The organism is Massilia varians, from assembly GCF_027923905.1.
Lineage (GTDB): Bacteria > Pseudomonadota > Gammaproteobacteria > Burkholderiales > Burkholderiaceae_D > Telluria > Telluria varians_B.
Window position 1 is genome coordinate 2,705,583 of record NZ_AP026966.1, and the last position, 230,686, is coordinate 2,936,268.

General features: G+C 65.4%; 196 protein-coding genes, 5 tRNA genes, 3 pseudogenes and 1 other annotated feature (1 of these 205 running past the window's edge). Of the genes and pseudogenes, 106 read left to right on the forward strand and 98 right to left on the reverse strand.

What is annotated here, in order from left to right; genetic code table 11:
- Positions 1–6 precede the first annotated feature (6 nt).
- Positions 7–1,377 carry a nucleotide 5'-monophosphate nucleosidase PpnN gene (gene ppnN, locus MasN3_RS12285; RefSeq protein ID WP_281914374.1) on the forward strand — a complete coding sequence of 457 codons (1,371 nt, stop codon included), beginning with the start codon at positions 7–9 and terminating at the stop codon, positions 1,375–1,377.
- Positions 1,378–1,515: 138 nt separating this feature from the next.
- On the opposite strand, the gene lysS is transcribed toward ppnN, so the two are convergent.
- The 3 genes from lysS to prfB all read right to left on the reverse strand — a co-directional run bounded on the left by lysS (position 1,516) and on the right by prfB (position 4,849).
- A complete protein-coding gene (gene lysS / locus MasN3_RS12290) occupies positions 1,516–3,051 on the reverse strand; it encodes a lysine--tRNA ligase (RefSeq protein WP_281914375.1) in 1,536 nt (511 codons plus the stop codon).
- A gap of 27 nt (positions 3,052–3,078) precedes the next feature.
- A complete protein-coding gene (locus MasN3_RS12295; RefSeq protein ID WP_281914376.1) occupies positions 3,079–3,741 on the reverse strand; it encodes an HAD family hydrolase in 663 nt (220 codons plus the stop codon).
- 3 nt (positions 3,742–3,744) lie between these two features.
- Positions 3,745–4,849, reverse strand: a protein-coding gene (gene prfB, locus MasN3_RS12300; RefSeq protein ID WP_281914377.1) for a peptide chain release factor 2 whose coding sequence is annotated in 2 segments (ribosomal slippage) — positions 3,745–4,767 and positions 4,769–4,849 — 1,104 coding nt in all. Because the reading frame shifts where the segments join, the coding sequence is not laid out codon by codon here.
- A gap of 155 nt (positions 4,850–5,004) precedes the next feature.
- Here prfB and MasN3_RS12305 point away from each other — a divergent pair.
- Together MasN3_RS12305 and MasN3_RS12310 are read left to right on the forward strand one after the other, a co-directional pair.
- The gene (locus MasN3_RS12305; RefSeq protein WP_370662343.1) at positions 5,005–7,026 is read left to right on the forward strand and encodes a bifunctional 2',3'-cyclic-nucleotide 2'-phosphodiesterase/3'-nucleotidase; all 2,022 of its coding nucleotides are present in this window, start codon (positions 5,005–5,007) and stop codon (positions 7,024–7,026) included.
- A complete protein-coding gene (locus MasN3_RS12310) occupies positions 7,023–7,412 on the forward strand; it encodes a tetratricopeptide repeat protein (protein WP_281914379.1) in 390 nt (129 codons plus the stop codon). Before MasN3_RS12305 ends, MasN3_RS12310 begins: the two co-directional genes overlap by 4 nt.
- Positions 7,413–7,427: 15 nt before the next feature.
- Here MasN3_RS12310 and MasN3_RS12315 read toward each other — a convergent pair whose 3' ends face one another.
- The 3 genes from MasN3_RS12315 to MasN3_RS12325 are packed head-to-tail and all read right to left on the reverse strand — an operon-like array spanning position 7,428 to position 8,881.
- Positions 7,428–7,748 (reverse strand): DUF2288 domain-containing protein, encoded by a 321-nt coding sequence (locus tag MasN3_RS12315; RefSeq protein ID WP_281914380.1) that lies wholly within the window; start codon positions 7,746–7,748, stop codon positions 7,428–7,430.
- Positions 7,749–7,760: 12 nt separating this feature from the next.
- Positions 7,761–8,441: an RES family NAD+ phosphorylase gene (locus MasN3_RS12320; protein ID WP_370662344.1), complete on the reverse strand. Its 681-nt coding sequence runs from the start codon at positions 8,439–8,441 to the stop codon at positions 7,761–7,763.
- 2 nt (positions 8,442–8,443) lie between these two features.
- Positions 8,444–8,881, reverse strand: a complete 438-nt coding sequence (locus tag MasN3_RS12325) for an MbcA/ParS/Xre antitoxin family protein (protein WP_281914381.1) — start codon at positions 8,879–8,881, stop codon at positions 8,444–8,446.
- Positions 8,882–9,034: 153 nt separating this feature from the next.
- Here MasN3_RS12325 and MasN3_RS12330 point away from each other — a divergent pair, with 153 nt between their 5' ends.
- Positions 9,035–9,502: a YybH family protein gene (locus MasN3_RS12330; protein ID WP_281914382.1), complete on the forward strand. Its 468-nt coding sequence runs from the start codon at positions 9,035–9,037 to the stop codon at positions 9,500–9,502.
- Between the two features lie 98 nt (positions 9,503–9,600).
- Here MasN3_RS12330 and recJ read toward each other — a convergent pair whose 3' ends face one another.
- Entirely contained in the window at positions 9,601–11,250 is a 1,650-nt protein-coding gene (recJ, locus tag MasN3_RS12335; protein ID WP_281914497.1) for a single-stranded-DNA-specific exonuclease RecJ, read from the reverse strand.
- A 61-nt stretch (positions 11,251–11,311) separates the two neighbouring features.
- Positions 11,312–12,328, reverse strand: a complete 1,017-nt coding sequence (locus MasN3_RS12340; RefSeq protein WP_281914383.1) for a hypothetical protein — start codon at positions 12,326–12,328, stop codon at positions 11,312–11,314.
- Between the two features lie 156 nt (positions 12,329–12,484).
- Here MasN3_RS12340 and MasN3_RS12345 point away from each other — a divergent pair, with 156 nt between their 5' ends.
- The 13 genes from MasN3_RS12345 to MasN3_RS12405 all read left to right on the forward strand — a co-directional run bounded on the left by MasN3_RS12345 (position 12,485) and on the right by MasN3_RS12405 (position 29,398).
- The gene (locus MasN3_RS12345; protein ID WP_281914384.1) at positions 12,485–13,765 is read left to right on the forward strand and encodes a lipoprotein-releasing ABC transporter permease subunit; all 1,281 of its coding nucleotides are present in this window, start codon (positions 12,485–12,487) and stop codon (positions 13,763–13,765) included.
- A gap of 92 nt (positions 13,766–13,857) precedes the next feature.
- Positions 13,858–15,123, forward strand: coding sequence for a lipoprotein-releasing ABC transporter permease subunit (locus tag MasN3_RS12350; protein ID WP_281914385.1), 1,266 nt, complete (start codon positions 13,858–13,860; stop codon positions 15,121–15,123).
- The gene (lolD, locus tag MasN3_RS12355) at positions 15,116–15,823 is read left to right on the forward strand and encodes a lipoprotein-releasing ABC transporter ATP-binding protein LolD (protein WP_281914386.1); all 708 of its coding nucleotides are present in this window, start codon (positions 15,116–15,118) and stop codon (positions 15,821–15,823) included. Before MasN3_RS12350 ends, lolD begins: the two co-directional genes overlap by 8 nt.
- A gap of 2 nt (positions 15,824–15,825) precedes the next feature.
- Complete coding sequence (locus MasN3_RS12360; protein ID WP_281914387.1) at positions 15,826–16,629, forward strand: TatD family hydrolase; 804 nt, start codon at positions 15,826–15,828, stop codon at positions 16,627–16,629.
- 178 nt (positions 16,630–16,807) lie between these two features.
- Entirely contained in the window at positions 16,808–19,609 is a 2,802-nt protein-coding gene (locus MasN3_RS12365) for a type VI secretion system Vgr family protein (RefSeq protein WP_281914388.1), read from the forward strand.
- A gap of 16 nt (positions 19,610–19,625) precedes the next feature.
- The gene (locus tag MasN3_RS12370) at positions 19,626–21,368 is read left to right on the forward strand and encodes an alpha/beta hydrolase family protein (protein WP_281914390.1); all 1,743 of its coding nucleotides are present in this window, start codon (positions 19,626–19,628) and stop codon (positions 21,366–21,368) included.
- Positions 21,369–21,502: 134 nt separating this feature from the next.
- Positions 21,503–23,125, forward strand: coding sequence for a T6SS immunity protein Tli4 family protein (locus MasN3_RS12375; RefSeq protein WP_281914391.1), 1,623 nt, complete (start codon positions 21,503–21,505; stop codon positions 23,123–23,125).
- Positions 23,126–23,193: 68 nt separating this feature from the next.
- The gene (locus MasN3_RS12380; RefSeq protein WP_281914392.1) at positions 23,194–24,306 is read left to right on the forward strand and encodes a T6SS immunity protein Tli4 family protein; all 1,113 of its coding nucleotides are present in this window, start codon (positions 23,194–23,196) and stop codon (positions 24,304–24,306) included.
- 89 nt (positions 24,307–24,395) lie between these two features.
- Positions 24,396–24,704, forward strand: coding sequence for a PAAR domain-containing protein (locus MasN3_RS12385; RefSeq protein WP_281914393.1), 309 nt, complete (start codon positions 24,396–24,398; stop codon positions 24,702–24,704).
- Positions 24,705–24,739: 35 nt separating this feature from the next.
- The gene (locus MasN3_RS12390; protein ID WP_281914394.1) at positions 24,740–27,094 is read left to right on the forward strand and encodes a DNA internalization-related competence protein ComEC/Rec2; all 2,355 of its coding nucleotides are present in this window, start codon (positions 24,740–24,742) and stop codon (positions 27,092–27,094) included.
- Positions 27,095–27,231: 137 nt separating this feature from the next.
- Positions 27,232–28,065, forward strand: a complete 834-nt coding sequence (locus MasN3_RS12395) for an alpha/beta hydrolase (RefSeq protein WP_281914395.1) — start codon at positions 27,232–27,234, stop codon at positions 28,063–28,065.
- 37 nt (positions 28,066–28,102) lie between these two features.
- Positions 28,103–28,669: a dCTP deaminase gene (gene dcd / locus MasN3_RS12400; RefSeq protein ID WP_281914396.1), complete on the forward strand. Its 567-nt coding sequence runs from the start codon at positions 28,103–28,105 to the stop codon at positions 28,667–28,669.
- Between the two features lie 261 nt (positions 28,670–28,930).
- Positions 28,931–29,398, forward strand: coding sequence for a cation transporter (locus tag MasN3_RS12405; RefSeq protein ID WP_370662385.1), 468 nt, complete (start codon positions 28,931–28,933; stop codon positions 29,396–29,398).
- Between the two features lie 61 nt (positions 29,399–29,459).
- Here the strand turns inward: MasN3_RS12405 and MasN3_RS12410 are convergent, their stop codons facing one another.
- From MasN3_RS12410 to MasN3_RS12425, 4 genes are all read right to left on the reverse strand, one after another.
- A complete protein-coding gene (locus MasN3_RS12410; protein WP_281914397.1) occupies positions 29,460–31,718 on the reverse strand; it encodes an arginine/lysine/ornithine decarboxylase in 2,259 nt (752 codons plus the stop codon).
- Positions 31,719–31,918: 200 nt separating this feature from the next.
- Positions 31,919–32,557 carry a DUF4337 family protein gene (locus MasN3_RS12415; protein ID WP_281914399.1) on the reverse strand — a complete coding sequence of 213 codons (639 nt, stop codon included), beginning with the start codon at positions 32,555–32,557 and terminating at the stop codon, positions 31,919–31,921.
- A gap of 4 nt (positions 32,558–32,561) precedes the next feature.
- Positions 32,562–33,059, reverse strand: a complete 498-nt coding sequence (locus tag MasN3_RS12420; RefSeq protein WP_281914400.1) for a dihydrofolate reductase — start codon at positions 33,057–33,059, stop codon at positions 32,562–32,564.
- A 78-nt stretch (positions 33,060–33,137) separates the two neighbouring features.
- Complete coding sequence (locus MasN3_RS12425) at positions 33,138–33,932, reverse strand: thymidylate synthase (protein ID WP_281914401.1); 795 nt, start codon at positions 33,930–33,932, stop codon at positions 33,138–33,140.
- A gap of 90 nt (positions 33,933–34,022) precedes the next feature.
- Between MasN3_RS12425 and MasN3_RS12430 the strand changes: the two genes are divergently transcribed.
- Positions 34,023–34,352, forward strand: coding sequence for a hypothetical protein (locus tag MasN3_RS12430; RefSeq protein ID WP_281914402.1), 330 nt, complete (start codon positions 34,023–34,025; stop codon positions 34,350–34,352).
- Here the strand turns inward: MasN3_RS12430 and MasN3_RS12435 are convergent.
- The 9 genes from MasN3_RS12435 to wrbA (MasN3_RS12475) form a co-directional block, all read right to left on the reverse strand.
- A complete protein-coding gene (locus MasN3_RS12435; protein WP_281914403.1) occupies positions 34,319–35,431 on the reverse strand; it encodes a threonine aldolase family protein in 1,113 nt (370 codons plus the stop codon). The two genes, MasN3_RS12430 and MasN3_RS12435, sit on opposite strands and share 34 nt — an antisense overlap.
- A 60-nt stretch (positions 35,432–35,491) precedes the next feature.
- Complete coding sequence (locus tag MasN3_RS12440) at positions 35,492–37,507, reverse strand: methyl-accepting chemotaxis protein (protein ID WP_281914404.1); 2,016 nt, start codon at positions 37,505–37,507, stop codon at positions 35,492–35,494.
- Between the two features lie 153 nt (positions 37,508–37,660).
- Complete coding sequence (locus tag MasN3_RS12445) at positions 37,661–39,490, reverse strand: ABC transporter transmembrane domain-containing protein (protein ID WP_281914405.1); 1,830 nt, start codon at positions 39,488–39,490, stop codon at positions 37,661–37,663.
- A gap of 38 nt (positions 39,491–39,528) precedes the next feature.
- The gene (locus tag MasN3_RS12450) at positions 39,529–40,599 is read right to left on the reverse strand and encodes a lipocalin-like domain-containing protein (RefSeq protein WP_281914407.1); all 1,071 of its coding nucleotides are present in this window, start codon (positions 40,597–40,599) and stop codon (positions 39,529–39,531) included.
- Complete coding sequence (locus MasN3_RS12455) at positions 40,599–43,160, reverse strand: FtsX-like permease family protein (RefSeq protein ID WP_281914408.1); 2,562 nt, start codon at positions 43,158–43,160, stop codon at positions 40,599–40,601. Before MasN3_RS12455 ends, MasN3_RS12450 begins: the two co-directional genes overlap by 1 nt.
- The gene (locus MasN3_RS12460; RefSeq protein ID WP_281914409.1) at positions 43,148–43,576 is read right to left on the reverse strand and encodes a DUF4124 domain-containing protein; all 429 of its coding nucleotides are present in this window, start codon (positions 43,574–43,576) and stop codon (positions 43,148–43,150) included. Before MasN3_RS12460 ends, MasN3_RS12455 begins: the two co-directional genes overlap by 13 nt.
- Before the next feature lie 14 nt (positions 43,577–43,590).
- On the reverse strand, positions 43,591–45,027 hold the full coding sequence (locus tag MasN3_RS12465; protein WP_281914410.1) for an FAD-binding oxidoreductase: 1,437 nt from the start codon (positions 45,025–45,027) through the stop codon (positions 43,591–43,593).
- Positions 45,020–45,421, reverse strand: a complete 402-nt coding sequence (locus MasN3_RS12470; RefSeq protein WP_281914411.1) for a DUF2069 domain-containing protein — start codon at positions 45,419–45,421, stop codon at positions 45,020–45,022. Before MasN3_RS12470 ends, MasN3_RS12465 begins: the two co-directional genes overlap by 8 nt.
- The gene (wrbA, locus tag MasN3_RS12475; protein WP_281914412.1) at positions 45,418–46,038 is read right to left on the reverse strand and encodes an NAD(P)H:quinone oxidoreductase; all 621 of its coding nucleotides are present in this window, start codon (positions 46,036–46,038) and stop codon (positions 45,418–45,420) included. Before wrbA (MasN3_RS12475) ends, MasN3_RS12470 begins: the two co-directional genes overlap by 4 nt.
- A 64-nt stretch (positions 46,039–46,102) precedes the next feature.
- On the opposite strand from wrbA (MasN3_RS12475), the gene MasN3_RS12480 reads away from it, so the two are divergent.
- Both MasN3_RS12480 and MasN3_RS12485 read left to right on the forward strand, forming a co-directional pair.
- Positions 46,103–47,452 carry a YihY family inner membrane protein gene (locus MasN3_RS12480; protein WP_281914413.1) on the forward strand — a complete coding sequence of 450 codons (1,350 nt, stop codon included), beginning with the start codon at positions 46,103–46,105 and terminating at the stop codon, positions 47,450–47,452.
- Between the two features lie 120 nt (positions 47,453–47,572).
- On the forward strand, positions 47,573–50,041 hold the full coding sequence (locus tag MasN3_RS12485; protein ID WP_281914414.1) for an ATP-binding protein: 2,469 nt from the start codon (positions 47,573–47,575) through the stop codon (positions 50,039–50,041).
- On the opposite strand, the gene MasN3_RS12490 is transcribed toward MasN3_RS12485, so the two are convergent.
- The 3 genes from MasN3_RS12490 to MasN3_RS12500 are packed head-to-tail and all read right to left on the reverse strand — an operon-like array spanning position 50,031 to position 52,478.
- Positions 50,031–50,336, reverse strand: coding sequence for a DUF962 domain-containing protein (locus MasN3_RS12490; protein WP_281914415.1), 306 nt, complete (start codon positions 50,334–50,336; stop codon positions 50,031–50,033). The two genes, MasN3_RS12485 and MasN3_RS12490, sit on opposite strands and share 11 nt — an antisense overlap.
- Complete coding sequence (locus MasN3_RS12495) at positions 50,333–51,166, reverse strand: alpha/beta fold hydrolase (RefSeq protein ID WP_281914416.1); 834 nt, start codon at positions 51,164–51,166, stop codon at positions 50,333–50,335. Before MasN3_RS12495 ends, MasN3_RS12490 begins: the two co-directional genes overlap by 4 nt.
- Before the next feature lies 1 nt (position 51,167).
- Positions 51,168–52,478, reverse strand: a complete 1,311-nt coding sequence (locus tag MasN3_RS12500) for an O-acetylhomoserine aminocarboxypropyltransferase (RefSeq protein WP_281914417.1) — start codon at positions 52,476–52,478, stop codon at positions 51,168–51,170.
- 180 nt (positions 52,479–52,658) lie between these two features.
- Here MasN3_RS12500 and MasN3_RS12505 point away from each other — a divergent pair, with 180 nt between their 5' ends.
- Positions 52,659–53,111 carry a CBS domain-containing protein gene (locus tag MasN3_RS12505; protein ID WP_027867541.1) on the forward strand — a complete coding sequence of 151 codons (453 nt, stop codon included), beginning with the start codon at positions 52,659–52,661 and terminating at the stop codon, positions 53,109–53,111.
- Positions 53,112–53,164: 53 nt separating this feature from the next.
- Here the strand turns inward: MasN3_RS12505 and MasN3_RS12510 are convergent, their stop codons facing one another.
- Positions 53,165–55,444 (reverse strand): GGDEF/EAL domain-containing response regulator, encoded by a 2,280-nt coding sequence (locus tag MasN3_RS12510; RefSeq protein WP_281914418.1) that lies wholly within the window; start codon positions 55,442–55,444, stop codon positions 53,165–53,167.
- A 226-nt stretch (positions 55,445–55,670) separates the two neighbouring features.
- On the opposite strand from MasN3_RS12510, the gene aroC reads away from it, so the two are divergent.
- A complete protein-coding gene (aroC, locus tag MasN3_RS12515; protein ID WP_281914419.1) occupies positions 55,671–56,765 on the forward strand; it encodes a chorismate synthase in 1,095 nt (364 codons plus the stop codon).
- A gap of 40 nt (positions 56,766–56,805) precedes the next feature.
- Here the strand turns inward: aroC and MasN3_RS12520 are convergent, their stop codons facing one another.
- On the reverse strand, positions 56,806–58,299 hold the full coding sequence (locus tag MasN3_RS12520) for an HDOD domain-containing protein (protein ID WP_281914420.1): 1,494 nt from the start codon (positions 58,297–58,299) through the stop codon (positions 56,806–56,808).
- Positions 58,296–60,029: a putative bifunctional diguanylate cyclase/phosphodiesterase gene (locus tag MasN3_RS12525; RefSeq protein ID WP_281914421.1), complete on the reverse strand. Its 1,734-nt coding sequence runs from the start codon at positions 60,027–60,029 to the stop codon at positions 58,296–58,298. The genes MasN3_RS12520 and MasN3_RS12525 overlap by 4 nt, the downstream gene beginning before the upstream one ends.
- 341 nt (positions 60,030–60,370) lie before the next feature.
- On the opposite strand from MasN3_RS12525, the gene MasN3_RS12530 reads away from it, so the two are divergent.
- The 4 genes from MasN3_RS12530 to MasN3_RS12545 all read left to right on the forward strand — a co-directional run bounded on the left by MasN3_RS12530 (position 60,371) and on the right by MasN3_RS12545 (position 63,815).
- Positions 60,371–62,059, forward strand: coding sequence for an isovaleryl-CoA dehydrogenase (locus MasN3_RS12530; RefSeq protein WP_281914422.1), 1,689 nt, complete (start codon positions 60,371–60,373; stop codon positions 62,057–62,059).
- Positions 62,060–62,213: 154 nt separating this feature from the next.
- Positions 62,214–62,864: a uracil phosphoribosyltransferase gene (upp, locus tag MasN3_RS12535; protein WP_281914423.1), complete on the forward strand. Its 651-nt coding sequence runs from the start codon at positions 62,214–62,216 to the stop codon at positions 62,862–62,864.
- A gap of 24 nt (positions 62,865–62,888) precedes the next feature.
- Entirely contained in the window at positions 62,889–63,236 is a 348-nt protein-coding gene (locus tag MasN3_RS12540; RefSeq protein ID WP_281914424.1) for an Hpt domain-containing protein, read from the forward strand.
- A 375-nt stretch (positions 63,237–63,611) separates the two neighbouring features.
- The gene (locus tag MasN3_RS12545) at positions 63,612–63,815 is read left to right on the forward strand and encodes a cold-shock protein (RefSeq protein ID WP_036215636.1); all 204 of its coding nucleotides are present in this window, start codon (positions 63,612–63,614) and stop codon (positions 63,813–63,815) included.
- Positions 63,816–63,906: 91 nt separating this feature from the next.
- Here the strand turns inward: MasN3_RS12545 and MasN3_RS12550 are convergent, their stop codons facing one another.
- The gene (locus tag MasN3_RS12550) at positions 63,907–64,809 is read right to left on the reverse strand and encodes a LysR family transcriptional regulator (RefSeq protein WP_281914425.1); all 903 of its coding nucleotides are present in this window, start codon (positions 64,807–64,809) and stop codon (positions 63,907–63,909) included.
- 164 nt (positions 64,810–64,973) lie between these two features.
- Between MasN3_RS12550 and aceB the strand changes: the two genes are divergently transcribed.
- On the forward strand, positions 64,974–66,563 hold the full coding sequence (gene aceB / locus MasN3_RS12555; protein ID WP_281914426.1) for a malate synthase A: 1,590 nt from the start codon (positions 64,974–64,976) through the stop codon (positions 66,561–66,563).
- 40 nt (positions 66,564–66,603) lie between these two features.
- Here aceB and gloB read toward each other — a convergent pair whose 3' ends face one another.
- Complete coding sequence (gene gloB / locus MasN3_RS12560; protein ID WP_281914427.1) at positions 66,604–67,404, reverse strand: hydroxyacylglutathione hydrolase; 801 nt, start codon at positions 67,402–67,404, stop codon at positions 66,604–66,606.
- A gap of 40 nt (positions 67,405–67,444) precedes the next feature.
- On the opposite strand from gloB, the gene MasN3_RS12565 reads away from it, so the two are divergent.
- The 8 genes from MasN3_RS12565 to MasN3_RS12600 all read left to right on the forward strand — a co-directional run bounded on the left by MasN3_RS12565 (position 67,445) and on the right by MasN3_RS12600 (position 74,783).
- Positions 67,445–68,218 carry a class I SAM-dependent methyltransferase gene (locus MasN3_RS12565; RefSeq protein WP_281914428.1) on the forward strand — a complete coding sequence of 258 codons (774 nt, stop codon included), beginning with the start codon at positions 67,445–67,447 and terminating at the stop codon, positions 68,216–68,218.
- Positions 68,215–68,673: a ribonuclease HI gene (gene rnhA, locus MasN3_RS12570; protein WP_281914429.1), complete on the forward strand. Its 459-nt coding sequence runs from the start codon at positions 68,215–68,217 to the stop codon at positions 68,671–68,673. Before MasN3_RS12565 ends, rnhA begins: the two co-directional genes overlap by 4 nt.
- Positions 68,674–68,758: 85 nt before the next feature.
- Positions 68,759–69,478: a DNA polymerase III subunit epsilon gene (gene dnaQ, locus MasN3_RS12575; protein WP_281914430.1), complete on the forward strand. Its 720-nt coding sequence runs from the start codon at positions 68,759–68,761 to the stop codon at positions 69,476–69,478.
- A 26-nt stretch (positions 69,479–69,504) separates the two neighbouring features.
- Positions 69,505–69,579: transfer RNA gene (locus MasN3_RS12580), tRNA-Val, on the forward strand.
- Positions 69,580–69,890: 311 nt separating this feature from the next.
- A complete protein-coding gene (locus MasN3_RS12585; protein WP_281914431.1) occupies positions 69,891–71,489 on the forward strand; it encodes a DUF5605 domain-containing protein in 1,599 nt (532 codons plus the stop codon).
- A 13-nt stretch (positions 71,490–71,502) separates the two neighbouring features.
- On the forward strand, positions 71,503–73,557 hold the full coding sequence (locus tag MasN3_RS12590) for a GDSL-type esterase/lipase family protein (RefSeq protein WP_281914432.1): 2,055 nt from the start codon (positions 71,503–71,505) through the stop codon (positions 73,555–73,557).
- Between the two features lie 41 nt (positions 73,558–73,598).
- Positions 73,599–73,673: transfer RNA gene (locus MasN3_RS12595), tRNA-Val, on the forward strand.
- 135 nt (positions 73,674–73,808) lie between these two features.
- A complete protein-coding gene (locus MasN3_RS12600) occupies positions 73,809–74,783 on the forward strand; it encodes an IS1595 family transposase (RefSeq protein ID WP_281914498.1) in 975 nt (324 codons plus the stop codon).
- 59 nt (positions 74,784–74,842) lie between these two features.
- Here MasN3_RS12600 and MasN3_RS12605 read toward each other — a convergent pair whose 3' ends face one another.
- From MasN3_RS12605 to MasN3_RS12615, 3 genes are all read right to left on the reverse strand, one after another.
- The gene (locus MasN3_RS12605; RefSeq protein WP_281914433.1) at positions 74,843–75,874 is read right to left on the reverse strand and encodes an AI-2E family transporter; all 1,032 of its coding nucleotides are present in this window, start codon (positions 75,872–75,874) and stop codon (positions 74,843–74,845) included.
- 34 nt (positions 75,875–75,908) lie between these two features.
- On the reverse strand, positions 75,909–76,778 hold the full coding sequence (htpX, locus tag MasN3_RS12610) for a protease HtpX (RefSeq protein WP_281914434.1): 870 nt from the start codon (positions 76,776–76,778) through the stop codon (positions 75,909–75,911).
- Positions 76,779–76,949: 171 nt separating this feature from the next.
- Entirely contained in the window at positions 76,950–77,231 is a 282-nt protein-coding gene (locus tag MasN3_RS12615) for a helix-turn-helix domain-containing protein (protein ID WP_281914639.1), read from the reverse strand.
- 185 nt (positions 77,232–77,416) lie between these two features.
- Between MasN3_RS12615 and MasN3_RS12620 the strand changes: the two genes are divergently transcribed.
- The 7 genes from MasN3_RS12620 (at position 77,417) to cphA (MasN3_RS12650) (ending at position 89,183) form a co-directional block, all read left to right on the forward strand.
- Positions 77,417–78,415, forward strand: coding sequence for a GGDEF domain-containing protein (locus MasN3_RS12620; protein WP_281914435.1), 999 nt, complete (start codon positions 77,417–77,419; stop codon positions 78,413–78,415).
- Between the two features lie 166 nt (positions 78,416–78,581).
- Complete coding sequence (locus MasN3_RS12625; RefSeq protein ID WP_441905964.1) at positions 78,582–80,573, forward strand: MHYT domain-containing protein; 1,992 nt, start codon at positions 78,582–78,584, stop codon at positions 80,571–80,573.
- A gap of 275 nt (positions 80,574–80,848) precedes the next feature.
- Positions 80,849–82,243 carry an amino acid permease gene (locus MasN3_RS12630; RefSeq protein ID WP_281914437.1) on the forward strand — a complete coding sequence of 465 codons (1,395 nt, stop codon included), beginning with the start codon at positions 80,849–80,851 and terminating at the stop codon, positions 82,241–82,243.
- Positions 82,244–82,365: 122 nt separating this feature from the next.
- Positions 82,366–82,983, forward strand: a complete 618-nt coding sequence (locus tag MasN3_RS12635; protein WP_281907480.1) for an isochorismatase family protein — start codon at positions 82,366–82,368, stop codon at positions 82,981–82,983.
- Between the two features lie 117 nt (positions 82,984–83,100).
- Entirely contained in the window at positions 83,101–84,870 is a 1,770-nt protein-coding gene (locus MasN3_RS12640) for a thiamine pyrophosphate-requiring protein (RefSeq protein WP_281907481.1), read from the forward strand.
- Between the two features lie 157 nt (positions 84,871–85,027).
- Positions 85,028–86,470 carry an iron-containing redox enzyme family protein gene (locus tag MasN3_RS12645; protein ID WP_281907482.1) on the forward strand — a complete coding sequence of 481 codons (1,443 nt, stop codon included), beginning with the start codon at positions 85,028–85,030 and terminating at the stop codon, positions 86,468–86,470.
- A 70-nt stretch (positions 86,471–86,540) separates the two neighbouring features.
- Positions 86,541–89,183, forward strand: coding sequence for a cyanophycin synthetase (cphA, locus tag MasN3_RS12650; RefSeq protein ID WP_281907483.1), 2,643 nt, complete (start codon positions 86,541–86,543; stop codon positions 89,181–89,183).
- Between the two features lie 54 nt (positions 89,184–89,237).
- On the opposite strand, the gene MasN3_RS12655 is transcribed toward cphA (MasN3_RS12650), so the two are convergent.
- From MasN3_RS12655 to MasN3_RS12675, 5 genes are all read right to left on the reverse strand, one after another.
- A complete protein-coding gene (locus tag MasN3_RS12655; protein ID WP_281907484.1) occupies positions 89,238–89,744 on the reverse strand; it encodes an outer membrane beta-barrel protein in 507 nt (168 codons plus the stop codon).
- 215 nt (positions 89,745–89,959) lie between these two features.
- Positions 89,960–92,548, reverse strand: coding sequence for a cyanophycin synthetase (cphA, locus tag MasN3_RS12660; RefSeq protein WP_281907486.1), 2,589 nt, complete (start codon positions 92,546–92,548; stop codon positions 89,960–89,962).
- Positions 92,545–93,420 carry a cyanophycinase gene (locus MasN3_RS12665; protein ID WP_281907487.1) on the reverse strand — a complete coding sequence of 292 codons (876 nt, stop codon included), beginning with the start codon at positions 93,418–93,420 and terminating at the stop codon, positions 92,545–92,547. Before MasN3_RS12665 ends, cphA (MasN3_RS12660) begins: the two co-directional genes overlap by 4 nt.
- A complete protein-coding gene (locus MasN3_RS12670; RefSeq protein WP_281907488.1) occupies positions 93,417–94,328 on the reverse strand; it encodes an isoaspartyl peptidase/L-asparaginase in 912 nt (303 codons plus the stop codon). The genes MasN3_RS12665 and MasN3_RS12670 overlap by 4 nt, the downstream gene beginning before the upstream one ends.
- A gap of 130 nt (positions 94,329–94,458) precedes the next feature.
- Positions 94,459–94,941: a DUF2244 domain-containing protein gene (locus MasN3_RS12675; RefSeq protein ID WP_281907489.1), complete on the reverse strand. Its 483-nt coding sequence runs from the start codon at positions 94,939–94,941 to the stop codon at positions 94,459–94,461.
- A gap of 130 nt (positions 94,942–95,071) precedes the next feature.
- Between MasN3_RS12675 and MasN3_RS12680 the strand changes: the two genes are divergently transcribed.
- The 4 genes from MasN3_RS12680 (at position 95,072) to MasN3_RS12695 (ending at position 100,856) form a co-directional block, all read left to right on the forward strand.
- Entirely contained in the window at positions 95,072–96,337 is a 1,266-nt protein-coding gene (locus MasN3_RS12680) for an Hsp70 family protein (RefSeq protein ID WP_281907490.1), read from the forward strand.
- 23 nt (positions 96,338–96,360) lie between these two features.
- A complete protein-coding gene (locus MasN3_RS12685) occupies positions 96,361–97,008 on the forward strand; it encodes a 3'-5' exonuclease (RefSeq protein WP_281907491.1) in 648 nt (215 codons plus the stop codon).
- A gap of 155 nt (positions 97,009–97,163) precedes the next feature.
- A complete protein-coding gene (locus MasN3_RS12690; RefSeq protein WP_281907492.1) occupies positions 97,164–98,570 on the forward strand; it encodes a tetratricopeptide repeat protein in 1,407 nt (468 codons plus the stop codon).
- A gap of 111 nt (positions 98,571–98,681) precedes the next feature.
- A complete protein-coding gene (locus MasN3_RS12695) occupies positions 98,682–100,856 on the forward strand; it encodes a prolyl oligopeptidase family serine peptidase (protein WP_281907494.1) in 2,175 nt (724 codons plus the stop codon).
- 71 nt (positions 100,857–100,927) lie between these two features.
- Here MasN3_RS12695 and MasN3_RS12700 read toward each other — a convergent pair whose 3' ends face one another.
- On the reverse strand, positions 100,928–101,503 hold the full coding sequence (locus tag MasN3_RS12700) for a helix-turn-helix domain-containing protein (RefSeq protein ID WP_281907496.1): 576 nt from the start codon (positions 101,501–101,503) through the stop codon (positions 100,928–100,930).
- A gap of 182 nt (positions 101,504–101,685) precedes the next feature.
- Between MasN3_RS12700 and MasN3_RS12705 the strand changes: the two genes are divergently transcribed.
- From MasN3_RS12705 to moaD, 6 genes are all read left to right on the forward strand, one after another.
- Positions 101,686–102,891, forward strand: a complete 1,206-nt coding sequence (locus MasN3_RS12705; protein WP_281907498.1) for a glycine C-acetyltransferase — start codon at positions 101,686–101,688, stop codon at positions 102,889–102,891.
- A gap of 15 nt (positions 102,892–102,906) precedes the next feature.
- Positions 102,907–103,863, forward strand: a complete 957-nt coding sequence (locus tag MasN3_RS12710) for an NAD-dependent epimerase/dehydratase family protein (protein WP_281907501.1) — start codon at positions 102,907–102,909, stop codon at positions 103,861–103,863.
- A 60-nt stretch (positions 103,864–103,923) separates the two neighbouring features.
- The gene (locus MasN3_RS12715; protein ID WP_281907504.1) at positions 103,924–105,312 is read left to right on the forward strand and encodes an L-serine ammonia-lyase; all 1,389 of its coding nucleotides are present in this window, start codon (positions 103,924–103,926) and stop codon (positions 105,310–105,312) included.
- A gap of 120 nt (positions 105,313–105,432) precedes the next feature.
- The gene (gene thrC / locus MasN3_RS12720) at positions 105,433–106,908 is read left to right on the forward strand and encodes a threonine synthase (RefSeq protein WP_281907507.1); all 1,476 of its coding nucleotides are present in this window, start codon (positions 105,433–105,435) and stop codon (positions 106,906–106,908) included.
- A gap of 13 nt (positions 106,909–106,921) precedes the next feature.
- Positions 106,922–108,130 (forward strand): molybdopterin molybdotransferase MoeA, encoded by a 1,209-nt coding sequence (locus MasN3_RS12725; RefSeq protein ID WP_281907509.1) that lies wholly within the window; start codon positions 106,922–106,924, stop codon positions 108,128–108,130.
- 7 nt (positions 108,131–108,137) lie between these two features.
- Positions 108,138–108,395, forward strand: a complete 258-nt coding sequence (gene moaD / locus MasN3_RS12730) for a molybdopterin converting factor subunit 1 (protein WP_281907511.1) — start codon at positions 108,138–108,140, stop codon at positions 108,393–108,395.
- A gap of 32 nt (positions 108,396–108,427) precedes the next feature.
- Here moaD and dctP read toward each other — a convergent pair whose 3' ends face one another.
- From dctP to MasN3_RS12755, 5 genes are all read right to left on the reverse strand, one after another.
- Positions 108,428–109,393, reverse strand: a complete 966-nt coding sequence (gene dctP, locus MasN3_RS12735) for a TRAP transporter substrate-binding protein DctP (RefSeq protein WP_281907512.1) — start codon at positions 109,391–109,393, stop codon at positions 108,428–108,430.
- A 289-nt stretch (positions 109,394–109,682) separates the two neighbouring features.
- A complete protein-coding gene (locus MasN3_RS12740) occupies positions 109,683–109,913 on the reverse strand; it encodes a hypothetical protein (RefSeq protein ID WP_281907514.1) in 231 nt (76 codons plus the stop codon).
- Positions 109,914–109,932: 19 nt separating this feature from the next.
- Positions 109,933–110,877, reverse strand: coding sequence for an alpha/beta fold hydrolase (locus MasN3_RS12745; protein WP_281907517.1), 945 nt, complete (start codon positions 110,875–110,877; stop codon positions 109,933–109,935).
- Positions 110,874–111,077, reverse strand: coding sequence for a helix-turn-helix transcriptional regulator (locus MasN3_RS12750; protein ID WP_281907518.1), 204 nt, complete (start codon positions 111,075–111,077; stop codon positions 110,874–110,876). Before MasN3_RS12750 ends, MasN3_RS12745 begins: the two co-directional genes overlap by 4 nt.
- A complete protein-coding gene (locus MasN3_RS12755) occupies positions 111,074–111,460 on the reverse strand; it encodes a hypothetical protein (protein ID WP_281907519.1) in 387 nt (128 codons plus the stop codon). Before MasN3_RS12755 ends, MasN3_RS12750 begins: the two co-directional genes overlap by 4 nt.
- Positions 111,461–111,604: 144 nt before the next feature.
- Between MasN3_RS12755 and MasN3_RS12760 the strand changes: the two genes are divergently transcribed.
- The gene (locus MasN3_RS12760) at positions 111,605–112,852 is read left to right on the forward strand and encodes a TIGR03862 family flavoprotein (RefSeq protein WP_281907521.1); all 1,248 of its coding nucleotides are present in this window, start codon (positions 111,605–111,607) and stop codon (positions 112,850–112,852) included.
- Here the strand turns inward: MasN3_RS12760 and MasN3_RS12765 are convergent.
- The 6 genes from MasN3_RS12765 to hpnC all read right to left on the reverse strand — a co-directional run bounded on the left by MasN3_RS12765 (position 112,842) and on the right by hpnC (position 117,768).
- The gene (locus tag MasN3_RS12765) at positions 112,842–113,648 is read right to left on the reverse strand and encodes a head GIN domain-containing protein (RefSeq protein ID WP_281907523.1); all 807 of its coding nucleotides are present in this window, start codon (positions 113,646–113,648) and stop codon (positions 112,842–112,844) included. The two genes, MasN3_RS12760 and MasN3_RS12765, sit on opposite strands and share 11 nt — an antisense overlap.
- Before the next feature lie 2 nt (positions 113,649–113,650).
- Positions 113,651–114,445 carry a DUF1700 domain-containing protein gene (locus MasN3_RS12770; RefSeq protein ID WP_281907525.1) on the reverse strand — a complete coding sequence of 265 codons (795 nt, stop codon included), beginning with the start codon at positions 114,443–114,445 and terminating at the stop codon, positions 113,651–113,653.
- A gap of 15 nt (positions 114,446–114,460) precedes the next feature.
- Positions 114,461–114,622: a hypothetical protein gene (locus MasN3_RS12775; protein WP_281907526.1), complete on the reverse strand. Its 162-nt coding sequence runs from the start codon at positions 114,620–114,622 to the stop codon at positions 114,461–114,463.
- Between the two features lie 36 nt (positions 114,623–114,658).
- Entirely contained in the window at positions 114,659–116,062 is a 1,404-nt protein-coding gene (gene hpnE / locus MasN3_RS12780; protein ID WP_281907527.1) for a hydroxysqualene dehydroxylase HpnE, read from the reverse strand.
- Entirely contained in the window at positions 116,049–116,882 is an 834-nt protein-coding gene (hpnD, locus tag MasN3_RS12785; RefSeq protein WP_281907528.1) for a presqualene diphosphate synthase HpnD, read from the reverse strand. The genes hpnE and hpnD overlap by 14 nt, the downstream gene beginning before the upstream one ends.
- 76 nt (positions 116,883–116,958) lie before the next feature.
- Positions 116,959–117,768 (reverse strand): squalene synthase HpnC, encoded by an 810-nt coding sequence (gene hpnC, locus MasN3_RS12790; RefSeq protein ID WP_281907530.1) that lies wholly within the window; start codon positions 117,766–117,768, stop codon positions 116,959–116,961.
- A 142-nt stretch (positions 117,769–117,910) separates the two neighbouring features.
- Between hpnC and MasN3_RS12795 the strand changes: the two genes are divergently transcribed.
- From MasN3_RS12795 to MasN3_RS12845, 11 genes are all read left to right on the forward strand, one after another.
- Positions 117,911–119,047: an efflux RND transporter periplasmic adaptor subunit gene (locus tag MasN3_RS12795; RefSeq protein ID WP_370662362.1), complete on the forward strand. Its 1,137-nt coding sequence runs from the start codon at positions 117,911–117,913 to the stop codon at positions 119,045–119,047.
- The gene (locus tag MasN3_RS12800; RefSeq protein WP_281907532.1) at positions 119,044–122,142 is read left to right on the forward strand and encodes an efflux RND transporter permease subunit; all 3,099 of its coding nucleotides are present in this window, start codon (positions 119,044–119,046) and stop codon (positions 122,140–122,142) included. Before MasN3_RS12795 ends, MasN3_RS12800 begins: the two co-directional genes overlap by 4 nt.
- A 190-nt stretch (positions 122,143–122,332) precedes the next feature.
- Positions 122,333–122,419 (forward strand) — tRNA-Leu (locus MasN3_RS12805).
- Positions 122,420–122,450: 31 nt separating this feature from the next.
- The gene (tig, locus tag MasN3_RS12810; RefSeq protein WP_281907534.1) at positions 122,451–123,791 is read left to right on the forward strand and encodes a trigger factor; all 1,341 of its coding nucleotides are present in this window, start codon (positions 122,451–122,453) and stop codon (positions 123,789–123,791) included.
- A gap of 220 nt (positions 123,792–124,011) precedes the next feature.
- On the forward strand, positions 124,012–124,629 hold the full coding sequence (gene clpP, locus MasN3_RS12815; protein ID WP_027864172.1) for an ATP-dependent Clp endopeptidase proteolytic subunit ClpP: 618 nt from the start codon (positions 124,012–124,014) through the stop codon (positions 124,627–124,629).
- 160 nt (positions 124,630–124,789) lie between these two features.
- A complete protein-coding gene (clpX, locus tag MasN3_RS12820; protein ID WP_027864171.1) occupies positions 124,790–126,058 on the forward strand; it encodes an ATP-dependent Clp protease ATP-binding subunit ClpX in 1,269 nt (422 codons plus the stop codon).
- Between the two features lie 269 nt (positions 126,059–126,327).
- A complete protein-coding gene (gene lon, locus MasN3_RS12825) occupies positions 126,328–128,739 on the forward strand; it encodes an endopeptidase La (protein ID WP_281907538.1) in 2,412 nt (803 codons plus the stop codon).
- 144 nt (positions 128,740–128,883) lie between these two features.
- Entirely contained in the window at positions 128,884–129,201 is a 318-nt protein-coding gene (locus MasN3_RS12830) for an HU family DNA-binding protein (protein WP_161783926.1), read from the forward strand.
- A 66-nt stretch (positions 129,202–129,267) separates the two neighbouring features.
- Positions 129,268–129,344: transfer RNA gene (locus MasN3_RS12835), tRNA-Asp, on the forward strand.
- A gap of 19 nt (positions 129,345–129,363) precedes the next feature.
- A tRNA-Asp gene (locus MasN3_RS12840) sits at positions 129,364–129,440 on the forward strand.
- 119 nt (positions 129,441–129,559) lie between these two features.
- On the forward strand, positions 129,560–131,482 hold the full coding sequence (locus tag MasN3_RS12845) for a SurA N-terminal domain-containing protein (protein ID WP_281907541.1): 1,923 nt from the start codon (positions 129,560–129,562) through the stop codon (positions 131,480–131,482).
- Between the two features lie 75 nt (positions 131,483–131,557).
- Here MasN3_RS12845 and mnmH read toward each other — a convergent pair whose 3' ends face one another.
- Both mnmH and MasN3_RS12855 read right to left on the reverse strand, forming a co-directional pair.
- Entirely contained in the window at positions 131,558–132,613 is a 1,056-nt protein-coding gene (mnmH, locus tag MasN3_RS12850) for a tRNA 2-selenouridine(34) synthase MnmH (RefSeq protein ID WP_281907543.1), read from the reverse strand.
- Positions 132,610–133,239, reverse strand: a complete 630-nt coding sequence (locus MasN3_RS12855) for an arylesterase (RefSeq protein ID WP_281907545.1) — start codon at positions 133,237–133,239, stop codon at positions 132,610–132,612. Before MasN3_RS12855 ends, mnmH begins: the two co-directional genes overlap by 4 nt.
- Between MasN3_RS12855 and MasN3_RS12860 the strand changes: the two genes are divergently transcribed.
- Positions 133,238–133,963: an ABC transporter ATP-binding protein gene (locus MasN3_RS12860; RefSeq protein ID WP_281907547.1), complete on the forward strand. Its 726-nt coding sequence runs from the start codon at positions 133,238–133,240 to the stop codon at positions 133,961–133,963. The genes MasN3_RS12855 and MasN3_RS12860 overlap by 2 nt on opposite strands.
- 122 nt (positions 133,964–134,085) lie before the next feature.
- Here the strand turns inward: MasN3_RS12860 and MasN3_RS12865 are convergent, their stop codons facing one another.
- A complete protein-coding gene (locus MasN3_RS12865; RefSeq protein WP_281907549.1) occupies positions 134,086–135,582 on the reverse strand; it encodes an NAD(P)H-hydrate dehydratase in 1,497 nt (498 codons plus the stop codon).
- Between the two features lie 87 nt (positions 135,583–135,669).
- Between MasN3_RS12865 and MasN3_RS12870 the strand changes: the two genes are divergently transcribed.
- Both MasN3_RS12870 and MasN3_RS12875 read left to right on the forward strand, forming a co-directional pair.
- Complete coding sequence (locus MasN3_RS12870; protein WP_281907550.1) at positions 135,670–139,266, forward strand: hydantoinase B/oxoprolinase family protein; 3,597 nt, start codon at positions 135,670–135,672, stop codon at positions 139,264–139,266.
- 13 nt (positions 139,267–139,279) lie between these two features.
- Entirely contained in the window at positions 139,280–140,035 is a 756-nt protein-coding gene (locus tag MasN3_RS12875) for a CPBP family intramembrane glutamic endopeptidase (protein ID WP_281907553.1), read from the forward strand.
- A 25-nt stretch (positions 140,036–140,060) separates the two neighbouring features.
- On the opposite strand, the gene MasN3_RS12880 is transcribed toward MasN3_RS12875, so the two are convergent.
- Entirely contained in the window at positions 140,061–141,689 is a 1,629-nt protein-coding gene (locus tag MasN3_RS12880; protein WP_281907554.1) for a tetratricopeptide repeat protein, read from the reverse strand.
- Between the two features lie 196 nt (positions 141,690–141,885).
- Here MasN3_RS12880 and purL point away from each other — a divergent pair, with 196 nt between their 5' ends.
- Complete coding sequence (gene purL / locus MasN3_RS12885; RefSeq protein ID WP_281907557.1) at positions 141,886–145,911, forward strand: phosphoribosylformylglycinamidine synthase; 4,026 nt, start codon at positions 141,886–141,888, stop codon at positions 145,909–145,911.
- A gap of 61 nt (positions 145,912–145,972) precedes the next feature.
- Here purL and MasN3_RS12890 read toward each other — a convergent pair whose 3' ends face one another.
- The 8 genes from MasN3_RS12890 to MasN3_RS12925 form a co-directional block, all read right to left on the reverse strand.
- Positions 145,973–146,476 (reverse strand): hypothetical protein, encoded by a 504-nt coding sequence (locus MasN3_RS12890; protein WP_281907558.1) that lies wholly within the window; start codon positions 146,474–146,476, stop codon positions 145,973–145,975.
- Positions 146,477–146,523: 47 nt separating this feature from the next.
- Positions 146,524–146,976 carry a hypothetical protein gene (locus tag MasN3_RS12895; protein ID WP_281907559.1) on the reverse strand — a complete coding sequence of 151 codons (453 nt, stop codon included), beginning with the start codon at positions 146,974–146,976 and terminating at the stop codon, positions 146,524–146,526.
- Between the two features lie 183 nt (positions 146,977–147,159).
- On the reverse strand, positions 147,160–147,951 hold the full coding sequence (locus MasN3_RS12900) for a peptidylprolyl isomerase (RefSeq protein WP_281907561.1): 792 nt from the start codon (positions 147,949–147,951) through the stop codon (positions 147,160–147,162).
- Positions 147,952–148,032: 81 nt separating this feature from the next.
- Positions 148,033–148,812 (reverse strand): peptidylprolyl isomerase, encoded by a 780-nt coding sequence (locus tag MasN3_RS12905; protein WP_281907562.1) that lies wholly within the window; start codon positions 148,810–148,812, stop codon positions 148,033–148,035.
- Between the two features lie 178 nt (positions 148,813–148,990).
- Positions 148,991–149,269, reverse strand: a complete 279-nt coding sequence (locus MasN3_RS12910; protein WP_281907564.1) for a BolA family protein — start codon at positions 149,267–149,269, stop codon at positions 148,991–148,993.
- On the reverse strand, positions 149,259–149,900 hold the full coding sequence (locus tag MasN3_RS12915) for a septation protein A (protein WP_281914499.1): 642 nt from the start codon (positions 149,898–149,900) through the stop codon (positions 149,259–149,261). The genes MasN3_RS12910 and MasN3_RS12915 overlap by 11 nt, the downstream gene beginning before the upstream one ends.
- 21 nt (positions 149,901–149,921) lie before the next feature.
- Positions 149,922–150,317: a peptide-methionine (R)-S-oxide reductase MsrB gene (gene msrB, locus MasN3_RS12920; RefSeq protein WP_281907566.1), complete on the reverse strand. Its 396-nt coding sequence runs from the start codon at positions 150,315–150,317 to the stop codon at positions 149,922–149,924.
- 25 nt (positions 150,318–150,342) lie between these two features.
- Positions 150,343–151,809 (reverse strand): protein adenylyltransferase SelO, encoded by a 1,467-nt coding sequence (locus MasN3_RS12925; RefSeq protein ID WP_281914500.1) that lies wholly within the window; start codon positions 151,807–151,809, stop codon positions 150,343–150,345.
- Positions 151,810–152,003: 194 nt separating this feature from the next.
- Between MasN3_RS12925 and MasN3_RS12930 the strand changes: the two genes are divergently transcribed.
- Complete coding sequence (locus MasN3_RS12930) at positions 152,004–153,668, forward strand: 3-(methylthio)propionyl-CoA ligase (protein ID WP_281907567.1); 1,665 nt, start codon at positions 152,004–152,006, stop codon at positions 153,666–153,668.
- A 3-nt stretch (positions 153,669–153,671) separates the two neighbouring features.
- On the opposite strand, the gene MasN3_RS12935 is transcribed toward MasN3_RS12930, so the two are convergent.
- Both MasN3_RS12935 and MasN3_RS12940 read right to left on the reverse strand, forming a co-directional pair.
- Complete coding sequence (locus tag MasN3_RS12935; protein ID WP_281907569.1) at positions 153,672–154,667, reverse strand: 2-hydroxyacid dehydrogenase; 996 nt, start codon at positions 154,665–154,667, stop codon at positions 153,672–153,674.
- A 54-nt stretch (positions 154,668–154,721) separates the two neighbouring features.
- Positions 154,722–155,423, reverse strand: a complete 702-nt coding sequence (locus tag MasN3_RS12940; protein WP_281907571.1) for a hypothetical protein — start codon at positions 155,421–155,423, stop codon at positions 154,722–154,724.
- Between the two features lie 143 nt (positions 155,424–155,566).
- Between MasN3_RS12940 and MasN3_RS12945 the strand changes: the two genes are divergently transcribed.
- The 3 genes from MasN3_RS12945 (at position 155,567) to MasN3_RS12955 (ending at position 158,516) form a co-directional block, all read left to right on the forward strand.
- Entirely contained in the window at positions 155,567–157,654 is a 2,088-nt protein-coding gene (locus MasN3_RS12945; protein WP_281907572.1) for a 3-hydroxyacyl-CoA dehydrogenase NAD-binding domain-containing protein, read from the forward strand.
- Between the two features lie 5 nt (positions 157,655–157,659).
- Entirely contained in the window at positions 157,660–158,193 is a 534-nt protein-coding gene (locus MasN3_RS12950; protein ID WP_281907573.1) for a DUF2939 domain-containing protein, read from the forward strand.
- A gap of 74 nt (positions 158,194–158,267) precedes the next feature.
- Complete coding sequence (locus MasN3_RS12955; RefSeq protein WP_281907574.1) at positions 158,268–158,516, forward strand: hypothetical protein; 249 nt, start codon at positions 158,268–158,270, stop codon at positions 158,514–158,516.
- 67 nt (positions 158,517–158,583) lie between these two features.
- Here the strand turns inward: MasN3_RS12955 and MasN3_RS12960 are convergent, their stop codons facing one another.
- The gene (locus MasN3_RS12960; RefSeq protein ID WP_281907575.1) at positions 158,584–160,284 is read right to left on the reverse strand and encodes an MFS transporter; all 1,701 of its coding nucleotides are present in this window, start codon (positions 160,282–160,284) and stop codon (positions 158,584–158,586) included.
- Positions 160,285–160,555: 271 nt separating this feature from the next.
- Here MasN3_RS12960 and MasN3_RS12965 point away from each other — a divergent pair, with 271 nt between their 5' ends.
- From MasN3_RS12965 to MasN3_RS12975, 3 genes are read left to right on the forward strand one after another with little or no spacing between them, the layout of a single operon-like run.
- A complete protein-coding gene (locus tag MasN3_RS12965) occupies positions 160,556–160,858 on the forward strand; it encodes a Dabb family protein (RefSeq protein ID WP_281907576.1) in 303 nt (100 codons plus the stop codon).
- A gap of 13 nt (positions 160,859–160,871) precedes the next feature.
- The gene (locus MasN3_RS12970) at positions 160,872–161,654 is read left to right on the forward strand and encodes an SDR family oxidoreductase (protein ID WP_281907577.1); all 783 of its coding nucleotides are present in this window, start codon (positions 160,872–160,874) and stop codon (positions 161,652–161,654) included.
- A 19-nt stretch (positions 161,655–161,673) separates the two neighbouring features.
- Positions 161,674–162,582, forward strand: a complete 909-nt coding sequence (locus MasN3_RS12975; protein ID WP_281907579.1) for an SDR family oxidoreductase — start codon at positions 161,674–161,676, stop codon at positions 162,580–162,582.
- Between the two features lie 7 nt (positions 162,583–162,589).
- Here MasN3_RS12975 and MasN3_RS12980 read toward each other — a convergent pair whose 3' ends face one another.
- Genes MasN3_RS12980 through ygfZ form a run of 3 tightly spaced genes read right to left on the reverse strand, consistent with a single transcriptional unit; the run spans position 162,590 to position 164,722 of the window.
- A complete protein-coding gene (locus tag MasN3_RS12980; RefSeq protein ID WP_281907581.1) occupies positions 162,590–163,348 on the reverse strand; it encodes an NRDE family protein in 759 nt (252 codons plus the stop codon).
- Between the two features lie 3 nt (positions 163,349–163,351).
- Entirely contained in the window at positions 163,352–163,648 is a 297-nt protein-coding gene (locus MasN3_RS12985) for a DUF4936 family protein (RefSeq protein WP_281907582.1), read from the reverse strand.
- A gap of 3 nt (positions 163,649–163,651) precedes the next feature.
- A complete protein-coding gene (ygfZ, locus tag MasN3_RS12990; protein WP_281907584.1) occupies positions 163,652–164,722 on the reverse strand; it encodes a CAF17-like 4Fe-4S cluster assembly/insertion protein YgfZ in 1,071 nt (356 codons plus the stop codon).
- A 134-nt stretch (positions 164,723–164,856) separates the two neighbouring features.
- Between ygfZ and mltG the strand changes: the two genes are divergently transcribed.
- The 13 genes from mltG (at position 164,857) to MasN3_RS13055 (ending at position 174,316) form a co-directional block, all read left to right on the forward strand.
- Complete coding sequence (gene mltG, locus MasN3_RS12995) at positions 164,857–165,855, forward strand: endolytic transglycosylase MltG (protein WP_281907586.1); 999 nt, start codon at positions 164,857–164,859, stop codon at positions 165,853–165,855.
- Positions 165,852–166,475, forward strand: a complete 624-nt coding sequence (gene tmk, locus MasN3_RS13000; protein ID WP_281907587.1) for a dTMP kinase — start codon at positions 165,852–165,854, stop codon at positions 166,473–166,475. The genes mltG and tmk overlap by 4 nt, the downstream gene beginning before the upstream one ends.
- Before the next feature lie 2 nt (positions 166,476–166,477).
- The gene (locus tag MasN3_RS13005) at positions 166,478–167,497 is read left to right on the forward strand and encodes a DNA polymerase III subunit delta' (RefSeq protein WP_370662363.1); all 1,020 of its coding nucleotides are present in this window, start codon (positions 166,478–166,480) and stop codon (positions 167,495–167,497) included.
- 4 nt (positions 167,498–167,501) lie between these two features.
- Positions 167,502–167,894, forward strand: coding sequence for a PilZ domain-containing protein (locus MasN3_RS13010; RefSeq protein WP_370662283.1), 393 nt, complete (start codon positions 167,502–167,504; stop codon positions 167,892–167,894).
- A 58-nt stretch (positions 167,895–167,952) separates the two neighbouring features.
- Positions 167,953–168,471 carry a GNAT family N-acetyltransferase gene (locus tag MasN3_RS13015; protein ID WP_281914503.1) on the forward strand — a complete coding sequence of 173 codons (519 nt, stop codon included), beginning with the start codon at positions 167,953–167,955 and terminating at the stop codon, positions 168,469–168,471.
- A gap of 74 nt (positions 168,472–168,545) precedes the next feature.
- The gene (locus tag MasN3_RS13020; protein WP_281907591.1) at positions 168,546–169,328 is read left to right on the forward strand and encodes a TatD family hydrolase; all 783 of its coding nucleotides are present in this window, start codon (positions 168,546–168,548) and stop codon (positions 169,326–169,328) included.
- 3 nt (positions 169,329–169,331) lie between these two features.
- Positions 169,332–169,997 carry an ankyrin repeat domain-containing protein gene (locus tag MasN3_RS13025; RefSeq protein WP_281907593.1) on the forward strand — a complete coding sequence of 222 codons (666 nt, stop codon included), beginning with the start codon at positions 169,332–169,334 and terminating at the stop codon, positions 169,995–169,997.
- 120 nt (positions 169,998–170,117) lie between these two features.
- Entirely contained in the window at positions 170,118–171,032 is a 915-nt protein-coding gene (locus MasN3_RS13030; protein WP_281907595.1) for a methyltransferase domain-containing protein, read from the forward strand.
- A gap of 180 nt (positions 171,033–171,212) precedes the next feature.
- On the forward strand, positions 171,213–171,413 hold the full coding sequence (locus MasN3_RS13035) for a hypothetical protein (RefSeq protein WP_036206230.1): 201 nt from the start codon (positions 171,213–171,215) through the stop codon (positions 171,411–171,413).
- A 119-nt stretch (positions 171,414–171,532) separates the two neighbouring features.
- Positions 171,533–171,760, forward strand: a complete 228-nt coding sequence (locus MasN3_RS13040; protein ID WP_281907600.1) for a DUF6139 family protein — start codon at positions 171,533–171,535, stop codon at positions 171,758–171,760.
- 184 nt (positions 171,761–171,944) lie between these two features.
- A complete protein-coding gene (gene lpxO / locus MasN3_RS13045; RefSeq protein WP_281907601.1) occupies positions 171,945–172,844 on the forward strand; it encodes a lipid A hydroxylase LpxO in 900 nt (299 codons plus the stop codon).
- 90 nt (positions 172,845–172,934) lie between these two features.
- Complete coding sequence (gene wrbA, locus MasN3_RS13050; RefSeq protein WP_281907602.1) at positions 172,935–173,534, forward strand: NAD(P)H:quinone oxidoreductase; 600 nt, start codon at positions 172,935–172,937, stop codon at positions 173,532–173,534.
- A gap of 83 nt (positions 173,535–173,617) precedes the next feature.
- The gene (locus MasN3_RS13055) at positions 173,618–174,316 is read left to right on the forward strand and encodes a glutathione binding-like protein (RefSeq protein ID WP_281907605.1); all 699 of its coding nucleotides are present in this window, start codon (positions 173,618–173,620) and stop codon (positions 174,314–174,316) included.
- 7 nt (positions 174,317–174,323) lie between these two features.
- Here MasN3_RS13055 and MasN3_RS13060 read toward each other — a convergent pair whose 3' ends face one another.
- Positions 174,324–175,571, reverse strand: coding sequence for a PEP-CTERM sorting domain-containing protein (locus MasN3_RS13060; RefSeq protein WP_281907607.1), 1,248 nt, complete (start codon positions 175,569–175,571; stop codon positions 174,324–174,326).
- Positions 175,572–175,813: 242 nt separating this feature from the next.
- Here MasN3_RS13060 and MasN3_RS13065 point away from each other — a divergent pair, with 242 nt between their 5' ends.
- Positions 175,814–176,806, forward strand: a complete 993-nt coding sequence (locus MasN3_RS13065) for a Bug family tripartite tricarboxylate transporter substrate binding protein (protein ID WP_281907608.1) — start codon at positions 175,814–175,816, stop codon at positions 176,804–176,806.
- Between the two features lie 72 nt (positions 176,807–176,878).
- Here MasN3_RS13065 and MasN3_RS13070 read toward each other — a convergent pair whose 3' ends face one another.
- The 3 genes from MasN3_RS13070 to MasN3_RS13080 all read right to left on the reverse strand — a co-directional run bounded on the left by MasN3_RS13070 (position 176,879) and on the right by MasN3_RS13080 (position 179,802).
- The gene (locus MasN3_RS13070; protein ID WP_281907610.1) at positions 176,879–178,849 is read right to left on the reverse strand and encodes a peptidase U32 family protein; all 1,971 of its coding nucleotides are present in this window, start codon (positions 178,847–178,849) and stop codon (positions 176,879–176,881) included.
- Between the two features lie 132 nt (positions 178,850–178,981).
- Positions 178,982–179,533 (reverse strand): putative glycolipid-binding domain-containing protein, encoded by a 552-nt coding sequence (locus tag MasN3_RS13075; RefSeq protein ID WP_281907612.1) that lies wholly within the window; start codon positions 179,531–179,533, stop codon positions 178,982–178,984.
- 71 nt (positions 179,534–179,604) lie between these two features.
- A complete protein-coding gene (locus MasN3_RS13080) occupies positions 179,605–179,802 on the reverse strand; it encodes a hypothetical protein (RefSeq protein ID WP_281907613.1) in 198 nt (65 codons plus the stop codon).
- Positions 179,803–180,349: 547 nt separating this feature from the next.
- Here MasN3_RS13080 and MasN3_RS13085 point away from each other — a divergent pair.
- Positions 180,350–181,486 carry a tetratricopeptide repeat protein gene (locus MasN3_RS13085; RefSeq protein WP_281914505.1) on the forward strand — a complete coding sequence of 379 codons (1,137 nt, stop codon included), beginning with the start codon at positions 180,350–180,352 and terminating at the stop codon, positions 181,484–181,486.
- Here the strand turns inward: MasN3_RS13085 and MasN3_RS13090 are convergent, their stop codons facing one another.
- Positions 181,487–182,446, reverse strand: a complete 960-nt coding sequence (locus MasN3_RS13090; RefSeq protein ID WP_281907615.1) for a chemotaxis protein — start codon at positions 182,444–182,446, stop codon at positions 181,487–181,489.
- A gap of 144 nt (positions 182,447–182,590) precedes the next feature.
- Positions 182,591–184,474, reverse strand: a complete 1,884-nt coding sequence (locus MasN3_RS13095) for an AI-2E family transporter (RefSeq protein ID WP_281907617.1) — start codon at positions 184,472–184,474, stop codon at positions 182,591–182,593.
- A gap of 232 nt (positions 184,475–184,706) precedes the next feature.
- Here MasN3_RS13095 and MasN3_RS13100 point away from each other — a divergent pair, with 232 nt between their 5' ends.
- Complete coding sequence (locus MasN3_RS13100) at positions 184,707–185,012, forward strand: hypothetical protein (protein WP_281907620.1); 306 nt, start codon at positions 184,707–184,709, stop codon at positions 185,010–185,012.
- A gap of 54 nt (positions 185,013–185,066) precedes the next feature.
- On the opposite strand, the gene MasN3_RS13105 is transcribed toward MasN3_RS13100, so the two are convergent.
- The 8 genes from MasN3_RS13105 to MasN3_RS13140 form a co-directional block, all read right to left on the reverse strand.
- Positions 185,067–185,699, reverse strand: a complete 633-nt coding sequence (locus MasN3_RS13105; protein ID WP_281907622.1) for a DVUA0089 family protein — start codon at positions 185,697–185,699, stop codon at positions 185,067–185,069.
- Between the two features lie 96 nt (positions 185,700–185,795).
- Positions 185,796–188,054: a pectate lyase family protein gene (locus MasN3_RS13110; RefSeq protein WP_281907623.1), complete on the reverse strand. Its 2,259-nt coding sequence runs from the start codon at positions 188,052–188,054 to the stop codon at positions 185,796–185,798.
- A gap of 253 nt (positions 188,055–188,307) precedes the next feature.
- Positions 188,308–188,751, reverse strand: a complete 444-nt coding sequence (locus MasN3_RS13115; protein ID WP_281907624.1) for a YybH family protein — start codon at positions 188,749–188,751, stop codon at positions 188,308–188,310.
- A gap of 35 nt (positions 188,752–188,786) precedes the next feature.
- Positions 188,787–189,137 carry a copper-binding protein gene (locus MasN3_RS13120; RefSeq protein ID WP_281907625.1) on the reverse strand — a complete coding sequence of 117 codons (351 nt, stop codon included), beginning with the start codon at positions 189,135–189,137 and terminating at the stop codon, positions 188,787–188,789.
- A 45-nt stretch (positions 189,138–189,182) separates the two neighbouring features.
- A complete protein-coding gene (locus MasN3_RS13125; protein WP_281907627.1) occupies positions 189,183–190,577 on the reverse strand; it encodes a multicopper oxidase family protein in 1,395 nt (464 codons plus the stop codon).
- A 13-nt stretch (positions 190,578–190,590) separates the two neighbouring features.
- Positions 190,591–192,006, reverse strand: a complete 1,416-nt coding sequence (locus MasN3_RS13130) for a TolC family protein (RefSeq protein ID WP_281907629.1) — start codon at positions 192,004–192,006, stop codon at positions 190,591–190,593.
- Between the two features lie 20 nt (positions 192,007–192,026).
- Positions 192,027–192,380, reverse strand: coding sequence for a hypothetical protein (locus MasN3_RS13135; RefSeq protein WP_281907631.1), 354 nt, complete (start codon positions 192,378–192,380; stop codon positions 192,027–192,029).
- Positions 192,381–192,485: 105 nt separating this feature from the next.
- Positions 192,486–192,917: a hypothetical protein gene (locus MasN3_RS13140; RefSeq protein ID WP_281907632.1), complete on the reverse strand. Its 432-nt coding sequence runs from the start codon at positions 192,915–192,917 to the stop codon at positions 192,486–192,488.
- 346 nt (positions 192,918–193,263) lie between these two features.
- Here MasN3_RS13140 and fdx point away from each other — a divergent pair, with 346 nt between their 5' ends.
- Both fdx and MasN3_RS13150 read left to right on the forward strand, forming a co-directional pair.
- Positions 193,264–193,602 carry an ISC system 2Fe-2S type ferredoxin gene (fdx, locus tag MasN3_RS13145; RefSeq protein WP_281907634.1) on the forward strand — a complete coding sequence of 113 codons (339 nt, stop codon included), beginning with the start codon at positions 193,264–193,266 and terminating at the stop codon, positions 193,600–193,602.
- A gap of 190 nt (positions 193,603–193,792) precedes the next feature.
- Positions 193,793–194,098, forward strand: a complete 306-nt coding sequence (locus tag MasN3_RS13150) for a DUF3703 domain-containing protein (RefSeq protein ID WP_281907635.1) — start codon at positions 193,793–193,795, stop codon at positions 194,096–194,098.
- A 13-nt stretch (positions 194,099–194,111) separates the two neighbouring features.
- On the opposite strand, the gene MasN3_RS13155 is transcribed toward MasN3_RS13150, so the two are convergent.
- The 8 genes from MasN3_RS13155 to MasN3_RS13190 form a co-directional block, all read right to left on the reverse strand.
- Positions 194,112–195,104: a site-specific integrase gene (locus tag MasN3_RS13155; RefSeq protein WP_281907636.1), complete on the reverse strand. Its 993-nt coding sequence runs from the start codon at positions 195,102–195,104 to the stop codon at positions 194,112–194,114.
- Between the two features lie 314 nt (positions 195,105–195,418).
- Positions 195,419–195,862, reverse strand: coding sequence for a PRC-barrel domain-containing protein (locus MasN3_RS13160; RefSeq protein WP_281907637.1), 444 nt, complete (start codon positions 195,860–195,862; stop codon positions 195,419–195,421).
- Positions 195,863–196,077: 215 nt separating this feature from the next.
- Positions 196,078–198,132: a catalase gene (locus MasN3_RS13165; protein WP_281907639.1), complete on the reverse strand. Its 2,055-nt coding sequence runs from the start codon at positions 198,130–198,132 to the stop codon at positions 196,078–196,080.
- Between the two features lie 189 nt (positions 198,133–198,321).
- Entirely contained in the window at positions 198,322–198,612 is a 291-nt protein-coding gene (locus tag MasN3_RS13170; RefSeq protein ID WP_281907641.1) for a hypothetical protein, read from the reverse strand.
- Positions 198,613–198,942: 330 nt separating this feature from the next.
- A complete protein-coding gene (locus MasN3_RS13175; RefSeq protein WP_281907642.1) occupies positions 198,943–202,107 on the reverse strand; it encodes a CusA/CzcA family heavy metal efflux RND transporter in 3,165 nt (1,054 codons plus the stop codon).
- 14 nt (positions 202,108–202,121) lie between these two features.
- Entirely contained in the window at positions 202,122–203,318 is a 1,197-nt protein-coding gene (locus MasN3_RS13180; RefSeq protein WP_281907643.1) for an efflux RND transporter periplasmic adaptor subunit, read from the reverse strand.
- Complete coding sequence (locus MasN3_RS13185) at positions 203,315–204,604, reverse strand: TolC family protein (protein ID WP_281907644.1); 1,290 nt, start codon at positions 204,602–204,604, stop codon at positions 203,315–203,317. Before MasN3_RS13185 ends, MasN3_RS13180 begins: the two co-directional genes overlap by 4 nt.
- A 105-nt stretch (positions 204,605–204,709) precedes the next feature.
- Positions 204,710–205,078 (reverse strand): DUF2946 family protein, encoded by a 369-nt coding sequence (locus tag MasN3_RS13190; protein ID WP_281907645.1) that lies wholly within the window; start codon positions 205,076–205,078, stop codon positions 204,710–204,712.
- Between the two features lie 196 nt (positions 205,079–205,274).
- Here MasN3_RS13190 and MasN3_RS13195 point away from each other — a divergent pair, with 196 nt between their 5' ends.
- The 10 genes and pseudogenes from MasN3_RS13195 (at position 205,275) to MasN3_RS13235 (ending at position 214,844) form a co-directional block, all read left to right on the forward strand.
- Complete coding sequence (locus MasN3_RS13195; protein WP_281907646.1) at positions 205,275–205,994, forward strand: phospholipase D family protein; 720 nt, start codon at positions 205,275–205,277, stop codon at positions 205,992–205,994.
- A gap of 69 nt (positions 205,995–206,063) precedes the next feature.
- A complete protein-coding gene (locus MasN3_RS13200) occupies positions 206,064–206,348 on the forward strand; it encodes a hypothetical protein (RefSeq protein WP_281907647.1) in 285 nt (94 codons plus the stop codon).
- 814 nt (positions 206,349–207,162) lie between these two features.
- A complete protein-coding gene (locus MasN3_RS13205; protein ID WP_281907649.1) occupies positions 207,163–207,711 on the forward strand; it encodes a hypothetical protein in 549 nt (182 codons plus the stop codon).
- 355 nt (positions 207,712–208,066) lie between these two features.
- Positions 208,067–208,603 carry a hypothetical protein gene (locus MasN3_RS13210; RefSeq protein WP_281907652.1) on the forward strand — a complete coding sequence of 179 codons (537 nt, stop codon included), beginning with the start codon at positions 208,067–208,069 and terminating at the stop codon, positions 208,601–208,603.
- Positions 208,600–209,541: a hypothetical protein gene (locus MasN3_RS13215; protein WP_281907654.1), complete on the forward strand. Its 942-nt coding sequence runs from the start codon at positions 208,600–208,602 to the stop codon at positions 209,539–209,541. The genes MasN3_RS13210 and MasN3_RS13215 overlap by 4 nt, the downstream gene beginning before the upstream one ends.
- Before the next feature lie 329 nt (positions 209,542–209,870).
- Positions 209,871–210,893 (forward strand): ATP-binding protein, encoded by a 1,023-nt coding sequence (locus MasN3_RS13220; RefSeq protein ID WP_083415477.1) that lies wholly within the window; start codon positions 209,871–209,873, stop codon positions 210,891–210,893.
- A 168-nt stretch (positions 210,894–211,061) separates the two neighbouring features.
- A complete protein-coding gene (locus MasN3_RS25290) occupies positions 211,062–211,736 on the forward strand; it encodes a TniQ family protein (protein WP_370662364.1) in 675 nt (224 codons plus the stop codon).
- The gene (locus tag MasN3_RS13225; protein ID WP_013213985.1) at positions 211,687–212,667 is read left to right on the forward strand and encodes an IS481-like element ISKpn27 family transposase; all 981 of its coding nucleotides are present in this window, start codon (positions 211,687–211,689) and stop codon (positions 212,665–212,667) included. The genes MasN3_RS25290 and MasN3_RS13225 overlap by 50 nt, the downstream gene beginning before the upstream one ends.
- A gap of 191 nt (positions 212,668–212,858) precedes the next feature.
- Entirely contained in the window at positions 212,859–213,602 is a 744-nt protein-coding gene (locus MasN3_RS13230) for a hypothetical protein (RefSeq protein WP_229410201.1), read from the forward strand.
- Between the two features lie 183 nt (positions 213,603–213,785).
- Positions 213,786–214,844: pseudogene (locus MasN3_RS13235) on the forward strand (integrase core domain-containing protein).
- Between the two features lie 754 nt (positions 214,845–215,598).
- Here MasN3_RS13235 and MasN3_RS13240 read toward each other — a convergent pair.
- Positions 215,599–216,821 (reverse strand): IS3 family transposase gene (locus MasN3_RS13240; RefSeq protein WP_281907661.1). Its coding sequence is split into 2 segments (ribosomal slippage): positions 215,599–216,533 and positions 216,533–216,821, totalling 1,224 coding nucleotides; the frame shifts between segments, so codons are not numbered across the junction.
- Positions 216,427–216,543, reverse strand: a sequence feature (AL1L pseudoknot). It overlaps the preceding gene by 117 nt.
- A gap of 55 nt (positions 216,822–216,876) precedes the next feature.
- Here MasN3_RS13240 and MasN3_RS13245 point away from each other — a divergent pair.
- Positions 216,877–217,221 (forward strand): IS3 family transposase, encoded by a 345-nt coding sequence (locus MasN3_RS13245; RefSeq protein ID WP_370662365.1) that lies wholly within the window; start codon positions 216,877–216,879, stop codon positions 217,219–217,221.
- A gap of 30 nt (positions 217,222–217,251) precedes the next feature.
- On the opposite strand, the gene MasN3_RS13250 is transcribed toward MasN3_RS13245, so the two are convergent.
- The 6 genes and pseudogenes from MasN3_RS13250 to MasN3_RS13280 form a co-directional block, all read right to left on the reverse strand.
- Positions 217,252–218,432 (reverse strand): IS3 family transposase gene (locus MasN3_RS13250; protein WP_281907664.1). Its coding sequence is split into 2 segments (ribosomal slippage): positions 217,252–218,165 and positions 218,165–218,432, totalling 1,182 coding nucleotides; the frame shifts between segments, so codons are not numbered across the junction.
- Between the two features lie 1,133 nt (positions 218,433–219,565).
- Complete coding sequence (locus tag MasN3_RS13260) at positions 219,566–222,718, reverse strand: efflux RND transporter permease subunit (protein WP_281907666.1); 3,153 nt, start codon at positions 222,716–222,718, stop codon at positions 219,566–219,568.
- The gene (locus MasN3_RS13265) at positions 222,715–224,274 is read right to left on the reverse strand and encodes an efflux RND transporter periplasmic adaptor subunit (RefSeq protein WP_281907667.1); all 1,560 of its coding nucleotides are present in this window, start codon (positions 224,272–224,274) and stop codon (positions 222,715–222,717) included. The genes MasN3_RS13260 and MasN3_RS13265 overlap by 4 nt, the downstream gene beginning before the upstream one ends.
- Before the next feature lie 12 nt (positions 224,275–224,286).
- Positions 224,287–224,961: a TolC family protein gene (locus MasN3_RS25300; protein ID WP_370662366.1), complete on the reverse strand. Its 675-nt coding sequence runs from the start codon at positions 224,959–224,961 to the stop codon at positions 224,287–224,289.
- A pseudogene (locus tag MasN3_RS13275) lies at positions 224,935–226,113 on the reverse strand (IS481 family transposase); the annotation flags it as partial. The pseudogene MasN3_RS13275 and the gene MasN3_RS25300, both read right to left, overlap by 27 nt.
- 69 nt (positions 226,114–226,182) lie before the next feature.
- On the reverse strand, positions 226,183–226,662 hold the full coding sequence (locus MasN3_RS13280) for a hypothetical protein (protein ID WP_281907669.1): 480 nt from the start codon (positions 226,660–226,662) through the stop codon (positions 226,183–226,185).
- 583 nt (positions 226,663–227,245) lie between these two features.
- On the opposite strand from MasN3_RS13280, the gene MasN3_RS13285 reads away from it, so the two are divergent.
- A complete protein-coding gene (locus tag MasN3_RS13285) occupies positions 227,246–227,572 on the forward strand; it encodes a CzcE family metal-binding protein (RefSeq protein WP_083415465.1) in 327 nt (108 codons plus the stop codon).
- Positions 227,573–227,897: 325 nt separating this feature from the next.
- On the opposite strand, the gene MasN3_RS13290 is transcribed toward MasN3_RS13285, so the two are convergent.
- Both MasN3_RS13290 and MasN3_RS13295 read right to left on the reverse strand, forming a co-directional pair.
- Positions 227,898–229,322 (reverse strand): heavy metal sensor histidine kinase, encoded by a 1,425-nt coding sequence (locus MasN3_RS13290; RefSeq protein WP_281907671.1) that lies wholly within the window; start codon positions 229,320–229,322, stop codon positions 227,898–227,900.
- Positions 229,319–229,993: a heavy metal response regulator transcription factor gene (locus tag MasN3_RS13295; RefSeq protein ID WP_071362892.1), complete on the reverse strand. Its 675-nt coding sequence runs from the start codon at positions 229,991–229,993 to the stop codon at positions 229,319–229,321. Before MasN3_RS13295 ends, MasN3_RS13290 begins: the two co-directional genes overlap by 4 nt.
- A gap of 107 nt (positions 229,994–230,100) precedes the next feature.
- Here MasN3_RS13295 and MasN3_RS13300 point away from each other — a divergent pair.
- A pseudogene (locus tag MasN3_RS13300) lies at positions 230,101–230,686 on the forward strand (IS481-like element ISKpn27 family transposase) (its annotated part continues 389 nt past the right edge of the window); the annotation flags it as partial.

Genomic DNA, 230,686 nt, shown 5'->3' on the forward strand with positions numbered 1-230,686 from the left:
AAAACCATGACCCAAGATGTTGTCGATGTTCTTATCTCTCCGGAAGGCCGCCTCGAAGTCCTGTCGAAAGCCGAAGTCGCCAAGCTGCTCGACACCAGCAAGAGCGGCCTGTATGACATATTCAGAAAATGCGCACTGGCCGTGCTCAATACCGGCAGTTCGATCGACGACGGCAAGGAACTGCTCGAACGCTACCGCGATTTCCAGATCAGCATCCTGCAGCGCGAGCGCGGCATCAAGCTCGACATCCGCAGCGCGCCCGCCCATGCCTTTGTCGATGGCAAGATGATTCGCGGTATCCACGAGCACCTGTTCTCGGTGTTGCGCGATATCGTCTATGTCCATTTCGATATCACCTCCAATCCCAAATTCGACCTGAACCGCCCCGATGGCATCACCGACGCCGTCTTCCACATCCTGCGCAATGCCAATGTGCTGCAGCCGCAGCGCAGTCCGAACATGGTGGTGTGCTGGGGCGGCCACTCGATCAACCGCGTCGAGTACACCTACACCAAGGAAGTCGGCTATGCGCTCGGGCTGCGCGAACTGGATATCTGCACCGGCTGCGGTCCCGGCGCCATGAAAGGGCCGATGAAGGGGGCCGCCATCGGCCACTCGAAACAGCGTATCCGCAGCGGGCGTTATCTCGGCATTTCCGAGCCGGGCATCATCGCGGCCGAATCGCCGAACCCGATCGTCAGCGACCTGGTCATCATGCCGGACATCGAAAAGCGCCTCGAGGCCTTTGTCCGCACCGGCCACGGCATCATCGTGTTCCCGGGCGGCGCCGGCACGGCCGAGGAAATCCTGTATATCCTGGGCATCCTGCTGCATCCGGATAATGCGGAAATGCCGTTCCCGTTGATCTTCACCGGCCCGGCGACGGCGGGTGCGTATTTCGAACAGATCGATCACTTCATCGGCCTGACGCTTGGCGAGAAGGCGCAGAAGCGCTACAAGATCATCATCGACGACCCCGACGCGGTAGCCAAGGAAATGTATGCCGGCATCCAGGCGGTGCGCGAATTCCGCAAGGCGCACAGCGACGCCTATTACTTCAACTGGCGCCTGAAGATCGATCCCGAATTCCAGAAGCCGTTCCGCCCGACCCACGAGAACATGCGCAACCTGAACCTGCACCGTGATCAGGCATCGCACCTGCTGGCGGCGGATTTGCGCCGGGCATTCTCGGGCATCGTCGCCGGCAACGTGAAGGAAGAAGGCATCCACGCGATCGAGCAGCACGGCAAGTACGAGATCCAGGGCGAAAGCGCGATCATGGAGCCGATGGATGCGCTGCTGGCCTCGTTCGTGGAGCAGAGCCGGATGAAACTGCCGGGCAAGGCGTACACGCCTTGCTATACCATCGTTCAGTGATAGTTTGAGGTTGCGTTCTGCTGCGCGTTGATCTCGCTGCTTATTGAACGCGTGGGCAGGAAACCTGCCCACCCTACGAGTAACAAAAAAGGCGGCTCTGCTTGCGCAGGCCGCCTTTTTTAATACGCTGGCAAACGCTTAGTCTTCCTTGCGCAGGTGCGGGAACAGCAGCACGTCGCGGATGTTCGGCGAGTCGGTGATCAGCATCATCAGGCGGTCGATGCCGATGCCGCAGCCGCCAGCCGGCGGCATGCCGTATTCCAGCGCGCGGATGTAGTCGGCGTCGTAGAACATCGCCTCGTCGTCGCCCGCATCCTTGGCGGCCACCTGCGACAGGAAGCGCGCGGCCTGGTCTTCCGGATCGTTCAGCTCCGAGAAGCCGTTGGCGATCTCGCGGCCCACCATGAACAGCTCGAAGCGCTCGGTGATGCCTTCGCGGCTGTCCGAGGCGCGCGCCAGCGGCGACACTTCCACAGGATAGTCGATGATGAAGGTCGGTTCCCAGAGCAGGGCTTCGGCGGTTTCTTCGAACAGCGCCAGCTGCAGCGCGCCCAGGCCCGAGGTGGCGAAGGGCTTGACGCCGAACTTGAGCAGTTCCTGCTTCAGGAAGTCCATCGAACCCAGCTGCTCCGGGGTGTAGCCGGGCGCGTACTTGTCGATCGCTTCCACGATGGTCAGGCGCTGGAAGGGCTTGGACAGGTCCAGCTCACGGCCGCCATAGGTCAGCACCGCGCTGCCGTTGGAGTCGATCGCCGCCTGGCGGATCACCTGTTCGGTGAAGTCCATGATCCACTTGTAGTCGGTATAGGCCGCGTAGAATTCCATCATCGTGAATTCCGGGTTGTGACGGACCGACACGCCTTCGTTGCGGAAGTTGCGGTTGATCTCGAACACGCGGTCGAAGCCGCCCACCACCAGGCGCTTCAGGTAGAGTTCCGGCGCGATGCGCAGGTACATTTCCATGTCGAGCGCGTTATGGTGGGTGATGAAAGGCTTGGCCGCGGCGCCGCCCGGGATCGGGTGCAGCATCGGGGTCTCGACTTCCATGAAGCCGTGCTTTTCCATGAAGCGGCGCATCGAGGACATCGCGGCAGTGCGGGCCTTGAAGGTGCGGCGCGTCTCTTCGTTCATGATCAGGTCGACGTAGCGCTGGCGGTACTTGGTCTCCTGGTCGGCCAGGCCGTGGAACTTGTCCGGCAGCGGGCGCAGGGCCTTGGAGATCAGGCGCAGCTTCGTCACCTTGATGGTCAGCTCGTCGACCTTGGTCTTGAACAGCGTGCCTTCCACGCCCAGGATGTCGCCCAGGTCGTAGCTGCGCAGGGCTTCCATCGCTTCCTCGCCGGCGGAATCGACCGTGATGTAGATCTGGATGCGACCGCTGGCCGACGGGCCCGAGCTGTCCTGCAGGGTCGCGAAGGCGGCCTTCTTGCCGGCTTCGCGGCGCAGCATCATGCGGCCGGCCAGCACCACGTTGACGGGTTCGGCTTCCAGCTCTTCGCGGGTCTTGCCATTGTAGGTCTCGACCAGGTCGGCGGCCTTGTCCTGCGGGACGAAGTCGTTGGGGAAGGGATTGCCCTGCTGGCGCAGCGCGGCCAGCTTGGCGCGGCGCTCGGCCATGATCTTGTTTTCATCGAGCGCCACCACTGGCGCCTGGTCTTGGTTTTCCGTAGTCATGATTGGATAGACAGTTTTTGTTAGGTTTCAGGCGAACAGCAGTTCGGCCTTCAGTTCGGTGAAGTCGCGCACGATGGCGATCACGTTGTCGAAGCCGGCGAAGCTGGAAGCGGGCAGGGTGGTCGTCAGGACGACGCAGGACATGCCCGCACGGCGCGCCGCTTCCACGCCCAGCGGCGCGTCCTCGAACACGATGCAGTGCGCGGGCGGCACGCCGCACAGCTCGGCCGCTTTCAGGAACACGTCCGGATGCGGCTTGCCGCGGGCCACGTCCGTTGCGCCGACGATGGCGTCGAAGTGGCGGCGCAGGTCCAGGCCGTCGAGGGTGAACGCGACGTTGGCGGGCGGTGCCGCGGTGCCGACCGCCAGCTTCACGCCCTGCGCCTTGGCTTGCGCGATCAGCGCATCGAAGCCGTCCACGGCCTTCAGGTGCGGCGCGTACAGCTCGCGGTACACCGATTCCTTCTCGTGGTTGAGCAGGGTCACTTCATCGTCGCCCAGGTGCGCGCCGAGGTAGCTGCGGACGATCTCGCCGCCCTGGCGGCCCGCCGTCGCCCGGAAGAATTCGTCCGGGTCGATTGCCTGGCCGCGGCGCTCGAAGAAGGTGATCCACGAGCGCGTATGGAAGGCCATGTTGTCGACGATGGTGCCGTCCATGTCGAACACGAAGGCGCGTTGCGGCGTGCTCATCGATTACACGCCCTGCTTCAGGGAAGCGGAGATGAAGTCGTCCAGGTCGCCGTCCAGCACGTTTTTGGTGTTGCCGGTTTCAAAGCCGGTACGCAGGTCCTTGATGCGCGACTGGTCCAGCACGTAGGAGCGGATCTGGTGGCCCCAGCCGACGTCGGTCTTGGAGTCTTCCAGCTTCTGCTGCTCGCTCATGCGATTGCGCAGTTCGAGTTCGTACAGCTTGGCGCGCAGCATGTCCCAGGCTTCGGCCTTGTTGCGATGCTGCGAGCGGTCGTTCTGGCACTGCACCACGATGCCCGACGGGGCGTGCGTCAGGCGCACCGCGGAGTCGGTCTTGTTGATGTGCTGACCGCCCGCGCCCGATGCGCGGTAGGTGTCGATGCGCACGTCGGCCGGGTTGATCTCGATTTCGATCGAGTCGTCCACTTCCGGGTACACGAACAGCGAGGTGAACGAGGTGTGGCGGCCATTGGCCGAGTCGAACGGCGACTTGCGCACCAGGCGGTGCACGCCGGTCTCGGTGCGCAGGTGGCCGTAGGCGTACTCGCCGTCGACCTTGATGGTGGCGGTCTTGATGCCCGCGACTTCACCCTCGGACATCTCCATCACCTCGGCCTTGAAGCCCTTGCGCTCGCAGTAGCGCAGGTATTGGCGCAGCAGCATCGAGGCCCAGTCCTGGGCTTCGGTACCGCCGGCGCCGGCCTGGATGTCGATGAAGCAATTGGCATGGTCCATCGGGTTGCTGAACATCCGGCGGAATTCCATCGACTCGATGACTTTCTGGATCTCCTCGGCGTCGCCGCCGATCGATTCCAGGGTGCCGTGGTCGCCTTCTTCCTTCGCCATCTCGAACAGGTCGGCTGCATCAAGCAGGTCATTGCGCGCTTTCTCGAGCGTCAGCACGACGCCTTCGAGCGCCTTCTTTTCCTTGCCGAGGTCCTGGGCCCGTTTCTGGTCGTTCCAGACGGACGGGTCTTCGAGTTCCTGGTTGACCTGTTCTAGTTTCTCCGACTTGCGATCGAAGTCAAAGATACCTCCGAAGTTCGGCTTCACGGCTGGTCAGGTCGTTCAGCAGGGCGGAGATGGCGTTGATGCGTTCAGCTTCCATGGTCTTGGTAGTCTTTTAAGGGGGTTAAACTGGCGTTGAAACGAACCTTCGATTATACCCCAGGACGCCAGCAGGCCGGCAGGCACGATTGGCCTAGCTTGCTACCGGGCATGGTGCTGGCATATCATCCCCGGGTTCCGTTCACCGCACACCCCATGGCCATCCACTTGCGTTACCAAATCTGCATCGCGCTCGCCCCGGCGCTTCTCAGCCTTTCCGTGCCGGCCGCCGCGGCCCCGAAGGCGCCCGCCGCCGGCACCACCGCGCATCTCGCCGTGCTGGAAACGACCGACCTGCATTCGAACCTGGTCGGCTACGACTACTACAAGCTGGCGCCCGAGCCCTCGCACGGCCTCGACCGCACCGCCACGCTGATCCAGCAGGCGCGCAAGGAATTCCCGAATACCTTCCTGCTCGACAATGGCGACACCATCCAGGGTACCGCGCTGGCCGATTACCAGGCGCTGGTCAAACCGCTGCGCTGCGACGAAACCCTCGGCATCTACAAGGTGATGAATGCGCTGAAGTATGACGGCGCGGGCGTCGGCAACCACGAATTCAACTACGGACTCGGTTTCCTCAATCAGGTCACCGGCAACCGCTTCCAGGTGGACGGCATCGACCAGCCAACGCGCTGCGCCGGCCCGGCTTTCCCCATGGTGCTGGCGAACGTCTACAGCGCCAAGACCAAAAAGCCGCTGTTCAGCCCTTATGCGATCGTCGACAAGGAAGTCAGCGCGATCGATGCCAGGGGCAAGCCGGTCAAGGCCATCGTGCGGGTCGGCATCATCAGCTTCACGCCGCCGACCATCATGGAATGGGACAAGCGCTGGCTCGAAGGCCGCGTCTACACCACCGGCGTGCGCGAGGCCGCGCAGAAGTACGTGCCCGAGATGCGCAAGAAGGGCGCCGACCTGGTCATCGCGATCTCGCACGGCGGCCTGGATGCCAGCCCGTACACGCCGGCCATGGAAAACGCCAACTGGTACCTGGCCAAGGTGGACGGCATCGACGCCATGCTGCTGGGCCACTCGCACCAGCTGTTCCCGAATGCCAATAGCACCGCGCCGCAGTTCGACCTGCCGGGCGTGGACAAGGCAAAGGGCCTGGTGCACGGCGTGCCGACCGTGATGGCCAACCTGTGGGGCAAGCACCTGGGCGTGATCGGCCTGCACCTGAAGCACGACGGCAAGCGCTGGATCGTCGAGAAGGACAAGACACGGGTCGAAGCGCGCGCGGCGCAGACTGGGGCCAAGACCTGGGTCGAGGCCGATCCGGCCGTCATGGCCCTGGTGAAGGAGGAGCACGAGGCGACCATCCGTTACGTGAAGACGCCGGTCGGCTCGACCTCCTTCCGCATGTCGAGCTATTTCGCCGACGTCGGCGACATCTCGGCGCTGCAGGTCGTCAACCAGGCCCAGACCGACTACGTGCGCAAGTACGTGGCCGCCAACCTGCCGCAGTACCAGGACCTGCCGGTGCTGTCGGTGACGGCGCCCTTCAAGAGCGGCAATGCCGGCCCGGCCGATTACACCGACGTCGAGGCGGGCGACCTGGCCCTGAACAATGCCGCCGACCTCTACCTGTACCCGAACTCGCTGTACGCGGTAAAGGTGGACGGCGCAGGGCTGAAGGCCTGGCTGGAAAAGGCGGCGCAGCGCTTCCATACCATCGACCCGGCCAAGCGAGAACCGCAGGCGCTGGTCAACCCGGCGACGCCCAGCTATAACTTCGACACCATCACCTCGCCGGACGTCTCCTACGAGATCGACGTGACGCGCGCCCCGGGCGAACGGATCCGCAATCTGACCTGGCGCGGCAAGCCGGTGGCGGCGCAGCAGGAATTCCTGGTCGCCACCAACAACTACCGCGCCAGCGGCGGCGGCCACTTCCCGGGCCTGGACGGCAGCAGGACCGTGATCGCCTCGCCCGACAACAACCGCGACCTCCTGATCGCCTACGTGCGCGCAGCGAAGAAGCTGACGCGTGAGGCCAATGCATCGGCGCGCAGCTGGCGCTTCACGCCCGTGAAGACAGCGGGGCCTGTTGTGTTCTCGTCGGCGCCGGGCATGGTCGGGCTGGCGCGCGAGGCCGGAGTGGGCAATGTCACCCAGATCGCGGACGACGACGGCCGCGGCAAGGGCACGGCGCTGTACGCGATCGACCTGTCGCAATGAAGCGCCTCATGGTAGCGGCCCTGGCGGCCGCCCTGCTGGCCCAGCCGGCCCTGGCCCAGCATGGGGACGAGGCCGATATCGCCCTGCGGCGCGGCATGATGCATCGCGACGGCGGCGATGCGGCGCTGGCCGCGCACTGGCTGGGCGTGGCTGCGGCGCGCGGGGTGCCGGAGGCGATGTTCCTGCTGGCGAACATGCTGATCGAGGGCGACGGCGTGCCGAAGGACGAGGCGGCCGCGCGGCGCTGGCTGGAAGCGGCCACGCAACTGGATTATCCGGAGGCCTGGCAGCAGCTGGGGATGATGGAACAGGATCCGGAGAAGGCGGCGCAGTATTTCCGGCGGGCGGCGCATGCGCTCACGCACCGCGCCGAGGGCAAGCGCTAGGACGGCGCACCCCGATCAATGCAGCTGTTTCTTCTCCGGCTGCACCAGCACGAAAGGACTCACCACCGACGCCCACAGCGTCGCGTCGGACTGGGTCCAGGTTTGCGCCTGCAGGTCGCTGACCTTGGCCACCGTGCCCGCAGTCATCCACTTCATGATGCTGTCCTTGTCGTCGTGCGCGATGCGCAGGGCGACCTCGATCAGGTCCAGTTCCTCGCTCACGTAGATCACCGAACCGCTGGCGAAATGGCGCTCCAGTTCGCTCCATTTGACGCGGCCGGTTTCGCGGTTGATCTTGTCGTGCAGCTCGGTGTCTTTTTCGGGATTGGTCTTCATATTCTTCGATTGCTAGGTGATCTCGACCGTCGGTTGCGGCGAACCTGCCCATGTTAACCGATAGGTCTGCGCCTTGCGCACATTGCCCACCAGTGCGGGGCGAAAACAGGCGAGGTTGGTGCCCTTCGGGTCGCGCACGCTCGGATAGAGGATGCCCATCGAATCCCGTTCCAACAGCTCGGCGGCCAGCGCCTGCGAGGCGATGTAGCTGTCCGGATCCAAGCAGGCTTGATAGGCATCGGCGCCGCGCAGGTCGTGAAAGCCGGCGCTGAAGTCGGCCAGCAGCATCTGGTAGCTGACGCTGTCGTCGAAGCGCCTGATTTCGGCATACTCGACCGTCTTGTGGAAGATGACTTCCGCCAGGGCGGTCTCGGCCGCGAAGGCGCAATACCAGGCGCCGCGTTCGCCGTCGTTGAAACGGCTGCCTTCCGGGCGCGCATAGGTGAAGGCCGCGTTGATGATGCGGAAATTCGGAACCCCGAACACCAGTTCGTCCATCCCGATGCCCGGCAGCAGGCCGGACTCGCCGCGCAGGCGCTCGTTGGTGGCGTTGTCGAGGTCGAACAGGTCGCGCAGGACCTCGTCGTTCTCGGCCAGCGGCGCCAGCACGGAATCCTCGACGTCGGCGAAGCGCGACGGGATCAGGCGGCAGGTGTCGAACTGGCGCAGCTGGGTAATTTTAAGCAGCGGCAAGGTCAGAGACCTCCGCGGCGTGCGTCCAGCAGCTTGCGCACCGTCTGCATGGCGATCAGGCCGCCGGCCAGCATGTAGGCCAGCGGGCTGCGGCCGGCGAACACCGGATTGGTATTGGGCAGATGCACCCATTCGTCGGCGAGCTTGTCGCCATACAGGATATGCAGGGCCTTGTAGATGCCCAGCAGGTAGGAGATCCGGGTGATGCGGTCGACCTCGAGTACCCGGTCCGGGTTCTTCTTCCAGTCGTAATAGGAGGACGAGGAGAGGCCGCCGAGCAGCTCGCGCGCATCGTCGTCGCGCACCTGCCAGGCCCCCGCCAGCTTGAAGAAACCTTTCAGGGCCGAGCGCGACAGGCGCTCGCGCTCGGTCCGTGAATTCAGGTCGACCAGGGTCGCCGGTTCGAAACGGCTTTTTGGGTAGGAGTAGGCTAGGCTCATCATAATTCTCCGTAATTGGATTCCTTATACTCCGATTTCGGACCGATGGCAACTGCTGGTTGTCAGCCTTGCGCGACCGTGACAGAATTATTGATCTTGCTGTATAGAAAAAAGCTTAATAAAAGCCCGTACGACAGTTCAGGAGACACCTAGATGCGCCTGCGTTCGCTATCCCTTCTTGCTGCATGCCTGATGCTGGCCGCCGCGGCCGCAAGTTCCGGCACCTACGCCCGCGATTCGAACAGCGAGTTGAAACGTCAGGTCATGGAAGCGGAACGCCGGTTCGCCGCCACCATGAAGGCGCGCGATTTCGAGGCCTTCAAGCGCCATATCGCGGACGAGGCGATCTTCTTCGGTGCGGAGGGGCCGCTACGCGGCAAGGGAGCGATCGCCAGGGGCTGGCGCCAGTACTACGACAAGCCGCAGGCGCCGTTCTCCTGGGAGCCGGAAGAGGTGGAAGTGGTTGATTCGGGCACGCTGGCCTACAGCGGCGGGCCGATCTACAACGCGGCCGGCCAGCGCATCGGCCGCTTCAATTCGATCTGGCGCCTGAAGGCGCCGGGGCAGTGGGAAATCGTCTTCGACCGCGGCTCGAACTTCGTGCCGCCCGCAAAAAAATAACACCCGGGGTCAGGTTGACATTTGGACACGAGCTCGAGCGTTACACGATGGTACTGCTCAGCCCGTGTCTGAATGTCAGACCTGACCCCATCGTTTAATCACGCAGGCTCGGCGTGCTCGACCAGCAGCTGCACCTTGGTCACGCCGTTGTACTCGTTCGCATCCAGCCGGAACGCGACCCGGGCCCGCTCCGGCAGGCTGTCGGCATGCCCGAACCAGATCGCGTCGTAGCGGCGGCCGTTCTTTTCCAGCAGCAGCTTGAGGTGGCGCTCCTTCAGGATGCGCTGGCTTACCACCCGGAACTCGTCGCAGAATACCGGCGGCGCGAAGCCCTGGCCCCAGACCTGGCCGTCCATCTCCTCGATGAAGCCGGTGCAGTAGAACTCGTCCTCGAGCGGGCCGTCGGTTTCGATGATGCGTTCCAGTTGCGCCTCGGTCAGCCAGGCCTTGCCGACCGCCTCGAAGGCCTGCTGGAAGCTGTCGAAGTGGTCGGCGCGGATGGACAGGCCGGCCGCCATTGCGTGGCCGCCGAACTTGTCGATGAGGCCGGGCACGCGCTTGGACACCAGGTCGAGCGCGTCTCGCAGGTGAAAGCCCGGGATCGAGCGGCCCGAGCCCTTGATCCAGCCGTCACCGGCCGGGGCGAAGGTGATGGTCGGCCGGTAGAACTTTTCCTTCAGGCGCGAGGCGACGATGCCGATCACGCCCTGGTGCCAGCCTTCGTCGAACACGCTGATCGTGCTGGATCCCGAGGGCTCGAAGCTGTCCAGGTGGAGCAGGGCGGTGTCCTGCATCTCGGCCTCGATCTCGCGCCGCTTCAGATTGATCTCGTTGAGCTGCTGGGCAATCGCCCAGGCGCGACCGACGTCGTCCGTCACCAGGCACTCGATCCCGAGCGACATGTCTTCCAGCCGGCCGGCGGCGTTCAGGCGCGGACCCAGCGCGAAGCCGAGATCGAAGGGCGAGGCGCAGCGCGCCTCGCGGCCCGCCACCCGGAACAGGGCCGCCACGCCGGCATGCATGCGGCCCGCGCGCATGCGCTTGATGCCCTGCGCGACCAGGATGCGGTTGTTGGCGTCGAGCCTGACCACGTCGGCCACCGTGCCCAGCGCCACCAGGTCGAGCAGGCTGTCGAGCTTGGGCTGGGTCTGGGCGTCGAACACGCCGCGCCGGCGCAGTTCGGCCCGCAGCGCCAGCAGCACGTAGAACACCACGCCGACGCCGGCCAGGTGCTTGCTGGGGAAGCCGCACTCGGGCTGGTTCGGGTTGACGATCACGCGCGCTGGCGGCAAGGCGTCGCCCGGCAGGTGGTGGTCGGTGACCACGACTTCGATGCCGCGCCGGTTGGCTTCCAGAACGCCATCGATGCTGGCGATGCCGTTGTCGACCGTGATGATGATGTCGGGCGACTTCTCGCGGGCCGTCAGCTCGACGATCTCGGGCGTCAGGCCGTAGCCGTACTCGAAGCGGTTCGGGACGATGTAGTCGACCTGCGCGCCCATCATGCGCAGGCCGCGCAGGGCGACCGCGCAGGCGGTGGCGCCGTCGCAGTCGTAGTCGGCGACGATGGTCATGCGCTTGCCGGCTGCGATGGAGTCAGCCAGGAAGCTGGCGGCCGCTTCGATGTGTTTCAGGCCGCCGGGCGGCACCAGGGCCGCCAGCTCGCTGGAGAGCTCGCGCACGTCGAGCAGGCCACGCGCCGCGTAGATGCGCGCGAGGACCGGATGGACCCCGCCCTGGCGCAGCATCTCGGAGGTGCGGAAAGGACAGGGGCGGGTGGTGATACGGGTTGCAATGCTCAAAATAGGCTCAACTCAATCGTTCCAGGGTCGGCCGGCGCCAGAATTTGCGCTGGGCCATGGCGGTCGTGGTGAATTCGGCAAGGGTCTCGCGGTTGCTCAGGACCAGCTTGAGCTCCTTCATGCGGCCTTGCACCAGCGCCGCATGCAACGGCGCGAACAGTTTTTCTTCCAGGTGCTGGACTTGCTGCACCCAGGTGCCCCAGTCGGAGGCGATGGCGGCGTCCGCCAGGTGGCCCACGACGAGCAGGCCGTCCTGCGCCAGCGCCCCGTCCAGGCCGTCGAGCGATGCGAGGGCTTCGCTGGACAGGCCGCGGACCCATCCGGGCACGCCGATGCTGGCCACCCGGCCGGCCGCACGCGTCGCGTCGCTGGCAGCGCCCCACAGCCAGAAGGAGTTTACGCCAGGGAGGCGGCGCGCCTCGCGCGCGGCGTTCACCGGGTGGGTATGCCACAGCATCTGCACTTCGTTCTGCAGCCGGCGCAGGGGCAGGGCCTGCTTCCCGCGCGGGACGAAGTCGCTCAGGTCCATGCCCACCACCGTGTCCGGGGTGGCGGCCTCGATGCCGGTCCAGTCGTCGGCGCGCAGGAACCAGGTCTGGGCATCGCCGTACAGCAGCGGATGGCCAATCTCCTCGCACAGCGGACGGGCCGCCTGGTACAGGGCGCGGCTTTCATCCTCGCTTAAGCCTAGATGGCGCAGGTCGGCCATCATCGAATGGCTGCGCGCGATCTGGATGTGGGCCGGGTTGACGATATACCAGGTGCCGCCCGCCGGATCGAGGCCGAAGCCGCGCATGGCGGCGGCGGCGAAGGCCGGCAGGCCCTCCGGCGACAGCCCGAGCGTCCGGGCCAGCCACTGTTCGTGCGGCAGGGCGCGTGCGGTATCCAGGGCGGCCTTGCGTTCGAAGGCGCTGGTACGGGACAGTAGGGCGGCCAGCGCCGGGGTCTGCAGGGCACGGACCAGGTCGGACGCGAATTCGGGAAGCGGCAGCAGGTGGGGCAGGACAAGCGTAATGTGCGACATACCGCTATTTTAGGGCAAATACGCGTGCAGCGAATGGCCATGCAGCGGCCGCGTCCCGCGCTCGCCACACGCGAGATGATTTCTTTTGCGCCATAAAAGTCCGATGTCTGGCACACTCACGGGTTGGCAAACCAATAACGCAGATTAACGGATTTCATGAGCATCACCCACAAGCTGCCTTACGAATGGCAGGTCGGCCTGCGCTACACCCGCGCCGGCAAGCGTAGCGGGCGCAACAGCTTCATTTCCTTCATCTCGATGGCCTCGGTGGCCGGCATCGCGCTCGGCGTGGCCGCGCTGATCGTGGTGCTGTCGGTGATGAACGGCTTCCAGAAGGAGGTGACCGCGCGCATGCTGTCGGTGCTGGCCCACGTGGAGGTGTTCGACGCGCGCGGCGAGATGCCGGGCTGGCGCACTTCCATCCAGGAAGCGCTGCGCAATCCGGAAGTGCGCGCCGCCGCGCCCTTCGCCGAGACCCAGGCCATGCTGCTGAGCGACGGCGTGATGAAGCCGGTGCTGCTGCGCGGGATCGACCCGGCCCAGGAGGTGAAGGTGTCGGATGTGTCGAAGCACATGCGCGAAGGGCGTTTCGACAGCTTGCAGCCGGGTTCGTACAACGTGATCATCGGCCGCGCGCTGGCCAAGTCGCTCGACGTCGGCGTGGGCGACCGGGTGACGCTCCTGATGGCTGCCACCCCGGCGCAGGCGCAAGGGCCGGCCCAGGGCGGCGCGCTGCCGCGTACCCGGCCGCTGACCGTGAGCGGCATCTTCGAGGCCGGCCATTTCGAGTTCGATTCCGCGCTGGCCTTCGCCAACATAGAGGACGCCCAGGCGCTGGCCGGCGTCTCGGCGCCGGCGGGCATCCGCCTGCGCCTGGCCGACATGGACCAGGCGCCGCGGGTGGCGAGCGAGCTGCATGGCAGCATGTCGGGCGAACTGTTCATCCGCGACTGGTCCAAGGTCAACGCGATCTGGTTCGCCGCCGTGGAATCGCAGAAGCGCATGATGTTCATCATCCTGACCATGATCGTGGCGGTGGCGGCGTTCAACCTGGTCTCCACCCTGGTCATGACGGTGCGCGACAAGCAGTCCGACATCGCCATCCTGCGCACCCTGGGCGCCTCGCCGCGCTCGGTGATGACGATCTTCATGGTGCAGGGCACCCTGGTGGGCGTGCTCGGCGCCGGGCTGGGCGTGGCGCTCGGCGTGGCGGTGGCCCTCAACATCGACGTCATCGTGCCCTTCATCGAGCGGCTGTTCCAGGTGCAGTTCCTGTCGCAGGAGGTCTACCTGATCAGCGAGATCCCCTCGCAGCTGCGCTGGGGCGACGTCGGCTGGATCGGCGGCGTGGCCGTGCTGCTGGCCTTCGTGGCGACCCTGTACCCGAGCTGGTCGGCGGCGCGCGTGAAGCCGGCCGAGGCCCTCAGGTATGAATGAGTACGAATGAGGATGCCGCACTTGACGATGACAACCTGGCCACCCATGTGCCTCCTGTGGCACACTGCGGCCTCGCAACGACGACCCAGAACATGAGACTCACCCAGAATCTGCCGTACGAATGGCTGGTCGGCCTGCGCTACACGCGCGCCGGCAAGCGCAGCGGCCGCAACAGCTTCATTTCCTTCATCTCCCTGATCTCCGTGTCCGGCATCGCGCTGGGCGTGGCGGCCCTGATCATCGTCCTGTCGGTGATGAACGGCTTCCAGAAGCAGGTCACCGACCGCATGCTGTCGGTGCTGGCCCATATCGAGGTGTTCGATCAAAGCGGCAGCATGCCGGACTGGCGCGCCGCCGGCCGCGAAGCGCTCAAGAACCCCGCGGTGCGCGGGGTCGCCCCTTTCGTCGAGACCCAGGGCCTGCTGGAAGGCCATGGTGTGATGCGCCCGTCGGTGATCCGCGGCGTGCTGCCTTCGGAAGAGCCCAAGGTGTCCGACGTCGCCAGGCAGCTCACCCAGGGCAGCCTGGATTCGCTCAAGCCCGGCGCCTATAACATCGTGCTGGGCTATGCGCTGGCGCGCGCGCTGAACGTCGGCATCGGCGACAAGGTCACCATGCTGCTGGCGCAGGGCCAGATCACCCCGGCCGGCCTGCTGCCGCGCAGCCGCAGCTTCACCGTGTCCGGCATTTTCGAGGCCGGCCACATGGACTTCGACGCGGCGCTGTCCTTCATCCACGTCGAGGATGCGCAGCGCATGGAGCGCCTGCCGGCGCCGATGGGCCTGCGCCTGCGCATCGCCGACATGCGCCAGGCCCCGATCGTGGCCGAGGAACTCAAGAAATCCATGCCGGGCGACCTGGAAATGCGCGACTGGTCCAAGCTCAACGCCAACTGGTTCGCCGCCGTACAGACCGAGAAGAAGATGATGTTCATCATCCTCACCCTGATCATCGCGGTGGCCGCGTTCAACCTGGTGTCCACCCTGGTGATGACGGTGACCGACAAGCAGGCCGACATCGCGATCCTGCGCACCCTGGGCGCCTCGCCGCGCTCGATCATGAAGATCTTCATGGTGCAGGGCGCGCTGGTCGGCATCATCGGCACCGTCCTGGGCGTGGGCGGCGGCGTGCTGGTGGCACTGAACATCGACGTCATCGTCCCCTTCATCGAAAGTGTGCTGGGAGTGCAGTTCTTGTCGAAAGATATCTACCTGATCAGCGCGGTGCCGTCCGACCTGCGCTGGCCGGACGTTTTCAAGATCGGCGGCGTATCGGTGCTGCTGGCGTTTGCTGCGACCCTGTACCCGAGCTGGGCGGCGTCGCGCGTAAAACCTGCGGAGGCGCTGCGTTATGAATGATTCCCCCAATAAGCCAACCACCCCTGTGTTGTCCTGCCGCGGCCTGGGCAAGACCTTCAAGCAGGGCGACTACAGCGTCAAGGTCCTGGACGGCATCGACTTCGCGATCTACCGCGGCGAGCGCGTGGCCATCGTCGGCGCGTCCGGCTCCGGCAAGTCGACGCTGCTGCACCTGCTGGGCGGACTGGACACCCCATCGACCGGTTCCGTGACCCTGCTGGGCGAGGATTTCGCGACCCTGTCCGAGACCCGGCGCGGCGAGCTGCGCAACTCCTCGCTCGGCTTCGTCTACCAGTTCCACCACCTGCTGCCGGAGTTCTCGGCCCTCGACAACGTTTTGATGCCCCTGATGATCCGGCGCGAGGCGCGCGCGCCAGCCCTGAAGAAAGCCGAAGCGATTCTCGGGCGCGTGGGCCTGGGCAAGCGCGTGGTGCACCGTCCGGGCGAGCTGTCGGGCGGCGAGCGCCAGCGCGTGGCCCTGGCGCGCGCGCTGGTCACCGAACCGGCCTGCGTGCTGGCCGACGAACCGACCGGTAACCTCGACCACAGCACCGCGCAGTCGATTTTCGACCTGATGCTGGAGCTGTCGCGCACCCTCGGCACCGCCTTTGTCATCGTCACCCACGACATGGAGCTGGCGCGCCGCTGCGACCGCGTGTTCCGCCTGACCGAACACGGCCTGCAGGCGGTGGAGAACTAGGGATGTGGATCGACACCCACTGCCACCTGGATGCGCACGAATTCGGCCACGGGTCGCTGGATGTGGCCGCGCAGGCAAGAGCGGCTGGCGTGTCGATGATCGTCGCGATGGCGATCGAGCGCGGCAATTTCGGCGCCGTGGCCGAGCTGGCCGCGCGGGCGCCGAACGTCACCTATGCGCTGGGCATCCACCCGATCTGCGTGCCGCAGGCGCAGGATGAAGACCTGCTGGTGCTGCGCAGCGCGGTGGAAGCGGCCCTGGGCGATCCCAACTTCGTCGGAGTCGGCGAGATCGGCCTGGATTTCTTCATTCCACGGCTGTGCGAACCGGACATGCGCGAGAAGCAGGAGCGCTTCCTGCGCGAACAGCTGCGCATCGCGCGCGACTTCGGCCTGCCGGTGATGCTGCACGTGCGCCGCTCGCAGGACCAGGTGCTCAAGCACTTACGCCAGATCCGGCCCCCGGCCGGCATCGCGCACGCCTTCAATGGCAGCTTCCAGCAGGCGCAGAATTTCATCGACCTGGGTTTTCACCTCGGCTTCGGCGGCGCCATGACCTTTACGCGCGCGCTGCAGATCCGGCGCCTGGCGGCCGAGCTGCCGCTCACGGCGATCGTGCTGGAGACCGATTCGCCGGACATCGCGCCGTCCTGGATCCACCCGGGGCTCAACACGCCCGACCAGCTGCCGGGCATCGGCGCCGCCCTGGCCGGGCTGCGCGGGATCGGCGTGGACGCCGTGCGGGAAGCGGTCCACCGCAATACGCTGGCGGCGATTCCGCGGCTGGCAAGCTACCCGCTGCGTTAGTAGATTACTACTAAACCTTTTCTTCGGTAGCATTCCGTGCGCCGTCCGGTAGCGGCGACCGTGGCTGTTCTGCTTAGTTCGCCCAAAGCATGCTGACCGCACGCAATGCCGTAGCTCAACCCTTCTGCCAAGATGCACTCTTCGCTGCCACTGCAGCACAGCCACTACGGAGAGTGATTTGGACAGCGCGAGCGAATTCCTGCGGATGCTCAGGCACGAGAAGTCGCTGACGACCGCCCACCGGCCGATCCGGATGCGCTTGGGCCATGCCGACCACCTGGCCGACGAACTGCTGCTGCCGCAGCGGGTGCAGGGCCACGAATCGGTGTGCGGCGGCTTCGAATACGTGATCACCTGCGTCGCCGACACCCCGCGCCTCCCGCTCAAGGAACTCATCGCGCTTCCCGCCGAACTGCAAATGGTCACCGACCGCGGCCAGCTGCGCAGCATCTGCGGCATCGTCGCCGAGGCGCGCGCCGGCGACCACGACGGCGGCCTGGCGGTCTACCAGCTGGTGCTGCGCGATGCCCTGGCGGTCATGGAAAAGCGCGTCAACAGCCGCGTCTTCCGCTACCAGAACGAACTCGAGATCGTGCAGGTCCTGTTCGACGAATGGCGCCAGTCCAACAGCGTCATGGCCAGCGCCTTCGACTACGAACTCGACCCGCTGTTCGACATGCGCCTGTACCCGCCGCGCGAACAGACCATGCAGCACAACGAATCCGACGCCGCCTTCGTGCGCCGCCTGCTCAAGCGCCGCGGCATCGCCTGGACCTTCCGCCCGGGCCGTGCCCGTGCCGGCAGCGCCGACCAGGACGCCGACGACACCCCGGTCCACACCCTGGTGCTGTTCTCCGACCCGGCTTCGCTGCCGCGCAGCGCCGCCGGCAGCGTGCGCTACCACCGCGACCACGCCACCGAGGAGCGCGACACCGTGGTTTCCTGGTGCGCCGCGCGGCGCCTGCAGCCGGGCAGCATCACCCGCCACAGCTGGGATTACCGCAACCCCAGCGGCACCCAGTTCATGAGCACCACCGCGCGCAGCATGGCCGACCAGGGCCGCAGCGGCAACGCGCTGGCGGCCAGCCTGGACGACTACCTGGTCGAGATGCCGCATGCCGGCAACGACGTCGAGGATCACTGGCGGCTCGGCCAGGTGCGAATGAACCGGCACGAATTCGACACCAAGTGCTTCCATGGCGAAGGCAGCGTGCGCGACCTGTGCGCGGGCGAGTACTTCAGCCTGAGCGGCCACCCCGAGATCGACGCCCACCCCGAAACCGAACGCGATTTCGTCGTGACCGCGGTCTGGATGGAAGCCGAGAACAACCTGCCGGCCGACCTGTCGGCGCGCGTGCGCCGCCTGATGGGGCCCTACACCCCGGGCGATGCCATGCTGGCGCCGAACGAACATCCGGTGGCCGGCGACGGCGTGCGGGTGCGGATGCGCTTCGATTGCGTGCGGCGCGGCATCCCGCTGGTGCCGGCCTTCGATCCGCGCACCGACCTGCCGCATCCCCAGCTGCAAAGCGCCATCGTCACCGGACCGCCGGGCGAGGAGGTGCATTGCGACGCGCTGGGGCGGGTGAAGATCCGCTTCCCGGGCATGCGCTCGCTCGACCACAAGCATGCGCACGGCGCCGGGGCCTCGGATACCCCGGCCGATTCGGCCTGGGTGCGGGTGGCGTCGAACTGGGCCGGCAACGGACCCGGCGCCAACCAGCAGTGCGGCACGCTGTCGCTGCCGCGCGTCGGCAGCGAAGTCCTGGTGGCCTTCCTGGGCGGCGACCCGGACCGGCCGGTGGTCCTGTCGCAGGTCTTCAACCAGCGCGGCGAGCCGCCGGCCTTGAGCCGGGCCGGCGGCCTGCCCGGGAACCGTTACCTGTCGGGCACCCGCACCCGCGAGATCGGCGGCGGGCGCGGCAACCAGCTGCGCTTCGACGACACTCGCGGCGAGATCAGCGCCCAGCTGGCGAGCGATCATGGCGCTTCGCAACTGAACCTCGGCTGGCTGACGCAACCTAAGGCCAACGGCACGGCCGCGCCGCGCGGCGAAGGCGCCGAGCTGCGCAGCGACCATAGCGTGGCGATCCGCGGCAAGGAAGGCGTGCTCCTGAGCGCGGAGGCGGCGCCGGCCGCCGAGGGCGCGCAGCTGGCGCGCGCCGGCCTGGTCGGTCTCGCCGAACTGATGCAAAGCATCGCGGACGAGGTGGCCAAGCTCGCGGAACAGCATACGGATGATGAGCCGAGCGCGCAGCGCCTGGGCGACCTGTCCGACAAGCTGCGGCGCTGGGACCAAGGCTCCAACGTGGCGCCGGGCGACAAGGGCGCCGAGCCGATCGTGGCCGTGACCGCCCCGGCGGGCATCATGCTGGCCAGCCAGGACAATGTCGCGCTCGGATCGGAGACCCAGCTCGACATGGTCAGTGGCGGCGATGCGCGCACCTCGGCCGGAAAGAACATCTTCCTGCGCGCCGCGCGCGGGATCAGTGCGTTTGCCCAGGCACTGGGAATCAAGCTGGTGGCGGGGCGGGGCAACGTCCTGCTGGAGGCCCACCAGGGCAATGTCGAGGTCAAGTCCTCGGGCAAGATCAGCCTGATCTCGGCGGAAGCGATCCATATCGAAGCACCGGTGGTCCGGATCATCTCGCAGGGCGCGCAGACGGAATGGGGTAATGACACAATCACGCTGCAAAGCGCCGGCCAGCACATCATCAACGCAAGCGGGCTCACCCGCGGGCCCGCTGGTGGTGGCAATCCGACAAAGCCCGACTTCGCGAAAAGCGCATTGAAAGCCACGGAACGTGTTGTCCTGCGCCATCTCCAAACGCGCGAACCGATTCCACACCAGAATTATATTGCCCACCTCAGTGACGGCAAGACCATCCAGGGCACCAGCGACGCGGAAGGGCGCACCGAGCTGGTGCAGAGCGACGAACTGGGGCCGGTGCGCTTCGAGCTTCTTCCGTCATCCATCTAAGCTGTCGGGAACCGTCATGCGTGAACCGACCAGGCCGTTGCCTCCGCTCGTCCCTCTGTCGCATGGCGGTTGGGAAGTAAATTCATTCATGTCCTCGGCGGACTACACCATCCGCGGCCTCGGACTTGTCCCTCCCAACAAGATTGTCCCGGTCATTGTTGTACCGGGCATCATGGGGACGAACCTTCGGGCCAAACAAAAACTGCGATTGGGGCGCCTAGAGGATGAGCGGAATAAGATGGTCGAACCCGGCCGGCCTACTTGGCGCCCGCCTAACGGTGGTAGTGAAGGCCTCAAGGCGGCGAACATCTGGGACATGTATACGCCGCGGGAGCGTCAATTGCTGTTAGACGCAGCCACGCTGGAAGTGGACCCAGACGGCCCTGTCGTCATACCTAAGTCCGAGGACAGCTATGTACTGGCCGAGCGCGACCTTCGGGAACGCGGTTGGGGCGAATTGCATGCCGACTCGTATGGCGGACTTCTCTACGCCTTGCAGACTCGCTTGAATCAAACGTTCGGGTTTGATGAGCATGGCCAAAAGCGCTTCGTCCAACAGCATTGGAAGGAGGTAATGGCCTGTGATCCTCGGCGATGGGGGCTCCGCCAGTTCGCGCCCCTCACGGAAGAACACCTCGTGAAGCATGCCGAGTACTACTTTCCCGTCTATGCCGTTGGATACTGCTGGCTACAAGATTGTAAGACGTCAGCGGAAATGCTGGAAAAGCGCATTCTTCACATCATCAATTCGTGGAAAGCGGCGAAGCGACAATGTTCGAAAGTAATCCTAGTGACGCATTCAATGGGCGGCTTGGTTGCTAGAGCGTGCGCGATGCGCATTCCCGACAAGATTGCCGGCGTCATCCATGGTGTCATGCCAGCACTGGGTGCACCAGTTGCCTATCGCAGGCTTGCATCTGGGACAGAGCCGTTTTCACCGAATAGTTCACCTCTCAAGAAATTTGCAGACTCCAGGGTGGCTATGATTTTGGGAAATCGCGCTGACAAGACGACGCCTGTCTTAGCTACATCGCCAGGAGCGCTTGAGCTTTTGCCGAATCACTTATATCCACATCCCTGGTTGCACGTTCGCGTGTTCAGGTTCCTCAGCGGAACGCAAGGGGCGAATCCGCCGGGAAAAAGCGGCGCATACGGGTACCAGACAAAACCGAATGATGCATTGTCCTTTCCCAATGCAAATCTGCAGAATCCCTACGATCTGTATCGTGACATGAAATTTTGGTTTCGCTTGGTTAATCCGGAGCTCGCCGATCCAGCTGGCAAATATGCCAACAATAAACGTGGCGGAGTAGTGTCTGCAATTAAGAAGGGAATTAATACTGCCGAGACCTTCCATAGAACGCTTGGGGACTACTATCACCCTAATACCTACGCTTTCTATGGAGACGATAAAGAGCAGCTCTCATTTGGGCAGGTCAGGTGGGTTGCCCTTCAGCCGGCAGATTCAGCAACGGCGCTCACGCCGGCCAATCTGACAGCCGCGCGGTATATCGGCCAGTCTGAAACTGGACAGCGGCGCGTACTTGTCGAGGGCAAGACCGAGCTTCGTTTTGCACCCGATCAGCAGGACGCTCGAGGTGACGGGACCGTACCGCATCAATCCGGCGCTGGGCCGGCGGGCAAAGTCAAACAGGTGTTTGCGACGGAGGGCTACGACCACCAAGGATCGTATAACAATGATCACATGCTCATGTTAACGCTCCGATTGATTACCAAGATCGTCCAGGAGATCTCGTGATGAATTGGCTCCGGAGCCGGCCGGCAAGAATGCTGGCCGGAGCTCTGTGCGCGGGATTGGTCGCCACATGGGCGGTGGGCAAAGTATTGGATAAACGCGAATTAAGCCGACGAGACCAACATGAGGTAGCTCGAATGACCGACAAAATGAAGACCGTATGTGTCGGCAGGTTCCTGATTGACGTGCCGGAAGAAGCCGAAATTGAACTGAGACAGGCGCGCATCGATGGTTTCGACATCTCGGCTTTCAACGAAACCGAAGAGGAGTTCCAGAAGCGCGTTGCCGAGCGGGAGTTGCAGATCAGGTCCAAGCCGGACTGGCGTGGCGGTAACAAGAACCTGGAGTCCGCGAGGGAGGTGACGACAGGCAGCGGCCTCTCCGGCGCGATTTTCATACACAGTCGGACGGTGGAAGAAGGAACGCAGGGCAACGGTCTAGGCGGAGTGGAGCGCTATCGCGATGAGGGCATTACGACGGAAGCCCTCGTGCATGCCCATGGCGTAAGCGTCGACCTGTTCTTTGAAGACAGAAATCCTGACTTAATCGAGGATCTTCCCACGCTGGTTAGTCAACTTGTAGCGAACCCGGACAACCGTATTCCTACCGAGCCGGGATTTTGCATGGATCGCGTCTATGTTCGCGATCCGCTCAGCGCCGGTCAACGCGAGCAAATTATGCTATTCGGCCGGCTGCCACATCATCCGGATGTCGAGTTCATGTTCATTGTTTCGGCCGGACTGAAACCCGAGCCACATGGGGTACTGGCAAGGAGTGACGCTGTGCACGAAGGGCTGTCGATGGCTGATCGAATGCGTATCACTAGATTACGAGCGGCGCCCCGCGAAATTGGCGGCCTAAAGGGGGAGGAGGTGGCGGAATTGGTAGTCGAGAATAATGAAGCACGTGGTCACAGTTTTTGGTGGGAAGTGAACGGGACCGAAAACAACGTCTTCGTCCCACACGTCGTACTCAGGATGAGTACCGGAAATGGCAATCGACAACCCGTTTCCTCCTCGCTGTCGGACGGCGCCGCACTTGGATTATGGGACAAGATCTCGTCCAGTGTTCGTCTACGACCGACCGAATCTGTGGCGAGCAAACCCGTCAAAGCGACGCCAACGCCGCTCGGCACATATGCATCGGCCGGCGAGCGTTGCCCTGAAAGCGGCTGGTGGCTCTGTGGTGATGGTGGTAATGGTATCGGTGTGCTCGGCGGCCAGCGACAGTACATCAAGAAAGGCGATCTCATGCCCCAGGCGCTGCTGCTTCCTCCCCGTACCCTGTGGGACAAGGTCCGTGGAATGCAGTCGAGTTATGAATCAAAGAATCCAACCAGTTGGAAACTTGTCGACCACCGTGCGCGTAAGAGATTGCCGCCGCGGTTGCCATTAGCGAAGGCTTCGACACCGGCTGGCACAACGGTTGCTGTAGGCGAATCACTCAGCGTGGGTAATGCCAACGTGGCAATTGGCAGCTATTTCTCGACTGGCGTCCCATGTCCAGCAAGCGGCTGGTGGCGCTGTGAAGAGTCGCATGCGCTTGATGGAACTAGATGGTTTGCACAGGGCAGCTTGTTGCCACCTGCGACATTTACTGTCGCACCAGGCATCTTTGGTCATTCGGCTAGCGCACCACAAGCAATTCAACGTCGTAGTGCATGGCGCCTGATGCGTCTTGCAGATGTCGCCGAGCAGTCAGCTAGCGAAACTGACGAGCGTGATCAGTTCGGTCTGTCGCCATCCGGCCGGCAGGTATAGCGCCTCTGCCATGTTGGGCGCTCACTTAGTTCCCACAATGCCTGTTGCCGAACTGGCTAGGAGTCTACATGACACGTTCGTTAAAGACCTGGCTGGTGGTCGTCCTTGCCGGAGTAGTCGTCGTTGCTTTGGGGCGAAGCTTCGAAAAGCATCTTGATGAGGAGAAGCGTGGAGGCTCGCAAATCGTCGAAAAGATAATGACGGTCTGTATAGGACGATTCTTAATTGACATGCCGGCAGAGGCGCTATACGAACTTCACGGTTCGCGTATCGACGGATTCGATATTGTCGCCTTTGAAGAATCGGATGCCGGGTTCCAGGAGCGTGTTCTTGCGCGAAAGGCCCAAATTGAAGCAACTACTGATCGTTTCGGGAAGCGCGATAACCTGGAAGTGTTTAGGAAGGTGAAGAACGACCATGGAGTTTGGGGTCACATCTTCGTTCACGGTAGGGATGTGACTGAAGGTCAGTCCTCTGACGGACTTACCGTCGAACGCTACCGCTACGAGAGTGTCTCGGTTGAGGCACTCGTCCATGTCGACGGAATTAGCATCGATGTTTCTGCACCCGATTATGATCCGGAGTCGATACGAAATCTCACGAAATTGATCGCGCAGATCGCTCCTAATCTAGAAAACCGAATTCCGATCGAGCACGGGTTTTGCATCGATCGTGCTTTCGTCCGTGACCCACTAAGTGCTGACCAGGGCGAACAGATCACGATGGTGGCGCGACTGCCAAATCGACCTGATATCCTGTTCAACATGATTCTGGCTGCAGGTACTGAACCGGATCGGGAAGGTTTGCTCCAACGAGCGGCTGAGTCGAGCACTAGGCTGACTGATGCTCAGTCGAAGCGCGTAAAAACGCTGCGTGCTGAAAAACGGGTTATCGGAGGGATTATCGGTGAGGAACTAGTCGAGCGCTTCCTCGAGAATGAGGGCACGGTGGTCCATAGCTTTTGGTGGGAAGTGAACGGTACCCAAGACAATGTCTTCGTTCCGCATTTGGTATTCAGAATGGACACTGGTCACAGTGATAACGGGCCCGTTCGTTCTTCACTGTCGGATCTTGCGGCACTCCGATTATGGGACAAGATCGCCTCCAGCATCCGTTTGCGGCCGATAAGCGCTCGGAATGTGACCCAGCACTTACCGCCGCTAAGCCCGACCAAGAAATAACCATTGCCGTCTAAGCTTAGCTGAGTTTCCGCAAACCCAAACACCGCAATTCAGCTACATTCCAGCTTTCCCCCGCAAGGAGAGCGGACGTGACCCACAAGCGCTTCTATATCCGCGCCGGCGCCACCACCACGGCGGGCGGCACCGTCAGGGCTTCGAGCAGTTTCACCACCCTGGACGGCATGCCGATCGCGCGCGAAGGCGATCCGGTCGACTGCCCCGCATGCGGCGAGCAAGGCGTCATCCAGTGCGTCATGCCGCGCCTTCCCGACCAGTCCGAGGGCAAGGAGTGCGCGCTGAGCGACGACCTGTGCATCTGCGCCTGTTCGCCCCCGCCCAGGCTGGTCGCCGACCAGTTCCACGACTTCCAGCTCGTCGCCGACAGCCCCACTCCCTAGCGCAACCACCCCGGCCATAGCCGCGCCTCCGGCCCATGCGCTGCGCGATCCTCGCCTTCGTCGCCGGGGTGTGCTGGCTGCAGACGCGCGCCGAACTGCCGCCACCCGCCCACTTGGCAGGCGCGCTTGTGGCGGCGCTGCTCTTGTTCACAGTGCGCAAATTCGCCGCGACCCTGCTCGCCGCCGCCATCCTCGGCGTAGCATGGTCGGCCTGGCTGGCCCACCTCGCCCTGGCCGACGTGCTGCCGCGCGAGCAGGAAGGCAAAGACGTCGCCGTCGTCGGCACCGTCGACAGCCTGCCGCATGAATTCGACGGTGGGACACGCTTCAACCTGCGCGTCGAACGGGTCCTGAGCCCGGACGCCACGGTCCCGCAGCGCATCGCCGTCTCCTGGTACGGGCAGCATGCGGCCACGGACAGCCAGACGCCTGTGCAGCCCGGCGAGCGCTGGCAGCTGGTGGTGCGCCTGCAGCGACCGCACGGCAATGCCAACCCCTACGGCTTCGACTACGAAGCCTGGTTGCTCGAGCAGGGCGTGCGCGCCACCGGCTACGTCCGTCCCGCCGGGCCGCGCAACGTCCGGCTCGACGCCTTCGTGCCGCGTCCCGCACACGTGGTGGAACGCGCTCGCGCCGCACTGCGCCGCCACATCCTGCAGAACATGGAGGGCAAGCGCTACGCCGGGGTGATCGTGGCCCTGGTGATCGGCGACCAGCGCGGCATTGTGCAGTCGAGCTGGGACGTCTTCAACCGCACCGGCATCAGCCACCTGGTGTCGATCTCAGGCCTGCACATCACGATGATCGCGGCCCTGGCGGCATGGGCGGTATCCAGCCTGTGGCGGCGCTCCTTCTTCATCGAGGGCGCCGCCTTGCCCTTGCGCCTGCCGGCCCAGAAGGCCGCGGCGCTCGCCGGGGCGCTGGTGGCGCTCGTGTACGTGCTGCTGGCCGGCGCCGGCGTGCCCGCGCAGCGCACCTTCTACATGCTGGCGTCCGTGGCGGCCGCATTGTGGTTCGGGCGGGTGGTGGCGCTGTCGCACGTGCTGTGCCTGGCCCTGGCCGTGGTGGTGCTGATCGATCCCTGGGCCGTGCTGGGGGCCGGTTTCTGGCTGTCGTTCGGTGCGGTGGCCGTGATCCTGTACGCCAATCTCGGGCGGGTGGAGTTCGCCACCGGATGGCGGCGCACCCTCGGCGCGGCCGTCCGTACCCAATACGCGGTGACTGTCGGCCTGGTGCCGCTGACCATGCTGCTGTTCGCGCAGGTGTCGCTCGCCAGCCCGCTCGCGAACGCGGTCGCGATTCCCGTGGTCAGCCTGTTCGTCACGCCGCTGGCGCTGCTCGGGGCGCTGCTGCCGGCGCCGCTGGCGGGTTGGGTGCTCGGGCTTGCGCACGTGGCGGTCGAACTGCTGGCAGACGGATTGGCCTGGCTGGCGGCCAGCCCGCTGGCGGTCGTGAACGCGCCGGCGCCGCAGGCGTGGATCTTCGTGCTGGCGCTTGCCGGTGCCGCGTGGATGCTGGCGCCGCGCGGCTGGCCGCATCGCTGGGCAGGCCTGGCCGCCTGGGCGCCGATGCTGACCCAGCTGCCGAGCGCGCCGCCTGACGGCAGCTTCTCGGTAACCGCCTTCGATGTGGGGCAGGGCATGGCCCTGCTGGTCGAGACCGGGCGTCACCGGCTGCTCTACGATGCCGGTCCGCAGTACGGGCCGGGGGCGGACGCGGCCGGCCGCATCCTGCTGCCTTACCTGCGCGGGCGCGGCATCGGCGCGCTCGATGCGCTGGTCGTCTCGCACAGCGACGTCGACCACGCCGGCGGCGCCCGCACCCTGCTCGAGGGCGTGACGGTGGCGCAAGTGCACTCCTCGCTGCCCGGCAGCCATCCGGTGGTGCGCGCCGCGCGCCGTCACCGGCGCTGCGATGCCGGCCAGGAGTGGCACTGGGATGGCGTCCGCTTCGAGTTGCTCGGGCCGACGCCGCAGTCCTACCAGGAAGCGGGATTGAAGGCCAATGCGCGCAGCTGCGTGCTGCGCGTCAGCGCGCTTGGCAAGGCCATGTTGCTGGCGGCCGACATCGAGGCGGCCCAGGAGCTGCAGCTGCTGCAAACCTCGCCCGGCCGGCTGCGCGCCGACGTGCTGCTGGCGCCCCACCACGGCAGCGGCACCTCGTCCACCGCCGCCTTCCTGGCCGCGGTAGAACCGACGTTCGGCATCTTCCAGGTGGGCTACCGCAACCGCTACCGCCACCCCAAGAAGGAGGTCTACGAGCGCTACGGCAGCCTGGGCATCCGCAGGCTGCGCACCGACGAATCGGGCGCGGTGACGCTGCATTTCGGCCAGACGCTGGACGTCGGCGAGTTTCGCAGCGAGCGGCGGCGCTACTGGCACGGCCGCTAGCTGCGCCTGCCCAGCCACGATGCGGCCGGTGCGCGCCAAGGGCGGGTCCGGTTTGGTGTAGGCATTCCCCTCTAAACCCGGTTCGCGCGCGGGCCGCATTCATTACAATGGCCCATTGACATTCACACCCAGGCCTCATGAGCAAACCGCTGCTGCACTTTTCCCACGGGAACAGCTACCCGGCCGGCACCTACGGCCGGCTGTTCCAGGCCCTGGGCGCGCACTACGAGCTGCGCGCCCACGACATGTACGGGCACGACCCGCGCTTTCCGGTGGGCGACGGCTGGCCCGGCCTGGTGGACGAGCTGATCCACCAGCTGGAAGGCTACGAGCGCCCGCCGATCCTGGTCGGCCATTCGCTCGGCGGCATGCTGAGCATGATGGCGGCCAAGCAGCGGCCCGAACTGGCGCGCTGCGTGGTCATGCTCGATTCGCCGGTGGTGGCCGGCTGGCGCGCCTTCCTGTGGAAGCTGGTCAAGCGGCGCGGCCTGGGTTCGCGCTTCTCGCCGGCGAAGTTCTCCGAGCGCCGGCGCAATGTCTGGCCGGACCGGGCGGCGGCCTACCAGCATTTCATCGCCAAGCCGATGTTCCAGGCCTGGGCGCCGGGCGCGCTCGACGACTACCTCGACCACGGCCTCAAGCCCCATCCGGAAGGGGTGCAGCTGCGCTTCGACCGGGCGGTGGAAACCATGATCTACAACACGCTGCCGCACCACATGGGCGCCATCCTGCGCGAACCCTATCCGCTGCCGATCGGTTTCATCGCCGGCACCAGCTCGGAGGAACTGCGCCAGGCCGGGCTGGACGCCACGCGCCGCCTGGTGGGCCGCAACCTGGTGATGATCGAGGGCGGCCATCTGTACCCGCTCGAGAAGCCGCTTGAAACAGCCCGGCTGACGCACGCGATGATCGAATGCCTGCTGGCGCCGTCGATGCCGGGCAGCCAAAGCGTGTCGGCGGCGGCGGTTTAGCGTAAAATCGCGGGATTGATTTTTTGGAATGTCACCGATGGCTATCAAGAGCGATAAATGGATCCGCCGCATGGCGGAAGAGACCGGGATGATCGAACCCTTCGAGCCGCGCCAGGTGCGCGAGTCCGATGGCCGCCGGGTCATCTCGTGGGGCACTTCGTCGTACGGCTACGATATCCGTTGCGCCAACGAGTTCAAGGTGTTCACCAACATCAACAGCACCATCGTCGACCCCAAGAACTTCGATTCGAATTCCTTCGTGGACGTCAAGAGCGATGTCTGCATCATCCCGCCGAATTCCTTCGCGCTGGCCCGCACCATCGAGTACTTTCGCATCCCGCGCAATGTGCTGACCGTCTGCCTCGGCAAATCGACCTATGCGCGCTGCGGCATCATCGTCAACGTCACGCCGTTCGAGCCGGAGTGGGAAGGCTATGTGACGCTGGAGTTCTCGAACACCACCCCGCTGCCCGCCAAGATCTATGCCGGCGAAGGCTGCGCCCAGGTGCTGTTTTTTGAATCCGATGAAATCTGCGAGACCTCGTACAAGGACCGCGGCGGCAAGTACCAGGGCCAGCACGGCGTGACCCTGCCGAAAACCTGATTCAAATTTTGCGCTATCCTGTCAATATTGAATCATATTGATAGCTTGAGATTGCATGGCTGATTGCTGCAGCGGCGGCTGCTCCCCAAGCAAACCGCCGGTCGATCCGCGCTACCGGCGCGTGCTCTGGATCGCACTCTGGGTCAACGGATTGATGTTCGGCGTCGAGATCGTCGCCGGCTGGGCCGCCGGTTCGGTCGCGCTGCTGGCCGACGCCGTCGACTTCCTCGGCGACGCCGCCAACTACGGCACCCCCTGTTCGTGCTGGCGCTGGCGCCGATCTGGCGCTCGCGTACCGCGCTGGTCAAGGGCGCTACCATGGGCGGCTATGGGCTGTTCGTGCTCGGCACCGCGCTTTGGCACCTCCAGTTGGGTGTCGTGCCGAAGGCGGAAACCATGGGCGTGATCGGTTTCCTTGCCTTGCTGGCAAACTGCGCGGTGGGCGCGCTGCTATGGGCCTACCGCAACGGCGACGCCAACATGCGCTCGGTGTGGCTGTGCACCCGCAACGATGCGATTTCCAACGTGGCCGTGATGCTGGCGGCCCTCGGCGTGTTCGGCACCAACAGCGGCCTGCCGGACCTCTTTGTGGCGTCCGTCATGGGCCTGCTGGGCCTGTCGGCTGCGTACTCGGTCATCACGCACGCAAGGCGCAAGATGCGCGAGATGCGCGCGCCCGCCGCGCCCGCGCCCGCGTCCGCCGCGACGATCGAACTCAAACGCCGCTAGCACGATCGCACCGGCGTAAAAAAAGGGGCTTGCGCCCCTTTTTTCATGCCTTGCGGCTCCCTTACGCGTCCTGCATCACGCAATCGACGAAGTAGCCGCGCTTGCCGTCGACCTCGCGCTTGACCAGGCCGTGCACGTCGGTCTCGAAGCCCGGGAAGCGCTCGTTGAAGTCGCGCGCGAAGCGCAGGTAGTCGACGATGGTCCGGTTGAAGCGCTCGCCCGGGATCAGGAGCGGAATGCCCGGCGGGTAAGGCGTCAGGAGGATCGCGGTGATGCGGCCTTCCAGTTCGTCGATCGCCACCCGCTCGATCTGGCGGTGCGCCATCTTGGCGAAGGCGTCGGACGGCTTCATGGCCGGCACCATGTCCGACAGGTACATCTCGGTGGTCAGGCGCGCCACGTCGTACTGCTTGTAGAACAGGTGGATCTCGGTGCACAGGTCGCGCAGGCCGCGGGTCTCGTAGCGCGGGTTGGCCGCGGCGAACTGCGGCATCACGCGCCACATCGGCTGGTTGCGATCGTAGTCGTCCTTGAACTGCTGCAGCGCGGTCACCAGGGTGTTCCAGCGGCCCTTGGTGATGCCGATGGTGAACATGATGAAGAAGGAGTACAGGCCGCACTTCTCGATGATCACGCCGTGCTCGGCCAGGTACTTGGTCACGATCGAGGCCGGGATGCCGGTGTCGCCGAACTTGCCGTCCAGGGACAGGCCCGGGGTCACGATGGTCGACTTGATCGGGTCGAGCATGTTGAAGCCCTCGGCCAGGTTGCCGAAGCCGTGCCAGTCGTCCTCGGCGCGGATCATCCAGTCCTTCTGCTCGCCGATGCCTTCTTCCGACTCGACGTCCGGGCCCCAGACCTTGAACCACCAGTCCTCGCCGAATTCCTGGTCGACCTTCTTCATGGCGCGGCGGAAGTCCAGCGCTTCCAGGATCGATTCCTCGACCAGGGCGGTCCCGCCCGGCGCTTCCATCATGGCGGCGGCGACGTCGCAGGACGCGATGATCGAGTACTGGGGCGAAGTCGAGGTGTGCATCAGGTAGGCCTCGTTGAAGGCGTCCTGGTCCAGCTTGACGGTTTCCGATTCGCGCACCAGGACCTGCGAGGCCTGCGACAGGCCGGCCAGCAATTTATGCGTCGACTGGGTGGAGAAGATCATCGACTGCTTGGCGCGCGGGCGGTTCTCGCCGATCGCGTGCATGTTCTGGTAGAAGCTGTGGAAGGCGGCGTGCGGCAGCCAGGCTTCGTCGAAGTGCAGGGTGTCGATCTTCCCGTCCAGCATTTCGCGCAGGGTCTCGACGTTGTACACCACGCCGTCGTAGGTCGACTGGGTGATGGTGAGGATGCGCGGCTTCTTGTTCACGGCGTCGCGCGCGAACGGATTGGCCTCGATCTTGCGGGCGATCGACTCGGGGGTGAATTCTTCCAGCGGGATCGGGCCGATGATGCCGAGGTTGTTCCGGGTCGGCATCAGGAACACGGGGATCGCGCCGCACATGATGATCGAGTGCAGGATCGACTTGTGGCAGTTGCGGTCGACCACCACGATGTCGCCCGGCGCGACCGTGCTGTGCCAGACCATCTTGTTCGAGGTCGAGGTGCCGTTGGTCACGAAATAGCAGTGGTCGGCGTTGTAGATGCGCGCCGCGTTGCGTTCCGACTTGGCCACCGGGCCGGTGTGATCGAGCAGCTGGCCGAGTTCCTCGACCGCGTTGCAGACGTCGGCGCGCAGCATGTTTTCGCCGAAGAACTGGTGGAACATCTGGCCGATGGGCGACTTCAGGAAGGCGACGCCGCCCGAGTGGCCCGGGCAGTGCCACGAGTAGGAGCCGTCATAGGCGTAATTGACCAGCGCGCGGAAGAAGGGCGGCGCCAGCGAATCGAGGTAGGCCTTGGCTTCGCGGATGATGTGGCGCGCCACGAACTCCGGGGTGTCCTCGAACATGTGGATGAAGCCGTGCAGCTCCTTCAGGATGTCGTTCGGGATGTGGCGGCTGGTGCGGGTCTCGCCGTAGATGTAGATCGGGATGTTCGCGTTCTTGTGGCGGATCTCCTGCACGAAGGCGCGCAGGCCGGTCAGGGCGAAATCGGTTTCCTCGACCGAGCCGCCGCCAAATTCCTCGTCGTCGATGGACAGGACGAAGGCCGAGGCGCGCGACTGCTGCTGGGCGAACTGGGACAGGTCGCCGTAGCTGGTCAGGCCGAGCACCTCCATGCCTTCCTGCTCCATCGCGGCCGCGAGTGCGCGAATGCCGAGACCGGAGGTATTCTCGGAACGGAAGTCCTCGTCGATGATGACGATGGGGAAACGAAATTTCATGGACAGCTCCAAAAGCGAAGCGCCGTGGTCGGCGGCCGGCCCTGCTGGGTCGGTCCGCCGGCCACGGCACCGGGAAAAAAGAGGAAACGGATTTTCGCAGAAATCGCGGGCACCGGTGCAATTATTTTGCAGCTTTATCTACGCATTCGCTGCAAGAGTAGCCAGTAGGCGCGCTGCCTGTCGCACACTAGCTTAAAATCTCAGTTGGCCAGCCTCCTGCCGACCCGCCGGAACACCTCGGTCAGCGCCGCCGCGCCGAAGGCCGCCAGCAGCGGACCGGCCGAGAACGGCACCGGCTCGGCCTGGATCGCGGCGAACAGGCCCAGCGTTATCCCGAACGCGGCCACCGCGCTGGTGAGCGTGAGTAGCCAGGTGCGGCGCGACAGCAGGCTGATCGCGGCCAGCGAGATTGCGATCTGCTGCGCGACCGCGGCGGCGGCCCATTGGCGGTGGCGATGAAGTTCCTTCTCGGACAGGGTGTTCCATGCGCTCGAACTGGCCTCGAAGCGTTCCGCTTCCTTGCGAATATTGTCCTTCTCGACGCCGTAGCGGCGGATCTCCTCGCGGTAGTGGGCGCGGTCGGTGCCGGGCAGGGCCGCCGCCAGCTCGGACAGGTTCTGGCGGTTGGTCTTGGCCTGGTAGTGGTTCCAGGCATTGGCGGCGCTGGTCTTGTCGATCGCCGCATTGCTCTTGTACAGGGCGGCGTTGTTGTGCGAGGCGCTGCCGATGAAGCCGAACATGGTCCCGAGGGTCGCCAGGATGGCGATCAGGACCGCGACCTTGCCGGCGAAGCCGTCGCCGCCGCGGGTGCCGGGTGTGCGCACTGCCTGGTCGCTCATGGCGTCAAGCCTCCTTGCGGCGCTGGTAGGTCACGTAGGCCAAGTCGAAGCCGTTCGCTTCCGAATGCTGGGCCTCGCGCGCCGTTTCTTCCCACACGGCCGGGTCGATCGGCGGGAAGAAGGTATCGCAAGGGAAGACGTGGTCGATCTCAGTAACGATCATGCGGTCCGCCAGCTGCACCGCCTCCGTGAAGATCTGGGCGCCGCCGATGATGCTGGCCGGCTCGCCGTGCAGAAGCGCGATGGCGGCCTGCAGCGAGCCCGCCGTTTCCACGCCCTCGTGCAACCACGCCGGATTGCGGGTGATGACGATGTTGCGGCGCTTGGGCAGTGGGCGGCCGATCGAATCGAAGGTCTTGCGGCCCATGACAATGGGTTTGCCCAGGGTGACGCGCTTGAAGTGGGCCAGGTCTTCCGGCAGGTGCCAGGGCAGCTGGTTGTCGATGCCGATGCCGCGCCGGGCATCGATGGCCACTACCAAAGTCAAAGCTGCATCACCCATCGTTGTGTCCGTCGTCATGTGTAGAGGTAGGAAATGTTGTCGCTTTGAAAGCAGGATGTCAAGGAAGATGGTCCCGGGTCAGACCGCCACCGGCGCCCGGATCGCCGGGTCCGGATCGTAGCCTTCGACCTCGAAGTCTTCGAAGCGGTAGTCGAACAGGGAATCCGGCTTGCGCTTGAGTACCAGGCGCGGCAGTTCCTTGGGCGTGCGCGACAGCTGCAGGTCGACCTGCTCCAGGTGGTTGCTGTACAGGTGGCAGTCGCCGCCGGTCCAGATGAATTCGCCCACTTCCAGGCCGGCCTGCTGCGCCATCATGTGGGTCAGGATCGCGTAGGAGGCGATATTGAAGGGCACCCCCAGGAAGATGTCGGCGCTGCGCTGGTACAGCTGGCAGGACAGCTTGCCGTCCGCCACGTAGAACTGGAACAGGGCGTGGCAGGGCGGCAGCTTCATGTTCGGCAGATCGGCCACGTTCCAGCTCGAGACGATCATGCGGCGCGAATCCGGCGTGTTGCGGATCTGCTCCAGCACCTGCGCGATCTGGTCGACGTGGCCGCCGGAAGGCGTCGGCCAACTGCGCCACTGGTAGCCGTAGATCGGCCCGAGGTTGCCGTCCGCGTCGGCCCATTCGTCCCAGATGCTGACGCCGTTCTCCTTCAGGTAGGCGATGTTGGTCGAGCCCTGCAGGAACCAGATCAGTTCATGGATGATCGATTTGAGGTGGACCTTCTTGGTGGTGAGCAGGGGGAAGCCCTGCTGCAGGTCGAAACGCATCTGGTAGCCGAAGACGGACAGGGTGCCGGTGCCGGTGCGGTCGGTCTTGACCGCGCCATGCTCTTTCACATGGCGCATGAAGTCGAGGTATTGGCGCATTGGATATGACGATAGGTGACAGCCCGTCATTGTACCCGAGAGCGCCCCGCTTGAGCTCGTCGCCGGCGACGGCTGCGGTATAGTGGACCCATGCCGACTTCCCCGCAGTATCCCAGCACGCCGGACGGCCGCTACTTCGTGGTCGCGGGCCGGTTGTGGCGATCGAGCAATCCGGCGCTGGCCCCAAGTGAGCGCCAGCAGCTGGTCGACGCGCTGATGCGGGCCCGCCGGCAGGTCGGCCTGGCCAGGCGGGCCGGCGACGCCGAAGCCGAGCGCGCCGCCCGCGCGCAGGTCGATGCGGCCAAGCGCGCGCTGGGCGAACGCGGCCCGGTGTGGTGGACCGACGGCGCACCGGACTACAACCGGCGCATGGTCGCCAACACCCCTTACGCGGACTGGTACACGGCCTTGCCGTCCTGAGCCAGCGCCTGCGCGAACAGCGCCAGCGCCTCGCGCACCCGCGCGTCCGGGGCATTCAGAAGGTTGTCCCCCACGTACAGCTCGAAGGAACTGGTGTCCGGCAGGGCGGTCGCGGCGATGCGGTTGAACATCCAGATGCCATGCCGCTCGGCGAGCTCGCGGCGGATCGCCAGCGCCCGCTCGGGCGCGACCGGCAGATGCAGGTGCAGCATGTTGACCTGGGGCGCCGCCGGATTCACGCGGATGATCGGGTGCGCCGCCAGTTCCCGATACAGGAAACGGGTGCGCTCCAGGCAGAGCGGCATCGCCGCCAGGCGCTGCTCGAAGCCCATCGCCGCCGCCACCACATAGGGCGTGCGGTGGATCAGGTTGCCCCCCTGGCGCCGGAACCATTCGGCCGCGCGGTCCACGAATTCTCGGGTGCCGGCCAGCATGGCGCCGCCCAGCCCGCCGATGCCCTTGTACAGCGAGACGTAGACCGAATCGAAGCCGGCCGCGACATCAATCAAAGGCTTGCCGTAGCCGGCGGCGGCTTCCCACAGGCGCGCGCCGTCCATGTGCAGGTGGGCGCCGCGCGCGCGGCAGTGGGCCTTGATCGCTTCCAGCTCGTCCCAGGGCGAGAGCTGGCCGCCGATCTCGCGCAGGGGCAGCTCCATGCCGACCGCGCCCAGGCGGTCGGGCAGCGCGGCCAGGTCGGCCACGCTCCAGGGGCGGTAGCGCTCGCCCGCCTGCACGGCCTTGAAGTGGCCCAGCAGCTGGTAGTTCGAGCGCTCGTGCACGAAAATGTGCGAGGTCGGGTGCAGGGCGGCCAGGTCGTGCCCGCGGTCCTGGCAGGCCAGGCGCAGCGCCGTGACCTGGGCCATGGTGCCGCTGACGCAGAACACCGCCGCCTCCTTGCCGAGCAGGCGCGCGACTTTCGCCTCGAACTCCTGCAGCAGCGCACCGCTGCCGTAGACGTCGTGCTCGACGCCGTTCGCCTCGCACCATGCGGCCATGGCGGCGAACAGTTCGGCGGGCGTGCGGGCGCGGTGGCCGGGGAAGACGAGTTGGCAGCGGCGTAGCAGGTCGGTATCGTTCAAGGTGCTCTCCTGGCGAAGCCCGCTACTCTACACCGAAGCGCGACGGCGCGGGATGGCTTGTCAGCGCAGGCCCAGCGCCGGGCGCCGCGGCGCGCCGGCGTCCGTGTCGCCGCCGAAGCGGAACAGGCGCACGGCGCGCGCCAGTTCGTCGGCCTGGTCCTGCATGGCCTGGGCGGCGGCGCTGGCCTGTTCGACCAGGGCGGCGTTCTGCTGGGTCGCCACGTCCATGGCGCCCACCGCCCCGTTGACGTGCTCGATGCCGGCAGTCTGCTCCAGGCTGGCGGCACTGATCTCGGCCATGATGTCGGTCACGCGCGCCACGCTCGCCAGTACCTCCTGCATCGTGACGCCGGCTTCGGCCACCAGCTTGCCGCCCGCGTCGACTTCGCCGTTGGATGCCTCGATGAGCAGCTTGATTTCCCGGGCCGCGCCCGCGCAGCGCTGGGCCAGGCTGCGCACCTCGTTCGCGACCACGGCGAAGCCGCGGCCCTGTTCGCCCGCGCGGGCCGCTTCCACCGCCGCGTTCAGGGCCAGGATATTGGTCTGGAAGGCGATGCCGTCGATCACGCCGGTGATCTCGGAAATCCTGCGCGACGACTGGCTGATGGCGTCCATGCGTTCGATGACCTGGGCCACGGTGGCGCCGCCGCGCTCGGCCACGCCGGAGGCCTTGAGGGCCAGCTGGTTGGCCTGGCGCGCATTGTCGGCGTTCTGGCGCACGGTGGCGGTGAGCTGGTCCATCGAGCTGGCGGTGCCGGCCAGGCTGGCCGCCTGTTCCTCGGTGCGCTGGCACAGGTCGAGGTTGCCGGCCGAGATCTGCTGCGAGGCGCTGGCGATCTGCTCGGCGTGCAGGCGCACCTTGCCCACCACACTGGAGAGGCTGGCGCCCACGCTGTTGATGGCCTCGGTCAGCAGGCCGATCTCGTCGCGGCGGGCGCTGTCCATGCGGGCGCTCAGGTCGCCTTCGGCGATGCGCCGCGCAACCTCGCGCACTTGCGCCAGCGGACGCGCCACGCTGGCGCGCACCACGGCGTACAGCAGCGCGGCCAGCACGGCCAGGGCCAGCAGGCCGGCCAGGATGAAGCGCTGGCGCAGCGTGCTGGCGGCCGCGGTGATCTCGTCGCGGTAGGTGCCGCCGGCGATGATCCAGTCCCAGGCCTTGATGTGGGTGTAGGCGACGAACTTCTCGCGCGCCGCGCCCTCGCCGGGGTTTTGCCAATCGTAGACGATGCTGCCGTTTTTCTGTTGCAGCATCTCGCGGATGAAGGGGCGGCCGTCGGCGGCGCGGCTGTCGAGCAGGTTGGCGCCTTCGCTGCCCGGATGCACCAGCAGCTCGCCGTAGTGCTTGCCCGGGGCGGCGTTCAGCACGTAGAAGTAGCCGGTCTCGCCGACCTTGACGGCGCGGATGCGGTCCTTCAGCAGCTTCATGTCCTCGCTGATGTCGACGCCCACGTAGAGCACCGCAACCACCTTGCCGGCGGCGTCGCGCGCCGGCTCGTACTGGGTGATGTACTGCTTGCCGAACAGCGTGACCAGGCCGATGTAGGCGCGGCCCTCGCGCAGCGCGGCATAGGCCGGGCTGTTGCGGTCGAGGGCGGTGCCGACGGCGCGTTCGCCGTTTTCCTTCTTGACCGAGGTCGTCACGCGCACGAAGTCTTCGCCGTCCAGGGCGAAGATGGTGGCGTTGCCGCCGGTCTGGGCGGTGAAGCCGTCCGGCGCGTCGAAGTCGAGGTTCAGCACCTTGCCGTCGAGCTTGAGGGTGGGCGTGGCCTTGCCGCCGATGTCCACCGTCGTGGCCGGATCGAGTTCGAAGCTGCCGGGCAGGCCATGGCGGAAGATGCGCCCGAAGCTCGCGGCCGAGCTGCTCACGCTCTTGTTGAACATCTCGACCGTGTTCGCCACGCTGCGCAGCTCGCTCGTGACGCTGTCGGTGGCGCGTTCCTCGAGCATGCGGGAGGTAGCATGGGTGATCGTCGCGACCAGCGCGGCGACGATCGCGGCCGTCAGGATGAAGGTGATGGCGCTGATGCGGGTGCCAACATTCCAGTTGGCGGGATGATATCGGGAGGCGGGCATGACGGACGTCTGGATCGGGAACCAGAGGCATCATACCTTTGTGATTTTCCGTAACGCAACAAAACCGGGTCAAAAACGGCGGCGCGCGCGGCGCCGCCACAACACAGATGCCGCATTGGCAAGCAAATCCGCGGCCGCGCGCATGGCCGGGACTCAGGAAGCCTGCTGCTCGAGCGGCGCGTGGGTCTGGAACTGCAGCGCCGCCAGGTTGGCGTACACGCCGCCATGGGCGACCAGCGAGGCGTGGGTGCCGGATTCGACCACGCGGCCTTCGTCGAGCACGATGATGCGGTCGGCGCGCTGCACGGTGGCCAGGCGGTGCGCGATGATGATGGTGGTGCGGCCGACCATGGCCGCTTCCAGCGCGCGCTGCACCAGGCGTTCCGACTCGGCGTCGAGCGCGCTGGTGGCCTCGTCGAGCAGCAGCAGGGGCGGATTCTTGAGCAGGGCGCGCGCGATCGCGATGCGCTGGCGCTGGCCGCCCGACAGGCGCACGCCGCGCTCGCCCAGGAAGGAGCCGTAGCCCTGCGGCAGGCGCTCGATGAACTCGTGGGCCGCGGCCATCTTCGCCACCGCGATCACCTCTTCGTCGCTGGCGTCGGGCCGGCCGTAGCGGATGTTCTCCAGCGCGCTGCTCGAGAAGATCACGGTGTCCTGCGGGACGATGCCGATCGCATCGCGCAGCGTGTGCAGCGCCAGGTCGCGGATGTCGATGCCGTCCAGGCGGATGCTGCCCGCCTGCGGGTCGTAGAAGCGCAGCAGCAGCTGGAACAGGGTGGTCTTGCCGGCGCCCGAGGGGCCGACCACGGCGACGGTCTCGCCGGCCGCGATGTCGAGCTTCAGGTGCGACAGCGCCGCGCTGTCCAGGCGTGAAGGATAGCTGAAACTGACGTCGTCGAGCGACACGCGGGCGCCGTTCTCGCGCCGCGGCGGCAGCGGGCGCGGGTTGGCAGGGTCCTGGATGTCGGAGCGGGCTGCCAGCAGTTCCAGCAGGCGCTCGGTGGCGCCGGCGGCGCGCTGGGCTTCGCCCATCACTTCCGAAAGCGCGCCGACCGAGCCGGCCACGATCGAGGCGTACAGGATGAACTGCCCGAGGTCGCCGCCGGTCATGCTGCCCTCCAGTACCGCGTGGGCGCCGAGCCAGAGCACGAACACGATGGCGCCGAACACCAGCACGATGGCCAGCATGGTGAGCATCGCGCGGGCGCGAATGCGCCGGATCGCGGTCTGGAAGGCGCCTTCGACCGAACTGCCGAAGCGGCCCGCCTCGATGCCTTCGTGGGTGAAAGACTGCACGGTGGGCATGGCATTGAGGATCTCGCCCGCCAGCGCCGAGGCGTCGGCGATGCGGTCCTGGGAATCGCGCGAGAGCTTGCGCACGCGCCGGCCGTACAGCACGATCGGCAGCACCACCAGCACCAGGAGGCCCAGGATGATCGCGGTGAGCTTCGGGCTGGTCACGAACAGCATGATCAGGCCGCCGATGAACAGCAGGGTATTGCGCAAGGCGAGCGAGATGCTGGTGCCGACCACGGTCTGGATCAGGGTGGTGTCGGTGGTCAGGCGCGACAGCACTTCGCCGGTGCGCGTGGTCTCGAAGAATTCGGGGCTCTGGTGCACCACGTGGCGGTAGACAGCGGCGCGCACGTCGGCCACCACGCGCTCGCCCAGCCAGGACACCATGTAGAAGCGTGCGGCGGTGGCGACTGCCAGCACGGCGGCGACGCCGAACAGGGCCAGGAACACCGCGTTCACGTGCTCGATGTTCTGGCGACCGGCCTCGGCGCCGAAGCCATGATCGATCATCTGCTTGAAGGCGGCGGGGATGGCCAGCGTGGCGCCGGCTGCGAACAGGAGCGCGATGCCGGCCAGCACGAACTGGCGGCGGTAGGGCGCAAGGAAGGGCAGCAGGCCCTTGAGGGTGGCCAGGCTGCCTTTGCGGGAGGTATCGGAGTCCAGCGTGCCGGTGGAGCGGGAAGTCATTGTCTCGGGTGGATTGTTCTTCAATTTTTCTCGGTCGTTCAAAGCTTCATGGGGCGCACGTAGCCCGTCATTTCCAGGTAGCCGCGGCCCAGGCGCTTTCCGTCGCGGCTGACCGTCACCGCGCCTTCCCAGTACACCGCGCCGGTCGAGCGGCGCGAATCGAGTTCCTGGTCCTGCTGCAGGGGAGTGAGCTGCCAGCGCAGCGCCCCGGTTGCCACATCCTGGGCCACCGGGTACTCGGCGCCGGTGCGCGGCGACCGCCAGCGCGCGGTGGGCGTGAAACTGACCTGCTCGGGCGCGTAGCGGGTCACGCGGCCGGCGCTGTCGCGCAGCGTGGCGTGCGCCCATAGTTTACCACCTCCCTTGCTGCGGATCTGAAAAGCCATCAGGGCGCCGCCGTCGTCGAGGTTCACGCCGATCCAGTCCCAGCCGGTGGCCTCGGGCTGCAGGGCTTCGCTCGACCACTCGTGATCCAGCCAGGCGCTGCCGGTCACGGCCACCGGCAGGCTGCCGGCGCGGCCGACGTTGCCGCTCACCTTCAGCTGCGGTTCGCTGTAGTAGTGGCTGGCATGCTGGGGGCTGGCGCCCTTGCGCGAATAGCCGCCTTCGCCCTGTACCAGCACCGGCTGGGTCGGCTGCAGGCGCAGTTCCAGCGTCAGTTCGCTGGATCGGATGGTGACGCGGTAGCTGCCGGAGCTGTCGCGCACCATGCGCCAGTCGTCGAGCTTCAGGTCGGTGTTGTCGGTGCGCGCCCAGGCCAGGCCGAAGCCTTCGCGCGCGCTCTTCTGGTCGTGCGCCAGGCGGCCGAGCTCGGGGTCGGACAGGGCGGCGTGGCCGATCACCAGCTGGCGCGGAGCGAACGCGCTCGGGTTCCGGGGATCGTGTTCGGTGCGGCTGCGAAAAAAGGTGACCTGGAAGCCGAGCGGCTTGCGGTCGGGCGTTTCGACCCAGCCGGTGACGTACCACCATTCGGTGCGAAATTCCGGGTGGGCGCCGAAGTCGCGCGGGAAGGACAGCGTGGCGCCGGGCACCACCGGCGCAAACTGCGGCGGCTCGGCACGGCCCCACTGCACCACGAACAACAGCAAAACGAACAGCACCAAGCGCATTACCAATCCTCCCTGACCGCGCGTACCGGACCACCCGACAGCGCATAACGTCCCGACACCAGTGCCGTCAGGATCGAGGCCCCGACCAGCACCGCGGCCACGCTCCCCAGCAAGGTCCACGGCAGATGCAGCTGCATCGTCCAGTGGAAGGACTGGGGGTTGACAACATAAACCAGGATCAGGCTGATGAACAGCCCCAGCGCGAAGCCGCAGGCCACCCCGAGCAGGGTGAGCAGGCCGCCTTCGAAGGCCAGGATGCCCAGCACCTGGCCGCGCGTGACGCCGACGTGGCGCAGCATGCCGAATTCCTTCGAGCGCGCCAGCGTCTGGGCCGAGAAGCTGGCGGCGACCCCGGACAGCCCAATGGCGATCGCGATCGCCTCGAGCAGGTAGGTCACGGCAAAGCTGCGGTCGAAGATGCGCAGGCTGGCGGCGCGGATCTCGCCGGCCGACATGGTCTTGAGCGCGGCGCCGAAAGGCAGGGCGCGCACCGCTTCCTCGAGCTGCGCGGCGCTGCCGCCGCGCGCCGCGAACAGCGCGGCATCCGTGACTTCGCCTTCGCCGGTCAGGGCGCGGTAGTCGGCCAGGCGGATCACCACCGAGCCGGCCTGGTTGGCGTAGTCGCGCCACACGCCGGCCACGAAGAACGGGGCTTGCGCGCCGCCGAGCGGCAGGGTCAGGGTCTGGCCGACGCGCACCCCGTACAGGTCGAGCATGGCTTCGGAGACCCAGGCCGGACGCGCCCCGCCCGGCACCGGGGCGCTGGGACCCACCAGGTACAGCAGCTGCCCCGGATCGCGCGCATCGATGTCGCGCGCGATCACCACCACGCTGGGCCGCTCGGGCGCCAGCGAAACCGGACGGGTGCGCAGGAAGTGGGCCTGGGCGACGCCGGGCAGGGCGCGTAGCGCCGCCTGCTGGCCGGAGGTGAGGAAACCGGTATTGCCGCTGGTGGCCGCACGCACGTACAGGTCGGCCGGCAGGATGTGTCCCATCCAGTCGTCGACCGAGATCCGGAAGCTGGCCACCATGATGCCCATCGCCACCATCAGGCTGAAGCTGGCGAGCACCCCGCCCAGCGCGATCGCCGCCTGGCCGGGGGCGTTCGCCAGGCGCGACAGGGACAGCAGCAGGATCGGCGGCGCGCGCCGCGTCCGCAGCAACATGCTCTCCATGCGGCGAAAAGCGACCGCGGCCAGGCGCGGCGTCAGGCCGATGCCGCCGATGAGCAGCAGCGCGATCGAGAGGTAGCCGAACAGCGGCAGTTCGAATACCGGCGGTGCGAAGGCCAGCAGCGCGGCGAGCAGCAGGCACAGCAGTGAGGGCCAGATGCGCGCCAGGCGCGACAGCGCGGCCTCGTCGGCGCCCGACTTGATCGCCACCGCCGGCCGCGCGTTGGCGGCCTCGAGCGCGGGCGCCAGGCAGCCGAGCAGGGCCACGCCAAGGCCGAGCAGGAAGAACACCGCGGCCGCCAGCGGCGTGAACTGCACCTGCGGACGGATGCCGGGGAAGTAGCCGGCGCCCAGGTCGCCGCCGAAATAGGTGAGGGCCAGGGCCGCCAGCGCGTAGCCGCCCAGGATGCCCAGCGCCGCCCCCAGTACGCCCAGGCTGGCGCCCTCGAGCAGCACCTGGCCGAGCAACTGCTTGCGCTCCAGGCCGAGCACGCGCAGCAGCGCGAACTGGCTGCGCCGGCGCATCACCGACAGCGCCTGGGTCGAGAACACCAGGAAGGCGCCGGTGAACAGGGCCACCAGCGCCAGCACGGTCAGGTTGACGCGGTAGGCGCGGCTCAGGTTGGCGTTGCGCGCTTCCTGGTCGCTGTCGTTCGGCTGGCGCACCACGAAGCGGCCCGGGAAGCTGCGCTCCAGTTCCCGGGCCAGGCTGCGCTGGAAGGCGGCGCGGTCGACCCCGTCGCGCAGCTTGAGGTCGACCCGCGACAGGCGCCCCAGCTGCTTGAAGCGCCACTGCATCGCGCCGATGTCCATGACGGCGATGCGCTGGCCGGCGCGGGCGCGCTGCACCGGCCCGGCCACGCGCAGCCTGAGGTCGGCCGTGCCGGCGCGCAGCACCAGGATGTCCCCGGGCCGTTTTCCGAGCCAGCTCTGGGCAGCCGGCGACAGGAACAGGGCGTCGTCGGCCAGTACGTCGGTCATGCGGCCATCCTGCGGCACCCCGGTGAGATCGGGCGAGATGGCCCAGGCGCGGAAGGCATCGATGCCGACGATGCGCAGGGCGCCTTGCATGCCGGGGAAACCCGCCGACAGCTCGAGCACCGGCGCCGCCGCCGCCACCTGCGGCCGGTCCGCCAGCTGCGGATACACGGACTCGTCGAAGAGGGGCTCGCGGCCGACCACCTGGATGTCGGCCTGGCCCGACAGGGTCTTGACGGCGGCGGAAAACTCGTTGAAGGCGGCGGCGTTGATGAGGTGGATGGCGAAGCCCATGGCGACCCCGACCGCGATCGCCGCGATGGCGAGCAGCGCCCGCACCGGATGGGTGCGCCATTCGCCGAACAGGAGCCAGCGAGACAGTGTGCCGGTCGGCAGGCTCAGGCCGGGCATTCCACCGCCAGTGCCTCGGCCTGCCGGCGCGCCTTGGTGCGGGCGCGCTCGGCCTCCTCGCGCCCGGCGCGCTGGGCATCTTCCATGGCCCACCTGTGCTGCAGGCGCAGCCGGTCGCAGCGCCGTCGGATGGCGGCCGCGGCCCGCCCTGCCCGGACACGCTCGCGCGCCGCCTGTTCCTCGCGCGCCGCGCGCGCCTCCTCGATCTCCTGCAGGCGGGCGCGATCGCGCGCAAGCCGGGCCAGCGCTTCCGGCGCTTGGGCGGGCGCCGCCTGTACCGTCAAGGCTACCGCGTCCTGGCCGCAGGGCCGGTCGTGATAACTGATCCTGCCGCCTTCCCGGCATTTGTAGATCGTGCCGGCGCTGGCGGCGCCGGACACCAGGCACAGGATCGCCATCGAGAGTTGCTTGCGCATAGGAAGGTCCCCGGTCATAGGATTTTGCCAGGGTTCATAATGCCGAGCGGGTCCAGCGCGGCCTTGATGGCACGCATCATGTCCAGTTCGGCCGGGTCCTTGTAGCGCGCCAGCTCCTCGCGCTTGAGCGCGCCGATGCCGTGCTCGGCCGAGATCGAGCCTTGCAAACGCATCACGTTGTCGTGGACGATGCGGTTCACCGCGTCCTGGTGCGCCAGGAAGCCGTCGTGGCCGATGCCGGCCGGCGGCGCGACGTTGTAATGCAGGTTGCCGTCACCCAAGTGCCCGAAGCACACAACCTGGCAGCCGGGGAAGGCCGCCTGCAAGGCGGCATCGGTCTGGGCGATAAAGTCGGGGATGTGCGACACCGGCAGCGAGATGTCGTGCTTGATGTTCTTGCCGGCCGCCGCTTGCGCCATCGAAATGTGCTCGCGCAGCTTCCACAGGCCGATCGACTGGCTTACCGAGCTGGCCAGCACGGCGTCGAGCGCGATGCCGGCTTCCAGCGCCGCCCCGACCGCGGACTCGACCAGACCGGCGGCGTGGTCTTCCGATTCGTTGCTCGACAATTCGATCAGGGCGTACTGCGGATAGTGGTCGGCGAAGGGCCGGGGCAGGTCGGGGAAATGGGTATGGACCAGGCGCAGGCACAGGTCGGACATCAGCTCGTAGCCGGTGAGCGCGGCGCCGCAGCGTTCCTGCATCAGGGACAGCAACGCCAGGGCACTGGTTGGCGAGTCGAGCGCGACCAGTGCCGTCAGGGCCGCCTTCGGCTGCGGATACAGCTTCAGCACGGCGGCGGTGATGACCCCGAGCGTGCCCTCCGCGCCGATGAACAGCTCGCGCAGCGCATAGCCGGTATTGTCCTTGCGCAATCCGCGCAAGCCGTCCCACACCCGGCCCTGGGCGGAGACGACTTCCAGGCCCAGACACAGCTCGCGGGTATTCCCGTAGCGCAGCACCGCGGTGCCGCCGGCATTGGTCGCCAGGTTGCCGCCGATGGTGCAGCTGCCTTCGCTGGCCAGCGACAGCGGGAACAGCATGCCGGCTTCCAGCGCGGCCTGCTGGACGTCGACCAGCAGGCAGCCGGCTTCGACCGTCATGGTGCGGTTGGCCGCGTCGATGGCGCGGATGCGGTTCAGGCGCCGCAGCGACAGCACGATGGCGCTGCCGCTGGCATCGGGCACGCTGCCGAGCACCAGGCCGGTCCTGCCGCCCTGGGGCACGATGGGCACGCGTGCGGCGGCGCAGGCGGCCACCACCCGGGCCACCTCCATGGTGTCGGCGGGTAGCGCCACGGCGAGCGCGCGCCCGCTGAAGCGGCCGCGCCAGTCTTCCAGGAAAGGCGCCATCGCGGCGGGATCGAGGATCAGGTGCGCCGCGCCGACGATGGCGCCGAGCGCGGCGGCGAACGTGGCCGGCGCGGCGCCGGCCGGCTGTGCTTCAGTCATGCGGGACTTTGACCTTGTCGAGCAGTTCCTTGGCCAGGCGCTTGGCTTCCTTCTTGTACGGATGCAGGAACAGCAGCGCGCAGGCGTAGTAGACCACCACCAGCACGATCTCGCCGACCGCCATGGCGCGCGAGGCCTCGGCGGTGTCGGCCCAGGCGCGCACCACGCCTTCGGCGAAATAGATGAGGATCACCATCGACGACCACTGCAGGGTGTAGAGGTCGCGCTTGATCACCCCGCGCAAGGGCAGCAGCAGGGGCAGGGCCTTGAGCGCGAGCAGCGAGCCGCCCGGGTGCAGCGGTGCGACGAAGACTTCCCAGGCCACGAGCCAGCCGATCAGCCAGATCAGGCTTGCGATTGCGCCGGCATGAAAGACTTTTGCGGTATCCATCATTGCATTCCGTGGAGTTTGACCGCCGCATGCGCCAGACGTTTGCCGAGCGCGATGGCGAGCACGCGCTCGTCCTCGCTCAGGGCACGCTTGCCGTCGGCGCCGGCCCAGTGCGAGGCGCCGTAGGGGCTGCCGCCGCTGGCGGTATTCATGAGTTCAGGATGCGAATAGGGCAGGCCCATCACGAGCATGCCGTGGTGTAACAAGGGCAGCATCATCGACAGCAGGGTCGATTCCTGGCCGCCGTGCAGGCTGCCGGTGGAGGTGAACACGACCGCCGGCTTGCCCGACAGCGTGCCGTTGACCCAGTCGGCGGCGGTGCCGTCCAGGAAGTACTTGACCGCGGACGCCATGTTGCCGAAGCGGGTCGGCGAGCCGAGCGCCAGGCCGGCGCATTCGCGCAGGTCGTCCAGCTCGACGTAAGGCGCGCCTTCGCTCGGGATGTCGGGCGCGGTGGCCTCGGCCACGGTCGACACGGCCGGCACGGTGCGCAGGCGCGCTTCCACCCCGGGCACGCTCTCGATGCCCTGGGCGACCAGTTCGGCCAGCTTGCGGGTGGCGCCGTGGCGCGAGTAGTACAACACGAGAATAGTCAGGTTCGGGGTCAGGGTCGGCTTCATCGTTGGTATTATAGGGCGCTTTGCTCAATTGACATGCCCTATGCGGGGCGAATCGAACCACCGAATGCTTTCCAAGACCGTTCACTCCCTGTCGCGCAGCACCGGCGAGCTGCTGGCCCTCGGCGGCGAGCGCGCGCGCGGCCTGACGCTGGGCGAAGCCGGCGACCTGCTGCGCTTCGCCCGGCGCCGCCTGCGCGAAGAGAAATTGCCGCAAGTGGCAGGGAGCCTGACCTTCACCACCACGCTCGCGCTGGTGCCCCTGCTCACCATCGTGCTGGCAATCCTGACCACCTTCCCGGTGTTCGGCCAGGTGCGCGCGGCGCTCGACACCTGGTTCGTGCAGACCCTGATGCCCAAGGCCATCGCCAACACGATCAGCGCCAACCTGACCCAGTTCGCCGACAAGGCCAAGGGTCTGTCCCTGCTGGGCGCGGTGCTGCTGCTCGTGACCACGACCGCGATGATGGGGATGATCGAGCGCGCCTTCAACCAGATCTGGGGCGTGCGCCGGCCGCGGCCGTGGTCGCAGCGGGTGCCGGTCTACTGGTCCATCATCACGCTCGGGCCGATCCTGTTCGGCCTGTCGCTCACCGCCACCTCCCAGCTGTTCACCGCCACCGGCGGCCTGGTGAAGTCTTTCCCATTGCTGGGTACGCTGTTCTACACCGTGGTGTCGGTGGCCCTGAGCGCCGGGGCCTACATGCTGCTCTACATGGCGGTGCCGAACCGCCGCGTGCACTGGCGCGACGCCCTGTGGGGCGGGCTGGCGGCGGCGATCGCCTTCGAGCTGGCCAAGCGCGGCTTCGCGCTGTTCATCCGCCAGTTCCCGACCTATGCCATCATCTATGGCGCCCTGGCGGCGCTGCCGCTGTTCCTGGTCTGGATGTACCTGTCCTGGCTGATCACCCTGGTGGGCGCGGTGCTGGCCGCGGCGCTGCCGGTGGTGAAGTACGAGCGCTGGAAACACCAGCCGGCCCCGGGCAGCGCCTTCGTGGACGCGATGGCCGTGCTCAAGGTGCTGTGCGGCAGCGCGCGGCTGACCGGCACCACCCTGGTCTCGAACGCGGCGATCCGCGCCCATACCCGCATCGGCTACGACGAGATGTCGATGCTGCTCGAGAAAATGCTGGCGGCCGGCTGGGTCGGCCGGGTGCAGGACGAGCTCCCGGCGCGCGTGCGCTGGGGCGGCGGCGCCCGCGAACAGGTCGAGCACTGGGTGCTGCTGGCCGATCCCGGCACGCTCAGGCTGGCCGACGTCTACCGCCTGTTCGTCTTCGATGCCGGCAATAGCGATGCGTCGCTGCCTTCCACGCCGCTCGCGCTCGACACTGCGGCGCTGGCGCGCCAGGTCGAGGCGGCGGTGGAGGAGGGACTGGAGCAGAGCCTGGCCGAGCACTTCGCGGCCGCCGTCTAAGGTCTCCCGGCGTCACCGGTCACGCGGCAAGCGGCGGCCAAAAAACCGTCCCGCCACGGTCTCGGGCGTGTATTATTTGCAAATTCTGCAATGTTCGATGCCTGTCCTTCTCTACCGCCGATGATCACCAGCGAGCCCAGCGCCGCAGCGCCACCCCTTTCCACTGCCGCTCCGTTCGCGCCGGACGGCGCCCCGCTCGCACCGCTGCTGCTGGCGCAGGACTGGTCGCGCAGCCCGCTCGGCGATCCGCGCACCTGGCCTGAGCCTTTGCGCCTGTCCGCCACCCTGCTGCTCGATTCGGCCGCGCCCGCCTGGCTGGCCTGGGGCGAGGACCTGGCCCTGGTCTACAACGACGCCTGCGCCCGCAGCCTGGGCGAGCGCCACCCGCAGGCGCTGGGTGCGCCGCTGGCCCAGGCGTGGGCCGGCTGCTGGCGCCAGTTGGGCCCCATCGTGGACCAGGTGATGGCCGGCCGCGCGGTCCACCGGCGCGAGGACGCCGGCGGCATCGTGGGCGCTTTTGCTCCCTTGCGCGATGTCCGGGGCCGGATCCAGGGACTGATCTGCACCGGCTGGAGCGTGGCGGGCGAGCTGCACGAGGCGGCCGAACGCTACCGCCTGGCCCGGCTCGCGACCAACGACGCCATCTGGGACTGGCGCATCGCCGACGGCCACGTCATCTGGAACCAGGCCCTGCACAGCCTGTTCGGGCATGCGCTCGACAAGACCAGCGCGAGCTGGTGGATCGAGCACATCCACCCGGACGACCGCGCCCGCATCGATGCCGACATCCACGCGGTGATCGAGGGCGGCGGCACCAGCTGGGTCGGGGAATACCGCTTCCGGCGCGCCGACGGCAGCTATGCCGAGATCTATGACCGCGGCACGGTGCTGCGCGACGCCGAAGGCAGGGCGCTGCGCATGATCGGCGCCATGCTCGACCTGTCCGAGCGGATCGCGATCGGCGCCGCGCTGCGTGAGAGCGAGCGGCTGTTCCGCACCCTGTTCGAGTCGATCGACGAGGGCTTTTGCGTGATCGAGTTCCTGGACGGCCCGCACGGCCCCCTGAGCGACTATGTGCACGTGATGGCCAATCCGGCCTACGCGGCCAACGCCGGCATCGAGAACGTGGTCGGCCAGCGCGTGCGCGACATGGTGCCGCTGGAAGCGGACGGCTGGGTCGAGATCTATCGCCGCGTGCTGCTCACCGGCGAACCGGTACGCTTCGAACGCACCCTGGAGCGTACAGGGCGCTACCTGGAACTGGCGGCGCTGCGCATCGAGCCGCCCGAGCGGCGCCAGGTGGCCGTGCTGTTCCAGGACGGCAGCAAGCGCCACCAGGCCGAGCTGGCGCTGCGCGAACTGAACGACACGCTCGAGCGGCGCGTCGCCGAAGGCGTCGACGAGCGGGTCCGGATCGAGGGCGCCCTGCGCCAGGCCCAGAAGATGGAGGCGGTGGGCCAGCTCACCGGCGGCATCGCGCACGACTTCAACAACATGCTGGCGGTCGTGACCAGCGCGCTCGAATTGCTGGGCCGGCGCGTGCAGGGCGGCATCGCACCGATGGACGCGCGCGCCCTCCAGTACGTCGAGATGGCCAAGGGCGGTGGGCGCCGCGCCGCCCAGCTGACCCAGCGCCTGCTCGCCTTCTCGCGCCAGCAGGCCCTGCGCCCGGAAACCCTGTCGCTCAACCGCCTGGTCGCCAACATGTCGGAACTGCTGCAGCACGCGCTGGGCGGCAACGTGCGCCTGGACACCGTGCTGGCCGGCGGCCTGTGGCATGCCCACGTCGACGCCAACCAGCTCGAAAGCGCGATCCTGAACCTGGCGGTGAACGCGCGCGACGCGATGCCCGGCGGCGGGCGCCTGCGCATCGAGACCGCCAACGCACCGCTCGACGAAGCCTATGCCAGCGCGCATCCGGGGCTGATTCCGGGCCAGTACGTCGTGGTGGCGGTGGGCGACACCGGGACCGGCATGTCGCCGGAGGTCGTGGCCAGGGCCTTCGATCCTTTTTTCACGACCAAGGAAGTCGGGCGCGGGACCGGCCTGGGCCTGAGCCAGGTCTACGGTTTCGTGCAGCAGTCCGGCGGCCATGTGAAGATCGAATCCGCACCGGGGCAGGGCACGACCGTCAGGCTCTACCTGCCGCGCCACCACGAGGCCGCCGAGGCGCTGCCGGCCGCCGCCGCGGCCGAGGTGGTGTTCGGCGATGCCGGCGACGTGATCCTGGTGGTCGAGGACGAAGCCGCGGTGCGCACGCTGTCGGCCGCCATGCTGGCCGAGCTGGGTTACCGGGTGCTCGAGGCCGACGGCGCGGACGCGGCCCTGGCCCTGCTCGACAGCCATCCGGAGATCGCGCTGCTGTTCACCGACGTGGTCATGCCCGAGATGAACGGCAGGGAGCTGGCCGACCTGGCGCTGCGCCGGCGCCCCGGGCTGCCGGTGCTGTTTACCACCGGCTACACCCGCAACGCGGTGGTGCACAAGGGCGTGCTCGAAGCCGGGGTGCAGCTGATCGGCAAGCCGTTTACGCTCGAGCAACTGGCGCCGCGCGTGCGCGCGCTGCTCGACCGGCGCGTTACCAGCTGAGCTTGCCTGTCAGCATCTGCCAGTACATCACCCAGTCGGCGCGGAACGACCACCAGGGCTGGGAGAACGAGGCCGGCTTGTTCTTCTCGTAGAAGAAGTGGCCGATCCAGGCCCCGCCATAGCCGCTGAGCAGCGCGAACAGCAGCCACCAGGCGTTCAGGCTGTCGATGTACTGGGCGATCGCGGCGATCGCCGATGAGGTGCCGATGAAGTGGGCGCGGCGGCAGCGCCGGTCGGCGTGCTGGGTCAGGTAGTAGGGATAGAACTCCGCGAAGCTGGCGAAACGGGCCGTCATGGCGTCTCCTGGGTCTCGTCGAACGGGATCGACGCGGCGAAGCCGGCAAGGGCATCGAGCACCGCGTCGGGCGCTTCGGCCATCATCTGGTGACCGGCGTCCACGTTGACGATTTTGCCATGCCTGACCGCGCCGGTCAGCAGTGTCGTCGAGCGGGGCGGCGTCATCACGTCCTGCTTGCCGAACACGAACAGGGTCGGGCAGCGCACCGCATTGGCCGCGGCCTCGCCGTTGGCGTAGTTGTTGCACGCGGCGAAGTCGGTGTGGAACAGCTGCTGCGGATTGCGCGCCGACATGCGCTGCATCAGGCGGCGCGCGCCGCCCATCACCGAAAAGCCCGGGCCGGGACAGGACGGCTTGTGCGCGATCGAGGAGTGCGACCAGATGTTGACCATGTCGATGGCGCTTTGCTCGTCGGTGCGCGCGGTCTCGAGCAGGGCGTCGGCCACCTTCATCGGATAGGTGCTGCCGAGCAGGGCCAGGCCGGCGACCGCTTGCGGAGCCCGATGGCTGGCCTCCAGCGCGATCAGCGAGCCCATGCTGTGGCCGGCCAGCAGTGCACGTTTGACCCCGGCCGCTTCCAGCATGGCCAGGATCCAGTCGGCCATCGCTTCCACGCTGCGCAAGGCCGGGCCGCCGCTGCGGCCGTGGCCCGGCAGGTCGACCGCCAGCACCGCGTAGCCGTGGTGCGCCAGGTAGCGGCTCTGCAGCGCCCAGACCGAGTGGTCGTTCTGGGCGCCGTGGATCAGCACGATGGCCGGCAGAGCAGAGTCGAACGCTTTGCCGCCGGTGTAGGCGTAGGCGCCGGCGCCCTTGATCTCGCATTGCATGTCAGCTCCCCTTCTGGGCCAGTTTCAGGGCCCGCTTCAGGTCGTCGATCAGGTCGTCCGGGTCTTCCAGGCCGACCGACAGGCGCACCGTTCCTTCGGTGATGCCGGCCGCCGCCAGCTGCTCGGCCGGCACGCGCAAGTGGGTGGTCGAGGCAGGGTGGATGACCAGGGATTTGGCGTCGCCCACATTGGCCAGGTGCGAAAACACCCGCAGGCCGTCGGCGAAACGGCGCCCGGCGGCGCGCTCGCCCTTCAACTGGAAGGTGAACACGGCGCCGCAGCCTTTCGGCAGCAGGCGCTTGGCGAGCGCGTAGTCGGGGTGCGTTTCCAGTTCCGGGTAGGACACCGATTCCACCGCCGGATGCGCTACCAGGTACTCCACCACGCGCCGCGTATTGGCCACGTGGCGGTCCATGCGCAGGCCCAGGGTCTCGATGCCCTGCAGGATGGCGAAGGCGTTGTGCGGGCTCATGGCCGCGCCGAAGTCGCGCAGGCCTTCGCGCCGCGCGCGCAGGGCGAAGGGCGCCACCGTCGATTCTTCCGCGAACACCATGCCGTGGAAGCCCTCGTAGGGCTCGCACAGTTCGGGGAAGCGGCCGCTCCTCGCATGGGCGGCGTCCCAGTCGAAGCTGCCGCCGTCGACCAGCAGGCCGCCGATGGCGGTGCCGTGGCCGCACAGGAACTTGGTGGCCGAATGGAACAGCAGGTCGGCGCCCAGCGCGAAGGGCTGTTGCAGGTAGGGCGTGGTGAAGGTCGCGTCCACCATCAGGGGCAGGTCGTGCTCGTGCGCGATGGCGGCCAGGGTCGGGATGTCCAGCACGTCCAGGCCCGGGTTGCCGAGGGTCTCGCCGAACAGCAGCTTGGTGTTCGGGCGGATCGCGGCGCGCCAGGCGTCGGGGTCGCGCGGATCGACGAAGCTGGTGTCGATGCCGAAGCGGCGCAGCGTGTAATGCAGCAGGTTGTGCGAGCCGCCGTACAGGGCGGTTGATGCCACGATGTGCGCGCCGGCGCCGGCGATGGTCGCGAGGCCCAGGTGCATGGCGGCCTGGCCGCTGGCGGTGGCGATGCCGGCCACGCCGCCCTCTAGAGCGGCGATGCGCTCTTCCAGCACCGCATTGGTGGGGTTCGAGATGCGCGAGTAGACGTGGCCGGCGCGCTCCATGTTGAACAGGGACGCCGCATGATCCGAATCGCGGAACGCGAACGAGGACGTGAAATGGATCGGCGTGGCGCGCGCGCCGGTGGCCGGGTCCGGCGCGCTGCCGGCGTGCAGGGCCAGCGTATCGAAGCCGGGATACTGGGGACCGCTCATCGTGTCGACTCTTCCAGGTAAGGAGATGGCGGGCATCCTAGCATTGATTTATGCTTGCGCAACATTGCTCTTCCCTAAATTGGTGCGGCGCTGGATTTTTTGGCGGGCATCGGCTACAGTCAAGTTATGAGTTATACAAATATTGCTGCAATTACAAACCAACCGGACGGGGTGGCTACCATGAAAGTCTCCGAGATCCTGCAGGTCAAAGGCGAAATCCTCTACACCGTCACCCCCGACATGCCGCTGGTGCAGGCGGCCGCGACGATGGCGGAAAAGGACATCGGCTCGCTCGTCGTCATGGAATACGGCGACCTGGTCGGCATGCTGACCTTCCGCGAAGTGATCAAGGAACTGCATGCGCAGGGCGGGGCGCTGGGCAACGGCACCGTGCGCAAGGTCATGGACGACAGCCCGATCACCGTGACCCCGGATACCGAAGTCAACGAAGTGCGCCGCATCATGCTGGAAAAGCACGCGCGCTACCTGCCGGTGATGAACGCCCGCACCCTGCTGGGCGTGATCTCGTTCTACGACGTGGCCAAGGCGGTGCTGGAAGCGCAGAGCTTCGAGAACCGCATGCTCAAGGCATATATCCGCGACTGGCCGGCCGAGCAGGCAACCGAGGATTGACTGAACGCGTGCACGGCACGTCCGTGCACCCTGCTTGATCGTGGCTGTGCGAACTACGCCGCCGCGGTCAGCGCCTGCTTCCCCAGCCACTCCTGCAGCGCTTCCGGCGACAGCGGCCGCGAGTACAGGAAGCCCTGCGCCAGCGGGCAGCCCAGCGTGCGCAGGATGTGCGCCTGGCGCTCGTCCTCGACCCCTTCCGCGATGACCGACAGGCCCAGGTTGCGGCCCAGCTGGATCACCATTTCCGCAATGCTGCTGCCGCGCGCCGAGCCGGTGATCTCGGTAACAAAGGTGCGGTCGATCTTCAGGCGGTCGACCTGCAGGCGCTGCAGGTGCGACAGCGAGGAAAAGCCGGTGCCGAAGTCGTCGATCGCGATCGACACGCCGGTGCGCTTGACCTGCGCCAGTTTTTCCACCAGCAGGGCCGGCTCTTCCATCGCCATCGATTCGGTGATTTCCAGTTCCACGAACTCGGGCGGCGCGCCGGTCGTCTCCAGCGCGCGGCGCAGCATGTCCAGGAATTGCGGGTGGCGGAACTGCACCTGCGAGACGTTCACCGACATCGTGAAATCGCGGTGCCCGCAGGCGCGCAGGCGCACCAGCTCGAGCAGGGCCTGGCGCAGCACCCATTCGCCGATGTCGACGATCAGGCCCGAGTACTCGGCGATCGGGATGAAGCGGTCCGGACCGATCAGGCGCCCGTCCTCGGTGCGCCAGCGCAGCAGCGCCTCGGCGCCGAAGGGACGGTTGCTGCCCAGGTCGACCTGCGGCTGGTAGGCCAGGAACAGTTCGCCGCGCTGGAAGCCGCTGCGCAGCGCGTGCATCATGCGTACGCGCTCGCGGATCTCGACGCCCATGCTTCGAGAAAAGTAGAAGTGTCCGGCGCGCTGCTGCGACTTGGCGCGCTTGAGCGCGATGTCGGCATCCTTGAGCGCATCGGCGCCGCTGCCGTCGTGCTCGGAGAGCCGCACCAGGCCGAGCGTGGCGGAGACCTGCACGTCCTGGCCGTCGATATGGAAGGGCACGCGGAACAGCGACTGGATCGCGGCCGGCTGGACCGCCTCGGCGTCGCCCAGCACGCAGAAGATGTCGCCGCCGATCCGTGCGATCTCGATGCGCTGCTCGCTGGCGTCCTTCAGGCGCGACTTCAGGCGCTTGCCGACCGCCGCCAGCAGCAGGTCGCCGAAATGGTGGCCGAGCGCGTCGTTGGTTTCGGCAAAGTGGTCGAGGTCGACCAGGGCCAGGGTGGCCGTGCCGCGCCGCGGGCCGGCCAGCAGGGCGTCGATCAGCTCGACCAGGCGGGTGCGGTTGGGCAGGCCGGTGAGCTGGTCGCGGAACGCGGCCTGGTTCAGGTGGGTGACCAGTTCGACGTTGTCCAGGCCCACGGCCACCACGCTGGCAAAGACCTCGAGCAGGCGGCGTTCGAGCTCGCCGACTTGGCGTTCGAAGGGAATGCAGGCGGCGAAGTCGCGCCCGGCCTTGCCGGGGAAATGCAGGGACAGCCAGCCGGATTGCGCAAGGCCGTCGCGCGCGCCCAGGGTGCGCGCGGCCACCTCGGCCAGTTCCGGGTGGCGCTGGGGGCTCAGTTCGCGGCCCTCGAGCCGGGCATGCGCGCCGGCCGCCGCCACCACGTGCAGGATGTCGGGCCGGCCCTGGCCGCTCTCGCGCACGCACAGCACGCCGTCCGGGGCCTGGCCGAGCAGGCCGGCGGCCTGGCGCAGCACGCTGCGGGCCACGTCGACCACGCCGTTCAGCGACATCAGGGAAGCGCCCGCCGAGACGATCTGTTCGAGTCCCGCGCGGCTGGCGTCGAGCGCGCGCAATTGCTGGTAGGAGCGCACCGCCGCGGCCACCGCGGTATACAGCTTGGTACGGGTGAGTTCGGACTTGGTGCGGTAGTCGTTGATGTCGTAGCCGCGGATGGCCTCGATTTCCGGCGCGTAGCCGGGCTGGCCGGTACGCAGGATGATGCGCACCTCGATCATGCCCAGCTCCTCGCGGATCTGGCGCACCAGCTGCAGGCCGGCGTCGGGACGTTCCATCACCACGTCGAGCAGGATCACGGCGATGTCGGGCTGCCTTTCGAGGATGGCGCGCGCCTCGCGCGCCGAATACGCGTGCAGGAACGCGAGCGGACGGCCCTGCATCTCGACGTTCTTCAGGGCGAAAGTGGTCGTCGAATGCACGTCGGCGTCGTCGTCCACGACCAGGATGCGCCAGGCGGCGCGCGCTTGCTCGGGCAGGGGCAGGTCGGCCTCCTCGGCGAAAACCAGGTCGTCTCGGTCGCCGCTCGTTTGCGTCAAGGTGCCCATAGGCGGCATCGGGGCAGACATGCTACATCTCCAGTTGGCTGGTTTTTTTGATGTGGCCAGTATATATGCAATTGCCAATATGTAAGCCCGGGAAGGGGTGTGGCGAGTAAATATGTATCCGTACGGCAACTATCTTCACACCAAAGGGAGAGAAGGGCGACACAAATCGGGTCCCGGAGGGTCTTCTGACTTGCCGCCGCCATGCTGGTAGAATGACAAATCCACTATTTTTGAAGACAGACCCACCATGTCCGGCAACTCCTTCGGCAAGCTGTTCTCCGTTACCACTTTTGGCGAGTCGCACGGCCCGGCCATCGGCTGCGTCATCGACGGCTGCCCGCCCGGCATGGCACTTTCCGAAGCCGACATCCAGCCCGAGCTCGACCGCCGCAAGCCAGGCACCTCGCGCCACGTGACCCAGCGCCAGGAAGCCGACCGGGTGCAGATCCTGTCGGGCGTGTACCAGGGAGTGACCACCGGCACGCCGATCGCCCTGCTCATCCAGAACGAAGACCAGCGCAGCAAGGACTACGGCAACATTACCGAGACCTTCCGTCCCGGCCATGCCGACTACACCTACTGGCACAAGTACGGGGTGCGCGACCCGCGCGGCGGCGGCCGCTCGTCGGCGCGCCTGACCGCGCCGATCGTCGGCGCCGGCGCGGTGGCGAAGAAATGGCTGCGCGAGCGGCACGGCACCGAATTCTTCGGTTGCATGACCCAGCTCGGCGACATCGCGGTGCCGTTCCAGTCTTTTGAACACGTGCACGCGAATCCCTTCTTTGCCGCCACCGCGGACGTCGACCTGTTGGCGCGCATGGAAGCGGCGATGGACGAGCTGCGCCGCGCCGGCGACTCGATCGGCGCGCGCATCGACGTGGTGGCGCGCGGCGTGCCGGTCGGCTGGGGCCAGCCGATCTACGACAAGCTCGACGCCGACATCGCCTACGCGATGATGGGGATTAACGCGGTCAAGGGCGTGGAAATCGGCGCCGGCTTCGCGTCGGTCGCGCAGAAGGGGTCGGAACATGGCGACGAACTCACGCCCGAGGGCTTCGTCGGCAACAACGCCGGTGGGGTGCTGGGCGGGATCTCGACCGGCCAGGACATCACGGTCTCGATCGCGATCAAGCCGACCTCGTCGATCCGCACCGCGCGCCGCTCGATCGACAAGGATGGCAAGCCGGTGACGGTCGAGACCTTCGGCCGCCACGACCCCTGCGTGGGCATCCGCGCCACGCCGATCGCCGAGGCCATGCTGGCGCTGGTGCTGATCGACCACGCGTTGATGCACCGCGCGCAGTGTGGGGACGTCGCGGTGGGCACGCCCAAGCTCGGCTAAGCGCAAAGGACGGGCGCCGCCGGCACCCGCGGCGCGGCGATCACACCCGCGTCGCCACCGCCTCCACCTGGTGGCGCCGCTCCACCGTGCGCACCACCAGCCCGCGCAGGTCGTTCAGCAGCGAAAACTCGGTCTGGCTCAGCACCACCGAGGGGAAGCTGTCGTCCCATTCGCCGTAGATGAAGCCGGCCGGCTGGCCGTGCGCGCACAGCGGGATCACGACGAAGCAGCGTGCCTCGCTCAGCGTGCCTTTCCACCAGCCCGGCAGTTTGGCGGCGAACTTGGGATCCTGGGCGCTCTCGATGAAGATCACGCGGTCGCTGCCCAGCGCGGCATGGAACACGTTCGGCTCGTAGGCGTCGTCGAAGGCGAGGTTCGGCAGCAGCGCCTTGCTGCCTTCGCCCAGGCCCAGGCGCGCGCAGTAGCGGCCGTCGCGGCGATTGCGCAGGAAAGCGAAGGAGCGGGTGAAGGACAGGCCCTTGTGGATGGTCTCCAGGGCCATCGACACCATCTGGCCCGGGGTCGCGGCGCTGCCTGCGTCGCGCATGTCGGCCACGCCGCTCATCAGGACCTTGTTGCCGGCCATGCGCTTGCGGGTGGCGGCCGCCAGCTTGGCGCGCTTCTCGGCCGGCTTGGCGAGCGGGGCGATGCTCAGGTCGGCGGCGGCGGTCTCGCGCGCCTTGTCGATCGCGCCCAGCAGGCCGCTCGCTTCCACCCCCAGCATGGGCGCGAAGCTCTCCGCCAGGGCCGCCACGCGGCTCGCCGCAGCATCGTCGTCGTGCCACAAGGCGTCGGCGGCCCGGGTCGACATGGTGCCGAGCGCGGCCAGCCAGTCATCGTGGCCGAATTGCACGCCGCGCTCGCCCGGCTCGACGCGGCGCATGCCGGCCACCAGGTTGCGCGGCAGGCCCCAGTGTTCGGCGGTGGCGCGGCCGATTTCTTCCAGCGACAGGCCGAGCAGGGCTTCGGCCGCCAGTTCCTCGCGGCCGGCGCCGCCCGTCTCGCGCAGCTGGGTCCAGCGCTCCGGCATGTAGAAGGTGACCATCATGCGACCCAGCGAATGCAGGATCGAGCACACCACCGCTTCTTCGGGGTCGCGCGAAACCGCGCTGGCCGCCACCTGCTGGGCCACCATGCCGGCCAGCACCGCCTTCTCCATCTCGATGTGGGCGGTCTCGGTGTCCGGCGTCGACTTGGCCAGTTCCTCGATCAGTTTCAGCCCCAGCGCCAGATGGCCGATGGCTTCGGTGCCGAGCACCAGCACCGCTTTCGACACCGTGTTGATGCGCTGGCCGAAGGCCGAATACATGCCGCTGTTGGCCAGGCGCAGCACCTTCTGGGTCAGGACCGGATCCGACAGGACGGTCTGGGTCATCGAGAACTCGCGCTCGTCCTCGCCGCGCATGGAGGCGAGGATGGCGTTGATGGCCTTGGTGAAGCCCGGCATGTCGCCCTGCCTGCGGATGCGTTCCCACAGCAGGGACAGGGTGGCCTGGGCCTGGTGCGAGCGCGGGATGTCGGAAATTGTCGTCATGGTAGGACCGCCCGGAAGTCGTGCGGCAGTAATTCGGTGTAAAGATTTTCTTTCAGCGCGGTCAGGGCCACGTGGGCCGGCATCGGCTTGCCGGTCAGGTAGCCCTGCACGTACTGGCATCCGAGGCCGTCCAGCCAGGCCAGTTGCGCTTCGGTCTCGACCCCTTCGGCCACCACCGACAAGTCGAGGTGCTTGGCCAGGTCGAGCACCGCGTTGCAGATCGCCGCGTCCTTTTCGGCGCCCGGCAGGTCCTTCACGAACGCCCGGTCCACCTTCAGGACCGAAATCGGGAAGCGTTTCAGGTAGGCCAGGCTCGAATAGCCGGTGCCGAAATCGTCGATCGCGATGCGGGCGCCGCGCTCGGCCATCTTGACCAGCACCGACTCGGCGTGCACCGGATCGACCATCAGGGTGCCTTCGGTGATCTCGAGCACCAGCTTGCTGCCCGGCGTGCCGGACAGGGCCAGCGCATCGTCCAGCACGGTGAGGAACTTGTCGCTCCTGAACTGGCGCGGGCTGATGTTCACCGAGATGTAGAGCTCGCGACCGGCCGCTTCCTCGAACTGGCGGATCTGCATGCAGGCCGCCTTCAGGGCCCAGGCGCCGAGCAGGTTGATCAAGCCATTGGTCTCGACGATCGGGATGAAGCGGCTCGGCGGCACCATGCCGAGGCTCGGATGCTTCCAGCGCATCAGGGTCTCGAAGCCTTCGATGGTGCGGTTGCGCGTGTCGACGATCGGCTGGTAGTAAAGCTGGAACTCGCCCTCGCGCACCGCGTTGAACATCGCGGCCTCGAGCGAGATGTCGTGCTCGGGCGGACCCTGGTCGCGCGGGCTGTAGGTGACGGCGCGCGCCTTGCCGGTTTCCTTGGCGCGCGACATGGCGGTGTCGGCCAGGGTCACGAGCTGCACTTCGTCTTCGGCATGTTCCGGATAGACCGACACGCCGATCGATCCGGCCAGGTAGATGGTGTGGCCGCCGATTGCGAAGGGGGACTGCAGCGCGGCCATCAGGCGCCCGGTGACCAGCTTGATCTGGGCCTCGTTGGCGGACCCCGGCAGCACCGCGACGAACTCGTCGCCGCCGACCCGCGCCAGGGTGTCGCTGTCGCGCAGCGTACGGCGCAGGCGTCCGGCGGCCATGCGCAGCACCGCGTCGCCCACCGCGTGCCCGAGGCCGTCGTTGACCTTCTTGAAGCCGTCCAGGCCGATGGTCGCGACCGCGAAACCCTGGCCGGAGCGGCGCGCGTTGGCGATCACCATGCGAATGCGGTCCGACAGCAGCACCCGGTTGGGCAGTTCGGTGAGCGCATCGTGGGTCGCCATGTGGCGCAGGCGTTCTTCGGTGGCGTGCTGGGCCGACATGTCGCGGCCGATGACGAGCAGGGGGGCATCGTCGCCGCTGGGAATCATGGCGATGCGCAGTTCGAACCAGATGTCGCGCTCGTTGCAGCGAAAACGCGCTTCGACCAGCGCCGGATCGCCGCTGGCAGCGGCCTGGGCGAGGGCATGCCTGAGCGCCTGCTGGTCGACGTCATCGGCCAGCGACGCCAGGGGGCGGCCGCCGGTTTCCACGCCGGTCAGGGTCATGGCCCGGCGACTGGCGGCGCGCACCTGGCCGCCAAGGGTCACGCGCAGCACGATGTCGCCGGCCGCTTCGAGCAGGCTGTCGAGCAGCGAAGGAGGCTGCCTGCGTGGCTCGAATTTCGCAGCGGTGGAACTGGTGTGCATTCTTTTATGTCTGCCTTGTTGTTGCTGGCACGCGCTGACAGGCCACGTGTAGATGATGCAAGTCTACCAAACCCGGTACGACTGTAGCATCGAAAGATTCCGAACGGCATTAAAAATCACAAGTACCGGTCCGGTTTTGTCTGTCCTTGCGCTGCCGCAGCGGCTTGCCTTCACAAGGTCTTTGCGTTAGCGTGATTGCTACCGAAGCAAGTTATATTTATTGGCATTGTCGCCGATTATTGCTCTGCAGCAAATTGCTTAATGATAATTGCTTGTGAGTTGATGCTCAGTTGCAACACTTGGTCGCACCCCTCCACCTATAACGGAAGAGAGAGCAAAAAATGAAGCCCTTCGACACCGGTTTCGAGACCCATGAGGTGCTGAATCAGGCCGCTCCTTTCGCGGACGTGAACCTGTTTCGCTGCGATGCGGCGCTGCGCGAGGCGCTCGAACGCGAAGGGGCGGGCTGGGCAGGCCCCGCGCTCGCCGCATTGGGCGCCGAGCTGGGCCGTGCCGAGGTTCTCGACCTGGCGCGCCTGGCCAATGCCAACGGCCCGCGCCTGGTCAGCTTTGACCGGATGGGCAACCGGGTCGACGAAGTCGAGTTCCACCCGGCCTGGCACCGCCTGATGGCGCTCCTGATCGGCGCCGGCGCCCATTCTGCGCCCTGGGTCGATGCGCGTCCGGGCGCCCAGGTGGCGCGCGCCGCCCAGTACCTGCTGTTCGGGCAGGTGGAGAACGGCGCCCAGTGCCCGGTGACGATGACCTTCGCCTCGGTGCCGGCGCTGCGCCGCGCCCCCGCGCTGGCGGCCGCCTGGTTGCCGAAGATCCTGTCGAACGAGTACGACCCGCGCTCGCTGCCGGTGGCGGCCAAGCGCGGCGCGCTGGTGGGCATGGGCATGACCGAGAAGCAGGGCGGCAGCGACGTGCGCGCCAACACGACCCGCGCCGTGCCGCTGCCGGCCGGCGAGGCGGCCCGGCGCTTCGGCGCCGAAGGCGAGGGCGCCTGGCGTATCGTCGGTCACAAGTGGTTTTTCTCGGTGCCGCAGGCGGATGCCCACCTGATCCTGGCGCAGGCCGACGAGCAGGGCCTGAGCTGCTTCTTCGTGCCGCGCTTTCTGCCGGACGGCAGCCGCAATGCGATCCGGGTGCAGCGCCTGAAGGACAAGCTGGGCAACCGCTCGAACGCTTCCTCGGAAGTGGAATTCCAGGGCGCGCTCGGGTGGATGGTCGGCGCGCCGGGGCGCGGCATCCCCACCATCCTCGAGATGGGCGGCTACACCCGGCTCGATTGCGTGCTCGGCAGCGCCGGCATCATGCGCGCGGCCCTGTGCCATGCGCTGTACCACGCGCGCGCGCGCAGCGTCTTCGGGCGCGTCCTCAGCGAGCAGCCCCTGATGCAGAACGTGCTGGCCGACCTCGCGCTCGAATCCGAAGCCGCCACCGCCTTTGCGCTGCGCCTGGCGCGCTGTTTCGACCAGGGCGGCGATCCGGCGCAGGCCCTGCTGGGCCGCATCCTGACCCCGGCCGGCAAGTACTGGATCTGCAAGCGCGGGCCGGCCTTCGGGGCCGAGGCGATGGAGGTCATGGGCGGCAACGGCTACGTCGAGGATGGTCCCCTCGCGCGCATTTACCGTGAACTGCCGGTCAACTCGATCTGGGAAGGCTCGGGCAACGTGATGTGCCTGGACCTGCTGCGCGCGCTCGGCAAGTCGCTGCCGGAGGCGCGCGCGGCGCTGGCCGCCGAGCTGGGGCCGGCGCTGGGGCTGGACCGGCGTTTCGACGCCTATGCCGCGCGGCTGCTCGACGAATTGCCGGCCCAGGCCGGGATCGAAGCCGGCGCGCGGCGCCTGGCCGAGCGCCTGGTGCTGGCGGTACAGGCGGCGCTGCTGCTGCGCCACGCGCCGGCCTGCGTGTCGGACGCCTTCCTGGCCTCGCGCATCGCCTGCGAGCCGGGCGGCGCCTTCGGACGGCTGCCGGCGAACGCCGACTGCGCCGCGATCCTGGCGCGGGCGCTGACCACGCAATAAGCGCGCAACAAGCGCAGAACAAGCGCAGAACAAGCACGGAAACACGCAACACCCCCGATTTCTTGTCGAAACGTGCAGAAAAAAGGGACAAATGCGCGCGCGGCTGGGATAATGCCGGTCCAAGAGCCTCACACCCACACGTTTGACACCGACCATGAAACAAGATCCGCGCTTCCCCAACCTCTTCATCCTGAACCACCCGCTGATCCAGCACAAGCTGTCGCACATGCGCGAGCACGACACGTCCACGCGCACCTTCCGCGAACTGCTGCGCGAGATCACGCTCTTGATGGGGTACGAGATCACGCGCGACCTGCCGCTGACCACCCGCACCGTGCAGACCCCGCTGGTGACGATCGAGGCCCCGGTCATCGCCGGCAAGAAGCTGGCGATCGTCCCGATCCTGCGCGCCGGCATCGGCATGAGCGACGGCCTGCTGGAGCTGGTGCCTTCGGCCCGCGTCGGCCACATCGGCGTGTTCCGCGACCCGGACACCCACGAGCCGGTGGAGTACCTGGTGCGTCTGCCGGATACCAATGAGCGCACCTTCATCCTGTGCGACCCGATGATCGCGACCGGCAACTCGGCGGTCCATGCCGTCGACGTGCTGAAGAAGCGCGGCGTGCCGAGCGAGCAGATCCTGTTCCTGGCGCTGGTGGCGGCGCCGGAAGGCCTCGAGGTGTTCCAGAAGTCGCATCCGGACGTGAAGGTCTATGTCGCCTCGCTGGATTCGCACCTGAACGAGGACGCCTACATCGTGCCGGGCCTGGGCGACGCCGGCGACCGCATCTTCGGCACCAAGTAAGCACACGACGCGAGGAGGACGGGCATGCACGCGGCAGACCAGCAGTTCTTCTCGCGCCTGGCGTCGGCGAACGCCGGCTTTTCCAGCCGGCTTCCCGCGCTCCTCGATCGCATCGGTCTGCTGGCCGCCGGACTCGATCCGGCCCAGCCCGCGGCCACCGCCGCCGAGTTGCAGGCCATCCTGCATACCATGGCCGGCTCCGCCGTCACCTTCGGTTACCGCAGCCTCGGCCAGCATGCGCGCCTGCTGGAGCAGCGCCTGCGCGTGCTGACCGCCTTTGACGCCGTCGCGGCCAGCGACTGGGCCGCCTGGGTCGGGGAGTTGCTGCAGTTCGTGGACGCCGCGCGCCGCGACCCGCGCGGCCTGGCCTGACCCCTGCGCGCCCGTGGGCGCGCGCGGCGTGGCGTGTGCTAGCCGCTTTGCACCGGTGCCGCAATGCCCTATCGCAATGAAACATTGCCGAATCGTTTGATGTCGCGCAAATTTGCGACCACTCGATGCCCTATATTTTCCCTACTGCCGAATCAAAAACAGGCCCATAAAAGTTGAAAATGAGAATTTTTACGGGAATTGTTGCGGATATCCGCTTTTTTACAGTGCAAAATGGGTGTTGCGCCGTTTTTATTCGGTATAATGCGGGATCGTTGGGTTGTAGGTAGTAGTGCAGTCTGTCTGTCATTCCTTTCTTGCTTCTTCAAACGATCTTAAACGGGCGCAAGCCCAACTTAACTGAAATAGGAAATTGTAATGGCAACTGGCATCGTTAAATGGTTCAATGATTCGAAGGGTTTCGGCTTCATCACCCCTGATGAAGGCGGCGAAGATCTGTTCGCACACTTCTCGGCAATCCAGAGCACCGGCTTCAAATCGCTGCAAGAGAACCAGCGCGTTTCGTTCGACGTGACCACTGGCCCGAAGGGCAAGCAGGCCGCGAACATCCAGCCGCTGTAATCGCTCTCCAGCGATAGCAAAAATCCCCGGATCGCCGGGGATTTTTTTTGTCCGTTCGATCAGGATTCCATGCATGCTGCATGATCGGCGATCAAATCCGCCAATATTCCGGCTGAGAATAGCTGCGGCGCAAGAAATCCACGAAGGCGCGTATCCGTAAAGGCAAGTGCTGGCGCTGCGCAAAGACGGCATAGATGTCATTACCGGGCGCGGCGAATTCGTCCAGCACCGTGCACAGTTCGCCTGCTGCGATCTGCGCGCCCACTTCCCACATCGAGCGCCAGGCCAGGCCCTTGCCCGCCAGGGCCCAGGCGTGCAGCACCGCGCCGTCGTTGCACTCCATGTTGCCGCCCACCTTGAGGGTGACCGGCTTGCCCTTGTCCAGGAAGGTCCAGCCGCGCTGGCTGCCTTCGCTACTGATCGCCAGGCAATTGTGTTTCGCCAGGTCCGCCAGCACCCGCGGCCGCCCGTGGCGCTTCAGGTAGGCGGGCGTGCCGACTACCACGCGGTGGTTGTCGGCCAGCTTGGTGCCGACCAGGTTCGAGTCGGTCAGGCTGGCGATGCGGATCGCCACGTCGACGCCTTCGCCGACCACGTCCACCAGGCGGTCGGTGAGGTTCAGGTTGACGGTCAGCTCGCGGTGCTCGGCCAGGAAGGAGGGCAGCAGGGTCGCCACGTGCTGGCGCCCGAAGCCGGCCGGCGCCGACACCACCAGGCGCCCGGTGGCGCGGGCGCTGCGTTCGGCGGCGGCGGATTCGGCTTCCTCGAGTTCGACCAGGATGCGCTGGCAGTCTTCCAGGAAGGCCGCGCCCTCGTCGGTCAGCGCCAGGCGGCGCGTGGTGCGCTGCAGGAGCTTGACCCCCAGGCGCGCCTCGAGCGCGTCGAGGCGGCGCCCGATCATGGCCGGCGCGATGCCTTCGGCGCGCGCCGCCGCCGACAGGCTGCCGCGTGCGACCACTTCCACGAAAGTGGAGATCTGTCTGAACTTGTCCATGGTCCGCCGATACGTTTGGATTTGATACAAAAACGCACAGATGTAGTGAGAAAATGTATCGTTTAGCTATCTGTAAGTGAATATACTTGATGCTATGACAAACGCCAAGGCGCCCTGCATGGGGTGCAGGCGCGCACTGGTTTCCCACTTACAGGAGTTGAGCAATGACGATCGCCACCCCAGACGGCATGCAGATCACCGCCGAGATCAAGCCTGGTTACGAACAGATCCTGACGCCGGACGCCCTCGCGCTGGTCGCAAAGCTGACGCGCGCCTTCGAGCCGCGCCGCCAGCAACTGCTGGCCGCGCGCGCCGAACGCGCACGCCGCCTGGACGCGGGCGAACGTCCCGACTTCCTGCCCGACACCGCGCATATCCGCGTCGGCGACTGGAAGATCGCGCCGATCCCCGCAGCCCTCGCATGCCGCCGGGTGGAGATCACCGGTCCGGTCGAGCGCAAGATGGTCATCAATGCACTCAATTCCGGCGCCGACAGCTACATGACCGACTTCGAGGATTCGAACACCCCGAACTGGGACAACCAGATCACCGGCCAGATCAACATGGTCGATGCCGTGCGGCGCAGCATCTCGCTCGAGCAGAACGGCAAGACCTACAAGCTGAACGACAAGGTCGCCACCCTGGTGGTGCGCCCGCGCGGCTGGCACCTGGACGAGAAGCACGTGCTGGTCGACGGCCAGCGGGTCTCGGGCGGCATCTTTGACTTTGCTCTGTTCATGTTCCACAACGCAAAAGAGCAGCTGGCGCGCGGCGCCGGCCCTTATTTCTACCTCCCGAAGATGGAGTCCCACCTCGAGGCGCGCCTGTGGAACGACATCTTCGTGATGACCCAGGAAGAGCTCGGGCTGCCGCGCGGGACCATCCGGGCGACCGTGCTGATCGAGACCATCCTGGCCGCCTTCGAGATGGACGAGATCCTGTACGAGCTGCGCGAGCACAGCGCCGGCCTGAACGCGGGCCGCTGGGACTACATCTTCTCGTGCATCAAGAAGTTCAAGCTGGACAAGGATTTCTGCCTGGCCGACCGCGCCAAGGTGACGATGACGGCGCCCTTCATGCGCGCCTACGCGCTGCTGCTGCTCAAGACCTGCCACAAGCGCGGCGCGCCGGCGATCGGCGGCATGTCGGCCCTGATCCCGATCAAGAACGACCCGGCCAAGAACGAGGTCGCCATGGGCGGCGTGCGCAGCGACAAGGCGCGCGACGCCACCGACGGCTACGACGGCGGCTGGGTGGCCCACCCGGGCCTGGTGGAGCTGGCGATGAGCGAGTTCGTGAAGGTGCTGGGCGACAAGCCCAACCAAATCGAAAAGCAGCGCGACGACATCGAGGTGACGGCGGCGCAACTGCTCGACTTCAAGCCCGAAACGCCGATCACGGAAGAGGGTCTGCGCTACAACATCAATGTCGGCATCCACTACCTCGGCGCCTGGCTGGCCGGCAACGGCTGCGTGCCGATCCACAACCTGATGGAAGACGCGGCGACGGCCGAGATCAGTCGCTCGCAGGTGTGGCAGTGGATCCGCACGCCCAAGGGTGTGCTGGAAGATGGCCGCAAGGTAACGGCCGAGATGGTGCGCGCCATGATTCCGGAAGAACTGGCCAAGGTGAAGGCGGTGGCGCCCAACGGGGACAACCCGAGCTATGCGCGGGCGGCCGAGATCTTCGAGCAGATGTCGACCTCGGATACCTTCGCCGAGTTCCTGACCCTGCCGCTGTACGAAGAAATCTGAGGTCCGGACGATGGCCGCCGCCGCCGGCCATCGTCCCCCTTCAAAAGACGTTCTTCCACGCGCGCAGCGCCGCGAACGCCTCGACCGGCGAGGCGCCTTCCTTCAGCCTGCCGGCTTGCACCAGGCTGTGCACGATCCCCGGCTCCGTGTAGCGCAGGAAGGGATTGGTTCCACGCTCCAGTCCGATGGTCGACGGCACCGTCGGCAAGCGGGTGCCGCGCCGCTCGCTCGCATCCTTCATCCGCAGCCCGATCGCCTGGTTGTCGGGCTCGACCGCCTGGGCAAAGCGCAGGTTCGACACCGTGTATTCGTGCGCGCAATAGACCAGCGTATCGTCCGGCAGCGCGGCCAGCTTGGCGAGCGAGGCCGCCATCTGCTCGGGCGTGCCTTCGAACAAACGGCCGCAGCCGCCGGCAAACAGGGTATCGCCGCAGAACAGCCAGTTCGCTTGCGGCGCCCGGCGCACGTAGGCGATGTGTCCGCGCGTATGGCCCGGCACGTCGAGCACTTCGAGTTCCAGGTCGAGGCCGGGCACCGTGATGCGCGCGCCTTCGCCCGCCGCCTGGGTGATGCCTTCGATGCCGTCGTGCGCTGGCCCGAACACCGGAACACTGCCCTGCGCCAACAGGGCAGGCACGCCGCCGATATGGTCAGCATGGTGATGGGTGAGTAAAATGGCGGAAAGGGTAAGATGGTGTTCGGCCAGTGCTTCCTGCACGGGGCCGGCATCGCCCGGGTCGACCACAGCCGCATGGACGCCGTCATGGATCACCCACAGGTAATTGTCGTTAAAGGCGGGAACGGTGAGGACCGCGAGGTCCTGGCGTGCTTGACTCGTCATGATGGATTCGGATGAACAAAAGGAAGGCTGAAGGGGTGGCATGGACAGCGCGGCATCGGAAAAATCCATTATAGCGCTCGACCACTGGCTACAATCGCCGGCGGGCGCTTACGTGCGCGCCTTCGAGCAAGCCTGCCTCGACGAGCTGACGGCCGACATCTTCGGCTTCAACGCGCTGCAGATCGGCGTGCCCCAACTCGACGCGCTGGCGGCCAGCCGCATGCCCAACAAGTGGCAGGCCGCGATCCGCACTTCCACTGCCAACGAGCTCGCCTTTGCGGCGAGCGGCCAGCAGATCGCGGTGGCCCTCGACTTCGAAGAGCTGCCCTTTGCCTCGCACAGCATCGACCTGGTGGTGCTGCCGCACGTGCTCGAGTTTGCCAGCGAGCCGCACCAGGTGCTGCGCGAAGTCGAGCGCGTCCTGATTCCCGAAGGGCAGCTGATTATCTGCGGCTTCAATCCGGCCAGCCTGTGGGGCATGCGCCAGGGGGTGGGCAAGGTCACCCGCAACGGCTACCTGCCGGCTTCCGGCGAGTTCATCTCTATGCCGCGCCTGAAGGACTGGTTAAAATTGCTCAATCTCGGCGTCAGCCGCAGCCACTTCGGCTGCTACGCGCCGCCGTGCCGGACAGCCCATTGGCTGAGCCGGTTCTCGATGATGGAGTCGGCCGGCCGGCGCTGGTGGCCCTACCTGGGCGCCGTGTACGTGGTCCACGCCATCAAGCGGGTCAAGGGCATGCACATCATCGGACCTGCATGGAACAAGAAAACGAGCAAGCGGCCGGCAGTAGTGCCGGCGGCGAATAGAGAATGAGCGACACACAAACGAATCCAACCAAGGTGGAAATCTATACCGACGGCGCCTGCAAGGGCAATCCAGGAACCGGCGGCTGGGGCGCGCTGCTGGTATCGGGCGGCCACGAAAAGGAAATCTTCGGCGGCGAACCGAACACCACCAACAACCGCATGGAACTGCGCGCCGTGATCGAGGCGCTCGGCGTCTTGACCCGGCCATGCCAGGTCGTCCTGCACACCGACAGCCAGTACGTACAGAAAGGGATCTCGGAATGGATCCACGGCTGGAAGGCGCGCGGCTGGAAGACCTCGACGAAGGAGCCGGTGAAGAACGACGACCTGTGGAAGGCGCTCGACCTGGCGCAGCAGCAGCACGCGGTCGAATGGCGCTGGGTGCGCGGCCACAATGGCCATCCCGGCAACGAGCGCGCCGACGTGCTGGCCAACCGCGGCGCCGCCTCGGTGCGTCGCTAATTCGCCTCAGGCGCCTGAGCCCGGTCCTCGGCCGGGACTGCGTTTTGCTATACTGCAATCCGCTTCAACTCACACCCATGCCCCCATGCGCCAGATTGTCCTCGATACCGAAACCACCGGCCTGAATCCCCGCACGGGAGACCGCATCATCGAGGTCGGCTGCGTCGAGATCGTCAACCGCAAGCTGACCGGCAATAATTTTCACCGTTATATCAACCCGGAGCGCGACTCGGACGAGGCTGCGCTGGCGGTGCACGGCCTGACGACGGAATTCCTCAGCGACAAGCCGAAGTTCGCCGAGATCGTCGAGGAACTGCGCGAGTACGTCGCCGGCGCCGAAGTCATCATCCACAACGCGCCCTTCGACCTGGGCTTCCTGAACCACGAATTCCAGCGCCTCGGCCTGCCGTCGTTCACCTCGCACTGCGCCGGCGTGATCGATACCCTGGTGCAGGCCAAGGAACTCCATCCGGGCAAGCGCAACTCGCTGGACGCGCTGTGCGACCGCTACGAGATCTCGAACGCGCACCGCAAGCTGCACGGCGCCTTGCTGGACTCGGAACTGCTGGCAGACGTCTACCTGGCGATGACGCGTGGCCAGAACTCGCTGACCATGGACGTGGCGGTGGAAAGCAGCGCCGGCGGCGAGCTGGGCGATGCGGGTCCGCTCGGTGAGATCATCGTCGTGGCCGCCAGCGCCGAGGAACTCGCGGCGCACGAAGACGTGCTGGCCGGCCTGGACAAGAACGTGAAGGGCAGCTGCCTCTGGCGGAATTATTCGCCGGCGGGGGTGACGGCAGAGTGATCCTGTGGCATAATACGCCTCGCTTTGGGAGGTTAGCTCAGGGGTAGAGCACTGCATTCACACTGCAGGGGTCGCAAGTTCGAAACTTGCACTTCCCACCAAGAATTCGGTCAGAAAAGACGTTGATTGCGCTAGCAGTCAGCGTCTTTTTTGTTTTCAGGGCTGCAGCGTCGCGTAGGCCCTGAGGTCGGGCGTACTGGTCCAGGGGTACAGAGCAGCATGACTACCGAGGCGCTGCTGAAATCGGTCAAGAACAGATCCGCCCGCCGGAACCTTATCCGCAGCGTCACGCCAGCTTGAAGGCCAGGATGTACGATGACTGGCGCAGCTCGTAGCTGCCGGTGCTTGAGTTTCAGAGGGAGCTCTGCTATGTTCTCGGGACTAGTCATCGTACAACATAGCCAGGAACACCATGAAAACCTTGCTTGTCCTGCTGTTCCTGATCTGCGTTCCCGCCACCTCGCATGCCCGGGAGCGCGTCGAGAAGTACGGCGTCCATGAGATCGTCCTGCAAGGGAAGGACGCAGGCAACCCCTTCATCGACCTCGAGCTCAGCGCCACCTTCACCAAGGGCGCCGACAGCTTCAGCCCGGAGGGCTTCTACGACGGCAAAGGCACTTATCGCATCCGCTTCATGCCGCCGAGTACCGGCGAGTGGCGCTGGGTCACCCGCAGCAACCATCCCGAACTGGATGGAAAGAAGGGCAGTGTGCTCGCCGTGGAAAGCGCCAACAAGGGCCCGGTGCGGGTCGCCAACGTCCACCATTTCGCCCATGCGGACGGCACGCGCTTCTACCCCTTCGGCACCACCATCTACGAATGGGCCTTCCAGCCGGAAGACAAGAAGCTGCAAACGCTGGCGACGCTGCGTGCAAGCGCCTTCAACAAGGCGCGCATGCTGGCGGTGCCGCCCTACAAGCCGAATTACCTGAGCGGCCCCGGCAAGCTCACCGAGTTTCCTTTTGTTGGCACGTCGCGCGCCGATTTCGACTTCTCGCGCTTCAATCCGGTCTATTTCCAGAACCTGGAGCGCGACGTGAAGCGCCTCTCGGACCTCGGCATCCAGGTCGACCTGATCCTGTTTCGCCCCTACGACAAGGGCCAGTGGGGCTTCGACACCACCAGCGACGCCGTCAACCAGCGCTTCATCCGCTACATGGTGGCGCGCTTCGCGGCCTACCAGGGCATCTGGTGGAGCCTGGCCAACGAGAACAGCTACATCAAGCACCTGAGCGACGAGGACTTCGACCGCTACTTCCAGATCGTCCAGAAGTACGACCCTTACGGCCACCTGCGCTCGATTCACAATGCCGATCGCATCTACGACTACAACAAGCCCTGGGTCACGCACGTGAGCCTGCAGTACTACAACGCGGTGAAGGTGTTCGGCGTGTCGCCGCTGCTGCGCGACATCTTCCGCAAGCCGATCGTGCACGACGAGATCAACTACGAAGGCAATTCGGCCAGCCGCTGGGGCCAGCTCAGCGGCGAAGAGCTGACGCGCCGCTTCTGGATCGCGCTGCTAGGGGGCGCCTATGCCACGCATGGCGAAATCCTCGACAATGGCTGGATCGGCGGGGGCGGCTTCCTGGCCGGCACCAGCCCCGAGCGGATCGCCTTCCTGCGCAAGATCGTCGAGAGCGGACCGCCGGAAGGACTCAGGCCGATCGACCAGCTGTTCGTGATGAACGCGGCCGGCAAGGCCGGGGAATACTATCTTTATTATTTTGGCGACGAGCGACCGCGCGAGTGGCCCTTCGTGCTGCCGGTCGGGGAGCTGAAGAAGGGCATGCGCTTCAAGGTGGACCTGATCGACACCTGGAACATGACGGTCGAGCCGGTGCCGGGCAGCTTTGAAATCGGCGAGCTGACGCGCTACCGCGCCGCCGACAAAAACCTGCGCGTGCTTGCGCTGCCCGGCAAGCCCTACATGGCCTTGCGCATCCAGCGCATCGGCGCCATGCCGCAGGGCGAGAGCGCGCCACAACCCGGCGCCGCGGCCGACGATTGAGCAAAGAGAGTCCATGAATTTCTCCACGCATCACGGCGCCCTGCTGGCCGGCCTGCTGGCCTGCCTGCCAATTTTGGCAGCGGCGCAGGCGAGCGCGGCCACACAGCGTTTCAACTTCACGAACCAGCCTGTGCCCGGCGCCATCCAGGTCCAGTGGAGCGAGCGCAGCGGAGCGCCGCTGTACCAGCCCAGCCTTGGTTACGGCTTCGTCGAGCGCACCGGCGCCTTGCCCGCGCGCGTCGTGCACACCGGCGCCATCCGCAGCGAGGGCAAGGGCTTCGTGATCGAGGAGCCGGCCTTCGAGGCGGAGAAGGGCTTCGAGAAGGACCATTACAACAACTTCGGCATGGCGTTTCGCATCAAGGCGGCGCCGGGCGCCTACGCCATCCGCGTCAGGACCAGTTCGAAGGCCGAGGACACCACCGTGTCCGTGACCGGCATGCAGGCCAGCCGCCTGGCGCCGGGCGTGTTCTGGGATGCGGCCGGCCTGCTGCCGAATACGACGAGCGCCGGCTGGCAGGGCAGGGAATGGTCCTTCCGCTACGTCAATGGGCGCGGTTTCATCGATATCGAGATCGAACCGAAGCGTGCCGGCACGCCGGTCGGCATCGAGGAAATCGTGCTGACGCCGATCGCGCCCGAGGCGCGCGCGAGCAGGCTGCCGACCATCTATACGCTGGGCGACTCCACCGTCAAATCCTACACGTTCGATGAGGCGCCGATGAGCGGCTGGGGCCAGGTGTTCGATCGGCTGTTCGACCCGCGCAAGCGACGGGTGCTGAATTATGCGATGGGCGGACGGTCGTTTCGCAACGCTTATGCGGAAGGGCGGCTCAACGACCTGCTGCTGGACGGCCGCGTCGGCGACGTCGTGATGATCCAGTTCGGCCACAACGACGAAAGCCTGGACGAGGCGCGGCGCTTCGGACGCGGATCGACCGAGGCGATGTATGAGAGCTTGATTACCGAGTTCTACCTGCCAGCGATCCGCGCGCGCGGCATGCTGCCGGTCTTTGTCACGCCGATGTCGCGCGTGAACGGCAATGCGCGGCCCGGCGATGTGTTCGTCAACTCCTTCAGCAAGCGCCGCTTTCCGGAACTGATGAAAAAGCTCGGCGCGGCGCATGGCGTCACGGTCGTGGACCTGAACGCGCTCAGCATCGATTACTACAACCGGGTGGGCGCGCAAGCGCTCATCCCGATGGTGATGGCGATCGAAGCCGGCGAGACGCCCGGCAAGACCAACGACGGCAGCTACGCCAATGGCCACCCGGCGAACAAGATCGACGGCACCCATTTCCGCGAATCGCTCGCCAAGCAGTACGCGCGCATGGTGGCGAGCGAATTGGCGCGGCTGGCAGGGCGGGGCGACCGGATCGCCGCCGACATCGCCGCCGGTCTGCGCAGCGAAGTGCGGGCGGCCATCGACGCCGACGACTGGGCGCCGGTCCATCCTGAAACCGCACGCGACATCGTGGCCGGCGCGGATGCGTACTACCGCGACCAGATCGAGAAGCTGCTGCAACTGCGGGCCCTGCGCAAGGATGCGCAAGGCGACTTCCATCCGCAGCGGGTCATGCAGACCCGCGAGTTCGCCGCGGCGCTCGCCATGCTCATGCGCCTGCCCGCGGGCAGCCTGTCGCAGTACGCCGACGGCCCGCTCTCGCGCGAACTGATGGGCGTGATCCTGCTCGACGCCTACCGCAGCCGTTTCGCCGCCCGGCCGGCCTACATGACCGACTACAACGGCAAGACCGTGCTGCCGGGTACGCCGGGCTACGACCCCAACCTCGACAGCGGCGCACAAGGCGCCATGTACTACCCGCTGGTCGGCTGGGCGCGCCTGCGCGATACCGGCGAGGTCTCGGCGCAGCATGCCGCCCGCCTGCAGGAGGCCTACGAACTGGGCCTGATTCGCGCGGAGGCGGGGATCGAGCGTGGCCGCATGGTCAATGGCAGCCTGCTGGAGCCGAAAGCCCCGGTGAGCCGTGCCAAGGCGGCCAAGGCCTTGTACTTCATGTGGGTGCTGGCGCAGCCGCCGAAAGCGGAGAACGATACCCAGGTTTGATATTGATGAATCTCAATAGATAGTGCATAATACGCGCACTCGGGAGGTTAGCTCAGGGGTAGAGCACTGCATTCACACTGCAGGGGTCGCAAGTTCGAAACTTGCACTTCCCACCAGAATTTGAAAAGGCCGGCAACGCGCAAACGTTGCCGGCCTTTTTGCGTTGGCGCTGTCATCCTTAGCTATGGATGAGCGCGGAACTGCCGAGCTGTTCGCTGGTCGAACGCCTGTCGCCACAGACGGAATCGACCATGCGCGCACCCTATTTCAAGAAGTGGTTTGCCAAGCTCCCTGCGCTGAACCTGCCCCAGCGCCTGCAGACGCTGGCCGCTCTGCATCCCGCCGCCGGTATGGATCAGGTGGTCGCCCTCATTGGCCAGATCGGTGCGACGGGGCGGCGCTGCCCCAACTGCAGCTGTGAACGCTACTACCGGCACGGACAAGCGAACGGCCTGCAGCGCTACCGCTGCCGCACGTGCGGCCGCACCTATAACGACCTGAGCGGTACACCGCTGGCGCGGTTGCGGCTGCGAGATAAGTGGCTGGATTACCTGGCAAGCGTGCTCGACTCGAAGTCAGTACGCGTCGCCGCCAGCGAGGCCGGGGTGCACCGCAATACTGCCTTTCGCTGGCGTCACCGCTTCCTGCAGGGCCCTAGACAGGACCAGCCGCAGCGCCTGGGAGGCATTGCCGAGGTGGACGAAATGTTTATGTTGGAGTCGCAAAAAGGCGCGCGCAAGCTGAGCCGCCCAGCTCGCCGGCGCGGCGGCCGCGCAGGCAAGCGCGGCATCTCTCGCGAACTGGACTGTATTTTGGTTGCGCGCGACCGCAGTGGCCAGACCGTCGATGCGGTGGTCGGCCGTGGCGCGCTGACAGTGGTGCAGTTGGAGCGCCACTTGCTGCCCCGGCTTGACCGGCAAGTGCTCCTGGTCAGCGACGCGCACGCCGCCTATCGCAGCTTCGCCCGCAAGCATGACATTGCGCACGAGGCGGTGAACCTGCGTGCCGGGGTGCGGGTACGCCGCGGCCTTGCCGCCGCCATCCATGTTCAACATGTGAACGCCTACCATCAGCGCTTCCGGCAATGGTTGAGCCGCTTCCGCGGCGTCGCTTCGCGCTACTTGCCGAATTACCTAGGATGGCGCCGAGCGCTCGATGGTGGACGGGTCACGACGGTGGAGCAGTTACTGCGCATCGCGATCGGACACATCCATAGCCAACGATGACAGCGCCTTTGCGTTTCGAGACCCGGAGCGACGGGCGCATTGCGCGCCCGTTTCCAGTGCTAGACCCTGGCCGTCACTTGCCCTTCGCGCAGCCAGCTGAACAGCACCGCCATCATGAAGGGCCCCACGAATAGCCCGATCACGCCCAGCGTCGACACGCCGCCCAGCAGGCCGAACAGCACTGCCAGGAAAGGCAGGTTGACGCGGTGGCCGATCAGTTTCGGGCGGATGAATTTATCCACCATGAACAGCTCCACCGCGCCCCAGGTAAACAGGCCCAGCGCGGCGCCCGCGTTGCCCTGGCCGAGCAGCAGCAGCGAGACCATGGTGAACGACAGCGGCGCGCCGCCCGGAATCAGCGCCAGGTAGCCGGTGATCACGCCCAGCATCGCCGGGGCCGGCGCGCCGGCCACGTAATAGGCGGCGCCGAGCACGATCCCCTCGAGCAGCGCGATCGAGCACAGGCCGAGGGCGGTGCCGCGCACTGACAGCGGCAGGATGCGGCGCAGGTTGTCGTAATGCTCGGGCAGCAGGCGCTTGCCGGCGCCATCCACGTAGCGCACCACGGCCGGACCGTGCAGGTAGAGGATGAACAGGGTCAGCAGGGTCAGGAACAGGTACAGGGCGTTGGCGAGGATCACCGAGCCCCAGAAGCGCGCCGCGCCGGTCAGGTGCGGCATGACGTCGCCCAGGGTGGTCTGGATCAGCGCGTTCAGGCCGCCCGGCACCGCCAGGTGCTCGCTCCACCATGCCAGGACGCGTTCGGCCACCACCGGAATGTTCGCCAGCCAGGCCGGCGCCGGGACCCCGACTTCGTTGAGTTCGGCCAGCAGGCGCTGCAGGCCGACCAGTTCGTTACCGAGCGCCTTGAACAGGAGCAGCGAGGGGCCGACGAAGCAGAGCACTAGCAGTGCCAGCAGGATGCTGGCGCTGGCCATGCGCGGCAGTCCGCGCGCCTGCAGGCGTTCATGCAGGGGCCAGGTGATGACCGCCAGCAGGCCGGCCCAGGCCAGCGAACCGAGGAAGTGCTGCAGCAGCAGCGCCAATGCGATGGTGAACAGCACCGGCAGCACGAGTGTCGAGTAGCGCATCCTGGCCTGAATCCCTTGTTATGTTGTGTTAAGTTCAGGCGCGCTGGAGCGCGGCAATGCGCTCCTCGCACGACGGGTGGCTGCTGAACAGCGACATCACACCGCCGCCGGCGATGCCCGAGGCAGCCATGTTTTTCGGCAGCGCGCCGGCGCCGATGCCGCCCAGGCGGGCCAGCGCATCGATCATCGGACGCGGCGTGCCCATGATCTGCGCGGCGCCGCGGTCGGCGCGGTATTCGCGCTGGCGCGAGAACCAGGCCACGATGATACTGGCCAGGATACCGAACAGGATATCGCAGACGATGGCGGTGATGGTGTACGCGATGCCGGGGCTGCTGCTTTCCTCGTCCTTGCGCAGCAGGCTGTCCACCGCATAGGCGACCACGCGCGCCAGGAAGATCACGAAGGTGTTGACCACACCCTGGATCAGGGTGAGCGTGACCATGTCGCCATTGGCGATGTGCGCCACCTCGTGCGCCAGCACGGCCTCGACTTCGTCCTGCGTCATGGATGCCAGCAGCCCGGTGGACACCGCCACCAGCGACGCATTCTTGGTGGCGCCGGTGGCGAAGGCGTTCGGCTCGCCCTCGTAGACCGCGACCTCCGGCATGGCGATGCCGGCGCGCTGGGCCTGGGCCGCGACGGTGGCCATCAGCCAGGCTTCGGTGGCGTTCGCGGGCTGACCGATGACGCGCGCGCCGGTCGACCACTTGGCCATGGGTTTGCTGATCAGGAGCGAGATGAAGGCGCCGCCGAAGCCCATCAGGCCGGCGAAGACGAGCAGGGCGCCGAGGTTCAGGCCGTTAGCGGTGAGGAAGCGGTTGACGTCCAGCAGGCTGGCGGAAATGCCCAGCACCAGCATGATGGCGAGGTTGGTGGCGATGAGTAGTACGGTGCGTTTCATGGTTCCGGTGTGCGTTGATCGATAGCGGCAGGACGGTCTGGCGACCGGTCCTGCTCAGCCATAAGGATAACGCACCCGGCAGCTGTGGGAAAAGCGAAGAAATCGGAAGTTTTACTTCATAAATACGGAAGTGGCCCTCCTGGGCGCATGTCCGGCCCCCGGCGGGAGGGCTCAACCGTGCAGGTCTTCGTCCTTGAGGGTGCCGTTGACGTACAGGCGCAGCAGGATCGAGACCGGCGGCGGAATCTCGACACCGGTCTCGAAGCGGCTGCCGCTGGACTGGGTGACGCCGAAGCGGCTCCAGAATTTTTCCTGGCTTTCGCGCTTGCGGATGCGCAGCCGGCGCAGCTCGTGCGGGGCGGCCGGCCAAGGCCCGTTCTGGGCCGCCGGTTCGGTTGCCAGGTCTATTCCGACGGTGTCCACACCGAATTCCTCACCCATCTTGCCAGCCATTGATTGTCCCTTTCGTTCGCCCATGTCGATCTCACCTGCGACCGAGATGGGCCGCATCAAAGACTTGATCGTAGCCGGAAAGATAGTGGCCAAGGCTCACGAAAAATCACGACCATGCACTTTTCGTAAACGGTGGCGCAAACTCGGGTATGATCCAGAAGTTGCTTCCTGTCATCATTATTGAGATGCCTATCCGCCCGGCGATGAATAACAAGACCGGCCCCGCCAGCGCGATCGCGAGCCTGTTCGCCGCACGCGCCGTGAACCTCGTCAACGCGGGCCTGATCGTGCTCGACGCCAGCCAGGACATCGTTCTCTGGAACGGCTGGATGGTTCCGCGCTCCGGCTATGCGGCCGCGCGCGTGCGCGGCAGCTGCCTGTTCGACGTGTTCCCGGAACTGCGCGGCTCGCGGGTCGAGTCGGCGGTGCTGGCGGCCCTCACCGAGGAGATCGCGACCACGATCCCGGCCGCGAGCGCGCGCGCGCCGTTCCCGCTGCGCGAGGCGGGCAGCTTCGATGGGGCGCGCATCGAGCAGGCGGTGAGCGTGACCCCCTTCAGCGAAGGCGGCGAGCGTTTCTGCCTGATCGAGATCCGCGACGTCAGCGGCGCCGCGGACCGCGAGCGGCGCCTGCTCGACCACGCGGAATCGCTGCGCGCCCGTTCCTACGTCGACGGCCTGACCGGCATCGCCAACCGCCGCCATTTCGACGTCGCCCTCGATCGCGAGCTGCGCCGCGCCCAGCGCAACGGCGGCGCGCTGTCGCTGCTGTTGATGGACATCGATTCCTTCAAGGCCTACAACGACCACTTCGGCCACCAGGAAGGCGATACCTGCCTCACCACGGTGGCGCAGGCGCTGGCCGCCATGTGCAAGCGCCCGGCCGACGTCGCCGCCCGCTACGGCGGCGAGGAGTTCGCGGCGATCCTGCCCGACACCACGGCCGAGCAGGCGCGCGCCCATGCGAACGCGATCCGCGAACACGTGGCCTCGCTGGGCTTGCCGCATGCGCCGGCGGCGCTGCGTCCCCACGTCACCCTGAGCATCGGGGTGGCCGCCATCGAGCACGGGCGCCCGCTCGAGCCGGCCCAGCTGATCGAGGCGGCCGACAAGGCCTTGTACGCCGCCAAGCGGGGCGGACGCGACCGGGTGGTGGTCGACGGCGACGTCGCGGCTGCGGCCTGAGGCCGCTCTGGCCCTGTCACATCGCCGGCTACGAAAGAGGGCGGGACTGCTCCCGCCCGACCTGTCAGAGTCGATAGCGCCGGGGCTTGCCGGCCTCGTGTACACTCGAATCGACAGGATTGCGCCGTGCACCATGCGGACATGAAGGGATTTTGACTTGGCTCCTATGCTGACCGGCCAGCACCAACCAACGCTGGTGCTTCTTTCGATTCTGGTGGCGATCTTTGCCTCGTATACCGCCCTGAGCCTGGCGATGCGGGTCAAGCAGTCGCAAGGCCATGCGCCGCATGCCTGGATGCCGGGCGGCGCCTTCGCCATGGGCAGCGGCATCTGGGCCATGCACTTCATCGGCATGCTGGCCTTCCGCCTGCCGATGCCGCTCGCCTACGATCCCCTGATCACCTTCGTCTCCTGGCTGCTGCCGGTGATCGTGTCCGGACTGGCGCTGTGGCAGCTGCGCCACCGCGAGCTGGCCGGGCGTCACCTGGCCTGGGGCGCGGTTCTGATGGGCCTGGGCATCAACGCCATGCACTATACGGGCATGGCCGGCATGCGCATGGACCCGGCCATCCGCTACGATCCCTGGCTGTTCGCCGCCTCGGTGGCGATCGCCATCGGCGCCTCCGCCGGCGCGCTGTGGATCGGTTTCCGCCTCAACGAGAACGTTACGCGTCCGCGCCTGCTGCAACTGGGGGCCGCCATCGTCATGGGCGGCGCCATCGCGGGCATGCACTACACCGGCATGGCTGCCGCCCACTTCGACGCGAACAGCATCTGCCGCGCCGCCGACAACGGGGTCAACCAGGACCACCTGGCGATCCTGGTGGCGGTGGCCAGCTTCGCCGTGCTCAGCATCGCGCTGCTGGCCGCGATCTTCGACACCCGCCTGGAGTCGCGCAACCGCACCCTGGCCGCCTCGCAGGAAGCGGCCGCCGAGCGCCAGGAGCTCTACCTGCGCGAGCAGAAGGCGCGGGTCGAGGCCGAGCAGCTGAGCCAGCTGAAGGACGAGTTCCTGGCCACGCTGTCGCACGAACTGCGCACGCCGCTCAATGCGATGCTGGGCTGGTCGCAGCTGCTGCTGCAGGGCTACCGCGACGAGGCGATGCTGCGCCGCGGCCTGGAAACCATCGAGCGCAATGCGCGCGGTCAATCCCAGTTGATCGAGGACATGCTCGACATGAGCCGCCTGATCGCCGGCAAGATCAGGGTCGAGGCCAAGGCCGTGGCGCCGGCCGAATTCGTCCATGCCGCACTCGAGACCGCGCGCCCGGCGGCGCTCGCCAAGCAGATCCAGCTGGTAGCCGCGGTCGACTACGACGCCGGACCGGTGCTGGGCGACGTCGGTCGCATGCAGCAGGTGATGCTGAACCTGGTGTCGAACGCGATCAAGTTCACCGATCCGGGCGGCCGGGTCGCCGTGAGCGTGCGGCGCGAAGGCGACGCGGTGGCGATCGACGTGGCCGACTCCGGCATCGGCATCGACCCCGACTTCCTTCCCTATGTGTTCGACCGCTTCCGCCAGGCCGATTCCTCGTCCGCGCGGCGCCACGGCGGCCTCGGACTGGGCCTGTCGATCGCGCGCCAACTGGTGGAACTGCAGGGCGGCGCCATCACGGTGGCGAGCGGCGGGGCAGGCTGCGGCGCCACGTTCACCGTACACCTGCCGATCCACCGGGACGTGGCCGTGGCCGTGGCCGAGCCTGCCGCGGCGCCGTCCGCCGCTGCGGCCAGCCAGCCGCCCGGACCGGCGGACGGCAGCCTCGCCGGGCTGACCCTGCTGGTGGTCGACGACGAACCCGATTCGCTGGAACTGGTGCAGCAGGTGCTGTCCGGGACCGGCGCGCGGATCGTGACCGCCACCGGCGCGCTGGAGGCGCTGCGCATGGCGGGGCGCCACCGCCCCGATCTCCTGATCAGCGACATCGGCATGCCCGGGATGGACGGCTTCGAGCTGATCCGGCGCCTCCGCGCCGAGCCCGACAAGACGGTGGCGGCGGTCCCGGCGCTCGCGCTCAGCGCCTTTTCGCGCCGCGAAGACCAGCAGCGCGCGCTGGAGGCGGGCTTCGACGAATACCTTGCCAAGCCCTTGCCGCCTGCGCTGCTGGTGCAGACGGTGGTCGGGATGGCGGAGCGCAGCGCCCTGGGACGCCCGGCCTGAGCGGCTCGTCGCAGCGATCAGTGTGCAAGCTCGTGGTTTTTTGACTGAAACAAAATAATTATTCCATTTTCATGACTTTACTTTGATTCCGACTAGCAATCTGGTGATAATGTCATGTCTGCGGCTTCGGGCAGGAGCGGAAGCGGCAAGAGGCGAGAGTCGGTTCACGGGTCGGGCATACGGTCTACCGGCCGGATGGCAAGCACGCAAGGCATACGGTGCAGCGGCAAACACAAGACGCGGAACCAAACTATTTTTTGATTGGAGAACAAGTAGTGAGTCTTTTCAGAACCAAAAATCTTGACACGATGGTCGCGGCGACGCAGAAGCCGGGCGGCCTCAAGAAAGTGCTGGGTCCGTTCGACCTGGTGCTGATGGGCATCGGCGCCATCGTCGGCACCGGCATCTTCGTCCTGACCGGCACCGGCGCCGTCACCGCCGGCCCGGCCCTCACGCTCTCCTTCATCATCGCCGCCATCGCCTGCGGCTTCGCCGCGCTTTGCTATGCCGAATTCGCTTCGAGCGTGCCGGTGGCCGGCTCGATCTATACCTACAGCTATTTCACCCTGGGCGAACTGGTTGCCTGGATGATCGGCTGGGACCTGCTGCTCGAATACGGCCTCGCCACCTCGGCGGTCGCGGTGGGCTGGTCGGGCTACTTCCAGTCCCTGCTCAAGGGGATCGGCATCGTGCTGCCGGAAGCGCTGCGCGCGGCCCCGGGCGCCCAGCCGGGCGTGAACACCCTGTTCAACCTGCCGGCCTTCCTGATCATGATGTGCCTGACCTTCCTGCTGTCGCTCGGCGTGCGCGAGTCGGCGCGCCTGAACAACATCATGGTGATCATCAAGACCGGCGTCGTGATCCTGTTCATCGTGGTCGGCGTCAGCTACGTCAAGCCGGACAACTGGCAGCCCTTCATGCCTTTCGGCGCGGGCAGCGTCCTGAGCGCCGCGGCGCTGGTGTTCTTCGCCTTCATCGGCTTCGACGCCGTGACCTCGGCGGCCGAGGAAGTCAAGAATCCGGCACGCGACCTGCCGATCGGCATCATCGGTTCGCTGGCCGTGTGCACCGTGCTGTACGTGGCCGTGGCGGCGATCATGACCGGCATCGTGCCCTACATGCAGTTCGAAGGCGTCGACCACCCGGTGTCGCTGGCACTGCAGGTGGCGGGCCAGGACTGGGTCGCCGGCTTCGTCGACCTGGCCGCGATCCTGGGCATGAGCACCGTGATCCTGGTGATGGCCTACGGCCAGACCCGCATCCTGTTCGCCATGTCGCGCGACGGCCTGCTGCCGGCCAAGCTGTCGGAAGTGCATCCGAAGTACGGCACTCCGTACTTCGGCACCTGGATGGTGGGCATCATCTTCGGCCTGATCGCCGCGCTGGTGCCGCTCGGCGTGCTGGCCGAGCTGGTCAACATCGGCACCCTGGCCGCGTTCTCGCTGGTCTCGGTGGCCGTGATCATCCTGCGCAAGAAGCGTCCGGACCTGCCGCGCGCCTTCCGCTGCCCGGGCGTGCCGGTCATCCCGGCGCTGGCCATCATCTTCTGCCTGGTCCTGATGTCCTTCCTGAGCTGGCACACCTGGGTCGCCTTCGGCATCTGGATCGCCATCGGCCTGGCCGTGTATTTCCTGTACGCGCGTCAGCGCTCGCTGCTGAACAAGCAGTAAGCCCGCGCTAGCACGACCACCAAGCGCCCGGTCCACGCGAGTGGCCGGGCGCTTTCCATTCCGGCGGGCGCCGGCCCTCCGTGGTAAGCTTGCCCGCGAGTGCCACTTACGGAGAATGCTTCATGAGCGCCATCGTGCTCGGCAAGGGCGACGCCCTCCTGATCGTCGACCTGCAGAACGACTTCCTGCCCGGCGGCGCGCTGGCGGTGCCGCGCGGCGACCTCGTCATCGCCCCGATCAACGCGCTGATCGACCTGTACCATGACCGCGGCCTGCCCATCTACGCCTCGCGCGACTGGCATCCAGACGACCATTGCTCGTTCACCGCCCAGGGCGGGCCCTGGCCGCCGCATTGCGTGGCGGCGACCGAGGGCGCCCTGTTCAGCGAAGCCCTGCATCTGCCCGAGGAGGCGATCGTCGTCTCCAAGGCCCTCACGGCGGCCGAGGATGCCTATTCCGCATTCAACGGCACCGGCCTGGCGCGCAGCATGCTCGCCGACGGCATCACGCGACTGGCGGTATGCGGCCTGGCCACCGACTACTGCGTGCTCAATACGGTGCTGGACGGGATCGAGGCCGGCTTCGAGGTGCTGCTGGTCGCCGAGGCCACCCGCGCGGTCGAAGTGGCCCCGGGCGATGGCGACCGTGCCATCGCGCGCATGCTGTCCAGGGGCGCGGTCCCGGTGCGGCTGTCGGCCGGCCAACTGGTGGCCGACGTCGAACTCGGCGCCCGCCTCTAGGCAGGCCCTGGGCGGCTTGGCCGCTATGCGCGCCAGCGCACGGTGCGGCCCCGGCAAAGGCCGTAGCCTGCCGGTTCCTGCCCGCCACCCGGCGGGCCCAACAGCAAGGGGAATCGAATGGCAACGGTCGGCGACTTCCTGCTCGAACGCCTGCGGCAATGGGGCGTGCGGCGCATCTTTGGCTATCCCGGCGACGGCATCAACGGCATCATGGCCGCCTTCGGGCGCCAGGACGCCCTCGAGTTCATCCAGACAAGACACGAGGAGATGGCGGCCTTCATGGCCTGCGGCCACGCGAAGTTCACCGGCGAAGTCGGCGTCTGCCTGGCCACCTCGGGACCGGGCGCGATCCACCTGCTCAACGGCCTGTACGACGCCAAGCTCGATCACCAGCCGGTGGTGGCCATCGTCGGCCAGCAGAAGCGCGCGGCGCTCGGCGCGAATTACCAGCAGGAAGTCGACCTCGTCAGCCTGTTCAAGGACGTGGCCGGCGAGTACGTGCAGATGGCGACGTCGAGCGGGCAGGTGCGCCACCTGGTCGACCGGGCGGTGCGCATCGCCCTCAGCGAGCGCTGCGTCACCTGCGTCATCCTGCCGAACGACTTGCAGGAGGAAGACGCGGTGCCCAACCCGCCGCGCGAGCACGGCTACACCTTCAGCGGGATCGGCGCGGGCAGCCGCGCCCTGGTGCCGCCGGACGAGGCCCTGGGCGCAGCGGCCGCGATCCTGAACGCCGGCGGCAAAGTCGCCATCCTGGCCGGCGCCGGCGCGCACGGCGCCCACGACGAACTGGCCGAGGTGGCCGAGCTGCTGGGCGCCGGGGTGGCCAAGGCGCTGCTGGGCAAGGCCGTGCTGGCGGACGATCTGCCCTTTGTCACCGGCTCGGTCGGCATCCTCGGCACCCGGGCCAGCAACGCCATGCTGCAGGATTGCGACACGCTCCTGATGGTGGGTTCGAGCTTTCCATACGCCGAATTCCTGCCGCCGGAAGGGCAGGCGCGCGGCGTCCAGGTCGATATCGACGGCCGCATGCTGGGCCTGCGCTATCCGATGGAGGCCAACCTGATGGGCGACGCCAGGGCCACGCTGCGGGCCCTGATTCCTCACCTCGAACGCAAGGTCGAGCGCGGGTGGCGCCGCAAGATCGAAGCGGACATCGTGGAAAGCCGGCGCCAGCTGGCGGAGAAGGCGCGCGAGCCGGCCAGGCCGGTCAATCCGCAGCGCGTGTTCACCGAACTGTCGCCGCGCCTGCCGGAAGGCGCGATCCTGGCGGGCGATTCCGGCTCGGTGGCGGCCTGGTATGCGCTGCATCTGGCGCTGCGCCCGGGGATGCTGGCGTCGCTATCCGGCACGCTCGCGACCATGGGCTCGGCCGTGCCTTATGCGCTGGCGGCGAAGATGGCCCACCCGGAACGCCCGGTGATCGCGCTGGCCGGCGACGGCGCCATGCAGATGAACGGCATCAACGGCCTGGTCTCGGTCGCCTGGCACTGGCAGCAGCGGCGCTGGCCGAACGCGGCCTTCGTGGTGCTGGTGCTGAACAACCGCGACCTGAACTTCGTTACCTGGGAGCAGCGCGGCATGCAGGGCGAACCGAAGTTCCAGCCCGCGCAGCTGCTGCCCGACTTCTCCTACGCCGAATACGCGCGCATGCTGGGACTGGCGGGCGAGCGCATCGACGACCCGGAGGCGCTGGGCCCGGCCTGGGAGCGGGCCTTGGGGAGCGACCGGCCCTTCGTGCTGGAAGCGGTGGTGGACCCGAACATCCCGCCGCTGCCACCGCAGACGGTCGAGCAGCAACGCGCGCAATATGAGGAGGCGATCGGAAAGGGCGACAGCGAGGCGGCGGATGTGCGGCGCGGCGCCGCTGCACAGTCAGATTCGTGAGAATTTGACAATATGTGGCCTGTCCCAGTTTTGTATTTTTGTAATCCCTTTCTTACATACTCACAGCGCCGCTACCGATTCTGTGTACATGGCCCAGGCCGGATAATGTTGCAATCGTCCCAAGAGACCAACAATACCATCCGAGACCATGAATTCGATGCTGTTTGCAAGCGCCACCAACGTCGCGGTACCCCGCGTTCCCGCCACCCGGGAACGCTCGAAGTCGCTGTATTTTTCGCTGTACCAGGATCCGCAGTCGCATCTGGACGAGGCGCGCGCCTATGTCGCCGACCAGGTCGCCGCCGTGCAGGCGCTGCCGGCCGACCTGCCGCCGGATCTCGCCGCGCTGCCGGCCTGGGTCGAGGAGCGTACCGACGCGGTCGGCGCCCAGTACCGCGAGTACCTGGCCGCGCGCAAGAACGGCGCGCCGCGCCGCTACTTCACCTGCCGCGCCCACGCCCTGTACTTCATCAAGGCGGTAGCCCCCACCAAGCTGGTCGACGGGGCCTGGCTCTACGGCCTGCTCAAGCACTGGGACAACCCGGCCTACCACGAGCTGATCAAGACCTACCTCGAAGAGCTGGGCGAGGGCGCGCCGAGCAAGAACCACGTGACCATCTACCGCAAGCTGCTGGCCACCCAAGGCTGCGAAGGCTGGGAACACCTGGATGAGGAGCACTTCGTGCAGGGCGCGATCCAGCTCGCGCTCGGTCACAACACCGAGCACTTTCTGCCTGAAGTCATCGGCTACAACCTCGGCTACGAGCAGCTGCCGCTGCACCTGCTCATCACGTCGTACGAGCTGAACGAGTTCGGCATCGACCCGTACTACTTCACGCTGCACGTGACCGTCGACAATGCCGCCAGCGGCCATGCGCAGAAAGCGGTGCAGGCCCTGGCGAACCTGATGCCGCGCGTGGGCGACCGCGAGGCCTTCTACCGCCGCGTGCTCGACGGCTACCGCCTGAACGACATCGGCTCCAGCACCACCACCTGCATCGCCGAGTTCGACCTGCAGGCCGAACTGGTGAACATCCTCGCCGCCAAGAGCGGCGTCGGCAAGAACATGCACTCGGATTACTGCCGCGTTGCCGGCCGCTCGGTCAACGACTGGCTGGCGCAGCCTTCGCAGATCCCGGACTTCCTCGCGGCGCTGGAAAAGGCCGGCTGGATCAAGCGCGGCGAAGATGTCGAGCACAGCCGCTTCTGGCGCCTGGTGCACGGCGAGAAGGCCGAGATGTTCGGCGTCTTCAACGCCTACGAGCAGCAGGTGCTGCGCGACTGGATCATGTCGGCCCCCGGCGGCGGGCGCGCCGAGGGACCGCGCCTGCTCACCTGGCGCGCGCGCCAGCGCACGCTGGACAACCTGGGCGAGCACGCCGACCGCAGCGGGCACTTCCCGGAACGCGGCCTGATCCGCCGCCATCCACGCCTGGAAGCGCCGGACAACGAACTGCGGCTGCTCGAGGAGAAAGTGGCGGCAGCGGCCGGCAAGCAAGAGGCGATGGAGCTGCTCGGCGGCCTGATGTCGCCCGAGGCGCACCACACCGCGGCCGGCCTGATGGCCACCCGCATGTACACGCGGCTGTTCGACGCCTGACTTCGCCGACACCGGAATACCCGCGCCGGCCATCGCCGGCGCGCTCGATAATTATTACAAGGATCTATTCGTGCAAATCCTGGAACAGCGCTTCCTGCGTGGACCCAACGTCCATGCCGACTCTCCCTGCCTGCTGAGCGTGATCGACCTGCAGGAGCTGTATGGCATCTCCTCGAAAGACATCCCCGGATTCAACGACGCCCTGCTGGAGGCCTTGCCTTCGCTTGCCGGACAGCGCCTGCCGACCGGCCAGCGCGGCGGCTTCGCCCAGCGCCTGCGCGAAGGCACCTATCTGGGCCGCGTGATCGAGCAAGTGACGCTCGAGCTGCAGACGCTGGCGGCAGGTGAGGCGACGTCGCCGGCCAGCTACGGGCGCACCCGCCCGGTCGCCGGCCGTCCTGGCGTATTCCGCATCGTCTGCGCCTACCAGTCCGAAAAGCTGGTGCAGCCCGCTTTCCAGCTGGCGGTGGACCTGGTCACCGCCCTCGGCAACGGTGAGGACTTCGGCCTGGCCCCGCGCCTGGAGGAGCTGGGTTCGATCGCGGCGCGCCACGCCATCGGCACCAGCACCGCGGCGGTGCTGGCTGCGGCGCACGAGCGCGGCATACCGACCCAGCGCATCACCGAGGACGCCAACCTGTTCCTGCTGGGCTGGGGCGTGAAACAGAAGCGCCTGCAGGCCACCACCACCGGTGACACCAGCTTCATCGCCGTGAAGATCGCCAGCGACAAGCAGCTCACCAAGACCCTGCTTATGGAAGCGGGGGTGCCGGTGCCCGAGGGTTCGGTCGTCACCACCGTGGAGGCCGCGCAGCGTGCGGCGGCGCGCATGAACGCTCCGGTGACGCTCAAGCCGCTCGACGGCAACCAGGGCAAGGGCGTCACGGTCGACTGCCGCGACGACGCCCAGGTGGCGCGCGCCTTCGAGTTCGCGCGCCAGTATGGCCGCCGCATCATCGTCGAGCGCTTCGTCGAAGGGCGCGACTACCGGGTGCTGGTCGCCGGCGGCCAGGTCGCCGCAGCGTCGATGCGGCGCCCGGCCCACGTGGTGGGCGACGGCCTGGCCACGGTGCGCGAACTGGTCGAGCGCGAGAACGAGAACCCGGCGCGGGGCGCCGGCCACACCAATATCCTGACCAGGATCGCGCTCGACGCCCATGCGGCCGACATTCTGCGCAAGCAGGGCTTCGACTTCGACAGCGTGGTCCCTTGCGGCGTGACGGCCGAGCTGCGCGGCAACGCCAACCTGTCCACCGGCGGCACCGCCGAGGACGTAACCAGCCTGCTGCCGGAGTCGACCCGCCTGCTGTGCGTGCGGGCCGCCGCCAAGATCGGCCTGGACGTGGCCGGCATCGACATCGTCTGCCGCGACATCGCGCTGCCGCTCGAGGCCCAGCGCGGCGCCGTTATCGAGGTCAACGCGGCGCCCGGCATCCGCATGCACCAGTACCCGAGCGCGGGCGAGCCGCGCGACGCCGGCGACGCCATCGTGCAGGGCCTGATGGGCGAGTCGGACGGACGCATTCCCTTGATCGCGGTGACCGGCACCAACGGCAAGACCACCACCACGCTCCTGATCGCGCACACCGTGCGCCTGGCCGGCAAGGTGACCGGCGTGACCACCACCGAAGGCGTGTTCATCGACGGCAAGCAGGTGGCCAAGGGCGACTGCACCGGCTACTGGTCGGCGCGCACCGTGCTCGGCTCGCCCGACGTCGAGGTGGCGGTGCTGGAGACGGCGCGCGGCGGCATCCTCAAGCGCGGCCTGGCCTTCGACCGCTGCGACGTCGGCGTGGTGCTGAACATCGCGGCCGACCACCTGGGCCTGGATGGCGTGGATACCGTGGAAGACCTGGCGCAGGTGAAAGCCGTGGTGGCGACGTCAAGCTCGCGCGCCGTGGTGCTCAATGCCGAAGACCCGCTGTGCGTGGCCATGGGCCGCCGCGCCAAGCCGGAAGCCGAGATCGTCTACTTCTCGATGGACCCGGAGAACCCGGTGTTCCTGCAGCACCTGGAGGACGGCGGCCGCGGCGTCTACCTGCAGGACAACGCGGTGGTGGTCGCGGACGGCAACCTGCACCAGGAACTGCTGCGGGTCGAAAGCATGCCGGTCGCCTTCGGCGGGCGCGCGCGCTTCAATATCGCCAACAGCCTGGCGGCGGCGGCGGCCCTGATGGCTTCCGGCTTTACCAACCTGCAGATCGCCACCGGCCTGTCCACTTTTGTGTCGAACGGTCGCACCAATCCGCTGCGCACCAATATATTCGACATCCGCGGCGTGACGGTGATCGTCGACTATGCGCACAACCCGGCCGCCTACAAGGCGATGGCCGAGATGGCGCGCGCCCTGCTGCCGGGACAGCTGGTCGGCATCGTCACCGCCCCGGGCGACCGCCGCGACGAGGACCTGCGCGAGGTCGGCCGCGTGTGCGGCGCGCGCTTCGACGAACTGGTGGTGTACGAATCCCAGAGCCGCGGGCGCGCGGTGGGCGAGGCGGTGGACCTGATCCTCGACGGCGCGGAAGAGGCCGCCGGAATGAGCGATACCCTGCACCGGGTGATCGAGGTCGGCGAGGCGATCCGCCACGGCCTGAGCCTGTGCCGTCCCGGCGACGTGCTGGTGTTCGCCTGTGGCTCCTCGCTGCAGGTGTTCGTGGATGCCTTGCGGGTCAACGACCCGGACAGTGCGGACCAGGTGGCGGCGCAGGTCTGAAGCCGGCGCCAAAGAAAAAACGGCCTGCGGGCCGCTTTTTTTTCGGTTGTTAGCTCAGAAGAAGAACTGCAGCGCCAGGGTCCAGACGTTCGGCTTGAGCACGCTCGGCTTGTCCATCGGCAGGCGCTCGTACTCGACCGTGACGGCGGCGTTCGGGGTGATCGAATATTGCAGGCCAAAGGCGCCATAGGCGCCGGTGTCGGTCTTCTTGCCGAGCGCGGTCAGGGCCGGCGCCGGCAGCGCCGTGCGGCGCGTTTGCGCTACGCCCACCTTGCCGTAGGCGCTCAGCTTCTCGGTCAGCGCGATGCTGGGCTTGACGGCGATGTACATGCCGTAGCCGTTCTTCAGGTCGACGGCGCCGCCCTCGACCGCGAGCCGCTTGCCGAACTGGTAGCCGCCGAACACCTTCGGGCTGGCCTTGGTCGCCGCGCCGACGTAGTCGACGCCGGACACGGCCACGCCGGCATAGGCTTGCCCCACGCCGGCGCGCACCGGTTCGGCAGCCTGGGCGGCGCCGGCCAATGCCATGCCTGCGAGGAGAACGGCCAACAGTTTCTGCATACTTTTCCTTCCAAATTCGAGCCGGTCCGCTGTCGTGAGGAACGGGCCGGGTTACGGATGAGCAAGGTAACAGTTGAACGCACGCATTAAAATGGCAATTTGTAACTAATTGCAAAAGTTGAGCCGATAAATGGCCAAGAGGTCATCAGTTTAAGTGGCTCTTAAGTAAAAAACGCCCCATGCAGGGGCGTTGTGGGCGAGGCGGGCTTTCGGGATCAGATCGCTTCCGCTTCGATCCTGCGCGCCAGTTCCGGCTTGTCCGGACGCAGCGCGTCGGTCAGTTCCGACAGGGCGCTGCCGCAGCCGAACACCAGCACGTCGCCAGGCTGGCACAGCGACAGCCCGTGACGGATCGCCTGGTGCGAGGCCAGTACCACGCTGAGCGAATCATCGGCCAGCTTGCCCAGCCTGGCGCCGCGCACCAGCAGGGCGGCGGTTTCTCCTTCCTGGCGGCCGCGGTTTTCGGTCTCGTACACCACCAGGTCGTCGAAGCCGGCCGCGCAGGTGCGGCCGATGTCGACCAGGTCGGCGTCGCGGCGGTCGCCCGGCGCGGCCACCACGCCGACCAGGCGGCCGGCGCTCAATGCGCGCGCGCTCTCGGCCAGCGCGGCGTAGGCGGCGCAGTTGTGGGCGTAGTCGACGATCACGGTGACGCCATCCACGTCGAACACGTTCGAGCGCAGCGGGTTGTGCTTGGCGTCCGAGACGAAACTCTTCAGGCCCTCGGCGATCTCGAGGTTGCCGAAGCCGTGGGCGGTGAGGGCAGCGGCCGCCGCCAGCGCATTGGCGATGTTGTAGCGCGCCGCGCCGCCCAGCGAAACCGGCATCTGGCGCGCATCGACCAGCGCTTCGTGGCGCGAACCGTTGGCCAGCACCAGGATCTGGTCCTGCAGGTAGAGCGCGCGCCCGCCGTTCTCCAGGTGGCGCAGCAGGACCGGATTGTCGGCGTCGAGCGAGAAGTAGATCACCTCGACGCCTTCGCGCAGGCCGTCCGCCATCGCGACGCAGTAGTCGTCCTCGGCATTGAGCACCACTGCGCGCGAGGCGCGCTGGGCCACCACCGCCTTGACCCTGGCCAGGTCGTCGAGGGTCTCGACGCCGTCCAGGCCCAGGTGGTCGCTGGACACGTTCAGCACCACCGACACGTCGACGCGGTCGTAGGCCAGGCCGCGCTTGAGGATGCCCCCGCGCGCCGTCTCCAGCACCGCGAAGTCGACTTCCGGGCTGGAGAGCACGCTGCGCGCCGAGCGGTAGCCGGTGCAGTCGCCCTTCGTGGTGAGCACGCCGTCCACATACACGCCCTCGGTGGTGGTCACGCCGGTGCGCAGGCCGGTCTGGCGCACCGCATGGGCGATCAGGAGCGAGGTGGTGGTCTTGCCGTTGGTACCGGTGATGGCCACGGTCGGGATGCGGCCGTCGCATTCGCCGAACAGGGCCTCGACGATGGCCGCGCCGGCATCGACCGGGGTGCCGCGGCTCGGGTACTGGTGCATGCGGATGCCGGGCGCCGCGTTGACCTCGATGATGCCGCCTCGCTGCTCGCGCAGCGGCTTGGCGATGTCCTGGCAGACGATGTCGATGCCGGCGATGTCCAGGCCGATGGTGCGGGCGGCGCGGATGCAGATATCGCGCGTTTCCTGCGGCAGCAGGTCGGTCACGTCTTCCGCGGTGCCGCCGGTGGACAGGTTGGCGTTGCCGCGCAGGTCGGCCGTCACGCCGCTGGCCAGCACGGTGTCGAACCCATAGCCTTGTTTGGCCAGCGCCTCCTCGGCCAGCGCATCCATCGGGATCTTGGTGAGGATGTTGGTGTGGCCTTCTCCGCGGGCCGGGTTGCGGTTCTCGGTCTCGACCAGCTGGCGGATCGTCGCGTGGCCGTCGCCGACCACGCAGGGCGGCCGGCGCCAGGAGGCGGCGGCTACCTTGCGGCCGGTGACCAGGACCCGGTAGTCGCGCCCCTCCAGGTGTTCTTCGACGATGATCTTGCGCCCGTACTTGCGCGCGTGGGCAAAGGCGCGCGCGACCTCTTCCGGCGTGGCGCAGTTGGTGGTCACGCCCTTGCCCTGGTTGCCGTCGAGCGGCTTGACCGTCGCCGGGCCGGACAAGCGGCGCGCGGCGCGCAGCGCCTCCTCCTCGGTGGTGACGGTGCTGCCCGCCGGGACCGGGACGCCGGCCACTTCCAGCAGCGCCTTGGTCAGCTGCTTGTCGCTGGCGATGCCGACGGCGATCGAATTGGTGGCGCCGGTGATGGTCGCCTGCAGGCGTTTCTGGCGGCTGCCCCAGCCCAGCTGGAACAGGTTGGCCTCATCGGTCAGGCGCAGCGCCGGAATGCCGCGCCGCAGCGCCGCCTGCACCACCGCATTGGTGCTGGTGCCGATCGCGTAGTCCTCGGCCGTCTCGCGCAGCGCGTCCAGGGCCTTGGGCAGGTCGAAATGGCGGTCTTCCGCCGCCGCATGGACCAGGTCGATCGCCACGCGCAGGGCGGCGTCGGCCACCTGTTCGATGGCGTAGCCGCACACCACGCGGCGGGTGCGCGGGGCGCCGTTCACGGCGAGCGTCGCGCCGAAGTGGCCGGAAGCCCCGGCCGAGCGCTGCAGTTCGTTGAGCACCGGCTCGATCGCTTCGACCAGCAGGGCGTCGTCGGCCAGGCGCACGGCGGCGTCCGGCGGCAGCGCCGGAAGCAGCTCGAACAGACGCGCCGCGAAACCGGGGGCCTTGGTGAAACCGTCGTCGATGACTGCCATCAGGCAGGGGCTGGCGGCATACAGGTTGGGGCCGCGCAGCAGGCGTTTTTCTCTTATTTTCATGAAAGCGGGTTCCGTTTCGTCACATTTTCCAAAAAATCGAGCAGCGGGAGCGGCAGTCCCCTGCCGGGTTCGGCGTCGCCGGCGGGCAGGCGGTAGCTGCTGCCGGCGGGCAGCAGGTGGAGGCGCACGTCGATCAGCTCCGGGGTGTCGCGATCCTTGATGTCGGCCACGTTGGTGATCATGGTGCGCCCGTCGACGATGGTGACGGCGCCCTGGCCCAGCACTTCAATGCCCGAACCGATGTCGACCACCAGCGCGGTGTCCTCGTCGATGCCGATGCCCTGCAGGTAGGGGTTCTGGGCCACCACGCTGAGCAGGCGCGAGAGGCGCTGGCGTTCCGAGAAGTGCTGGTCGATCACCACCCGGTGCAGGAAGCCCAGGCCGGCGCCCAGGTTGACCGATCCCTTCTCTGGATGCAGTTCGACGCGGCCGGTGGCCAGCATGTGGCCGGACATGGCCGAGGCGCCGGCGCTGGTGCCGCCGATGGTCGCGCCGCGCAGCTTGAGCGCGGCGTGCATGGCGCTGTCGAGGGCGCTGCCGCCGAGCAGGGCCAGCAGGCGCTTCTGGTCGCCGCCGGTCATGAAGATGCCGGTGGCGTCGTCCACCAGGCGCACGAAGTCCTCGCTGTTGGCGTCCTGGCGGCTGGTCACCTCCAGGTGGCTGCGCTTGTCCACGCCCAGGCTGCCGAACGCTTCGTCGTAGATGCTCCACATCTCGTCCGCAACGGTGCTGGCCGCGGTGATCACGACGATGTTCGCGCCGGCGCCGCCGGACAGTTCGACGAAGCGCTTGAGGATCGCCATCTCGCGCGTGCGGTCCTCGTGGCCGCCGATGATCACGAGGTGGCCGTTCTTGTTGTCTTGTTCGCTCATCGCTGGGTCATTTTCGTGGTGGGCATGCCCTGGTTACAGTAGGCGCCGGCCTCGCTGCGGGTGACGCCGATCAGGCCGACGTCCACGTCCTTGTCGAACAGCGCGACGCCGCGCTTGAGCGCCTCCTCGAGCGCCATGCCGTGCTCGATCCAGCCGTAGACGGTGCGCGCCAGCAGGTGGCGCACGATGTGTTCGCCGATACCGCTGGCGGCAATGGCGCCCAGCGGGCCGGCGTAGAAGCCGCTGCCGATGATCGGGCTGTCGCCCACCCGGCCCAGCAGGCTGGGCGCCGAGCCGCCGGTGGAGCAGGCCACCGCGAAGTGCCCGTCAGGGCCGCGCACCACGGCGCCGACGGTGTCGCAGGCCGAGGATTTCGGCAGCTGCAGCGGGGTCTTGTAGTTCCAGAAGCGATCGAACAGGCGGTTGTCGATGCCGGGCATCAGGGGCACCGAGCCGGCGAGTTCCTGCATCAGCTTGCGGTGATCAAGGCGCTGGCGTTCGGAGATCGGCGCGCCTGCGGCCAGCCCGATGGTGCGCGCGAAGCGCTGGGCGCCTTCGCCGGCCAGCATCACGTGCGGGGTGTCGGCGATGGCGCGCGCCAGCTTGACCGGATTTTTCACGTCGCGCACGCAGGCCACCGAGCCGAGGCGGCCGCGGGTGTCCATGATCGCCGCGTCCATCTCGATGGTTTCGCCGTCCAGCCCCAGCGTGGCGCCGCTGCCCGCGTTGAAGCGGCCGTCGTCCTCGAGGGTGGCGACGGCGATGATGGCGGCATCGAGCGCGTCGCCGTTGACTTCCAGCTGGGCCAGCGCACGGCGTGCCGCCAGTACGCAGCCGTCTTCGTTTTCCGTCGGGGCGCCCGCGCCGCCGTGGACGACGACGGCACCAGCCTGTTGGGGATTGCTCATGTAATCAGTAGACCTTGTGGTTGGGCATTGCAAGATGCGTTTTTGTTGTCACGTAGTTAAGAACAGCATTATGCGCACCGGCGCGCGTGCGCCACATCGGTACAGTTGCCGTGCTTGTGTAAGAAGTTGCTTACAGGGAGTGGCCAGGTGTGCCGTACAGGAGGGATACACCCCGCAAGGCCTTGCGCAGGGCGCGCACCAGTTCGAGGCGTGCCGAGGGTGTCAGATAACGCCCGATCTCGACCCGCACGCCGCGCGCTTCGATCAGCACCAGGGTACGCATGCCGCCGTCGGGCAGGCTGACCCGGGCATGGCCGGGGTCGAGCTGGACGCTCGACAGCCGGGCGCCGTCCGCGCATTCGACCAGCAGACGGCCGCGCTCCAGCCGGATGCGCTCGTGGTCGAGGGCGTGGCGGCAGTAGTGCAGCAGGGCGGCGCCGACCGCGCTGGTCTCCAGCAAGGCGAAGACGAGCACCATCCAGGCGCCGCGCCAGGTAAATACCAGGGCGATGCCGAGCGTGGCCGCGCACAGCAGCGCGTAGACGAGCAGCGCCTGGCGCGGCGTCATCGAGCAGTTGCGCTTCATCAGCCATTCGGCCGGGGCCGGGTCCATGGTCGTTGCCTTCATCCTGTACGTACGGGGTGTGTACGAGTTTGCCACATTCGGGAAAAAGGCCACGCCCGGACCGCGAAAACCGGCGCATATCTGTTACCATACCGCCCCCTCCATTGATAAGCTTCCTATGGCGCTCGCATGCGGCCTTGATTTCGGCACCTCCAATTCCACCGTCGGCTGGCTCCCCGGCGGCAGCTTCCAACCCGGTGCCAGCGCCTTGCTGGACCTGGAAGACGGCAAGGCAACCCTGCCGTCGGTCGTGTTCTTCAATGCGGACGACGAGCAGGTCAGTTATGGCCGCGCCGCGCTGCTTGATTACCTGGAGGGTTACGAGGGGCGCCTGATGCGTTCCCTGAAAAGCCTGCTCGGCACCAGCCTGATCGATGGCCAGACCGAGGTGGCGGGGCGCGCGCTGCCTTTCAAGGCGCTGCTCGGCCAGTTCATCGGCGAAGTCAAGCGCCGCGCCGAGCGCCAGGCCGGCCGCGAATTCGGCAGCGCCGTGTTCGGGCGGCCGGTCTTCTTCATCGACGACGACCTCGAGGCCGACCGCCGCGCCCAGGACACGCTCGAGGAGGTTGCGCGCTCGGTGGGCTTTCGCGAGATATCATTCCAGTACGAGCCGATCGCCGCCGCCTTCGACTACGAATCCCAGATCGAGCGCGAGGAACTGGTCCTGATCGCCGACATCGGCGGCGGCACCTCGGACTTCTCGCTGGTGCGCCTCGGCCCCGGGCGCGCCGGGCGCGCCGAGCGGCGCGACGACATCCTCGCCAACGGCGGCGTGCACATCGGCGGCACCGACTTCGACAAGTACCTGAGCCTGGCCAGCGTGATGCCGCTGCTCGGCTACGGCAGCAGCCTGCGCTCCGGCGCCGCGATCCCGTCGAGCTACTACTTCAACCTGGCGACCTGGCACACCATCAACCAGGCCTATACGCGCAAGAGCGTCGCCCAGCTGGCCGACCTGGTGCGCGATTGCTCCGAGCCGGCCAAGCTGGTGCGCCTGCAGAATCTGATCGACGAGCGCGCCGGCCACTGGCTGGCGATCCAGGTCGAGGCGGCCAAGATCGGCCTGTCCGGCAGTCCCGCGTTCACAATGAACCTCGACCGCCTGGCGCCGCCGGAAACCCTGAGCGTCACCCGCGAAGGCTTCGAGGCCGCGATCGCCCAGCTGGTCGACAGCGTCGGCGCCACCGTCCTGCGCCTGTTCTCGGAAGCCGGAGTGGAACCCGATGCGGTGGACACGGTCTTCCTCACGGGCGGTTCGAGCGGCGTGTCGCTGCTGCGCGAACGGATCGCCGCGCTGGTGCCGCGGGCGCGCAGGGTCGAGGGCGACCTGTTCGGCAGCATCGGCGCCGGGCTGGCGCTGGACGCGCTACGCAAGTATGGTTAACAGCGTTAACAGGAGGACGATGTATGAGTGTGTTTGAACGCCCGATCGTGATGCTCGACTTCGAGACCACCGGCCTGTCGCCCGACATGGGCGACCGCATCACCGAGGTGGCGGCGCTGCGCATCGTCGGCGGCGAGATCCGCGAACGCTACGTCTCGCTGGTGAACTGCGGCGTGCGCATCCCGTCCTTCATCACCCAGCTCACCGGGATCACCCAGCAGATGGTCGACACCGCGCCGCCGAGCCAGCAGGTGGTGGCCGAGCTGCTCGACTTCATCGGCGGCGACGTGCTGTCGGCGCACAACGCCAGCTTCGACGAGAAGTTCCTGAAAGCCGAAGGCTGGCGCATCGGCCGCCCGACCGGGCATTGCGGCCTGGTCTGCTCGCTGAAGCTGTCGCGCCGCCTGTTCCCCGGACTGCCCAGCTACAAGCTCGGCAACCTGTCGAACCGTCTCGGCATCGAATTCAAGGGCGCCGCCCACCGGGCCGAGGCCGACGCCGAAGTGGCGGCCCACGTGCTGCTGCACGCGGCGCGCCACCTCGGCAGCACGCACGGCCTGCAGCAGGTGGCGCCCGACCTGCTGGTCTCGGTGAACAAGCTGGCCGCCGCCAAGGTTCCGCTGTTCCTGGATAAGTACGCCAGCCTCGAACGCGAGCGCCGTGCCGCCTGAAACAGCCCACTACCACGTCCTTGCCCCCATGTGGCACTCCGACGATTGTGCGGACGCAAACCACAAGAGGGTCGCACTCCTTAAAATTTTAACAACGGCGGGCGCTTCTCCAAGCCCGCCTCGTTGAACGGCGCAGAGGGCCGAAGGGGGTAGGGATGAATCGCCAGAACGCCGCCCGCGAGGGACACGAAGTCTTTCAATGGTTCCTGCCCGCCGCCGAGCGCGGCGATCCCTATGCGCAGTTCAACCTCGGCCTGCTCTACAAGCACGGCGAGGCCGTCGAACGCGACGACGTGCGCGCGTTCGCATGGATGCAGCGCGCGGCGCGCCAGGGCCTGGCCACCGCCCAGAATCACCTCGGCGCCATGTACTGCAACGGCCGCGGCGGACCGCGCAACGACGAGCTCGCCGCGCTGTGGTTCGGCCGCGCCGCCGCCCAGGGCGACCCCGCCGCCCAGCAGAACCTGGGCCAGCTCTACCGCAAGGGACGCGGCGTCCCGCAATCGCACGAGGCCGCCTTCGGCTGGTTCTACCGGGCCGCCGAGCAAGGCCTTGCCAGCGCCCAGAACCTGCTGGGCGAATGCTATCTGCAGGGGATCGGAGCGCCGGTCAGCCATCCGCTGGCGATGGCCTGGTTCCGCAAGGCCGCGAGCCAGGGGTATGGGCCGGCCCAGCTCAACCTCGCGCTGATGTACCGCCGCGGCGACGGCGTCGAGGCCGACGACGCCCAGGCCGTGTGCTGGTTCCGCGAAGCCGCCGCCCAGAACATCACGGTGGCGCAGCGCTTCCTCGGCCTGGCCTACGCCAACGGGCAGGGCGTGCCGAGAGACCCGGCGCGCGCCATCGCCTGGCTCGAACGGGCAGCCGGGCAGGACGACGCCGAGGCGCATTACGAACTCGGCACGCTGCTGGCGGCCGGGCACGGCAGCGGCGGCGACGAGCGCGCGCTGGAATGCTTCCTGCGCGCGGCGGCGCGCGGCCACGTGCAGGCCCAGTACTGCGCCGGCGTCATGCTCGCCGGCGGGCGCGGCACGCGGCCCGACCCGGCCCGCGCGCTCGGCTACTACCTGCAGGCCGCGGAGCAGGGCGCGGCCAATGCCCAGTTCAGCCTCGGGGTCATGTACGCCAAGGGCGAGGGGGTGCCGCGCGACGAGGGGCGCGCCGCCGAATGGTACCGGCGCGCGGCCCAGCAGGGCGACGCCAGCGCCCAGAACAACCTCGGGGTCCTGTATGCCAACGGGCAGGGCGTGCCGCACGACGACACCCTGGCCGCCTACTGGTACTGGCAGGCGGCCGAGCAGGGCCATGCGCTGGCCCAGTTCAACCTGGGCGGCATGGTCAACAGCGGCCGCGGGGTCGAACGCGACCCGCTGCGCGCCTACATGTGGATGGTCCTGGCCGCCAGTGGCGGCCAGGACGGCCGCCCTGGCAGCGAAGAAGAGCGCCGCGCGCGCAGTGGCGTTGCCAGGCGCCTGGGGGCGAACGGCGGCCCCTGGGCGCGCGCCCTGGCCACCCGTGTGCGCGCGGTGCGGCGCGTGTCGCCGCCCGGTCAGGCCTCGTAAGGATGCCCCCCAGTATTGTCAGGCTGGCGCTGCATAGGCGAGCCCGGCAATTCGCGTTATGATGGCCGTCGGCACAAGCCGACCCATGAATAACTCGAACATGAGAACGACATGACCCTGAGACACGCAACGCTCGTCGCCCTGCTGGCCGCGGCCTTCGGCGCCAATACGGCGCTGGCACAAAGCTGCCCGGCAGGCGGCCCCTCCCTGACCTACCCGGTCACGAAGAAGGTCGACCACACCGACAACTACCACGGCACCACGGTGGCCGATCCCTACCGCTGGCTCGAGGACGCCAACAGCCTCGACACCAAGGAATGGGTGACGGCGCAGAACAAGGTGACCCAGGCCTACCTGGCGCAGATCCCGCAGCGCGCGGCGATCCGCGAGCGCCTGACCAAGCTGTGGAACTACGAGCGCTACAGCGTGCCGGGCAAGGAAGGCGGTCGCTACTTCTATTCGCGCAACGACGGCCTGCAGAACCAGTCGGTCCTGTACACCCAGAAGACCCTGACCGACACGCCGCGCGTGCTGCTCGACCCGAACACCATGTCCAGCGACGGCACCGTCGCGCTGGCCGGCGCCGCGGTCAGCCCGGACGGCAAGCTGCTGGCCTACAGCACCGCCGCATCGGGTTCGGACTGGAACGAGATCCGGGTGCGCGACGTCGACACCGGCAAGGACCTCGACGACCACATCAAGTGGGTCAAGTTCTCCAGCACCGCCTGGACCAAGGACGGCAAGGGCTTCTTCTACAGCCGCTACGACGAGCCGAAGGAAGCGACCAAGCTGGCCGACGTCAACTACTTCCAGAAGCTGTACTACCACCGCCTCGGCACCCCGCAAAGCGCCGACACGCTGGTGTACGACCGGCCCGACCAGAAGGAATGGGGTTTCGGCGGCCACACCACCGACGACGGCCGCTACCTGATCATCACCACCACCAAGGGAACGGCGCCCAAGTACCGCGTCTCGTACAAGGATCTGAGCAAGCCGGATGCCAAGGTGGTCGACCTGGTCGACAACTTCGACGCCGGCTACGACTTCATCGACAACGTCGGCAGCGTGTTCTACTTCAGCACCGACCGCAAGGCGCCGAAGAAGCGCATCATCGCGATCGACGTGAACAATCCGGCGGAAAGTAACTGGAAAGAGATCGTCGCCGAAAGCGCCGACACCCTGGCCGGCGCCGACATCATCAACAACCAGCTGGTGCTCGAGTACCTGAAGGACGCGAAGAGCGTCGTGCGCGTGCACGACCTCAAGGGCAAGCTGGTGCGCGAAGTCAAGCTGCCGGGCATCGGCACCGTCGGCGGCCTGTCGGGCAAGCGCGGCGACACCGAGACCTTCTACTCGTTCGCCGGCTTCACCACCCCGACCACGATCTACCGCCTGAACCTGAAAACCGGCCAGAGCACCGTGTTCCGCCAGCCGAAGGTCGACTTCAACCCGACGGACTACGAGACCCGCCAGCAGTTCTTTACCTCGAAGGACGGCACCAAGGTCCCGATGTTCATCGTCTCGAAGAAGGGCTTGAAGCTGGACGGCCAGAATCCGACCTACCTGTACGGCTACGGCGGCTTCAACATCTCGCTGACCCCGAGCTTCTCGCCGGCCAACCTGGCCTGGATGGAGATGGGCGGGGTCTACGTGCTGGCCAACCTGCGCGGCGGCGGCGAATACGGCGAAGCCTGGCACCAGGCCGGCACCAAGCTGCAGAAGCAGAACGTGTTCGACGACTTCATCGGCGCGGCCGAATGGCTGATCGCCAACAAGGTGACCTCGCCCGCCAAGCTGGCGATCGGCGGCGGCTCCAACGGCGGCCTGCTGGTGGGCGCGGCCATGACCCAGCGTCCGGAACTGTTCGGCGCGGCGATTCCGGCCGTGGGCGTAATGGACATGCTGCGCTTCCACAAGTTCACCATCGGCTGGGCCTGGACCTCGGACTACGGCTCGTCGGAGAACCCGGAAGAGTTCAAGGCCCTGGTCAAGTACTCGCCGCTGCACAACCTGAAGCCGGGCACCTGCTACCCGGCGACCATGGTGACCACCGCCGACCACGATGACCGCGTGGTGCCGGCGCACAGCTTCAAGTACGCCGCGGCGGCCCAAGCGGCGCAGGCCGGCAGCGCGCCGATCCTGATCCGCATCGAAACCAAGGCGGGCCATGGCGCCGGCAAGCCGACCACCAAGCAGATCGAGGAAGTCGCCGATCGCTGGGGCTTCCTGGCGCGTGAGCTGAAGATGGGCGGGGCGCCTGCCACGGCGGTAGGCGGCGGCAAGTAAGTTGCGCCACCGTTAAATTCAACGGCCGCCGGGGGTAATCCGGCGGCCGTTGTTGTTTTGATACGAGGGTGTCAGCGCTGCACGACGACGAGCAAGGCCTTGGCCTCGGTCTTGCCCGCATTCCGGATCACATGGTCATGGTCGGCCGGATAGCGCGCCGTCCCCCCATGCTTGATCTTCTTCTTCTCCGCCCCCACTTCCAGTTCGACCGCCCCGGTAATGACGGTCAGGTGTTCGCTGGTGCCGGGATCGTGGGCCTGCGACTTGAGCTCGCCCCCTGGCGCCAGGGTCAGTTCGTACCATTCGTACTTGCCCGCCAGGTCCATCGGCCCCAGGATGCGCAGCGAATAGCCGGCATGGGCGCCGGGCAGGGTGGGGGTCTCGTGGGCGTCGACCACGCGGATCAGGTCCACCGAGCGCACCTCGGACGAGAGCAGCTCGCCGATCTCCACGCCCAGGGCATTGGCCAGGCGCCAGGTGATGGCGATGGTGGGATTGGCCTTCTCGCGCTCGATCTGGGACAGCATCGATTTCGACACGCCCGCGATGCGCGACAAGTCTTCGAGGGTCAGGCCGCGCGCCAGGCGCAGGCGTTGTAGCGTGGCGCCAACTTCCGGTGGAGCGTTATTTGTTAGAGTTTTGGTCATGACCTGAATATGCGGGTACCTGGCTTGCCAAGTTCATTAGCTGGGGGTAAGATTCAATATATTGAAATTCCGTTCGACATATAGAACTCGCTTCCATAAGTCGAACGAGTCCAACGGTACAACATCCGCCGACCACCGGTCAAGCCGGCGCCGTCGATCACATTTTCTGGGAGTAGGAACACATGAGCGACCAAGCATTCTATAGCGGCCTGCAATCGAAACTCGAGACGCTGCGCAGCGACGGCCTGTTCAAGCCGGAGCGCGTGATCGCTTCGCGCCAGGGCTCCGAAGTGGTGTCCCAGGACGGCCGCACGCTCATCAATATGTGCGCCAACAACTACCTCGGCCTGTCCGGGGACGAACAGACCTCCCGGGCCGCCGCGGCCGCGCTGGAAAAATACGGCTACGGCCTGTCCTCGGTGCGCTTCATCTGCGGCACCCAGACCGTGCACAAGGAACTCGAAGCCAAGCTGTCGGAATTCCTCGGCACCGAAGACACCATCCTGTACGCGGCCGCATTCGACGCCAACGGCGGCGTGTTCGAGCCGCTGTTCGACGAGAACGACGCGATCATCTCGGACGCCCTGAACCACGCCTCGATCATCGACGGCGTGCGCCTGTGCAAGGCGGCGCGCTACCGCTACGCCAACAACGACATGGCGGACCTGGAAAAGCAGCTGATCGCCGCGACGGACGCCGGCAAGCGCCACAAGATCATCGTCACCGACGGCGTGTTCTCGATGGACGGCACCATCGCCCAGCTGGATAGCATCGTCGAGCTGGCCGAGAAATACGGCGCCCTGACCATGATCGACGAATCGCACGCCTCCGGCTTCATGGGCAAGACCGGGCGCGGCACCCACGAGCACTGCGGCGTCATCGGCAAGATCGACATCATCACCGGCACCCTGGGCAAGGCCCTGGGCGGCGCGATGGGCGGCTTCACCTCGGGCCGCCGCGAAGTCATCGAGACCCTGCGCCAGAAGTCGCGTCCCTACCTGTTCTCGAACACCCTGGCGCCGATGATCGCCGGCGCATCCCTGGCGGTGCTGGACCGCATCTCCAAGTCGACCGAGCTGCGCGACCGCCTGATGGAAAACACCGCCTACTTCCGCCAGGAGATCGAGCGCATCGGCTTCACCATCAAGCCGGGCACCCATCCGGTGGTGCCGGTGATGCTGTTCGACGCGCCGGTGGCCCAGAAATTCGCGGCCCGCATGTTCGAACTGGGCGTGCTGCTGTCGGGCTTCTTCTACCCGGTGGTGCCGATGGGCCAGGCGCGCGTGCGCGTCCAGCTGTCGGCGGCGCACACCCGCGAGCAGCTCGACACCGTCCTCAAAGCCTTCGAACAAGCCGGCAAAGAGCTGGGCATCCTCAAGAATCAATAAGATCGGAACGACACAATGGAACGCATCCTCATCATCGGCGCCAACGGCCAGATCGGCAGCGAGCTGGTCACCGCCCTGGCCGAGCAGCACGGCGAACAGAACGTGCTGGCCTCGGACATCGGCGCCAACAACGTCTACGGCGCCGCGCGCTATACCCAGCTCGACGTGCTGGACCGCGAACGCCTGGCGGCCCTGATCGACAGCGAAGGCATCACCCAGGTCTACCAGCTGGCGGCGCTGCTGTCGGCCACCGGCGAGAAGGCGCCGCTCAAGGCCTGGACGCTGAACATGGACGGCCTGCTCAACATCCTGGAAGTCGCGCGCGAGCGCCTCGAGGCGGGCAAGCCGCTGAAGGTGTTCTGGCCGTCCTCGATCGCCGCCTTCGGCCCCAACACCCCGGCCGAGAACACGGCGCAGTACACGGTCATGGATCCGACCACGATCTACGGCATCAGCAAGCTGGCCGGCGAGCGCCTGTGCGAGTACTACCACAGCAAGTACGGCGTCGACGTGCGCTCGATCCGCTACCCCGGCATCATCAGCTTCAAGTCGCCTCCGGGCGGCGGCACCACCGACTACGCGATCGCCATCTTCCACGCGGCGCTCAAGGGCGAGACCTACGAATGCTTCCTGGGCCCGGAAACCACGCTGCCGATGATCTACATGCCGGACGCGATTCGTGCGACCATCGAGCTGATGGACGCGCCGGGCGAGAAGGTGGCGATCCGTTCCTCGTACAATGTAGCGGGCGTGTCCTTCAACCCGCGCGAACTGGCCGCCGCCATCCAGAAGGCGGTCCCGGGCTTCGAGATCGCCTACAAGCCGGACAGCCGCCAGCAGATTGCCGATACCTGGCCAAAGAGCCTGGACGACAGCCGCGCGGCGCAGGACTGGGGCTGGAAGGCGCGCATTGGCGTCGACGAGATGGTCGACAGCATGCTGAAGAACATTGACGTGGGCATCGCAGCGTAAATGCGCGCCTGAGTCCTTGCATTAACCACAATAATAAAAAACTGAAGAGTCGAGACAACGATGGACATGAGTGTTTTTGATCTGTTCAAGATCGGTATCGGGCCGTCGAGCTCCCACACGGTGGGACCGATGGTGGCGGCGCGCCGCTTCTTGCTGGAGTGCGGTGCGCTCGAGCAGGCGGTGGGGGTCGAGGCGCACCTGTACGGCTCGCTGGCCCTGACCGGGGTCGGCCATGCCACCGACAAGGCCGTGATCCTGGGCCTGATGGGCGAGACTCCGCAGGGCGTGGATCCGGAGTCGGTCGAGGACAGGCTGGCCGAAGCCGAGATGGACGGCGTGTTGAGGCTGCTGGGCGAGAAGGAAGTCCCGTTCCAGTACGCCACCGGCCTGGTGTGGCACAAGCAGTCGACCCTGCCGGAACACCCGAACGGCATGAAGTTCGTGCTCAAGCTGGCGGACGGCAGCATCGTCGAGCGCATCTACTACTCGGTGGGCGGCGGCTTCATCACCGCGGCGGGCGAAAGCCAGAACCGCGCGGGCGAGCCGGCGTCGACGCGGGTGCCTTTCCCGTTCGGCACCATGAGCGAGCTGCTGGCGCAGGGCAGGGAATACGGCCTGTCGATCCCGCACATGCTGCGCGCGAACGAACTGGCGCGCATGAGCGAGGACGAGCTGGACGCGGGCCTGGACCGCATCTGGGACACCATGCGCGAGTGTATCGCCCACGGCCTGGTCACCGAGGGCCAGCTGCCGGGCGGCCTGAACGTCAAGCGCCGCGCGGCCAAATTGTGGAAGCAGGCGCACTGCCTCGAGGGCAAGCGCGTCAATGAGCTGCCGCATGATGCGACGCACCACGTGACGCTCTACGCGATGGCGGTCAACGAAGAAAACGCGGCCGGCGGCCGGGTGGTCACCGCGCCGACCAATGGCGCGGCCGGCATCATCCCGGCGGTGCTGCGCTACTACGCCGAGGATTGCCGCCCGAGCGACCCGGTCAAGGGCATCCGCGATTTCCTCTTGAGCGCCGCCGCGATCGGCATGCTGTGCAAGAAGAACGCTTCGATCTCGGGCGCCGAGATCGGCTGCCAGGGCGAAGTCGGCGTCGCCTGCGCGATGGCGGCCGCCGGCCTGGTGGCGGCACTGGGCGGCTCCAACGAGCGCATCGAGAACGCGGCGGAGATCGGCATCGAGCACCACCTCGGCATGACCTGCGACCCGATCGGCGGGCTGGTGCAGATTCCCTGCATCGAACGCAACGGCATGGGGGCGATCAAGGCGATCACCGCGGCCTCGCTGGCCCTGAAGGGCGACGGCACCCACTTCGTCAGCCTGGACAACGTGATCGAGACCATGCGCCAGACCGGCGCCGACATGCAGGTGAAGTACAAGGAGACCTCGCTGGGCGGTCTCGCCGTGCACGTCGTGACGGTCAATCACGCGGCCTGCTGAAGCAGGCCGGTACCGGGGCCGCGCGCGGGCGCGGCCCCGTTTTTTTTGCAGCACAGCATACGAAGCGTTCGGGCGCTATAATAAAAGTTCAACTTTGGCCCCAACCGGATCCCGACCCGTATGCATTACGTCTCCACCCGCGCGACCAGCGCGTCCGCAGCACGCAATCCCCAGCGCTTCTCCGACATCCTGCTAGCGGGCCTGGCCCCGGACGGCGGCTTGTACCTGCCTGAAACATACCCGCAGGTCAGCGGCGCGGAACTGGACGCCTGGCGCAAGCTCTCCTACGCCGAACTCGCCTACGAAATCCTGCGCAAGTTCGCCACCGACATCCCCGACGCCGACCTGCGCGCCCTGACCGCGAAGACCTACACCCCCGAGGTCTACCGCAATGCCCGTGCGGGCGAAGCAGCCGCCGACATCACGCCGCTGCGCGTGCTGGAAGACGGCGCGGCGGGCAAGCTGGTGCTGCAGGCCCTGTCGAACGGGCCGACCCTGGCCTTCAAGGACATGGCCATGCAACTGCTCGGCAACCTGTTCGAGTACGCGCTGGCGAAGAACAACGACGAACTGAACATCTTCGGGGCCACCTCGGGCGATACCGGCAGCGCCGCCGAGTACGCGATGCGCGGCAAGCGCGGCGTGCGCGTGTTCATGCTGTCCCCGCACAAGAAGATGAGCGCCTTCCAGACCGCGCAGATGTTCAGCCTGCAGGACCCGAACATCTTCAACATCGCCGTCGAAGGCGTGTTCGACGACTGCCAGGACATGGTCAAGGCGGTGTCGGGCGACCTGTCCTTCAAGGCACGCCACAAGATCGGCACCGTCAACTCGATCAACTGGGCGCGCGTGGTAGCGCAGGTGGTGTACTACTTCCGCGGCTATCTTGGCGCCACCACCGATAACTCCCAGAAGGTCTCGTTCACCGTCCCCTCGGGGAACTTCGGCAACATCTGCGCCGGCCACATCGCCCGCATGATGGGCCTGCCGATCGACAAGCTGGTCGCCGCCACTAACGAGAACGACGTGCTCGACGAATTCTTCCGCACCGGCAGGTACCGCGTGCGCAAGGCTGCCGAGACCTTCCACACCAGCAGCCCGTCGATGGACATCTCGAAGGCGTCCAATTTCGAGCGCTTCGTGTACGAACTGGTGGGCCGCGACGCCGAGCGCACCCATGCCCTGTTCCGCAAGGTCGACACCGATGGCGGCTTCGACCTGTCGGGCGGCCCGGGCAGCGATGGTGACGAGTGGAAGCTGGTGGGACAGTACGGTTTCGCCTCGGGCAAATCGACCCACGCCGACCGCCTGGCGACGATCCGCGACGTGTTCGACGACTATGGCATCACCATCGATACCCACACCGCGGACGGCATCAAGGTCGCGCGCGAGCACCTGGCGCCCGGGGTGCCGATGATCGTGCTGGAAACCGCGCTGGCCGCCAAGTTCAACGAGACCATCCTGGAAGCGCTGGGCGAGGATGCCGAACGCCCGGCCGGCTTCGAAGGCATCGAAGCGCTGCCGCAGCGCTTCGTGGTCATGCGCCCCGATGTGGAGGCCATGAAGGCCTACATCGCCCAGCACACGGGCTTGTAGAATGAAGCCCGCCATGCTGTCCGTACGCGAGGCCCTGGGCCAGTTGCTCGACGCGGCGCGCCCGGTGCCGGACACCGAGACGGTGCCGACCCTGGAGGCCAACGGCCGCGTGCTCGCCGAAGACCAGCGCGCGACCATCGACGTGCCGTCCGCCGACAATACCCAGATGGACGGCTACGCGGTGCGCGCGGCGGACTGCGCGAGCGGTAGCGCGACCTTGCGCGTGAGCCAGCGCATCGCCGCCGGCAGCGTCGGCGAGCCGCTGGAACCCGGCACCGCCGCCCGTATCTTCACCGGCGCCCTGATTCCGCCCGGCGCCGACGCGGTCGTGATGCAGGAGCAGTGCGAGGTGGTGGGCGACAGCGTCACCGTGCGCCATGCGCCGCGTCCAGGGGAGTGGATCCGCCGCCGCGGCGAGGACGTCGCGGCCGGCGCCGTGATCCTGCCGGCCGGCACCCGCCTGCGCAGCCAGGAGCTCGGCCTGGCCGCCTCGGTGGGCCTGGCCAGGTTGCCGGTACGGCGCCGGGCGCGGGTCGCGGTGTTCTTCACCGGCGACGAACTGGCCATGCCGGGCGAGCCCTTGCAGCCGGGCGCCATCTACAACTCCAACCGTTTCACCCTGCGCGGCCTGCTGGAGAACTTCGGCTGCGCATTCACCGACTACGGCATCGTGCCGGATTCGCTGGACGCCACCCGCGCCACGTTGCGCGAGGCGGCCCGCGAGCATGACCTGATCATCACCTCGGGCGGCGTGTCGGTCGGCGAGGAAGATCACATCAAACCCGCCGTCGAAGCCGAAGGACGGCTGAACCTGTGGCAGATCGCCGTCAAGCCGGGCAAGCCGCTCGCCTTCGGCGACATCCGCAGGAAGGATGGCGCTTGCTACTTCATCGGCTTGCCGGGCAATCCGGTATCGAGCTTCATCACCTTCCTGCTGTTCGTGCGGCCCTTCCTGCTGCGCCTGCAGGGCGTGAGCGGACCGGTGGAGCCGCGCGGCTATTCTCTGCGCGCCGACTTCACGCTGCCGAAGGGCGACCGCCGCAACGAGTTCCTGCGCGTGCGCGTGAACGCGGCCGGCGGCCTCGACCTGTTCCCCAACCAGGGCTCGGGCGTGCTGACCTCGACCGTCTGGGGCGACGGACTGGTGGACAATCCGCCGGGCCAGGCGATCCTCGAAGGCGACCTGGTACGCTTCATCCCCTTCGACGGACTACAGCATTAGGAAACACATGAGAATCACATTACGGTATTTCGCGTCGGTGCGCGAGAAGCTCGGCAGCGCCCAGGAAAGCCTGGAGTTGCCCGATGGCGTGGCGACCGTGGGCGCGGTGCGCGCGCATCTGGCTGCGCGCGGCGGCGTGTGGGCCGAGGCCCTGGGGCCGCAGCAGCCGGTGCGCATGGCCTACCGGCAGGTGATGTGCGGGCCGGACACGGCGGTATCCGACGGCGCCGAAGTGGCATTCTTCCCGCCCGTGACGGGCGGTTGAGGCGGGCGCTGCCGGCGCCCGCCCGTTCGACATCAGATCACCGCGATCGACTGCTCCGCCAGCGCCAGCAGCCTGGCGCAGTTCGCGCTGCGCTCGCCGTACTCGCGCCATGCATTGGTGCGCGCCACCGCCTGCCACTTGCGCAGCGCTTCCGCGTTCAGATCGACGATCTGGGCGCCGCTCTTGGCATACACCGTTGCCACCGCGGCGTCGTCGGTGCGCGCGGCCTTGAGCGCAAAGGCTTCCATTTCGGCGCCCACCGCCATCACCGCGGCCTGCTGCTGCTTGGTGAGGCGCTCGAACACGGTGCGCGACATCATCAGGGGCTCGAACATGAACCAGTAGGCGCCGCCGCGCGCGGTGGTGAGGGCGCGCGCCGATTCCTGCAGGCGGAACGAGATCAGGGAGGTCGAGGACGTCAGCGCCGCGTCGAGCCGGCCTTCGCGCATGGCGGCGGGAATCTCGTTGGACGGCATGTTGGCCACGGTGGCGCCGGCGTCGAGCAGCAGGCGGTCCATTTCCGGCGAGCCGCCGCGTACCTTGAGGCCGGCCACGTCTTCCGGATGCACGATCGGCTTGCCACGCGAGGCGACCCCGCCGGCCTGCCAGATCCAGCTGACCACGACCAGGCCCTGGTCGTTCAGGATGCGGGTCAGTTCGCGGCCGATCGGCGCATTCTTCCACGCATACCCCTGCTCGTACGAGGTCACCAGGCCGGGCATCAGGCCGATGTTGGCTTCCGGCGCCTCGGCGCCGGCGTAGGACAGCGGCACCAGGGCCATGTCCAGGCCGCCGGTGCGCAGCGCGCCGATCTGGGCATTCGGGGCCATCAGGCTGGCGCCCGGGTGGATCGAGAACTTCAGGCTGCCGCGGGTGCGCCGTTCGACGTTGGCCGCGAACATGCGGCACAAGCGGTCGCGGAAGTCGCCTTCGGCCAGGCTGGCGCGCGGAAACTGGTGGGAGATTTTCAGATTTGGCTGCGCCCATGCGGACTGCATCCAGAGTGGACTGGACGCGATTGCGCCCAGTATCGTCCTACGGGGCATTGCTGCCCTTGTCATTACCGACATACACATCCTCCAAGATGTTGAAACGGACTGCTTTGGCGAATCGTGACCGGCCTCGTCGAGCGGGCGCCATCGTTCGTTGTAGCGGGTACAAGAATATTCCTGTTACATGTATTGTCAAGCAGAATCTTATGGATATGACAAATGCATGCATATGCCAGGGCGGCAGTATGCCCGCGCCGCCCGGGTCCGTCTTGATCCAGTCTGGAGGACGCGCGGATCAGCGCTTGGCGTCCGGATGGCGGCACATCGCGCAGCTTGCGCCGCGGTCGGCCCGGTAGTAGCGCGAGCCGATGAATATGGCGGCCGACATCAGCGACCAGGCCAGCGATTCGCGCCAGCCGGTTTCGAAAGCCTCGCCGCGCAGGAACACGTCGATCGCGACCAGCAGCGCGAACATCGAGCTGGCCGCCAGCAGGTACTGCCCACTCCAGTAGATCAGCTTTTGCATCACTTTCTCCTTATTGTGTTCACAGCTTCTTGAGGAAACGGCGGACCGCATCGGCCACCGCTTCGGGCTGGTCGACCATCGCGAAGTGGCGCGCCTTGTCGATGGCCTCGGCCTCCAGGCGCGGGGTGCCGCTCATCAGCTCCCGATAATACGCCAGCTTGTCGGCGCTGGTGATGTTATTCAGCACCACGGCATCCGGCGCGAAGTAGGGCACCAGCATCAACACCGGGGCCTGGACACCCGCCAGGCCGGGGCGCAGGTCGCGTGCCAGGATCGCGCCCATGTAGGCGGCGACGGCGGCCGGATCGCTGCGCGCGCTGAGCCTGGCCGCGTCGTCGGCCTTGCCGAGGTCGACCATGCCGATGCTGCGCATGTACTGGTGCTGCTGGGACGCGAATGCCGGCGCGGTAAGCGCAGCCATCTGCCTGCGGATGCCCTCGGCCATCGCCGCGCGCTGCTCCGGCGCCATCTCCTCGGTGCGCGGGAACACCGGCAGGCCGTCGATCGCGACCACGCCGCCCACCTGCTGCGGCAAGTCCTGGGCCAGCGCCAGCGCCAGCGTCGCGCCCAGGCTGTGGCCGACCAGCACCGGCTTCGACAGCTTGCGCGAGGCGATCAGCTCGGTGAGCGCGCCCTTGGCCGCATCGAATGGATCGCCGGCCACGGCCGGGCGGCCGTCGAAGCCGGGCAGGGTGACGACGTAGACGGTGTGGGCCGGGACGAAATCGCGCACCATCTGGCCCCACACCCAGCCGCCGCTGGACAGGCCCGGCACCAGCACCAGGGGGCGCGCGCCGCTGCCGTGGCGCTCGACCAGCATGCCCTTGATCTCGAAGCGTTCGGCGGGCGTGGGCTGGGCGGCGAAGCGGTTCGGCGCTTCGACCGGGGTCTGGGCCGTGGCGCCGGATGCAAGGGTGGCGCCGGCCAGGCCGACGAGTAGTGCGAACAACAGGGATGCTTTCATGCTGACTTCTGGTCTGGGGTGAAGATCGATTCGATCGGTAGTTGGAACAGCCTGGCGATCGCGAAGGCCAGCGGCAGGCTGGGATCGTAGCGGCCGGTCTCGATCGCGTTCACGCTCTGGCGCGATACGTCGAGCATGTCGGCCAGCTCGGCCTGGCTCCAGCCGCGCTCGGCCCGCAGGGCTCGGATATGGTTGTTCATCGGTCGAGCAGTTTGCGTGCAAGCTGGACCAGGATGGTGGCCCCGCACAGAACGCACCACACGGTAAACATGGACAGCTTCGGGTAGCCGGCCGTCTCCAGGAAGCCGTAGCTGAACGTCAGCCCGGCGGTGATGGCCGCCGCCAGGGCGACGTTCTCCAGGAGGCGCATGCGCAGGTATTCGTCGATCCGTCCGAAGTGGCGCGCGATCACCCACAGCGCCGCGCAAAAGCCGATCATCGGCGACAGCAGCACCAGCGTGCGCGGCACGCCTTCTTCCATCGGCCGGCCCCAGTGGATCGCGGCGACCAGCAGGACCATGTACAGCCCCAGTGCGCCCATCAGTTCACGGAGGTAGACTTTTCCCACCCGTTTCTCGTGCATGACATCCTCCCCGAAGTAAAGTATGCTTTACATCGTAGTCAAGCGAACTTGACATGTCAAGCTCCCTTTACATCGTCTTGCGCATTTTATGCAAGGCGCAAACTCGACTACAATGCCGCTCCTTCGCCTTCCCCGATATTGCCGATGAACCAGCAGCCCAACCGAAGCAAACGCGTCGCCGTGATCGGCGCCGGTCCCGCCGGCCTGATGGCGGCCGAAACCCTGGCCGCGGGCGGGGTGCAGGTCGACGTCTACGATGCGATGCCGTCGAGCGGCCGCAAGTTCCTGCTGGCCGGGAAGGGCGGGATGAACATCACCCATTCGGAGCCGCTGGCGGCCTTCCGCGGCCGCTATCGCGAGCGCGAGCGTGAAGTCGGGCGCTGGCTGGACGGCTTCGACCCGCAGGCGGTGCGCGACTGGATCCATGGGCTCGGCATCGACACGTTCGTCGGCAGCTCGGGACGCGTGTTTCCGCGCGAGATGAAGGCCGCGCCGCTGCTGCGCGCCTGGCTGCACCGGCTGCGCGAGGCCGGGGTGCGCTTCCACATGCGGCACCGCTGGCTGGGCTGGCAGGATGGCCGCCTGCGCCTGGCTGCGCCTGACGGGGAAATCCTGCTGGATGCCGACGCCACCGTGCTGGCCCTGGGCGGCGCCAGCTGGGCGCGGCTCGGCTCGGACGGCGCCTGGGTGCCGCTGCTGGCCGGACGCGGCGTCGAGGTGGCGCCCCTGGTCCCGGCCAACTGCGGCTTCGACGTCGACTGGAGCGCGCATTTCAGGGACAAGCATGCGGGCGCGCCGCTCACCACCGTGGCGCTGGCCTGGCGCGGCGCCGGGGGCGCGCTGGAGAAGCGCCAGGGCCAGTTCGTCGTCACCAGTTCCGGCATCGAGGGCAGCTTGGTGTACGCTGTCTCGGCGCCGCTGCGCGAGCAGATCGCGGCCGCCGGCAGCGCCACCATCTGGCTCGACCTGCTGCCCGACCTCGACGCGGCGCGCGTGCTGGCCGAGGTGGCGCGGCCGCGCGGTTCGCGCTCGATGTCGAGCCACCTGCAGGGGCGCCTGGGAATCAAGGGCGTGAAAGCCGGCCTGCTGCACGAATGCCTGTCGAAGGAAGCCTATGCCGATCCGGGCCAGCTGGCGCGTGCGCTGAAGGCCTTGCAGCTTGTCCTGGTGCGCCCGCGTCCGATCGATGAGGCGATCAGCAGTGCCGGTGGCGTGCGTTTCGAGGCGCTCGATGGCGAGAGCAGCATGCTGCGCGGCGTGCCGGGCGTGTTCGTGGCGGGCGAGATGCTCGACTGGGAGGCGCCGACCGGCGGCTACCTGCTCACCGCCTGCTTCGGCAGCGGCCGCGCCGCCGGGCGCGACGCGCTCGCCTACCTGGGCATCAATCGCTGAAGGTCACCGTACCGCTGCCGCTGCGGCTGACGCTGCGCTCGGCAGGATTGCCGGTCACTTCGATGTCGCCGCTGCCCGAGATCGAGGCCGCGACGCTTCTTCGCGCGTGCACCGTGCTGCGTCCGGAGCCGGTCTGGCTCACCTCGACCTTGTCGGCGCGCAGGTGGCGCGCATCGAGCTCGCCGGAACCGCTGGCATTGGCGTGCAGTTCGCGGGTGCCGCCGACGATGGTCAGGTGGCCGGATCCGGTCAGGAGCGCGTCGAAGCGCTCGATGCTTGGGCCCGCATTCAGGTCCAGTTCGCCGCTGCCGCTGAGGGCCGCATCGACCTGGCGGAAGCGCCCGTTGAAGCGCAGGCTGCCCGAACCCTGCATGCGCGCTTCGATGCGCTGGCCCGAGAAGCCGTTGACGGTGCTGTCGCCGCTGCCGTCGATCTTGATGCTGTCCAGGCGCGGCAGCACCAGATCCACCTGCAGCGGGCGGCGGTGCCCCAGCACCATGCCGCGCAGGCCGATGTGCAGGACGTCGCCGTCGGCGTTCACGTCGACGTTGTTGAGCAGGCGCGCCTCGCCGCGCACCTCGAGCGCGGGCGCCGCGCCATAGCGCACGTTCAGGTCGATCGGCCCGTCCAGGTCGATCGCCTTGATGGCGGCCGGCACCTCGCGCTTCTCGCTGCTCATCCTGCGCCCCTCGCTGGCCGCGGTCGCGCCATTCGCGCGCAGCGCGGCATAACTCAGGCCGATCAGGACGAAGGCCAGCAGCAGGAGGCTGAATCCGACTTTCAGCAATGCACGCATGCTCAAGCCCCCCTCAACAGCGACAGATTCATCCTGACATAGCGCTTCAGGCCGATGAAGGTGTACTTGGTGATCACCAGCGACAGCAGGAACAGCAGGATCCCGCCGAGCACCATGGCGAACCCGACCAGGGTCTGGGTGGTGCGCGACTCGCCGTCCATGTCGGTGCTGATCTGGATGCCGGCATCGGCGACCTTCTCGGCGCGGCGGATGACGATCGAGGACTTCGCCACCTCGGCCGGGTCGTCGGCGACGCCGCCGTCTGCGTCCGGTTCTTCCTCGTAGACGTGGATGCCCTGCTTGCCGATCGAGACCCGGGTGCGGCTGTTCTCGACCGTCTCGCGGCGCGCGCCGTCGGCCATGACTTCGATCCGGTGCAGCGGATTGTTCAGCACCAGCTCGTTGGCGCCGGCCAGGCCGCTGGCAGTGATCGCGATGCCCGACACGTAGAAACCGAGCGCGGTGCCGTAGGCCGCGACCAGCAGCGAGGCGACCACGGCCGCGGGGATCGCCATGAACAGGTTAAACACCAGCAAGCCAACGCCGGCGACCAGCATGCGCACGGCGTTGGCAGGGGACTTCTTTTCCTTGAACGCGTCCAGATGGGCGTTGGCGCGCAGCGTCACCGCGATTTTGCGCGGGTCGTCCAGTTCCTCGGCGATGCTCGCTTCGCTGCGGCCGGCGGCCATGCCGTCCACGAAACGCTGCTCGTACCAGGCCAGGGTCTTGGCCTGGATCTCCGGCGGCAGGCCGCCCAGGGCCCGCTTGAGGGCGTCGAGATAGTCCAGTTTGCCCATGTGCGGCGGTTCCGGTCAGTGGTGGGTGAGCGCCGGGATCGAGCCGATCGCCAGCGCGGTGTCCAGCTTGGTGCCGCCGATGAGTTCGGGCTCGACCAGCACGGCGGTGCTGAAGGCAACGAAGACCACCAGGGCCAGGGCGCGTAGGCCCACTTCAAAGTTGCTCATCTTGTTCATGATCTTGTTCAATCCGTAAGGCCTGTTTCGATGCTGCTACTTTACGGAAGTCGGCTCCTGGCCGCCATCGCCGTGCGACAGTCTGCGCTTTTCCGGGGGCAGCTTGCCGTAGGCACGGATAAGCGCGGCGGCCGCGATGCCGCTCTGCACGGCGGTCTCGAGCGTCGCCGGGTAGTCGCCGGCCGTGTAGTCGCCCGCCAGCACCAGGCCGGGCAGGGGCGTTTCATTGCCGGGCCGAACCAGTCCCGGGGTGCAGGAAAAGGTCGCGCGTTTCTCGGTGATCACCCGCGTCCACTGCGGCGCGCCCAAGTCCGGGCGGCGCAGGTCGTGGGCCAGCTGGGCCGCGATCATCTTGCCGAGCGCATCCTGCTCAAGCGCTGCCGCCGCGCCGGCGACGCTGACCACCACCGCCAGCAAACCCGGCTGGGTGGCATCGAGCTGGCCGCGGTCGAAGGCGAACTGGCCCCAGCGCTCGTGGGCCGGATCGTCGAGCAGGGCGTAGAAAGGCAGGTCGAGGCGCAGCGCCGGGTCGTACTGCAGGTAGCAGGTCGCGATCGGCTCGTAGGCCAGGTCCGCGAGCTGCCCGGCCAGGTCGGGGGCGTGCGGCGCGAGGATGGCGGCGGACTGCGTGGCGGGGGTGGCCAGCACCAGGGCGTCGAATGCAAGCTCGCCGCCGGACAGGGTAAGGCGCCAGCCGCTGCCGGCGGGCGCGACGGCCGTGAGTTTGTTGCCTAGCAGTACTTCGCCGCCATGCTGCTCGACGAAGCGCGCCGCCGCCTGCGGGAACAGGGCGCCCATGTCGATGCGCGGCAGCAGCATGTCCGAAGCCGCGCGCCGCTTGGCGCCCAGGCTGTCGCGCAGCACGGCCAGGAAAACCCGGGCCGAGGCCCGTTCCGGCGGCGTGTTCAGCGCGGCGATGCACAGTGGATGCCACAGCAGGCGGTTCAGGCGCGGGGTCTGGTCGAAGCGCGCCAGCAGTTCCTCGACCGTGCAGTCGTGATACAGCACCCAGCCCATGGTGCGCGCCGCGGTGGTGAAGCGGGCCAGGGCCAGCTTGTCGGCGCGCGCCAGTCCTTTGGCGCGCACCAGGGCGGCGACCAGGTGCAGCGGCGCCGGCCAGCGCGGGGCGACGAAGTCCATGCCGCCGCTGCCTTCGGGATAGCGCATCTGCACGGGCAGGCGCAGCAGGGCCTGTTCGGGATCGATACCGACCTGGCGTAGCAGGCGCAGGCTTGCGGCGTAGGCGCCCAGCAGGATGTGCTGGCCGTTGTCGAGCATTTTTCCGTGCACCTCGACGCCGCGCGCCCGGCCGCCCAGGCTGCGCGCGCTCTCCAGCAGGGTGACCCGGGCGCCGCCGGCCGCCAGTTCGACGGCGGCGGCGCAGCCGGCCCAGCCGCCGCCGGCCACGGCGACCCGCAGGCCGCCGCTAGGTGCGGACATAGGTCTTCCACGCCAGCCACAGCTTGCGCAGCGGCGTGAGCGAGATGCGCTGGTTCAGCACCTGGAAATCGTCGCGCGCGATCTCGTCGAGCAGGGTGCGGTAGATGGCGGCCATCATCAGGCCGGGACGCTGGGCGCGCCGGTCTTGTTTCGGCAGCAGGGCCAGGGCCTCGTCGTAGGTGCGCTGGGCGCGTTCATTCTGGAAGCGCATCAGGGCTTCGAACTTCTCGCTGTGGCGGAAGTTGAGGATGTCGGCGGCCGTCACGTTGAACTGCTGCAGTTCGTTCACCGGGATGTAGATGCGGCCCTTGCGCGCATCGTCGCCGACGTCGCGGATGATGTTGGTCAGCTGGAAGGCGAGGCCAAGCTTCTCCGCATACAGCAGGGTTTCCGGACGGGTGTAGCCGAAGATGCTGGCCGACAGGATGCCGACCACGCCGGCCACCCGCCAGCAGTACTTCTGCAGGCCGGCGAAGTCGAGGTAGCGGCTCTGGTCGAGGTCCATCTCCATGCCGTCGATGATGGCCTGCAGGTGCTGCTCTTCCAGTTGGTAGGTGGCGACGTGCGGCTGCAGCGCCTGGGTCACCGGGTGGGTGGGGCTGCCCTTGTACATGGTCGAGACCTCGGTGCGCCACCAGGCCAGCTTGATGCGCGCCACCGAGGCGTCGGAAGTCTCGTCGACGGTGTCGTCGACTTCGCGGCAGAAGGCGTACAGCGCGGTGATCGCGCGGCGGCGCTCCGGCGGCAGGAACAGGAAGCTGTAGTAGAAGCTGGAGCCGCTTTGGACCGTCTTTTGCTGGCAGTATTCGTCGGGGGACATGTATTGTTTGTTTTATTGCTGATTGCTGAGGCGAATCCGCTATCTTAGCCGATACGGGTGGCGCTGCGAACATCGATCACATCTTGCAGGCGCGCCAGGCCACCACGATCCAGTCGGCGGCCGCCAGCGCCGGCCGGCGCCGGAACACGTCGTACTCGGCCTTTTCGATCGCTTCCAGGATGCGCAGGCCGCCCTGCACGATGAGGCGCAGTTCCCAGCCGATGCGTCCCGGCAGGCGGTGCACCAGCGGCGTGCCGCTGAGCATCAGGGCGCGGGCGCGGTCCACCTCGAAGCGCATCAGGGCGCGCCAGGCCGGCGTGGCCGGCCCGGAGGCCAGCTCCGCTTCCGACACGCCGTGCCGCTCCAGGTCTTCGAGCGGCAGGTAGATGCGGCCCTTGGGCAGGTCAATGGCGACGTCCTGCCAGAAGTTGATGAGCTGAAGCGCGGTGCAGATCGCGTCGGAATCGCGCAGGTTGCGCTCGTCCACGGCATCGTAGAGTTCCAGCATCAGGCGGCCGACCGGGTTGGCCGAGCGCCGGCAGTAATCGAGCAGCAGGGTGTAGTCGGCGTAGCGGGTGGTGGTGACGTCTTGGCGAAAGGCCGACAGCAGGTCGTGCATGGGCGCGACCGGCAGCCGGAACTCGCGCACCACGGTGGCCAGGCGGCCGAACAGCGGGTCGGCCGGGGTGAGGCCGCGCTCGATGGCCGCGAGCTCGCGTCCATAGCGCTCCAGTTCGGCCAGGCGCTCGGGCGCCGCGGCGTCGCCCTCGTCGGCGATGTCGTCGGCGCTGCGGGCAAACGCGTAGATGGCCTCGACCGCCGGCGCCAGGCGGCGCGGCAGCAGGAAGGAGGCGACCGGGAAGTTCTCGTAATGCTCGACTGGCATATTGGACTGTTGACTCTAATGTCGGGTTTCTGGCTGTTTCACTGATTATAATTGCTCGATTACAAATGCCCTAACTTGGCAATTGATCAACAGAGGATCCACCGTGCCTGCATTTCCGACATTTCGCCCGACGTTCTCCATCATGCGCGCCGCCTGTGCCGCGCCCCTGCTGCTGGTCCTGCTGGCCGGCTGCGGCAAGGAGGCAGCGAAGACCGAGGACGTGCGCCCGGTGCGCGCCATCGAGCTGGTGGCCAGCAGTGGCGGCGAGCAGGTCGAGTTCTCGGGCGACGTCCGGGCCCGCTACGAGTCGCGCCTGGGCTTCCGGGTGGGCGGCAAGATCGTCGAGCGCCGGGTCGATGTCGGCGCGATTGTCAAGGATGGCCAGGTCCTGATGCGCCTCGACCCGCAGGACCTGCGCCTGGCCGAGGCCCAGGCCCGCGCCACCCTGCGCGCCGCGGAAACCGAGCGCGACCTGGCCCAGGCCGACTACAAGCGCCACCAGAACCTGCGCGCCCAGAATTTCGTCAGCCAGGCCGTGCTGGACGCCAAGCAGGCCGCCCTGCGCGCGGCCCAGGCCAACGTCGATGCGGCGCGCGCGGGCTTTCGCGGCCAGTCGAACCAGGCAGGCTACGCCAACCTGGAATCGGACACCGATGGCGTGGTGACGGCGGTCGACGCCGAAGTCGGCCAGGTGGTGGCGGCCGGCGCGCCGGTGGTGCGGGTGGCCCGCACCGACGAGAAGGAAGTCGTGATCGGCATTCCCGAGGACCGGGTCGAGGCGCTGCGCCAGGCCAGCAAGGTCAATGTGCGCCTGTGGGCCAGGCGCGACGAAGCCATTCCCGGCACGATTCGCGAAGTCTCGCCGGTGGCCGATCCGGCCACCCGCACGTATACCGTCAAGGTGGCGATCCCGGCGCGCGCCGACGTCCGCCTCGGCATGACGGCGACCGTGGAGATGACTACCGCCGGCACCGCCAATGCCTCGGCCCTGCGGGTGCCGCTCAGCGCCCTGGTGCAGGACAAGGGCGTGACCAGCGTCTGGGTGGTCGAGCAGGGCGCGGTGCAGCTGCGCAAGGTCGAGGTGGCGGGGCAGTCGGGCAACGACATTCTGCTCTCCGGCGGAGTGCAGCCCGGCCAGACCGTGGTGACGGCCGGCGTGCACCTGCTCAAGCCGGGCCAGAAGGTGCGCATCCTGACGGCCGACGTGGCGCGCCGCGGCGATACCGAGGCCGCCGCGGTCGGCGGCAATGAGGCGGCCAAGGGCGGAGCCGGCAAATGAGGGGTTTCAACCTGTCGCGCTGGGCGCTGGAACATATTCCGCTGACGCGCTACCTGATCGCCGCGCTCCTGATCGGCGGCATCCTCAGCTACCAGCAGCTGGGCCAGGACGAGGACCCGCCCTTCACCTTCCGCGCGATGGTGGTGAGCGCCGTGTGGCCGGGGGCGACCGCGGTGCAGATGGCCGAGCAGGTGACCGATCCGCTCGAGCGGAAGCTGCAGGAAACGCTCTACATCGACCGTATACGCAGCTTCTCCAAGCCGGGCGAGACCACCATTGTGGTCTATCTGCGCGAGTCCACGCCGCCCGACGAAACTGCGCCTACCTGGTACCAGGTGCGGAAAAAAGTCTCGGAGATGCGGGCCACCCTGCCGCAGGGCGTGGTCGGTCCCTTCTTCAACGACGAATTCGGCGACACCTACGGTTCGATCTTCGCGCTCTCTGGCGACGGTTTCACGCCGGCCGAAATGCGCGACTACGCCGACTTCGTGCGCCAGCAGCTGCTCAAGGTGCCGCTGGTTGCGAAAGTCGAGCAGTTCGGCGTGCAGGCCGAGAAGATCTACATCGAATTCTCCAGCAAGAAATTCGCCCAGCTGGGCCTGCCTTTCGAGCAGATCGTCAGCCAGATCGCCACCCAGAACGGGGTCGAGGCCAGCGGCGTGCTGGTCACGCCCACCGACAACCTGCAGGTGCGCGTCACGGGCGCGCTGAACAAGCTCGAGCTGCTGGAAAACCTGCAGCTGCGCGCCGCCAGCACCACCTTCCGCCTGGGCGACTTTGCGACGGTCAAGCGCGGCTACCAGGACCCGCCGCGCGACAAGATGCGCTTCAATGGCAAGGAAGTGATCGGACTGGGCGTGTCGATGGAAAAGGGCGGCAACATCATCCGCCTGGGCGAGGGTCTGGACCAGACCGTGGCGCGCATTCGCGCCCAGCTCCCGGTCGGGATCGAACTGGAGCGCGTGTCGAACCAGCCGCAGGCCGTCACCGCCTCGGTCAACGAATTCATCAAGGTGCTGGTCGAAGCGGTGATCATCGTGCTGGCCGTGTCCTTCATCGCGCTCGGCCTGCACACCAAGCCCCGGCTGCGCATCGACGTGCGTCCGGGCCTGGTGGTGGCGCTGACGATTCCGCTGGTGCTGGCGATTACCTTTCTCTTCATGCGGGTGCTCGACATCTCGCTGCACAAGATCTCGCTGGGCGCCCTGATCATCGCGCTCGGCCTGCTGGTGGACGACGCCATCATCGCGGTCGAGATGATGGTGCGTAAAATGGAAGAGGGCCTGTCGCGCTTCGAGGCCGCCACCTTCGCCTACACCTCCACCGCGATGCCGATGCTGACCGGGACCCTGATCACGGCGGCGGGCTTCCTGCCGATCGGCCTGGCCAAGTCAGCGGCCGGCGAATACACCTTCACCATGTTCTCGGTGAACGCGCTGGCGCTCCTGATCTCCTGGGTGGCGGCGGTGGTGTTTACCCCTTACATCGGCTACGTCCTCCTGAAGGTCAAGCCGCACGGCCAGGGCGAATCCTCGCACGACGTGTTCGACAGTCCGGCCTACGAGCGTTTCCGCCGCCTCGTGAACCGCTGCGTCGAGTGGCGCAAGACCACGATCGCGCTGAGCCTGGGCGTGTTCGCGCTGGGCGTATTCGGCTTCAAGTTCATCGAGAAGCAGTTCTTCCCGGATTCCAGCCGTCCTGAACTGATGGTCGAGATGTGGTCGCCCGAGGGCACCAGCTTCGCGGCCAACGAAGCGGTTGTGAAGCGTTTCGAGGCATTCCTCAAGCAGCAGCAGGGCGTGCACAGCGTGACCAGCTATGTCGGCACCGGCAGCCCGCGCTTCTACCTCCCGCTGGACCAGATCTTCCCGCAGTCGAACGTGTCCCAGCTGGTGGTGCTGCCCGTGGACAGCGCGGCGCGCGACGCGCTGCGCTTGAGAATCGAAGCGGCCTTCCGCAACGATTTCCCCGAGGTGCGCGGACGCGTGAAGCTGCTGCCGAACGGACCGCCGGTGGCCTATCCGGTGCAGTTCCAGGTGCTGGGGCCCGACATCGGCATCGTGCGCACGCTCGCCGACGAGGTCAAGGACGTGATGCGCGCCAACCCGAACACGGTGGGTGTCAACGACAACTGGAACGAGGCGGTCAAGGTGCTGCGTCTCGACCTCGACCAGGACAAGCTGCGCGCCCTCGGCGTCACCTCGCAGGCGGTGCGGCGCGTCATTAATACCACGCTCACCGGCACCCCGGTGGGCCAGTTCCGCGAGACCAACCGCCTGATCGACATCGTGGTGCGCCAGCCGCTGGAAGAACGTTCGACCATCACGCGCCTGTCGGAAGCCCTGGTGCCGACACCTGGCGGCGGCGCCGTGCCGATCGGGCAACTGGCGCGGGTCGCCTTCGTGTGGGAGCCGGGCGTGGTCTGGCGCGAGGGGCGCGAGTGGGCCATCATGGTGCAGTCGGACGTGGTCGAGGGCATCCAGGGGCCGACCGTCACCGCCCAGGTGGACGAGAAACTGGCGGCGATCCGCGCCAGGCTGCCGGCCGGCTACCGCCTCAAGGTGGAAGGCGCGGCCGCCGACAGCGCGGATGCGGAAGCCTCGATCATGGCCAACGTGCCGCTGGTGCTGTTCATCGTGTTCACACTCCTGATGCTGCAGCTGCACAGCTTCTCGCGCTCGCTGCTGGTCTTCCTCACGGGGCCGCTGGGCATCGCCGGCGCGGCGATGGCCTTGCTGGTCTTCGACCGGCCCTTCGGTTTCGTCGCCAACCTGGGCGTGATCGCACTGTTCGGCATGATCATCCGCAATTCAGTAATCCTGGTGGACCAGATCGAGCAGGACATCGCCGGCGGGGCCGAAGCCTGGGACGCGATCGTCGAGGCGGCGGTGCGGCGCTGCCGGCCGATCCTGTTGACGGCTGCCGCGGCCGCGCTGGCGATGATTCCGCTGTCGCGCTCGGTGTTCTGGGGGCCGATGGCGGTGGCGATCATGGGCGGCCTGCTGGTGGCGACCGCGCTCACCCTGCTGTTCCTGCCGGCGCTGTATGCGGCGTGGTTCCGGGTAAAGAAGCCGACCCGACCGGACATCGGCTAGGCTGGCGGGGGCTCCTCTCTCTATATAGATGAGCTCCCGTCCCCGCACGGGCTGCAAAAAACGCCCCAGTAGTGTCAGAAAATCCAGTAAAATAATTGATTGAAGTTGTAGCCCCTAAACAGAGGAGTGCAGGGCGGCCGGTTTCACTGTCGGGCGCCCTTTGTTTTTGTGGCAAAAATGCAATCCTTCCGCGAGGATGGCGAAATTGGTAGACGCACCAGGTTTAGGTCCTGACGCCAGCAATGGTGTGGGGGTTCGAGTCCCCCTCCTCGCACCACGAATAATTATTTTTTTGGACGATTTTTACAATGGCAACTGCAGTCGAAACCCTGGGTAAACTCGAGCGTCGCTTGACGATCACTTTTCCGGTAGCTGACGTCCGTACGGAGGTCGAAAAGCGCCTCAAGAAGCAGGCCAAGACGGCAAAGGCCCCGGGCTTCCGCCCAGGCAAGGTGCCGCTCAAGATGGTCGCTGCGCAATACGGTTACCAGATCGAATCGGACGTGCTGAACGACAAAGTCGGCCGCGCGTTCAACGAAGCCGCCAACGAGAACCAGCTGCGCGTTGCCGGTTTCCCGAAAATCGAACCGAAAGAGGACGCACCGGAAGGCATGCTGGCCTTCGACGCGACTTTCGAAGTCTACCCGGAAGTCGTGCTGGGCGACCTGGCCACCACCGAGATCGAAACCGTCGCCGCCGAAGTGAGCGATGCCGAGATCGACAAGACCATCGACATCCTGCGCAAGCAGCGCGTGCACTACCACACCAAGGGTGAAGAGGGCGAGCACGGCACCGGCGGCGAAGCCGTGGCTGCCAACGGCGACCGCGTCACCGTCGACTTCGTCGGCAAGATCGACGGCGAAGAGTTCGCCGGCGGCAAGGCCGAGAACTACGCATTCGTGCTGGGCGAAGGCCGCATGCTGCCGGAATTCGAAGCCGCTACCGTGGGTCTGAAGGTCGGCGAGAGCAAGACCTTCCCGCTGCCTTTCCCCGAGGATTACCACGGCAAGGACGTGGCCGGCAAAACCGCCGAGTTCACCATCACCCTGAACAAGCTCGAATGGGCCCACATGCCGGAAGTCGACGCGGAATTCGCCAAGTCGCTGGGCATCGAAGACGGCTCGATCGAGAAGATGCGCGAAGACATCAAGACCAACCTGGAGCGTGAAGTCAACGCCCGCATCAAGGCCCGCAACAAGGAAGCCGTGATGGACGCCCTGGTCAAGTCGACCGAACTGGACGTGCCGAAGGCCATGATCCAGCAGGATTCGGAGCGCCTGGCCGAGATGACCCGCCAGGACATGGCGCAGCGCGGCATGGACGTCAAAGCAATGCCGTTCCCGCCAGAAATGTTCGCCGACAAGGCCGAGCGCCGCGTGCGCCTGGGCCTGATCCTGTCGCAGCTGGTGCAAGAGAACAACCTGCAAGCAACCCAGGAGCAGGTCAAGGCCCAGATCGAAGACTTCTCGCAGAGCTACGAAGATCCGAAGGAAGTCCTGAAGTACTACTACAGCGATCGTCGCCGTCTGGCCGAAGTCGAAGCCCTTGTTTTGGAAGAAAACGTCGTTAACTACGTCCTCGGCAAGGCAAAGGTCAGCAGCAAGACCATCGCTTTTGATGAACTGATGGGCGGCAACGTCCAGGGTTAATGAATGCCAGCCAGCAAGGCTGTTGTGGTTTAATCGTAGGGTGGGCAGGTTTCCTGCCCACGCGGTGATAGTTGGCAGCCAGATCATCGTGTGCGATGACGGAGCCGATAAGGATCACCGCGTGGGCGGCGAAGCCGCCCACCCTACGTGTCTGTGAAAACCACGCGCACCTGCTAAGATTGGACTTCTGAAACCCCTCATTACAAGGAACGAGACAGGTATGATTCGTAATCCGGCATTGGATACCCAAGCACTCGGCCTCGTGCCGATGGTGGTCGAACAAAGCGGCCGCGGCGAGCGCGCCTATGACATCTACTCGCGCCTCCTGAAGGAGCGCGTGATCTTCCTGGTCGGCCCTGTCAACGACCAGATGGCCAACCTGATCGTGGCCCAACTGCTGTTCCTGGAGAGCGAGAATCCGGACAAGGACATCTCGCTGTACATCAACTCGCCGGGCGGTTCGGTCTCGGCGGGCCTGGCGATCTTCGACACGATGAATTTCATCAAGCCGGACGTCTCCACGCTGTGCACCGGCCTGGCCGCCTCGATGGGCGCTTTCCTGCTGGCCGCCGGCGCCAAGGGCAAGCGTTTCTCGCTGCCGAACTCGCGCGTCATGATCCACCAGCCGTCCGGCGGTTCGCAGGGCATGGCCTCGGACATCGAGATCCAGGCCAAGGAAATCCTGTACCTGCGCGAGCGCCTGGCACGCATCATGTCCGAGAACACCGGCCAGAGCATCGAGCAGATCCATCGCGACACCGACCGCGACCGCTTCATGTCGGCGGAAGAGGCTGTTGAGTACGGCATGATCGACCGCGTGCTCACCAACCGCGCGTAAGCAAGCGCGTTGCGACGCCGCCAAGGTGTTGCCAAAAAACGCCCGGGCGCAAAACGTGTTCGGGCGTTTCGTTTTTATTTCGGGTAGCATGTTCGTGTGCGCACTTGTTGCGTACTTGTATTAGCGTTATATTCAAGCAACTTATTAGATAACCTGCCCCATGTCTGACAAAAAATCCTCCAGCGGCGAAAAACTTCTGTACTGCTCGTTCTGCGGAAAGAGCCAGCACGAAGTCAAGAAGCTGATCGCGGGACCGTCGGTGTTCATCTGCGATGAATGCATCGACCTGTGCAACGACATCATCCGCGACGAGACTTCCAATGTCGAATCGGTGGCGGGCGCCAAGTCCGATCTGCCGACGCCTCATGAAATCACCGAACTGCTCGACCAGTACGTGATCGGCCAGCAGACGGCCAAGCGCATCCTGTCGGTGGCGGTGTACAACCACTACAAGCGCCTCAAGCACCTGGGCAAGAAGGACGACATCGAACTGGCCAAGAGCAATATCCTGCTCGTCGGCCCGACCGGTTCCGGCAAGACCCTGCTGGCCCAGACCCTGGCGCGCATGCTCAACGTTCCTTTCGTGATCGCCGACGCGACCACGCTGACCGAAGCCGGCTATGTCGGCGAGGACGTCGAGAACATCATCCAGAAGCTGCTGCAGAGCTGCAACTACGAAGTCGAGAAGGCCCAGCGCGGCATCGTCTACATCGACGAGATCGACAAGATTTCGCGCAAGTCCGACAATCCGTCGATCACCCGCGACGTCTCGGGCGAGGGTGTGCAGCAGGCCCTGCTCAAGCTGATCGAGGGCACCATGGCCTCGGTGCCTCCGCAGGGTGGCCGCAAGCATCCGAACCAGGACTTCGTCCAGATCGACACGACCAACATCATGTTCATCTGCGGCGGCGCCTTCGACGGCCTGGCCAAGATCATCCAGAACCGTTCGGAAAAGAGCGGCATCGGCTTCGCGGCCACGGTCAAGAGCCAGACCGAGCGCGCCAACAGCGAAATCCTGATGGAAGCCGAGCCGGAAGACCTGATCAAGTTCGGCCTGATTCCGGAGCTGGTCGGCCGTCTGCCGGTCGTCGCCACCTTGAGCGAGCTGACCGAGGAGGCGCTGATCCAGATCCTGATCGAGCCGAAGAACGCCCTGATCAAACAGTACTCGAAGCTGCTTGAAATGGAAGGCGCCGAACTCGAAATACGTCCTGCGGCACTGCACGCGATCGCGCGCAAGGCGCTGGCGCGCAAGACCGGCGCCCGTGGCCTGCGGTCGATCCTCGAGCACGCCCTGCTGGACGTGATGTACGAACTGCCGAGCCAGCAGAATGTGGTGAAAGTGGTGATCGATGAAAATACGATCACGAACGCTGCGAAACCTTTGTTGATTTATAGCGAAACGCCAAAAGCGTCTGGCGAGAACTAAAAAAGCGCCACACTTTTGTCACAAAAGTCTTGCCGTACGGATTCTTGAAGGTACACTAGACCATAATAAGAAACCGGGCTTCAACCGAAAAGCCACTCGCGGGTCACCTCCTGCGCAGTGGCTTTTTCATTTGAAAGCAGGGTTTTTATTGGAACGGCTATATTGCTACTGTGTGGTTTGTTTTTACCGGTAGAAAATATATTCGCAGTGGTCTTGAGATTTGCGCTGCGAGCGCCCAAGTTCAGCAACACGTTTCTATAAGGTATGCCATGACAACTTCGAAATTAACCGAACAAACGACGCTGCCTCTTCTGCCGCTGCGCGACGTGGTCGTGTTCCCGCATATGGTGATACCTCTGTTCGTCGGCCGTCCGAAATCGATCAAGGCCCTGGAAGCCGCGATGGAGCAGGGCAAGAGCATCATGCTGGCTGCCCAGAAAGCGGCCGCCAAGGACGAACCTTCCGCCGCAGACATCTACGAGATCGGCTGCGTGGCCAACATTCTGCAAATGCTCAAGCTCCCCGACGGCACCGTGAAGGTCCTGGTCGAGGGCGCCCAGCGCGCACGCATCGATCACATCCATGACGGCGCCACCCACTTTACCGCCGAGCTGACTCCGGTCGCCTCGGAAATCGGCGACGACTCCGAAGTCGAGGCCATGCGCCGCGCCATCGTCCAGCAGTTCGACCAGTACGTCAAACTCAACAAGAAGATTCCGCCCGAGATTCTGGCATCGCTTGCGGGCATCGACGACGCCGGCCGCCTCGCCGACACCGTCGCCGCCCACCTGCCGCTCAAGCTCGAGCAGAAGCAGGTCATCCTCGAGATCTTCAACGTCGCCAAGCGCCTCGAGCACCTGCTCGGCCAGCTGGAAGGCGAACTCGACATCCTGCAGGTCGAAAAGCGCATCCGCGGCCGCGTCAAGCGCCAGATGGAAAAGTCGCAGCGCGAGTACTACCTGAACGAACAGGTCAAGGCCATCCAGAAGGAACTGGGTGAAGGCGAAGAGGGCGCCGACATCGAAGAGCTGGAGAAGAAGGTCATCGCCGCCAAGATGCCGAAAGAGGCAATGGAAAAGGCGCAGGCCGAGATCAAGAAGCTCAAGCTGATGTCGCCGATGTCGGCCGAAGCCACCGTCGTGCGCAATTACATCGACACGCTGGTGTCGCTGCCGTGGAAGAAGAAGTCGAAGGTCACCATCGACCTGGAAAAGGCCCAGCAGGTGCTGGAAGCCGACCACTACGGCCTCGACAAGATCAAGGAACGCATCCTCGAGTACCTCGCGGTGCAGCAGCGCGTCGACAAGCTCAAGGCCCCGATCCTGTGCTTCGTCGGTCCTCCGGGCGTGGGCAAGACCTCGCTGGGCGAATCGATCGCCCGCGCCACCAACCGCAAGTACGTGCGCATGGCACTGGGCGGCGTGCGCGACGAGGCCGAGATCCGCGGCCATCGCCGTACCTACATCGGCTCGATGCCGGGCAAGGTGCTGCAGTCGCTGTCCAAGGTCGGCGTGAGGAACCCCTTGTTCCTGCTCGACGAGATCGACAAGATGGGCGCGGACTTCCGCGGCGATCCGTCCTCGGCCCTGCTCGAGGTGCTGGACCCGGCGCAGAACCACACCTTCAGCGACCACTATGTGGAAGTCGACTTCGACCTGTCGGACGTGATGTTCGTGGCCACCTCGAACTCCTTCAACATCCCGCCGGCGCTGCTGGACCGGATGGAAGTGATCCGCCTGTCGGGCTACACCGAGGACGAGAAGACCAGCATCGCGCAGCGCTACCTGCTGCCGAAGCAGATCAAGAACAACGGCCTGAAGGAAGGCGAGATCAAGGTCGAGGAATCGGCGATCCGCGACATCATCCGCTACTACACCCGTGAAGCGGGCGTGCGTTCGCTCGAGCGCGAAATCTCGAAGATCTGCCGCAAGGTCGTCAAGATGCTGCTGTTGACCAAGGCCGAGAAGAAGATCCTGGTGAACGCCAAGAACCTGGACAAGTTCCTGGGCGTGCGCCGCTACGACTTCGGCATGGCCGAGAAGGAAAACCAGATCGGCCAGGTGGTCGGCCTGGCCTGGACCGAGGTAGGCGGCGACCTGCTCACCATCGAAGCCGTGAACGTGCCGGGCAAGGGCGCCATCATCCGCACCGGCACCCTGGGCGACGTGATGAAGGAATCGATCGAAGCGGCGCGCACCGTGGTGCGTTCGCGCGCCCAGCGCTTCGGCATCAAGGCCGAAGCGTTCGAGAAGACCGACATCCACATCCACGTGCCGGAAGGCGCGACGCCGAAGGATGGTCCGTCGGCCGGTATCGGCATGACGACGGCGCTGGTCTCGGCCTTCACCGGCATCCCGGTGCGCGCCGACGTGGCGATGACCGGCGAGATCACGCTGCGCGGCGAAGTCCTGCCGATCGGCGGCCTGAAGGAAAAGCTGCTGGCGGCGCATCGCGGCGGCATCAAGACGGTCCTGATCCCAGAGCAGAACGTGAAGGACCTGGCCGAGATTCCGGACAACGTCAAGAACAAGCTCGAGATCGTGCCGGTGCGCTGGATCGAGAAGGTGCTCGAGGTCGCGCTCGAGCGCCAGCCGGAAGCGCTCGCCGAGGTGGCGGCGGCGCCGGTGGCCGTCACGCCAGCCCCGGCAGCGGAAGCGTCGACCGACGTGGTCAAGCACTGATCGGGTCAATGAGCGATGAGACAGGCGCCTGCGGGCGCCTGTTTTTTTTGGACGCGCAGTGCGAAATGCGACTAACCGACGCCATCCACCACGGATGTTGCTTGACAGACCAATGTTGCCCTTGTTTAATACCGGCTTGCACTTTTGCAGGAAGGCGCCCCGGCGTCCAACGTATACACGAGGGTTAGAGTGAACAAGACAGAACTGATCGAAGAAATCGCGAAGTCCGCGGACATTACCAAGGCCTCGGCGACGCGTGCTCTCGACGCCATGATTGGAGCCGTGACCGAGTCGCTGAAGAAGAACGACAGCGTCACGCTGGTCGGCTTCGGCACCTTCACCGTGGGCGAGCGCGCTGCCCGCACCGGCCGCGATCCGCGCACCAAGGAACCGATCAAGATTGCAGCTGCCAAGGTTCCGAAATTTAAGGCTGGTAAAGCTCTGAAAGATGCTGTAAACTAATGCCTTCTCTGCAGTGACATGCAGGGGCACTACCTGCAAGGGTAATGCGATGTCGTGTAGTTTGTTGGAGCGGTAGTTCAGTTGGTTAGAATACCGGCCTGTCACGCCGGGGGTCGCGGGTTCGAGCCCCGTCCGCTCCGCCAACATCCACCACATTAGTCTGGAGCGGTAGTTCAGTTGGTTAGAATACCGGCCTGTCACGCCGGGGGTCGCGGGTTCGAGCCCCGTCCGCTCCGCCAGAATTCAGTATTGCCCGAGGTGTCCGACGATGCCGAGGGAGACAAGAAGGGGCGAACGCGAGTTCGCCTTTTTTTTTAACTTGTGCTGTTAAAGCATTATCAACCTTGAATGGCTGACCATGTTTGATTTTGTCCGTAACAACAAGCGCGTGATGCAGGGCCTGCTGCTGGTCCTGATCGTGCCTTCGTTCGTGTTAGTCGGTGTCGAGAGCTACCAGGACCGTGGCGACGCCGCGTCAGGCGTGGCGACCGTGGCCGGCCAGAAGGTTACCCAGCAGGAATGGGAAGAAGCGCAGCGCCGCCAGATCGACCAGGCGCGCCAGATGATGGGTCCGCAGTTCGACCAGAAGATGTTCGAGACGCCGGAAGCCAAGCAGGCGATCCTGAACAACCTGGTGGCCGAACGCGCCATCAACGCCGAGCTCGCGCGCACCCACATGACCGTGGGCGACGCCGCCCTCGCCAGGAAGATCGGCGAATACCAGCAGTTCCGCAAGCCGGACGGCAGCTTCGACATGGAGGCCTACAAGGGTGCACTGGCCGCGCAGGGCATGACCCCGGGGATGTTCGACCAGCGCCTCCGCCGCGACCTGACCCTGGAGCAGCTGACCGGCTCGATCCAGGCGACCGCGTTCGCCCCGCGCTCGGTGAGCGAGCGCCTGTCGAACATCAGCGACCAGGAACGCGAAGTCCAGGAAATCCTGTTCCCGATGGCGCAGTTCCTCCCGCAGGTGAAGGTCACCGACGAGATGGTCAAGGCCTACTACGACAAGAACGCCCAGCTGTTCACCATCCCCGAACAGGTGAAGGCCGAGTACGTCGTGTTCGACGCCGCCGCGGTCGAGAGCCAGGTGCAGGTCACCGACGCCGAAGTCACCGAGTACTACAACAAGAACCTCAAGAGCTACACCACGCCGGAGCAGCGTACCGCCAGCCACATCCTGATCAATGCGCCGCGCGACGCCAAGCCGGCCGACCAGGCCGCCGCCAAGGCCAAGGCGGAAAGCGTGCTGGCAGAGGTGCGCAAGAACCCGGCGAACTTCGCCGAGATCGCCAAGGCGCAGTCGCAGGACCAGGGCTCTGCCCAGGCCGGCGGCGACCTCGGCGTGGTCGAGAAGGGCACCTTCGTGAAGCCTGTGGAAGATGCGATCTATGCGCTCAAGGAAGGCGAAGTGAGCGGCGTGGTGCAGTCCGAGTTCGGCTACCACATCATCAAGCTCACCTCGCTCAAGCCGGCGGAGCAAAAGCCGCTGGCGGCCGCGAAGGATGAGATCGCCGCCGACCTGAAGAAGCAGAAGATGTCGAAGCGTTATTCGGAAATGGCCGAGACCTTCACCAACATGGTCTACGAACAGTCGGAGAGCCTGAAGCCGGTGGCCGACAAGCTGGGCCTGAAGATCCAGAGCGTCGACAGCCTGACCCGCAAGCCGAATCCACAGCTGGGCGAGGCGCCGTTCAACAACGAGAAGTTCCTGGCCGCGCTGTTCGGCACGGACGCCGTCAAGAACAAGCGCAACACCGAAGCCGTGGAAGTGGCACCGGGCGTCTTGATCTCGGGCCGCGTGGTCGAGTTCAAGCCGGCCACAAAGCGCCCGCTGGCCGAGGTCGAGGCCCAGATCCGCCAGCGCGTCACGCTCGAAGAAGCGGCGCGCCTGGCGAAAGCCGCCGGCGAGCAGAAGCTGGCCGCCGCCAAGGCATCCGGCGACAGCACCGGCTTCGGCGCACCGCAGGCTGTGACCCGCACCAAGGAACCAGGCATCAACACCACGGCGGCGATCGCGGTGCTGAAGGCCGATGCCACCAAACTGCCGGCCTACGTGGGCGTGGAGATCCCGGGCCAGGGCTACGGCGTCTACCGCATCAACAAGGTGTCGCAGCCGGCCAATCCGGACGTGAACCGCCGCAAGCAGGAAGCGCAGCAGATTTCAGGCCTGGTGGGCCAGGCGGAGCTGTTCAACTACGTCGAGGCGCTCAAGACCAAGGCCAAGGCCAAGGTCAATGTGAAGGCGACCCAGCTCGGCGCCAAGCCGGAAGGCGAGTGATCGCGCGCGAAGTAACAGGCTAAGAAAAAGCCCGGCTGTGTGAGCAGCCGGGCTTTTTGCTTGATGCGCCGCGCTTCAGGCGGCGTGCAGACGGCGGGCCAGCGCGGCGAAATCCTCCTCGCCGATATCCCCCAGCTCGACCACCTGCGCCTTCGGGAAATGCACGAAATTGCGGTCGATCGAACGCAGGTAGGCCGGATCGTAATGCTCCAGCAGCAGTTGGTCGACCAGCTCCGCCATCGCGCCGCTGTTGGCCATGTCGCGCCAGGCCTTGATCTTCTCGTTCCCGTGCAGCTGCACCAGGTGGGCCAGCTGGCCGGTGAGCGCGTCGGGGTTCTTGCAGAAGTGCTCGTAGTCTTCCATCAAGAGCCGCACCCGGTTCTCGCGCGACAGCGACAGCGCGATGCAGGGCGAGGCGCGCATGCTTGCCATGACCGCCTCCGGCACCCGCAGGTTGCCGACCTTCTTGCTTTCGGACTCCACGAACACCGGGCGCGAAGGGTCGAAGTGGCGCAGCTTGTCCCAGACCTGGCTCTCGAACATTTTTTGGGTCGGCTGCGCTTCGTCCGGCAGGTGGCCCAGCACCGAGCCGCGGTGCGCGGCCAGCTTCTCCAGGTCGAGCACCTGCGCGCCGATGCGATCGAGCGTCTCCAGCAGGCGGCTCTTGCCGCTGCCCGTGGTGCCGCACACCACGCGGAAATCCAGTTGCGGCGGGTTTTCCAGCGCGCTGGCCACGTGCGCGCGGTAGGCCTTGTAGCCGCCATCCAGTTGCACCACCGGCCAGCCGACCTTGGCCAGGATATGCGCCATCGAGCCGCTGCGGTTGCCGCCGCGCCAGCAGTACACCAGCGGCTTCCAGTCGCGCGGCTTGTCATGCCACAGGGTCTCGATATGGCGCGCAATGTTGGCGGCCACCAGCGGCGCGCCGACCCGCTTGGCCTCGAAGGAGCCGACCTGCTTGTACAGCGTGCCCACGCGCACGCGCTGGGCGTCGTCGAGCACCGGCGCGTTGATCGCGCCGGGAATGCGGTCGAGCGCATATTCCGATTCGCTGCGCGCGTCGATGATGGTGTCGAAGGAATCGAGTTCGGGAAGGATCTCGGCAAAGCTCAGGACGGCTGGGTATTTCATTGTTTTTTCACGAGTGGCGCGAATTGCGGCCAGATGGTGTTCAGGATGATCGGGTGGGCGGCGGCGAGCGGGTGCATGCGGTCCTGCTGGAACAGGGCTGGCTTGTCGGCCACGCCTTCGAGCATGAAGGGGACCAGCGGCGACTTGGTTTCAAGCGAGATCTTCTTGAACATGTTGAAGAAGTTTTCCGTATAGGCGCGTCCGTAGTTCGGCGGCATGCGCATCCCCACCAGCAGGACTTTCGCCTTCTTCTTGTGCGCCATGTCGATCATGGCGCGCAGGTTGCCTTCGGCCGAGGCCACCGGCAGGCCGCGCAGGCCGTCGTTGGCGCCCAGTTCGAGCACCACGATGTCGGGGCGATGCTGGTCGAGCAGGGCCGGCAGGCGGGTGCGTCCGCCGATGGTCGTCTCGCCGCTGATGCTGGCGTTGACGACCCTGGCGGGGATGTTCTCGGCCTTGAGCTTCCGTTCGAGCAGGGCCACCCAGCCGGCGCCGCGCGCAATCCCGTATTCGGCCGAGAGGCTGTCGCCCAACACGAGGATGGTTTTTGGTGCAGAATAGGCGCTCCCGGACGCGGCCAGCGTCAGGATGAAGACGAGAGACAACTTTTTAAGAATGGCTAGCATGCGTGATAACCCCGAGGTGTTCAAGAATGGTGTGACGGCCGACGCTGCAGCGCCAGGCCGGCCGGCGGCAATCGCGGTCAGCGGCCTGTCCAAACGGGTGGCGGACGCCAGCGGCGAACTCACCATCCTGCAAAACATCGATTTTACCGTGCAACCGGCCGAGACGCTCGCGCTCGTCGGCGCCTCCGGTTCGGGCAAGTCAACCTTGCTGGGACTGCTTGCGGGCCTGGATACGCCATCGAGCGGCAAGGTCGTGCTCGACGGCACCGACATCTTCGCACTCGACGAAGATGGGCGCGCCGCCTTTCGCAAGGCCAAGCTGGGCTTCGTGTTCCAGTCTTTCCAGTTGCTGGCCCACCTGAACGCCGTGGAAAACGTGATGTTGCCCCTGGAACTGCGCGGCGACGATGATGCGCGTGCCAAGGCCGAGGCCATGCTGGGACGCGTGGGCCTGTCCAGCCGCCTGCGCCATTATCCCAAGTACCTGTCGGGCGGCGAACAGCAACGGGTGGCCCTGGCGCGTGCTTTTGTCACCGAGCCGCCGCTGTTGTTCGCCGACGAGCCGACCGGCAGCCTGGATGCGGCCACCGGCGAAGCCATCATCGCGCTGATGTTCGAACTGAACCGCGAGCGCGGCTCGACCCTCGTGCTGGTCACGCACGACCCCGCCATGGCGGCGCGCTGCGGCCGTACCCTCACCATCGCCGCCGGCCGCCTCGCCTGACTTTCAGGAGCGTCTAACAAAACCTCCATGGCTGCGTTGTACCGTCTTGCCGTACTGGCGTACTGTCTTCGACGGTACGCCTTGCCCTGAAGGCTTTGTTAGACGCTCTTAAGGCCTGATCCTCAGGCCGCTTTCTCGGCCACCAGCAGGTTCAGCACCGCCCGGGCAGCCGCCGGCAGTTCGCTGGCCGTCATGCCGATCGGGCCGACGCCGTGCGCCACCAGGAGGTCCGCCGCGGTGCCGTGGATCCAGCAACTGCCTGCCGCCGCTTCCCATGCGGGCCAGCCCTGCGCCAGCAGCGCGGCGCAGATCCCCGCCAGCACATCGCCGCTGCCGGCGGTCGCCAGGCCCGCGTTGCCGGTGGGGTTGATCAGGAGCGCCCCGTCCGGGTGCGCGATCACCGAACCCGACCCCTTCAGGATCACCGTCGCCTTGGCGCGCGCCGCCAGCTCGCGCGCGGCCGCCAGGCGGTCCGCCTGGACCAGTGGCGCGGTGGTGCCGAGCAGGCGCGCGGCTTCCAGCGGATGCGGGGTGAGCACGGCAGGGCCGGCGCGCTGCGCCAGGCGTGCCAAGAGGTCGGGGCTGGCGCCGATCAGGGTGAGCGCATCGGCGTCGATCACCAGGGGGCTGTCGCCGTCCAGCGCCTTGGCCAGCAGCCGCATGGCCGTTGCCGAGCCTCCCATGCCGGGGCCGATCGCCAGCGTGCGCCCGTCGAAGTCGAATTCCTCGGCCAGCCGGAACATGATCTCCGGCTGCACGCTGTCGTAGGCCGGGCCGGGATCGATCATCGCGACGAAGGTCCGGCCGGCGCCGGCAAACAGGGCGCCGCGCGCGGCCAGCACCGGCGCGCCGGCCATGCCGTGGGCGCCGCCGACGATGGCCACGTCGCCGAAGCTGCCCTTGTGGGTGTTTTGCCGGCGCGGCTCCAGGCGATGGGCAAAGCTGTCGGCCGACCCGAGGCGGGCGGCGGGAGCCGGGAACAGTTCCGGGGCGACGCCAAGCGCCTCCACCCGCACCTGCCCGGCATGGTCGCGTCCATCCGCCGTGTGCAGGCCCGGCTTGTCGCCCAGGAAGGTGATGGTGTGGGTGGCGCGCACCGCGATGCCGTCGGGGCCGATCACGGCGCCGGTGTCGGCGTCCAGTCCGCTCGGCACGTCCAGCGCCAGGATCGGGCAGCGCAGCGCGTCGAGCGCGGCCACCAGTTCGCGGTATTCGCCCTCGATCGGGCGCGTCAGGCCGATGCCGAACAGGCCGTCCACCACCAGGCCCCATTGCGCCTCAGGGGGCAGCATGTCGATGAAGCCGACCGTGCCGCCCCGTGCGCGTTCGTGCGCGCTCGCGGCTTCCTCCGTGCTTTCGCGCTGGCCGGGCAGGTGCAGGACGGTCGCATCGACGCCGGCGCCGGCGAGCACCGCTGCCATTTCCAGCGCATCGCCGCCGTTGTTGCCCGGGCCGGCCAGCAGCAACACGGGCAAGTCGCGCTTGGCGCCCAGCAGTTCGAGCGCAAACTTCGCCGCCGCTTCGCCGGCGCGGCGCATCAGTGCGCCGGGTTCGAGCTGCGCATAGGCGGCCCGTTCGATCGCGCGCAGTTGCGCGACGGTGTACAGGTGATTGTCCATGATGCCATTGTCATGCATTTTCGCCAAAACAGTCGCGCGCCCGGACTACAATAAGCGTTTTGGATCGCGCGGCAAGGGAGTATGTACATGGACTGGCAGTTCTGGATCGATCGCGGCGGCACCTTCACCGACATCGTGGCGCGCAGGCCCGACGGGCAACTCGTGACCCACAAGCTGCTGTCCGAGAACCCCGAACAATACCGCGACGCGGCCGTGGCCGGCATCCGCCACCTGCTCGGCGTGGCGCACGATGCGGCGCTGCCGGTGGCGCAGATCGAGGCCGTCAAGATGGGCACGACGGTCGCCACCAATGCGCTGCTCGAGCGCAAGGGCGAACCGACCGTGCTGGCCATCACCCGGGGCTTTCGCGACGCGCTGCGCATCGCCTACCAGAACCGTCCGCGCCTGTTCGACCGCCATATCGTGCTGCCGGAACTCCTGTACGCGGAGGTCGTCGAGATCGACGAGCGCATCGGCGCGCACGGCGAGACCGTGCAGCCGCTGGACGAAGCCGCGACCCGGGCCGCCCTCCAGCAAGCCTATGATCGCGGCCTGCGCTCGATCGCCATCGTGTTCATGCACGGCTACCGCTACACGGCGCACGAGGCGGCAACGGGCCGCATCGCGCGCGAGATCGGCTATACCCAGGTGTCCAGCTCGCACGCGGTCAGTCCCCTCATGAAACTGGTCGCGCGCGGCGACACCACCGTGGTCGACGCCTATCTGTCGCCGATCCTGCGCCGCTACGTCGACGAAGTGGCGGCCGAACTGCCGGGCGTGAACCTGCAGTTCATGCAGTCCAGCGGCGGTTTGACCGATGCGCGCGCCTTCCAGGGCAAGGACAGCATCCTGTCCGGCCCCGCCGGCGGCATCGTCGGCATGGTGCGCGCGAGCCAAGCGGCCGGCTTCGAGCGCGTGATCGGCTTCGACATGGGCGGCACCTCGACCGACGTCTCGCATTTTTCCGGGGAGTTCGAGCGCGTGTTCGAGACCCAGGTCGCCGGGGTACGCATGCGCGCGCCGATGATGAGCATCCACACGGTGGCCGCCGGCGGCGGCTCGATCCTGCACTTCGACGGCACCCGCTACCGGGTCGGCCCGGACAGCGCCGGCGCCAATCCGGGCCCCGCCAGCTACCGCCGCGGCGGACCGCTCGCGGTCACCGACTGCAACGTCATGCTCGGCAAGATCCAGCCGCGGCACTTCCCGCGCCTGTTCGGCAGCAGCGGGGGCGAAGCGCTCGACCTGGATGCCGTGCGTGCAGGCTTTGCCGCGATGGCCGAGCACATCGGACAGGCGACGGGCGACAAGCCCGCGCCGGAAGCGGTGGCGGAGGGCTTCATCCAGATCGCGGTCGGCAACATGGCCAACGCCATCAAGCAGATCTCGGTGCAGCGCGGCCATGACGTCACCGAGTATGCGCTGACCAGTTTCGGCGGGGCCGGCGGCCAGCATGCCTGCCTGGTGGCCGACGCGCTCGGCATGAAGACAGTGTTCATCCATGCGCTGGCCGGCGTGCTGTCGGCCTACGGCATGGGCCTGGCCGACCAGGCCGCAATGCGCGAGCAGGCGGTCGAGTTGCGCCTGCAGGATGCCGGCCTGGACGCGCTGGGCGAGCGCCTGGCCGCCCTCGGGGCCACTGCCCGCGACGATCTGCTGGGGCAGGGCGTGGCGCCCGGCCGCATCGCGCTGGTGTGGCGGGTGCACCTGCGCTACGAAGGCACGGATTCGGCCATCGTCGTGCCCTTCGGCGAGTTAGACGCCATGCAGGCCGCGTTCGAAGCCGCCTACAAGCGCCGCTACTCTTTCCTGATGCCGGCGCGCGCGCTGGTGGTGGAGGCGGTCTCGGTGGAAGCCATCGGCCGCGCCGAGGCGCCGGTCGAGGCGGCCGCGCAAGCGGCGTCGAACGGCGCGCGGCCGGCACCAGGCGAAACGGTGCGCATGTATAGCGGCGGCGCCTGGCGCGACACGGGCATCTTCCTGCGCGCCGACATCTGGCCGGGCGACCTCGTACGCGGGCCGGCGATCATCGCCGAAGCGAATGCGACGACGGTGGTGGAGCCGGGCTGGCAGGCGCAGGTCACGCCGCACAATCACCTGGTGCTGCGCCGCGTCGAAGCGCTGCCCGAGCGGCGCGCGCTCGGCACCACGGCCGACCCGGTGATGCTCGAGATCTTCAACAACCTGTTCATGTCGATCGCCGAGCAGATGGGCCTGCGGCTGCAGAACACGGCGTACTCGGTCAACATCAAGGAACGGCTCGACTTCAGCTGCGCGATCTTCGATGCCGACGGCAACCTGGTGGCCAACGCCCCGCACATGCCGGTGCACCTGGGCTCGATGGGCGAGAGCATCAAGACCGTGATGCGCAAGAACGCCGGGCAGATGAAGGCGGGCGACGTCTACGTGCTGAACGATCCCTACAACGGCGGCACGCACCTGCCGGACGTCACGGTGATTTCGCCGGTGTTCGACAAGGCCGGCCGTGAAATCCTGTTCTATGTCGGCTCGCGCGGCCACCATGCGGACATCGGCGGCACCACGCCGGGTTCGATGCCGCCGGATTCGTGCCACATCGAAGAAGAGGGCGTCCTGATCGACAACTTCAAGCTGGTCGACGGCCTTGATGGCGTGCTGCGCGAGCAGGAAGCGCGCGCGCTGTTGACAGGCGCACGCTACCCGGCACGCAATCCGGACCAGAACATGGCCGACCTGCGCGCGCAAGTCGCGGCCAACCAGAAGGGCGTCGAGGAGCTGCACAAGATGGTCGGCTACTATGGACTGGACGTCGTGCGCGCCTACATGGGCCACGTCCAGGACAATGCCGAGGAAGCGGTGCGCCGCGTGATCTCGGCGCTGAAGGACGGCCGCTACAGCTACGACCTGGATAATGGCGCGCGCATCGAAGTGGCGATCCGGGTCGACCGGGACACGCGCAGCGCGGAGATCGACTTCACCGGGACCTCCGGTCAGCTGCCCAACAACTTCAATGCGCCTTCGAGCGTCTGCATGGCGGCGGTGCTGTACGTGTTCCGCACCCTGGTCGACGACGAGATTCCGCTCAATGGCGGCTGCCTGAAGCCGCTGAAGGTGATCATCCCGCCAGGCTCGATGCTCAACCCGCACTATCCGGCCTCGGTGGTCTCGGGGAACGTCGAGACCTCCACCTGCATCACCAACGCACTGTACGGTGCGCTCGGTGTGATGGCCGCCAGCCAGGGCACCATGAACAACTTCACCTTCGGGAACGCGCGCTACCAGTACTACGAGACCATTTCGGGCGGCTCGGGCGCCGGCGCAGGTTTCGACGGCACCGACGTGGTGCAGACCAACATGACCAACTCGCGCCTCACGGATCCTGAGATCCTGGAGTTCCGCTTCCCGGTGCGGCTGGAGAGCTACGCCATCCGCCACGGCTCCGGCGGGGCGGGGCGCTGGCATGGCGGCAATGGCGGCACCCGCAAAGTGCGCTTCCTGGAACCGATGACGGCGGCGATCCTGTCGAACAACCGCATCCATGCGCCGTTCGGCATGGCCGGGGGCTCACCCGGCGAGCGCGGGCGCAATACCGTGCTGCGGGCCGACGGGACGGTCGAGACCCTGGGGCATATCGGCAAGGTGGACATGGAACCGGGCGACCTGTTCGTGATCGACACGCCGGGCGGCGGCGGCTACGGTGCGTGAACAAGATATTACAATGACAAACCACCCCACCCGGCTGCGCCTCGCCCTGGTCGCCGCCATGCTGTTCATCGCATACCAGATGCCGCAGGGCGTCGGCAAGCCTTGGCTGATGCTGCTGTTCCCGTTTCTCGCATGGTGGGGCTCGCGCCTGCTCGGATTCGGCGGCATGCGCGCCTGGCATCTGGATGCGCGGCCCGGCTGGCTGCGGCTGCTGGCGCTGGGACTCGGGTTGGCGCTGCTGGCCAAGCTTGGGGCAGTCGCGGTCGGCACCTATGCCGGCGTCTACACCGTCGCATGGACGGGCGGCCCCGGCGGCATAGTGTTGCTGGGGACGCTTGGCTTTCTCGCCTTCTCGACCTTCGTCGCATCGACGGCGGAAGACATCCTGACGCGCGGCCTGGTACTGCGCGCCTTCCCGAACCTGGGCTGGATCTTCATCCTGGTCTCCGCCGGGCTCTACGTCCTGAACCACATCTACCGACTGCATAAGGGCCCGTTCGAGTGGTTCATGCTGTTGTGCTTTGGTCTCGCCTACGCGGCGGCCTTGTGGCGCACGCGCTCGCTGTGGGCGGCGGTGGGCCTGCACTGGGGGTGGAACCTGGCCAACGGTCTTCTCGACAGTGTTGCGGACGTGGGCGTCGTGCAGCCCGCGCTGGCGCCGTTCTATTCGTCGGCGGCGCACCTGGCGATGCTGGCTTGCGTGCTGGCCTGGATGCGTCCATCCGGCGCGCGCCTGGTAGCGGCGGGGGAGGCGCAGGGAGCGACTTGAAGCCTTGCGTGGCAGGTGTGCCGTTTCAGGTCGAGATGCCGTACTTGCGCTTGGCCTGCTGGAGTTCCTCGGTCAGCGCCGCCAGGCGCGGATGCCCCGCATCCATCGCCCTCAAGCGTTCGATCTGCTCGCCGGCCACTTCGCCAAGCGCATGATCCCAGCCCAGCTCGTTCACCTGGCGCAGGATGCCGCCCGCCACCGCCACCATCACCTGCAGGTTGCCGGGCGCCATGTGCAGCGCCTCGAGCAGGGTCTGCACCGCGCCGCGCACGTCGCCCATGTTGCGCTTCTCGTCCGCCACGCCGAGCAGGATCTGCGCCTGGGCGCGCAGCTGCTGGCCCATACCGTCGGCGAGGTCGGGCCGGCCGGCGCGCACGAACACGCCCATCGCCTGGTCCAGCGTCACCGCGCCCGACGCATCGCCCATCACGCTCAGCATGACCTCGGAGGCCTGTTCGTCCATCCGGTGCTCGAGGCAGGCCTGCGCCAGGCCGATCTTCAGGTTGGGCGACAGGCCGCTGCTGGTGCGCGCGGCGCTGGCGGCATGCGAGAGCTCGGCGACGGCGGCGCTGAGGTTGCCGGTCTTTTCCAGCAGCAGGGCGCTCGAATAGGCCTTGCACGCATCGACGTTCGCGCTGCCGCGCATCGAGCGTTCCAGGTCGCGGATCACGCCGCCGGCGCCGGCCACGTCGCCGCGCGTCACCAATGCCCTGACCAGGTTGACGTGGTCCTCGGGATTGCGAAATTCCGAGTAGCGCGCCTTGCTCACCACCTGCTTGAAGGATTTTTCAGCGGCCTCGGCATCGCCGTTGTCCAGCGCGACTTCGCCGAGCTTGCGCAGGCGGCGCACCATGTGCGGGGAGATCGCCACGGCTTCCTCCAGCACCTTTTGCGCATCGAGGCTGCTGCCCAGTTGCTCGTGGCAGCGCGCCAGCAGGTCGTAGGCCGCCATCAGGCGCGGATTGGCCTGCACCAGCGCCGCCAGCGTATCGCGCGCCGCCTCGACCTCGCCCTGCGCGAGCATGGCGCGCGCCAGGCCGAGGCCGGCCCAGCCGAGCGGACGCTCGGCCAGCACGTCGCGGTAGATCGCGCCGGCCTGGCCGTGCTCGCCGATGGCGACGTGCAGCTCGGCCTTCAGGCGCAGGAAGTCGAGCGCGTAGCGCGGACTGGCGATCGCCGCGGTGGCGCAGGCGCGGATCGCGTCAAGCGATTTACCCTGCGCGGCCAGCTGCCAGACCGGGAGCAGGGCGGTGCGGCGCTCCAGCGCGCGCTTGATGCGGGTGCTCAGCATCTCCACCGTGAACGGCTTGAGCACGTAGTCGGTCGGAGTCAGCTCGGCGGCGCTGACGACCTTGTCGTACACGCCTTCCGAGGTGAGCATGATGAAGATGGTCGACGCCGTGATCAGGCGGTGGTGGCGCAGGTCTTCCAGCAGCTGCTGGCCGTCCTGGCCGTCGCCCGCCGGGCCGCCCAGGTCGTATTCGCACAGGATGATGTCATAGGCGCGCTTGGCGAGCTGCTTGATCGCGGTGCCGGCATTGACCGCCGACTCGATCCTGGTGATGCCGGCCTGGTTCAGCATGTTCTGCAGGCTGCCGCGCATGCCCTGGCTGGGATCGACGATCAGTACCGTGAGGTTGGCGTTTTCTTGCATCTTCCGTCCTGTGCGGTGCCCGTGCACCTATTGTAATTATCTAGCCCTTACAATACCGATAAGTTCCTACAGGATCAAGAAATGTCCGTTCTACAAGGTTCGGACTGGTAGGAATGCAACGCTGCCTAGGGAGCCTGTATAATAGCGGGCTATCTTCCACCCTAGCAGCGACGCTGCATCAACCAACTTCTCAGCCATGTTGATTCTGCCGGGTTCCAACGCCCTGTCCGCCTTCCGTAGCCAACGCCTCCTGTCGCAACTCCAAGCCGTCGCACCATCGATTGCCGCAGTCCAGGCCCGCTTCTATCACTTCATCGACAGCAGCGCAGCGCTGGCTACTGACGATACCGAGCGCCTCACCGCCATGCTCACCTATGGCGAACCCGCGGCGCAAACCTTGTACGAAGGCGTGACCGAGGAATTCTTCGTGATTCCGCGCCTGGGCACGATCTCGCCGTGGGCTTCGAAGGCCACCGACATCGCCCACAACTGCGGCATGCAGCACGTGCACCGCATCGAGCGCGGCGTGGGTTATACCGTCGTGCTCAAGGGCGGCATCCTCGGCACCGGCATTGGCGCGCCGAAGAAGCTGGCCGAGAACGAAGTGGCCCAAGTCGCCGCACTGCTGCACGACCGCATGACCGAGACCGTGTTGCGTAACGCCGACGAGGCGCAGCGCCTGTTCGACGAACTCGAAGGCCGTCCGCTCGAGACCGTGGACGTGACCGGGCAGGGCCGCGATGCCCTGGTGCGCGCCAACCTCGAACTGGGCCTGGCGATGTCGGCCGACGAGATCGACTACCTGCACGACGCGTTCACGAAAGCGCAGCGTAATCCGACCGACGTCGAGCTGATGATGTTCGCGCAGGCGAACTCGGAACACTGCCGCCACAAGATCTTCAACGCCGACTGGATCATCGACGGCGTCAAGCAGGACAAGTCGCTGTTCGGGATGATCAAGAACACCCACCAGCTCAACCCGCACGGCACCGTGGTCGCCTACAGCGACAACTCTTCGATCATCGAGGGCGCCACCGTGACCCGCTTCTTCCCCCGTCAAGGGCAGGAATACGCGCCGTCGACCGATCTGGTGCACACCCTGATGAAGGTCGAGACCCACAACCACCCGACCGCGATCTCGCCGTTCCCGGGCGCCTCCACCGGCGCCGGCGGCGAAATCCGCGACGAGGGCGCGACCGGCCGCGGCGCCAAGCCGAAGGCGGGCCTGACCGGCTTCACGGTCTCGAACCTGGCGCTGCCGGACGCCCGGCGTCCCTGGGAAAACGCGTCGGACGTGACCGCCGGCGAAGCGGGGCGCGTGGATGCCGTGTACGGCAAGCCGGAGCGCATCGCCTCGCCGCTGCAGATCATGATCGACGGCCCGATCGGCGGCGCCGCCTTCAGCAACGAGTTCGGCCGCCCGGTCCTGGGCGGCTACTTCCGCTCCTACGAGCAGAACGTCGGCGCGGCCGGCAACGTGTACGGCTACCACAAGCCGATCATGATCGCCGGCGGCATCGGCAACATCTCCGCCGAGCACACCCACAAGGACGAGATCCCGGTCGGCAGCCTCTTGATCCAGCTGGGCGGCCCGGGCATGCGCATCGGCATGGGCGGCTCGGCCGCGTCCTCGATGGCCACCGGCACCAACACCGCCGACCTGGACTTCGACTCGGTCCAGCGCGGCAACCCGGAAATGGAGCGCCGCGCCCAGGAAGTCATCAACGGCTGCTGGCAGATGGGCGCCGACAATCCGATCATCTCGATCCACGACGTGGGCGCGGGCGGCCTGTCGAACGCCTTCCCGGAAATCGTCAACGACGCCAAGCGCGGCGCGCTGTTCGATCTGCGTAAAGTCCCGCTGGAAGAAAGTGGGATGGCGCCGAAGGAAATTTGGTCCAATGAGTCGCAAGAGCGATATGTGTTGGCGATTTCGCCAATCGACCTTGAAAAATTTGCATCGCTGTGCGAGCGCGAGCGCTGTCCGTACGCAGTCGTGGGCACCGCCACCGAAGAGCGCCAGCTGCGCGTGATCGATCCCGACGCAGGCAACAACCCGGTCGACATGCCGATGGACGTGCTGCTCGGCAAGCCGCCCAAGATGCTGCGCGAGGTCGAGCACGTGAAGTATGACTTCCCGGCGATCGACCTGACCGGCATCGAGCTGGCGGAGGCCGCGCGCCGCGTGCTCTTGAGCCCGACCGTGGCCGACAAATCCTTCTTGATCACCATTGGCGACCGCAGCGTGGGCGGCATGACCGTGCGCGACCAGATGGTCGGCCCGTGGCAGGTGCCCGTCAGCGACTGCGCCGTCACCGCCATGTCCTATGAAGGCTTCCTGGGCGAAGCGATGGCGATGGGCGAGCGTACCCCGCTGGCCGTGATCGACGCCGCCGCCTCGGGCCGCATGGCCGTCGGCGAGGCGATCACCAACATCGCGGCCGCCGCCATCGAGCAGATCGGCGACATCAAGCTGTCGGCCAACTGGATGGCGGCCTGCGGCCAGCCGGGCCAGGACGCCGCGCTGTTCGACACCGTCAAGGCGGTCGGCATGGAGCTGTGCCCGGCGCTGGGTGTGTCCATCCCGGTCGGCAAGGATTCGCTGTCGATGCGCACCACCTGGAACGACGACGGCGCCAACAAGTCGGTGATTTCGCCGGTGTCCCTGATCGTGTCCTCGTTCGCGCCGGTAGCGGACGTGCGCCGTTCGCTGACGCCGCAGCTGCGCACGGACCTGGGCGACACCGCCCTGGTGCTGGTCGACCTCGGCCGCGGCAAGAACCGCCTGGGTGCATCCATCCTGGCGCAGGTGTTCCAGCAGATCGGCGACAGCGTCCCGGACGTGGATGCGGCCGAGGACCTGAAGGCTTTCTTCGACGCCGTGCAGCGCCTCAACAAGGAAGGCAAGCTGCTGGCCTACCACGACCGTTCGGACGGCGGCCTGTTCGCGACGCTGTGCGAGATGGCCTTCGCCGGCCGCGCCGGCGTGTCGGTCAACCTCGACATCCTGACCATGGAAGGCGAGCACGCGTCCGACTGGGGCGACGCCAAGAACTGGGCTACCCAGGTGGGCGAGCGCCGCAACGAGATGACCCTGCGCGCGCTGTTCAGCGAGGAGCTGGGCGCGGTGCTGCAGGTGCGCGCGGACGACAAGCAGGCCGTGATGGCCGTGCTGCGCGAGTTCGGCCTGGGCGCCTGCAGCCACATCATCGGCAAGCTCAACGACCGCGCCTTGATCGAATTCACCCGTGACGCCAAGCTGATCTACAGCGAGAAGCGGAGCCTTCTACACCGCCTGTGGAGCGAGACCAGCTGGCGCATCGCGCGCCTGCGCGACAACCCGGACTGCGCCGACCAGGAATACGATCGCCTGCTGGACGAGAGCGATCCGGGCCTGTCGCCGAAGCTGACGTTCGACCTGAGCGAGAACGTGGCGGCGCCCTTCATCGCGACGGGCGTGCGTCCGCGCGTGGCGATTCTGCGCGAGCAGGGTGTGAACTCGCACATCGAGACCGCCTGGGTCATGCACCAGGCCGGCTTTAGCGCCGTCGACGTGCACATGAGCGACCTGATCGCCGGCCGTGCCAGGTTGGCGGACTTCCACGGCGTGATCGCCGTCGGCGGCTTCTCCTACGGCGACGTGCTGGGCGCGGGCGAGGGCTGGGCCAAGACCATCCTGTTCAACCCGCAGCTCTCGGATCAGTTTGCCGCCTTCTTCGCGCGCCAGGACACCTTCGGCCTGGGCGTGTGCAACGGCTGCCAGATGCTGAGCAACCTGAAGTCGATTATCCCGGGCGCGCAGGCGTGGCCGAAGTTCACCCGGAATAAATCCGAACAGTTCGAAGCGCGCTTCGGCATGGTGGAGGTGCTGGACTCGCCGTCGATCTTCTTCGACGGCATGGCCGGCACCCAGGCGCCGCTGGCGATCGCCCACGGCGAAGGCTTCGCCGACTTCTCGCTGACCGGCGACATCGGGCAAGTGGTGAAGTCGCTGCGCTACGTCGACAACCGCGGCCAGGCGACCGAAACCTATCCGTTCAATCCGAACGGTTCGCCGGGCGGCCTCACCGCCGTCACCACCGAGGACGGCCGCTTCACGGCGATGATGCCGCACGCCGAACGCGTGTTCCGCACCGCCGTGCACTCGTGGGCCCCTAGCGGCTGGCCGGACGAATCGCCGTGGATGCGCATGTTCCGCAATGCCCGCAAGTGGGTCGGCTGAGCGGCTGAACCCATCACAAGAAGCGCCTCCGCGGAGGCGCTTTTTTTATAAGCGGATCGCTTCAGGTTGCCCAGACGGGCTGGTCCGGCGTGCCGTTGCCGACCGGGGCGGGTTGGCCGCCTCCGGCGCCCGCCGTGTCGTCGGTGGCGCCGCCAGCGCCTGCACCGGCACCGGCACCGGCACCTGCGCCCGTATCGCCTTCAGGGACGTGACCGGCGCCGGCGCTGCCGCCGCCCGCGCCCGGGGCCGGGCTGGTCTGGGGATCGGCGCCGCCGCGTCCCGCACTGCCGCGGCTGGTCTGGGGCGCACCGGCCGGCATCGCGTTCGCGTCCGGCGGCGATGCGAGGAAATCGCCCTGCTGGCTGTCGCCGCCGTGGGCGCCGCCCGTGTAATGGCCGGCATTCGACTGCAGGCTGCCTGCGCCAGGATCCTGGGGCGGCACCTCGTACTGCCACAAGCCCCCCTGGGACGCGTTCTGGCCGTCCTGGCCGGCGGGTGGGGCTTTCGCTTGTTCCTTGTCCATGTCGTCCTCCTGTGGATCGAACGGCCCGATTGTAGCCGTCAAGGGAAAAGACGGGCGCGATGGAGGGCGCACCCTTGGGGAGAGCGACGCTAGCTGCGGTCGGTGCCGGCGGAGCCGCTCATGTTGCCGTCCGCATTGCTGGCCGCATCGTCGGGGAGGCCGCGCGTTGCGCCTCCCGAGGCCTGGGCTTTCCTGCTTGCCTCGATGCCGCCGATGGTGCCGGCGGACGGATCGGTGGCGCTGCCGGCGCCGCTGAGCGGCCGCCCGGGCGCGTTGACGTTGCTGTCGGCCGGCGCCTCGACGATGCCGCCGCCGTGGCCCGCCGCATTCGGCGTGTAGTGTCCCGCGTTGGATTCGCCGGCGCCGGTACCGCTGCCGGGCGGCGGGACCTGGTAGCGCCACACGGCCTCGGCGGACTGCTCGCCGCCGGCGCCGCCGGCGCCCGGCGTGCCGGCTGCGCCCGGCAAGTCGCGGGTGTCTCCCGGGCCTTCACGGCCACCGTCAAGTGCTGGTCCATGCTGGGTGCGTTGTTCGGTGCTCATGGTGGTCTCCTTGTTCGGTTGTCCTTCGTCTCGATCTTAGTCGAGCGGCGACAAGGATGAATAGGCGCACGCTCCGCGCTGCCGTAGGAGGTGTCCGAAGCGGCCCCATAGGGCGCTTCGAGGAGCGGAAGACCATAAAAAAAGCGCCCCCTCGGGAGCGCTTCTTCATCCGGCAAGCACGGCTTACTGGATCTTGGCCTTCTTGACCAGGCTTTCGCGGTACTGCGCCAGCTGGCGCTGCTGCAGCGATTCCGCGACCTGCTGCTTGACTTCGTCCAGGGCCGGGATCTTGGCCTGGCGCACGTCTTCCAGCTTGATCACGTGGAAACCGTACTGGCTCTTGACCGGGGTGTCGGTGATCGCGCCTTTTTGCAGGGCAACCATGGCCTTCGAGAACTCAGGCACGTAGTTGGCCGGGCTTGCCCAGTCCAGGTCGCCGCCATTGGCCGCCGAGCCGTCCTTCGAATGCTGCTTGGCCAGCTCTTCGAACTTGGCGCCGCCCTTCAGCTTGCTGATGATGGACTTGGCTTCGTCTTCGGTCGGAACCAGGATGTGGCGTGCGTGGTATTCCTTGTCGCCCACCTGCGCCTTGTACTTGTCGTACTCGGCCTTGATGTCGGCATCCTTGATCGGGTTCTTCTTGACGTAGTCGGCCAGCATCGCGTTGATGATGATGCTCTGGCGGGCATTGTCGATGGCTGCCTTGACGTCGGCGCGACCGCCGATGCCTTGCTTGTCGGCTTCCTGGATCAGGACTTCGCGGCCGATCAGGTCTTTCTTGATCGCATCGCGCAGCTGTTGCGAATCGGTGGCGCGGCCTTGTGCGACCACTTGCTTGACCAGCTGGTCAACCTTTGCCGCCGGGATGGGCTTGCCATTGACGGTGGCGACGTTCTGCGCAATAGCAGGCGCGGCAACCATGGCGGCCGCGGCCAGGCTGATTGCCAAAGTCAGGCGGGCTGGCTTCAAAATCATTGTTAAGGTCCTATCTAAACACGAAAAAGTTCGCCGCGGGCGGCAAGAACCGGTGCTTGCTGGCACCGGCGGTAGTACATCTTACTGCACCTTTGCCTTTTTGACCATTTGGTCGCGGTAGTCGGCCAGCTTTTTCTGGGCCAGCGCGTCCTGGATCTGCGGCTTGACTTCTTCCAGCGACGGCAGCTTGGCCGCACGGGTGTCGTCCAGCTTGATGACGTGGAAGCCGTTGGCGGTCTTCACCGGCTTCTCGGTGACGCCGCCTTTTTGCAGGCCGGTGAAGCCGGCAGCGAACTCGGGTGGGAAGGAGGACGGGGTCGCCCAGTCCAGGTCGCCGCCGTTGTTGGCGGTGCCGGTGTCCTTCGACTGCTTGGCCAGCTCTTCGAACTTGCTGCCGGACTTGATCTTGGCGATCACGGCGTTGGCGTCGGCTTCGGTATCGAGCAGGATGTGGCGCACGTGGTATTCCTTGTCGCCGGTCTGGGCCTTGAAGCGGTCGTATTCGGCCTTGATTTCGGCGTCGGTGACCGGGTTCTTCTGGATGTAGTCGCGGGCCAGCTGGTTCACGACGATGGCTTGGCGCGCGTTGTCGAGCGCGGCGCGCACGTCCGGCTTCTTGTCGTAGCCCTGCTTGATGGCTTCCTGCATCAGCACTTCGCGGGCGATCATCTCTTCCTTGATGGCCAGGCGCAGCTGCGGCGAATCCTGGCCCTGGCCGGCAGCGACCAGTTGCTTGACTGCTTCGTCGACGCGCGAGGTCGGGATGGCTTTGCCGTTCACGACGGCGAGGTTCTGGGCGAAGGCGGGTGCTGCGGACACGGCGATCAGAGCTAACAGCAGGTGTGCTGGCTTAAGAGTCATTTCTGGAATTCCTGTGGGAGGGATGTGCTTGGACGAGATTTGATTAGTTCTTGTACTTCGAGTTCTGGTACTTAGCGTTACAGATTGTCGGCCACTATTCTTAAAGTAGACTGAAGATGAGCAGGGGCGGTAAGCCACGGGCGGTAGGCCAGGGGCGGTCAGCCCCAGGCAGTATGCCTCAAGCCGGTTCCGAAGGTGCAAGGGCCGTGATGGCCAGGGCATGGATTTCCGCCTTGTTGATCATTTCGTGAACGGCATCATACACAAGACGATGGCGCATGACTAGCGTCTGGCCCTGGAACCTGTCCGACACGATCTTCACGCTGTAATGGCTGCCGCCGGAGGCGGCGCCGGCGTGTCCGGCGTGCAGGTGCGAGTCGTCGGTGATCTCCAGCACGGTCGGGTCGAGTTCGGCCTGCAGGCGCGCGCGCAGGCGTTCGGTACGGTTAGCTTCCATTTTGAGCATCCTCCTGGATATGTTTGGACAGGAACAGCGACTGAATGATGATAAAGGCGAACAGGATGCCGCTGATGCCGAACAGCTTGAAGCTGACCCAGGCTCCGGTGTCGGAGCGGAAGACCACGAAGGCCATCAGGAGGTTCAGCAGGCCGAGCCCGATGAAGAAGGCGATCCACGCATACAGGACCCGGGTCCAGACCGGCTCCGGCAGGTTCATCGCGCCGCCGAGCGCCGAGCGCATCAGGTTCTTGCGGTAGATCAGGTGCGCCAGCAGCAGGGCGACGCCGAAGGCCCAGTACAGGATGGTCGGCTTCCATTTGATGAAGGTGTCGTCGTGGAAGTAGATGGTGGCGCCGCCGGCCACCACCACGACGCCCAGCGACAGCCACAGCATGCCGTCGACCTTGCGCCGGCGCGCGAGCAGATACACGATCTGCAGCACTGTGGCGATGATCGTGACCGCGGTGGCCAGGAGGATCGGCGACTGCGAGGCCGGCACCGCGCCGCCCGAGATCAGGAAACCGAGGTGCTCGGTGACGAGCCCGTGGGCCCATTCCTGGTTGTTCTCGCCGTACTTATAGATCCCGAAGAACAGGATCACCGGCAGCATGTCGAACAAAAACTTAATCATTGCTTCCTCGGACTTTCTTCAAACGGGTTCAAAGCGCATGGCCGCCGAGTTGATGCAGTAGCGCAGGCCGGTCGGCGGCGGGCCGTCCGGGAACACGTGGCCGAGGTGGGCGTCGCAGACGGCGCAGATGATCTCGGTGCGCAGCATGCCGTGGCTGCGGTCTTCCTTCTCGATGACGTTGTCCGGATCGAGGGCGCGGAAGTAGCTGGGCCAGCCGCAGCCGGAATCGAACTTGGCGTCGGATTCGAACAGCGGGGTATCGCAGCAGACACAGTGGTAGATGCCGTGCTCGTGGTGGTCCCAGTACTTGCCGGTGAAGGCGCGCTCGGTGGCGGCGTGGCGGGTCACCTGGTACTGCATCGGGTCCAGCTGGGCGCGCCACTCGGCGTCGCTCTTGCTCACTTTGTCATTCATTGCGGTCTCTCTTGGTTCTGGTGGTTCAGGACGAGCAGCTCACCTCGAGGTGGGCTGCCCAATCGGGCGGCAAGGCCGCATAGGATTCGTTCTCCGGCTGCTCGTCGAAAGGACGCGCCAAGATGGCGAGCAGCTTGTGCACGCCGCTGAAATCGCCGTTCTGGGCCTGTTCGATCGCGGTCTGGGCCAGGTAGTTGCGCAGGACGTATTTTGGATTCGTGCGCTGCATCGCGGCGCGCCGCAGCGCATCCTGGCTGTTCTCCTGACGCAGGCGCGCGCGGTAGCGGCCGGCCCATGCGTCGAAGGCCTCGCGGTCGAGGAACAGGTCGCGCACCGGCGCATCCTGCTCCACGCCGCCTTCGAGCGCCAGGTCGCCCAGGCGGCGGAAGAACAGCGTGAAGTCGGCGTGGTTGGCCTGCAGCAGCTTGAACATGTCGTCGAACAGGGCGCTGTCCTCCTCGCGCGCGTCGAACAGGCCGAGCTTGGCGTGCAGCAGTTCGTCCAGCCTGGCCCCGAAGGCGGGCCGGTAGACGTCCAGCGCTTCCTCGGTGTCCTCAGGCGTGCCGATCAGGGGCAGCAGGGCGTTGCCGAGCGCATAGCAGTTCCAGTGGCCGACCGGCACCTGGTTGGCGTAGGAATAGCGGCCGCCCTGGTCGGTATGGTTGCAGATGTGGTTGGCATCGAAAGCCTCCATGAAGCCGAAGGGGCCGTAGTCGAGCGTCAGGCCGAGGATCGACATATTGTCGGTGTTCATCACACCATGCATGAAGCCGACCGCCTGCCAGCCCGCGATCATGTGGGCGGTGCGGCGCGTGACTTCGGTCAGCAGTTCCTTGTACGGATTGGCGGCGTCCAGCAATTGCGGATACCACCCCTTGATGACGTAATCGGCCAGGATCCGCAGTTCGTCTTGCTTGCCGCGGTAATGCCAGTGCTCGAAGGAGCCGAAGCGCACGAACGTCGGCGCCATGCGGGTGACCACGGCGGCGGTTTCGACGGTTTCGCGCATGACGCGCTGGTGCGAGCCGGTCAGCATCAGGGCGCGGGTGGTCGGGATGCCGAGCGCGGCCATTGCTTCCGAGCACAGGAATTCGCGGATCGAGGAGCGCAGCACCGCGCGCCCGTCGCCCATGCGCGAATAAGGCGTCAGGCCGGCGCCCTTGAGCTGCACTTCCATCGGACCGTCCGGGCCCGGCAGGTCGCCCAGCACGATGGCGCGGCCGTCGCCGAGCTGGCCGGCCCAGACGCCGAACTGGTGGCCGGAATACACCGCCGACAGCGGCTGGGAACGCACCGCCACCTTGTTGCCGGTAAACACGGCGACAAAATCCTCCTGCGCCAGCGCCTGCGGGTCGAGCGCGACCTGCGCGGCCGCGCCGGCGCTCGCAGCGATGAAATAGGGCGACGGCAAGGGCGTCGGCATCAGCCGGGTGTAGAAGGCCGGCGGCAACTCGGCGAAAGAGTTGTTGAACGGGAGTTCGTCGGCAGTGATGGCAGCTCCTTTGCTAGGCGGTCGGCCCGGTTATGCAGGTGAGGTGGTGATTGGCAGGATTCTACCGTACCGGGCCGATTCCATCGGCGCACGCCTGCATCGGCCATGCTGCGGCGCGCAATCGAATTGCGTTGACGACAGCTCCAGCGGGAGTTGAAACTCGACATGAGTTGTTCCACGTACATGGAGACCGGATGAACGCCCCTTGCAATGCCTACCCGCCGAGCCCGCTGATGGGCCAGATGATGGACCAGCCGCTGCTGGTCTCGAGCATTATCACGTTCGCCGCGCGCCACTACGGCGCCAGCGAGGTCGTCTCGCGCCGGGTCGAGGGCGACATCCACCGCTATACCTACCGCGATTGCGAGGCGCGCGCGCGCCGCATGGCGCAGGCCTTGCAGCGGCTGGGCGTGGGCATGGGCGAGCGGGTCGCCACGCTGGCCTGGAACGGCTACCGCCACATGGAGCTGTACTACGCCGTCTCGGGCTCGGGCGCGGTGCTGCATACGATCAACCCGCGCCTGCATCCGGAGCAGATCGCCTACATCGTCAACCATGCCGAGAGCCAGTACCTGTTCTTCGACCTGACTTTCTTGCCTGCGATCGAGGCGATGGCGCGCCACTGCAAGACCATCAAGGGCTATGTGGCCCTGTGCGGGCGCGCGCACATGCCGACGGAGACGACGATCCCGACGCTGCTGTGCTACGAGGACCTGGTCGAGGCGGAGACCGGCGACTATGCCTGGCCACAGTTCGACGAGCGTTCGGCGGCCAGCCTGTGCTACACCTCGGGCACTACCGGCAACCCGAAGGGCGCGCTGTACTCGCACCGCTCGACCGTGCTGCACGCCTATGCGTCGGCGATGCCGAACGCGCTCAACGTGTCGGCCCTGGATACCGTGCTGCCGGTGGTGCCGATGTTCCACGTCAATGCCTGGGGCCTGCCGTATTCGGTGCCGCTGTCGGGCGCGAAGATGGTGTTTCCCGGCCCCGCCCTGGACGGCAAGTCCCTGTACGAGCTGTTCGAGGCCGAAGGCGTGACTTTCTCGGCCGGCGTGCCCACCGTCTGGCTCGGCCTGGTCAACCACGTGCTGCAGAACGGTCTGCGCTTCTCGAGCTTCCGGCGCACCGTGATCGGCGGCTCGGCCTGTCCGCCGGCCATGATGGACGTGTTGATCGACCAGCTCGGCGTCGAGGTGGTGCACGCCTGGGGCATGACCGAGATGTCGCCGCTCGGCACCGCCTGCACCCTGACGGGCAGGCAGCTGGCCCTGCCGGCCGGGGAGCAGCGCGCCGTGCTGCGCAAGCAGGGTCACGCCATCTATGGCGTCGACATGAAGATCGTCGACGACGACGGCAGCGAGCTGCCCTGGGACGGCAGCACCTATGGCCACCTGTTGGTGAAGGGACCGTGGGTGGTGTCGGGCTACTTCCGGGGCGAGGGCGGCGAGGTCTTGCAGGACGGCTGGTTCCCGACCGGCGACGTGGCCACCATCGACCCGGACGGCTACCTGCAGATCACGGACCGCAGCAAGGACGTGATCAAGTCGGGCGGCGAGTGGATCGGCTCGATCGACCTGGAGAACATCGCCATGGCGCATCCGGCCGTGCTGCAGGCGGCCTGCATCGGCGTGGCGCACCCGAAGTGGGCCGAACGGCCGCTGCTGGTGGTGGTGCGGCGTCCCGGCGCCGAGGTCTCGCGTGAGGAGCTGCTGGGCTTCTTCGAGGGCAAGGTGGCCAAGTGGTGGATTCCCGACGACGTGGTCTTCACTGAGGCGCTGCCGGTCGGCGGCACCGGCAAGATCCAGAAGAACAAGCTGCGCGACCTCTACCAGGAGCACCGGTTGCCGACCGCGTGAGGTCTAGGGCGGCGGCACCCGGTTGACCAGCGTCTCGCCGCGCTCGAAGGCGCTGATGCTCTCGATCGTGGTCTGCATGATCTGGCCGATCGCCTCCACGGTGAAGAAGGCCTGGTGGCCGGTGACGATCACGTTCGGGAACGAGACCAGGCGCTGGATCACGTCGTCGCAGATGATGGTGGACGACAGGTCCTGGAAGAACAGGTTCGCTTCCTGCTCGTAGACGTCGATCGCCAGGCCGCCCAGTTGCCCGCTCTTGAGCGCGGCGATGGCGGCCTCGGTATCGACCAGGCCGCCCCGGCTGGTGTTGACCAGGATGCTGCCGCGCTTGAGGCGCGCCAGGTTGACGGCATTGATGATGTAGCGGGTGGCCTCGGTGAGCGGGCAGTGCAGCGACACCACGTCGCTGCGCGCGAGCAGTTCGTCGACCGTGACGTAGCGCCCGCCGGTGTCCTCGAAGGCCCGGCCCGGATAGGGATCGTGGCCCAGGATGGTGCAGCCGAAGCCGGCCATGATGCGGGCGAAGATGAGGCCGATCTTGCCGGTGCCGATCACGCCGATGGTCTTGCCGTGCAGGTCGAAGCCCATCAGGCCCTCGAGGTCGAAATTGCCGTCGCGGGTACGGGCGCTGGCGCGCGCGATCTTGCGGTTCACGCCCAGCAGCAGGCCGACCGCGAACTCGGCGACCGAATGGGGCGAATAGTCGGTGACGCGCACCACCTCGATGCCGAGCTTGCCCGCCGCGGCCACGTCGATCTGGTTGTAGCCGGTGGAGCGGGTCGCCACCAGGCGCGTGCCCTGGCGGGCCAGCACCTCAAGCACCTGCGCGTCGACGCTGTCGTTGACGAACACGCACACCGCCTCGCAGCCCTCGGCCAGGTTCGCGCTCGCCAGGCTCAGGCGGTCTTCGACAAAGCGCAGCTCGTGGCCGGCATCCTGGTTGGCGCGCGCCAGCAGGGTCTTGTCGTAGCGGCGTGCGCTGAATACGGCGGTCTTCATCGCTCCTCCATGCTTGTCGGGTGGGTCCATCCTGCAGTGTACCCGGTCGGCGCATCAGCTGCTGCCCGGCAGGACGTGGCGAAAGCTCGGTTCGATCCCGAGCGCGTGCAGGTGACGCACGATGTCTTCGAGCGTCGCATCCTTCAGCAGCAGGCCGTCGGGCGGCGCCGTCAGCGGGGCGGGCGATGGCGTGCTCGCGCGCGGCGGCGCCAGCGCGGCCAATGCCTCCTCGAACCGGGCCGGCGCGATGCTCTCCAGTCCCTCCAGGAAAGCCAGCTGGGCTGCGGCGGGCGGCGCGACGTCCAGCCCTTCCTCTCCGGCAAACGAAGCGCCCATGCCAGGATGGATGAAGGCGGCCCATCTTCCGGTCGCGCCGTGCAGGCACGGCGGCAGCTCGGCCGTACTGGCGGCGCGTAGCGGCAGCTCCGGGAAGCAGGCGCTGCGCAGCAGGGACAGGAAACGGCGCACCTCGGCCACCGGAACCGCGTCGCGCAGCGACAGCCACAGGCGGAAGGCATCGGCGCCCGTGACGCTCACCGCGGGGGGCGGAAAGCCGAGCTTTTCCTGCAGAGTATTGGCGACCTCGCACAGCTGGGTCCAGTGGCGGCCCTGGTCGTCCGGCGCGCGCGGGAAGTCGATGACGATGGCGCGCGTCAGGCCGTCTTCGGAGACCAGCGGCGTGCCGGCCGGGGCTTGGCCGGCTTCGAGGCCGGGCATGAGGTAGAGCCGGGTCAATTGTGCGATCAGTTTTTCCATGGTCGGTGCGATGCAAGGGCGTGAGGCGCGTATTCTGGCACATCCGGCGCTGCCCGAAATAATACGAACGTTCTTTTAGTTCAGGTATAGTTAAAAAATTCCGCCAGGCTGGAGCCTGGGTACTGACAAGGAGAAGAAGAGACATGAGCGCCGACTACACCGTCCAGGGCAGCGTTGCCGTAGTGAGCCTGAATAATCCGCCGGTCAACGGCCTGGGCCTGGCGACCCGCAGCGCCGCCGTCGCCGCGATCGAGCGGGCCGAAGCCGACCCGGCCGTCACGGCCATCGTCCTGACCGGCGCCGGCAAGGCCTTCTCGGGCGGCGCCGATATCCGCGAGTTCAATTCGCCCAAGGCCCTGACCGAGCCGACCCTGCACAGCCTGATCCGGGTGGTGGAAAACTGCAGCAAGCCGGTGGTGGCCGCGATCCACAGCGTCTGCATGGGCGGCGGCCTGGAGCTGGCGCTGGGCTGCAATTACCGCGTCGCATTGCCGGGCGCCCAGATCGCGCTCCCCGAAGTGAAGCTGGGCCTGCTGCCGGGCGCCGGCGGCACCCAGCGCCTGCCGCGCGTGCTGGGCCTGGAAATGGCCCTCGACATGGTGGTGTCCGGCACGCCGGTGCCGTCCGAGAAGCTGGCCGGCACCGCGCTGTTCGACCAGGTCTTCCCCGCGGGAACCGATCTGCTTGCCGCCGCCGTGGAATTCGCGGCCAGGGTCGCCCACGCGCGTCCGCTGCCGAAGGTGCGCGAGCGCGCGGTCGATTACCCGCACCCCGAGGCCTTCATCCAGGCCGCGCGCGAGAAGGTCAAGGCCATGGCCGGGCCGTTCCCGGCGCCGCTCGCGTGCGTCGAGACCGTCGCCGCGTCGGTGAGCAAGCCATTCGAGGAAGGCTTGAGCTTCGAGCGCGAGCGCTTCCTCCACCTGATGCAGACGCCGGAATCGAAGGCCCTGCGCCACGCCTTCATGGCCGAACGCGCGGCCAGCAAGGTGCCGGACGTGCCTGCCGACACCCCGGTGCGGAAAATCGAGCGCGCCGCCGTGGTCGGCGCCGGCACCATGGGCACCGGCATCGCGATGAATTTCGCGAATGCCGGCATCCCGGTGACTATCCTGGAGACGAAGGGCGAAGCGCTGGACAAGGGCTTGGCGACGATCCGCAAGAACTACGAGAACACGGTCAGGAAGGGCAAGCTGACGCAGGAGAAGTGCGAGCAGAGGATCAGCCTGATCACCGGCAGCTTGTCCTATGCCGACATCGCCCAGGCCGACATCGTGATCGAAGCCGTGTTCGAAGACATGGGCGTGAAGGAGTCGGTGTTCCGCCAGCTCGACGAGACCATGAAGCCGGGCGCGATCCTGGCTTCGAATACCTCGACCCTGGACCTGGACCGCATCGCCGCGTCTACCAGCCGCCCGCAGGACGTGATCGGCCTGCATTTCTTCAGTCCGGCCAACGTCATGAAGCTGCTGGAGATCGTGCGCGGCAAGGCGACCGGCAAGGACGTGCTGGCCACCTGCCTGGCCCTGTCGAAGAAAATCAGGAAGACCGGCGTGGTGTCGGGCGTGTGCGACGGCTTCATCGGCAACCGCATGCTGGAGCAGTACCTGCGCCAGGCCTTCTTCCTGCTCGAGGAGGGCGCGCTGCCGGAACAGGTCGATGGCGCGATCGAGCGCTTCGGTTTCGCGATGGGCCCGTTCCGCATGAGCGACCTGGCCGGCAACGACATCGGCTGGTACATCCGCAAGCGCCGCGCCGTCGAGTCGCCCCACATCGCCTATTCGAAGACCGCCGACCTGCTGTGCGAACAGGGGCGCTTCGGCCAGAAGACCGGCGCCGGCTGGTACGACTACCGGGCGGGCGAGCGCAAGGCCATCCCGTCCCCACTCGTGAACGACATGATCGTGCAGCATTCGCGCGACCTCGGCGTGGAGCGGCGCGACATCGCGGACAGTGAAATCGTCGAGCGGCTGGTGTATGCGCTGGTGAACGAAGGCGCGAAGATCCTCGAGGAAGGCATCGCGCTACGCGCCTCGGACATCGACATGGTCTACCTGAGCGGCTACGGCTTCCCGCTGCACCGCGGCGGCCCGATGTTCTACGCCGACAGCGTGGGCCTGCCGCGGGTGCTGGACGCGATCCGCAGGTTTGCGGGCGGACGCCACGGCGAGGCTTGGAAGCCGGCGCCGCTGCTCGAGCGCCTTGCGGCCGAAGGCAAGGGCTTCCAAGCTTGAGCGCGATGAAAACAAAACCGCTTGCCATCGGCGCCGGCATCGCCGTCGCAACCCTTGCCGTTGCCACCTGGGCCAGCCCGCACTGGCAGTTGTACCGCATGTTCTCCGCGGTCGAGGCGCGCGACGCCGCGGCATTATCGCGCTACGTCGACTATCCGAAGCTGCGCGAGAGCGTCAAGCGTCAGGTCATGCAGCGCCTGGGCGCGGACGGCGGGCCTGACGCGCCGGGCGCGAACCCGTTCGCCTCCTTCGGCAGGGCGATGGCGCTGGCGGTGATCGATCCGGTGGTCGACGCCGCGGTCTCGCCGGCCGGCGTGGCCGCGATGCTGGAGGCCGGCGAGATCCGCGTCCAGCCCGAACCGCAAGGACCGCCGCCGGGCGGCGACGCGCCGCGCGAGAAGCTGAACTACGGCCTGTCTTACCGCGACTGGAACCAGGTGCTGGTCGAACGGGTGGACGGTGGCGGCCTGGCCTTCGTGCTCGACCGCCACGGGTTGTGGAACTGGAAGCTGGCGGGAGTCGAGCTGCGCGAAGAGTGATCGTGACGATTGGTGAGTTTATTCGCGCGCCGCGGTGTTAACATCGCTGCCGTTTCCAGCATGCGGAGAGCGTGATGACAGATGTGACGAGGACTGGCCTGGGCCGTACGTGGTGGTTCGTAGGACTGCTGAGCGGGCTCGGCGGCCTGTTGAGCCTGCCCTTGCTGCGTGCGGGCGGGATGGGCTCCCCGCAGGATTGGGCGCAGTGGCTGGTCTACTTTCTTTGCTTCTTTGCCGTCTGGCGCTGCCTGAGCTTCATCGGCTGGTTCGCCGTGCTGCTGATCGCCCCGAAGAGCAAGCTGCTCGACCCGATCAAGCGCTAGGCGCCTGGCCCGCTTCAAAAAAAATGCCGCTGTCTCCAGCGGCATTTTTCGTTCGACTGGCGTGCTATCAGTCGTGCGCGTAGATGTCGTTATCCTTGGTCTCGCGGATGAACAGGCCGCCGATCACGACGGTCGCCAGGGCGATGACGATCGGATACCACAGGCCGTAGTAGATGTCGCCCTTGAAGGCCACCAGGGCGAAGGTCACGGTCGGCAGCATGCCGCCGAACCAGCCGTTGCCGATGTGGTAGGGCAGGGACATCGAGGTGTAGCGGATGCGGGTCGGGAACATCTCCACCAGCATCGCCGCGATCGGGCCGTACACCATGGTCACGTAGAGCACCAGGATGAACAGCAGCAGCACCAGCATCGGCTTGTTCATCGCGGCCGGGTCGGCCTTGTCCGGGTAGCCGGCGGTCTTCAGCGCGCCGGTTACCTGCTTCTTGAGCGCGTCTTCCTGGGCCTTGGAGGCGGCGTCGAAGTTCAGCTTGTCCGGCGTCATGACGGCGTTGAAGGACTGGAAGGTGGCGTCGCCCACCTTGACCGAGGCCACGGTGCCGGCCGGTGCCGGCTGGATGTTGTAGCTCACCGAGGCAGCGGTCAGCATGCGCGTGGCGATGTCGCACGAGGACGGGAATTTCTTGGTGCCGGTCGGGTCCACCTGGAAGTGGCAGGTGGCCGGGTCGGCCACGACCACGACCGGTGCGGTCTGGATCGCGCGTTCGAGGGCCGGGTTGCCGTAGTGGGTGATCGCCTTGAAGATCGGGAAGTAGGTCGCGGCGGCGATGACGCAGCCACCCAGGATGATCCACTTGCGGCCGATCTTGTCCGACAGCGCGCCGAAGAAGATGAAGAAGGGCGTGGCCAGGGCCAGCGCGATCATGATCAGGATGTTCGCGGTCGGCTCGTCGATCTTCAGGGTCTTGGTCAGGAAGAACAGGGCGTAGAACTGGCCGGTGTACCAGACCACGGCCTGGCCCATGGTCAGGCCGGCCAGGGCCAGGAAGGCGACCTTGGCGTTCTTCGGCTTCAGGAAGGCTTCCGACAGCGGGGCCTTCGAGGTCTTGCCTTCGGCTTTCATCTTGGCGAAGGCCGGCGACTCGTTCATCGACAGCCGGATCCACACCGAGATACCCAGCAGGACCACCGAGATCAGGAAGGGAATGCGCCAGCCCCAGGCCTGGAACTCTTCTTCGCCCATGGCGGTGCGGGTGCTCAGGATCACAATCAGCGACAGGAACAGGCCGATCGTCGCGGTGGTCTGGATGTAGGCCGTGAACAGGCCGCGCTTGCCGTGCGGCGCGTGTTCGGCCACGTAGGTGGCGGCGCCGCCATACTCGCCGCCCAGCGCCAGGCCCTGCAGGATGCGCAGCGAGACCAGGATGATCGGGGCCGCGATGCCAATGCTGGCATGGCTCGGCAACAGGCCGACCAGGAAGGTCGAGGCGCCCATGATCAGGATGGTCACCAGGAAGGTATACTTGCGGCCGATCATGTCGCCCAGGCGGCCGAACACCAGCGCGCCGAAGGGGCGCACGATGAAGCCGGCCGCGAAGGCCATCAGGGCGAAGATGAAGGTGGTGGTGGGGTCGCCGATGAAGAATTGCTTGGCGATGATGCTGGCGAGCGAGCCGTACAGGTAGAAGTCGTACCACTCGAACACCGTGCCGAGGGAAGAAGCGAAAATGACTTTCCGCTCTTCCTTGGTGATCCCGGAGGAGGAAGGTGCAGCTTTCCCTCCGGCGGTCATGCCGGGTGTGATTGCCATGTGTGTCTCCGTATAGGTTTTAGTGTCACCGGAATTGCTGATTGTTTGTCAGCTGTCGCGGAGTGTGTTCCGGTTTCCTTACACGATAATTACTCCAAACTTACGCGGAACTTACAGTCGAGCTGTGCAATTGCAGCAAGTTTTCAGCCTCCAGCGTGTTTACACTCTAGCGCTTGAAATGCTGCGCCGCGCAAGTCGACTTGCCAAAATATTTACGAACGACCGTACTGATCATGCTATCCTCGATCATCCCCAAAGAAGGAATCGAAGCATGCTCAAACATATCGTGATGTGGAAGTTGAAGGATGAAGCCGAAGGCGCCGACAAGCTGGCCAACGCGCGCGAGATGAAGCGCCGGCTGGACGAATGCGCGAACATCGTGCCGGGCCAGCTCAAGTTCGAGGTGATGCTGGCCCAGCCCGGCCTGGAAGCGACCTACGACGTGGTGCTGTACTCGGAATTCGCGGACCGGGCTGCGCTGGAGGCCTACATCCACCATCCGACCCACAAGGCGGTGGTGCCCTTCATCGGGGCGGTGCGCGAAGGCAGGCAGTGCATGGATTACGAGATCTGATCGGAGGCCCCACATGCGCACCACCCAGGAACTCTTCTCCCTCCAGAACAAGACCGCCATCGTCACCGGCGGCTCGCGCGGCCTCGGCCTGCAGATGGCCGAAGCCCTCGGCGAGCAGGGCGCCCGCGTCCTCGTCTCCGCGCGCAAGCAGGACGAGCTCGACCAGGCCGTTGCCCACCTGACCGGCCGCGGCATCGACGCCAGCGCCATCGCCGCCGACCTGTCCAGCGAGGACGAGGTCGGGCGCTTCGTGCAGGAAGCGATCGGCCGCCTCGGCCACATCGACATCCTGGTCAACAATGCCGGCGCCAGTTGGGGCGCCCCGGCCGAGGACTATCCGCTCGAAGCCTGGGACAAGGTGATGGACCTGAACGTGCGCAGCATCTTCCTGGTGACCCAGGCGGTCGGCAAGCTGTCCATGATCCCGCGCCGCCACGGCCGCATCATCAGCATCTCGTCGATCGCCGGCCTGGCCGGCAATCCGCCGGGCACCATGCAGACCATCGCCTACAACACCTCCAAGGGCGCGGTCGTGAATTTCACGCGTGCGCTGGCCGGCGAATGGGGCCGCTATGGTATTACCGTGAATTCGATCGCGCCCGGCTTCTTCCCGTCGAAGATGACCAAGGGCGTGCTGGCCGCGTTCGGCGCCGAGAACCTGGCCAAGGACGCGCCCTTGAACCGCCTGGGCGACGACGAGGACCTGAAGGGCGCGGTGGTGCTGTTTGCGTCCGATGCGGGCAAGCACATCACGGGACAGACGCTGGCCGTCGACGGAGGCGTCTCGGCGGTCTGATCGATAACGGGGAGGATACATGAAGGACTTTCGCGGCAAGGTGGCCGTCATCACCGGCGCCGCCAGCGGCCTGGGACGCGAGTTCGCCAATACCGCAGCGAGCCTGGGCATGAAGCTGGTGCTGGCCGACGTGCAGCCCAGGGCGCTCGAGCACGCGACCGAAGAGCTGATGGCAGGCGGCGCCGAGGTGCTGTCGATGGTGTGCGACGTCAGCAAGGCCTCGCACGTGCAGGAACTGGCCGATGCGGCGATCGCGCGCTTCCACCACGTGCACCTGGTGTTCAACAACGCCGGCGTCGGCTGCGGCGGCCTGGTCTGGGAGAACTCGGAACAGGACTGGGATTGGGTGCTCGGCGTGAACCTGATGGGCGTGGTCCATGGGGTGCGCGTCTTCACCCGGGTGATGCTCGAGTGCGCCCGGCGCGATCCCGGTTTCGAAGGCCACATCGTGAACACGGCGTCGATGGCCGGGCTGCTCACGCCGCCGGCCATGGGCGTCTACAACGTGTCCAAGCATGCGGTGGTGGCGCTTACCGAAACCCTGTACCACGACCTGAAGCTGGTCGAGGCGCCGGTCAAGTCCTCGGTGCTGTGTCCCTATTTCGTGCCGACCGGGATCGCGCATTCCCATCGCAACCGGCCCGATGATCTGGCCAGCGACGAGCGCGTCACCGCCAGCCAGGCGGCAGCGCAGCTGCTGACCGAGAAGGCGGTCGGGTCAGGCAAGCTGAGCGCGGCCGACGTGGCGCGCATCGCCTTCGAGGGGATCCGCGAGGAGCGCTTCTATATCTACTCGCATCCGCAGGTGCTCGGCTCGGTCGAAGAGCGCTTCGCGGCGATCGTGCAGGGCCAGCCGCCGGCGGACCCGTACGCGGCGACGCCGCAGATCAGCGCGATGTTGCGGGCTGGCGTGAAGGAGCGGCGCTAGCGCCGTCTCACGCCACCTGGCTGTCCGGCTGCAGCACGCGCTCGTGCAGCTCCGGCTCGCCCTCGCGGTACAGCTTGACCACCGTGGAGGTACGGGTGCCGTAGCCTTCCATCTCGATGCACACCGGCGAGAGCATGCGCTCGACCTCGATCGGCATGCCGGTTTCCGGCAGGCGCAGGTCGGGCGCGCGGGTGGTGTCGGCCAGCATTTCGAAATAGGCGTCTTCCGGCGCCGCCTGGCACAGCAGGCTGGCGAACTGCGCCTTGGTGCGCAGCACCTTGGGCCAGGGCGCGTCCAGCAGGCCGTTCGACATGCCGTAGATGCGGCCCGGCTCGAGCGGCTGGCCGTTGCGCGCGTCCTTGCCACCGCGGTTCGAATACCAGTACAGGGTGTCGCGGTCGCCCAGCACCAGGTTGTAGCCGTTGTAGACGTCGCCGCGCGCCACGATCTCGTCCAGGTAGTCGGCCGCGGATTGCGAACCGGTGAGAAAGCCCGCGACCAGTTCGCCGCGCGAAGGGGCGTGCTCGCGGCGCTCGGCCGGGCCGCGGATGTTGGTCAGGGCGGCGAACTTCGGGCCGTTCGGGCCGTCCGTTGTCACACCCATCCAGCTGCCGCCACCCTGCAGGTCGCGGCCCGCGATCACGTGCGGATGTTCGGGCCAGGGAGCGGCAGGCGTGGCCGGGCGGTCATAGAACTCGTCGCGGTTGGCGCAAGCGATGATGGGCACGCCCGGCAGCACCTGCCAGGCAAGGACGATCAGGCACATGGGTCAGGTCCCCGGTAGGAGGTCGATGAATACTTCGGAGCGGCGTGCTCCCTGGATGAGACCGGCAATACCGGCATCGGCGGCGGCCTGTTCGACGCGCGCGCCGAAGGCCTCGTCCACGCCGGGGTAGACTTCCATCCAGGTCTGCAGGCCGTCGCGCGCCTCCGGCCGGCGCTGCAGCAGTGCGCCGCCGTGCTCGTCACGCGCGCCGGTGAGCCGCAGCTGCATGGCACGCACCCGTGGCGCCAGCGCTAGGGCGTCCTCGATGCGTACCTTGTAATACACGTACAGGTCGATCATGCCTTAGAGCTCGAGCGCGTCGAGGTGGTAGGGCATGTGCTGGAAGGCCAGCGCCGGGCCGCCGGCCGCGCCGTGGCGCACGTCCTCGCCGAGCGCGCCGAGCTTGATCTCGACCAGCAGGTCGGCGCCGCCAAGGCCGTTCGCGGCCGCGTTCACCACCATGCCGCAGGGCTGGCCGGGATCGGCCATGGCGAACACTTCGTCGCCGGCGCGCGCGGCCGGGTTGGCGACCGTGGCCAGCGCCGTACGGCGCTTGAGCTTGCCAAGATACTGGCTGCGCGCGACGATTTCCTGGCCCGGATAGCAGCCCTTCTTGAAGTTCACGCCGCCCAGCAGTTCGAGGTTGACCATCTGGGGCACGAACTGCTCCTGGGTTGCCGCGGTGATCTGCGGCACGCCGGCGTGGATCGCGGCCAGCTGCCAGGCCTGGTTGCCGCCCAGGGCCAGCTCGCCCGCCAGCCCCGGCAGGGCGGAACTCGCGCTCTCGGCCGTGGTCAGCCACAGGTAGCGCGGCGCGCCGAACACGTCCGCCAGGCGGATCACGGTGCCGCAGGGGCCGTCGACCTTGCCGTAGGGCGCGGCCGGCAATTCGGCCACATGACGGCGCAGGGCGCTCTCGCCCTTGGCGCCGCCCAGTCCCAGCACGGCGGCGAACGGGGCCTCGAGCGTGGCGTCGCGCAGCTTGGCCTTGGCGCGCAGCACGAACATGCTCAAGCGCTTCTGCAGGGGCGGCTGGATGGCGCGCGGCAGCTGCAGGTACACGGTATCGGGTTCGGCCGCGGCGCTCCTCCAGTACAGGAAGGTCGCCTGCAGGCGTCCCTTGGGGCTGCAGTAGCCGGCCAGGCGGGCCTCGTCGCGGCCGAGGTGCTCGACGTCGTTGGTCAGCTGGTTGTGCAGGAAACTGGCGGCATCAGGACCTTCGGCGGCGATGATGCCGAGGTCGGTGACCGTGGCCACGAATCCATCGGCCAGCTCGCCGGCGGCCAGGGGACGGCCGAAGTCTTCGACTTGCGAGGCTTCGTCAATATGGAAGCGGGCGCCGAGCGAGGAGAGGGTATCTGTCCAGTTGAGCATAAATCCAGTTAGTATTAGCAATTGAACTGCAAAATAAGCTTTATCATTACGGGCTCATTATAAAGATGTCGGCAAAATCGCGCCGAGGGCGGCCAAACTCACGGTCGAACCCGAGGCGAAAACCACAACAACATATGGCATTCATCAAAAAACTCCTGGTCACCGGCGTCATCGTCTCGGTGGCCGCGGTCGCCGGTTTCTCGTACTGGGCCAAAAGCCCGCTCGACACCGGCGGCAAGCCCGTCGAATTCAGCATCGCCCCGGGCAGCGGGGTCGGCTCGGCCGCCCAGCAGATGGTCAAGGCCGGCGTGCCGGTCAATCCGCAGCTGTTCAACATCCTGGCGCGCGTCACCGGCGAGGCCGGCCGGATCAGGGCCGGCAGCTACGAGCTCAAGCCGGATACCTCGCCGCGCCGCCTCCTGACCCAACTGGTACGCGGCGAGTTCGCGCAGGAAGCCATCACCATCGTCGAAGGCTGGACCTTCCGCCAGATGCGCGCGGCCATCGCCGCCCATCAGCGCCTGCGCCACGACACCGTCAAGCTGTCGGACGAGGAGTTGATGCAGAAGGTGTCGAGCGAGTACAAGGCGCCCGAAGGCCTGTTCTTCCCGGACACCTACCTGTTCGCCAAGGGCTCGTCGGAGCTCGAGATCTACAAGAAGGCCCACCAGGCCATGATGAAGCACCTGCAGACCGCCTGGGAAGGGCGCGACCCCAGCCTGCCGTACAAGACTCCCTATGAAGCCTTGACCATGGCCTCGATCATCGAGAAGGAAACCGGGCAGAAGAGCGAGCGCAACATGATCGCCGGCGTGTTCGTGAATCGCCTGCGCACCGGCATGATGCTGCAGACCGATCCGACCGTGATCTACGGCATGGGCGAGCGTTTCGTCGGCGACATCCGCAAGAAGGACCTGCAGACCGACACCCCTTACAATACCTATATGCGCGCCGGCCTGCCGCCGACCCCGATCGCCCTGCCGGGCCTCCAGTCGCTGCACGCGGCGCTGGCGCCGGCCAAGACCGAGGCCCTGTACTTCGTGGCGCGCGGCGACGGCACCAGCCAGTTCTCGGACAACCTGAACGACCATAACCGGGCGGTCAACCAGTTTCAGCGGCGGATCAACCAATGACGGAGCAGGGCAAGACAGGAACATTCATCACCTTCGAGGGCATCGACGGGGCCGGTAAATCGACCCACATCGGGTTCGTGGCCGACTTCCTGGCGGCGCGCGGCAAGACCGTGGTGTCCACGCGCGAGCCGGGCGGCACGCCGCTGGGCGAAAAACTGCGCGATGTGCTGCTGCACGAGAAGATGCACCTGGAAACCGAGGCGCTCCTGATGTTCGCCAGCCGCCGCGAACACATGGCCCGGGTGATCGAGCCGGCCCTGGCACGCGGCGACTGGGTGCTGTCGGACCGCTTCACCGACGCCAGCTTCGCCTACCAGAGCGGGGGGCGCGGCCTGGACCGGGCCAAGCTCGAAGCGCTGGAACACTGGGTGCACCCGCACCTGCAGCCGGATCTCACCCTGCTGTTCGACGTGCCTCTCGAGGTGGCGCGCCAGCGCCTGGACGCCACCCGCACGCTCGACAAGTTCGAACGCGAGCAGGCCGACTTTTTTGAGAAGTGCCGCAGCGAGTACCTGCGCCGCGCGGCGCAATTCCCGGAGCGCATCGTGGTGGTCGATTCGACCGCGACCATCGACGCCATCCGCGTGCGCCTGGCCGAAGTTTTGGAGAAATTGTTGTGACGATGTACCCCTGGCAGGGAGCGGCGTGGACGCGGCTCCAGCAGATGCGCGCACGCCTGCCGCATGCCATCCTGTTCCACGGCCCGGCCGGCGTCGGCAAGGCCGACTTCATGGAGAGCTTCGCGCAGGCGCTCCTGTGCGAGAACGTGCGCCCGGACGGCCACGCCTGCGGCAGTTGCGCCTCCTGCGGCTGGTTCCTGCAGAACAACCATCCGGATTACCGCCGCGTGCGGCCGAAAGCCCTGGAAGACGAGCCCGCCGCCGAGGGCGACGATGGCGCCGAGCCAGCCGGCAAGGCCAAGTCAGGCAAGGCGCCCTCGAAAGAGATCAAGATCGAGCAGGTGCGCGCCCTGGCCGACTTCATGAACATCTCCACCCACCGGCAGGGCTTGCGCGTGGTGGTGCTGTATCCGGCCGAAAGCCTGAACATGCCGGCCTCGAACGCGCTGCTGAAGACCCTGGAAGAACCGCCGCCGGGCACCGTGTTCCTGCTCGCCTCGAACAGCCTCGACCGCCTGCTGCCGACCATCCTGTCGCGCTGCCGCAAGTTCGCGCTGCCGATGCCCTCCCACGAGGAAGCGCTGGCCTGGCTCAAGGAGCAGGGCGTGGCCGATGCCGACAGCTGGCTGTGCGAGCAGGGCGGGGCGCCGCTGGCCGCCCTGCTTGAAGCCGAGTCGGGCAGCCGCGAGGAGATGGACGCCTTGCTGCATTTCCTGGCCAATCCGGCCGTCGACGGCGCCCTGCGCGCGGCGGAAAAGCTGGCGAAGGCATCCTTGCCGGCCCTGGTGGCGTGGCAACAGCGCTGGCTCTATGATGTGTTCTCGGTAAAATTGTCGGGCAAGATACGCTACTATCCGCGCTACCAGCGCGAACTTGCGGCCTTGGCCGGCAGGGTGTCTACTGCCGGCCTGAACCGGGTGATCAAGGCCACCAACGAGCGCCGCGCGGTCGCCGACCACCCGCTGTCGGCAAAATTGTTTGTCGAAGATATGTTGCTTGAGTACACTTCGTGCTGCGCATGAAAGGATGCCGATGAACGCCCACCCCGCAGAGCAGCAGGCAAACCCGGCCCCGCAGCAGCCGCGGCCGTCCGTGCTGTCGCTGGCGATCAAGGAAAAAGCGGCGCTGTACGCGGCCTACATGCCCTTCCTGAAGAACGGCGGCATGTTCGTGCCGACCACCAAGCCCTACAAGATCGGCGACGAGATCTACCTGATCCTGTCGCTGATGGACGACCCCAACAAATACCCGATCGCCGGCAAGGTGGCCTGGATCACCCCGGCGGGCGCGAACAATAGCAAGGCGCAGGGTATCGGCGTACACTTCCCGTCGGACGAAGCCGGCCAGCGCGCCAAGCTGCGCATCGAAGAAATCCTCGGGGCGGCGCTGCGCTCGGCGCGCGCCACCCACACGCTCTAGTTCAGTTTTCCTAATCCTTGCTGGTTGTCGATCAGCTGCGCTTAACTTGTCTTCTTTCATGCCGTCCTACGTCCACCGCCTCGCCACCCGCGACGACCTGCCCGTCATCGTCGACATCTACAATTCGACCATCGCCTCGCGCGAAGTCACCGCCGACACCGACCCCATCACCGTGCAGTCGCGCGAACAATGGTTTTCCGACCATACGCCGGAGCGCCGTCCGCTGTGGGTGATCCATGCCGCCGACGATACGGCCGAGCAGCCGGAAGTGCTGGGCTGGCTGTCCTACTCAAATTTCTACGGCCGCCCGGCCTATTCGGGAACGGCCGAGGTGTCGATCTACATCGCCGAAGCGGCGCGCGGCAAGGGGATCGGGCGTTACTGCCTGGAGCTGGCGATGGCCTACGCGCCGAAGGTGAGCGTGCACACCCTGCTGGGCTTCATTTTCGGCCACAACGCGCCCAGCCTGGCCCTGTTCGGCAAGTACGGCTTCGAGAAGTGGGCGCATTTTCCGCGCGTGGCGAACCTCGATGGGATCGAGCGCGACCTGATCATCCTCGGCAAGCGGGTGGCCTGAGCCCGATTCGGACGCGTCCCGTCGGTGCGGGGCGCTGCTCTGCCCGATCGACTCCCTCCGGGTACAATACCGGGATGTTTATCGATTCCCACTGCCACATCAATTTCCCGGAGCTGGCTGCCCGGATGCCCGAGATCCTGGCCAAGATGGCCGAGAACAAGGTGACGCACGCCCTGTGCGTCTCGGTCGACCTGCCGGACTTCCCGCAAGTGCTGGCCCTGGCCGAGCAGCACCCGCACATCTTCGCCTCGGTCGGCGTCCATCCTGACTACGAAGACACGCCCGAGCCGAGCGTGCAGCAACTGGTCGAACTGGCGCAGCATCCGAAGATCGTCGCCATCGGTGAGACCGGCCTCGACTACTACCGCCTCGAGGGCGACCTCGAATGGCAGCGCGAGCGCTTCCGCACCCATATCCGCGCCTCGCGCGAAACGCGCAAGCCGCTGATCATCCATACCCGCTCTGCGTCAAGCGACACCATCCGCATCATGAAGGAAGAGGGCGCCGGTACCGATGCCGGCGGGGTGGCCGGGGTCATGCACTGCTTCACCGAATCGCTCGAGGTCGCCCAGGCTGCCATGGAGCAGGGCTTCTACATCTCCTTCTCGGGCATCGTCACCTTCAAGAGCGCGAAGGAGCTGCAGGAAGTGGCCAGGGCGGTGCCGCTCGAGCGCATGCTGATCGAGACCGATTCGCCCTACCTGGCCCCGGTGCCCTTCCGCGGCAAGATGAACGAGCCGGGCTATGTTGCCCACGTCGGCGAGTTCATCGCCAACCTCAAGGGGGTCTCCTTGCGCGATGTCGCGGCGCAGACCAGCGCGAATTTCTTCAACTTGTTCACGACTGCAAAGGCCTGAACCATGACCCGGACCCGCCGCGCCCTCTTCTGTAGCTGCCTGCTGGCGGCAGCACTGCACGGCGGCCTGGCCGCGGCGGCAACGCCCGAGCAGGTCGCCAGCTTCTTCCGCGCGGTCCAGGTCGACAATGCGGCCGCGGTCAGGGAGATGGCTGGCAAGACCGTCAACCCGAACGAGATCAATCCGGTGGGCGGCGAGCCGGCGCTGGTGCTGGCCGTGCGCGAGGGCGCGATGCAGGTGTTCCAGGCCTTGCTGGCCCATCCCGGCATCGATCTCGAAGCCCGGGCGATGAACGGCAACACGGCGCTGATGATGGCGGCCTTCAAGAACAACCTGCGCGCCGCCGAAGCCTTGCTGGCCAAGGGCGCGCAGGTCAATCGCCCTGGCTGGACCCCGCTGCACTACGCGGCCGCCGGCGGCGCTGAGGATATCGCGCGCCTGCTGATCGCCCGCAAGGCGAACCTGGATGCGCGCTCGCCGAGACAGAGCGGCGCTTATACGCCCCTGATGATGGCCGCCCGCGAAGCCCAGCCGGGCATGGTGCGGCTGCTGCTGGAGGCGGGCGCCGACCCGGCACTGAAGAACAGCGAAGGCTTGACGGCCGCCCAGATCGCCGAGCGCGCCGGCCAGGCCGGGATCGCGGCCACGATTTCCGGCTTCAAGCGCTAGTCATTTACATTTCCGCTAGGAACTAAGCGGTAAACACCCCGCAGCTCCGCGCATGCACGGCGCGCATCCTTGGCCATAATGCCTTCACGGACAATGACCATGAAGGAAGACGGACCGAGCATGTTGAACGAACGCGAAATCGAGAGCTGCTACCTGGGGCAGTTCATCCCAGTGCACTACCATCACAATATGCTGATGGACCAGAACCGGATGCACAGTTTCAAGTCGGCGATCCATTACGCCGTCAAGCCGGGCGCGAAAGTGCTGGAGCTGGGCGGCGGCACCGGCGTGCTGTCCTTCTTCGCTGCCCAGGCCGCCTCCAAGGTCTACTGCGTCGAATTCAACCCCGACATGGTGCGCGAGGCGCGCAAGTTCCTGGCGCTGAACCCGAATGGCCACAAGGTCGAGGTGATCCATGCCGACGCCTTCGACTACTTGCCGCCCGAGCCGGTCGACGTCGTGATCTGCGAAATGATCCATGTCGCCATGCTGCGCGAAAAGCAGGTTGAGGTGATCGAATCCTTCAAGCGCCGCTACCTGGCCAGGTTCGGCGGCCCGCTGCCGGTGTTCCTGCCGGAGGCGGTGATCATGGCGGCCCAGCCGATCGAGCAGGAATACGATTTCGAAGGCTTTCATGCGCCGATCGTGCAATTCCAGGAAACCGGCGTCGTCTATCCGGGCACCGTCGAGCTGGGCCAGCCGGCCGTGTACAGCCTGATCGATTTCAGCCAGCCGGTCGACAATGTGTTCGCCTGGGAAGGCGGGATCCCGATGGAGCGCAGCGGTACGCTCAATGCCATGCGCTTCATTACCAAGAACGTGCTGGCCATCGTGCAGGAAGAAGCAAGGACCATCGACTGGCTCAACCACTACATGACGCTGCCGCTGGCCCAGCCGCTGAGGGTCGAGGCGGGCGACCTGGTGCATGTCGCTTTTCAGTACCGGGCGGGCGGCTCGATTCCCTCGCTGCAGGCCTCGATCAGGACGCAGCTGGTGAATCAGCGCGTGAGCGAACAGCTAACGGCCTTCGCCTGATTCCTCCCCGCCGGCCGGCGCACGGCCGGCCGGCCACCCGCCCGGCGTTTTCTTCCATCTACCCCGCCTTTTGCCCCGTCTGTCGCAGAGCGCTTGTTCCTGCTTGCACGACAATCTACGCTTGTCCTGCCCGATCAAACCTGCCACCGGCAGGGATGACTTACCAAAGGAGCGAGAACAATGTTAGGTTTCCTGCTATGGTTGCTGCTGCTGTTCCTGTGCTGGCCCATTGCCCTGCTGGCCCTGGTGCTCTACCCGCTGGTCTGGCTGGTCTTGCTGCCATTCCGGCTGCTTGGCATCGGGGTCGAGGCCGTGTTCGAGCTGCTGCGCGCCATCGTCATGCTGCCGGCGCGGATCCTCGGCGCGTCCCCCGGCCGCTGAGCCGGGCCGCAGTGCGCGGCTGAGTGTGGGTCAATTAACAGACGACAGCGTTGCTATCTTCTACTGTGGAAGTGCCCGCTTTCATCGGGAAAGCGGGCTTTGACTTTGAGGAAACGACTATGCGCCTGGATATTTACCGCCGACCAGATACCGACGGCAAACTGTCTTACCTGGCAGTGCCGGAAGCACGCAATATCCCTGAAGAAGCCACCAACACCGACTGGGAAATCGAGGCTCGCGCCATCGAGGTCGCAGACGACGCCGACCAGCTGGAAGACTACGACATCGAGAATGTGGCCGGCCAGATCAGCGAAAAAGGGTATGCGATCACCTCGGTCCAGCACTGAGTAGCGTTTCTCCCGGGTCCGGCCGGTGCCGGACCACAGCATGCATCGGCGCGCCGGCGCCCCCCTACGGAGTTGCCGGCGTAACATAGTTTCCCAGAATTACGACTCCGCCGCCGACGGCCGCCTGGCTGTTGTGATATCCTGCGTCCCTCATCAAGGTAAGCCAGCAAGGACGGAGGTCGCAATGAAATGGGTCGTGGTCGGTTTTTATGTTCTGTCGATCCTGCACATCCACTTCCGTGGCCGTGTGCGCCTGCCTTTCCGCCGCCAGATCTTCGACCATTCGTCGTTCATGGCGCCGATTAACATTTTCATGCACAAGTTCTCGCGGGTCCCGAGCACGCCCTTCATCCCGGTGAGCGAGTTCCCGGAACTGGCGCGCCTGCAGGAAAACTGGCCGGTCATCCGCGCCGAGGCCGAGAACCTGCTGGCGCTCAAGAAGATCAAGGCGGCCGAGCAGAACGACGACGCCGGCTTCAATTCCTTCTTCAAGAACGGCTGGAAGCGCTTCTACCTGAAGTGGTACGACGCCAGCCACCCGTCGGCCGAGCGCCTGTGCCCGCAGACCTATGCGCTGCTGCAGTCGATTCCCTCGGTCAAGGCGGCCATGTTCGCCGAGCTGCCGCCGGGCGGCAAGCTGAACCCGCACCGCGATCCCTTCGCCGGCTCGATGCGCTACCACCTGGGCCTGGCCACGCCGAACGACGACCGCTGCTTCATCGAGGTCGACGGCGAACGCCACAGCTGGCGCGACGGCCAGGGCGTGGTCTTCGACGAAACCTACATCCACTGGGCCATCAACGGCAGCGAGAGCGACCGCATCATCCTGTTCTGCGACGTCGAGCGTCCGATGCGCTACCGCTGGATGGGAGCGTTCAACCGCTGGTTCGGCCGCACCGTCATGACCGCCGCCGCCTCGCCCAACGAAAGCGGCGACCAGGTCGGCCTGGTGAGCAAGCTGTTCCGCATCTCCTTCTACATGGGCCAGTACCGCCGCCGCCTCAAGGCGTGGAACAAGACGGCCTATAACATCGTCCGCGTGGGGCTGGTGGTCGCGCTGGCCGCCTTCATCTACTGGATCTGATCCGGCCGGCAGCCGGGCGCCTAGCGCGTGCCGCGAAAATCCCGTTCGCAGCAGAATAGGGTTTTTGTCAATCACCTCAGGGAGGAAGGCATGGCGAAAGTCCTGGTTCTGTATTACTCGACCTATGGTCACATCGAGCAGATGGCCAATGCGGTCGCCGAAGGCGCGCGCGCGGCCGGCGCCGCCGTGGACGTCAAGCGCGTCCCCGAGACCGTGCCGGAAGAGATCGCGAAGAATGCCCACTTCAAGCTGGAGCAGGCGGCCCCGATCGCGACCGTGGACGATCTGCCCGACTACGACGCCATCATCATCGGCGCGCCGACCCGCTACGGCCGCATGCCGGCGCAGATGGCGGCCTTCCTCGACCAGACCGGCGGCCTGTGGGCGCGCGGCGCCCTGAACGGCAAGGTCGGCGGCGCCTTTACCTCGACCGCCACCCAGCACGGCGGCCAGGAAACGACCCTGTTCTCGATCATCACCAACCTGCTGCACCTGGGGCTGACGGTGGTCGGCCTGCCGTACAGCTATGCGGGCCAGATGACGCTCGACGAGATCGTCGGCTGCAGTCCGTATGGCGCTTCCACCATCGCCGGCGGCAAGGGCGAGCGCCAGCCGAGCGAACTCGAACTGGGCGGCGCCCGCCACCAGGGCGAGCTGATCGCCCGCACCGCCGCCAAGCTGTTCGGCTAAAAGGGCGAAAAGCGGCCCCGCTTCGGCGGGCCGCCGCGGTTTTTGCTATCGTTGGCAGTCCTGCAACCGAATGGACGACCATCATGACCGACCTCAGCGCTTTCGGCATCACCGCCAAGTGGCCCGCGCAGCACCCCGACCGCATCCAGCTGTACTCGCTGCCCACGCCGAACGGCGTGAAGGCATCGATCATGCTCGAGGAAACCGGGCTGCCCTACGAGCCGCACAAGCTCAGTTTCGACACCGACGACCAGTTGTCGCCGGCCTTCCTTTCGCTCAACCCCAACAACAAGATTCCGGCCATCATCGATCCGAACGGGCCGGGCGGCAAGCCGCTGCCCCTGTTCGAATCCGGCGCGATCCTGCTCTATCTGGCCGAGAAGAGCGGCCGCTTCCTGCCGAGCGATCCGGCGCAGCGCTATGCGGCCATCCAGTGGCTGATGTTCCAGATGGGCGGGATCGGACCGATGTTCGGCCAGCTGGGCTTCTTCCACAAGTTCGCCGGCAAGGACTATGAGGACAAGCGCCCGCGCGACCGCTACGTCAAGGAATCGAAGCGGCTGCTGGGCGTGCTCGAGGGCCAGCTGGCGAAGCACCGCTGGGTGGCGGGCGAGGAGTACACGATCGCCGACATCGCCATCTTCCCATGGGTGAACAACCTGGTCGGCTTCTACGATGCCGGCGAGCTGGTGGGCATCCAGGACTTTCCGCGCGTGACGGCGGCGGTGGAGGCCTTCCGCGCCCGTCCCGCCGTGGCCGCGGGCCTGAAGATTCCGGGCTGAGCGGGGCTCAGGCGCCGCGCCGGCGGCGCAGTCCGGCCATCGCGGCCAGCGCCAGGGCGAACAGCCACAGGCTGCCGGGTTCCGGCACTTCCGCCGGCGCCGCCGGCACGACGGTCTGCGGCGGCAGCGGCTCCGGCTTGGGCTGCCCGGGCGCCGGTTCCGGGGCGGGCTGGGAGGGTGGCGCCGGTCCGGGGCGAGGCGGTTGCGGCTCCGTCACGGGGCCGGGCGCGGGATCGACGCCGGGCCCAGGCGTGGGCAGGGGCGATTCGCCACCGGGAAGCGGCGTAGGCGCAGGCGCGGCGCCGGGCGCCGGACCCGTGACCGGGCCGGTGTCAGCCGGACCTTCGCCCGGCGGGCTGCCGCCTGGCGAAGGCGAGCTCGACTCGCCGCCGCTGGCTCCCGTCCCCGCAGCCGGGTCAGGCTCCGGCGCAGCGGGCTCGCTGACCGGGCTGTTATCCGTGCCGCCCACGAAGCCCAGCAGGTTCACCGTCGAGACCGGGCCCATGTTCCTGATGTCGAACCCGGTGTCGGCAAGGAGGGGGGCGGTGGCCGTCCTGGCGGCGCTGCGGGCGGCGCTGGCTTGCTGTACCGGCGCACCCGGCGCGAAATGATGCTGCATGCTGCTCGCGGCGTGTATCGTCTCGGGCAGGCCGCTCGACACCAACGCGTACTGCTCACCTTCGGCCAGCTCGATCGGCTGGTCGAGTTCTTCCATGGCGGGCCGGTGGGCTTCCACCGGGTACTGGGGCAGGTCGGAAATGCGGTTGGCGCAGCGCGCCCGCATCTCGTTGCGGCCGTCGTTGAGCAGGGTCTCGCCCGGGCTCAGCATGACCTTGTGGGCGGTCCAGTACACCTTGTCGCCCTTGCGGTAGGACACGTGCACCGCGCGCGGCTTGTCCACCACGGTGGGGCGCGCCTTGGCGGCGTCGAAGCTGGCGTAGTGCGCGGCCACCACCCGATCGGTGCGGATGACGCGCTGCAGCTCGGCCTGGTCGGCGACGCCGCCGGGCACCACCGAGTACGGATAGATGCGGCGCACGCCGCGCTGGACCGGTTCCGTGCTGCCCGGCGCCGCGTTCAGGGCCAGCGTCGCGGTGTACGCCGCCGGGACGTTGGCCGCGATCGGCTCAGGCTCCCATGTGAAGATGCTGACGACAATCGCGCCTAGCAGGGCGGCCCCGCCTGCGAGCGCGACGCGCGTGTGCCGGCGTGTGCGCAGCAGCGATCGACGGCTAGAGGGGTAGCTACGGTCCATGGCAAATAAATATTGAACAAGTAGGAGAGTTCCTACAGCGTAGATCATTTATTGTAATTAAGCTAGGTTTCCTTCGTGAAAACTGATGACGATGTTGTAATTAGTGCGCTTGCATAGGTCGGGCGTGGCCGGATCGACGCGCAACCCTACGTGTTTCCACGTAGCGTGCACCCCGTGTTGACGGGCTTTGGATAGGATAAACTGCAGACTCAATACCAATTCATCAACAAAGGATGGAGACTATGCGACAATTTTTCGGCACCGCTGGAGGGGCCACTTTCAAGCTGGCATGTCTAGTGGCGGCATCGGCGATTTCTTTCAGCGCGCTGGCGCAGAACTGGCCCAGTTCGACCGTGACGGTGGTGGTGCCATGGCCGCCGGGCGGTCCCTCGGACATCGCGGCGCGCCCGCTGGCCAAGGGCCTGACGCAGGGGCTGGGGCAATCCTTCGTGATCGACAACCGCGCCGGCGGCGGCGGCAACATCGGCTCGGCGGCGGTCACCCGCGCCAAGCCGGACGGCTCGACCCTCCTGATCACCTCGAGCGCACCGATCGTGATCAACCCGAGCCTGTACAAGAACATGAGCTTCGACCCGCTGAAGGACCTGGCGCCGGTCACCAACCTGCTGCGCGTGCCGCTGGTGCTGGTCGCCGGTCCGGGGGTGCCGGCCAAGAACCTGAAGGAGCTGATGGCCTTCATCCAGTCGAAGAAGGGCCAGTTCTCGTATGGCTCCTCGGGCAACGGCACGCCTCAGCACCTGACCAGCGAACTGTTCGCCAGCGTGGCCAAGCTGCAGATGACCCACGTGCCATATAAAGGTTCGGCGCCGGCCATTTCCGACCTGCTGGGCGGCCACATCCCGATGATGTTCGACAGCACCATCGCCATCATGCCGCATATCAAGAGCGGCAAGGTCAAGCCGATCGCGATCTCGAGCGCCAAGCGCTCGCCGCTGCTGCCGGACGTGCCGACCTTCGCCGAAGCCGGCCTGCCGCAGATCGAGTCCTACGCCTGGTACGGCATGTTCGCCCCGGCCAAGACGCCGGCGAACGTGGTCGCCAAGATCAATGCGGAGGCAATCAAGGTCATGAAGGGGCCGGAGTTCCAGAAGGTGCTGGCCGATACCGGTTCCGACTTCGTGGGCGACACCCCGGCGAACTTCGGCAAGTTCGTGCAGGCCGAGCATGCGCGCTGGAGCAAGGTTGTGAAGGACAGCGGCGCGACGGTGGACTGATCGCCGTGCTCCCGCAAAAAAAACGCCGCCTCGGGCAACCGGGCGGCGTTTTTTACCATTTGGTCAAATTCTTCAGGCGCGCGGACGCTGCTTGTGGAAGACCAGCGGGCTGTACGGCACGGCCGAGGGCGGCGGCTGCTTGAGGATGTTGTCCTTCATCGCGCCCACGACGTGCATCTCGCAGGGCTTGCAGTCGAAACGCAGGGTGTAGCGCTCGTTGCCGCTCACCAGGGTCATCGGCTCGGCCTTGACCTGGCCCTGCACGCCCTGCACACCCTTGGCCTGCTTGGGGCACAGGTTGAACGAGAAGCGCAGGCAGTGCTTGGTGATCATCAGCGACACCTCGCCCGGCTCCTCGTGGGACTCGTAGGCGGCGTCGATCAGCTGCACGCCGTGCTTGTGGTAAAAGGCGCGCGCCTTGTCGTTGTAGACGTTGGCCAGATAGCTGAGCTGCTGGTCCGGGTACAGCGCCGGCGGCTCTGCTTTGGCCTTGCGCTGCGGGCGCTCCCAGCTTGCCAGGCGCGCCGCTTCATGGGCGGCGACCGCGTCGCGGCGCAGCGCGTTGATCGTGCTGGAGGCCACGAACCAGGGCTGCGACAGACGCAGCTCCACCGCGCCGGCCTCGAACATGGTGTTGCCGAGCTTGGCGATGGCGGTGCGCAGCGCGCTTTCGGCCTGGGCCGCCTGCTGGGCCGGCTGCAGGGCGATCGCGGCATCGGTCGAGGTCTCGATGCCGTCCTCGTCGCGGATGCTCAAGCGCAGGCCGCCGGGCTGTTCGGCCAGCACCAGATCCACGCGCAGCTTGCGCTCGGACGACTTCTTCGACAGCGCCGACTCCCAGTGGTGGTCGCGGTTGCGGTGCACGATGGTGCCGACCTTCAGGCCGGCCAGGCTCTTGACCACCTCGTTCGGGTAGACGCGCCAACGCTGGCCATCCTCGTCCTCGCCCAGCTTCTCGGCCGTGTTGGCCTGGATGCCGACCGTCTCGCGCTTGTTCATGTAGTTCAGGCCGTCGCCATTGGCCATCGGCGCATCCGTGGCCAGGTCGATGAAGTCCGGGCCGATGCGGGTGACCGTGCCCAGCTCGACGCCGATGTACTTGGGCGAATCGAAGGCGCCGATGTCGTCCTGGCGGCCGAGCGCGAAGTAGTCGGTGTGGCCGCGGTGGAAGTTCTTGTCCACGTCCGGGGTGAACAGCACGCGGGTGTTGCCGCTGGAGGCGCGCGCGTATTCCGGGCGGCGCTCGAGCAGCTCGTCGAGCAGCAGGCGGTAGTGGGCGGTGATGTTCTTGACGTAGCCCATGTCCTTGTAGCGGCCCTCGATCTTGAACGAGCGGATGCCGGCGTCGACCAGGGCTTCCAGGTTGCGGCTCTGGTCGTTGTCCTTCATCGACAGCAGGTGCTTTTCATAGGCGACCACGCGGCCCTGGCCGTCGCTCAGGGTGTAGGGCAGGCGGCAGGCCTGCGAGCAGTCGCCGCGGTTGGCGCTGCGGCCGGTGTCGGCGTGCGAGATGTAGCACTGGCCCGAGAAGGCCACGCACAGGGCGCCGTGCACGAAGTATTCGAGCGGGGTATCGACTTGCGCCTTGATTTTCCGGATCTGCTCGACGGTCAGTTCGCGCGCCAGCACCAGCTGCGAGAAGCCGACCTCGCCCAGGAACTTCGCCTTCTCCACCGTGCGGATGTCGCACTGGGTCGACGCGTGCAGCTGGATCGGCGGCAGGTCCATCTCCAGCAGGCCCATGTCCTGGATGATCAGGGCGTCGACGCCGGCCTCGTACAGCTGCCAGATCTGCTGGCGGGCCAGCTCGAGTTCGCTGTCGTGCATGATCGTGTTCATGGTCACGAAGATGCGGGCGCGGTAGCGGTGGGCGAATTCGGTCAGGGCGGCAATGTCCTCCAGCGGATTGCTGGCATTGTGGCGCGCGCCGAAGGCGGGGCCGCCGATGTACACCGCGTCGGCGCCGTGGAGGATCGCCTCGCGGCCGATCTCGGCGGTTTTGGCGGGCGACAGCAGTTCAAGCTGGTGGTCGAGCAGTGACATGGCGGGAATCCTTGATGCGAAGGGCGAAATTATAGCCAAATCAAGGCGTTAAGTCATTCTCGGGTCGCAGATTCAGGCCTCGGATGCGACTTCGGGGGCGAGCGTCGCCAGATCGCGACGCTGCCGGGCCGCTCAAGGATCACCAATCCGGGCAAACAACGAAGGGTAGTGCCGCACCAGGCCGGCGGCATCGAGCTCCAGTTCCGCCTGGAATTCGCCGATCGGCCCTTCGTACAGGTAGCGCTGGCCGGCCAGCCTGGTGTAGGCCTGTTCCATGCGCCGCGGTATCAAAGCCGGCACCGGGATGTAGACGACCGCGATGCGGGTGCGTTGGCGCAGCGCGCCGCCGAGCCGCCGTATCGGCAGCGTATTGGCAAAAGGTGTGGCGGCGATGTCGACGTCGATGCAGCCGGCAAGCTGGGGCTGGGCGACGCCGTCGCCGTCGCACCAGCGGCCGCTGCCGTCGCTGGTGAGCACCAAGGAGGCGCCGCCGGCGGCGTGCACCTCGACCGAGCGCACCCGCCAGGCGGCATCGCAACAGATCCGGTAGCTGCAGCCGAAGGGCCCGTCGCCGCGATCGCCGACCACGACCCCGTCGGCGACGATCACCTCGTCCCGGTAATCGAGATGCAGGTGTTCCAGCCCGATGCCGTCGAGCGGCTGCCAGCGGTATGCTTGTCCCATGACCCCTCCCGATCCAGCAGCTACCGGTAGCACGGTGCCGGGACGGCTGCAGGCGTTCGGGAAGCGAGGGTTCAGTCGTTCCTGGGATAACGGCGCCGTTCGCCCTTGCGGCGGCGCTCGGGCTGGTCGTAGGCGCGCAGCAGGATGTCGCGCGGGATGTGGCAGTTGTCGAGGTAGTCGAGGGCGAAGCGCAGGCCCCGGGTTTCCGCCAGGAAGAAGGCGTACTCGGCAGTTACTGCGGTGTCGTCGTCTCGTCGTCGTTGCGGCATGATGTGCTCTCTGCGGGAATGGCGGCACCCATGCCACGCGAACCCGCTTTGTCCTGTCGGCGGAGAACGCGTTCCCCGCCTGGCCGGTACCCCCGATAACGTACCGGCTTGTTGTCAATAGTATATGCCTTGCCGGCCCGCACACGGGCAATTGTGTTAGCGCTTGTTACAATGGAACGACTGTCATGCATACCGCGTTGACATGAAGACCGCAGCGACACACTATTCGCCTCTTTCCGCATCGGCTTCAGGCTGAATTCTCCATGTTCCTGCGCCACACCCTGTTGTTGCTCCCGCTCGCCTGCGTGTCCCTGCCATCACTGGCCGACATTTCGGCCCGGCCCGTGAGTTCGCCTGACTCCCTGCAGGGCTTGCGCCAGGCGGCGGAAGCCGGAGACACAGGCGCCATGGTCAGCCTGGCATGGCGCCTGTTCCAGGCCCAGGGTGTCCATAACGACGATGAGGCTGCCGTTCGCTGGTTCCGGGCAGCCGCCGATCGAGGCAGCGGGGCAGGCATGTACGGGCTGGCGCCGTCTTTGCGGGGGCACTGGGAGACTTGGGCACTGCATACCATCGTCAGCAGAAGCTCGGACAGGCGCGCATGCACCTGGCGGCACAGATCGCCTTGCTGGAATCCCTGCCTGGCACCACGGCTGAGACGCTGGCCGCCGCACTCGACTACCTCGGGGAGGTCGATTCGGAGGACGGCCGCCTGGACGAGGCTGAAGCAGGATTTCGCCGCGCGCTGGCACTGCGGATGAAGTCGACGGGAGAGATGGACAACGGCGTGGCGGAGAGTCACGCTTCCTTGTCCCGCTTGTACGTTTCACGCGATCAGATGGCGCGGGCCGAATTCCACATTCGCAAGGTGGTTGCGATACGGGAACAATTGTTCGGCGCAGCCTCGAGCCAGGCGTCCCACAGCCGCGCTGCGCTGGCCCAGTTGCTGTACGAGTCGGGCAAGTACGGGGAAGCGCAGCCCTTGTTCGAGGAAGCCTTGGCGCTGATCGAGGAGCAACTCGGCAAGGAACATCCGCACATCCTGAACGACCTGAACAACCTGGCCTACAACGAGCGCGCCCAGCGCCGGCACGAGCAGGCGCTGACCACGTTCCGGCGCGTGCTGGCCGTGCGTGAGGCGGATTTCGGCGACCGTGCCCACCACTCGGTGGCGAGCGCCCTTACCGGCCTTGGCGCGGCGCTCGTCGAGGCCGGTCAGTTGCGGGAAGCCGAGGCCAGGCTGCTGGCGGGACTGGCGATGCGCGAACAGCTGCTGGGGCCCGACCATGTCGACCTTGCCTACAGCATGACCGAGCTGGGCAGGCTTTATATCGCGCAAGGCCGGCATGCCGACGCAGACAAGGCGCTGCTGCGGGCCTTGAGGATCATCGAGGCCGCCATCGGCAAGGACCATTCGGAAGTTGCCGCGGTACTCTATGAGCAAGGTCGTAGCCTGCAGGCGCAGGGCCGCGCGAGCGAAGCGGCGGCAAGCTGGAAGCGCGCACTGGCGATCCGCTTGCGCGCGCGTCCAGGCCACCCGGCAACCAGGGAAACCGTGGAGCTGTTAAGCAGCCTGTACCGCAAGGCAGGCGATGCGCGGGCTGCCGAAAAAGTGGAAGCCGACATGGCCGCGGCAGCACGGGAAGCGTCCGCCTCTGGCGCTGCTGCGGTGCCGGGCACCTGATTACTGGCGCAGCAGGCGCCGGATCGTCGCCGCCAGCTCCTCGGCCGAGAACTTGGCCACATAGGCGTCGGCCTGGACGTTCTTGACGTGCTCTTCGTTCGTGGTGCCGGACAGCGAGGAGTGGATGATCACCGGCAGGCCACCGAAGCGGCCGCTCTTCTTGATGCTGCGGGTCAGCGTGAAGCCGTCCATTTCCGGCATCTCCAGGTCGGTCAGCACTAGCGCGATCTTGTCGTGCACGGTCTTGCCTTCGGCTTCGGCGGCATTCGCGATGCTGCCCAACTGGTCCCAGGCTTCCTTGCCGCTCTTGACCATGATGAAGGGCAGGCCCATGGCTTCCAGGCCCTGTTCGATCAGCGCGCGCGCCACCACCGAGTCGTCCGCGGCCAGCACCACCGAACCGGGCTTGATCTGGATCTTGGCGCCAACGGTCCGTTGGTTGATCTCGGGGCCGGAATCGGGATTCATGTTGCGCAGGATGGTTTCCACGTCCAGCACCTGGGCCAGGCGGCTGGGCTGGCCGTTTTCCTCGGGCAGGCGGGCGATGCTGGTCACCATGCCGCTGCCGGCGGCGCGCTCGGCCGACATCACCTGGTTCCAGTCCAGGCGCACGATTTCCTCGACGCTCTCCACTGCGAAGGCCTGGGTGCAGCGGGCGAACTCCGTCACCAGCATGATGTTCAGGCCGGTCTTCGGCTTGACGCCGGCGATCGCGGGCAGGTCCAGCACCTGGATGATCTGGCCACGCAGGTTCACCACGCCGAGCATGTGGGGCATTGAGCCGGCCACGGCGGTAATCTCGGGCATCGCCACGATTTCGCGGATCTTGAACACGTTGATGCCGAAGAGCTCGCTGCGCTCGCCGTTCTCGTCGCCACCGAGGCGGAACAGGAGGAGCTCGAATTTATTGGTGCCGGTAAGATTGCTGCGCTCGTCGACTTCCTGCTGAACCGATTTCATATTCCGCCATGAGAAAAATAGTGCTGATAGGCAAGCATTTTACGTGGGAAACATCCTCGACCGTAAAGACTGCCGCAAATCAGTTGTGGTTTTCTACCTGGACACAGCTGGAAAACAACAAACCGGCTCCACGTCGGCCCCACGTCAACGTGCCGGCTCGGGCGCGGCGCTCCGCGCCGCGGCATTGCGGTCGGGCGCGACGAAGGCCAGTCCTTCCTCGAACGAGCGCAGGATCATGTCGACATGGGCTTCGACCAGCGCCCGCTTGGGCAGCTGTTCGTCATAGGGCAGCAGCACGGTGACCATCAGCGCTCCCGGCAGGGCGGCGCGCAATTCGGCCACGGCGGCGCGCCAGGCTTCGAGATTGTCCTGGCGCGGATAGGTGATGAAGACGGTCGACACCAGCTCCGGCGTAGCGTCGTCCGGGCGCTCGAGCGGGCTGCCCGCCACCAGGCTGCGGGCATCGACGTCGCCCTCGCGCAGCGCGCGCACCAGCAGTTCGGTGAGGAACTCGTCGCGCTCGGACGACAGCCCGGCGCACAGCACGATCGAGCCGGTCGGCACGTCGAGCGAGCCCTGCCAGCGGCCGAAACGCGCCTCGCGCGTCTGCCGCAGGTGGGCGCCGATGTTGGCATCGAGCAGCGGCACGGGTTTGCGGCGTCCGCGCGCACGGTTGTCCGAAGCCGAAGCCACGGTGTCGGCAATGTTGGCGATGACGGCGCGCATGCGCGTCTCCTGCGCCTTGTCGATGGCGCCGGTGCCCAGGTCGGACACCGCCATGCGCAGGCCGGGCAGCAGCACGTGGTCGCAATAGCGTGCGAAGCTGTAACGGCGCACGTAGGCGCGCGCATCCTTGGTCAGCTCGTCGGCCTCGCCGGCCAGTACGCGCTGGTGGAAGCGCTCGGCATCGGACATATTGGGGGCGTCGCCCAGCAGGATGGTGATCGGAGCCAGGGGCCGCACGTGGCGGCCGGCCACCACCAGGCACAGGGTCAGGGGAGTCGACAGCAGCAGGCCGACCGGCCCCCACAAGGCGCCCCAGAACAGGGCCGAGACGATCACCGCCAGCGGCGACAGGCCGGAACTGTGGCCGTACACCTTCGGCTCGATGAAGTTGGCCAGCACCAGCTCGAAGGCCAGGAAGATCGCCATGCAGGTCATCGCCAGCGACCAGCCCGGGTCGATGGCGGCGACGAACACGGCGATGATCGTGCCGGCCAGCAGGACGCCCAGGTAGGGCACGAAGCGCAGCACGCCGCTCAGCACGCCCCACAGGATGGCGTGCGGGATGCCGGCCAGCCAGAGCGACACGCCGATCACCACGCCGAAGGTGAAGTTCACGATGAACTGCGAGAAGAAGAAGCGCGACACGCCCTGGGCGGCGTCGCCCAGCGTGCGGATGGTGCGGCTGACCTCGGCCTGGCCGGCCAGGCGCACCAGCCGGTCGCGCAGCGAGCCTTGCTCGAGCAGGATGAAGACGAGCAGGATCAGCACCACGCCGGCTTCGCCGATCGGGCCCCAGACCATGTTGATGACCCGCCCCAGCGTGTCCTGCATGGTGCGCGGGGTGCGCACTTCCACCGGCAGCGGCTGGTTCGGAGTGACCACCAGGTTGCCGCGCCGCACCCGCGCCGCTTCCGCGGCGGGCACCGGCGCCACCGCGCTCAGCTCGGCCTCGATACGGGAGATCGGACGCTCGACCATCTCGCGCACGTTGGCCACCTTGGTCTTGATCGCCTTGCGGTACTGCGGCAGGTCGCGCGTGATCGTCACCAGCTGGTCGAACAGGATGGCGCCGACGGCGCCCACGCCGGTGGCGACCAGGGCGACCGCGAGCAGCACGGCCGGCATGCGCGCCAGCCCGACCCGCGTCATGCTGCGCACCAGGGGCGCCAGCACCAGGCTCAGGATCAGGGCCAGGGCCAGCGGCTCGAGCACTTCACGGCCAAAATACAGGAGGGCGACGACGCAGGTGGCGCTGACGACGGTGCCCGCCGTCAGGCGCAGGGTGGGTGGCAGGACATTCATGCGGGTCGTCGTCGGCTCATCGGAATGGAAACCGGCTATGTATAAAGGAAAATCCCGCGTTCGCCAAGTGCCTGTCCGCTATTTCGGTCGCCGCGCCAAGCCTGTGCGCGACCGTTCGACGGCGCCCGCGCCTGCTTGACATCCGATCGCCGATTCATGAACCTTGACCGATTGCTGCTCCGGCCCGTGGGTTGGCCCGGCGGCAAGCTTGTCGACCAAGGGGAGCAAGATCATGAACACCACACCGGACGCCTCACGCTGTTTGCTGGCTGCCCTGACCGCGCTGGCCCTGGGCGGCTGCGGCGCGCCGCATGGCGGCCCAGCTGCCGTCGACGCTGCGCGCTCCGGTCCGTTCTACGGGCTGGAAGCGGCAAGCGGCGGCAACACCGCCGGCAGCGCGACGGGCCATTCCGACGAAGACGCGATGTGCGCCATGCACCGCGACATGGACGCTGCGCCCGTGCAGCGGGACATGCACGGCTTGTCGCCCGACCAGCGCCGCGAACGGATGGAGGAGATGCGCCGGCACTGCAGGTAGCAGGCCGGCGCAGAGGGCAGCGCGGCGCCGCGGCGGCGCCCGCCTGGGCGTACGCTATGTGCTGGACGCGCCCGCTTTGCGGCGGCGCAGCGCGCTCAGGCCGGCCAGGGCCGCGCCCACCAGCCAGATCGAACCGGGTTCGGGCACGTCGGCGGGGGCCGGAAGGCTGACGTTGAGCAGGTCGAAGGCCCAGGAAGCGTTGCGCTTGACGTCCATCTCATCCACGAAACCGTTGCGGAAGTTCCGGTACTGGGCGTCCTGGTAATAAAAGCCATCCGCCAGGTAGCTGCTGACGTGGTAATTATTGTATTGCTGGAGCGAGGCGGTATAGGTGCCGGGCGCCAGCTCGATGCTGAGATTGATGTCCCAGCATTGGCGGGTGAGGGCGTCGGCGGCGACCTTGCGGCAACCGCCGTCGTCCTGTTCGGCCACCAGTTGCCCGGCGGCGTCGAACAGCGCCACGATGGGGTCGAAGCCGCCGCGCGCGATGGTCTCGCCCGCGGCGTTGATGCCGCCCGCGTACGACCAGGTGCGCAGGCCGACGGTCGACAGGGTGTCGACGGTGAACTGGAACAGCTTGACGTCGTTATCGTAGGTAAATTCCCCGGTGTAGGAGATATTCGCGGCGCTGGCGGACGACACGCAGGCGCACAGGGCCAGCAGAAGGGCGATCGGTTTGATGCTCATGTTCATGGGTGAGGTGTCTCAGGATCAGGGTAAGGGAAAGTCCGCTGCGGCGGCCGTCGTGGCCGCCGCAGCCATCGGGGGAATGCTTGGGCGCTCTTAGTTCAGGCCGCCGCCAATGACCGTGAGCTTGCTGAAGCTCGCGGACTGGGCGGCGGTGTTGCTGCCCGAGGAGACCGCCATACCGACATACAGGGTCGGTGCGCTGACGTTGACGCTGGTCGCCTCGGTCCAGGCGAGGCCGTCGCGCGACGCCGCCGAGTACAGGGCGTTGCCGCGGCGTTCGATGCGCACCCAGACCGGCAGGGTCGTCGTCGAATAGCCGGACAGGACCGACTTGTTGTCGCCGTTGATGGCGCGGCGGATCTCGCCGGTGCTGGCGTAGCGCGCCGTCCACGCATAGGTCCCCTGGCCGCTCACCGAATCGGTCGCCAGCAGGCCGGCGCGGGCCCCGCTGGCGCTGCCGCCCTGGGTCAGCATCTTCGCCGTCATCACGAAGTCGCCCGTCAGCGGCATGTACTTGAAGAAGAAGTTATAGCTGGTGGAGGTCGAGATGTTGCCGCCGCCGGTGATGGTATGTACGCCGTTGAGCAGCGAGCTCGCCACCGGCGCCGTCACGGCCGGGTTCATCACGCCTTGTCCGACGCCGGTATTGCAGTTGAAAAGGGCCGTGCAGACGGGGGCGGTGACTGGCGGCTGCGGATCGGTCGGCGTCGGATCGGTCGGTGTCGGGTCGGTCGGTGCGGTGCTGCCGGCCGCGGTGCAGGTGGCATCGGTGCCGGGGTTGTTGACGCGTCCAGCCCCCGCATTGTTCTTCACGAACACGCAGGCCTGGTCGGCCGGCAGGGCGCTGTAGTTGTAGGGCGGCGTCCAACGGGTGAGGCGAGGCAGGCCGGTGGCCGCCATCAGGCTGGCCGAAATGTCGATCGCCCCGCCGACCCAGGGCTTGGTTTCGTCGCCCTTGTCGTTGATGAACAGTTCACCCGAGGCGCGGTAGCTGATCGCGTCCTTGCCGCTGGAGACCTTGCCGCCCACCTGCGAGGGCTTCAGGTTCGTGAACAGATAATAGTTGTTCTCGGACAGCACGTCGGATTGGTAGCGCACGTCCAGGCCGCCTGCGAACTTCATGTCCGGATCGGCCGGATTGGTGTCGCCCTCGAGCAGGTTATTAAAGGTGTGCAGCTGGCCGAAGCGCACCAGCGGCAGGCGGCTCGCGGTCCCGTGCCAGTGCAGTCCGGTGAAGGTGACGTGCAGGCGTCCGGCATCGCTCCAGGCGCGGCCGCTGTCGCCGTTGCCGACCAGGGTGGTCTTGCCGTGCCTGGTGAACTTGCTGTTCGACAGGGTCACATAATCGGAGCCGCGTACGATGTCGAGCGCGCCGTCGTGCCGGGTGTCGCTGGCCAGGCGGTCGGGCGTGTCGCCGTCGCTGATGGTGACGTGGTCGACCCAGATGTTCTGCGCACGCGAGATCGTCACGCCGTCGGCATAGGCATTGGCCGAATCCTCGGGGTTGACGTCCCAGGGCGTGTCGAGCGCGATGTTGCGGATGATGACGTTGCGGGTCCAGGTCGGGAACAGGTCGCCATCCTTGCCGGCCGCGATCCAGGCCTTGAAATCGGCTTCCGGGTCGCCGCCCGGGCTCGCCGGCAGTTCGCCGCCGATCAGGAGCGTGGTGCCGGTGATGCGCGCGGCGCGGCCCTGGGCGTCGTTGATGCCGACCAGGGTGGTGTTCGACGGGATGCTGATCGAGCCGCCGAATTTCTGGTCGTTGTAGCTTTCGTATTCCTTGAAGACGGTGTTGTTGGCGCTCATTCGCAAGTCGATGTGGCCGACGATCCGGATGATCTTGGGCGCCAGCCCCGCTTCGTTCAGCGCGGCGACCAGTTGCTGGCCGTTGTAGACCGTGTAGATGTGCTGGGGCGCGGCATTGCGCCCGCCCGTGACGACGACTTTCTGGTGCGCGCCGCCGCTGCGCTTGTAGCTGTGCCAGCCGCTATCGGGCGCCGCCTCGCATTCGAACGTCAAGACCCCGCCCGTCGGGTCGGTAGTGGCGAACTGCCAGTTCGGCAGCACCGGCGCCGCGCGGTAGTTGGCCGGCGAGTGCTTGCCGCCGACCAGCACCGGCAGCCCCGGCCTGCGGGTGCCGTAGCTGCCCAGCTGGAGCGGCGTGGATGCGCCGGTCAGGCTCTGGGCGTCAATGTCGTTCAGGGTCAGCGCCGGGCAGCCGGTAGCGGCCGAGGCGCTGGACACGACCAGGGAAGAGGTTTTCGACATCGGCATCGACGCCGTTTCGGGTTCGCCGCCGCCACAGGCGCTCAGCACCAGGCCGACCGTGGCGGCAAGGGTGGTACGTTGCAAGCTTTGAATCATCTTCTCGTCTCCAAAGTGTTATTTTTGACTACGAAACTGCTCAGGCCAATTTTGTATTGCACATACCACGATAGATACTGGTCTGACCAATTAATGAAATGGTATAGGCACTTTGCGAGCTCGTCCATTACTTTCGTATTGACGAGCTGCTATCGGTGGAGTGCGCGCAGGCGCGCGGCGGGGGAAGCGAGATGGGAGGGGGGACGTGTGCCCCGGCGCCGGCCGCGCCGGGGGCTGCGGTTTACTTTGCCTTGCGCGAGGACCAGTGCACGTGCACGATCTTCCAGTCGTCGCCCTGCTTTTCGAGCACCATGGTGCCGGTGCCGAAGGCATGTACCGGCTTGCCGCGCGACGTACCCGTGGTCTCGGTTTCCTCCCAGACGACGGCGGTGTTGCCGTCGATGCGCTCGCTCTGCTTCAGGACCTTGCGAGTCGAACTCTGTGCAAACGCGATGTCGCCGCCAAGATGCTCTCTCGCGTACTCGTCGCGCGAGCGCTCGACGTGGCCGGCTTCGTAGATGGCCACCGCGGGCGACAGCAGGGCGAGCGCCGCCACCCTGTCGCCGCCGGCGAGCGCGTTGTGGAAAGCGGCGACGGTGTGCGCCGGCGAGGCCGCCAGGCTGGCCGGGTGGACGCCGGCCAGCGCCGCCGCGAGGACGGATGCTGCCAATGACTGCTTGAACATGGGTACTCTCTGTGGTTGTGGCGGGCCGCAGCGGCTTACTGCGCCTTCTGCATCTGGACGATGGTGATCGCGCCGTTCTGGCGCTCGGCGGCGAACATCACCTTGTCGCCCACTTGCACCCCGTCGAGCATCGCCGGGTCCTGCACCCGCAGGACCATCGTCATCGCGGCCATGGCGAGGTTCCTGATTTCGCCGTGGCGCAGGGTGATCTTGCCGGTCTCCTTGTCGATCTTCCTCACCTCGCCCTCGGTCAGGCTGGCCTGCGCCGTGACCGCACCGTGGGCGCCGTGGTCGTCATGGCCGGCGTGCTGCTGGTCCTGGCTTGACGCCAGCGCCGCGGCGCCGGCCATCAGGATCGCGAGGGTAGGTCGTACGAATGCTTTCATGCTGTGTCTCTCCTTGTTTGTTGGTGTGTTTGTAGTGGAAAACCGTCAGTGATGGCCCTGGTGACCGGTGGGCTTGCGCACCGTGACTTCGACCTCGGGACCCTTGCCGGCGGCCGGCATGGCCCGGCCGCCGGCCGACTGGCTGCGCAGCGCCGCGGGCGGCGCGCCCTGCCACTCAAAGGCGACCGTGCCGGGCGGATGCTTGTACCAGCCCGGATCCTTGTAGTCGCCGGCTCGCTGGTCCTTGCGCACCTTGAGCACGGTGAACATGCCGCCCATCTCGACGCCGCCGAAGGGCCCCTGGCCGCTCATCATCGGCAGGGTGTTGTCGGGCAGGGCCATCTCCATGTCGCCCATCGAGCCGCCTTTATCGCCCATCACCATGTAGTCGGGTACCAGCTTGCTGATCTTCTCGGCCACGCCGCGGTGGTCGACGCCGATCAGGGTCGGCACGTCGTGGCCCATGGCGTTCATGGTGTGGTGCGACTTGTGGCAGTGGAAGGCCCAGTCGCCAGGCTCGTCGGCAATGAACTCGATGGCGCGCATCTGGCCGACGCCGACGTCGGTCGTCACTTCCGGCCAGCGCGACTCGGGCCGGGTCCAGCCGCCGTCGGTGCCGGTCACCTCGAACTCGTGGCCGTGCAGGTGGATCGGGTGGTTGGTCATGGTCAGGTTGCCGACGCGGATGCGCACCCGGTCGTTCAGGCGCACGTTCATCGTGTCGATGCCGGGGAAGGCGCGGCTGTTGAAGGTCCACAGGTTGAAGTCCAGCATCTCGTTGACGCGCGGCGTATAGCTGCCCGGCTCGATGTCGTAGGCGTTGAGCAGGAAAACGAAGTCGCGGTCGACCCGGTGCTGGGCCGGGTTCTTCGGATGCGTGACCCAGAAGCCCATCATGCCCATCGCCATCTGCACCATCTCGTCCGCATGCGGGTGGTACATGAAAGTGCCTGGACGCCGCGCCACGAATTCGTAGACGAAGGTCTTGCCCGGCTGGATGCCCGGCTGCGTCAGGCCGGTGACGCCGTCCATGCCGTTCGGCAGGCGCTGGCCGTGCCAGTGGATGCTGGTGTGCTCCGGCAGCCGGTTGGTGACGAAAATACGCACCCGGTCGCCCTCGACCACTTCGATGGTCGGGCCCGGGCTCTGGCCGTTGTAGCCCCACAGGTTGGCCTTCATGCCGGGGGCGATCTCGCGCACCACGGGTTCGGCGATCAGGTGGAACTCCTTGACCCCATTGTTCATGCGCCAGGGCAGCGACCAGCCGTTCAGGGTCACCACCGGGTGGTACGGGCGGCCGTTCGGCGGCGGCGGCGGCGGTTGCGTGGCTGCCGTGGCCATCATGGGCGCCTCGGGCAGGGTGGCGGCGCCTGCGCGGCTCACCAGGCCGGCACCGACCAGCGCCGCGGCGCCGGTGAAGAAATCTCGACGAGAGCTCATTTTCTATTCCTTGTCAGTGTGCGGGCGCCGCTTCGGCGGCGGCGCCGGCGCTCAGCGCAACGGTCGACCCGCCGCTGCCGTTGATGGCGGCCTGCAGGTCGGTTTCGGCGATCCAGAAGTCGCGCTGGGCGGCAATCGCCGTATTCACGCCGGTGATCTGGGCGCGCGCATCGGCCAGCAGTTCGAACACGCTCATCAGCATGCCGTTATAGCGAAGCAGGGTCTCTTCCGAGATCTTTTTCTGCAGCGGAACGACCTCGTCGCGGTAGTGCCGCGCCAGGTCATAGGTGGTGCGGTAGGCCGACCAGGCTTCGCGCACCTGCGAACGGGCGTTGACGGCGGTGTGGGCGGTGCGGTGGACCGCCCCCATGTAGAGCGACTCGGCCTTGGCGACCCGCGCTCCACCCCAGTCGAACAGCGGAATGGCCAGTTCGATCTCGTAGCCGTTCTCGCGCGGGGCGCCGCTCTTGCTCGCGTTGACGTAGCCGGCCTCGAGCACGTTGACCACGCCCGTCGCGCGGGTCAGTCCCAGCGCGCGCGCGGTGGATGCGGTCTCCAGCCTGGCCAGCTGGACGTCGAGCCGCTGCTGCATCGCCAGCGTCTCCACGTCGCGCTCGTCGCGCGGGGCCGCCGGCAGATCGGGGAGCCTGTCCGGCAACGTGAACGCGGTCTGCGCACCCCATACGCCCATCAGGCGGGCCAATTGTTCGCGCGCGGCGGTCGCATGGTGGCGGGCGCGCGCCAGCTGGGCCGTGGATTCGGCGGAAAACACCTGTTCGCGCGCCTGGTCCAGTGCGCTGAGGTTGCCCGCCCTGGCCATGCGCTGGGCCAGTTGGGCGCTGGCCTGCGCGGCTTCACGCACCTGTTCGGCATAGTGCGCCGACTGGGCCGCCGCAACGGCGTTGAACCACGCCTTGCGGGTGTCGGCCGCCAGGCGTACGGCGTCGGCCGCGGCAAGCAGCTGCGCGCCCTGGAAGCGGCGCGCCTCGATGTCGCGGCGGATCGGCATGGTCAAGAGGCCGACCAGGTCGAACATCACGCTGCGTTCGATCTCCGTCTCGCCGCCGCCGGACATGCGGCTGAAGCTGAAGCCGGGGTTGGCCATGCGTCCCGCCTGGACCAGGTCGGCCTCGGCAACGCCCAGGGCCGCGAGCGAGGCGCGCAGGCCGCGATTGTTGAGCAGGGCGACCCGGACCGCGCCGTCGGCGCTCAGCGGCGCGCGCAGCAGGCGGTCGAGTTCGGCCTGGGACGACGAGATGTCCGCGCTTGCCTTGGGCAGCCGGACGTCCTGTCCCGTGCGCGCCGCGGTCATCGCGGATACGGCGTCCAGGCCGCCGTCCGGCGAGAAGCCGGCGCAGCCGCTCAGTACCAGCACAAGCACGCCGGCGGCGATGGCGCGCAGCATGGGTGGCGATGTCTGTATTGTCATTGTCTTGCCTTCGCTTGGTCTCAGTGATGCCGATGGGCGCCGTGTCCCGCCGCCGGCTTGGCCGGCTCGGCTGGTTTTGCCGGCGCGGCAGGGGCGCCGTGCGCGGGAGGCGAGCTCGGAGCCTGGGCAGCGTCGTGCCCGGCATGCGCCGGCCCGGCGCCGACCGCGTCGTTCATCTGGCGCCAGGTCTTGTCCGGAGTTGTGGTGCTATCGGGCAGCGCGCGGGAATAGTCCGACATCGCCGACTGGTACACGGCTTGGGGGACAGGCACCCCCGGGTCGCTTGGCTCGGGCGCACAGGATGCCTGCTGGGCATGCGCGGACGGCGCAGCCATCAGGACGCCGGCGGCGGCCATCAGGAACATGGGTTTCATGGTCAATCCTCGAAAATCGCTAAGGGGCCGCGCGTCGCACGCACGGTCGCTTGTGGAGCAGGCGCAGCGGTGCGGATGCACCGGCTGGCTCGGCTTCGGGTTCGATTACGCGGATTGGCGCCGGGGAGGTCGTTGCGGACCGTCGGGGATGAAGCCCGCGACCAGGGGCGAAGGCGACACGAGCACGGCGTCGGAACCGTCGAAGCTGGGGAGGGCGGAGAAAGCCGATGGCGGCGCTACCGCGCCGGCGCAGACTGCCGAGCAGGCGCTGCAGGACGAATGCGCCTTCTTCGCGATGCCGGATGCCGATGCATTGTCGTCGGCCGCCGCGCTTGCGTCGTGGGCCGCGTGGGCCGCATGCTCGCCGTCGTGATGCGCATGCGCGTCCGGGGCGTTCTGGTGATGCGCCATGGCGGCTGAGCTTGCCTCGTGTTGCCGGATGGGCGCGCAAGACATCCCGACGCTCGCAGCGACCGCATGCAGCGGCAGCATCAGCATCAGTAGCCAAACAATGAATGTCTTGACAGTGCGGTCCATAGGCGAGCGGAGTATAGCACGGCATAATGAACTGAAAAGCGGCTCAGGCTTGTCGAAGGTCAGGACGCGGGGCGCCACGACGGTGGCGAAACCGCTTGACCTTCCTACAATCGGAAGGTTTAGAGTGGGTTCAGCTAAACCTGGAGTCCTGACATGCATGTACGCGAGCGATCAAACGAGGCCATCCGCTACCCAAGCGGCGGCGCGGCCGTCCAGCTCCCTGCCGTGGCAAGGGGCGAACCTGCCTCGATGTCCCCGGCCGAAGCCCGGGCCAGCCGAGGCTGCCTGTTCTGCCGCTACCGCCGCCCACCCGCACCTGTACCCGCACCGGAACGGGAGATGCCCCATGCCTAGGCTGACCGTCCTTCCCCATCCGGAATGCGCACCCGGCGGCGCCGTGATCGACGCCGCCAGCGGGACCAGCATTTGCGACGTTCTGCTCGAGCACGGGGTGGAGATCCAGCACGCGTGCGGCAAGGTCGGCGCCTGCACGACCTGCCATGTCGTGGTGCGCGAGGGCTTCGCCTCGCTGAACGAAGCAAGCGAAGCCGAGGAAGACATGCTGGACCGCGCCTGGGGTGTCGAACAGCACTCGCGCCTGTCCTGCCAGGCCATCGTCGCCGATACCGAGCTGAGCGTCGAGATTCCGCGCTATTCGCTCAATCACGCCAAGGAAAAGCTGTAGCGCGGGCGGCGCCAATCTCCGTGGTCGGGCCGCCTGTCGCTGCAAACGGTACCCAACATGCGCAAGAACCTGAACTGTATCCTTGTCTACAAGGCGCTCGGGATTGCCGCGGCCGTGCGCCGGCGCGTTGTCGGCGCAACCGGGGAGGCGCGCCATGCATCCTGAGCTGCGCAAGGCCTACTAGGACGAGATGGCTGCGGCCCGGCATTGCTATCACGCGGGCAGCGAAGCGGCCGCGATGGCGCATCTCGAACGCGCCCACGTCCTGGGCCAGCGCCACGTCGCGCCGCACGTGAGGACGCACTACTGGATGCTCAAGATCGGCCTGCGCCGCGGCGCGCCGCGCCAGGTCTGGGGACAGCTGCTGCGTATCGTGCTGGGCGCGCTCGGGTCGGCGCTGGGTATCGTGCCGACCGGGAATACCGGCGGCACGGACATCGGCATGTTCCGGCGGTTGCCGCTCGACCCGGCACTGCGGCGCCTGCTCGACAAGTGAGCCGGTGCGCCGTCTATTGCCCGGGATCGGGCTTGACCCGCGCGTACTGGTAGTCCGCGGCAGAGCGCTCCAGCGCCAGGCCGAGCGTGTCCTTGAGCTCGTCGGGTGTGGCGCCCTCGGCCAGTTTGCGCTGGGCGAAGGTGTTACGCAAGGTGCGTCCGCCGGCACGGGACAGGTCGATGCCGGCGCGCTCGAACGTGGCCCGGACCTGCATGTAGACGGTCTTCTTGATCATCTTGCGTCCCTCGACATTGGCAGGGAAGACGAACTCGCCCGGAATGCCCATTGCCGCGCGCTCCTTCAGCCAGGCCTGCAGCTCGGCGGCGCCTTCGCGCGGGAGCAGAGCGACGTGCTCGTGGCTGGTCTCATGCTTCTGGCGCGGGGTGATGGTCAGCTCGATGGCGCCGTCGAGGTCGGCCTGCTGCCCGACCTCGCCCAGCAGCAGGCCGATCGTCTCGGCAACCCGCAGCCCGGCCAGCGCGATGGTGAGCTGCATGGCGCGGTCGCGCCGGCGCTTCCAGCCGTCGAAGGGCGTCACCCGGCGCACCCGTACCGGCGTCGAGGGCAGGGCGTCGAAGAAGCGGCGCAGCTGCTCGTCCGACAGGGCCCGCGTGGGCTCGTCCCGCAGGTAGTCGGCCGGCCTGGTGGCCAGGATCGCCTCGCGCGCCGGATTCGGCTCGGCTTCCAGGTGCTGGTAACAGCGCTCGAGCAGGCGCAGGTAACGGTGGGCGATCTTGCTGTTGATGATGCGCCCGTCTTCGTCGGCGCGGTCGATGAAGCGCCTGAGATCGGCCTGGTCGACCGTGGAGAAACGTTTCCCTTGTTCCGTCATCCAGTTGCAGAAGTTGCGAAACATGTAGGTGTAAATCGTGACGGACTGCTTCGACACCGTTTTGAGCTTGCCGTCGGCCGGCAGACGCTTGGCGGTGTCGGCGAAGTCGAGGCTGACGACGAAGGCTTCGAAGGCCTTGACGGGATTGTCGTCCCAGGATGAGAGCTTGGACATGATAGAAACGGAGATGGGCGTACGGGCACTATATCACTAAAATGTAACTAACCTACTGATGCAACCCATCAAACCGAAAACCAGCCACCAGCGACGGCGGCCGGGGCGGAGAGCGCCGACATGGGCGAAGCGGCTCCAACCGCGGGATGTCATTGCTTGCAGCTGAGATCGGGGACCGCGTCGGCAGGCAGTGCCGGAGCGCACAGCTAGCCCCTGGTAGGCATCGCAGCCGTGCCCGACATCGAGGCGAGCTCCGATCGCGGGCGCTACTGGCGACCGAACCCGACCCCAAGCCAGATCCTTACCGGTAGGCGTTATCTTTTCTGGTACACAAACGCTGGCAAGGCCTTCAGCGCCTCCTTCGTTGCGCCAGGCAAGCTCAACTGCTTATTCTGGACCTTGAACTGTGCCATCGGGATGGCAACGTCATGTTTGCCCATGCCCAGGAAGCCACCCACGCCGACAATCGCAAACGGGGCCGCAGGCGCGTTTCCCTTGCTTGGAGAAATGATCAGGTCGTCGATCTTGCCGATCCTTTCGTTCTTGTCGTTGACCACCGTCTTGCCGAGCAGGTCTCGCTGGGCGCTCCAGCCGACGACAATCGTTTCCATCTCGATCACGGTGACGCCGAGTGGCGCCCTGCCGGCGACCGGCGCGGCGGGGGCCTGCGCGCCGGACTGCGCCGGCGCCTGTGCCGATGCTGCGCCGACCCAGAGGGGTACGGCCGACATCGCCAAAACTGCAAGCATGCGTTTCATGACGCCTCCTTCGAGCTAACCAATGCAGTCCACTATAGGGGCGACGGTGCCGCGCACGTTACGGAGTCACGTCCGGGTTGACCTATCTCACGCCTGCGGCCTTGGGCATGCATGTCGATCGCGTGGCCGCGTCAGGCGCCACAGCTGGGTCGGCAGGGCGAGCGGCGCACGGACCGGCACGGCGGCCTCGCGGCCGAAGCTGCAGGCTCAGGCGCTCACACCCGAGGTGGATCGGTTTCGCGCGCGTACACCTTGTGCTGCGCCAGCGCCGCCTCGAACGCGTCCAGCCCCGCCGCCAGTTCTCCGGTGTCCGCCTGGATCAGGCCGGGATCGGGCGCGCCGTCGGGCAGTGTGGTCGGCAGGTTTGCCGCCGCCACCAACTGGCGTCCGGCGCCCAGCGCCAGGATAGGCTTGTCGTGGCGGTAGGCGTCGCGCAGGAACTCGAGCACCCGGCCGTCGCGCGCGAGGGCGGCGACCGAGGCGCTGCCCGGTGCGATGACCACCGCATCGTACATCACCGATGGCGTCGCCTCGACGGTCACCTCGATATCCAGCGCTTCGTCGTTGCTGCTGTGCGCTTCGCCCAGGCGCTGGCCGACGATGCGCGGCTGCGCGCCCGCCTCCAGCAGTGCGGCATAGATGCGCCTGGCGGCGACGCCGTTGACGCCGTTCGCGGCCAGGATCGCCACCCGGCGCGTGCGGATGCCGGTCTTGCCCGGATGCGCGAACAGCGACAGGGACGGCGAGAGCGGGTAGTCGGGCACCGGCGTGTCGTTCACGCGCGGCAGCGGCGGCGGCACCTCGATGCCCAGCTGCTCGGCCACGGCGGCAGCCAGGCCGTGGTCGACGTTGACCAGTCCGGCAACGATGCGCTTGCGGATTGCCGGCGTCTGCACGCGGGTCAGTTCGAAGCGGAAGGCATCGACGATGTGGCGCTGCTCGACCGGCGTCTGGCTTTTCCAGAACAGGCGTGCCTGGCCGTAATGCTCGGCGAACAGCTCGGGCTTGCCGCGCACCTTGCTGCCGTCGACGTGCTGCGGATAGCTGGTGAAGCCGCGCGAACCGGCCTGGAACGGGCAGCCGCCCGCCAGCGAATTCGGGTCGTACGACACGCGGCCGCGGTTGATGGCCTGGCGATGCATGCCGTCGCGCTGATTATTATGCACCTTGGCAACCGGGGAATTGATCGGGATCTCGTGGAAATTCGGACCGCCCAGGCGCGTGAGCTGGGTGTCGATGTACGAGTGGATGCGGCCCTGCATCAGCGGGTCGTTGGTGAAGTCGATGCCGGGCACCAGGTGCGCGAGGCAGAACGCCACCTGCTCGGTCTCTGCGAAGAAGTTGTCCGGATTGCGATCCAGCACCAGCTTGCCGACGGGGCGCACCGGCACCAGTTCCTCGGGCACGATCTTGGTGGGGTCGAGCACGTCGAACACACCGAATTGCGCGGCCTGCTCCTCGGTGAAGACCTGCAGGCCCAGTTCCCATTCAGGGAAGTTGCCGGACTCGATCGCTTCCCACAGGTCGCGCCGGTGGAAGTCCGGGTCGGCGCCGGCCACCTTGACGGCTTCGTCCCACACCAGGGAGTAGGTGCCCTGCAGCGGCGTCCAGTGGAACTTGCACAGGTGCGTCTCGCCTTTCGCATTGATCAGGCGAAAACTGTGCACGCCGAAGCCCTGCATCATGCGGAAGCTGCGCGGGATGGCCCGGTCGGACAGCACCCACATCAGCATGTGGAAGATCTCGGGCGACAGGCCGGCGAAGTCGTAGAAGGTGTCGTGCGCGCTGGACGCCTGCGTGATCTCGTTGTTCGGTTCCGGCTTGACGGCGTGGACCAGGTCCGGGAACTTCATCGCGTCCTGGATGAAGAACACGGGGATGTTGTTGCCGACTAAATCGAACACGCCTTCGTCCGTATAGAACTTGGTAGCGAAGCCGCGCACGTCGCGCGCCGTGTCCGCCGAGCCGCGCGAGCCCACCACGGTCGAGAAGCGCACGAACACGGGCGTACGCTTGCCGGCCTTGCAGAACAGGGAGGCGCGGGTGATGTCGGACAGGTCGCAGTAGTTCTCGAAATAGCCGTGCGCGGCGCTGCCGCGCGCATGCACGACGCGCTCGGGGATACGCTCGTGGTCGAAGTGCGTCATCTTTTCGCGGAAGATGAAGTCTTCCATTGCGGTCGGGCCGCGCAGGCCGATCTTCAGCGAATCCTGGTCCTGCGCCAGCGGCACGCCCTGGTTGGTCGTCAGGACCCGGTCGGTGTCGTCCACGCGCACGCGGTCGAGCGGTCCATTGAGCGGGTTCTGGCCTAATGCCAGTCAGTTAGCGATCATTGTAGGGTGGGCGGGTTCCCCGCCCACGCGGTGATAGTTGTGACATGAACAGTCGAACAGGCTGCAGTACTTTGATTTGAACGCGTGGGCGGGAGACCCGCCCACCCTACGCATGAGCACTGACTCTTAAGTGACCGGCATTAGGTTCTGGCCGACCAGCGGACGGCCGGCCCCGACCTTGGGCGAGGCGATGTCCTCGGTGGTGGTGCTGGCCGTGGCCAGCGGCGACGCCGGCGTGCGCGTCTCGCCACGCGGCGGATCGAATGCGGCCTCGCCATACTCGGACGGCTTGGTCTCGTTGAACGGCATCGCCGCCGCGAGGTCGTGCTGTTCGCTGACCTTGTCAAGCAGGCGCTCGCTCTCGGGCGTGTCCGCGCCCAGGGACGCGGGCGGTGTCGGGTCGGAAGGACCTCCCACGGTGCTGAGAACGGAGCCTGCGCCGTCGAACGGCTCGTTGTCGTTGCTGGCCATACATCACCTCGTCGTCGGTTGTATGACGCGCACATCGCGCGCCCTACGGACGAGTCTGCTTTACATTTCGCCACCAGCGTTGATCTGCCACATACAGCATGGGGGACTTCGGGATGGGTATCGGTTCGCTCTCCCGCCAAAAAAGTAACTAACGAACGAGTTCCACCCAACAAACAAAAACCAGCCACCAGTGGCCCGGGCGAGGAACGCGGCGCCCGCATCGGGTACTGGCCGGCGCGCTCCCTGACGGCTTGGACATGTGCGCCGCGTCCGACCTCAGTGGACGAGCGCCTGCCCGGTGGGCCCTAGCGTGTCCAGCTCCTCCTTGCGGTGCGCGAGGCGATACAGGAGCGGGAGCACCAGCAGGGTGAGGGCGGTCGAGGACAGGATGCCGCCGATCACGACCGTGGCCAGGGGGCGCTGCACTTCCGCTCCGGTGCCGGTGGCGACCGCCATCGGGGCAAAGCCGAGCGAGGCCACCAGTGCCGTCATCAGGACCGGGCGCAAGCGCGTCAGTGCCCCTTGCCGCAGCGCCTGGTCGAGCCCCATGCCTTCCTCGCGCAAGCTGCGGATGCTGGCGATCAGCACCAGGCCGTTGAGCACCGCCACCCCGGACAGCGCGATGAAGCCGACCGCGGCGGAGATCGATAGCGGAATCCCGCGCATGGCCAGCGCGGCGACGCCACCGGTCAGGGCGAACGGAATGCCGGTGAAGACCAGCAGCCCGTCCTTGATGTTATTGAACATCATGAACAGCAGGGTGAGCACGATGAACAGGGCAAGCGGGACGACCAGCTGCAGCCGTTTGGTCGCCGACTGCAGTTGTTCGAAGCTGCCGCCCCAGGCCGTCCAGTAACCGGGCGGGACCTTCACCTGTGCGTCGATCGCGGCCGCGGCTTCGTCGACGAAGCCGCCGATGTCGCGGCCGCGCACATTGGCGCTCACCACGATGCGCCGCTTGCCGTTCTCGCGGCTGATCTGGTTCGGGCCGGACGCCAGTTCGAGGCTGGCCAGCTCGCCCAGGGGGATGTAGCCGGTGACGCGGCCGGCGGTGGCGGGAAGCGCAATCGGAAGCTGCCGCAGCGCCTCCAGGTCAGTACGCAGGTGTTCCGGCAGCCGCACCACGATGTCGAGGCGGCGGTCGCCTTCGAACATGGTGCCGGCGTCGCGCCCGCCAGTGGCGATGGCCACGGTTTCCTGGACGTTGGCGATGTTCAGGCCGAAGCGCGCCGTCTTCTCGCGGTCGATGTTCACGCTCAGTAGCGGCAGGCCGCCAGCCTGTTCGACCATGACTTCTTCGGCGCCCGGAATCCCTCCCAGCACGCGGGCAATCGCCTGGCCAGTGGTCTCCAGCACGTCCATATCGTCGCCATACACCTTGACGGCAAGGTCGCTCCTCACGCCGGAAATCAGCTCGTTGAAGCGCAGCTGGATCGGCTGCGAGAACTCATAGGCATTGCCGGCGTACTGGTTTGCTTCGGCTTCGATCGCCGCGATCAGCTCGGCGCGGCTGCGTTTCGGCGCCGGCCAGCCGGATTCGGGCTTGAGCATGATGTAGCTGTCCGACATGTTGGGCGGCATCGGATCGGAGGCGATCTCCGCCGTGCCGGTCCTGGAGAAGATCCGGTCGATTTCCGGGAATTTTGCCTTCAAGCCCGCTTCCAGCTCCTTCTGCATTCGCACCGACTGGCTCAGGCTGGTTCCGGGGATGCGTATCGACTGCAGCGCCAGGTCTCCCTCGTTTAGGCTCGGGATGAACTCGCTCCCCAAGCGGGTCGCCAGCAGGCCGGCCAGCATGACCAGGACCACGGCGCCGGCGATGACGGGAGCCGCATTGCCGAATACCTTGTCGAGCAGGGGCGCGTAGACGCGGCGTGCGGCGCCCATGATCCGTTTTTCCTTTTCCGCCACGCGCTTGCCGATGAACAGGGCCACCGCCGCCGGAATGAAGCTAATCGACAGCAGCATCGCGCCAAGCAGGGCGGCCACGACCGCGAACGCCATCGGATGGAACATCTTGCCTTCGACGCCGGAGAGGGCGAAGATCGGCAGGTACACCACCATGATGATCAATTGGCCAAACAGCAGGGGGCGGCGCGCTTCCTTTGCCGCCGCGAACACTTCATGGAAGCGCTCGTCCAGGGTCAGTTCACGCCGGCGCAGTTCCTGTGCGTGCGCGAGGCGGCGCACGCAGTTCTCGACGATCACGACGGCACCATCGACGATGATGCCGAAGTCCAGCGCCCCCAGGCTCATCAGGTTGGCACTGACGCGATAACTCGCCATGCCCGTGAAGGTAAACAGCATCGCCAGGGGGATGACGAGCGCGGTGATGATGGCGGCACGGATATTACCCAGGAACAGAAACAGGACGAGGATCACCAGGATCGCCCCCTCGAGCAGGTTGTTCCTGACCGTCTCGATCGCCTTTTCGACCAGCACCGTGCGGTCGTAGACGGGAATCGCCTTGACGCCGGCCGGCAGCGTACGATTGACCTCGACCATCTTCGCCGACACCGCCTGGGCGACGGCGCGGCTGTTTTCGCCGATCAGCATGAACACGGTGCCGAGCACCACCTCCTGCCCATTCTCGGTCGCGGCGCCGGTCCGCAGTTCGCGGCCGAGCTCGACCGTGGCGACGTCGCGCACCCGGACCGCCACGCCTGCGGCCGTGCCGACGATCGTGTTGCGCAGGTCGTCGAGGCTGCGCACCTGGCCCGGCGCCCGGATCAGGAGTTGTTCGCCGCTGCGCTCGATATAGCCGGCGCCGACGTTCGCGTTGTTGCGTTCGATGGCCGCTACGACGTCCGCCAGCGCCAGGCCATAGGAGCTGAGCCTGGCGGGATCGGGCGCGATCTGGTACTGCTTGGCAAAGCCGCCGATCGTGTTGATCTCGGTGACGCCGGACACCTGGCGCAGCTGCGGCTTGATGATCCAGTCCTGGATCTCGCGCAGGTCGGGGGGAGTGTAGGGTGTCCCGTCCGGCTTGGCGGCGCCCGGCTCGGTCTCGACCGTCCACAGGTAGATCTCTCCCAGGCCGGTCGAGATCGGACCCATGGCCGGCGCCACACCCGCAGGCAGTTGTTCCCGTGCTTCCTGGATCCGCTGGTTGACCAGTTGGCGGGCGAAATGGAGATCGGTGCCATCCTTGAAGACGACGGTCACCTGCGACAGGCCGTAGCGCGACAGCGAGCGGGTTTGCTGCAGTCCCGGCAGCCCGGCCATCCCATTTTCGATCGGGAAGGTGACGCGTTGCTCCACTTCGAGCGGCGAAAAGCCGGGGGCCGGGGTGTTGACCTGCACCTGCACGTTCGTGATGTCCGGGACGGCATCGATCGGCAGCTTCTGGTAGTGATAGATGCCCACCGCGGCCATGGCGAACACGGCGAGCATGACGAGCCATCGGCGCTCGATGGCAAAACGAATGATTCTTTCGAACATGGCGGTTTCCCCGATCAGTGGCCGTGCCCGGCGCTGCCCTTGGCCTGTTCGGCCTTCAGCACGAAGCTGCCTGCCGCCACATACTGGCTGCCTGCGCTCAAGCCGTCGGTGATGGCGACATGCCGACCGTCGCTGGCCCCGGCGCGCACCGGCTGTGCCCTGAAGCCGTTCGGCGCTTTGAGGAACACCACCTGCCTGCCTTCGATCTCCTGCAGCGCGCTGGCCAGCACCGCCACCGGCGCCTCGGTCTTGCCGTGCACCAGCGCGACGTTGACGAACAGTCCCGGACGCCAGGCGCGCTCCGGGTTGTCGATCACGACGCGCGCAGTGGCACTGCGGGTCTGCTCGCCCAGCAGGTTGCCGACGTAGCTGACCTTGCCAGCAACGGCGGCATTCCCACCCACGGGACGGATGCTGACCGCTTGCCCGACACGGACCCGGTCGAGGTCCCTGGCGGTGACGGCCATCTCCACCCAGACCGAGGACAGGTCCGAGATCAGGAAGGCGTTCGCATCCTCCTTGACCGCCTCGCCCGGGGACAGGTGTTTCTCGACCACAACGCCCTTGAATGGGGCGCGCAGCACGTAGCGATTGACTGCGCCAGCCTCGGGTCCGGCGCCGAGCGCGGCCAGCCTGGAGCGGGCCGACTGCGCGTCGATCCGGGCTTCGGCGTAGGCTTGACGGGCCTGCAGGTAGTCCTGCTCGGCGGAGATGCGCTGCTCCCACAGTGTTCTCTCGCGCTCGAAGTTCGACCGCGCCAGCCCCAGGCGCGCTGCCGCGGCGTGTGCCTGGCCGCGCAGCTCGGCCAGTTCCGGACTGGCGATGATGGCAAGCTGCTGGCCTTTGTCGACTTCCTGGCCGAGCGTCGCGGACACGGCTTCGACGACACCGGCGACACGCGGGACGATATGGGCGGTACGGTCGTCGTTGAAGCGCACCTCGCCAGGCAGCGCCACACTGGCTTCGATACTGGCGGGACCCGCGCTCGCCATCGTGATGCCGGCGCGCTGCGCCTGTTCGGGCGTCATCTCGACCAGGCCCGGCTGGACGTCGGCGTGGCTGCTTCTGGCCGTCGTTGGCTTTCCGGCCGATGCTTCGGCAGGTTCGCGCGCTTCCTTCTTCCAGAAGACAATGGTGAGCGCAAGGACTGCGCCGAGCACCAGCACGATTGCGGTGGAAAGGATGTTTCTGCGGTCAATATTGAACTTCATGGATTGGTCCTGTTCTCACGGGCATCGCTGGCGAAGCGGTCAAGATCGGCGACAGCCCGGTAGCGCTCATGGAGCGCCTGGATGTATTGGGTGCGAATCTGCAAGAGGGTGCGCTGCGCATCGAGGACGTCGAGGAAGCCGAACTTCCCGGCCTCGAAACCGGCCACCGTCGCATCGAAGACCCGCTGGGCGGTGGGCAGGATCTGCTCGCGCATGGTGCGCACCTCGGTACTGGTGAGTTGCGCGCGCTGATGGGCATCGGCCAGCTCCTGGTGCAGACGTAGCAGCTCTGCCTCGAATTCGGCTTGAGCCTGGTCGGCCCGCGCCAGCGATGCCTGCAGGCTGCCCTGGTTGCGGCTGAACAGGGGAAGCGGCACCGACAGGCCGACGACGGCCTGTGAACCGCCGGCCTGGTCATCCCGCTTGCTGCCGACCACCAGGGTCAGGTCCGGCATGCGCTGCGCGCGGTCGACGCCAACTTGCGCCTGCTCGCGCTCGACCTGCGTCCTGGCCCGGCGCAGACGCGGCGTATGCGCGAGCCGGCGCTCCAGCTCGGCGAGCGGCGGGGGCGGGGTCAGGTCAAGCTCGGGCGTGACGAGGGCATGCGCAGGCGGGCTGGTCTCGCCCCAGTAGGCGGCGAGCCTGTAGAGGGCCACTTGGGCCGCGGCCTGCGCCTGCCCCTGCTCGATCCGGGCCGAGGCCAGGGCGATGTCCGCGCGGTCCTGCTCGACCGGCGACACGCGCCCGGCCGCGACCCGTTTGGCGGCCGCCACCGCAGCCTTGGTGGCCACGTCGAGCGAAGCCTGGGCCAGGCGGACACGCTCCTGGCTTGCCAGGGCCTCGAAATAGGCGATCGTCACCTCGCTGCGCAGATCGAGTTTGGCGGCAGCGAGGCCGTCGGCCGCAAGGTCTTGCTCTCGCTCGGCGAGCCGGATGCGGGCGGCGCGCTTGCCGCCAAGTTCGAGGACCTGGCTCAACTGGACCGTTTGCGTGCGGGTGCCGCGTTCGCTTCCCTCGCGGACGTAGGAAAGGTCGGGGTTCGGGAACAGCGCGGCCTGGCGGCGTAGGCCGTTCGCGACTGTCACCTCGAGCGCCGCCGCGCGCAAGGCTGGGTTGGCTTGCAGTGTCTTCGCAATGGCCTGGTCGAGGTGCAGCGGCGCATCTGACGTCGGCACTGCATGATGGAGCGCATGCGTGGACGACATGTGGGCTGCCGTCTGCGCCGCGCAGAGGGACGCCTGTGCAAACAGCACCGACGCCCCGAGGGCGAAATACGTGAAATGCATGAATAACTCCGGTCGTTGAAAACGAGGGCTATTCAGCGGCGATGCGGGTCGACCTCTGTCCTGGTCAGACCGGTCGCAATGATGCGTGATGCGTTCGCCGCCGAATCAGACGACGGAGAACCACTGGGGCCGCTCGGGACGAGCGGAATACGAGGAGGAATAGGCGAGGGTGCTTGCCTGCGGCGCGACGCTGGCCGCGGTGAGCACCCAGATCACGCTTGGCAGCGCATCCAGCGCCAGCGTGGCATGCGCGCACGAGGCGCAGTGGGAATGCAGGGTGGATTTCTTGACCGATCCGGACGATGGATCCTTGGCGTCCGTGCTGGCCTGATGCAGGTCCGCATCGGATGAATGGTGGCCGAAGTGCTGCGCGGCGCGGCCCGATTCGTGCTCGCAGTAGGCGGCGACCGCGGTCCAGCTGAGCTGGAGCGCGAAGATCGTCAACACGAGCAGGATGAATCGTCGGGCGGTCATGCGGAAAAGTATAGCATGCTGTCACTGCGGAGCCTTGGGGGGCGGCAATGCCGGTAGCGACGCTAGGCATGATGTGAGGTTTGGAGAGAATTTTCACCCGTCCCGTCACGTAGCATGTTTGGCCCCAGCCGCGCTCGGCGCGGTTAGGGATTTGACAGGTCGGCATGGTGCCGTCCGGGTTGAGCGATAAGTGCAGATGATGACGAAATTCCTGAATACGAGTGGCACTAACTATTTTCTTGAAGAGCTGATCAAGGATGCAAAAGATCGGGTGATTTTGATAAGCCCTTTCCTGAAGCTTAACGACCGAATCAAGGAGCTGTTAGTCGACAAGGACCGGCTCAAGATCGACGTACGGATTGTGTACGGCAAAAGTGAGTTGCAGCCTGCTGAGATCGAGTGGCTGCGCAGTTTGCCATACGTGCGGACAAGCTTCTGCAAGAACCTTCACGCCAAATGTTATTTGAGTGAAGAGCTGTGCATTATCACCAGCTTGAATCTGTACGAGTTCAGCCAGGTCAACAATAATGAGATGGGGATTCTGATCAGACGGTCGGAGGATGCTCAGCTTTACAAGGATGCCTATGAAGAAGCACAGCGCATCATTCGCATCAGCGATGAGGTACGCATTTCACTTGAGCGGGTGCCAAATGAGCCGGAAGGAGCCGGCGCCGACGAGGAGGGCGCACATTCCGGGAAGCTCACGACCTCGAAGCTCGGGCAGAAACTCGGCCTGAAGACAGCCCAGGTGCTCGAACGAGCCGCTGCGTGCGGATATGTCGACGCCTTAGGCGACAACAAGTACGGCCTGACGGCGAAGGGCGAACAGGCCGGCATCGAATACGTCGCAAAGTCGCGGTTTGGCCCTTACTTTCTCTGGCCGCTCGACGTTCCACTGAGCGAGGAAAATAAATGATTATCAACAACTGCCGAAATCGCGACTATACGCCCATCTTTGGTCCGGACGCCTTTTTATGACATTGACTTGCGCCACCGGAACATCAAGCTGGCCGATGAACTCAGCCCCGGTGATACCTGTGTCGTCGCAAGCTACGCGGACAATGATAAAAAGCGTGTCAAGCTGTCTTGGTACGTACTCGATTCGAAGACGACAAATCCTGACGAGGAAGGAGCTGCGACTCGCGTGTTCTGCGGAACGCTCCTCAAGACCGAGACAATGCTGAAGGCCGATGCGGCAGCCGACGATCGCTATCGGAATATCTTCACTGTCAAAGGCGCGTTTAAATTCGAGCAGGCTGTGCGAACCTAGCAGCATCCTTGACCTCTTGGAAGCTGGTCAGGAAACGGTCACCTGACGCCGCGTCCGGTGCAGGCGGGTCGTGGCGAGGCTGGCCGCGAGTTGGAGCGCTCCAAACTAATTCTATGTTCAAAACACGTTCTTGTCACCGCTGACAAAGCTATCCCATGTACCTCTACCTGCATTCCCTACCTCCCGCAATAGTAGCTATTTGTTCGGCGAACGATAACGTTTTTAGTTTAAAAGAGCTTGAAACTAAATGCGTGGGCAAGGGGCGCTCTTAAACTAATACCGTAAGCGCAAAGCATGTATTTGCTCCTCGCGGAATCCCATTTGCGACATACGACGCGCGAAGCATATGAACCCTGCGGAATAAACCACCAAGAAGACCGGCAATGGCTGGGCAATTTCGGATGGGAAATGGATGACTTCAATGGGCTGTTGACTGAGCTAAGGCTACTCTCAGACCATTCCGCGGGCAGCTTATGTTGCTAAAGAGCTTAACATAAAGTTTATAACATACCGCCTAAACTATTAAATAATACTCGCACGCGTAATATACCAAAAAGTTTCTCTATAGTCAAGTTTAATATTTTCGATATCGTTGTAGTGTGGGCAAATTTTATGATTGTCGAGGTGGTAAATTTCGGGGCTGACACTTTACCTAACTCAGTCTAGAAAATTTCCTATGCTAAACACCAAACGTCTTAGGGTAAGCACCTCTAGCACTCCAATGCAGGCTGCTAAAAAGCGCGGAGCTAGCGTCGCGAACATCTGGCACTTCCAGTCACCAAAGAATAGGAAACGGGTTGTCTTCGTAGGGGACATGGTATTCATGTACGCCGTAATTATTGAAGGCGATGTGAACGTCGAAAACTATCAAATTAACGATATGGAAATAGATGTTTGCGTCGAAGGAACAATCCAATCTTTTACCCCGGCAATAAAAGTGCAGCTAACAAACGGATCGACTGAATGGATCGATTTCCAGTCAATTCGCGGACGGGGAAAAACTTCAACAATGGTTGCCCGTGTACACCAGGTAATGCGACCCGTTTTTCCTGGTATTTATCGAATTGTCACTGACAAAGATTTGCTGGGCAGTTATGTATTGTTCGAGAACTGGCTAAACTTGTGCGGGATGATTAACAGATGCCGACATCTTTTTTGCGGAAACGAAGATGAAATCTTGCTCAGCTTTTTTCGGCAGAATAAGCAGATTCCATTAAGCTTATTACTTGATAGCGAGGGTGTTGATCGAGCGAGAATGCTTGCTAGCGTAGCGCGCGCACTGCAGGCCGGGATCATTACAGCCGACCTTTCGAAATCTCATCTGACTCCGGTCACGCAATTAAATAGGTGCAGAGATGAGTAGTGGGCGAAGCCGTGATGCTATCCCAGTAGCACACTCGGATTTGTCGCTATGGCCGGCCCCGGACATCGCGATATTCACAAGTGAGATCAGAGCAAAATTCGAATCCAGGCGTGAGAGTCTGATAATGTATGCCGCTGGGGACTCGTATGAAACAATCTGCCTCAAATGCGGATTTAAGAAAGGCGAGATACTGCGTTTGATTAAGAGGTGCCTAACGATCAACCAAACAGGAGGGATCTATGGATTCTATGCGCTAATCCCTGGGTTTCGTGTACAAGCTTATACAAGGACGGCCGATTTCCGGGGAGGTGCTGGAGGGAGAGGTGGATTTGCTGGAGCCTTAACAGCAACCTTTATGCGATTTCCTGAACTTGAACTGGAGATCCAATCCGCATGTCTAGATGTACGCGGGTCGCACGCAGCGATGAAGAACCAGAGTTTCGATTTTTCAGCCATTCATCGTCTATTCAAGCGGCGGTTAAGCGAACTCGGCGTGACATCACTAGAGTGGCCTTTTAACCAAAAAAATCACGGCTCCGTAAGTCTTCGAAAATATTGCAAAAAGATTCTTCATGGCAGGGCCGGAGGTAGCGGGCGTGGAAAAGCCGCGCTGGGCCGCCACGCGATAGGAAGAGGAGTGTCCGCGCTCATAAGGGCTCGAACCCCCTTCACTATTGTCCAGCTGGATTACCACAAGGTAGATGCTGCTAGTACGATATCAATCGAAAACGAATTTGGTGAAGAGAAGGATATCGTCGTTCAGAGATGGCATATTGGGCTTTTAGCGGATGAAAGATCAAGTGGAATTATTGGTTTACATGTAGCCTTAGAAGCGACACCCAGTGCAGATGATGCATTAGAGACGATCGCTTCCGCAATATCGGTAAGTTGACTTCTAAAGGATTGCAGCGCACAGCATTCACACATGGATCAGGTCCCAATGATCCTCGTGTTAGTAATCCAAACAAAGAAGCCGTCAAATTTAAAATAAAGATTTCTGATCTCGAGAGTATTATTTGGTCGTGTATTAGAGAATACAATAATTCAGAAAACGAACATAATCAGTTCACGGCACCCGTCAAGGCCCTTTCGTTGGCGCTGCAGCAAAAAGGACTTCCGTTCCTCCCACAACCGCTGCCAAACGAGGAAAGGCGCGGCGAACGCATACTCTATCATGTGCAGGAAGTGACCGTTAGAGGTAATTTAGAGAAGAACGAACGACCTTATTTCAAGCTTGATAGGGTCCGCCATACGAACGAAAAACTGTCGGAAATGTATGGGTTGATAGGAAAGAAACTTATCAGCTACACAAATCGCCGATTGTGCCGTGAAGTGCAGGCAACGATAAAGGAAACGGGAGAATCGCTTGGTTTTATGCATCCAGGACAAGGATGGGAATTTAGTAACGCATCTTGGCGAGACCGAAAATATTTCAACCGCACCGGCCTATCAAAAAGATCGCAGTCCGATCACACGGATCTGATGGAGGAATTTGTTGAGGAGAAGGCCACCGAACTGATTGAGAAACAGTCACGAAAACGACAGAAGGCCGCCTCCGATGCTCTACGCCTTGCGCGAATGCATACGAATATACAGCGAAATTCCAACGCAGATGCGTCCCCAATTTCAAAGAATGGCACAACGGACGTGCCAAACCTAGAATCAAATCATGGTCTAAATAAAGGAGTGGAATCTGAAGTTGCTGGCGTGACTAAAAAAGATATAGTCCGCAAGTCAAATGAGCATTCCAAGCCTGCATCTTATCCCCAGGAAGATCCATTTGGACTATTCGGCCCGTTGGTTATCAAACCCCATACGCGCAACGGATAACCAAAGATCATTAAATTTCTTGGAATTTTGAGTAGGCGGAATTTATGAAGAGAATATTATCATAGCTTCACAAGAGAACAATTTACTGAACAGGGAAGTGGAAATAGTTTGATGGTTATCCGTACTCATTCGAGCGCTTCTATGCCAACGGGGCTGAAAGGTGAAGTCGGAGCTTTGGCCGAAGATCTAGGAATCTATACGTGCTTGTCCTGACTTTGTAGGCGAAAGAGGCTTAAGTTAATATACGGGCCGTGTGGTGACTAAGAGCTTACTATGTAAGCATCTGAGCAGACAACTACCTATCGAAATAATAATCACAAGGACAGATTATGAAAGACCAGTTCACGGCGATGTCGCGAGAAGAAGTGTTGAGTAATGAGGGAAGGAAAGAACTATTCAATAGTCACCCTTTAATAACGGGTTCAGTCCTATTGCCAACTGCACCGATTCGCGAGGTCGCTACGATGGCGCGGAAGTCATGCCTTCTGCGTGAATCCGGGCTCGTTTTCATTGGAAAAAGTGGCGTAGGTAAGAGCTGCGCCCTTGAGATGATAGAGAGCACCCTGCGTGAGCAGTTCCCAAGGGTCGCAATTTATCGTCACGATACCCATAATCAGTCTATTCCATCAATTAGAGCTTTTTTTAAGCATTTCTTGGCCACAGTCGGGCATCATAATGTAAGGGGCGAAACTTTCGATCTAAGGGCAATACTTGTAAATTCTCTGATTGATTCGGCTCGTCTACACGGGGAGCGTATGATTCTTTTGTTGGTGGACGAAGCAAACGCAATGGATGTGACGGACTTTGATTTCCTTAAGGACGTTTACAACGATTTGGCGCAAGAAAACGTTAAGCTTGTAACAATCTTGATTGGTCAGGATCCCGAATTTAGTCAGCTAGTCGATAAACTTATAAGAATGCAAAGGTTGGACCTGATCGGACGGTTCGCCATACGGATTGTACCTTTCAGGGCATATCGTGGTAGCCATGATCTGGAAGAGATTTTTGAAGGAATCGACAATCAGATATTTCCTTTTGGCACTGGGGTTACTTGGACTGAATTCTTTTTCCCATTAGCTTATGCTGCCGGGTTCCGCCTGAAGAATCAGGTAAGCAGCTTTTTAAGTTCTATTGAGACATCAAAGCCGGCAGGGCTTAAACTTGGGTCAGAAATTCCTGCACGGCAAATGTTTAGTGCTGTGCGAAGCTATCTCACGGACCTGGTGCTATTCGACGAGCCTGGAATGATCGTTCCAGAGGGTGCATGGGAGGCCGCCATTGAATATGCGGCGTTAACGAAAGCGATGGCGTACATGAGCGCGAGAAAGGGCAACACTAGAATTAGAACTTAGGCGATCCTCAATTTCGAAAAATGCGGCCGGGTCGACATCGGGACGAAATAAATGTCAGCGTGCACACTGGACGCTGGCTAGGGCATAAGCAGGAACGTGCCAGTGCGCTCGCGCTGGATGTAGCCCTCGCCAGTTTCAAATCTATTTAGATTTTCTATGAGAAAAGACATGCTTGTGAAATCTTCGGCTTCAATCTCGCCAGTGGCGACTTTGCTGACTGGAAAAGATCTTACACCGTTGCCCTTCGAGTCTTTTGCTAGCGTTATAACCCGTATTTCATGGCGAAATCTTCTGAGCCCAAAAGCTATCCAGCGCCTGATTATCGGTAAGCAGATTGGTACCAATAGCGATTCGTTTTTGCTTCCGAAATGGATGAGTAGTAATAAGCTTGTTACCCAATTCGGATGGCATGCGCCCCTTTCAGACGAATTGAAGGTCTTACACCAATTTCGCGGTTTGACACACATATTCTTTAGTCGGCAACTAAAGATTTGTCCCGTTTGTTTCGGTGGTGGATATCATTCTTACTGGCATCAGTTAGAAAAGCTCTCCGTTTGCCCAATTCATCGTTGTCTGCTCACCAGTCGGTGCGTTTCGTGTAATGCCTGTTTCGGGAACTGCAGCTATCGTTTGAACGACGCAGTGATAAGTCTGCGCTACAAATGCTCGTCGTGTGGCCGCGATATAGCTGTCTGGACTCGTGGGATCATGTACCCATGCGTAGCTGGCCGCTCTTCAAGGCCAGACACGTTTTGCGTACACTGTTCCAATCCGACTCTTCACTGGCAACTCGATGACCCAGGCACTGCACAGCCAAGCCCGTACTACCCACCTGATCCGTGAGGAAATCAGGAACTCGACGCTCCCGCAGGCCGAACTGGCCAGGATGTACAACGTCACCCGCCAAACCATCCGAAAGTGGCAAAACCGCGAGTCTCCTGAAGACAAGTCGCATGCGCCGAACAAGATGTACACGACGCTCACGCCCGAGCAGGAGCTCATCGTGGTGGAGCTGCGCAAGACGTTGCTGCTGCCCACGGACGACCTGCTGGCGGTCACGCGCGAGTTCATCAATCCAGCCGTCTCGCGTGCCGGCCTGGGACGTTGCCTGCGCCGCCACGGTGTCTCGGATCTACGTAACCTGGTCGAGCAGGAAGGCACTGCGCCCGCCACGAAAAAGACCTTCAAGGACTACGAGCCGGGCTTTGTGCACATCGACATCAAGTACCTGCCGCAGATGCCCGACGAGACGGCAAGGCGCTATCTCTTCGTTGCCATCGACCGTGCTACGCGCTGGGTCTTCATCGAGCTCTATGCCGACCAGACCGATGGCAGCAGTGGCGACTTCCTCAACAAAGTCCAGCAAGCCTGTCCCGTCAAGATCGTCAAGCTTCTGACCGACAACGGCAGCCAGTTCACCGACCGCTTCACGGCTGGCGGCAAGAAGAAGGAACCCAGCGGCACACACGTGTTCGACCGCCTGTGCAAGCAGCTCGGCATCGAACACCGGCTCATCCCGCCTCGTCATCCGCAGACCAACGGCATGGTGGAGCGCTTCAACGGTCGTATCAGCGACATCGTCAACCAGACCCGTTTTGGTTCAGCTGCCGAACTGGAATCGACGCTGCGCAATTACGTCAAGATCTACAACCACAGCATTCCGCAACGCGCGCTCCAACACAAAACACCCGTTCAGGCGCTCAAGGAATGGCATGAAAAACGCCCTGAATTGTTCAGGAAGCGCGTGTATAACCAGCCGGGTCTTGACATATAGCAGGGGTGGCAGTCAGTATTGAGAGCCATCTTGACCTACGATGTGAATTAGGCGAATCAGGCCAAGCCTTTATTAAACTTGCGCAGTGGGCAGCAAATAGCGAGTCCATGTTAACATGCCTTAGGAAAATTGAGGAGGACTATTGCTACGGTAGCGATCGTCTTAGTGTTTGGTGCCGGCCACGACGATTTATGGAAGGGCTGTTGATAAAGGGAGGGTATAAAGTAAACGACCTTGTCCCCATGGCTTTTGGAGAAATTTCTGCGCTGTCATGGAAAATAAAGATGCGCTTTTCAGAACGTTATTCGCGTCTTAGTCCACGCAACGTTAATACGAGCCGGCGCCGTCGCGCATTAGTGGTTTACACTGCAACACTGCGTATGCTGCAAGTCTGGATAACGGAAAGCTTGGGCCGTAATAATCCATTGCTAGACCTCGATCCGATTGAGGAAATGTGCGATACGATTGCGGTTGGCCAATGGCCCTCCTCATTCTTGGCATATCACATGATGCGAGCCATGTTTGAATCATCTATATGCCGACAGAGCATACTTGCACGGTTAAGCGTAACTGCATTTAAGTTCGATTATCGTCTGTCCGATTGTTTGTACACTTACCAGGGTAGGGAGCCTTTGCTGGCGTGGCGGGCGGTCTTTTTGGGAATTTTTGCCTCTCTGTACTGGACGATTGAGCGCTCAAGGAAAAATGGCAAGCTACAAGTTAGGTCTATTCGTTTTCCGATAGAGTCGACAGTCGCGAAAGTATTGTTCGTCGACGCAACGCACCATATGTGCGGCGTTGTCTTTTTTCCGACTATACCTGGCCTTCCACTTGCTCCGTACAAGCGCGGCACTCGGCTTGGAGTTGACCCGGTTCACTTACCATGTGAAGCGCCTGAAAAGTATCCCGATGAATTTCGTTGGCCTACGGTTTGAATATGGAAATAGCCTTTGTGAACCCACACTTTCAATGATACGAGCGTTAGATTGTCCGCCTAACGGAGCGCGAGTACGACTTTCATCCGGTGATGATCACGTCTATTTGACCTGCTTTAGGAATGCTGGACACTCATCAATGTGAGTTTTTCGTCGCAACTTAACCTTGCAACAGGAGGCGCCATGACGGTAAAACGATTCACAGTCGAGCAGATCGTGTCGATTGTAAAGCAGGCTGAACTGAGAATACCGGCGGCCGAAATTGTTCGGCAAGTCGGAGTCTCCGAGCAGACGTTTAGGCGGTGGGAAAGCAATATGCTTGCCTGCATTTGGACCAAGTTAAGGAACCGCGGCAACTCCAAAAGGAAAATGCTTGACTCAAAATGCCGGTCGCGGAGATGAGCCTCGACAAAGCAATTTGCATGATGTCGCCACATAAAAGTTGGGGTGGTCCGCGTTGGAGCGAAAAGTAGTACAGTACGTATCCGAGCACTACGGTCTCTCTCTGCAGCGGGCCTGCAGACTGATCAAGCAGGCACCAAGCGTCCAATGCTACCGCGGCGTCAAGGATCCGAAGGCGGCATTACGGAGACGCATTCGCAAGCTTGCACAGGTGCGCGTGCGCTACGGCGACCGGCGCCTGCACGTATTGCTCAAGCGCGACGGCTGGGAGCTAGAGAAAAACCAGACCTACAGTCTCTACTGCAAGGAACAGCTGCAGCTACGCTCCAAGCGGCCGAAACAGCGCAAGATGGCCGTCGGTCGGGTCAGTCGTATCACGCCGCGTAGGCCCAACTAGGGAACATGGATTCTGTGGCCAACCAGTTGGCCGACGGCAGCAAGTCCGCTCTCTGACCATTGTCGAGGTTTTACTCGCGAGTTGAACCGCTTGGCCGCGCAGCGTAGCACCCCAACTTGCCTGTTGTCGACAAACGCAGCGAGTTAACAGGACTGCCGCTTGACCTGTGGGCCTACCACCATCAGACCAACATTGACTTCAGCCACCCTGGCACGCCCACCGGCAACAGCCACATCGAAACGTTCAACGGGGGGTTCCCGTGATAAATGTCTGAACGTCCACTGTTTCACCTCAATGATCGAGGCGCAAGCACCATCGAAGCCTGGCGAAGGGACGACAATGAGCACCGGCCTGACATGGCCCTCGACATGACACCGGCAGCGTTCGCCCGCCAAAACAGGAGCGCAGGCCGAAAACCGAATCTACAAAACGCTAAAAATTAACTCTGCAGGCCGTCCAAAAAAACCAAGCGGATCATCCCCGACTCGTGCGTTTCCTTGACCCGTCCAACCTTTTTATGCAGTGACAAGCGAGGGTACCGTTATTTTGAGGTTGGCTCCACTCGATGCTTGACTGTTGCTGGTGTGCGGCTGCTCAGGCCCTTTACTGAATCGGTCAAGCCGTAATGGTTATTCGGACGCACGTGCAAACAGCAAGGGATGGTGCAAGCTGATCGTCCATCTCCTTCACGAGCACATTGGGCTTGGCTGCGCCAGCGGGCCATCTCGCCACGAATGCGCGCTACGACGTGGACTTCTGCGAATTGCTTGCTCAATGCCGCTGGTCGTTGAGCGAACTCTGGGGTGGCTTCATTGCTTGTGAGGATTGCGCGGTTGACATGGGCGACCGGGCGACGGCAATGAAGCGTTTTTTTTGCTTGTCTGTGCTCTCATCTGTTGGGGGTAGTAGAAAGCTTTGTTAGCGTACACAGCCATTAGTCAGCCTCCACCAGCTTTTCAGTGAATATTTTCAAGTGACTTTTAGTCGTGACCACCGCAGCTGCCAGTTTGAAAACAACCCGGATAGTAGGCTGTCGCTCGCCACGTTCTACGAGGCTGATGAAAGTTCGATCGAGATCCGCAGTGTGCTCCTTGCTCCTGAGTAAGTCGGGCCTCGGTTCGAGCCTGTCGAAGTACTTTTCCAAATGCTAGACCTATATGAATCGCCCCGGCTTTCGTGGAGGCCGGTTAGTGTGAGTCAGGCCGGGATGGCTTGACTGCTCAGTTGCTTGTAATAGTTTGCCTCAGCTTCTGCCGGCGGTATATAGCCGAGCGGTTCCAGCAGGCGATGGTGGTTGAACCAGGAAACCCATTCCAGCGTGGCCAACTCCACAGCCTCGCGCGTTTTCCAGGGAGCACGACGGTGGATCAGTTCAGCCTTGTAGAGCCCGTTGATGGTCTCGGCCAGGGCATTATCGTAGCTGTCGCCTTTACTACCCACAGACGGTTCGATGCCGGCTTCTGCCAAGCGCTCGCTGTACTTGATCGATACGTATTGCGACCCGCGGTCGCTATGATGGACCAGTTCGTTCCGTTCGGGCTGACGCGCGTACAGCGCCTGCTCCAGGGCGTCGAGCACGAAGTCGGTCCGCATCGAGCTGCTGACACGCCAGCCGATAATACGCCGGGCAAAGACGTCGATGACAAAGGCGACGTAGACGAAACCCTGCCAGGTCGAGACGTACGTGAAGTCCGATACCCACAGCTGGTTCGGCCGCTGCGCCTTGAACTGACGGTTGACCCGGTCGAGCGGGCATGGCGCCTTCGCATCGGGAGCCGTCGTGCGCACGACCTTGCCGCGCATGACGCCTCGCAGCCCGGCCTTGCGCATCAAGCGTTCCACCGTGCAGCGGGCCACATCTGTTCCCTCACGTCGCAGCTGGCGCCAGACCTTGTCAGCCCCATAGACCTGCAGGTTCGCCTGCCAGACCCGCTCAATGTCGACGCTCAGCACGTCGTCACGCTGTGCACGTGCGCAACGCAATTCAGGATTACGCTGCTGCGCGGCGTATCGCCAGTAGCCCGACGGCGCGACCTGCATCACCCGGCAGATCGGCTCGACGCCGTAGGCATGGCGGTACTGGTCGATAAATGCCCTCACGGCTTGAAGCGGCGGTCGAGCTCCGCCTGGGCGAAAAACGCACTCGCCAGACGCAGGATCTCGTTCGCCTTGCGCAGCTCGCGCACTTCTCGCTCCAGGGCCTTGATGCGTTCTTCCTCGGCAGTGGTCGGCCCTGGACGCTGGCCAGTGTCACGCTCTTGCTGGCGTACCCAGCGGCGCAGGGTCTCCGGCGTGCAGCCGATCTTGGCCGCGATCGACGTGATCGCTGCCCACTGGGATTCGTACTCGCTGCTTGCTTCGCTGACCATGCGCACAGCGCGCTCGATGACTTCGGGGGAATACTTGGGTTGCTTCTTCATAGCTCCATTTTCTCAAACAATGGAGCCTCCACCAAACCCGGGGCGATTCATATTGATGGCGGTATGGCGTCGAAAACCGACGACCGAGGTTCTGGTGCATTCCGATCAAGGAAGTCAATTCAGCAGTTGCGACTGGCGCGACTTCCTCGAATCACACAACCTGGTACAGAGCATGAGCAGGCGCGGTAACTGCCACGTCAACGCAGTTGCCGAGAGCTTTTTTCAACTGCTGAAAAGAGAGCGAGTTCGCCGCAAGGTCTATGCGACACGCGATGAGGCTAGGCAGGACATCTTCGACTACATCGAGATGTTCTACAATCCGAAGCGGCGCCACAGCTTCAATGAACGACTGTCGCCAGTCGAGTTTGAAAAGCAGCATTTTTTACGGCTGCAGAGTTGAGGTGTACTGTCAATAACGGACACGCTCGTCTTAAGCCGCCTGCGGCTGTTCGCTGAAGGATTCGGCGAACAACGCTGGCGGAACAAAGCCGATGCGGGAATGGCGCCGCTGTCGGTTGTAGAAAATTTCAATGTATTCCTGAATCGAGGCCTTTGCCTCAGCACGGGTGGCATAGCGGCGATGATGAACAAGCTCATTCTTCAGCGTGCCCCAGAAGCTCTCCATCGGCGCGTTGTCATAGCAGTTCCCGCGGCGCGACATCGACGCGCGCATGCCGAACTGCGCCACCAGCTCCTGGTAGGCATGGGCGCAGTATTGGCTTCCACGGTCCGAATGATGGATCAGCCCTGGCGCCGGCCGCTTGTGGCTCACGGCGCGCCACAAGGCCTGCGTCGTCAGCTCCTGCGTCATGCGCTCGCCCATCGCGTAGCCGACGATCTCGCAGGTAAAAACGTCCTTTACGCCGGCAAGATACAGCCAGCCTTCGGCAGTGGAGATATAGGTGATGTCGGTCACCCACACTTCGTCAGGCCTGTTCGGCGCGAACCGCTGTTCCAGCAAGTTCTCAGCGATGGGAAGGTTGTGATTCGAGTTTGTCGTTGCGATGAATTTGCGCCGTTGTTTGCAGCGCAGATTGAGCTCCTGGCGAAGTCGGCGCACACGGTCGCGACCAACTTCATGACCCTGTGCAGCAAGCTCGTGCTTTATCCGAGGCACCCCGTAGGTCTCTCGGGTTTGCCGATGCACTGCCGTAATCAGGATTTTCAACCGAGCGTCTTCCTGCTCGCGTGTCGATGGCTTGGCCTGCAGCGAGTTGTAGTAGCCGCTGCGCGAGACGTCCAATACCTGGCACATCAGCTTCACAGGATAGCCAGGGAAATCGAGTCGCATTGTCTTTATCCACGCGTACTTGGCAGCGACTCCTGCGCAAAGTACGCCGCCGCTTTTTTTACGATGTCCCGCTCCATCTCTGCCTGGGCTAGCTGCTTGCGCAGCTTCGCGTTCTCCGCTTCCAGCTCGGCCACAGAGCGGCTTCCAGGGGCTGCTGTTGCGGCCGGCCCGCGTTTGGCGGCTGCTACCCAATTGGCCAGCGTCCCTTTTGGGATACTTACTCGTGCTGCTGCCTGCTCAATGGACAAACCCTGCGCCAGCACCAGCTTCACGGCTTCTTCCTTGAGTTCCGGGGTGTACGTCTTCTTCAATGTCTTCATAAAGGCTCCTGTTGGTGAACTTTACCAAACAAGAGTGTCCGAAAAAATCAGCGCACCTCAAGTATCTAGGAAAATGGTGGCGATTCAGTACGTTCTCCGGTACACCAAACGGCTCACCTGCCTGCGACTGCAATCCGCTGGTGATCTGAGTGGCTACGGGAAGCTACGATTGATCGGTTCCTGCTTGGCCTCGAAGTCGATCAATTACGTCGCCAGCCGTATCGCTTCTGCGTACTACAACTTCCAGTGCCCGGAGCAGATGCTCAGCCACCTCCATGTCCTCGTTCGCGTACGCTCGCTGAAGGAGTTCAGCTAGACAGTTTTCGAACGTCTGGTCGTTGGCATTCACGTCGCGCTCCTCCAATAGGGTTGCCTAAGTGGAGACACCTGAGGTCTTGCACATCGCGGCCGTACAGCCCGCGGGGCTCTTGCTTTTTTGCGACAGGTTCGGCGTGCCAGCCCTGAACATGGCATGTAAATGACTGACCACCGAACTTTTACAATCGAAGCAGAGCCTTATCGCCTACGTCTCATCACTACATCTGATTGATGAAGCCCAATGATCTGGGCACGCTGTGATGGCGTCTGCAGTTCCAGGAAAATTATGCCGCCGCCATTTGGCGGCACTCAGCTGCGCAGCGTCGGCACGCGTCAGCACATGCCTTGCAATGCTCTTCCTGGTGCTTGCTGCACTCGTCGGCGCACAGGTCGCAAACTGCGGCGCAGGCTTCGCATAGCGCCTTGGCAGCTTCTCCACCACGGGCCATCACGCCAGCGGCGAGTCGGCAGATTTGCGCGCAGTCGACGGTGAGGCTAATGCACCGCGCCATACCTTGGACATTGTTCTCGCTCAAGCACGCACCTGCACACATATCGCAGGCGTCTGCGCAGTCATTACAGGCTTCAACGCACGAGGAATACTGTTGGTTCTGCATGGTAGTTCTCCTTTGAGATTGATTGATAAACAAAATGCCTCTATCAGGACAAGGCAGCTTGTTGGCATCCCTAGGAGATTCGCCGCTGCTCTAGATCTGACTTTTGGGTGGGACGGCGCTAGTAGCACCGCCCATCATCTATTTCAACCGATCTTCCGCTTGCGTAAAAGTCGTTAGCAGACAACCAAGGCACATGCGCTATGCGTGTGCTGCCTTGGCAGCTACGCGGCGAATTTCTCGGCGGCGCATCATGAGGTAAACGACTGGCACCACGAACATTGACAGCAGCGGGGCAGTGATCATTCCACCGACCATTGGAGCGGCAATACGTTGCATGATTTCCGAACCGGTGCCGCCGGCGACCATGATCGGTATGAGGCCGGCGATGATCACTGCGACGGTCATGGCCTTCGGGCGTACCCGCAACACCGCTCCTTCGCGAATGGCATCAACCAGGTCTGCTTCTGAAGATTTGCCCGCGGCAATACGGTCTTCCCATGCATGCTTCAAGTAGAGCAGCATGATGACGCCGAACTCGGCCGCAACGCCCGCCAAGGCAATGAAGCCGACCGCACTGGCAACGGAGAGATGATGCCCCAGCGCCCATAGCAGCCAGATGCCGCCGGCAAGGGCGAATGGCAACGTCGCCATGATCAATACCGCCTCGTCAAAACGCTTAAAGGTCAGGTATAGCAAGACGAAGATGATCAATAGCGTGGCCGGAACCACCACTTTAAGTTTTGCACTGGCGCGCTCCATGTATTCAAACTGCCCGGACCAAGACACCGAATAGCCAGCGGGTAGCTTGACCTTGGCGCCTACCGCCTTCTGCATATCCCGGACAACCGAGTTCATGTCCCGGCCGCGGATGTCGACATAAATCCAACCAGATAAACGCGCGTTCTCGCTTCTGAGCATTGGCGGCCCGTCGGTAATTCGAATCGTCGAGACGTCGCCCAAGCGAATCTGCGCGCCCTGCGGCGTAAGCACAGGGAGCTGACGCAATTTTTCGACCGAATCGCGATACTCGCGCGGATAGCGCAAGTTAATAGGGAAGCGCTGCAAGCCTTCGACCGTCTCGCCAATGTTGTCGCCGCCAATTGCAGAGGACACGATACTCTGAACATCAGCGATGTTCAGCCCATAGCGTCCAGCTGCATCCCGGTCGATGTTCACGTCAATGTAGCGACCACCGCTAAGGCGCTCGGCGAGAGCGGAAGACACGCCAGGGACCCCTTTGACGATCGTTTCGATTTCTCCTGCGATTCGGTCAATGACTTGCAGGTCCGTTCCCGCAACTTTGACACCGACTGGGCTCTTGATCCCTGTCGCCAGCATGTCGATACGGTTTCGGATCGGCGGTACCCAAATGTTGGACAAACCCGGGACCTTGACCACGCGGTCGAGCTCCTCGATCAGCTTGTCGGGCGTCATGCCCGGTCGCCACTGATCACGTGGTTTGAACTGGATGGTCGTTTCGAACATTTCCAGTGGAGCTGGATCGGTCGCCGTTTCCGCACGTCCGGCCTTGCCGAAGACGCTTTGCACTTCGGGAACGGTTTTGATCAAGCGATCGGTCTGCTGCAGCAGCTGCGAAACCTTGCCGGCAGACAGGCCCGGCAGCGCCGACGGCATGTACAAAAGGTCGCCTTCATCCAACGGGGGCATGAACTCACCTCCGAGGCGGGTCATCGGCAGAACGGTAATGGCGACCACCACCGCAGCAGCCACCAACGTAGCCTTTGGAAACTTGAGCACAGCCTCGAGAAGCGGGCGGTATAGCGCAATTAACAGCCGGTTAAGCGGGTTCTTATGTTCGTCTGGAATACGGCCACGGATCAGGTAGCCCATCAAGACAGGAATCAAGGTTACTGCCAGCCCCGCGGCCGCGGCCATTGCATACGTCTTCGTGAATGCCAGGGGAGAAAACAGCCTGCCTTCCTGCGCTTCCAGCGTAAATACGGGAATGAAAGACAGAACAATGATCAAGAGTGAGAAGAACAGGGCCGGGCCGACCTCGGCGGCGGCGTCGCCAATGACTCTCCATCGCTCTTCTCCCTGCAAAGTCTTGCCTGGATGACGGTGGTTCCACGCTTCTAGGTGCTTGTGCGCATTCTCGATCATCACCACTGCCGCGTCGACCATCGCGCCGACCGCGATTGCAATTCCGCCTAGTGACATGATGTTGGCATTGACGCCCTGGTAGTGCATCACGATGAAGGAGATCAGGATGCCGATCGGTAGAGTGACGATGGCAACCAGCGCCGAGCGCAAATGGAAGAGGAAGATCGCGCAGACGACAGCCACGACAATAAATTCCTCAATCAGCTTTTCCTGCAGATTCGCGACAGCGCGGGTGATCAAGGCGGAGCGATCATAGGTGGGGATGATCTCGACACCGGCGGGCAAGCTCGCTTTCAGCGATTCGAGCTTCGTCTTGACGGCTTCGATCGTCTCGAGCGCGTTCTTCCCTGAGCGCATGACGATCACGCCGCCAGCTACCTCGCCTTCACCATTAAGCTCGGCAATACCCCGCCGCATCTCGGGCCCTAGCTGGATATGGGCGACATCACCCAACCGAACCGGAATGCCGCCGGCGGCAACCATGAGCGGAATCTTGCGAAAATCCTCGAGAGACTGGAGGTAACCGGTGGCCCGCACCATGTATTCGGCTTCACCGAGCTCGAGGACGGATCCACCAGCTTCCTGGTTCGCTTTCTGTACCGCTTCGATTGCCATCCCGTGCGTCACGTTGTACGCACGCATTTTTTCTGGATCGAGCACGATCTGATACTGACGCACCATACCGCCAAGGCTTGCAACTTCCGAGACGTTTGCAACAGTCTTCAGCTCGTACTTGAGGAACCAGTCTTGCAAGGCACGTAGCTGGGACAAATCGAGCTTGCCGGTGCGATCGACGAGCGCATATTCATAAACCCAGCCGACGCCGCTCGCGTCGGGTCCGAGCGACGGTTTCGCCTGTGGCGGCAGGCGGGATTGGACCTGACTGAGATACTCGAGCACGCGGGAGCGCGCCCAGTACGGATCGGTCCCGTCTTCGAACAGGATGTAGACGAACGAGTCCCCGAAGAAGGAGTACCCGCGAACGGTCTTGGCTCCAGGAACCGACAACATCGTGGTTGTCAGCGGATAGGTAACCTGGTTCTCCACGATCTGCGGAGCCTGGCCCGGGTAGGGGGTGCGAATGATCACCTGTACATCAGACAGGTCTGGTAGTGCGTCGAGCGGGGTTTTCTGAACCGACCATATGCCCCACCCAGTGATGGCCAAAGTCGCCAGCAGAACCAGAAAACGATTGGCGATGGACCAGCGAATCAGCTTGGCAATCATTTCTTCGAGCCCTTCATTGTGCCCATGTTCGATTGGCCGATCTTCGAGATGTCGACGATTTCGTAAGCACCATCCTTGGTTTGCTTGAACCTGAAGCTCACGCTGTCACCAACGGCGACAGGGTAGGGTGCAGAACCTGCTGGCACCTTGAAGCCCATCGTCATCGCTGGCCATTGCACGCTAGGGACCGGGCCGTGCGAAATAGTGATCTCTTCCTTCTGGATGCTTTCGATCTTTCCTTCGCCACGATGGGTTGCATCGGCCGGTTTCGCCTCGGGAGACGCCCCGGCGTCACCCAAACGCGTTTCCGTCGCCCTCAGGCTAGATTCCGAATCGATAAGAAACTGGCCAGACACAACAACTTGTTGTCCTGCTTCCAGTCCCTTGACAATTTCAGTGCGGCCATTCGTTTCAACCCCAGTTTCGACCTCGACTGGCTTGAATTTTCCATCGCCCAGAGACACCATCACGACACTGCGTTTGCCAGTTCGGATAAGGGACTCAGACGGCACCGTCAAGGCGGCAGTACGCGCCGCAGGTGTGAAGTTCACGGTAGCGAACATGCCTGGTACCAGCTTATTGCCGGGGTTTGCCAATTCCACTCGTGCGTTTAAAGTGCGTGTTGTTGGGTCAACCTCAGGGAGGATAGCGCTGACTTTCCCTTTTAGTACTAGCCCCGGTAAAGCGGTTGTCCTGGCCTCGACCAGCGCGCCCGGCCGGACATGTGAGGCGAGCGATTCAGGAACGTTTGCGTTGACCCATACGGTGGCCAATCCGTTGAGTTTGAAGAGAGGAGCGCCTGAGCTGACAGTCATGCCCTCGCGTGCAGTCAGCTCGGAGACCACTCCGCTGATCGGCGCGCTAATGGTAATGCGCGGTTGCACCCGTCCACTGTCGGTCACGCGTCGGATCTGATCCTCGGTCATTCCAGCCAAGCGCATCCTCTGACGGGAAGCATCGACCATTCCGCCGGGAGCGCTCGGCCCCATTTTTCGCGCGGCCAGGTACTCCTCTTGAGCCGCAACCCAATCCGGAACGTACAGCGCTGCCAGAGCCTGCCCTTTCTTGACGGGATCAAGGGGCGCCCGCACGAACAATCTCTCGACATAGCCTTCGGCGCGCGCTTGAACGAGCTCTGCGTTACGCTCGTTGTAGGCCACGCTGCCAACCGCCTCGACGGTCGGGGCAAGAGTCTCGGATGTCACTTCCGCCACCCGGATCCCCAGGTTCTGCTGAAAACGCGGGCTGATCGATACAGATCCGTCGTCGCTAACTTCGTCCGCATATACCGGGACGAGTTCCATATCCATGAAGGGCGATTTGCCTGGCTTATCAAACTTTTGCCCTGGAACCATTGGATCGTGCCAGTAGAGCACCTTCCGTCCCGTGGCGGGATCGGTATTCTGGTCGACTTGTGTCTTTGGGCCAGAAGCGGCGCTGCCCATGGGCACGCTCATTTTCATCCCATTTTGCATGCCCAGGTGATACAGGCCATAGCCGCCTGCTCCCACAACAGCCACAAGCAGCGCGGCCATAACGATCGGTTTGAGTTTCATATTGAGTCCTGATCAGTTCGAAACGGAAGGGGTATGTAAGCGAGATGTATTCGGAACAAGAAAATTGATTTGCGCCCACAGTCGGGCGATTTCCGTTTCCAGTTCCACCGCTTGAAGTTGCATTTGCGTTTCTTCACGCCTTGCCGTTAGCACTTCCGCTTGGGATGCCTTACCGCCGCGGTAAGAAGCCATCTGCGCGTCGACGCGCGAGCGCGCCAATGGGATGAGCTCACGTACATAACGTGCATGGCGATCCTGATTAGTCTTCCATTCATTGATCATGGCCTCGAGCTCTGCTACGTGGGCCCGGAGCATTTCGTCACGAACTGCTCTTGCTTCCTCGACCTGTGCTAGCCTTGCCGACAGTTCACGGTCTTGGCGATTCTTTCGGTTCCATTGCAGGGGGATCGAAACACCTAACGAAACCATGTTCGAATAGCCTGAGCCGCGCTGCTGGAAAGCCAGCTCAACGCTCCAATCAGCTTTTCGATCAGCCCGGGCCAGATTCGCTTCGGCTGTGGCGATCTCTTGTTGCTTGGTTGCCACCGCAAGCTCAGGATGATGGTTTAGCTCCCGTTCAATGTTGGCGAGATCAAGCCGGACCTCGTGAATGTTAGGCTCACCGGCGATGGGTAACTGAGCGGCCTCACCGACCCAACGCGCCAGTGCGATTCGTGCGTCGCGCAAGCGACGCTCGATTTCGCTTTTCCGATTCTCGAGTTGAGACAAATTGCTCTGCGCACTGAGAATCTCAGCCTGCGTACTGGTGCCGGACCTGTACGCTGCCTCGATGGCCTTTAGCTCCTGTTTTGCCTGCTCGAGCTGTTCCAACACTAGCGCGGCCATACGTTGCGCGTAGTAAATGTCAAGACCCGGCTGGTTATACACGCGCTTCCTGAACAATTCAGGGCGTTTTTCATGCCATTCCTTGAGCGCCTGAACGGGTGTTTTGTGTTGGAGCGCGCGTTGCGGAATGCTGTGGTTGTAGATCTTGACGTAATTGCGCAGCGTCGATTCCAGTTCGGCAGCTGAACCAAAACGGGTCTGGTTGACGATGTCGCTGATACGACCGTTGAAGCGCTCCACCATGCCGTTGGTCTGCGGATGACGAGGCGGGATGAGCCGGTGTTCGATGCCGAGCTGCTTGCACAGGCGGTCGAACACGTGTGTGCCGCTGGGTTCCTTCTTCTTGCCGCCAGCCGTGAAGCGGTCGGTGAACTGGCTGCCGTTGTCGGTCAGAAGCTTGACGATCTTGACGGGACAGGCTTGCTGGACTTTGTTGAGGAAGTCGCCACTGCTGCCATCGGTCTGGTCGGCATAGAGCTCGATGAAGACCCAGCGCGTAGCACGGTCGATGGCAACGAAGAGATAGCGCCTTGCCGTCTCGTCGGGCATCTGCGGCAGGTACTTGATGTCGATGTGCACAAAGCCCGGCTCGTAGTCCTTGAAGGTCTTTTTCGTGGCGGGCGCAGTGCCTTCCTGCTCGACCAGGTTACGTAGATCCGAGACACCGTGGCGGCGCAGGCAACGTCCCAGGCCGGCACGCGAGACGGCTGGATTGATGAACTCGCGCGTGACCGCCAGCAGGTCGTCCGTGGGCAGCAGCAACGTCTTGCGCAGCTCCACCACGATGAGCTCCTGCTCGGGCGTGAGCGTCGTGTACATCTTGTTCGGCGCATGCGACTTGTCTTCAGGAGACTCGCGGTTTTGCCACTTTCGGATGGTTTGGCGGGTGACGTTGTACATCCTGGCCAGTTCGGCCTGCGGGAGCGTCGAGTTCCTGATTTCCTCACGGATCAGGTGGGTAGTACGGGCTTGGCTGTGCAGTGCCTGGGTCATCGAGTTGCCAGTGAAGAGTCGGATTGGAACAGTGTACGCAAAACGTGTCTGGCCTTGAAGAGCGGCCAGCTACGCATGGGTACATGATCCCACGAGTCCAGACAAGTAAAGGCTAAGCCAGGCGACAGCGGTATCGCGTTCAATTGTCGCCGCCAAAGCCGCCTTCTCTGCAAGCGACTTCTCGGCCTCACGCTCGAAGCGCTGCGATCGCAGTCTGCGTTTTTCTGCGCGTGGGAGGTCTTGCATTACGCCTATTCGACGCATGGTCATCGATTCACGGCCCAAGCTGAAGCGCTCCGCACCTTCCACTGGAAGGTTGTCGATCCCAACTTTCAATACCGGGTCGGGAAGCTCGCCCGCTGCGGTTGCCATATCGCGCGCAGCGGCAGCAGCATAGTCCTTCGAGGTCAGAAGTCGTGACCGGTCAATCGCAACCTTCTGCGCCCCTTTCAGTGTCAATGCGGTATCGGCAGCCTCGGCCGGCAGGCTCGTGCTGGCGATGAGCAAGCCAAGAATTATCGGTCCTGTCACAATTTGAGCTAAGTTCATGTTTGTTTGTCCATTACGTTAGGGTTGCAAGTCGGCCAGATCGCTGACGGTCGGCCACGAGCCAGGCACGGTTCCTAACGATGCCTGATCTTAGTTTGCATAACCTATCAAAAACGTTACCGCTTCATTACGATTTCGTAATGTAGCTCAACCATGGGCTTCAGCGTTGTTTCAGCCTTCTGACATCAAGCGGCGCAACTTCCCGAATCGGTCGGGGCAAGCGGAGCAAGATCAGTATCGATTCTGCCTCTACAGTCGCAACCGCCATGGTTGCTACGCATTTCAGGGCGTAAGAAGCCAAAATATGCTTGGCTGGCAAGTTGTTTGCCAGACGTGAAAACTCAATCGTGTGGTTCGAACCTGCATGTGAGAAATCACACGAATCACAACGGCTTTAGTCCGAATGAATGTCTACGACACAGTCACAATGAACTTTCTACTTTGTCATACCATCGGCGACGCCGATGAGCTCCGGCGGAGCAGGTCATTACACATCTGTAACGAGATCGTCATCACGGCGTCAGACGGCGACCGATAAGCTAAGCACCTCAGTCAATGTTGCTACCGCTAAGGAGGAATTACCATGAAGTTTGCCGCAATCCTGTTCGCTCTCTCTGTCAGTATCAGCGCTGGTGCAGCCGCATCTGACAACTCCCGGCCGATTACCTACGGCCATCCCGCCAAGGAAGGTACCGCATCCCGGGTGATTAAAATTTCGCCAAATACAAGGGCGATCAATGTTCACGATGGTGAAACTGTCCGCTTAGATGTTAATGGGAATGTTTTTGAGTGGACCTTTAATATTCCCACCCGTGAGGGCGTAATCAACTTGTCCGACATCGCCCCGACTGAAACCGCTGCTAGCGGTGTCCGGGTGTACGTCGCGCCGAATCCGCTGTACTTCGGTTGAGTGGCGTTCGTGGATGTACGGTTAACGTGACCACTCATTCGCCCTGTCGTGCCCATTTCATTGCCGGACGCCAGCAAATAGTGCTGACCGCGTGGTTACCTTCGACAGGACCACGCGGGTCCGGCGCGAAATGGCCGGCAGAGCTTTTAGGATTACTTTTGATTCGTAAGTCGCCATCGGTGACCCGATGCCGCTGATCATCGGCTCAGGGCTCGGCTGAGCTGCATGCGCTTTCGATGGCTGCCTCATTAACTGGGATTCGGTGCCAGGCCGTAGTATCGATTCGAATCGGATGAGCAGCTGTGCGGAAACGTGTGCTGGAAGGCTATTCAGGCGCCGGGGAACTCTCTCGAACTGCCGCTGTTGGTAACGGGAAGCTCAAAGTGAAGGTAATCATCCCGTTGGCGTGACTACCAGCTGCGGCGTACCCACCATGGAGCGTCACAATCGCCTGGACAATTGATAAGCCGAGGCCTGTTCCGCCGGCTTCGCGCGAGCGGGCCGAGTCGGCCCGATAAAATCTGTCAAAAAGCCGGCCAAGATGCTCTGCGGAGACAGGGGCCCCGGTATTGGTAACTGCGAGTTCAACCCTCTCGTCGGCCGTTCTTATTCGGATCGCAACGGTGCTATTGGGATTGCCGTACCGGACAGCGTTTGACAGCAGATTAGTAATCGCACGGTCGACCAACCCGACGTCCGCAAGCACTTTTCCTTCTCCTTCCACGACAAAATCGATATCGCGCTCGTGCGCCACGAGCTCTATATATTCCACGACCTTGCGGGCCTCATCGGCCAAGTCAACAATCGTTATGCCCAGGTGCGAAGTTGAGTTGTCGGTCTGCGCTAAGAACAGCATGTCTGCGACAATCCTGGTCAGCCGCTCCAACTCTTCGATATTCTGTTCCAGCAACTCGACAAGCTGCTCGTGTGTCCGAGGCTGCGACAACACAACCTGGGTGCGGCCGAGCAGGATCCCTAATGGCGTGCGCATCTCATGTGCCAAATCGGCTGAGAATTGGGACAGACGGCGGACACCGTCCTCTACACGGTCCAGCATGCCATTGAATGCGAGACAGAGGGGCTCCAGTTCGCGGGGCATCCCGTCGGGATTGATGTGATCTGGAATATTCCTCGCGGACATTGAAATCGCTGCATCGCGAAATCGGTTGAGCGGCCTTAATCCAACGTTGACAATAGCCCACGCTCCGAGCGACATAAGTGCGAGCGCAAAAGGGGCTGCACCAGCTGCCACCATTACAAAGTTCAAGAGTAGTTCTTCGTCAGCAGTACGATCAACCGTCAGGATCAGGACGTATTGCTCTCCGTTGGTCACTGTGCCTGACGTAACCACTGAGAGCATCGGATCGCCTGAAGGGGCTGACCGCCAATCCAAAAAAGCATCCACGCCCCAGGTATCATCCCGTAGACGAGCAAGCGATTGCAGGCCAACAGGACTAAATGCTATCAAAGCAGAAAAGTTATTGGGCCGCGCCACTGCCGCGTGCAGACCGTCATGCCTCGACACCAGATCGGCAAGGCGATGCGCGACCGATCCAAGTGTGTCCAGGCTTCCATTGTTACCCAGTATGGTACGAGCTTCCGCCAACGCGACTTTAAGCACCTGGCGCCTCTGCTCACCCATCTTCGAAGAAATGGTGGCGTAAGAAAACACCACCACGCCCACTGCCTGGATCAGGCCAAGTAAGCCGACGAGCATTGCTAGCTTCGATGTCAGACTGCGTGCGATCATGGGCGTGGATCGAACACATACCCTACGCCGCGCACGGTATGTATAAGCTTGACCGTAAATGGTTCATCAACTTTCGCGCGAAGCCGCCTGACGGCGACATCGATAATATTTGTGTCAGAATCGAAGTTGATATCCCAAACGAGGGAAGCAATCTGCGTTCGTGACAAAACCTCACCGCGACGCCGCATGAACATGACGAGCAAAGCGAGCTCCTTCGCAGAAAGGTCGATGGTTTTGCCGCCTCGAACTGCTCGATGTTTAACAGGATCTACTTCCAGATCAGCTACTCGTAGAATGTGGTCCAATGGAACGACGTTGCCACGCTTCAGCAAAGCGCGCACACGGGCGAGCAATTCCGGAAACTGGAAGGGTTTGACCAAGTAATCGTCGGCGCCCAGATCAAAACCCTTGACTTTGTCGTCAGTGTTTCCGCGCGCGGTCAACATCAACACAGGCGTTTGCTTAACCGTTCGTAATGCGGACAACAACGCGAACCCATCGACACCGGGAAGCATGACATCAAGCAAAATCAAGTCGTGCTCCCCCTCAACACCGTGATGCAGTCCGTCTATCCCATTGAGCGCAGTTTCGACTATATAGCCTTGCTCAGTTAACCCTTGAGAGATGTACTGAGCCGCCCGAGGCTCGTCTTCCACAATAAGAATCTTCATATGTGTCTGGACTCGTGGGATCATGTACCCATGCGTAGCTGGCCGCTCTTCAAGGCCAGACACGTTTTGCGTACACTGTTCCAATCCGACTCTTCACTGGCAACTCGATGACCCAGGCACTGCACAGCCAAGCCCGTACTACCCACCTGATCCGTGAGGAAATCAGGAACTCGACGCTCCCGCAGGCCGAACTGGCCAGGATGTACAACGTCACCCGCCAAACCATCCGAAAGTGGCAAAACCGCGAGTCTCCTGAAGACAAGTCGCATGCGCCGAACAAGATGTACACGACGCTCACGCCCGAGCAGGAGCTCATCGTGGTGGAGCTGCGCAAGACGTTGCTGCTGCCCACGGACGACCTGCTGGCGGTCACGCGCGAGTTCATCAATCCAGCCGTCTCGCGTGCCGGCCTGGGACGTTGCCTGCGCCGCCACGGTGTCTCGGATCTACGTAACCTGGTCGAGCAGGAAGGCACTGCGCCCGCCACGAAAAAGACCTTCAAGGACTACGAGCCGGGCTTTGTGCACATCGACATCAAGTACCTGCCGCAGATGCCCGACGAGACGGCAAGGCGCTATCTCTTCGTTGCCATCGACCGTGCTACGCGCTGGGTCTTCATCGAGCTCTATGCCGACCAGACCGATGGCAGCAGTGGCGACTTCCTCAACAAAGTCCAGCAAGCCTGTCCCGTCA

Bases quoted from the DNA above. Each gene is read 5' to 3' on its own strand.
- MasN3_RS13095 (WP_281907617.1), bottom strand. From the start codon at position 184,474: ATGAATGTCCTGCCACCCACCCTGCGCCTGACGGCGGGCACCGTCGTC.
- MasN3_RS12450 (WP_281914407.1), bottom strand. From the start codon at position 40,599: ATGCGCTTGGTGCTGTTCGTTTTGCTGTTGTTCGTGGTGCAGTGGGGC.
- dcd (WP_281914396.1), top strand. From the start codon at position 28,103: ATGGCTATCAAGAGCGATAAATGGATCCGCCGCATGGCGGAAGAGACC.
- MasN3_RS12310 (WP_281914379.1), top strand. From the start codon at position 7,023: ATGAAGCGCCTCATGGTAGCGGCCCTGGCGGCCGCCCTGCTGGCCCAG.
- MasN3_RS12930 (WP_281907567.1), top strand. From the start codon at position 152,004: ATGAACGCCCCTTGCAATGCCTACCCGCCGAGCCCGCTGATGGGCCAG.
- MasN3_RS12975 (WP_281907579.1), top strand. From the start codon at position 161,674: ATGAAGGACTTTCGCGGCAAGGTGGCCGTCATCACCGGCGCCGCCAGC.
- MasN3_RS12940 (WP_281907571.1), bottom strand. From the start codon at position 155,423: ATGGAAAAACTGATCGCACAATTGACCCGGCTCTACCTCATGCCCGGC.
- MasN3_RS13140 (WP_281907632.1), bottom strand. From the start codon at position 192,917: ATGGACCGCACTGTCAAGACATTCATTGTTTGGCTACTGATGCTGATG.
- MasN3_RS12910 (WP_281907564.1), bottom strand. From the start codon at position 149,269: ATGGAAGCTAACCGTACCGAACGCCTGCGCGCGCGCCTGCAGGCCGAA.
- MasN3_RS12945 (WP_281907572.1), top strand. From the start codon at position 155,567: ATGAGCGCCGACTACACCGTCCAGGGCAGCGTTGCCGTAGTGAGCCTG.
- MasN3_RS13175 (WP_281907642.1), bottom strand. From the start codon at position 202,107: ATGTTCGAAAGAATCATTCGTTTTGCCATCGAGCGCCGATGGCTCGTC.
- MasN3_RS12345 (WP_281914384.1), top strand. From the start codon at position 12,485: ATGAGCATCACCCACAAGCTGCCTTACGAATGGCAGGTCGGCCTGCGC.
- MasN3_RS12705 (WP_281907498.1), top strand. From the start codon at position 101,686: ATGAGCGACCAAGCATTCTATAGCGGCCTGCAATCGAAACTCGAGACG.
- MasN3_RS12725 (WP_281907509.1), top strand. From the start codon at position 106,922: ATGCTGTCCGTACGCGAGGCCCTGGGCCAGTTGCTCGACGCGGCGCGC.
- MasN3_RS13030 (WP_281907595.1), top strand. From the start codon at position 170,118: ATGTTGAACGAACGCGAAATCGAGAGCTGCTACCTGGGGCAGTTCATC.
- MasN3_RS12425 (WP_281914401.1), bottom strand. From the start codon at position 33,932: ATGCGCCAATACCTCGACTTCATGCGCCATGTGAAAGAGCATGGCGCG.
- hpnC (WP_281907530.1), bottom strand. From the start codon at position 117,768: ATGCCAGTCGAGCATTACGAGAACTTCCCGGTCGCCTCCTTCCTGCTG.
- MasN3_RS12960 (WP_281907575.1), bottom strand. From the start codon at position 160,284: ATGGCAATCACACCCGGCATGACCGCCGGAGGGAAAGCTGCACCTTCC.
- MasN3_RS13015 (WP_281914503.1), top strand. From the start codon at position 167,953: ATGCCGTCCTACGTCCACCGCCTCGCCACCCGCGACGACCTGCCCGTC.
- MasN3_RS25290 (WP_370662364.1), top strand. From the start codon at position 211,062: ATGCTTGTGAAATCTTCGGCTTCAATCTCGCCAGTGGCGACTTTGCTG.
- MasN3_RS13120 (WP_281907625.1), bottom strand. From the start codon at position 189,137: ATGAAAGCATTCGTACGACCTACCCTCGCGATCCTGATGGCCGGCGCC.
- MasN3_RS12445 (WP_281914405.1), bottom strand. From the start codon at position 39,490: ATGACTTCCCGCTCCACCGGCACGCTGGACTCCGATACCTCCCGCAAA.
- MasN3_RS12800 (WP_281907532.1), top strand. From the start codon at position 119,044: ATGAGGGGTTTCAACCTGTCGCGCTGGGCGCTGGAACATATTCCGCTG.
- MasN3_RS12625 (WP_441905964.1), top strand. From the start codon at position 78,582: ATGCTGACCGGCCAGCACCAACCAACGCTGGTGCTTCTTTCGATTCTG.
- MasN3_RS12460 (WP_281914409.1), bottom strand. From the start codon at position 43,576: ATGCGCAAGCAACTCTCGATGGCGATCCTGTGCCTGGTGTCCGGCGCC.
- MasN3_RS12755 (WP_281907519.1), bottom strand. From the start codon at position 111,460: ATGCACGAGAAACGGGTGGGAAAAGTCTACCTCCGTGAACTGATGGGC.
- MasN3_RS12970 (WP_281907577.1), top strand. From the start codon at position 160,872: ATGCGCACCACCCAGGAACTCTTCTCCCTCCAGAACAAGACCGCCATC.
- MasN3_RS12330 (WP_281914382.1), top strand. From the start codon at position 9,035: ATGCGCCTGCGTTCGCTATCCCTTCTTGCTGCATGCCTGATGCTGGCC.
- lpxO (WP_281907601.1), top strand. From the start codon at position 171,945: ATGAAATGGGTCGTGGTCGGTTTTTATGTTCTGTCGATCCTGCACATC.
- MasN3_RS13060 (WP_281907607.1), bottom strand. From the start codon at position 175,571: ATGGACCGTAGCTACCCCTCTAGCCGTCGATCGCTGCTGCGCACACGC.
- MasN3_RS13265 (WP_281907667.1), bottom strand. From the start codon at position 224,274: ATGAAACTCAAACCGATCGTTATGGCCGCGCTGCTTGTGGCTGTTGTG.
- MasN3_RS12795 (WP_370662362.1), top strand. From the start codon at position 117,911: ATGCGCGCCGCCTGTGCCGCGCCCCTGCTGCTGGTCCTGCTGGCCGGC.
- MasN3_RS12665 (WP_281907487.1), bottom strand. From the start codon at position 93,420: ATGAGCGAACAAGACAACAAGAACGGCCACCTCGTGATCATCGGCGGC.
- fdx (WP_281907634.1), top strand. From the start codon at position 193,264: ATGCCTAGGCTGACCGTCCTTCCCCATCCGGAATGCGCACCCGGCGGC.
- MasN3_RS12680 (WP_281907490.1), top strand. From the start codon at position 95,072: ATGGCGCTCGCATGCGGCCTTGATTTCGGCACCTCCAATTCCACCGTC.
- cphA (WP_281907486.1), bottom strand. From the start codon at position 92,548: ATGAAAATAAGAGAAAAACGCCTGCTGCGCGGCCCCAACCTGTATGCC.
- MasN3_RS13230 (WP_229410201.1), top strand. From the start codon at position 212,859: ATGGAAGGGCTGTTGATAAAGGGAGGGTATAAAGTAAACGACCTTGTC.
- MasN3_RS13105 (WP_281907622.1), bottom strand. From the start codon at position 185,699: ATGAGCATCAAACCGATCGCCCTTCTGCTGGCCCTGTGCGCCTGCGTG.
- rnhA (WP_281914429.1), top strand. From the start codon at position 68,215: ATGAGCGACACACAAACGAATCCAACCAAGGTGGAAATCTATACCGAC.
- MasN3_RS12565 (WP_281914428.1), top strand. From the start codon at position 67,445: ATGGACAGCGCGGCATCGGAAAAATCCATTATAGCGCTCGACCACTGG.
- MasN3_RS12695 (WP_281907494.1), top strand. From the start codon at position 98,682: ATGACCCTGAGACACGCAACGCTCGTCGCCCTGCTGGCCGCGGCCTTC.
- MasN3_RS12415 (WP_281914399.1), bottom strand. From the start codon at position 32,557: ATGAGCGACCAGGCAGTGCGCACACCCGGCACCCGCGGCGGCGACGGC.
- MasN3_RS12640 (WP_281907481.1), top strand. From the start codon at position 83,101: ATGGCAACGGTCGGCGACTTCCTGCTCGAACGCCTGCGGCAATGGGGC.
- MasN3_RS13260 (WP_281907666.1), bottom strand. From the start codon at position 222,718: ATGATTGCCAAGCTGATTCGCTGGTCCATCGCCAATCGTTTTCTGGTT.
- MasN3_RS13100 (WP_281907620.1), top strand. From the start codon at position 184,707: ATGAACACCACACCGGACGCCTCACGCTGTTTGCTGGCTGCCCTGACC.
- MasN3_RS12420 (WP_281914400.1), bottom strand. From the start codon at position 33,059: ATGGGTGATGCAGCTTTGACTTTGGTAGTGGCCATCGATGCCCGGCGC.
- MasN3_RS12465 (WP_281914410.1), bottom strand. From the start codon at position 45,027: ATGACTGAAGCACAGCCGGCCGGCGCCGCGCCGGCCACGTTCGCCGCC.
- dnaQ (WP_281914430.1), top strand. From the start codon at position 68,759: ATGCGCCAGATTGTCCTCGATACCGAAACCACCGGCCTGAATCCCCGC.
- MasN3_RS12620 (WP_281914435.1), top strand. From the start codon at position 77,417: ATGCCTATCCGCCCGGCGATGAATAACAAGACCGGCCCCGCCAGCGCG.
- MasN3_RS12495 (WP_281914416.1), bottom strand. From the start codon at position 51,166: ATGCAATGCGAGATCAAGGGCGCCGGCGCCTACGCCTACACCGGCGGC.
- MasN3_RS13070 (WP_281907610.1), bottom strand. From the start codon at position 178,849: ATGTCACTGCTCGACCACCAGCTTGAACTGCTGTCGCCCGCCAAAACC.
- MasN3_RS13035 (WP_036206230.1), top strand. From the start codon at position 171,213: ATGTTAGGTTTCCTGCTATGGTTGCTGCTGCTGTTCCTGTGCTGGCCC.
- MasN3_RS12985 (WP_281907582.1), bottom strand. From the start codon at position 163,648: ATGATCGACCTGTACGTGTATTACAAGGTACGCATCGAGGACGCCCTA.
- MasN3_RS13150 (WP_281907635.1), top strand. From the start codon at position 193,793: ATGGCTGCGGCCCGGCATTGCTATCACGCGGGCAGCGAAGCGGCCGCG.
- MasN3_RS12895 (WP_281907559.1), bottom strand. From the start codon at position 146,976: ATGAGCACCGAACAACGCACCCAGCATGGACCAGCACTTGACGGTGGC.
- MasN3_RS13245 (WP_370662365.1), top strand. From the start codon at position 216,877: ATGGCGGTATGGCGTCGAAAACCGACGACCGAGGTTCTGGTGCATTCC.
- MasN3_RS12740 (WP_281907514.1), bottom strand. From the start codon at position 109,913: ATGCAAAAGCTGATCTACTGGAGTGGGCAGTACCTGCTGGCGGCCAGC.
- MasN3_RS13055 (WP_281907605.1), top strand. From the start codon at position 173,618: ATGACCGACCTCAGCGCTTTCGGCATCACCGCCAAGTGGCCCGCGCAG.
- MasN3_RS12715 (WP_281907504.1), top strand. From the start codon at position 103,924: ATGGACATGAGTGTTTTTGATCTGTTCAAGATCGGTATCGGGCCGTCG.
- MasN3_RS12615 (WP_281914639.1), bottom strand. From the start codon at position 77,231: ATGGCTGGCAAGATGGGTGAGGAATTCGGTGTGGACACCGTCGGAATA.
- MasN3_RS12775 (WP_281907526.1), bottom strand. From the start codon at position 114,622: ATGAACAAGATGAGCAACTTTGAAGTGGGCCTACGCGCCCTGGCCCTG.
- MasN3_RS12710 (WP_281907501.1), top strand. From the start codon at position 102,907: ATGGAACGCATCCTCATCATCGGCGCCAACGGCCAGATCGGCAGCGAG.
- MasN3_RS12980 (WP_281907581.1), bottom strand. From the start codon at position 163,348: ATGTGCCTGATCGTCCTTGCCTGGCAGGTGCTGCCGGGCGTGCCCATC.
- MasN3_RS12360 (WP_281914387.1), top strand. From the start codon at position 15,826: ATGTGGATCGACACCCACTGCCACCTGGATGCGCACGAATTCGGCCAC.
- MasN3_RS12670 (WP_281907488.1), bottom strand. From the start codon at position 94,328: ATGAGCAATCCCCAACAGGCTGGTGCCGTCGTCGTCCACGGCGGCGCG.
- MasN3_RS12585 (WP_281914431.1), top strand. From the start codon at position 69,891: ATGAAAACCTTGCTTGTCCTGCTGTTCCTGATCTGCGTTCCCGCCACC.
- MasN3_RS13205 (WP_281907649.1), top strand. From the start codon at position 207,163: ATGGTATTCATGTACGCCGTAATTATTGAAGGCGATGTGAACGTCGAA.
- hpnE (WP_281907527.1), bottom strand. From the start codon at position 116,062: ATGTCCGCACCTAGCGGCGGCCTGCGGGTCGCCGTGGCCGGCGGCGGC.
- MasN3_RS13010 (WP_370662283.1), top strand. From the start codon at position 167,502: ATGCCGATGAACGCCCACCCCGCAGAGCAGCAGGCAAACCCGGCCCCG.
- MasN3_RS13075 (WP_281907612.1), bottom strand. From the start codon at position 179,533: ATGGGACAAGCATACCGCTGGCAGCCGCTCGACGGCATCGGGCTGGAA.
- upp (WP_281914423.1), top strand. From the start codon at position 62,214: ATGAAACAAGATCCGCGCTTCCCCAACCTCTTCATCCTGAACCACCCG.
- MasN3_RS12845 (WP_281907541.1), top strand. From the start codon at position 129,560: ATGTTTGATTTTGTCCGTAACAACAAGCGCGTGATGCAGGGCCTGCTG.
- MasN3_RS12380 (WP_281914392.1), top strand. From the start codon at position 23,194: ATGACACGTTCGTTAAAGACCTGGCTGGTGGTCGTCCTTGCCGGAGTA.
- clpX (WP_027864171.1), top strand. From the start codon at position 124,790: ATGTCTGACAAAAAATCCTCCAGCGGCGAAAAACTTCTGTACTGCTCG.
- ppnN (WP_281914374.1), top strand. From the start codon at position 7: ATGACCCAAGATGTTGTCGATGTTCTTATCTCTCCGGAAGGCCGCCTC.
- MasN3_RS12965 (WP_281907576.1), top strand. From the start codon at position 160,556: ATGCTCAAACATATCGTGATGTGGAAGTTGAAGGATGAAGCCGAAGGC.
- MasN3_RS13115 (WP_281907624.1), bottom strand. From the start codon at position 188,751: ATGTTCAAGCAGTCATTGGCAGCATCCGTCCTCGCGGCGGCGCTGGCC.
- MasN3_RS12550 (WP_281914425.1), bottom strand. From the start codon at position 64,809: ATGGACAAGTTCAGACAGATCTCCACTTTCGTGGAAGTGGTCGCACGC.
- MasN3_RS13125 (WP_281907627.1), bottom strand. From the start codon at position 190,577: ATGAGCTCTCGTCGAGATTTCTTCACCGGCGCCGCGGCGCTGGTCGGT.
- MasN3_RS12875 (WP_281907553.1), top strand. From the start codon at position 139,280: ATGACAAACCACCCCACCCGGCTGCGCCTCGCCCTGGTCGCCGCCATG.
- wrbA (WP_281914412.1), bottom strand. From the start codon at position 46,038: ATGAAGCCGACCCTGACCCCGAACCTGACTATTCTCGTGTTGTACTAC.
- lolD (WP_281914386.1), top strand. From the start codon at position 15,116: ATGAATGATTCCCCCAATAAGCCAACCACCCCTGTGTTGTCCTGCCGC.
- MasN3_RS13280 (WP_281907669.1), bottom strand. From the start codon at position 226,662: ATGAACTTAGCTCAAATTGTGACAGGACCGATAATTCTTGGCTTGCTC.
- MasN3_RS13220 (WP_083415477.1), top strand. From the start codon at position 209,871: ATGAAAGACCAGTTCACGGCGATGTCGCGAGAAGAAGTGTTGAGTAAT.
- tmk (WP_281907587.1), top strand. From the start codon at position 165,852: ATGACGGAGCAGGGCAAGACAGGAACATTCATCACCTTCGAGGGCATC.
- moaD (WP_281907511.1), top strand. From the start codon at position 108,138: ATGAGAATCACATTACGGTATTTCGCGTCGGTGCGCGAGAAGCTCGGC.
- MasN3_RS12530 (WP_281914422.1), top strand. From the start codon at position 60,371: ATGAAGCCCTTCGACACCGGTTTCGAGACCCATGAGGTGCTGAATCAG.
- MasN3_RS12935 (WP_281907569.1), bottom strand. From the start codon at position 154,667: ATGAAGACCGCCGTATTCAGCGCACGCCGCTACGACAAGACCCTGCTG.
- MasN3_RS12745 (WP_281907517.1), bottom strand. From the start codon at position 110,877: ATGAAAGCATCCCTGTTGTTCGCACTACTCGTCGGCCTGGCCGGCGCC.
- MasN3_RS12870 (WP_281907550.1), top strand. From the start codon at position 135,670: ATGGACTGGCAGTTCTGGATCGATCGCGGCGGCACCTTCACCGACATC.
- MasN3_RS13135 (WP_281907631.1), bottom strand. From the start codon at position 192,380: ATGAAACCCATGTTCCTGATGGCCGCCGCCGGCGTCCTGATGGCTGCG.
- MasN3_RS13040 (WP_281907600.1), top strand. From the start codon at position 171,533: ATGCGCCTGGATATTTACCGCCGACCAGATACCGACGGCAAACTGTCT.
- MasN3_RS12600 (WP_281914498.1), top strand. From the start codon at position 73,809: ATGCGCGCACCCTATTTCAAGAAGTGGTTTGCCAAGCTCCCTGCGCTG.
- MasN3_RS12950 (WP_281907573.1), top strand. From the start codon at position 157,660: ATGAAAACAAAACCGCTTGCCATCGGCGCCGGCATCGCCGTCGCAACC.
- gloB (WP_281914427.1), bottom strand. From the start codon at position 67,404: ATGACGAGTCAAGCACGCCAGGACCTCGCGGTCCTCACCGTTCCCGCC.
- aroC (WP_281914419.1), top strand. From the start codon at position 55,671: ATGTCCGGCAACTCCTTCGGCAAGCTGTTCTCCGTTACCACTTTTGGC.
- MasN3_RS12390 (WP_281914394.1), top strand. From the start codon at position 24,740: ATGCGCTGCGCGATCCTCGCCTTCGTCGCCGGGGTGTGCTGGCTGCAG.
- MasN3_RS12645 (WP_281907482.1), top strand. From the start codon at position 85,028: ATGCTGTTTGCAAGCGCCACCAACGTCGCGGTACCCCGCGTTCCCGCC.
- MasN3_RS12485 (WP_281914414.1), top strand. From the start codon at position 47,573: ATGATCACCAGCGAGCCCAGCGCCGCAGCGCCACCCCTTTCCACTGCC.
- MasN3_RS13295 (WP_071362892.1), bottom strand. From the start codon at position 229,993: ATGAAGATTCTTATTGTGGAAGACGAGCCTCGGGCGGCTCAGTACATC.
- MasN3_RS12370 (WP_281914390.1), top strand. From the start codon at position 19,626: ATGCGTGAACCGACCAGGCCGTTGCCTCCGCTCGTCCCTCTGTCGCAT.
- MasN3_RS12325 (WP_281914381.1), bottom strand. From the start codon at position 8,881: ATGAGCCTAGCCTACTCCTACCCAAAAAGCCGTTTCGAACCGGCGACC.
- MasN3_RS12855 (WP_281907545.1), bottom strand. From the start codon at position 133,239: ATGCTAGCCATTCTTAAAAAGTTGTCTCTCGTCTTCATCCTGACGCTG.
- MasN3_RS12690 (WP_281907492.1), top strand. From the start codon at position 97,164: ATGAATCGCCAGAACGCCGCCCGCGAGGGACACGAAGTCTTTCAATGG.
- mltG (WP_281907586.1), top strand. From the start codon at position 164,857: ATGGCATTCATCAAAAAACTCCTGGTCACCGGCGTCATCGTCTCGGTG.
- clpP (WP_027864172.1), top strand. From the start codon at position 124,012: ATGATTCGTAATCCGGCATTGGATACCCAAGCACTCGGCCTCGTGCCG.
- MasN3_RS12440 (WP_281914404.1), bottom strand. From the start codon at position 37,507: ATGCCCGCCTCCCGATATCATCCCGCCAACTGGAATGTTGGCACCCGC.
- MasN3_RS13225 (WP_013213985.1), top strand. From the start codon at position 211,687: ATGACCCAGGCACTGCACAGCCAAGCCCGTACTACCCACCTGATCCGT.
- MasN3_RS13130 (WP_281907629.1), bottom strand. From the start codon at position 192,006: ATGACAATACAGACATCGCCACCCATGCTGCGCGCCATCGCCGCCGGC.
- MasN3_RS13025 (WP_281907593.1), top strand. From the start codon at position 169,332: ATGACCCGGACCCGCCGCGCCCTCTTCTGTAGCTGCCTGCTGGCGGCA.
- tig (WP_281907534.1), top strand. From the start codon at position 122,451: ATGGCAACTGCAGTCGAAACCCTGGGTAAACTCGAGCGTCGCTTGACG.
- MasN3_RS13160 (WP_281907637.1), bottom strand. From the start codon at position 195,862: ATGAAACGCATGCTTGCAGTTTTGGCGATGTCGGCCGTACCCCTCTGG.
- MasN3_RS13090 (WP_281907615.1), bottom strand. From the start codon at position 182,446: ATGAAATCGGTTCAGCAGGAAGTCGACGAGCGCAGCAATCTTACCGGC.
- MasN3_RS12505 (WP_027867541.1), top strand. From the start codon at position 52,659: ATGAAAGTCTCCGAGATCCTGCAGGTCAAAGGCGAAATCCTCTACACC.
- MasN3_RS12770 (WP_281907525.1), bottom strand. From the start codon at position 114,445: ATGGGCAAACTGGACTATCTCGACGCCCTCAAGCGGGCCCTGGGCGGC.
- MasN3_RS12905 (WP_281907562.1), bottom strand. From the start codon at position 148,812: ATGACTCTTAAGCCAGCACACCTGCTGTTAGCTCTGATCGCCGTGTCC.
- thrC (WP_281907507.1), top strand. From the start codon at position 105,433: ATGCATTACGTCTCCACCCGCGCGACCAGCGCGTCCGCAGCACGCAAT.
- MasN3_RS12395 (WP_281914395.1), top strand. From the start codon at position 27,232: ATGAGCAAACCGCTGCTGCACTTTTCCCACGGGAACAGCTACCCGGCC.
- MasN3_RS12675 (WP_281907489.1), bottom strand. From the start codon at position 94,941: ATGGACCCGGCCCCGGCCGAATGGCTGATGAAGCGCAACTGCTCGATG.
- dctP (WP_281907512.1), bottom strand. From the start codon at position 109,393: ATGCAGTCCGCATGGGCGCAGCCAAATCTGAAAATCTCCCACCAGTTT.
- MasN3_RS13080 (WP_281907613.1), bottom strand. From the start codon at position 179,802: ATGCCGCAACGACGACGAGACGACGACACCGCAGTAACTGCCGAGTAC.
- MasN3_RS12410 (WP_281914397.1), bottom strand. From the start codon at position 31,718: ATGAAATTTCGTTTCCCCATCGTCATCATCGACGAGGACTTCCGTTCC.
- MasN3_RS12430 (WP_281914402.1), top strand. From the start codon at position 34,023: ATGCCGACTTCCCCGCAGTATCCCAGCACGCCGGACGGCCGCTACTTC.
- lon (WP_281907538.1), top strand. From the start codon at position 126,328: ATGACAACTTCGAAATTAACCGAACAAACGACGCTGCCTCTTCTGCCG.
- msrB (WP_281907566.1), bottom strand. From the start codon at position 150,317: ATGAATGACAAAGTGAGCAAGAGCGACGCCGAGTGGCGCGCCCAGCTG.
- MasN3_RS13180 (WP_281907643.1), bottom strand. From the start codon at position 203,318: ATGAAGTTCAATATTGACCGCAGAAACATCCTTTCCACCGCAATCGTG.
- lysS (WP_281914375.1), bottom strand. From the start codon at position 3,051: ATGACTACGGAAAACCAAGACCAGGCGCCAGTGGTGGCGCTCGATGAA.
- aceB (WP_281914426.1), top strand. From the start codon at position 64,974: ATGACGATCGCCACCCCAGACGGCATGCAGATCACCGCCGAGATCAAG.
- ygfZ (WP_281907584.1), bottom strand. From the start codon at position 164,722: ATGCTCAACTGGACAGATACCCTCTCCTCGCTCGGCGCCCGCTTCCAT.
- MasN3_RS12700 (WP_281907496.1), bottom strand. From the start codon at position 101,503: ATGACCAAAACTCTAACAAATAACGCTCCACCGGAAGTTGGCGCCACG.
- MasN3_RS12500 (WP_281914417.1), bottom strand. From the start codon at position 52,478: ATGAGCGGTCCCCAGTATCCCGGCTTCGATACGCTGGCCCTGCACGCC.
- MasN3_RS12590 (WP_281914432.1), top strand. From the start codon at position 71,503: ATGAATTTCTCCACGCATCACGGCGCCCTGCTGGCCGGCCTGCTGGCC.
- MasN3_RS12350 (WP_281914385.1), top strand. From the start codon at position 13,858: ATGAGACTCACCCAGAATCTGCCGTACGAATGGCTGGTCGGCCTGCGC.
- MasN3_RS12315 (WP_281914380.1), bottom strand. From the start codon at position 7,748: ATGAAGACCAATCCCGAAAAAGACACCGAGCTGCACGACAAGATCAAC.
- MasN3_RS12520 (WP_281914420.1), bottom strand. From the start codon at position 58,299: ATGACGACAATTTCCGACATCCCGCGCTCGCACCAGGCCCAGGCCACC.
- MasN3_RS12750 (WP_281907518.1), bottom strand. From the start codon at position 111,077: ATGAACAACCATATCCGAGCCCTGCGGGCCGAGCGCGGCTGGAGCCAG.
- MasN3_RS12880 (WP_281907554.1), bottom strand. From the start codon at position 141,689: ATGCAAGAAAACGCCAACCTCACGGTACTGATCGTCGATCCCAGCCAG.
- MasN3_RS13155 (WP_281907636.1), bottom strand. From the start codon at position 195,104: ATGTCCAAGCTCTCATCCTGGGACGACAATCCCGTCAAGGCCTTCGAA.
- MasN3_RS12605 (WP_281914433.1), bottom strand. From the start codon at position 75,874: ATGCGCTACTCGACACTCGTGCTGCCGGTGCTGTTCACCATCGCATTG.
- hpnD (WP_281907528.1), bottom strand. From the start codon at position 116,882: ATGTCCCCCGACGAATACTGCCAGCAAAAGACGGTCCAAAGCGGCTCC.
- mnmH (WP_281907543.1), bottom strand. From the start codon at position 132,613: ATGAAATACCCAGCCGTCCTGAGCTTTGCCGAGATCCTTCCCGAACTC.
- wrbA (WP_281907602.1), top strand. From the start codon at position 172,935: ATGGCGAAAGTCCTGGTTCTGTATTACTCGACCTATGGTCACATCGAG.
- MasN3_RS12765 (WP_281907523.1), bottom strand. From the start codon at position 113,648: ATGCGTGCATTGCTGAAAGTCGGATTCAGCCTCCTGCTGCTGGCCTTC.
- MasN3_RS12540 (WP_281914424.1), top strand. From the start codon at position 62,889: ATGCACGCGGCAGACCAGCAGTTCTTCTCGCGCCTGGCGTCGGCGAAC.
- MasN3_RS12305 (WP_370662343.1), top strand. From the start codon at position 5,005: ATGGCCATCCACTTGCGTTACCAAATCTGCATCGCGCTCGCCCCGGCG.
- MasN3_RS12295 (WP_281914376.1), bottom strand. From the start codon at position 3,741: ATGAGCACGCCGCAACGCGCCTTCGTGTTCGACATGGACGGCACCATC.
- MasN3_RS13285 (WP_083415465.1), top strand. From the start codon at position 227,246: ATGAAGTTTGCCGCAATCCTGTTCGCTCTCTCTGTCAGTATCAGCGCT.
- recJ (WP_281914497.1), bottom strand. From the start codon at position 11,250: ATGCTGCGCCAGGGCGGGGTCCATCCGGTCCTCGCGCGCATCTACGCG.
- MasN3_RS12375 (WP_281914391.1), top strand. From the start codon at position 21,503: ATGACCGACAAAATGAAGACCGTATGTGTCGGCAGGTTCCTGATTGAC.
- MasN3_RS13185 (WP_281907644.1), bottom strand. From the start codon at position 204,604: ATGCATTTCACGTATTTCGCCCTCGGGGCGTCGGTGCTGTTTGCACAG.
- MasN3_RS12470 (WP_281914411.1), bottom strand. From the start codon at position 45,421: ATGATGGATACCGCAAAAGTCTTTCATGCCGGCGCAATCGCAAGCCTG.
- purL (WP_281907557.1), top strand. From the start codon at position 141,886: ATGTTGATTCTGCCGGGTTCCAACGCCCTGTCCGCCTTCCGTAGCCAA.
- MasN3_RS12455 (WP_281914408.1), bottom strand. From the start codon at position 43,160: ATGCCCGGCCTGAGCCTGCCGACCGGCACACTGTCTCGCTGGCTCCTG.
- MasN3_RS13210 (WP_281907652.1), top strand. From the start codon at position 208,067: ATGCGATTTCCTGAACTTGAACTGGAGATCCAATCCGCATGTCTAGAT.
- MasN3_RS12490 (WP_281914415.1), bottom strand. From the start codon at position 50,336: ATGACGGCCCGTTTCGCCAGCTTCGCGGAGTTCTATCCCTACTACCTG.
- MasN3_RS13065 (WP_281907608.1), top strand. From the start codon at position 175,814: ATGCGACAATTTTTCGGCACCGCTGGAGGGGCCACTTTCAAGCTGGCA.
- MasN3_RS12860 (WP_281907547.1), top strand. From the start codon at position 133,238: ATGCGTGATAACCCCGAGGTGTTCAAGAATGGTGTGACGGCCGACGCT.
- MasN3_RS13005 (WP_370662363.1), top strand. From the start codon at position 166,478: ATGTACCCCTGGCAGGGAGCGGCGTGGACGCGGCTCCAGCAGATGCGC.
- MasN3_RS12685 (WP_281907491.1), top strand. From the start codon at position 96,361: ATGAGTGTGTTTGAACGCCCGATCGTGATGCTCGACTTCGAGACCACC.
- MasN3_RS13190 (WP_281907645.1), bottom strand. From the start codon at position 205,078: ATGACCGCCCGACGATTCATCCTGCTCGTGTTGACGATCTTCGCGCTC.
- MasN3_RS12760 (WP_281907521.1), top strand. From the start codon at position 111,605: ATGAACCAGCAGCCCAACCGAAGCAAACGCGTCGCCGTGATCGGCGCC.
- htpX (WP_281914434.1), bottom strand. From the start codon at position 76,778: ATGAAACGCACCGTACTACTCATCGCCACCAACCTCGCCATCATGCTG.
- MasN3_RS12480 (WP_281914413.1), top strand. From the start codon at position 46,103: ATGCTTTCCAAGACCGTTCACTCCCTGTCGCGCAGCACCGGCGAGCTG.
- MasN3_RS12655 (WP_281907484.1), bottom strand. From the start codon at position 89,744: ATGCAGAAACTGTTGGCCGTTCTCCTCGCAGGCATGGCATTGGCCGGC.
- MasN3_RS12510 (WP_281914418.1), bottom strand. From the start codon at position 55,444: ATGTCTGCCCCGATGCCGCCTATGGGCACCTTGACGCAAACGAGCGGC.
- MasN3_RS12900 (WP_281907561.1), bottom strand. From the start codon at position 147,951: ATGATTTTGAAGCCAGCCCGCCTGACTTTGGCAATCAGCCTGGCCGCG.
- MasN3_RS13290 (WP_281907671.1), bottom strand. From the start codon at position 229,322: ATGATCGCACGCAGTCTGACATCGAAGCTAGCAATGCTCGTCGGCTTA.
- MasN3_RS13195 (WP_281907646.1), top strand. From the start codon at position 205,275: ATGATGACGAAATTCCTGAATACGAGTGGCACTAACTATTTTCTTGAA.
- MasN3_RS12545 (WP_036215636.1), top strand. From the start codon at position 63,612: ATGGCAACTGGCATCGTTAAATGGTTCAATGATTCGAAGGGTTTCGGC.
- MasN3_RS12525 (WP_281914421.1), bottom strand. From the start codon at position 60,029: ATGCACACCAGTTCCACCGCTGCGAAATTCGAGCCACGCAGGCAGCCT.
- MasN3_RS12955 (WP_281907574.1), top strand. From the start codon at position 158,268: ATGACAGATGTGACGAGGACTGGCCTGGGCCGTACGTGGTGGTTCGTA.
- MasN3_RS12340 (WP_281914383.1), bottom strand. From the start codon at position 12,328: ATGTCGCACATTACGCTTGTCCTGCCCCACCTGCTGCCGCTTCCCGAA.
- MasN3_RS12865 (WP_281907549.1), bottom strand. From the start codon at position 135,582: ATGGACAATCACCTGTACACCGTCGCGCAACTGCGCGCGATCGAACGG.
- MasN3_RS13020 (WP_281907591.1), top strand. From the start codon at position 168,546: ATGTTTATCGATTCCCACTGCCACATCAATTTCCCGGAGCTGGCTGCC.
- MasN3_RS12635 (WP_281907480.1), top strand. From the start codon at position 82,366: ATGAGCGCCATCGTGCTCGGCAAGGGCGACGCCCTCCTGATCGTCGAC.